The following is a 220,732-nucleotide window of genomic DNA, read 5'->3' as shown; positions in this document are numbered from 1 at the left end:
CCGTGACCGATACCGTATTGGAGGTGGCCGTCTTCGCCTCGTTGAGCGAGGCCGACACGTAGGCGGTTTCCGCAGTGTTGGGGATGGTGGTGTTCTGCGGCGCCGTGGCATTGACCTGCACACGGAAGCGCACGCTGCCGCTGGTGCCCGGCGACAGCGTGCCGCCGACCAGGCCGTTCGCGCCCGTGCCCAGGCGGAACACGACGCGGTTGTTGGCACTGTCGAAGTTGGCCTGATCGTCGCCGATGGCATCGCTCTTGGCGCCCGCGTTGGGGCCGGCGACGATCTGCAGCGAGCCGGGCACGTAGGTGGTGTTGGGAGGGATCGCATCCGTCACCACCACCTGCAACGCACCATCGTTGCCGGTGTTCCCGTAGGCGAGGGTGTACTCGAGGATGTCGCCCGTGCCCACGGTGCCGCCATTGAGGTCGGTCACCGACTTCCTGAAGTTGGAGTCGATCACCGGCTCGAACACCAGGGTCGAGAACAGGATGGCGGCAGGGAAATAGGTTTCGCCGCCGGTGGTGAACGTCAGCGTGGCGGAGGTCGCGTTGTTGGGCAACAGGGTGGTGTCGAACAGGTCGGCATCGAAGCCGAGCTGGTTGAGGTAGTGCGGGCTCTTCGAGGTGAAGTGGGTGCCGCCGCTGCTGATCGTCGAGTTGAAGGCGTTGCTGGTGGGGTTGAGGCCGTTGCTGAGGTTGGTGCCGTTGACCTGGAAACTGTCGCCGGTACTGTCGAGGTCGCCTTCGTAGGCGATGAACCCGACCCGCGATGCGACGGTGCCGGTCGGTGGCGTGCGGAAGCCGGCGACAGAGGTGGTGATGGCGGTAGGCGCGCTGCTGTTGATCGTGGCGTAGCCGTCGAACACCACCATGTTGCGGGGCGGCAGGGTGGGATTCGTCACCACCACCACCAGCGACCAGCCGGCGTAGCGGTCGGTGCCGCGGCCGGCCTGGATGCCGGCGACCTTGTAGACGCCGGAGCCGCCGGCCTGGACGCGCGAGGTCACGTCGGCCATCGCGGAGAAGCGGGTGCCGCTCACGTCCACCGTGGTCGCCGTGGTGTTGGCATAGCCGGACGCCGGCGTGGCGAAGCGCACCACGTTGCGACTGGCGGGCGTCGGCGCGGCGGCGGCGCCACTGCCGCTGGTGTCGGCACCCCAGTACAGGCCGGCGAACACCACCGTGCTGCCGGCCGGGATGTTGAGGGTGGCGGTCGAGGAATTCTGAGGCGCGGTGGTGACGTTGTCGGCGTTCACCCAGTCCATCGAGAAACTGTTGTTGTTGAAACTGCCGCCGCCCTGGGCAGCCGTGCAGTTCGCTGCGGTGGCAGGGCAGGTCATCAGTGTGTTGCCGATGAGCAGCAGATCGCCACGCGCAGTGACGCTGTAGCGCGGGGTGTAGCCCCGGACCAGGGTGGAGGCGTCGGCGACAGCGGAGACCAGCAGGCTCGCCAGACAGGCGAGAACAATCCAGAAGGGGCGGGGCCACGATCCCGTCGTCTGCATGCCGGCCGTGCGTGCTTGCGGAGCCAAGTGCCCCGTTGACGTGATATCACAGTGTGGCGTGAAGACCTCTTTACGCGCGCGATGGCGCGGGCGGCATCTCGCGATACGGGCCCGTGAAAAAAGCGAGGCCCCGACATGCGGGGCCTCGCCGGACCAGCGGGGAGAAGCGGGTGCTTACGCTTCCACTTCGTCCTTGTACGCATCCACCGGGATGCAGGCGCACATGACGTTCTTGTCGCCGTAGACGTTGTCCACGCGGGAGACCGGCGGCCAGTACTTCTGCAGCTTCAGCGTGGCCAGCGGGAACGCCGCCAGTTCGCGCGGATAGGCGTGCGTCCACTCGCTGGCCATCACCATCGTGGCGGTGTGCGGCGCGTGCTTCAGCGGGTTGTCCTCGCGGTCCAGGCGACCGTCCTCGACCGCGCGGATCTCTTCGCGGATCTCGATCATCGCGTCGATGAAGCGGTCCAGCTCGTGCTGCGATTCGCTTTCGGTCGGCTCGACCATCAGCGTGCCGGCGACCGGGAAGCTCAACGTGGGCGCATGGAAGCCGAAGTCGATCAGGCGCTTGGCGACGTCCTCGGCGCTGATGCCGGTGCGGTCCTTGATCGGACGCAGGTCGAGGATGCACTCGTGCGCTACCAGCCCGTTGCGGCCGGTGTACAGCGTCTCGAAGTGCGGCTCCAGCCGCTTGGCGATGTAGTTGGCGTTGAGCAGGGCGACCTGGGTGGCCTTGCGCAGGCCGGCCGCGCCCATCAGCGTGATGTACATCCAGCTGATCGGCAGGATGCTGGCGCTGCCGAAACTCGCCGCCGACACCATGCCCACGTCGCCTTCGCCGCCGAGTTTCTTCGGGAGGTACGGCGCCAGGTGCGCCTTCACCGCGCACGGGCCCACGCCGGGACCGCCGCCGCCATGCGGGATGCAGAACGTCTTGTGCAGGTTGAGGTGCGAGACGTCCGAGCCCCACTTGCCGGGCTTGGCCACGCCGACCAGCGCGTTCATGTTGGCGCCGTCGGTGTACACCTGGCCGCCGTGCTGGTGGACGATGTCGCAGATGGCGACCACGTCCTCCTCGAACACGCCGTGCGTGGACGGGTAGGTGATCATGATCGCGGCCAGGCGCTCGCTGTACTTCTCGGCGGCGCGGCGGATGTCTTCCACATCGACGTTGCCGTTGGCGTCGCACTTGGTGACCACCACGGTCATGCCGCACATCTGCGCGCTGGCCGGGTTGGTGCCGTGCGCGGACTCGGGGATCAGGCAGATGTCGCGGTGCGCTTCGCCACGCGCGCGATGGTAGGCGCGGATCGCCAGCAGGCCGGCGTACTCGCCCTGCGCGCCGGAGTTCGGCTGCAGGCTGACCGCGTCATAGCCGGTGCACTCGACCAGCATCGCCTCCAGCTCGTCGATCAGCTGCAGGTAGCCCTGCGACTGTTCGACCGGTGCGAACGGGTGGATGTTGCCGAACTCCGGCCACGTCACCGGGATCATCTCGGCGGTGGCGTTGAGCTTCATGGTGCAGCTGCCCAGCGGGATCATGGTGCGGTCCAGCGCCAGGTCCTTGTCGGACAGCGCGCGCATGTAGCGCAGCAGTTCGTGTTCGCTGTGGTGGGTGTTGAACACCGGGTGGGTGAGGAAATCGCTGGTGCGGCGCAGGGCGTCCGGGATCAGCGACGGTGCGCTGGCATCCAGCGCATCGACCGACGGCAGCGTGGCGCCTTCACCGGCGAATACGCCCCACAGTGCGTCGATGTCGGCGCGCGTGGTGGTTTCGTCCAGCGAGATGCACAGCGAGCCGTTGCCGCGCACGCGCAGGTTGAGGCGGGCGGCGCGGGCGCGGGCCAGGATGGCGTCGCGCGCGTCGCCGGGCTCGATACACAGCGTGTCGAACGCGCTGGCGTGCACGGCCGGATAGCCGAGCGTGCGCAGACCGTCGGCGAGGATGGCGGTCAGGCGGGCGACGCGGCCGGCGATGCGGGCCAGGCCGTCCGGACCGTGGTAGACGGCGTACATGCTGGCCATGACGGCGAGCAGCACCTGCGCGGTACAGATGTTCGAGGTGGCCTTCTCGCGGCGGATGTGCTGCTCGCGCGTCTGCAGGGTCAGGCGATAGGCCGGCTTGCCTTCGGCGTCGACCGACACGCCGATCAAGCGGCCGGGCATGCTGCGCTTGTAGGCATCGCGGCAGGCCATGAAGGCCGCGTGCGGTCCGCCGAAGCCGAACGGCACGCCGAAGCGCTGCGAGTTGCCGACCACGATGTCGGCGCCCATCTCGCCCGGCGGCTTCAGCAGGGTCAGCGCCAGCAGGTCGGTGGCAACGACGAACAGCGCGTTGTGCGCGTGGATGGCCTCGGCGTCCTTCGCCCAGTCGGCGACCCAGCCGCTGGAAGCGGGGTACTGCACCAGCACGCCGAAGTAGTCGCCGGCGGCGAGCTTCTCGTGGAAGGCGTCGGTGGAGCGCACGACCTCGACGGTGATGCCCAGCGGCTCGGCGCGGGTGGCCAGCACTTCCAGCGTCTGCGGATGGGCGTCGCCGGCGACCAGGAAGGTGTTCGACTTCGACTTGGCCGAGCGCTTGGCCAGCGTCATCGCCTCGGCGGCGGCGGTGCCTTCGTCCAGCAGCGAGGCGCTGGCGATCTCCATGCCGGTCAGGTCGGTGACCATGGTCTGGAAGTTGATCAGCGCTTCCATGCGGCCCTGCGAGATTTCCGCCTGGTACGGCGTGTAGGCCGTGTACCAGGCCGGGTTCTCGAGAATGTTGCGCAGGATGACCTTCGGCGTGTGCGTGCCGTAGTAGCCCTGGCCGATGAAGCTGCGGAAGACCTGGTTGCGGTCGGCGACGGCGCGGATCTTCGCCAGCGCTTCTTCTTCGTTGATCGGGGCGGGCAGGGCCAGCGGCTGCGCGGACTTGATGCTGGCCGGCACGATGGCGTCGGTCATCGCATCGAGCGAGGCGTGTCCGACCACGCGCAGCATGTGCGTGATCTCGGCGTCGTTGGGGCCGATGTGGCGTTCGAGGAACGCGCCGTGGTGCTCGAGCTCGCGCAGGGAGGGGGTGTTCGACATGGAAGGCATCCGGGAAGGGCAATGGGGACCGGCGCGCGGAAACCGCGCGTGGGATGCCCCTCTGTCCTTTTGCCTGAGAGTTTGGAAGCGCGCCGACGAGGAGGTCGCGCGCTTCGTGCCCCTTCGGCGCCGGCGCTGCCGCATGGGCGGCCGGTCTCTCCAGAGTGTCGTTGCAGTGGTGGTATCGGGCCTGAGCGATTACGGGCGTTTGCGCCTTCGGCAGCACGTCGCGGGCGACGGGCTTCTCCCACCGGGTCTTGCCCGCGGAGTATAGCCCGGCGGGACGGCCGGCCGGCGGTTTGGGCGTACCATGGGCAGCCCGGCGCGGCCTGTTCATGAAGCCGCACCGCGCCCGTCCGGAGTTTTCCCGCAATGAGTGCCCCCCACACGATCTCGAACCGGCGCCTGGCCCTGCTGCTGGGCGGACTGGCGATGTTCGGCCCGTTCTCCATCGACACCATCTTTCCGGCGTTCCCGGCCATGGCCGCGCAGCTGGGTGCCGACAAGGTGGCGATGCAGCAGACCATCAGCGTCTACCTGCTGACCTACGCGTTGATGAGCCTGGTGCACGGTCCGCTGTCGGACACGTTCGGCCGCCGGCGGGTGATCCTGGGCGGGCTGGTGGTGTTCCTGCTGGCGTCGGTGGGCTGCGCGATGGCCACCGACATGGGCACGCTGCTGCTGTTCCGTGGCGTGCAGGGCCTGTCCGCCGGCGTCGGCTTCATCGTCGGGCGTGCGGTGATCCGCGATGCGCGCGATGGCGACGACGCCCAGCGGCTGATGAGCCAGGTGTCGATGATCTTCGGCATCGCCCCGGCCATCGCGCCGATCGTGGGCGGCTGGATCCTCGGCTGGAGCGCATGGCCGATGATCTTCTGGTTCCTGGCCGGCTTCTCGCTGCTGCTGATCGTCGCGGTGGTCGGCTGGCTGCCGGAGACGCATCCGCCGGAAGTGCGCCACCGGGTCTCGCCGCGCCATCTGCTGCGCGACTACGTGGGCATCGCGCGGAATCCGCGCTTCCTGCGGCTGGCGCTGGCCGGTTCGCTGAGCTTCGCCGGCCTGTTCCTGTACATCGCATCGGCACCGGCGTTCGTGATGGACCTGCTGCACCTGGACGAGCAGCAGTTCGCCTGGCTGTTCCTGCCCACGATCGGCGGCATGGTGTTGGGCGCGTTCCTGTCCGGGCGCGCCGCCGGGCGCATCGAAGGCACGCGGCTGGTGAAGATCGGCTACGCCTGCATGGCGTTGGCCATGGTGGCGAACGTGGGCTACAACGCCTGGGCCGGCGACGACATCCGGGTGCCGTGGGCGGTGCTGCCGATGATGCTGGCGGCGTTGGGCGTGGCCCTGGTGTTCCCGATCCTGACCCTGGCCATCCTCGACATGTACCCGCGGCAGCGTGGCGCGGCGTCGTCGCTGCAGGCGTTCAGCAATCTGATCGTCAATGCCGTGGTCGCCGGTGTGCTGTCGCCGCTATTGAGCCATCATGGCCTGCACCTGGCGCTCGGCATGGCGGGATTCACGCTGCTGGGCTGGCTGATGTGGCAATGGGAGGCGCAGGCCCATCGTCGGCGGCTGGCATGCCCGAAGAACGCCGCCGCGCTCGAACCCACCGATCAACTCTGACCGTCCGCGAGAACTCCCATGTCGATCCAGTCCAAGGCCCGCCGCGAAGCGAAGAAACGCAAGGCGATCAAGGCGCACAACCAGGCGCGCGCGAATGCGCCCGCTATCGAGCCGCATGCCGAGCTGCGCAATCCCCAGGGCGAACTGCTGGCGGGCGTGGTGCGCCAGGCGGGCGTGTGGGTGCTGGGCATGGATGGCCGCATCGCCGGCAGCTCCGACAGCGCCGCCGAAGTGCTGGCAATGATCAAGCAGGCCGCCGCGTTGCACGAGGCGCAGGGCAATGCGGTGCGGCTGGTGTATTCGGACGAACTGCGCGATACCGCGGTGATCGAGGCCGCCACGCAAGGGCTGACGCTTGAGCAGTTCGAGGAACAACTGGCCGCACAGATGAAGGACCGCAAGCCGGATCCTGCGCCTGACGTGAACTGAGCGGCGGATTCCTTCCGTAGCAGCGACGTCAGTCGCGACATGCCCTTGGCGCGCCAGCAGGGGACATGACGGCGGCTCCCGTGCTGGTCTTCCTGGTGATCGAGTCCTCAGGCGGCACGGTCGCGACCGACGTCGCTCCTACGGAAGAACGCGCTGACGGCGCAACCAGGCGGTGGCGCCAGCGAGCGCCAACACCGGCAACCACACCCAGCGGAACTCCGACAGCAGCACGGCCACGCCGCGCGCGCTGAAGAAGCGGTTCGCGAACGGCGACACCTCGATCACCCGCCACGGCGCGAAGTGGCGGGCGTCGGACCAGGGCCACAGCAGCGCGACGCCCAGGCCGCCGTCGGTCAGCATATCCAGCAGCGGATGCGACGCGGCCGACAGCGCGATGAACAGGAACGCCGTCATCGCCGATGTCCGGAGCCCGCGTGCACCGGCGCCGGCGAGCGCACCGCAGGCCAGCGCGAACACCAGGGAATGGCTGGCGCCCCGATGGCCGAAGGCATGCGCGTAGTCGATGCCCAGCTTGAACGCCAGGACATCCGCGTCCGGCAGCATCGCGGCCAGCATGCCGGCGCCGACCAGACGGGGCGGGATTCGTCTGCTGCCGAGCGCGACGCCCGCCGCCAGCGGGATGAGCGCGTGAGTGAAGATCGTCGGCATGGGCAGGTCCGCAGGGTGTCGTGCGCAGGTTCGCTGCGTTCCGTGTGCGCACGATGAAGCGGGTGCGTACGCAGAAAAAAGGCCGGCGGGTGCCGGCCTTGTCTCTTCGCGTGCGTGCCCGGCTCAGCGCTCGAGCGTGCCGGCCCGCAACGGCACCGCCTGCGACTGACGTTGGCGTACGGCCGGATCGGTTACGGCGGCAGGTACCGGTGCAGCCGTGGCGGGCGAGGTCCGTGCGCCCTGGCCCTGTGCGACCGCGCCGGCGGAACGCACCAGGGGCTGCGTGCCGTGCTCGCGGACCGGATCGGCGGCGAGCCACTGCTTGATCTGCGGGAACACCAGGTCGAGACGGGAGTAGTGGTCGCGGTTACCCGGGTTGGAGAGGTTGCCGGCATTGGCGCAACTCGCGCTTCCACCGTACAGGCCGCCGCGCAGGCGGTAACTGTTGTCGCGATACAGGGTGAACAGGCCGGAGCCGCTGCTGCCGCCCTCCGTGGTGCCCTCCTGCCAGCCGACGGTGAAGTTCTCCGGATAGACGTCGGTGAGATGCTGGCCACGCGAGTACTTCTTGGCATCGCCGGACGGATGGTGCAGGGCGATCACGCTGGCATTGGCGGCCAGCGGACTGGCATCCCAGCCGGCGAACGTCGCCGACGCCGGCGGAGCGTTGCGAAGACGCAGCAGCAGGGCGTCGACGTTGGCGTCGTGGAACATGACGTCCGCGCCGCCGGTCAGCGGATTGGCGCGCACGCCATTGTTGGTGCCGCAGACCGAGTTCTCGTAACCCCAGTAGGTGTTGAGGCTGAGCGCGACCTTGGCGCGGTCCTGCACCGGTACGCCGTCGCTGCCACCGGCGAAGCAGTGGTCCGCCGAGTAGAACCACGGCACCTGCGTGCCTGGCGTGGTGTCGTTGAGCAGGGTGCCGGTGCAGATGTAGGTGCCGTAGATGCCGCCGGCGGTGGTGTAGACATTGAAGACCATGTGCGCCACGGCATTCTTCGCTTGCACGTAGGCGGGTCCCAGGCTGTCGACGCGGCACACCGCATCGATGTTGCAGCTCGCGGATTCGCCGATCTTCTCGACGATCTTGAAGTTGTTTTCGCTGTTGGCCAGCAGGTGCGACACCTGCGGCGCCTGCAGCCGCGCCTGCGCCGCCGTGACGTGCGCCGGGCGATAGACCTCGATGACCTGGCTGATGCCGTCGGTCGCGGGGCTCCAGTAGATGCCCTGGGCGTCGGCGGCCAGGCGGGCCTCGGCCGCGGTGATCGCGGCAACGACACGCGTGGGCGCGTCCGAGCCGCCGAATCTCAGTTCGACATGCGGATGCAGTCCAGCCACCTGCAGGCCCACGCGCAATCCCAGCGCATCCGGTGAACTGACCTGCAGGCGGGCGACGGCGCCGCCGGATGCCAGCGGTACCCAGCGCAAGGCCGGTGTCGTCCTGCCGATGCCTTCGCCCGCGAGCTGGCGACCGATGCCGATCTGCATGGCCTTGGGTCGGGCGGAGGCGTTGTACTGCTGCAGTTTCACCAGCCGGTCCAGCGCCATCTCGCGGTAGCCGACGTGGGTGGCGGTGCGTGCGGGGAACTGCGCCAGCTTCCAGCCGGGCGCGGTCTGGACCGGGGTGCGACTGGCCTCACCCGCCACCTGGGTGACGGCGGCGCTCGCGGCCAACGGCACGGCGAGCAGCAGGCTCGCCAGCAGGCGGAAGGTCATGGGATGTGTCATGGGTAGGACGTCCTTTCCAGGGTCTGGTGCCGGGGAAGGGCGGGCCGTCATCGACCCGCCCATCGCGTTCGCTTACGACTTCGTGGGCGCTGCGGCGGCGGCCGCGGGCGCTGGCGTCTGCCAGCCGCAGGTCTGGCCCTCGTTCTGCTGCTTCAGCCAGTCCTGCAGCGGGGCGAAGTACTCCAGCACCGCGCCGGCATCCATCTTCTCGGTGCCGGTCAGTTCCTTCAGCGTGCCTTGCCACGGCTGGCTGGCGCCCTTCTCGAGCATCGCCCAGAACTTCTGGCCCGCCGCCTTGTTGCCGTAGAAGCTGCAGTTGTACAGCGGGCCCTTGTAGCCGGCCGCATCGCACAGGCCCTTGTAGAACTGGAACTGCAGCACGTGCGAGAGGAAGTAGCGCGTATACGGCGTGTTGCCCGGCACGTGGTACTTCGCGCCCGGATCGAAGAAGTCCTCGCCGCGCGCGGTGGCCGGCGCCACGCCCTGGTACTTCGCCTTCAGTTCCCACCACGCCTTGTTGTAGTCGGCCGGCTTGATGCTGCCGTCGAACACGCCCCAGCGCCAGCGGTCGATCATCAGGCCGAACGGCATGAACGAGACCTTGGCCAGCGCCATGCGCATCTGGTTGTTGATCAGCGCTTCGTTGCTTTGCGTCGTGGCATCGATCATGCCGATCGACTTCAGGTAGTCCGGAGTCATCGCCAGCACCATCGTGTCGCCGATCGCCTCGTGGAAGCCGTCGTGCGCACCGGTCTGGAACAGCGGCGGCAGCTTGTTGTAGGCCAGGTAGTAATAGACGTGGCCCAGCTCGTGGTAGATGGTGGTGAAATCTTCCTCGTTTGGCTTGATGCACATCTTGGTGCGCACATCGCCGGTCATGTTCATGTCCCATGCGCTGGCGTGGCAGACCACGTCGCGGTCCATCGGCTTGATGAACTGCGTCTTCGACCAGTAGCTCTCGGGCAGCTTGGGCATGCCGAGGCTGGTATAGAAGTCCTGCGCGCGCTCGGTCATCTGCCGGGCGACCTGCAGCTGCGCGTCGCGTTCGGCCTTGAACAGCGTATCGGTGTTCGGGCCGGGGCCGGCCTTCGCCAGCGCGGCCTGGTAGTCCGCCTGGTACTGCTTCTCCAGTGCGGCGGTGATGTTGAGGTCGCCGGCGCCCTTGTACGGCTCCAGCACGTCCCACAGGTTGCCCCAGTCCTGCTGCCACATGTTGCCCATCAGGTGCGCCGGCAGCAGGCCATTGACCTGGCCCTTCTCCACGCCGTAGGTGGTCTGCAGTTTGGTGCGCGTGTAGCAGTGCAGCTGCTCGTACAGCGGCTTGACCTGGCCCCACAGGCGGTCGGTCTCGGCGGCGATCTCGGCGGGGGTCATGTCGTAGCCGCTGCGCCACATTTCGCCGGCGTCGGCGAAGCCCATTTCCTTCGAGCCTTCGTTCACCAGTTCGACGAAGCGCGTGTAGTCCTTGCGCATCGGCTGGGCGATGGTGTGCCAGCCCTGCCACGCATCGAGTTGCGCATCGTAGTCGCGGCTGCTGCGCAGCACGTCTTCCAGTTCGCCGAGCTGGCGGCACTTCTTCGCATCGCCTTCGCCGGTGCAATAGCTGCCCGCACCGTAGGTGCCTTCCATCCTGGTGGCGATCTGGGTCAGCTCGGCGAGCTTGGCGGGATCCTTCGGTGCCGGCATCGCGGTGGCCAGCTTCAGCAGCTGGATGGCGCGCGCCGTTTCAGGCGACATCTGCTGGCCTTCGAACTTCTTCGCCTGTTCGATCCAGCTGTTGAGCTGGGTCAGGTAGCGCTCGTTGCCCTTGGCCGCCAGCAGCTGGCTGTCGTCGTTGATGTAGGTGCTCGACAGCCACTGCGCGGCGGTCAGCTCCGGATACATCTTCTTGAATTCGTAGTTGACGCGCGCGATGAACTGGTCGGCGGTCTCGCCCTTCGGTGCGGCTGGTGCAGCGGCCGTATCGACGGCAGGCTCGTCCTTCTTGCAGGCGGCGAGCGTGGCGACACTCGCGCCGACGGCGAGGGCGAGCAGGAGGTGGCGGTGCTTCACGGGACGTCCTTCAGGGTGCGCGGGCGCAGGAACCGGAAGGGTAGTGAGAGCGGGGCAGGGGGTGCAAGTGCGACAGCGCGACCTCCGGCAGCGGAGCGGCCTCAGCAGTGGGGCAGGCCACGTTCCCTGAGGAAGGTACGCGCGTCCTCGGCGTCCTGCTCGAACCACGCCTGCGTCGACCCAAGCCGATACGTGTACCCCCACGCATCCATGTCGGTCATCAGTCGTCCACGGCCCACGCCCGGCAGGTCGTCGGCCAGGATGATCTGCAGGCAGCAGGTGGCGTCTTCTTCGATCACCGAGTCGGTGGCGTCGGTGTGTACCTGCGCACGCCGTTCCGGTGGCAGCACGATCAGGTGGCAGGCTTCGTGCAGCATCGAGTGCACGGGCGTGTCGCCGCGCACATAGACGTTGTGCGCGATGACGCCAGCTTCGGGTTCCCCCCAGTAACTGCCGGGGATGGACGCGCCATCATCGACGCGATGCAGCATCAGGCCGTAACGGGACAGCAGGGTCGCCGCCGCGGCAAAGGGCAGCGCGTCGACGCGCATCACCTCGGCTTCGACGCTGTCTGCGACGACGTCCATGGTCGAACGGTGCAAGGGCGGAGCGGGGCTCCGCCCCCGCGGTCAGGCGCTGCCTTCCTGCAGCGACACCGAGATGTCCAGCACGTCGTGCTCGCCTTCCTTGATCAGCTTCACGTTGACCGCTTCGGCATCGACATTGACGTACTTCTTGATCACTTCCAGCAGCTCGCGCTGCAGCATCGGCAGGTAATCGGGCGCGCCACGGGTGGTGCGCTCCTGCGCGACGATGATCCGCAGTCGATCCTTGGCGATGGAGGCGGTTTCTTTCTTCGGCTTGAGGAAATCGAACATGCCCATGCTCAGGCTCCGAACAACTTGCTGAAGAAGCCTTTCTTCTCCACGGTGGTGAAGCGCAGCGGGCGGTCTTCGCCCAGCAGCCTGCCGACGGCATCGTCGTATGCCTGGCCGGCGGGCGATTCCAGTTCAAGGATCACCGGCTCGCCCTTGTTCGAGGCATTGAGCACGTCGCCGGATTCCGGGATCACGCCCAGCGTCTTGAGCCCCAGCACCTCTTCCACGTCCTTGATGCTCAGCATCTCGCCGCCTTCCACCCGCGACGGGCTGTAGCGGGTGAGCAGCAGGTGCGGCTTCAGCGATTCGCCGTTCTCGGCCTTGCGGGTCTTGGAGTCCAGCAGGCCGAGGATGCGGTCGGAGTCGCGCACGCTGGAGACTTCCGGGTTCACCACCACGATGGCGGTATCGGCGAAGTACATGGCCAGGAACGCGCCTTTCTCGATGCCGGCCGGCGAGTCGCAGACGATGTAATCGAAGCCGTCGGCGTCCAGGTCCTTCAGCACCTTCTCCACGCCTTCCTTGGTCAGCGCATCCTTGTCGCGCGTCTGCGAAGCGGCCAGCACGAACAGCGTGTCGAAGCGCTTGTCCTTGATCAGTGCCTGCTTCAGCGTCGCCTCGCCCTGGGTGACGTTGACGAAGTCGTACACGACGCGGCGCTCGCAGCCCATGATGAGGTCGAGGTTGCGCAGGCCGACGTCGAAGTCGATGACCGCGACCTTCTTGCCGCGGCGCGCCAGGCCGCAGGCGATGCTGGCGCTGGTGGTGGTCTTGCCGACGCCGCCCTTGCCGGACGTGACTACGATGATTTCAGCCAACGGTGTTCTCCTTGGTCGTTCTTATGTTCGGTCGGCGCCGCGCGTCAGTCCTGCGCGACGATCTTGAGTTGGTCCTGGTCGAGCCAGATCTGCACGGCCTTGCCACGCAGTTCCTTGGGTACTTCTTCCATCACCTTGTAGTGGCCGGCGATGGCGACCAGTTCGGCATGGAATTCACGGCAGAAGATGCGGGCGTCGGCATTGCCGCGCGCGCCGGCGAGGGCGCGGCCTCGCAGGGGGCCGTAGATGTGGATGGAGCCATCGGAAATGACTTCGGCGCCGGCGCCCACGGTGCTCAGCACGGTCAGGTCGCGGTTCTCGGCATACAGTTGCTGGCCCGAACGCACGGGGGTCTTCTGCACCAGCCCGGGTTTCGTCTCCGCCGTTTTCGCGACCGGCGCGACGGGCGCCTTGGCCGGGGCGGGTTCCGGCGCCGCGCGCGAAGGCGCGGGTGCGGACGTGGCCACCGGCTCGTACTGGGCGCGGAACTTGGCCAGCAGCGGCAATCCGAGCTGTTCGGACAGCGTTTCGGTTTCGCGGGTGCCGTAGGCCAGCGCGACCGGGATGACGCCTGCGCCGCGCAGGCCGTCGATCAGGGCGCGCGCGGTGTCCGCATCGGGCAGACGGGTCAGGCCGCCGAAATCGACGATCACCGCCGCGCGGCCGAACAGCTTGGGCGCGCGCTCGACGCGTTCGCGCATCTCCCGGATCAGCTGGTCGACGTCGAGGGTGCGGATGCGGAGGTTGGCGATACCGACCTGGCCGATCTTCAGTTCGCCGGCCTGCTCGTAGTCCATGGAAGCCCGGGTCACGCTCATGTACCGGTCGGCCGTTGTGCGCTGGCGTCGGCCAGCAGGCGGGTGCGGGTCCACGCGAGGTCGGGCAGGGCATCCCCGTAGGTGTCGCGTACCCACGGATAGCTGCAGAGTTCCTTCATCAGCATGCTGGCGCGGACTTCCGCCTCGGCCATGACGTTCTGGCCCACTTCGCGGAAACCGAAGCTGCCGTGGAACAGCAGGGCCGGGTCGGCGCCGTGGTCGAGGAAGACTTCGCAAGCCAGGTGCGGATAGCGCAGCTCGGCGAAGCTCTGCACATCGGCGTAAAACGCACGGCCCACACCGCCGCCGCGGCGGCGACTGGCCACGACGATGCGGTCGATGTAGAAGAACTGCGGGTAGCGTTCGCGGAACCAGGCGAAGTTGCTGCTGTCGTGCGCGGTGCCGGAGCCGAAGCCGACGAGGAAACCGGCGAGGTTGCCGTCGCGCTCGGCGACGCGGAAGTATTCGGCCGTCTCGTAGAAGCGGCGGACCTTGGCCGAATCCAGCGGCAGGATGGCCAGGCCGGCATTGTTGTTGAGGGCTAGGACGGAATCCAGCTCGTGCTCGCGCACGTCGCGGATGACAATCGACATTACCTGACTCCGAACGGGTCTTGCAGGGCGGCGCGTGGCCGAGGGCGGATTATCGCATGGCGCTGCCGCGACCGGTGAGGCGCGGGTGAGCCGGGGATGAACCCGGCCGTCCCTTGCTTCAACGCCGGCATGACTTTAGTTGGGCCATGGATCCGGACGATTCCGCCTAAGATGCCCGGATGTTGGGACGACTCAGCCATACCCGCCTGCTGCGCGCCGCCGGGCTCTATACGTGGGCCCTGGTGGGAATTCCCATCATCCTGAACGTGTGGGTGCTGCCGCCGTCAAGCGGAACCGACGGGCAGGGCGTGAACCTGCCGCTGACGGCCCTGTGCTATTTCAGCTTCGGCGGCGTCTACTGGCTCGCCACGCGCGCCCTGGACGGACGGCGCGACGGCCTGCCGGTGGCCTGGAACGTGCCGCTGGCGATGGTGCTGACGGCCACCGCGATCGGCGTGGGCTTCTATACGCAGACCGGCCTGGGCGCGGTGCTGCTGCTGATCATGGCCGGCGTGCTGCCCTGGCTGCTGGAACTGCGCTTCGCGGTGGCCTGGCTGCTCGCGGCGCACGTGTTGCTGGTGCCATCGTTCATGGCGCGAGACGACTTCAATTTCTGGGAGGCGCTCTTCCAGTCGATGTTCTACGTGGGCTTCGCCGCCTTTGTGCTCATCACCACCTACGTGGCGCGCCAGCAGGCCCAGGCGCGCGAGGAGCAGCGCCGGCTCAACGCGGAGCTTCGCGCCACGCGGGTGCTGCTGGCCGAAAGTGCCCGCGTCAACGAGCGCACCCGCATTTCGCGCGAGTTGCACGACCTGCTGGGCCACCACCTGACCGCGCTCAGTCTGAACCTGGAAGTGGCCGGCCACATGACGGAAGGGCGTGCGCAGGAACACGTGCGCCAGGCGCATACGCTGGCCCGTCTGTTGCTGACCGACGTGCGCGAGGCGGTCAGCCAGCTGCGCGACAGTGGGGCGATCGACCTGGGGGCCGCCCTGTTGCCGTTGGCCGAGAAGGTGCCGTCGCTGGCCATCCATATGGACATCGAAGAGCCGCTGACCCTCGAGGATCCGCACCGCGCCCACGTGTTGCTCCGTTGTACCCAGGAGATCATCACCAACGCCGTGCGTCATGCCGGTGCCCGGCACCTCTGGCTGCACTGCCGGCGCGACGGCGCCCGGATCCTGATCGACGCCCGCGACGACGGTGCCGGCAGCCAGCAGGTGGTGGCCGGCAACGGTCTGACCGGCATGCGCGAGCGCCTGGCCCAGTACGGCGGCGAACTGCGTATCGAAACGCAGCCGGGGCGCGGCTTCTGCCTGCATATCGCCCTGCCCGTGACCGAGACGCCCGCGCTCGCGCCCCTTTCCGCTCCCCAACCCGTACCCGAACCCACACCCGAGCTCAGCTCCGGAGGAACCCCGTGATCCGTGTCTGTCTGGTCGACGATCAAACCCTGGTGCGCCAGGGCATCCGCTCCCTGCTGGCGCTGGACGATGGCATCGAGGTCGTGGCCGAGGCCGCCGACGGCAAGCAGGCCGTGGACCTGGTCCCGCAGGTCAAGCCCGACGTGGTGCTGATGGACATGCGCATGCCGGTGATGTCGGGCCTGGAGGCCCTGCAGGCGCTGGCGCGCGCGGGCCAGTTGCCGCCCACCATCATCCTGACCACCTTCGACGACGACCAACTGGTCCTGGCCGGGCTGAAGGCGGGCGCGAAGGGGTATCTGCTGAAGGATGTCTCGCTGGAACAGCTGGTCGGCGCGATCCGCACGGTGGCCGACGGTGGTTCGCTGGTGCAGCCGGCCGTCACCCAGCGCCTGCTGTCCGGGCTCGAACACATGCGCAACGAGTTCGTCAGCCTGGACCGGCCGGACCCGCTGACCGACCGCGAGACCGAGATCCTCCGCCTGATGGCCAGCGGCTTTTCCAACAAGGAGATCGCCAACTCGCTGGGCGTGGCCGAAGGCACCATCAAGAACCACGTCTCCAACATCCTCTCCAAGCTCGGCGTGCGCGATCGCACCCGGGCAGTGCTGAAGGCCTTCGAGCTGCAGCTGGTCTGAGGCGAATACACCCGCCCGACGAGGTGCGCCGTGCGACGCGGGGGCCGTAGCGAAGGCCCCCGGCCGGATGGCGGAAACGCCCGCCGTTGCAGCGCAACAGGGCTTCCAGCGGCAACTCGGCATGCGCCCGCGTACGTCCCGGAGAGGGGCGGCCAACCGGTGTCAGATGGGCTGCCCGAAGCCCTGCAACCCTGCTAGGATGCGCGGTGCATTTTTTTCACGGCCGAGGCACCGGCCCCCGGAGACTCCTGAATGACCCGTTTGATCGAGTTCGTGATTGCGTTGGCGCTGGTTCTGGCGCTGTTTCTGGTGATCGGCCTGGTCCTGCCGTCCTCGCGCCAGCTGCAGGAAAGCATCGAGACCAACCGTCGCATGACCATCGTGTTCGACACGCTGAACAACGTGCGTCGTCTGAAGGACTGGAATCCGCTGATTCCGAGCGCGGCCAACGAGCTGAGCTACTCCGGCGGCGAAGACAACACGGGTGTCGGCGCCAAGGTGGACTTCAATTCCGCCAACGCGGCCTGGGGACAGGGCAGCTGGGAAATCACCGAGAGCGAGCGCCCCGCGCCGACCGGCGGCCCGGGCAAGATCGTCTACTCGATCGTCGACAAGCGCATGGGCACCGACAAGCGCAGCACCTTCGCGCTGGAGCCGAGCGGCAAAAACAACCGCAACGTCAAGGTCACGCAGAGCTATGAGGTCTCGTACGGCTTCAACCTGATCGGCCGTTATGCCGGCATGTACGTCAGCCGCCACGTCGGCGACGCCGTCAAGGCCGGCCTGGGCAAGCTGAGCAACATGCTCGCCACCGTGCCGAACATCGATTACCGCGAAGCGGGCAGCACGCTGAGCGACCTCAAGATCGTCGACGTGCCCGCCGAGGACCTGCTGGTCGTCAACGCCGGCAACATCGACCGCAACAACGACGCCATCAAGGGCTCGATCAAGTCGAACCAGGAATGGATCAAGCGCGTGATGGACGCCAACGGCCTGGTCGCCGCCGGCCCGCTGCGCATCATCACCACCGACTTCGGCACCGAGAAGTACGCCTTCGATGTCGCCCAGCCGGTCCGCAAGGGCAGCGCCGCGCCGAAGGCCGACGCCGCCGCCGAGGGTGCCGCTCCGGTCACGCCGCCGTCGGCGCCGGTCGCCTCCACGGGTGAACTGAAGGTCACCATCCCGTCCGGTGCGCCGGTGGAGTACGTCCGTACGCAGGCCCGCAAGTCGGCCTACGGCAGCTACACGGGTTACATGTCGCAGTTGGACAACCAGCGCAATGCACTGCGTGCCTGGGCGGTCACCGCCGGTCACGAAGTCGTCGACCGTCCGTACGAGTCCTGGAAGTCCGGCGTCGATGGCGCGTTCCTGGAAGACGGCAAGTTCGACGTCTACTGGGCCGTCAAGCAGTAAACCTTCCCGGACGCCTGTCCCGGATGACCCGCTCCACCCCAACGCGCCGCTTCATGCGGCGCGTTGTGTTTGTGGGGTTGCGATTCCCGGATCGCACGTCCTTCCCCTGGCAGGATGCCCGCCCGATCCCGGGACCCGCGAACCGATGAACTACGACCGACGCCAACGCAAACCCTCGTTCCTCGCTTTGAGTGGCGGCCTACTGGCGGCCGTCGCGGTGGGTCTATCCGCCTACGCCTCGCACGGGATAGCGGTTGCCCAGGCGCAGTCGCATGTGCAGATGGCTGCCCTGTTCGCATTCGGTCACGGGCTGGCGCTGGCCGCACTGGCGCCCGGTACGACCCGGCGTCTCGGAACCGGGGCGCTCTGTCTGCTGCTGCTGGGCACGCTGCTGTTCGCGGGAAGCCTGGTGGGCGGGGCGCTCTTCGGCCTGCTGACCCGGTTGGCGCCCGCCGGCGGCATCACCCTGATGCTGGGCTGGGTGTTGTGGGCGATCGACGCCATCCGTCGCTGACACCATGCCCCGGCACGCGCGCGGCTTCGACACGGAGCACGCCTGGGACCACCTGACCCGGCGTGACCGCAAGCTGGGTGCGTGGATGAAGCGGATCGGCTACATCGAGCCGCAGCCCACCTGGAAGAAAACCTTCGACCCGGTCGACGCGCTGGCCAGGGCGATCCTTTACCAGCAACTGAGCGGCAAGGCGGCGGCGACCATCGTCGGTCGCGTCGAAGCCGTCATCGCCAGCGCGCGCCTCCACTTCGACACCCTGGACCGCATCGACGACGCGGCGCTGCGCGCCTGCGGCGTGTCCGGCAACAAGACGCTGGCGCTGCGCGATCTGGCGGCGCGCGAGCGGCGTGGCGAAATCCCCACGCTGCGGCAGATGTCGACGATGCACGAAGACGAGATCGTCGCCGCGCTGGTGCCCGTGCGCGGCATCGGCCGCTGGACGGTGGAAATGATGCTGATGTTCCGGCTGGGTCGCCCGGATGTGCTGCCGATCGATGATCTGGGCGTGCGCAAGGGCGCGCAGTTCGTCGACAAGCTGGACGCCATGCCGACGCGGAAGGAACTGGCGGCGCGCGGCGAGACGTGGGGGCCTTACCGCACGTATGCAGCGCAGTACCTGTGGCGTATCGCCGATGCCGGCACCGAGGCGAAGACGCCCACTAGGCGGTCGCAGGACTGAGGCCGCGCTACGCGCGGGGCAGGTAGCGGTCCCACAGCAGGTTGCGGAACCGGTTGTCGGGGTCGATGCCGTGTTTGATGGCGGCGAACGCCTCCGCCTGCGGATAGGCGCGCGCGAACTGCTTGCGTGTCGCGTGCAGCCGGTAGGGCAGGTAGTAGCGGCCACCATGGTCGAGTGCGGCGTCGATCAGTGCCCGCGTCCAGCTGGCGGCGCGCGCATCCTGCCACGTGCGCTGCTTGTGGTAGAGGACGAAGCAGAACATGTCGCGGTCGGCCCAGCGCATGAGCGAGGTCGTATCTTCGACGGCATGCCGGATCGAAACATTGAGGACATCCGCATCCGCCGCGCGCAGGATGGCACGCATCCGTCCGGCGAAAGAGCGGAACGCGCCGGTCGGAATGAAGTACTCCTGCAGCAGGTAGGTCGATACCCGCCGCGTGCGCGGTTCGATCGAGGCCACATCCAGGCTCGCCTCGCAGTTGCGCATGATCACGCGGGGTTCGGTCAGCAGGCGCCGTGTCATGTAGCGTTCGCGGAGCGCATCGCCGCCCGGCAGCTCGGTGGCCGACCAGATGAGGTTCTGCTCGCGGCTGTAGTCCAGCCCTTCCGGCACGAGGCGGCGCGCATCGGTCAGCGGCGCGTCCGTGCGCGACCAGGTGATGGCCAGCGGCTTGTCGAAATCCGGAGGCACCAGGTCGGCGTTGTGCAGGACGACACCTTCCCCGGCCAGCACGTTCGCCTCGAACCAGTCCGGGTAGTCCTCAAGCGGGACCGCAGCCACGGCGCGTGCGATGCGCGCGTTGCGCGCCAGGTCGAGCTCCACCTCCGTGATCACGCCCAGGCCGCCGTAACCGCCGAGCACCGCGCCGAACAGCGCCGGTTCGCTGTCGCGGGAGAGCTCCAGCGTGCGACCGTCCGCCGTGGCGAGTTGCAGCGCGCGGACCGTACTGGCGATCGCACTCTCGCCGATGTAGCGCCCATGGCAGTTCACCGACACGGACCCACCCACGCTGAAGTTGCTGTAGCTCTGCATGACCTTGACCGCCAGGTCGTGCGGGTCGAGCAGCGTCTGCAGGCGGCGCCAGCGCATGCCGGCCTGGACACGCGCGATGCCAGCCACAGGATCCAGCCGCAGCAATCGATCCATGCTGGCGAGATCGAACTGCAAGGCGTCGGGCTCGCGTGTCTGCCCACCCATGCTGAAGCGTGCGCCGGCGATGCAGATGGCGCCATGCGAGGCGCGCAGCGCCGCGACGACGCCAGCTGTGGTCGTCGGCCTGACGATGCCGGCAAGGGAGGTAGTGTCGAGCCTGGCAACATCGCTGGCCGACCGCGCGTCGGATCCGCCGGGGTCGCTGCATGCTGCCAGCCATCCGGCGGTACCGGCAGCGAGTGCGCAGCGCAACGCTTCGCGACGACGCATGCTGCTCAGGCCGCCGGCCGATAGCACCAGTGCCACGGTTCGTAGACGATGCCGTGCGGATTGTCGCGCGGATAACTCATGGCGAAGCCGAAGTCGCCGGCGTGCCGCGTGAGCCAGGCGAAGGCGGGCGTGTTCTCGAAGGACGTTTCGGCCGGCGGCTCGCCGGGTGTGCCGATATCGAGCGCGCAACCGCCATGGTGTTCGCTGTAGCCGGGTGCGGCGTTGACGGTGAGGATCTCTTCGACCGTCTGCCCGCGCGCCAGCTTGCGGGTAAAGATGCCGAGTTGGTAGTCGTGGCTGCGGTAGCCGGAGATCGCGTCGAGGACGATGCCTTCCCCGTAAGCCGCGCGCTGCATGGCGAGCCAGGCGCGTGCGGCGGCAGCCGTCAGCCACAACGGCCTGCGATAGCGGTCGCGTCCGGCGAACGCCAGCGCGGCCGGCTCGGCGACCAGGGCCAGGCCGCTGCGCTCGCCGTAGCTGTCGTCGAGCCCGAGGGCGTGCAGGCGCTCCTGCAGCGCATGCAGCGGCAGCACGCCCTGTGCATCCGCATCCAAGCCGCGTGAGGCGCCCTCGAGCCGGTCCAGCGCGTCCCACGCGTCGTCGAGCCCGGGCTCACGGCGCAGGCCCGGCACCATCGGAATGACGGCGTGTGCCGACACGGCGGCCAGGTAGCGTCCATCCTGCTTGCGGCGCAGTACGGTGTGTGCGCCGGCGAGCGCGCGCGCATCCGCATTGCCGCGCGCGCGCAGCAGGTCGGCGGGCCACAACTCCACCTGCGGCGTGTTGAGCAGCAGCGTTGTCAGGACGCGGGCGGGCAGGCGGTGCATGGCCGCAGCTTAGCGATGCGGCGTGGGGGCCGCCAGTTCGCGCAACCGGGCGAGCAGGTCGGCGGGACGCGCTGGGCTCAGCAGCACCATGCCACCGTCGCGCAGCGGCAGGGTAAGCACGCGGGTGCGATCGGTCACCAGGCAGAACGCCTTGCCCAGGTTGCGAAGCCGGAAGTGGCCGGCCTTGAAACCCGGCAGGCTGAAGCCATTGGTCTTCAACATGGGTGCCAGATCGGTGTGCTCCTCCAGGCTCAGTACGCGGGCCTTGTCCACGTCGATGGCTTCCACGGGCAGCGTCTTCGAGTAGAACGTCGCGCGCACCAGCAGCGTCCGGTTGTCGAGAGCGATCTGGCGGCGCCGAAGCGCCAGCGTCAGCACGATGCCGACCAGCAACACGAACGGCACGACCAGCCAGGCGGCCACGGGAGGCGGGGTATGCGAATCCATGCTGATCGCCGCGACGGCCGCACCGATGGCGACCAGCATCGGGATCCACAACCACCAGGTGGTATGGGAGGGCAAGGGAGCGACATCGAATTCGTGCTTCTGCTGCATGGCGGTTCCTACGGCGGAGTCGATGAGGGATGGCAGAGGGGAAGGGCGGCCGTGCCAGTGAGCAGCCGGCGGACTTCTTCGGTCAGTCGACGGTGTTGGCGCTCGCGAGGCAGTCGTGCGAACCGATCTCCGGGCTGGAGCCCGTAGTCCCCGAACTGCGAGTGGTTGGCACCCGGGAGGTCGACCCAGCGCGTGGTCGATGGCAGCAGGGGGCGGTTTCGAGCGACGCGTTCGGGCGTGGCGAGGCCGTCGCGATCGCCGGTCAGCTTGGTGACCGGTATCGTCAGCGCGGACAGGTCCACGTCGCGGGGGTGCGAGGTGCCGACCAGCAGCAGGGCCGCGACAGCGTCGGGATAGGCAAGCACGTAACGCGACGCCACTTCGCCGCCGCGGGAGTGGCCCCCGACGACCCAGCAGCGCACCTCGGGCAGGGCGGCCATCGCATCGCGGCCCCGCTGCAGGACGGCCGATCCTTCCGCACCGCCCAGCGCACCGCGCTTGGGCAATTCGACCACGACCGCGGGATGACCCGCGGCGGCGGCATCGCGTGCCAGCCGGGCGTAGGCGCGCGGATCGACCAGCGCGCCGGAGAACAGCAACAGCCCCGTTGCCTGCGGCCGCATGCTGCGCGGGCGGAACGTCCACCGGTGATCGCCATGCGCGACGTCGACGCGGCCATCGGACACCGATGCGCGGATGCCATCCGCGTTGGCGCGGTAGGCCAGCAGGCACCAGGCGGTGAACACGATGGTGGCCGCCAGTCCCAGCGCGATCCAGAGGCGTTTGATCCGTCTGAGCAGGCCGGCCATCGCGCCGCCGCTCAGGCAGGCTTCTTGAAGAACAGTCGCACCGAGACTTCGTGTTCGATGAAGAGGGTGCTGACCAGCTCCCATCCCTGCGCGCTCATCTTGTCCAGCTCCTGCTGGATGCGGTCGCTCAGCTTGCCGGCGAACATCTTGTACGGGACTTCGACGACCTTGTGGCTCCAGCGGTGGTTCATGGCGATTCCTTCTTGTCGGTGTCGTGGGCGCCGCCCTTCGGCAGCCGCCCGGCCTTGCGCAGCGCATCGCGCAGCACGTATTCGATCTGGGCGTTGAGCGATCGCAGTTCGTCGTCCGCCCACCGTTGCATCGCCGCCAGCACCTCGGCATTGATGCGCAGCGGATAGGCCTTCTTGTCCTGCTTCTCGCTCACGGGTTCTTCCTGTTGCGGCGCAGGCGCAGCACCATCGACACGATCAGCGCATTCACCAGCACCACCATCGCGATCACGATGCCCTGCGCGATCCTGTCGTCATCGCCCGCCCAGTAGACGCCGACGGCGCCGGCCTGGATCGCCAGGCCTACCAGCACCCAGTGCAGGGCCAGGGCACGCGAGCGCGCGTCGGGCTCGCGGCTCATCCATGCGCCGATGAGCAGGGCAGGGAGGCCGGAGATGGCCAGGACCAGCGGGACGAGGGCATGCATGCCGACGTGTCCGCGTCAGTAGATGGAGCCGGTGTTGACGATCGGCTGGGTGCCGCGCTCGCCGCACAGTACGACCAGCAGGTTGCTGACCATCTGCGCCTTGCGCTCTTCGTCCAGCTTCACCACGTCGTTCTTCTGCAGCTCCGCCAGCGCCATCTCCACCATGCCGACGGCGCCGGCGACGATGCGCGTACGCGCGGCGATCACTGCGTTGGCCTGCTGGCGCTGCAGCATCGCCTGGGCGATTTCCGGGGCGTAGGCCAGGTGGCTGATACGCGCCTCGATCACGTCCACGCCCGCCTTGCCCAGGCGTTCGGCAATCTGTTCCTGCAGGTGCTGCGAGATCTCCTGCGGATGGCTGCGCAGGGCGATCTGGCCCTCTTCGTGCTGGTCGTACGGATAGCTGGAGGCCATCGCACGCAGCGCAGATTCGGACTGGATGTGCACGAAGCTCTCGTAGTCGTCGACGTTGAACACGGCCTCGGCCGAATCGACCACCTGCCACACGATCACCGCGGCGATCTCGATCGGGCTGCCATCCAGCTCGTTGACCTTCAGACGGCTGCTCTCGAAGTTGCGGATGCGCAGCGAGATCTTGCGCTTGCTGAAGAACGGGTTGTTCCAGCGCAGGCCGTTGTCCTTCACCGTGCCCACGTACTTGCCGAACAGGCTGAGCACGGCGGACTGGTTGGGCTCTAGCTTGTACAGGCCGGCCATGATGAAGATGGCGATGATGCCGAGCAGGACGGCGAGTATCAGCCCGGCAGGCAGCTTGCCCGCGGCGGCGGTCACGAAGATGGCGAGCGCCCCCGCGCCCAGCAGCAGGACACCCAGCAGGACCGGAATACCGGGCAACGACGACTTGGCGTTCTCTCTCATGGCACTTTTCCTTGGTTGAGGCTGAAAGATATCAATTTGATATCAGATGTCAACGGGCGGTTGGCGCCGCCTGTCGGCAGCCCCGTTAAACTGGCGCCCCCTTTTCCGGACGCCTGCGCATGACCACCCTTGGAACCCCACTGTCGCCTCATGCCACCCGCGTCCTGCTGCTGGGGTCGGGCGAACTGGGCAAGGAAGTGGCCATCGAACTGCAGCGCCTGGGCGTGGAAGTGATCGCCGCCGATCGCTACGCGGACGCGCCGGCCATGCAGGTGGCGCATCGTTCGCACGTGCTCGACATGCTGGACCCGGCCGCGATCCGTGCGCTGATCGCCCGCGAGCAGCCGCACCTGGTCGTGCCGGAGATCGAGGCCATCCACACCGAAACCCTGGTCGCGCTGGAAGCCGAAGGCGCCGCGCGGGTCATTCCCACCGCGCGCGCCGCACGACTGACGATGGACCGCGAAGGCATCCGCCGGCTGGCCGCGGAAACGCTGGGCCTGCCGACGTCGCCATACCGCTTCGTCGACACGCGCGAGGAGTACCGCGAGGCGGTGCAGGCGATCGGCCTGCCGTGCGTGGTGAAGCCGGTGATGTCGTCCTCCGGCAAGGGCCAGAGCACGTTGCGCAGCGAGGCCGATATCGATGCGGCGTGGGACTACGCGCAGACCGGCGGCCGCGCCGGCGCGGGCCGCTGCATCGTGGAAGGCTTCATCGACTTCGATTACGAGATCACCCTGCTGACCGTGCGCCATGCCGGTGGCACCTCATTCTGCGATCCCATCGGCCACTGGCAGAAGGATGGCGACTACCGCGAAAGCTGGCAGCCGCAACCGATGTCGCCGCGTGCGCTGGAGCGCGCGCAGCAGATCGCGGGCGCGGTCACCGACGACCTCGGTGGCTGGGGCCTGTTCGGCGTGGAGCTCTTCGTGAAGGGGGACGAGGTGTGGTTCAGCGAAGTCTCGCCGCGCCCGCACGACACTGGTCTGGTGACGCTGGTATCGCAGGAGCTCTCCGAATTCGCGCTGCACGCGCGCGCCATCCTTGGCCTGCCGATCCCGGCGATCCGCCAGAGCGGTCCGTCCGCGTCCTGCGCCATGCTGGCGCACGGCCACGGCGTGCCGGTGTTCGGGAATGTGGAAGGCGCGCTGACGACGCCCGACACCGCGCTGCGCTTGTTCGGGAAGCCCCGCGTGGAGGGTCATCGTCGCGTGGGCGTGACGCTGGCGCGCGCCGCAGACGTCGATGCCGCACGCGCGGTGGCGCGCGATGCGGCCGCCGCCATCACCATCGATCTGGCGTGAGGCGCGCACCGTGAACGGAAACACTGGCTACGCCGTCTTCTTCTTTCCGCAAGCGCTCGAAGCGTTGGGCGACGCGATCAAGCCCTATCTGACCAACCAACCGGAAGGCCCGCACATCTTCTGCAAGGAGATCGACACCGGCGGCGCCTTCACCGAAATGACGCTGGTCGGCAAGGACGCCGAAGGTCATGAGGTACAGGTGGAACTGATGGTGCCCGGCAGCATGATCCGGATGATCGTCTCGGCACAGAACGAATCGCTGTTCGGCTTCGGACCACGCGTGAGTGCGGCGCCGTCGGCCCCTACAGCGTAAGGTCCACCCACACCAGGTGATGGTCGCTGCCGTCGGCGATGGCGGCGTCCGGGTGATCCTTCTTCGGCCAGAACACGCCGCTGCCGGTCAGGCTGAAGCCGGTCGACGGCAGCACGTAATCCAGCCGCAGCGCACCGTTGCGGCGGCCGAAATCGCCCGTGACATGCGCAGGTGAACCACGACGCTGCAGTCCTTTGGCCGCGTAGGCGAGCGCGGTCTCTTCGCCGCCTTCGCTGCGCGGCGTGGCCATGCGCATCACGCGCGGGTGCTCCAGTAGTTCGATGATCGCTTCGTGATGCCCGTCGCCGTCGGCCGGGTCGTTGTTGAGATCGCCTGCGATGACGAAGCGCGCGTCGGGTGCCAGTCCGCCGCAGCGTCCCTGGTCATCGCAAAGCCAGGGCGCATCGCGTGACGTCAGGTATTCGCGCCACAACCGGATCTCGTCCGCATTGCGCAAGCCGTTGCGGTTCTCCGGACCGTCGAACACCGGGGGCGTCGGATGCGAGACGAGGAAGTGCACCACGCCGCCCGGCGTCTGCACCGGCACGTCCCAGTGCGACTTCGACGACAGGCGCAGCTGTTTCCAGATCGCGTCAGGATAGAACGCCTGGTTCGACGTCGGGTCCACGGGATTGGTGGCGCCCGGCAGCGTGCTCCAGCGCAGCAACTGGAACGTGCGCGCCTTGGCCACGTCGATCGGGAAGCGCGACAGCACCAGCATGCCGTACTGGCCGGGATGCAGGCCGTAGCCCCAGGCGTCGTTGCCGCGCTCGCGGCCGCTGGTGCCGACCGAGCCGTTGCGATCCAGGTCCAGCCCGCTGGGAACACCCGTGTTCACGGGTGCGAGGTACCGGTACGCGTAGTGCAGCGGTTCGCCGCCGCCGGGTTGGGCGACATCGAGGTAGCGCCGCTGGAACAGGTCCGCAGCGCGATGCGCTTCGTCGTAGTCGAACTCGTTGAGCAGCACCAGGTCGGGCCGCACTTTCTGCAGTACCGCGGCGATCTTGCGCGCGTGCGCGTCATCGCCTTCAAGCTGCCGGATCACGCCGCCCGCATCGTCGGAAAAGAGCGACGTGTTGTAGGTCGCCACACGCAGCGGCATGGCCTGCCGGCTGGCGGGCTCATCCATCTTGGCGGGCGAGCTGCAGGCGGCGAGGGTCATCGTGAACACGAGGAAGAGGGTACGCATGCGCGGATTCTGTCACGTCACGATGACAGGCGTAAAAAAGCGCCCCGGAAAACCGGGGCGCTGCAGGCTAACGACGAGTTGGCCCGGGAAACGCTTAGAACGTGCAGCCCATCGCCGCGTAGGCGGTCTTGGCCTGGTCCATCGCGGTCTTGCACTGGGCGGCCAGTGCCGTCTTGTCGGTCAGGGCCGACCAGCCGGCTTTCGACTGCTCGATGCCCTGTTTCATCATCTCGCGCTGCGCTTCCGGCACCTTGTCGCTGATGCAGGCGTAGACCTTTTCCAGGTACTGGTCGCACTCGGGCACACCGGTGCCGGCATCGACGGTGCCGGTCGTGGCGTCTGCGGGAGCAGCGGCGATGTCACCGGAGGCAGCAGGGGCTTCGACGGTCGGCGCATCGGCAACAGGCGCGGCATCGTCGGCCGGTTTGCAGGCGGCCAGCGCCAGGGTGGTCAGCGCCGCGAGGGCAAGAATGTTGAACTTCATGAAAGCTCCAAGCGATTGAGTGGATGTTCCAGCGCCGACACGCAGTCGCGTCGGTGGAACATTCTGTGCACTCAATCACGGAGTTGCCATTTACATTTGCGCCTCACATTAGACGCCCGGGTGCAACGCTCGACTCACAGATCGGCAGGCACCCAGCTCCGTCCGTCGAAGCATTCCAGCGGCGCGAACCGGCGCTTGTAGTCCATCTTGCGATGGCCATCGATCCAGTAGCCGAGATACAGATGAGCGTAGCCGTCGCGTCGCGCCCATTCGATCTGGCGCAGGATGGCCAGTGTGCCCAGGCTGCGCGATTCAAGTGCGGGATCGTAGAACGTGTAGACCGCGGACAGCGCACCGGGAATGACGTCGGTCACCGCGACCGCCAGCAGGCGACCGTCTTCGCGCAGCTCGACGAAGCGCCCGCGCGACCAGCTGCCCACCAGGAACTGGTCGAACTCGGTCGCGCCGTGGTCGTCCATGCCGCCGAGCGGATGGCGCGCGGCGAGATAGCGCTGGTACAAGGCCAAGTGTTCCTCGTCGCGCAGCGCAGCGACGATCCGCGTGTCCACGTGCGCGTTGCGTGCCGCGCAGCGCCGCTGGCTGCGGTCGGGGACGAAGTCGGCCACCGGGATCCGCACGGCGACGCAGGCGCGGCACTGCCGGCAGTGCGGCCGGTAGACGATGTCGCCGGAGCGGCGGAAGCCCCAGCCCAGCGCATCCGGATAAAGCTGCGGCAGACGCGGATCGCGTGGATCCAGCACCAGATCGCGGGCGACGCGGTCGGGCCAGTAGCCGCACGGATGCTCGCCGGTATGGAACAGGCGCAGGTCGTCGATGGGCTGTGTGTTCTCGCCCATGTCAGTGCGTCCAGTGGGCAGCCAATGGCCAGAAGGCGAGGCCCGCGAGCGTGCCGGCCACCGCGCCGGCGACCAGGTCGCGATGCGTATGCCGCTGCAGCGCGAGACGCGACCAGGCCACGGCGGCGGCGAAGAGCAACGCCGCGAGCATCCACACGGTGCCGAGTTCGCGCAACAGGCATGCCGCGAAGACGACGAATGCCAGATGCAGCGACAGCTTGCACCAGCGCGCCGTCAGCATCGCGACCAGGATCATGGCCGCGGACAGCGCGAGTCCCAGTGCGAACAGCGGCTGACCGCCGCGCCACGCGACCAGGATGGCACCGGCGGTGAGGGCCACCAGCAGGAAACGGTTCAACGCGCTGCGTTCGTGTGTTGCGCTGGCATCCACGTGGCCCCAGCGCCCACGACGCACTTGCCACCACGAGTAGCCCATCACCAGCGCAGCGAATGCGCCGAAGCCCGCCGCCGACCATGCGGCTGTCCGCGCATCGCCCTGGGCCAACGCGATCGCCAGCACGGCCATCGGCAGCACCAGCATGGGATGGCCGAAGATCGACAGGGCACGGGCGAGCGGAAGTGACATGCGGCCAGCATACTGCGGCGCCCCGGTCTCGGGCATCGCGACCGTCCGCTGCCTGAACGCGTCCGTCCGCGCGTCAACCGCCGGGGTGCAGGCGCGTTTTCCCTGCCAGTGGCGCAGGTGGCGCCGCGTCTTCAGGAGAACACGATGAACCGCAAGACCCTGCTTTTCGTGGCCGTGCTGGCCGCCCTCGGCGCCGGATCCGCGTTCGCCGCCACGCAGACCGGCGATGCCGCGAAGCCGGCGCGCGCCAGCCTCGACAAGAACAACGACGGCGCCATCGACAAGGCCGAAGCCGCCGCGCATCCGCGTCTGGCGGAGCGTTTCGCCGAACTGGACAAGAACGGCGACGGCAAACTGACCGCCGACGAGCGTCCGCAGCGCAAGGGCATGCGTGGCCATGGCCGTCATGGCGGCCCGCGCCACGGCGACGGCGTCGGGAAGCTCGATACCGACGGCGATGGCCGGATCAGCAAGGCCGAGGCCGCCGCGAACCCGCGTTTCGCTGCACGCTTCGAGACGCTGGATGCGAACAAGGATGGTGTGATCGACCGTGCCGACCGCGAGTTGCGCGGCAAGCAGCGTCGTGACGAATGGTTCGCAAAGGCCGACGCCGACAAGGATGGCAAGCTGACGCGTGCCGAGATCGACCAGGCCGATGTCGCACGCCGTGCCGAGTTCCAGCAGCGCATGCAGGCGCGCATGGACGAGCGTTTCACGGCGCTGGATGCGAACAAGGACGGACGCCTGTCGCGCGACGAGGTGAAGGACAAGGGCCGTTTCGCCTCGCGCTTCGATGCGCTCGACACCAACAAGGATGGCTTCCTGTCCAAGGACGAGCTGGCTGCGGGCCGGCCGACCCGTCGCTGAGTAGCGCATCATCGCGCACCGGTCCTTCGCGGCCGGTGCGCGCGCGTGTTGGCTAGAAGACCAGGCGACCCGTGCGGATGAGGACGAACACGACAGCGCCTACGGCGAGCACGCTGCTGAGCACGATCGCCTGTTTACCGATCAGGTAGCCGTAGCCGCGGCGCCGCCGCTCGTTGACGGGGTAGGCGAGGATCGGGTCCATGATCTTCGGCAGCATGACGAGGTACTGGTAGTTGACCGCTGACAGTCCCGCGACCGTGATGATCGCGAGGGCCTGCCAGCCGGTTGCCAGCAGCGATGCCAGCATCAGGCAGAACAGCCAGGCCGAGCCGGTGATGGTGTTGAGCGCCATGAAACGCCGCACCTGCTGCCGCTCCTGCGCGGTCTGGCAGAAGCGTGCCAGGTACCACCAGGTGAAGGCATAACCGATCAGGCCGCCGAGTACGCCGCCCATGGCGCCCCACAGTGCGGCGGGATGCTGGGTGACCTGCTCGAAGATCACGCCCAGCGAACCGCCGGCTACGCCGCCGGTGACGCCGCCGGTGACGCCGCCGGTGGTGAGTCCCCCCGTTCCCAGCTTGCCGGCCAGGCCACTGCCCAGGACACCGGAACCGATCACCGTTGCCGCGCTCGCGGCCGGCATCGCGCCGACCAGGCCGCCCAGCACGATCATCGTGAAGGCCGCGGTCGGCGCGGTGGATCGCGCGAACTCGCCGAAGCGCTGCAGCAGTTCGTCGCGGACCATCGCACGGGCGCGCGACAGGCGCTTGCGCACGGCGGCATCGCTGAGGCCCAGCAGGTCGGCGACCTGCTGCGAACTCTGGCCTTCGCGGTAGAACAGCAACAGCGTCTCGCGGCTGTCTTCCGGCAGCGACGAGATGATCTCGGTGGCGACGATTTCCTCTTCCGTCTGCAACAGGCGTTCGGCCGGCGTCGGACCGGGATCGGCGGCCATGCCGATGGCGATCTCGGCCACCTCGCCCGACATCGGCCGGCCATGCTGCGCGCGCAGCCAGTCGCGTGCTAGGTTGCGGGTGATCTGCCGCAGCCACGGCAGGAAGCTGGCGCTGTTCTTCAGCCGGTCGAGTTGCTGCCAGGCCTTCAGGAACGCCTCCTGCGCGATGTCCTCGCTGGCCTGCACGTCGCGGGTGATCGCCAAGGCGATGGCGGTGACCGTGTTCTGGCAGGCGTGGACGATGCGGCCATAGGCTTCCTGGCTGCCGCGGGTGGCGGCGGGCAGTTCGGTCTGCAGCATCAGGTCGAGGGCGATCGCGTTCATGGCGTCGGGGTCATCGATGGGAGTGATGACCGAGACGGTCCTGCGAGCAGGATGTGACCGGACTGCGCAACGCGCCTTTGCATGCCACCCGGGTGCTCAGCCGCCGGTGGCGGGCTGGATGCGGATGCGGTCTTCCTCTTCCTCCGCCGGGGCAGGCTGGACGGGCGGCGCCTGCTCCAGCTGCGGCACGGCGGCCGGTGGCGGCACCGGACGGCGCATCCACATCACGACGGCCGCCAGGGCGATCAGTGCCAGCAGGACGAGGCGGATGCGCCAGGCCCAGGGCCGCGGCGCGGTGGCCTCTTCCTGAGGGCTGTTGAACGTCAGCGTGGACGCATACCCGGGACGTGTGGTTTCCAGCAGGCCGGCCTCGCGCAGCAGTTCGCGCGCGCGCGGCTGGTCGTCGGCGTGCCGTACCCAGACCGAGGGTTGCAGCTGTGCCTTCACCGGTTCGGTATAGCTGAATTGCCCGCCGCGCTTGCTGTGGTACGAGCGGCCGTTGCTGATGTGCACGGGAATGCCGGCATCGGTCAGCAGCTTGGCCACGCCCTCGACGGTCTCGATCCGCTGGCTGGAAAACACCTGGCGCATGCTGGCTCCTCAGTCCTTGGCGGGAACGGCCGATGCCGCTTCGGCATCGGGTACCACGCGGATCAGGCCCTCCTGCGCGGTACTGGCGACCAGTCGGCCCTGGCGGTCGAAGATCTGGCCGCGCGCCAGCCCGCGCGAACCGCTCGCGCTGGGGCTGTCGATCGAATACAGCAGCCAGTCGTCGGCGCGGAAGGGGCGGTGGAACCACAGCGCGTGGTCGAGCGAGGCCATCTGCACGTTCGGCTGGTAGTAGCTGATGCCGTGCGGATAGGTCGCCGTGCCCAGCAGCTGGAAATCGGACGCGTAGGCGAGCAGTGCGCGATGCAACTCCGGCGAATCGCCGACCGGCTCGCTCAGGCGGAACCACACCTGCTGGAACGGCGGACGCTTGGGCGGATTCAGTTCGTCGCGTGGATAGACGTGGCGGAACTCGAACGGACCGCGCCGCGACATCCAGCGCTGCACCTTCGGCGGCAGCGTGGCCATCACCTCGGCCGGTACGGGCGGAGCGGGGGCGATGTCCTCCGGCTGCGGCACTTCCGGCATCGACAGCTGGTGTTCCGCGCCTTCTTCCTCGGCCTGGAACGAGGCGGCGCAGAAGAACACCACGCGGCCGTGCTGGATGGCGGTCACGCGCCGCACCGAGAAGCTGCCGCCGTCGCGCGTGCGGTCCACTTCGTAAACGATCGGCGCCTCGATGTTGCCCGCGCGCAGGAAGTAGGCGTGCAGCGAGTGCGCGCGTCGGCTGCCGGAGCCACCTTCCACCGTCGCTTGGGCGGCCGACAGCGCCTGCCCCAGTACCTGGCCGCCGAACACGTACTTGGTGCCGATGTCGCGGCTCTGGCCGCGGAACAGGTTGTCTTCCAGCCGCTCCAGCGACAGCAGTTCGATCAGTTCGGAGACGACGGGTTCGGGAGCGGGCACGGCAGGGCCTGAATGCGTGGCGAGCGGCGATTATAGCGGCCCGCCGCGTGCGGCCCGGTCAGGGCAGCAGGCGCTGCAGCGGCGTGGTACGCAGCACTACGTCCCAAGGGAACAGCGGGCCCGGATCCATCTTGCGGTGGACGAGCACGTCCGCATCGTCGCTGGCCGGCTCGCAGGCGGTGTCGAGGTCCTCGTGGCCGGCGATGAAGCGCAGCGACGGCAGTTCGCGCTGCAGGTCCGCCAGCAGCGCGCCCAGCGAAGCGATCTGCGCGTCGGTGTAGGGCTCTTCCATCCTCTGGCTGCCGGTCGACAGCCAGTGCGGATAGCGGCCGGTGTTGACCAGTTCGATGCCGACCGATCGCGGGTTGTAGCCGCGTACATGGTGGGCGACGCGCTCCGGCCGCACGTAGACATGCACGCTGCCGTCGCGGTCGACGTAATAGTGGCCGCAGTTGCCTGTGCCTGAGGCGTGCAGGATGCGCTCGCCGTACTCGCGCGCGGTCGCCAGGTCCGGCAGTTCGGTGCAGTGGATGACCACCAGATCGATCTGGTCCAGCGTACGCGCCTCGAGTCTGTCCTCGTAGGGCAGCGGATCGACGATACGTGCGAAGGCGGTGCGTTCGGTGCTCATGCGCCGATGCTAGCAGGCGCGGCGGGCCCCAGGCCGGTCCAGTAAACTGGTGACCTTCCACGTCGCGTGCGGTCGCCCATGCCACTGAATCCTGAATCATCGTTGGCCAAGCTGATGGCGACCCTGCCGCGCGCCGGCAAGGTCGAATGGATCGGCCTGCGTCCCGCACGCGATGAGGTCATGGTCGCTGCCGAGGCCGTCGAAGCCGTCACCGGCGGCGGTCTGGTCGGCGACCGCTACAAGGGCGGCAGTGGCAAGCGCGGCATCACCCTGATCCAGGCCGAGCACCTGCCGGTCATTGCGGCGCTGGCGCAGCGTCCGGATCTCGCGCCGTCGCTGCTGCGCCGGAACGTGGTGGTGTCGGGCATTCCGTTGGTCGCGCTGAAGGGCCGTCGCTTTCGCATCGGCGATGCAGTGTTCGAAGGCACGGAGGACTGCGATCCCTGTTCGCGCATGGAAGACGCGCTGGGTCCGGGTGGCTACAACGCCATGCGCGGCCACGGCGGCCTGTGTGCACGCATCGTCGAAGGCGGCACGTTCCGCCTGGGCGACACGGTGGAGGCGCTGTGATGCGTGGCCACTGCATCCTGTCGCACGGCTTCGAGAGCGGGCCGGACGCGACCAAGGTCACCGCGCTGGCCGACGTGGCCGAGCGTCTTGGCTGGACGCACGAGCGGCCGGACTTCACCGACCTGGATGCGCGCCGCGATGTCAGCTCGCTGGGCGACGTCGTCGCGCGCCAAGAGCGCCTGCGCGGTTTGGCGCAGGCGGCGGCGTCGCGCGGACCGGTGGTGCTGGCCGGTTCCAGCTTGGGCGCCTACATCGCCGGGCGCATCTCGCTGGAGGTGCCGGTGCGCGGCCTGTTCCTGATGGCGCCGCCGATCACGATGGGGCCGCTGCCGGAACTGGACGCCGCCGCGATCCCGGTGTCGATCATCCATGGCTGGGACGACGAGCTGATCCCCGCACAGGCCGTGGTCGACTGGGCGTTTCCGCGTCGCGCGCGCCTGCTGCTGGTCAACGATACGCACCGCCTCTCCGACCATGTCGAGGCATCCGCTCGCGCGTTCGGCCAGTTGCTCGCGTCGCTCTGAACGCACGGCGGGCGTGGCGTTCAGACCACGTCCTGGCTTGCGTGTAGAATCGCGGCCTGCATTCGTCCCAGGTGTTCACGCCCATGCGCCATTGATGCCGCCGTCGCCTGACGGCCCAGGTTCCTCCCGGTCTTCGCGCCGGAGGCATTCCTATGGCATCCCGTGGAATCCGCATGACGCATCCGTTCCTGACGCTCGACCGCGCGTCGTTGTCCCTGCCTGACGGCAGGATCCTGTTCTCCGATCTCGACCTGCATCTGGACGGCCGCCCCACGGGGCTGGTCGGCCGCAATGGCGTGGGCAAGAGCGTGCTCGCGCGCCTGCTGGCTGGCGAGATCGCGCCGAGTTCGGGCAAGCGCAGCGCAAGTGGCTGCGTCCACTACCTGCCGCAGCAGGTCCACGTGCCGCCGGGCGCCACCGTCGCCTCGCTCGCCGGCGTGGACGCTTGGCTCGATGCGCTGGCGCGCATCGAAGCCGGCAGTACCGATGTGCGCGACTTCGAGGCGCTGGGCGATCGCTGGGACATCCGCCAGCGGCTCGCGCTGGCGCTGGACGCGCAGGGCTTGCCGGATCTGCCACCCGGGCGTCGCGCCGATACGCTGAGCGGCGGAGAGGCGATGCGTGTCGCGCTGGCGGGCGCATTCCTGTCCGAGGCCGATGTCCTGATTCTCGACGAACCCAGCAATCATCTCGATGCCCATCAGCGGCAGCGGCTGCATGCGCAACTGGCGCAATGGCCGAACGGGCTGCTGGTGATCAGCCATGACCGCCGCCTGCTCGACACCGTCGTGCGCATCGAGGAACTGTCGCCGCGCGGTCTGCGCACGTATGGCGGCAACTACCGTTTCTACGCGGACAGCAAGACGGACGAGCGGCAACAGACGCAGCGCGAACTGGCGCAGGCCAAGGCTGCGGTGCAGCGGCAGGCACGCGCGCTGCATGAGCAGCGGGAGCGCCAGCAACGGCGACAGGCACGCGGCAACCGCGATGCGCGCGACGCCAACCTGCCGCCGATCCTGCTCGGTCTGCGCAAGTCGCGCAGCGAGGAGAGCGCAGGCCGCTTTGCGGTCCGCCAGCAGGCGGCCCGCGAGCAACTCGCGCTGCAGCTACGGGAAGCCGCACACAAGCAGGAGACGGCGGTCGAACTGGCGATGTTCACGCCGCCGGCCGCGGCGCAGGATCGTGTCGTGGTGCGGATGGAGCGCGCCGTGCTGCCGTTCGTGCCGGCCACGGTCGGCGGGATGGACCTGATTGTCACCGGCCGGCAGCGCATCGGTGTCACCGGTCCCAATGGCAGCGGAAAATCCACCCTGCTGCGGGCGATGGCCGGGCATGTGCTGCCGCTGGCCGGAAGCGTTACCACCCACGTGCCCGTAGCCTGGCTCGACCAGCGTCTGGCCGGACTGGATCCCGACACCAGTGTGCTGGCGCAACTGCGTGAGGCGAACCCTGGGGAGGTCGAATCCGCCCTGCGCACGCGATTGGCCCTGCTGGGGCTGGATGCCCGCCTTATCGAAGACCCCAGCGGGCGCCTGAGCGGCGGCGAGCGCCTGAAGGCTGCGCTGGCCTGCGTCCTGTATGCCGAGCAACCGGCCGGCCTGCTGCTGCTCGACGAGCCGGGCAACCACCTGGATCTGGATGGACTGGAGGCGCTGGAGCGCATGCTGCGGCAATACCGCGGCGCGTTGGTCATCGTGTCCCACGACGAAGCGCTGCTGGAACGGCTGGACCTGACCCACCGGCTCGCCCTGTCGCGTGAAGGTGCGCGGCTGTCGCCCTGCTGAGGTTCCACGGGCGGGGTTTTCCGTGTGTTCCTGCCTCCGATCCGGCAAAATTGCGCCCGTCCACGCGCTGCCGCCCCGAATTCCGGAGTTTTCCCTTGAAGTTCTTTGTTTCCTGCGCGAAAGGCCTGGAATACCTGCTTGCCGACGAACTGCTCGCGCTCGGCGTGCCCAAGGCCACCGCCACCGTCGCCGGCGTCAATGCCGATGGCGAACTGGCGGATGCGCAGCGCGCCGTGCTCTGGTCGCGGCTGGCGAGCCGCGTCCTGTGGCCCGTCGCCGAGTTCGAATGCCTCAACGAGCAGGCGCTGTACGACGGCGTGATGGCGATCGCGTGGGAACAGCACACGCGGTCCGAGCTGACGCTGTCGGTGGATGCGCATGTCTCGGGCGACGCCATCACGCATGCGCGCTTCGCCGCGCAGCGGGTCAAGGACGCCGTGGTGGACCGCCTGCGCCAGCAGGGCCTGGAACGTCCGTCGGTGGACGTCGAACAACCGGACGTGCGCATCAACCTGTCGCTGCGCAAGAACCGCGCGACGATCTCGATCGACCTGGGCGGCGGCCCGATGCACCGGCGTGGATGGCGGCAGGCGCAGAACGATGCACCGCTGAAGGAAAACCTGGCGGCGGCCGTGCTGATGCGCGGTGGCTGGCCGGCGCTGTACCACGAGGGTGGCGCACTGCTCGACCCGATGTGCGGCAGCGGCACGCTGCTGATCGAGGGCGCGTTGATGGCGGCCGACGTCGCGCCGGGCCTGCAACGGCACGGCAACGTGCTGCCGTCGCGCTGGCTGGGGTTCGACGTCGACGCGTGGCGCGCGCTGTTCGCCGATGCGGTGCAGCGCGAAACCGACGGGCGGAAGGCGTTGCGGCCGGTGTTCTTCGGCAGCGACATCGACCTGGGTGCGATCCGTGCCGCGCGCGACAATGCCGTGCTCGCGGGACTGGCCGGACAGTTGCAGTTCGATGCGCGCGATGTGGCGCAGTTGCCGGTGCAGGAAACGCCGCGCGGTCTGGTGGTCTGCAATCCGCCGTACGACGAACGCCTGGCGGCCGACGCCGAGCTGTACCGCACGCTGGGCGATGCATTGCAGCGCGCCGTGCCTCAGTGGCGCGCCAGCCTGCTGTGCGGCAATGCCGATCTCGGGTATGCGACGGGTCTGCGCGCCGGCAAGAAGTACCAGCTGTTCAATGGCGCGATCGAATGCGCGCTGATCGTCTGCGATCCGGTCGCCACGCCGGCGCGCGAGCCGCGCGAGGCGAAGCCGTTGTCCGATGGGGCGCAGATGGTCGCCAACCGCCTGCGCAAGAACCAGAAGAAGTTCAAGAGCTGGCGCACGCGCGACGGCGTCACCTGCTATCGCGTCTACGATGCCGACCTGCCCGAGTACGCCGCCGCGATCGACGTGTACCAGGAAGAGGGCGGCCAGGCACGGACGTTCCTGCATGTGCAGGAGTACGCCGCACCGGCGACCATTCCCGAGCACGACGTGCGCCGTCGTTTCAGCGAGCTGCTGGCCGCCACCCGCGAGGTGTTCGGCGTGCCGCAGGAGCAGATCGCAGTGAAGTCGCGGGAGCGCGGCAAGGGTGGGTCCAAGTATGGCCGCATGCAGCAGCGCGACGAATTCATCGTCGTGCAGGAATCGAATGCGCGGCTGCGGGTGAACCTGTTCGACTATCTCGACACCGGCCTGTTCCTCGACCATCGTCCTTTGCGCCGTCGCATGGCGCAGGAAGCGCGCGGCAAGCGGTTCCTCAACCTGTTCTGCTACACCGGCGTGGCGAGCGTGCAGGCGGCGGTGGCCGGTGCCGCGACGACAACCAGCGTCGATCTGTCCGCGACGTACCTCCAATGGTGCGCCGACAACCTGGCCGAGAACGGCCTCGGCGGCGCGAAGCACCGGCTGGTGCAGGCGGACGCTGTGCGCTGGCTGGAGGCCGAGCAGGCCGAGTACGACCTGGTGTTCTGCGATCCGCCGACGTTCTCGAACTCCGCGCGCGCCGACGATTTCGACGTGCAGAAGGAACAGGTGCGTCTGCTGCGCGCGGCGGTCGCCCGACTGGCGCCGGGTGGCGTGCTGTACTTCAGCAACAACTTCCGCCGCTTCAAGCTGGACGAGAATGCGATCGCCGAGTTCGCGCGCTGCGAAGAGATCAGCGCGGGCACGATCCCGCCGGACTTCGAACGCAACGCCCGCATCCACCGCGCGTGGCGGCTGACGCGGGCGTAGCGCCCAGCCCCGTCGGTCAGCCGACGATCAGGACGAAATCGCCGCGCTGCGACGCCATCGACAGCGCCAGTGTGCTGTCGCGCGCGGCGAGATCCGCGGCGGAGAGCGCGGTGCTCGGCGGATGCGCGCGGTAGCTGGCGTCGTCGGGCAGGGTGTCGCGTACCACGTAGCCCATCAGCACGTTGACCAGTTCGCCCAGCGCATCCACGGCGAGTTCGTCGTCGCATTGCGCGGGTGCGATGGACAGCAGGGCGCAGGCGATCGCCTGCATCGTGGCGCGGCCGCAGCCGATGCCGATCAGCAGTGAGTCCGTACCGGCGTCGATACGGACGTGCGCGGTGACTTCGCAGGCCTCGAGCGTAGCGGCATCGGCGATGCCCGACGCCTGGCACTGGCTTCCGACCAGGCGCGGGAACAGGCGGTTGCTGACGCGGATCGCGCTGGTGGCAGTGTCGGCCAGCGCGTGGCCGGCGATGCCGAGGGCGAGGGCATGGTTGGCTTCGTCCAGATCGCGGCGGTGCGCGACCAGTTCGCTCTCCAGCTGCTCGGCGGTCAGCGTGCCCTGTTCGATCAGGACCTGCCCGAACAGTTTGCGGCCCTTCTTCTGCGCCGCCAGCAGCACGTCGAGCTGGCCGGCATCAAGCAACCCCATTTCCAGCGCGATGTCGCCGAACCGCCGGTCCTCGGCGCGCTGGCGATCGTTGATGCGGCGGGCCTGCGCGGCATCCAGCATCTGGTGGTGCACGGCGAGTTCGCCGAGCAGGGGATTGGAGGCGCGCTGCGCGTCGAGTGCGGCCAGCAGTTGCGCCGAGGTGATGGTGCCGCGTTCCAGCAGGAACTGGCCCAGGAATTTCGCTGCCATGGTGTGGTCTCGTACTGAAGAGGAAGGAGGACGTGCGCGCGGTCAGGCGACCGCTTCGTGCAACACGCGATCCATCACCTCCGGATCGATCGGCTTCTGCAGGTACGACCTGGCGCCCAGCTTGAGGCATTCCTCGATGTCCGCCTGTCCGCCCAGCGAACTCAGGATCACCACGCGGGCGGCCGGGTCCAGCGACAGGATGCGGCCGAGCGCCTGCTTGCCGTCGCATTCGGGCATCACCAGGTCCATCAGTACCACATCGGGCTTGAGCGCCTGGTACTGACTGACGGCCTCGAGGCCGTTGCCGGCTTCGCCGACGACATCGAAGCCGCAGTCTTCCAGTTGGCGTGCGGCCAGCATGCGCAAGGCGCGCGAATCGTCGCAAAGCAGGACGGTAGGACGTGACGTCATGGTGAAGGATCCCCCTGTTGGATCGTAAGACGCCCGCATCGTCGATCGACGCGGGCCGACATGTAGGCACTATCGGCCGGTACAGGGAGATCTTGAGCGGACCGTGTCGCGTCAGGGCGAGGGCGGTCCGGAGGCGAGCGTTTCCTCGATGCGGCTGAACGCGGAATGCGCACCGCCGCGCGAACCGCCGGCATCGGTGGCGAAGTAGGCCACGCCCGTGCCGGACGCACGGTCGACCCACAGCCCGGAACGCAGACCGTAGGCATCGCCGGAATGGCCGACGCGGGCGACGCGGTCGCCGAACGGATCGTCGCCGCAGCCGTCCACGGGCGTCGCCAGCGTCTGCATGGCGAGGCCGTAACGGCAGAAGAAGGCCTTGTTCTGCCCGTCGCCGGTGTCCTCTTCATGGGTCACGCCGTTGCGGCCGTCGAACGTCCACTGCGGCGCCATCATCGCGTCGACACTGGCCGGGGCCAGCAGGCGTATGCCGTCGACCTCGCCGCCGTTGAGCAGCAGGCGACCGATCTTCGCCAGGCCGTTCGCCGAGATGCGCAGGCCGCCCTGGGGTGAGAACAGCGCGCCGTTCTCGCCGGCCTTCCAACGGGCCAGATCGCAGTCCGCGCCATCCTCGACGACCACGGCGCAGGCGGGCTTGCCGGCGCGGTTGTCGTCGCGCACGGGCTGCGCGTCGCGGTAGAGCACGACCGCGCGCGTGGCGGTGGCGGCGTCGCAACTTTCCCAGTTGAAGCAGGCATCGAGCTTCAGCGGCTCCAGCACCAGGCGGCGCATCAGCCGGTCGAAACGCTCGCTGGTGACCTTCTCCATCGCCATCGTCACCAACGGGAAGTTGAGATTGGTGTAGCGGAAGTGCGTGCCGGGCGCGTGTGTGCCGTCCCAAGCCTTCGGGTCGTCGAGGATGCCTTTCAGCGGTTGCCCCAGCGGCGTGGCGTAGTAGCCGGCGGCATCGGTCAGGCTGGAACGATGCGACAGCAGCAGGCGCAGGGTGATCGGCGTGTCGGGAAAGCGCGGATGGCGCAGCGTCCAGCCCAGGTAGGTCGAGATGTCGGCATCGAGATCGAGCTCGCCCGCTTCGACCAGTCGCATCACCCCGATCGACGTCACCAGCTTGGAGATCGAGGCGACACGAACGGGATCGTCGGCGGTGATCTTGCGTCCGGTGGCCAGGTCGGCCATGCCCTCGGCGCGCGTGGCGACAACGCCGTTGCGATCGAAGGCGACGCGCACCTGGGCGACGGGTTCGCCCGCCGATGCGGCCATCGACGAGGCCAGGCAGGCGAGTGCGGCGAAAACGCGGAGACGACGTGAGTACATGGGCCAGTACCGTGAAGGAACCGGCCCCGACTTTACTTCATCGTCGGCATCACGAACTCGGCGGAATGCGTCTCGGGCCAGCGGGCGGTGATCGTCTTCAGGCGCGTATAGAAGCGCACGCCGTCCGGGCCGTGCACGTGCAGCGGCCCGAAGATCGAGCGCTTCCAGCCGCCGAAGCTGTGGAAGGCCATCGGCACCGGGATCGGCACGTTGATGCCGACCATGCCGGCCTGCACGCGATGGGCGAACTCGCGCGCCGCGCCACCGTCGCGGGTGAACACCGCCGTGCCGTTGCCGTACTCGTGCTCGTTGACCAACTGCAGTGCGGCGTCGAGATCCGGCACGCGCATGACGCACAGCACCGGGCCGAAGATCTCCTCGCGGTAGATCGTCATGTCCGGCGCGACGCGGTCGAACAGGCAGCCGCCGAGGAAGAAGCCATCCGCGTGGCCGTCGACCACATGGCCGCGTCCGTCGACGACGAGGTCGGCGCCCTCGGCCACGCCGGCGTCGACATAGCCGCGCACCTTGTCGCGGTGTGCAGAGGTGACCAGCGGGCCCATTTCCGGATCGAGGCAGCCGGGACCGATCTTCAGCGCGGCGACTTTCGGTGCCAGCGCCGCGACCAGTGCATCGGCGGTGGCATCGCCCACGCAGACGGCTACCGAGATCGCCATGCAGCGTTCGCCGGCGGAGCCATAACCGGCGCCAAGCAACGCGGACACGGCACCGTCGAGGTCGGCGTCGGGCAGGACGACCATATGGTTCTTCGCACCGCCCAGCGCCTGCACGCGCTTGCCGTTGGCGCTGCCGCGCGCGTAGATGTACTCGGCGATCGGCGTGGAGCCGACGAAGCTCAGCGCCTGTACGCGCGGCTCGTCGAGCAGCGCATCGACGGCCACCTTGTCGCCGTGGACGACGTTGAACACGCCGTCCGGCAGGCCAGCCAGCTTCAGCAGGTCGGCCATGAACAGGGCGGCCGACGGGTCGCGTTCGGAGGGCTTCAGCACGAAGGTGTTGCCGCAGGCCAGCGCCACCGGGAACATCCACAGCGGCACCATCGCGGGAAAGTTGAACGGCGTGATGCCGGCGACGACACCCAGCGGCGCGTACTCGGTCCACGAATCGACATCGCGACCGACGTTCATCGAATGCTCGCCCTTGAGCAGATGCGGGATGCCGCAGGCGAACTCCACCACTTCCAGTCCGCGGGTGACTTCGCCGCGCGCGTCGGACAGCACCTTGCCGTGTTCCGACGTGATGATTTTCGCCAGATCGCCCGCGTGCGTTTCGAGCAGCTCCTTGAAGCGGAACATCACCCGCGCGCGATTGAGCGGCGTGGTGGCGGACCAGCCCGGAAAGGCGGCGGACGCAGCGTCCACCGCCTGTTTCACGTCATCGGTCGAGGCCAGCGGCACGCGTGCGGTGACGGTGCCGGTGGCCGGGTCGAACACATCGCCGAAGCGGCCGCTGCCGCCTTCCACCCGCTGTCCGTTGAGATGATGGTGCAGCGGATGGCTCATGCGATGTCTCCTCAGGGATGGATCAGGCCAGCGCCTCGCGCGCCGGCACGTAGGCGTAGCCGAGATCGTCGGCGACCGCCTTGTAGGTGACCTTGCCGGCATGCACGTTCAGGCCGTTGAGCAGGTGCTCGTCGTCCAGCAGCGCCTGCTTCGCGCCCTTGTTCGCCAGTTGCACGGCGAAGGGCAGGGTGGCGTTGGTCAGTGCGAACGTGGATGTGCGGGCGACGCCGCCCGGCATGTTGGCGACGCAGTAGTGGATGATGCCGTCCACTTCGTAGGTCGGGTTCTGGTGCGTGGTGGCCTTCGAGGTCTCGAAGCAGCCGCCCTGGTCGATCGCCACGTCCACCAGCACCGAGCCCGGACGCATCAGCTTCAGCTGGTCGCGCGAGACCAGCTTGGGCGCGGCGGCGCCGGGGATCAGCACGGCACCGATCACCAGGTCGGTCTCGGGCAGGCGCTCTTCGATGGCGTCGCGGGTCGAGTAGATGGTGGTCAGCTGGTGGCCGTACAGTTCATCGAGGTACTTCAGGCGGTCGAGCGAGCGGTCGAGGATGGTGACGTGCGCGTTCATGCCCATCGCCATGCGCGCGGCGTTGATGCCGACCACGCCGCCGCCGATCACCAGCACTTCGGCCGGCTTCACGCCGGGTACGCCGCCGAGCAGCACGCCGGAACCGCCCTGCGCCTTCTCCAGCGCATGCGCGCCGGCCTGGATCGACATGCGGCCGGCGACTTCCGACATCGGCGCCAGCAGCGGCAGGCCGCCTTTGCGGTCGGTGACGGTTTCGTAGGCGATGCAGGTGGCGCCGGAGGCGACCAGCGCCTTGGTCTGCTCGGGATCGGGCGCAAGGTGCAGGTAGGTGTAGAGCACTTGGCCGGGGCGCAGCATGGCGCACTCGTTCGGCTGCGGTTCCTTCACCTTGATGATCATGTCGGCGCGGGCAAAGATCTCCGCGGCCGTGTCGACGATTTCAGCACCGGCCTTGATGTACTGCTCATCGGTCAGGCCGATGGCCTTGCCACCGTCGCGCTGCACGATGACCTGGTGGCCATTCGAGACCAGCTCGCGCGCGCCCGACGGGGTAAGGCCGATGCGGTATTCGTGGTTCTTTATTTCCTTGGGGACGCCAATCAGCATGTTGCTCTCCAGTAGCGGGAAGGGGCTTCGCGCGAGGGGGAGCGCTGGGGCCGTTGATCCGTAATTTTACGCGGTTGCCCGTATGGTGTCCGCCAGGACATTCACGATCCGGTCGATGTGGTCCTTTTCCACGATCAGCGGTGGGGACAGGGCGATGACGTCGCCGGTCACCCGGGTCAGCACGTGGCCTTCGTGGAAGGTGCGGGCGAAGACGTCGTAGGCGCGGGTGCCGGGGGCGCCCGCGCGCGGCGCCAGTTCGATGGCGCCGACCAGGCCGAAATTGCGGATGTCGATGACGTTCGGCAGGCCCTTCAGCGAATGCAGGGCCTCCTGCCAGTAATCGCCCAGCTGCAGCGCCTTGTCGAACAGGTGTTCCTCTTCATAGGTATCCAGCGTGGCCAGCGCGGCCGCGCAGGCCAGCGGATGGCCGGAGTAGGTGTAGCCATGGAACATGTCGATGGCGTTGTCCGGCCCGCTCATGAAGGCCTCGAACAGGCGCTCCGACACGAAGGTGGCGCCCATCGGCACACAGCCGTTGGTGATGCCCTTGGCGGCGGTGATCATGTCCGGCGTGACGCCGAAGCGTTGCGCACCGAAGGCGTGGCCGACGCGACCGAAGCCCGTGATCACTTCATCGAAGATCAGCAGGATGCCGTGCTTGTCGCAGATCTCGCGCAAGCGCTGCAGGTAGCCCTCCGGCGGGATGACCACGCCGGCCGAACCGGAGATCGGTTCGACGATGACGGCCGCGATGGTCGACGCGTCGTACAGCGCGATCTGACGCTCGAGGTCCTCGGCCAGCTCGAGGCCGTGCGGCGGCAGGCCCTTCGAGAAGGCGTTGCGCGATACGTCGAGCGTGTGGCGGATATGCGAGACCGCGGGCAGGCCGGGGCCGAACCACTTGCGGTTGTTCGGCAGGCCGCCGACCGACATGCCGCCGAAGCCGACGCCGTGGTAGCCCTTCTCGCGCCCGATGAAGCGCGTGCGCTGGCCTTCGCCGCGCACGCGGTGGTAGGCCAGGGCGATCTTCAGGGCGCTGTCCACGGCCTCGGAGCCGGAGTTGCTGAAGAACACCTTGTTCAGATCGCCCGGCGCCAGTGCGGCCAGGCGCTCGGCCAGCTTGAACGGCAGCGGCGAGCTCATCGAGAAGTTGGGCGCGAAGTCGAGCGTGCCGATCTGCTGCTTCACTGCTTCGACGATGCGCGGACGCGCATGGCCGGCGTTGCAGCACCACAAGCCGGCGGTGGCATCCAGCACCTCGTTGCCGTCGACATCCCGGTAATACATGCCCGAGGCACTGGCGAGCAGACGCGGCTTTGCCTTGAACTGCTTGTTGGCCGTGAACGGCATCCAGAAGTTGTCCAGCGAACCGGGCGCTTCCAGGTTCTGGCGCGCGTAGTGGTCGGCCAGGGCGGAGGGGGTGTCGTCAGTGCTCATCACGGCTCCGGGGCAAGGACTGGGCGCAGCTTAGCGCGTTGAAAAAACTTTACAACCGTGCCGAAGATCGAATCCGCGCCGCCTCCGCTGCCTTGGCCCGCCGACGTTCATCCGGCTGACGAATCGCCCGGAGAACGCGGATTGACCCGTCTGCCCCGGGGTGTAAAGTATCCCGCAACACATCGGTCTTCCGGCAAGGGTGGTGATGGATATCGGCGCACGCCTGCAACTGGTCCGCAAATCCAAAGGCCTCAGCCAGCGCGAGCTGGCCAAACGCGTGGGCGTCACCAACAGCACCATCTCGCTGATCGAACAGAACAAGGTCAGCCCCTCGGTCAGTTCGCTGAAGAAGGTGCTGGACGGCATCCCGATCTCGCTGGCCGACTTCTTCACCCTCGACCTCGAGAAGGGGCTGCCCGACAGCCCGTTCTACGGCGCCGGCGACCTGCCCGACGTCGGCAGCAACGGCATCCACTATTTCCTGCTGGGCCAGCACCGGCCACAGCGGCAGATGTGCATCCTGCGTGAGGTGATGCCGCCGGGCAGCGACACCGGCGACAGCATGCTGGCGCACGACGGCGAGGAGGGCGGCGTGGTGATCGCCGGTGAAGTCGAGGTCACCGTCGGCGACCAGGTCCGCGTGCTGGTGGCGGGCGAGGGCTACTACTTCGAGAGTCGCATGCCGCACCGCTTCCGCAATGTCGGCGAGGTGGATGCGGTGATTGTCAGCGCCAATACACCGGCGACGTTCTAGATGATTTGAGCCCCTCTCCCGTCGGGAGAGGGGTTGGGGTGAGGGTCCGGCGAAGCCAGTGCGTTACCGGCATCGTGGACTCCGCCGAACCCTCATCCGGCGCTTCGCGCCACCTTCTCCCGGTGGGAGAAGGGGACAAACCCAACCTGGAGCCCCCATGAGCAATCCCCGTACGCAACAGGACTGGCAGGCGATGGCCGCCGGCTTGTCGATCCGCACGCAGGCGTTTATCGACGGCAAGTACGTGGATGCTGCCGCCGGCAAGACCTTCGACTGCATCAGCCCGATCGACGGGCGCGTGCTGGGACAGGTCGCCGATGGGCAGGAAGAGGACATCAACCGGGCCGTCGCCGCGGCGCGTCGCAGTTTCGATGCCGGCGCCTGGTCGAACGCGCGCCCGACGCACCGCAAGAAGGTGCTGCTGAAGTTCACCCAGCTGATCGAGCGTTATGCGGACGAACTGGCGCTGCTGGAGTCGCTGGACATGGGCAAGCCGGTCAGCGATGCGCGCAACGTGGACATCGCTGCGACGATCCGCTGCATGGGCTGGACCGCCGAGGCGCTGGACAAGGTCTACGGCGAAGTCGCCGCCACCGGTCCGGACGAACTGGGATTGATCACGCGCGAACCGCTGGGCGTGGTCGGCGCCATCGTGCCGTGGAATTTCCCGCTGCTGATGGCGTCGTGGAAGCTGGCGCCGGCGCTGGCGACCGGCAACTCCATCGTGTTGAAGCCCTCGGAGAAATCGCCGCTGACGGCGATCCGGCTGGCCGAGATCGCCATCGAGGCGGGCATCCCGGCCGGCGTGCTGAATGTGGTGCCGGGCTTCGGCAAGACCGCCGGTGAGCCGCTGGCGCTGCACATGGATGTCGATGGGCTGGTGTTCACCGGCTCCACCGCGGTCGGCAAGCGCCTGCTGCAGTGCGCGGGCCTGTCGAACATGAAGCGCGCGTACATGGAGTGCGGCGGCAAGAGCCCGAACATCGTCTTTGCCGATGCGCATGATCTCGACGTCGCCGCGAAAGCGGCGGCGGGCGGCATCTTCTACAACCAGGGCGAGGTCTGCACCGCGGCGTCGCGGCTGCTGGTCGAGCGCTCGATCAAGGACGAGTTCGTCGCACGCGTTGTCGAGGCCGGCAAGGCGATGCGGCCGCGCCATCCACTCGATCCCGGCGCGCCGATGGGGGCGATGGTCGATGAAGGTCAGACGCAGCGCGTGCTGGACTACATTGAGAAGGGCAAGGCCGAGGGTGCCCGCCTGGTGCTGGGTGGAACGCGCGCCGAGGTGGAAGCCGGCGGCTGCTACATCGAGCCGACCGTGTTCGACGACGTGGCGCACGAGCACACAATCAGCCGCGAGGAGATCTTCGGCCCGGTGCTGTCGGTGATCGGCTTCGACCGTGAAGAAGAGGCGCTGCGCATGGCCAACGACAGCGAGTACGGTCTCGCCGCCGGCGTTTGGACACGCGACATCAGCCGCGCGCACCGCGTCGCGCGCAAGCTGCGCGCCGGCAGCGTGTGGGTGAACTACTGGGATGGCGGCGACATGACCGCGCCGTTCGGCGGCTACAAGCAGTCGGGCAACGGCCGCGACAAGTCGCTGCACGCCTTCGACAAGTACACCGAGATGAAGGCGACCTGGATCAACCTGGGGAGTTGACGATGCTTCCTGTGGGAGCGACGTCAGTCGCGATGCCGATGTCCACCACCTCGGACAGAGGTCGCGACTCACATCGCTCCCACAGCATCCCTGCCTGTTCTGCCAGAATCGCCCCGTCCCATCGACCGGCCCGTCCATGACCGCCACCGCCGTTGCTCCCGCGCCCGCGAACTCCCCCGGCCGCGTGCTGTTCGCCAGCCTGATCGGCACCACCATCGAGTTCTTCGATTTCTACATCTACGCGACGGCGGCGGTGCTGGTGTTCCCGCACCTGTTCTTCCCGCAGAGCGATCCGACCACGGCGACGCTGCAGTCGTTCGCCACCTTCGCACTGGCGTTCATCGCACGACCGGTGGGTTCGGCGTTGTTTGGCCACTTCGGCGATCGCATCGGCCGCAAGGCGACGCTGGTGGCGGCACTGCTGACGATGGGCATCTCCACGGTGTTGATTGGCCTGTTGCCGACCTATGCGCAGGTCGGCGTCGTGGCGCCATTGCTGTTGGCGCTGTGCCGGCTGGGGCAGGGTATCGGCCTGGGTGGCGAGTGGGGCGGGGCGGTACTGCTGGCAACGGAGAACGCGCCGCCGGGCAAGCGCGCGTGGTACGGCATGTTTCCGCAGTTGGGCGCGCCGCTCGGGTTCCTTTGCTCGACCGGGATCTTCCTCCTGCTGACCGAGGTGATGAGCGATGCGCAGTTCCTCGCCTGGGGCTGGCGCATTCCGTTCGTTGCCAGCGCGGTGCTGGTGTTCGTCGGCCTGTGGGTGCGGCTGAGCATCGCCGAGACGCCGGACTTCCAGAAGACGCTGGACAAGGACGAGCGCGTCAAGGTGCCGATGCTGACGGCCATCCGCGAGCATCCGTTCGCGCTGGTGACTGGCACCTTCGCGCTGGTCGCCACGTTCGTGCTGTTCTACCTGATGACGGTGTTCGCGCTGAGCTGGGGTACGTCGAAGCTCGGCTACACGCGTGAGCATTTCCTGATGCTGCAGATGGTCGGTGTGCTGTTCTTTGCGCTGACCATCCCGGTGTCGGCGCTGTATGCGGACCGCTTCGGGCGGCGCAACGCGATGATCGTCGCCACGCTGCTGATCATCGGTTTCGGTTTCGTGTTCGCGCCGCTGCTGGAATCCGGGAGCGACCTGGGCGTGCTCGCGTTCCTGGCGCTGGGATTGGCTGCGATGGGGCTGACCTACGGTCCGTGCGGCACGATCCTGGCAGAGATGTTTCCCACGGTGGTGCGCTATACCGGCGCGTCGCTGGCATTCAACCTGGCCGGTATCCTCGGTGCGTCGCCCGCACCGTACATCGCGACGCGGTTGGGCGAGCGCTACGGCCTGGCGTCGGTCGGCTGGTACCTGGCGGCGATGGCTGCGATGACGCTGCTGGCGTTGCTGGTCATGCCGCGACGCGGTACGTCCCGTTAACCGAACAGGCGCCTCACGGTGCGGCTGAGCCAGCCGCCCTGCTGGTGTTCGCGCACGAACTGGTTGAGGTGCCGTTTCACCGAGTCCGCATAGGCCTTGTCGTCGTTGCGGATATGGTTGAACAGCCAGCGCGACAGCATGCTGCGCAGATCATCCACGATGTCCTCGCCGGCCTCGAAGCGCATGCGGTACTCGGACACGCGCTTGGTGAAGACCTCGTGCACACGCTTGTGTGCGGCGCTGAACGGGTAGCCGGCCTCTTCCATCAGTTCTTCTTCGAAAGCGAAGTGGGAGAGGGTGTAGTCGACCAGTTCGTCGATCACTTCGCCGACGGCAAAGCGCTCCATCGATTTCTGGGTGATGTGCAGATGGTTGATCATCTCCACGATGCGGCGGTGCTGGCCATCGATGATGTCGATGCCCGTATCCATGTCGTCCTGCCAGATCAGCAGTGTCATGTCTCTGTCCCCTGCCGGCGGATGCCGGAATGCAGGGGAAATCTAGGTGCGCGCCCGCGTCGCGGCATTGATCGGGATCAATGCTGCGACAGAGGGTCGCAGGGAGCTGACATGGTGACAGGTGTGGGAGCGACGTAAGTCGCGAGCTTTGCAGCCGCTGAGGTGGAAGCTCGCGACTTACGTCGCTCCCACAGGAAAGAGGATCAGCCGCTTGAGACCACCCGGTTCCGCCCACCCGCCTTGGCCAGGTACAGCCGACGATCCGCTTCGCTGATCAGGTGGTTGAGCGTCTGGCCCGGGAAGCGGGTGCGGAACACGCCGATGCTGACGGTCATGCGCAGCTTGTGGCTGCCGACATCGACCTCCAGCGCCTCGATCGTGGCGCGCAGCGACTCGAAGTAGTCGACCGATTCGCTCTCGCCCAGGTACGGCACCAGGGCGCAGAACTCCTCGCCGCCGAAGCGGGCGATCAGGTCCTGCGAGCCGGCATGGCGCGCGATGGCCTGGGCGACCGCCTTCAGCGCGACGTCGCCCGCCTCATGACCGTAGCTGTCGTTGATGTGCTTGAAGTGGTCGATGTCGATGATCGCCGCGGTAACGGCCTGCTGGCGTCCCAGCGTGTTGGGCAGCAGTGCGTGGCACTCGGCCAGGAAGTGACGGCGGTTGGGCAGGCCGGTCAGGAAGTCGCGGGTGGCGAGGTCCTGCAGGGTGCCGATCAGTTCCAGCTGGTCGATGTTCTGCGAGACGCGGCAGAAGAACTCCTCGCGCGAAAAGGGTTTATGCAGGAAGTCGTTGGCGCCGCTCTTCAGGAAGCGCGGTACCAGGCTGCCGTCGCTGGTGCCGGAAATGCCGATGATCGCCAGGTGGTCGCGCGCGTGGCGCGCACGCAGGCGGCGAGTGAACTCATGGCCCTTCATGCCCGGCATTTCCTGATCGACGATGGCCAGGCGGATGTCAGGATTCGCGTCCAGCATCGCCAGCCCGGCTTCGCCGTCGGCCGCTTCCACCACACGGAAGCCGTACATCGACAGCAGTGCCGCCGCATGCTGGCGGGCGGAGCGGGAGTCGTCGACGATCAGCGCGGCGATGCGGCGGTTGCGTTCCAGCCGCTGCACCAGCCAGACCAGGTAGTCGATGCTGCCCGGGGTGTTCTTCAGTACGTAGTCCACAACCTGCCGGCGCAGCACCTGTTCGCGCATCGCGTCGTCGTAGACGCCGCTGACCACGACCGTCGGCAACTGGCGCGACAGGAAGAACTCGACGACCTCATCGTGGCTGCCATCGGCCAGCACCAGGCTGGTGACCACCATGAACCAGTCCGGATGCTTTTCCAGCGCCGTGCGTGCCTCGGCCAGCGTGGCGGCATAGACCACGGGCAGGGCGAGCTTCTGCTCGATCGCCTCGCCGATCAGACGCGCATGCGTGCGCGAGTTCTCCACCACCAGGATGCGCTGGGGGAGGGGGGCGGCGTTGGCGATGCTGGGTGCGACGCGTTGCGGACTGGACATGCTCGGGGAGGCCGAGGAAGGTTTCCTGTCACGTCTATCGGCGCATGCGGGTGGAACTTGAGAGCGGCGTCACGGAATAGGACGACGTGCCGGGCGCCTCACCAGAGCGCGTCGCGCAGCTTGTACCAGGCCATGGCCGCGACCAGCAGCGGTGTGCGCAGGGTGCGACCGCCGGGGAACGGGTGGTGGTGGATCTTCGCGAACAGGTCGAGCCGCTCGGACTGGCCGCGGATGGCCTCGGCCATCACCGTGCCCGCCAGTCCCGCGGCGATCAGGCCATGGCCGGAGAAGCCCTGCGCGAAGTACAGGTTCGGCGACAACCGACCCCAGTGCGGAGCGCGGTTGAGCGAGATGTCGATCATCCCGCCCCACAGGTATTCGATGCCGACATCGCGCAGCTGCGGAAACACCCGGTGCATGCGTCGCGTCATCACGCCGCGCAGGTTGGGCGGAGTCATCGTCGAGTAGCTGGCGCGGCCGCCGAACAGCAGCCGGTGGTCGCGACCGAGGCGGAAGTAGTCCAACGCCCAGTTGGTGTCGGCCACCGCCATGTCGTTGCGGATCAGGTCGCGTGCGCGCGCCTCGCCGAGCGGTGGAGTGGCGGCGATGTAGGTGCCGACGGGCATCATCCGCGACTCCAGCTCCGGGGCGATGCCGCGCAGCAGCGCGTTGCCGGCCAGGATCGCGGTGTCGCAGACGACTTCGCCCTGTGCGGTCTTCAGTACGGGGCGCGCACCGCGTACCAGTTCGGTCACGCGGGAGCTTTCGAAGATGCGGACGCCCGCCTCCAGTGCGGCGCGCCCGAGGCCGAGCGCGTAGGCCAGCGGATGCAGGTGGCCGCTGACCGGGTCGTACATCGCGCCCAGGTAGCGCTCGCTGGCGAGTTCGGCGCGCAGGCGCTCGCGATTCCACCACTGCACTGGATGTCCGTAGCGCGTGTTGAAATCCTCGACGGCGTGTTCGACGTCGCGCTGCTGCCGAGGCTTGATCGGCACGGTGGCATGGCCGTCGCGCCAGTCGCAGGCGATGCCGTGCCGGTCGATCCGGCCGCGCAGCCAGCGCAGGCCGTCCACCGACAGGTCGAACATCTTCTTCGCGTCGTCGAAGCCCACCAGCGCTTCCAGCTTGGCTTCGCCGCAGCCGAAGCCGGCGATGGCCTGGCCGCCGTTGCGTCCCGACGCGCCCCAGCCGATACGCTCGGCCTCCAGCACGACGACCCTGTAGCCGGCTTCGGCCAGTTCCAGCGCTGCCGACAGACCGGTGTAGCCGGCGCCGAGGATGCAGACGTCCGCGTCGATCCCGCCTTCCAGCGTGGGCTGGGCGGGCAGGGGCGTGGTGCTGGCGGCGTACCAGCTGTCGGGGTAGGTGCGCGGGGAGGGCGGCGGCGTCATCTGAAAACGGCCCCGCTTACACCGACCGCAGGTACCACGCGTACTCCAGATCGGTCACCTCGGCGTAGAAGCTGTGCATCTCCTTGAGCTTCTGCTGGCCATAGATGTGCTGGAACGAAGTGCCGAACTGTTCGCGGATGAACTCGCTGCCCATGAACGACCCGATCGCCTCGCGCCAGAACGGCGTGCGGATCTCGGTCTGGTCGTAGGCGTTGCCGGTGATCGGCGGGCCGGGATCGAAGCCGTGTTCCATGCCGTGCAGCATCCCAGCCAGCACCGCGGCGGTGACCAGATAGATGTTGGCGTCTGCGCCGGCGATGCGGTGCTCGATGCGCGTGTTCGCCTCGTCGCTGTGCGGAATGCGCATGGCGACGGTACGGTTGTTGTAGCCCCACACGTCGTTGAGCGGTACGAATGCGTTCAACACGAAGCGCCGGTAGCTGTTGGCGTGCGGCGCGAACAGCAGCAGGCAATCCTGGTCACTGCGCTGCAGGCCGCCGATGGCGTGCTTCAGCGCATCTGCTGGTTCGGACGGCGGCGACGCGAAGATGTTGCGGCCTTCGGCATCCAGCACGCTGGCGTGGATATGCATGCCGCTGCCGGCCTGTTCGGCGAACGGCTTGGCCATGAAGCTGGCCATCAGGCCCTGCTGCTGCGCGACCGCCTTGATCGCGCGCTTCAGGTAGATGGCGTCGTCGCAGGCGAGCAGGGCGTCGTCGCGGTGCTTGAGGTTGATCTCGAACTGGCCCGGCGCGTATTCCGCCACGGCGGTGTCGGCTGGGATACGCTGCGCGCGGCAGGCGGCGGCCACGCCATCGGTGAAGCCGCGATAGTCGTTGAGGTCTTCCATGTAGTAGACCTGCGTACTGGTGTTGCGCTGTCCGGTGACCGGATTGATCGAGGTGCGCGGGCGGCCGGCATCGTCCATGCGCTGGTCGAACAGGTAGAACTCCAGTTCCACCGCGACCACCGGCTTCAGGCCGCGCGCGGCGTATCGCGCCAGCACGCGCTTGAGCACTTCGCGCGGGTTGGCATCGAACATGCCGCCCTGCGCGTCCTCCATGCTCAGCAGCAACTGTGCGGCGGGGCGCGGCGACCAGGGCACCGGCCGCAACGAGCCCGGCACCGGACGGCAGATGCGGTCCTCGTCGCCGATGTCGTAGCCCAGCCCGGTTTCTTCCACGGTGTTGCCGGTGATGTCGGTCGCGATCAGCGACATCGGCAGACAGACGCCATCGCGGTAGACCTTCTCCAGCGCGTCGCGGGTGACGCGCTTGCCGCGCAGCAGGCCATTCATGTCCGGCAGCAGCAGGTCGACCTGCTCGCAATCGGGAAGTGCAGCCAGCGTGGCGGCGTCGTCATCGGGCAGGGAAGGCGCAGCGAAATCGGGGCGCATGGTGGTCATCCAGGAGGCTGCGGGGCAGCTTAGCAGAGCAGTCGATGCGTCAAGAATACTCAACGGAGGGATTTCCGTAACTGGCGGAAATGCCCGTATTTGGTGCCGCGGCGCACCATATCAGCGCTGAAAACGTCATTCGAAGGCGTCGTGTTGTAAAAATAAAACGGCCGGGTTAACGTGCCTGCAAGCCATTTCGGGCTTCCTGCATGACCCCGCTGCCGCGGGTCGGTCTGCCGACCGACCACAAGCAAATCGGTGCGCATCCCTTCCTTGCCGTTGGCGAGAAGTACGTGCGCGCGGTGGTCGACGGGGCGGGCTGCCTGCCGCTGCTGATCCCGACGCTGGATCCGGTGTTGCCGTTGCGGCAGGTGCTCGATGGCCTGGACGGGCTGTTGCTGACCGGTGCGGTCAGCAACATCGAGCCGCACCATTACAGCGACGAGTCCAGCTACGAAGGCAACCTGCTGGATCCGCGCCGCGACGCCACCAATCTGCCGCTGATCCCGCTCGCCATCGAGTTGGGGGTGCCGGTGCTGGCGATCTGCCGCGGCTTCCAGGAGGTCAACGTGGCGTTCGGGGGCAGCCTGTACCAGAAGGTGCATGAGCAGCCCGGTTTCATGGACCACCGCGAGAACAAGGACGATCCGCTCGACGTGCAGTACGGGCCCGCGCATGACATCGCACTGGTGCCGGGCGGTGTGCTGGCCACGCTGGTCGGCGACACGCAGGCCACCGTCAATTCGCTGCATGGGCAAGGCGTACGCCGGCTGGGCGACGGCCTGGTGGTCGAGGCACAGGCACCGGACGGCCTGATCGAAGCGTTCCGCCACGACGGTGCCGCCTTCATGCTGGCCGTGCAGTGGCATCCGGAATGGAAGGTCGTGGAGAACCCGTTCTACCTGGCGATCTTCCAGGCGTTCGGCAACGCGTGTCGTGCCCGTGCGGCACGGCGTGGAGCTGCAGCATGAAGCGGCGGCATCCCCCGCCATGGGAGGGCGGGCGCTGACGCGCCCGTGCCGCATGCGACCGGCGCAGTGTGCCGGCCTTTCCCTCCCAGGACCGTCTTTCCATGAGCCAGAAACAATCCCAGCGGAAAAAGAGCAAGACCGACACCGCCGAGCAGTCCGAAAGCTCGCTGCGGCGCTGGCTGAAGGAGCGCAGCATCACCGAGGTCGAATGCCTGGTGCCGGATATCACCGGCAATGCGCGCGGCAAGATCATCCCGGCCGACAAGTTCAGCCACGACTACGGCACGCGTCTGCCGGAGGGCATCTTCGCCACCACCGTCACCGGCGATTATCCGGACGACTACTACGAACTGACATCGCCGTCGGATTCCGACATGTTCCTGCGACCGGACCCCGACACGGTGCGGATGGTGCCGTGGGCCGCCGATGCGACCGCGCAGGTCATCCACGACTGCTACACGAAGGACGGCAAGCCGCACGAGCTGGCACCGCGCAACGTGTTGCGCCGCGTGCTGGCCGCGTACGAGAAGGAGGGCCTGCGCCCGGTCGTCGCGCCGGAGCTTGAATTCTTCCTGGTGCAGAAGAACACCGACCCGGATTTCCCGCTGCTGCCGCCTGCCGGCCGTTCCGGTCGGCCCGAAACGGCGCGGCAGTCGTATTCGATCGACGCGGTCAACGAATTCGATCCCATCCTCGACCTGATGTACGACTACTGCGAGGCGATGGAACTGGACGTGGACACGCTGATCCACGAATCCGGCGCGGCGCAGCTTGAAGTCAACTTCACCCACGACGATGCGCTGTCGCGCGCCGACCAGGTGTTCCTGTTCAAGCGCACGATGCGCGAGGCCGCCCTGCGCCACGGGGTGTACGCCACGTTCCTGGCCAAGCCGATGGAGAACGAACCGGGCAGCGCCATGCATATCCACCAGAGCCTGCTGGACATCAGGACCGGCCGCAACGTATTCACCGGCAAGAGCGAGGGCAAGGGCAGCAAGCTGTTCGGGCACTACCTGGCCGGTCTGCAGAAGTACGTGCCGATGGCGATGGCGTTCTTCGGCCCCAACGTCAATTCCTACCGCCGGCTGGCGCTGGGCCAGGTGGCGCCGATCAACGTGCAGTGGGGCTACGACAACCGCACCTGCGGCCTGCGCGTGCCGATGGATACGCCGGAGAACATGCGCGTGGAGAGCCGCTTCGCCGGTTCCGACGCCAATCCCTACCTCGCCATGGCCGGCACGCTGGCCTGCGGCCTGCTCGGCATCCGCGAGCAGCTCAAGCCGACCGAGCCGCTGGCCAGCAGCGCGCAGGACATCGGTTTCGAACTGCCGCGCTCGCTGGGCGAGGCGCTGGACGAACTGGAAGGCAGCAAGCCGCTGCAGGAGCTGATGGGCGCGCGCTTCGTGCGCGCCTACGTCTCGGTCAAGCGCAAGGAGTACGAGACCTTCTTCCGCGTGATCAGTTCGTGGGAGCGGGAATTCCTGTTGTTGAACGTCTGATAGTTGTTCCCTTCTCCCGCCGGGAGAAGGTGGCGCGAAGCGCCGGATGAGGGTGCGGCGACATCGGGACGGTTGACCGTCAAAGATTCCGCCGAACCCTCACCCCAACCCCTCTCCCGGTGGGAGAGGGGCTCGACATCACGGAGCCCTTATGAGCCAACTCGACACCCGCACCCTGCAGAAGCTCGACGCCGAGCACCACCTGCATCCGTTCAACGACAACGCCGCGCTGGCGAAGAAGGGCACGCGCATCCTGACCAAGGGTGAGGGCTGCTATGTCTGGGATGCCGACGGCAACCAACTGCTCGACGCGTTCGCCGGCCTGTGGTGCGTCAACATCGGCTACGGCCGCAAGGAGCTGGGCGAGGCCGCGTCGAAGCAGATGACGCAGCTGGCCTACTACAACAGCTTCTTCCAGTGCACGACCGAGCCGACCATCGCGCTCGCGGCCAAGCTGGCCGAACTCGCGCCCGGCGACCTCAACCATTCGTTCTTCGTCAATTCCGGTTCGGAAGCCAACGACACCATCCTGCGCATGGTCCGCCACTTCTGGGCGGTGCAGGACCAGCCGCAGAAGAACATCTTCATCGGCCGCCACGACGGCTACCACGGCACCACGATGGCCGGCGCCAGCCTGGGCGGCATGAAGGGCATGCACAAGCAGGGCGGCCTGCCGATCCCGGACATCCACCACATCGATCCGCCGTTCTGGTTCGCCGATGGCGGCGACCTGTCCGAGGACGAGTACGGCCTGGTCGCGGCGCGCCGGCTGGAGCAGAAGATCCTCGAACTGGGGCCGGACCGCGTGGCGGCCTTCATTGCTGAGCCGATCATGGGTGCCATCGGCGTCTACATCCCGCCGATGACCTACTGGCCGGAGATCGAGCGGATCTGCAGGAAGTACGACGTGCTGCTGGTGGCCGACGAGGTCATCTGCGGCTTCGGCCGCACCGGCGAGTGGTTCGGCTCGCAGTACTTCGGCTTCCAGCCGGACATCATGCCGGTCGCCAAGGGCATCACGTCGGGTTACATCCCGCTGGGTGCGGCGATGTTCAACGACCGCGTGGCCAAGGTGCTGAAGGAGCAGGGCGGCGAACTCGCCCACGGCGCGACGTATTCCGGCCATCCCGTCTGCGCGGCCGTGGCGCTGGAGAACATCCGCATCCTGCAGGACGAGAAGATCGTCGAGACAGCCAAGAACGAGATCGCGCCGTACCTGGCGCAGCGCTGGGCCGAGCTCGGCGAACACCGCCTGGTCGGGCAGGCGCGCATCGCCGGCATGGTCGGTGCGCTGGAACTGGTGCCGGACAAGGGCAAGCGCGCGTTCTTCCCCGAGCGCGGCACCGTGGGGCCGCGCTGCCGCGACCACGCGCTGAAGCACGGGCTGATCCTGCGCGCGACCTGGGACGCCATGTTGCTGTCGCCGCCGTTGATCATCACCCGTGCGCAGGTCGACGAACTGTTCGACAAGACGTGGAAAGCGCTCAACGACACCGCGGCGGACCTGGGCATGTAACGGCGCCGGACCGACCGTGCGCTGCGTCACAGCGTCGCGGCCCGGGCGTATGATGCTGGCATCCCCCCGATCCTGTTCATGGAGAACCCGATGAAGCTCAAAACCCTCACCGTCATGCTGGCTGCCGCCGTGCTGGCCGCCTGTGGCGGCAAGGACGGCCAGGCCGCCGACGGTGCGCCGGCGAAGGCGCTCAATGTCTACAACTGGTCCGACTACATCGCCGAGGACACCATTCCGAACTTCGAGCAGCAGTCGGGCGTCAAGGTGACCTACGACGTGTTCGACAGCGACGAGATGGTCGAGACCAAGCTGCTGGCGGGCAGCAGCGGCTACGACGTGGTGGTGCCGTCGCTGAGCTTCCTCGGCCGCCAGATCCAGGCGGGCGTGTTCCTGCCGCTGGACAAGAGCAAGATCCCCAACCTGAAGAACGTCGACCCGAAGATGCTGGAGCGCATCGCGCTGCAGGATCCGGGCAACCAGTTCGCCGTACCCTACCTGTGGGGCACCAGCGGCATCGGCTACAACGTCGACAAGGTCAAGGCCGTCTTCGGCGACACCGCCGTGACCGGCAGCTGGGACGTGGTGTTCAAGCCGGAGAACGCGGCCAAGCTGAAGGACTGCGGCATCACCGTGCTGGACACGCCGTCGGAACTGATCCCGATCGCACTCAACTACCTGGGCGAGGATCCGCACAGCTTCGACCCGGCCGTGATCGACAAGGCCGCGGCGCTGTTGAAGACGATCCGTCCCTACATCCGCAACTTCCACTCGTCCTCGTACATCAACGACCTCGCCAACGGCGACGTCTGCCTGGTCGTCGGCTGGTCCGGCGACGTCATCCAGGCGCGCGACCGTGCCGCGGAGTCGGGCAATGGCGTCAACATCGCGTACTCCATTCCGAAGGAAGGTGCGCCGCAGTGGTTCGACATGCTGGCCATCCCGAAGGACGCCAAGAACGTCGACAACGCGTACGCCTTCATCAACTACCTGCTGGACCCGAAGGTCGCGGCGGCCAACACCAATTTCGTGACCTACCCGAATCCGGTGCCCGAATCGAAGCCGCTGGTGGACAAGGCCATCGCGGACGATCCGACGATCTATCCGCCGGCCGACGTGGACGCGAAGCTGTTCACCTTCGCGGTGCTGCCGCCGGAAGTGGATCGCCAGTACACGCGCATCTGGACGGAACTGAAGACCGGGCGCTGAAATACAGAGGGGCGCGTGCCGTGACGGACGCGCCCTTCGTCATCGTGGCGCGGGCCGTGCGAGCGGCCGGCACCACCGGGGAGGGGAGAAGGGGAGCGTCGACGGCACGGAACCGGCCACAGCAATGACAGCACGCCCGCGGCGGCCTATGGCCGGTCCGGGACCACATCAAGGCGCCCTTGCGGGCCGAATGGAGAGAGATTGATGAAACTGCGCGTACTGGCAACCACCCTGGCCCTGTGTACCCTCGCCGCCTGCGGCGGCAAATCCGGCAGTGAAGGCGGAGACGATACGGGCGGCGCCAAGCAGGTCAACGTCTACAACTGGTCGGACTACATCGCCGAGGACACCATCCCGAACTTCGAGAAGGCGACCGGCATCAAGGTGACCTACGACGTGTTCGACAGCAACGAAGTGCTGGAGACCAAGCTGCTGGCCGGCAGCAGCGGTTACGACGTGGTCGTGCCGACGATGAATTTCCTCGGCCGGCAGATCCAGGCCGGCGTGTTCCTGCCGCTGGACAAGAGCAAGATCCCCAACTACGCCAATCTGGACCCCGCCATCATGAAGCGGCTGGAGAACCAGGACCCGGGCAACCAGTACGCCATCCCCTACATGTGGGGCACCACCGGCATCGGCTACAACGTCGACAAGATCAAGGCCGCGTTCGGCAACACCGACATCGCCAACAGCCTGGACATCGTGTTCAAGCCGGAGAACATCAGCAACCTGAAAGACTGCGGCGTGACCTTCCTCGACACGCCGTCCGAGATCATCCCGATCGCGCTGAACTACCTGGGCGAGGATCCGAACAGCCAGGATCCGGCGGTGATCGACAAGGCGGCGGCGCTGCTGAAGACGATCCGTCCGTACATCACCAACTTCCATTCCTCGCAGTACATCGACGCGATGGCCAACGGCGACACCTGCCTGGTGGTCGGCTGGTCGGGCGACATCATCCAGGCGCGCGACCGCGCGGCCGACGCCAAGAACGGCGTCAACATCGCGTACGCCATCCCGAAGGAAGGCGCGCCGCAGTGGTTCGACATGCTGGCCATCCCGAAGGACGCCAAGCACCTGGACGAGGCGTACGCCTTCATCAACAACCTGCTCGATCCGCAGGTGATGGCCAACAACTCCAACTTCATCAGCTACCCGAATGCCATTCCCAAGGCCAAGGAACTGATGGACAAGTCGATCACCGACGATCCGACGATCTATCCGACGCCCGAGGTGGAAGCCAAGCTGTTCACCTTCGCCATCATCCCGCCGGAAGTGGACCGCCAGTACACCCGTATCTGGACGGAACTGAAGACCGGCAAGTAAGCGCCGCGACCGGGACGGACGGGGTCCGTCCCGGGACAGGCGATCGCATCCACCCACATTCACGCCGGCGCCCATGCAGCCCGGCGACCAGGGGATCTCCATGGCGGCAGAACAGGGCAATGGCGCGGCACAGAACGGCAAGGCGAACGCGCAGGAGTACCTGCGCATCGTCGACGTGCGCAAGGAGTTCGACGGCTTCGTCGCGGTGGACGACACCAACCTGACCATCCGCAAGGGCGAGATCTTCGCACTGCTGGGTGGCTCGGGCAGCGGCAAGTCCACGCTGCTGCGCTGCCTGGCGGGGTTCGAGAAACCCTCGTCCGGCAAGATCTACCTGGACGGGCAGTTGCTCAACGACCTGCCGCCGTACGAGCGGCCGCTCAACATGATGTTCCAGTCGTATGCGCTGTTCCCGCACATGACAGTGGAGCAGAACATCGCCTTCGGCCTGAAACAGGACGGGCTGTCCAAGGACGCCATCAAGAAGCGCGTCGAGGAGATGCTGGCGCTGGTGCAGCTGGGCAAGCTGGCCAAGCGCAAGCCGCACCAGCTCTCCGGCGGCCAGCAGCAGCGCGTGGCGCTGGCGCGGTCGCTGGCCAAGGGGCCGAAGCTGCTGCTGCTCGACGAGCCGATGGGCGCGCTGGACAAGAAGCTGCGCTCGCAGATGCAGCTCGAGCTGGTCAGCATCATCGAAAAGTCGGGCGTGACCTGCGTGATGGTCACCCATGACCAGGAAGAGGCCATGACCATGGCCACCCGCATCGCGCTGATGGACCAGGGCTGGATCCGCCAGGTCGGCACGCCCGACGAGATCTACGAACAGCCGACCAGCCGCTTCGCCGCCGAGTTTATCGGCTCGGTGAACCTCATCGAAGGTGCGGTGGAGGAAGACGAAGCCAACTACGTCACCATCCGCTCGCCGCAGCTGCCGGACCCGATCTACATCGGCCACGGCATCTCGGGCTTCGAGGGGCAGGAAGTCGGCTTCGCGGTGCGTCCGGAGAAGCTGGGCATCGGCAAGAGCGAGCCGTCCCAGCCGCACAACAAGGCCAAGGGCGTGATCGAGGACATCGCGTATTTCGGCAGCCATTCGGTCTACCACGTGCGCCTGCCCAGCGGCTACAAGTTCATGGCCAACTTCGCCAACGTGCAGCGCTGGGCCAGCGAAGGGCTCACCTGGAACGATGAAGTCTGGGTGTGGTGGGGCGACAACGACGGCGTGGTGCTGACCTCATGAACATCCTTCGCTCCCTGGGTAAACGCCTGCCGGGGCCACGCTGGGGCGTGATCTCGGTGCCTTACGTGTGGCTGCTGCTGTTCTTCGCCATCCCGTTCCTGATCGTCCTGAAGATCTCGTTCTCCAAGCTCGCGATCGCAATGCCGCCGTACACGCCCATCCTCGAGTACATCGACGAGGCGCTGACGCTCAAGCTCAACCTGGGCAACTACGCGGCGCTGTTCACCGATTCGCAGTACGTGGCGGCCTACCTCAGCTCGATCAAGATCGCGGCCATCTCGACCTTCCTCGCGCTGCTGGTCGCGTACCCGATCGCCTACGTGATCGCGCGCCTGCCGCCCTCCACCCGCAACATCGCGATGATGCTGGTGGTGCTGCCGTCGTGGACGTCGTTCCTGATCCGCGTCTACGCCTGGATCGGCATCCTCAAGAACAACGGCCTGCTCAACAACCTGCTGATGAAGATCGGCATCATCGACGAACCGCTGCAGATCCTCTACACGCCGCTCGCGGCATACATCGGCATCGTCTACTGCTACCTGCCGTTCATGGTGCTGCCGCTGTACACCAACCTGGTCAAGCACGACCACCGGTTGCTCGAAGCGGCCTATGACCTGGGTGCGAAGCCGTGGAAGGCGTTCTTCACCATCACCCTGCCGCTGTCCAAGGCCGGCATCATCGCCGGCTGCATGCTGGTGATGATCCCGGCGGTCGGCGAGTTCGTGATCCCGGAACTGCTCGGCGGCCCCGACACGTTGATGATCGGTCGGGTGCTGTGGGGTGAGTTCTTCAACAACCGCGACTGGCCGGCGGCATCGGCCGTGGCCATCGTCATGCTGATCCTGCTGCTGATCCCGATCCTGATCTTCAACCGGGTACAGCAGCGCGAGATGGAAGGGAGGCTGACATGAGCCGCGCCGGACAACGCGCCGTCAACTGGACGGTGCTGGGGCTGGGATTCGCCTTCCTCTACATCCCCGTCTTCATCCTGATGGTGTATTCCTTCAACGAATCGCGGCTGGCCACGGTGTGGTCCGGCTTCTCGTTCAAGTGGTACGTCGAACTGTTCCGCGACAAGCAGATGCTGCAGGCCGCCTGGATCAGCATCAAGGTGGCGTTCTGGACCGCGTCGGCAGCGGTGGTGCTCGGCACGATGGCCGCGCTGGTGATGACACGCATGCGGCGCTTTCCCGGCAAGACGCTGTTCGGTGCGCTGATCACCGCCCCGCTGGTGATGCCCGAGGTGATCATCGGCCTGTCGATCCTGCTGATGTTCGTCTCGCTGGGGCAGGTGGTCGGCCTGCAGCCGCGCGGCATCCTGTCGATCTGGATCGCGCATGTGACCTTCACCCTGGCCTTCGTCACCGTGGTGGTGTCCTCGCGCCTGTCCGAGCTGGACAAGTCGCTGGAAGAAGCGGCGATGGATCTCGGTGCCAACAGGATCAAGGTGTTTTTCCTGATCACGCTTCCGATCATCGCGCCTGCGCTGGTCTCCGGCTGGCTGCTGGCGTTCACGCTGTCGCTGGACGACGTGGTGATCGCCAGCTTCGTTGCCGGTCCCAGTTCGACCACATTGCCGATGAAGGTGTTCTCGTCCGTACGCCTGGGCCTGAGCCCGAAGATCAACGCATTGGCCACGCTGATGATCCTGGTGGTCAGCGTGGCGGCGTTCATCGGCTGGTGGTTCATGGCGCGCGAGGAGAAGCGCCGCCAGCGCGACATGCAGCTGGCGTTGCAGGACAACGGGTGACGTCCGCACGTACCGCTAACGCCGCCATGCCGACAATGGCGGCCTTCCTTTCGCCTTGCGTGAAGCCATGACCGTCGAAACCGTCAATCCCGCGACCGGCAAGGTCGACTACCGTCACGAACTGATGACATCCGCGCAGGTGGACGCCGTACTGGCGGCATCGCAGCAGGCGTTCCCGGCCTGGTCTGCGCTGTCGCTGGCCGAGCGCGGCAAGATCCTGCGCGCGATAGGCGCGGAACTGCGCCGCCGCCGCGACGACATCCAGCGCATCATGACCGCCGAGATGGGCAAGCTGCGCAAGGAAGCGCTGGCCGAAGTCGACAAGTGCGCCGGTGCCTGCGACTACTACGCCGACCACGCCGCCGACTACCTGCAGGACCAGCCGGTCGCCACCGATGGCCAGCGCAGCTACGTGCGCTACGAGCCGATCGGTTGCGTGCTGGCGGTGATGCCGTGGAATTTCCCGATCTGGCAGGTGTTCCGCTTCCTCGCACCGGCCTTCATGGCCGGCAACGTCGCCGTGCTCAAGCATGCCTGCAACGTGCCGCGCTGCGCGGATGTCATCGCCGAAGCGCTGGCGGCGGCAGGCCTGCCAAACGGCGTGTTCGGCGTGCTGCACATCGACAACGACCAGGCGGCCGAGGTGATCCGCGATGCGCGCGTGGCCGCGGTGACGCTGACCGGCAGCGAGCGCGCGGGACGGTCCGTCGCGTCCAACGCCGGCAGCCAGTTGAAGAAGAGCGTGATGGAACTGGGCGGCAGCGACGCCTTCATCGTGCTGGACGATGCCGACCTCGAGAAGACGGTCGCCGGCGCGGTGGCCTCGCGCTTCGGCAATGCGGGGCAGACCTGCATCGCGGCCAAGCGCTTCATCGTGCAGGACGGCATCGCCGACGAATTCGTGAAGCGCTTCGTGGAGGCATCGGCGAAGTTGCAGCTGGGCGATCCGCAGGACGATGCGACCACACTCGCCCCGATGGCGCGGCAGGACCTGCGCGACGAGCTGCACAAGCAGGTGCAGGCCAGCGTGGCCAAGGGCGCGAAAGTGCTGCTCGGCGGCGAACCTGACGCTTCCCACGCCGGCTATCCGGCCTCGATCCTGGACGCGGTCGCGCCCGGCATGCCGGCCTACGAAGAGGAGCTGTTCGGTCCCGTCGCCAGCATCCTGCGGGTGAAGGACGACGCGGAGGCCGTGCGCGTGGCCAACGACACCACCTTCGGCCTGGGCGGCAGCGTGTGGACGAAGGATGTCGAACGCGGCAACCGCATCGCGCGCCAGTTGGATGTCGGTGCGGCCTTCGTCAACGCGATCGTGCGCAGCGACGTGCGGCTTCCGTTCGGCGGCACCAAGCGTTCCGGCTTTGGGCGTGAACTGGCCGAGCATGGCATCCATGAGTTCATGAACATCAAGTCGGTCTATATCGCCTGATCCCCTGACCAACGGCGGTCGCGCCCGGGTGGCGTCTGCGACATAGTGCGCGGGCCGCACGATGCGGCTGCCTGCGGGGGACGTTTCGATGCTCGTGCGCCGTTTCGCCTGGGGCCTGATGGCCCTGCTGGCTTTCGCCGTGGCCGGTTACGCCATCGCCATCTCGCTGGTCGACGACCTCCGCACGCCGCTGGTGCGCCAGTTGTTCGCGCTGCGGCCCGGGTCGGCATGGGGGCATTTTCTGGGTGGCGCGGTCGCCATTGCCGTCGGTGCGCTGCAGACACATACCACGCTGCGCAACCGCTGGCCGGCCCTGCATCGATGGACGGGGCGCGTCTACGTCGTGGCGGTCGCGGCGGGCGGACTGGCCGCGCTGGCGATGGCGCCGCAGGCCTCCACCGGTGCGGTGGCGGCGTTCGGCTTCGGCGCGCTGGCGGTGTGCTGGCTGGGCACGACCGCGCTGGCGGTGATCGCGATCCGCCAGCGCAGGATCGCCGACCATCGCGACTGGATGCTGCGCAGTTATGCGCTGACGCTGGCGGCGGTGACGTTGCGGCTGTACCTGCCGGCCAGCCAGATCGCCGGCATCTCGTTTCTCATCGCCTATCCGGCGATCGCCTGGCTGTGCTGGGTGCCGAACCTGCTGGCCGCGGAATGGATGCTGCGTACGCGCCATGCGCGGACGATGCTGCCCCGCACCGCCTGACCGGTACCGGCGTGCGCATGTGCGGGCGTCGCGAACCTGCGCCGGCCGCGACGGGCCACAATCCGCGCTGCACCCATGCATGGAACGGATGGTTACGGCGGTCGCCGTTCCGAAGCGGCGGTGTCGATGCCATCTTGTCCGCAGTTGAATAGGAGGCGCCATGAGCACCCTGACCGATACCACGCCCGCCCGCGTGATCCGCACGATCCGTGGCCGACCCACGTCCGATGGCGCCGGCGTCAAGCTGACCCGCGTGATCGGCGGTCCCGATCTGCCGGACCTGGATCCGTTCCTGCTGCTGGACGAATTCGGTACCGACAAGGCCGAGGATTACCTCGCCGGGTTCCCGGAGCATCCGCATCGCGGCTTCGAGACCGTTACGTACATGCTCGATGGCCGCATGCGCCATCGCGACAACCATGGCAACGAGGGCCTGCTGACGCCGGGCGCGGTGCAGTGGATGACCGCCGGCCGTGGCCTGGTTCATTCGGAAATGCCCGAGCAGGAGTCCGGCCGCATGCGCGGTTTCCAGCTGTGGGTGAACCTGCCTGCGCGCGAGAAGATGACCGCGCCGAAGTACCAGGAATTCGCGCCGGAGAAGATTCCGGTCGCGCATCCGGCCAAGGGCGTGGAAGTGAAGGTCATCGCCGGTACCGTCGGCGACACGCAGGGCCCGATCTCGCAGCCGGCCACCGATCCGGTGTATCTGGACATCGCGCTGCAGCCGGGACATGCGTGGGAGTACACGCTGCCGGTCGGGCACAACGCGTTCGCCTACGTGTTCGAAGGCGCGCTGACCGTGGGCGAGGGCGATGAGGCGCGTCCGCTGGATACCCACGAGATGGGCGTGCTGGGCGGTGGGGATACGCTGCAGGTGCGTGCCGGCAGTCAGCCTGCGCGGCTGATCCTGGTGGCGGGGCGTCCGCTGCGCGAGCCGGTGATGCGCCACGGTCCGTTCGTCATGAACACGCGGCAGGAGCTGATGCAGGCGTTCGTGGATTTCCAGGAAGGCCGGTTCTGAGGTGCCGGTGCGGGCTCGGCCCGCACCGGCATCACCGCGTCAGTTGCCCGCAGAGAGCAGCGCGCCCGTGGCACGCACGTCGAGTTGCTGCGCCAGCGAAATCAGCGACCCGAGTTCTTCCGGCGAACCCGCGTTGATCCAGACCTGCGCGTAGCGGTCGTCGTCGAACTCGACCACGGCGATGCGGCGCGACGCCATGGCGGGCGAGGTTTCCTGTCCGCCCAGGTTCGGCCGGTACCAGTACATCTCCTCGCCGGAGAACGTACTTTCCTCCTGGCGCAGGCGGCGCTCCAGGCTGATCCGGGGGTCGCGCGCCGTGAGCATCACGTTGAGTACCTGCCTGCCGTCGGTGGTGACCGCCTTGCACGTGATGAACGTGGTATCGATCCGCTGTTCCCAGGTCAGGCCGGCATTGGCCGGCAGGGTGGGGCAGGCGGGCGGCGACTGCGCCCACGCGGTGGCGGCAAAGAGGCTGAGGCCAACAGCAATCACGGTCTTCATGTCATCCCCTGGATCGAATGCCCGAGCGTGGGCAGTGCAGCGTCATCCGCACACCGCAGTGGGCCAAGCTGGCCCTGGCATCATCCCCTTGCATTCCGCGGTGCCGGCTGCCGTTTTCCCCCGGCAGTCGTCCCGACCTTAGCCCATGCTGCGTCGCAAAACAACGCGGTACGCGTGCGAACGGCGACCCCAGTCACATCGAACCTGCCGGCGCCCGGCCGTGCCGGGCACCGGACGCAGGGCTCAGTCGCGGTCGCGACCCAGCCAGCCGTAGAGCATGCCGCCGATCAGGCCGCCGAGGATCGGTGCCAGCCAGAACAGCCACAGCTGACCGACGGCGGCAGGGCCGGCAAACAGCGCCACCGCCGTGGAGCGGGCCGGGTTCACCGACGTGTTGGTGACCGGGATGCTGATCAGGTGGATCAGCGTCAGTGCCAGACCGATCGCGATCGGTGCGAAGCCGGTCGGTGCGCGACCGTGGGTCGACCCCATGATGACGATCAGGAAGAACGCCGTCAGCACCACCTCGGTCAGGAAGGCGGCCGCGACGGTGAAGCCACCGGGCGACATCGCGCCATAGCCATTGCTGGCGAACGCGCCGGCGGCATTCGGATCGACCGCGAACGCCGGACTTCCCTTGGCGATCTGCCACAGGATGAAGCCTGCGGCCAGGCCACCGACCACCTGCGCCACGATGTACGGCAGCAGATCCTTCGCCGGGAACCGCCCGCCCGCCCACAGGCCGATACTCACCGCGGGATTGAAATGACCACCCGAGACGTGGCCGAACGCGTAGGCGCCGGTCAGCACCGTCAGGCCGAACGCGAGCGATACGCCCAGCAGGCCGATGCCCAGCGGATTGCCGTCGCCACCGAAATTGGCCGCCAGCACCGCGCTGCCGCAGCCCCCCAACACCAGCCAGAAGGTCCCCAGGAACTCTGCCGCGAGCCTCTTCACCATACTCATGCCAGCCCCCATCGCTTTCGTGCGCCCCGTCACATGACGGTGCGCGCACGATAGCGGAAGCCCGGCGCGGCAGATGTTTGCTTTGCGTTACGGCGCACGCATCCGGGTGCTAATGAAGTAGATGTCACATTTAGGTGCCGACGGGCGGTGCGCTCAACGCTCCGGCAAGGGGATGAACTCGGTTTCGCCGGGCACGTGGCCGAATCGGCCTTCCTGCCAGTCCTGCTTGGCCTGTTCGATGCGCTCCTTGGAACTGGAGACGAAGTTCCACCAGAGATGTCGCGGCGCGTCCAGCGGCTCGCCGCCCAGCAGCATGCCCTTCACCGGCGTCTTCGCGCGCAGCACCGCACGGCTGCCGCGGTCGAACACCACCAGGTGCTTTTCGGGAATGTCGGCGCCATCCACCTGGGCCTCGCCTTCCAGAATGTAGAGCGCGCGCTCGACGTGGCCGCCATCGATTTCCAGTTCGGCGTCCGGCTGCAGGTCGACCGCGACATTGAACGTGCCGCTGAACACCTTCACCGGCGATTCCTCGCCGTACGCACGGCCGGCGATCACGCGCAGGCGCGCACCGGCGCGCTCGATCAGCGGCAAGGTCGCCGCGGTGTGATGGTGGAACTCGGGGGCGACTTCCTCGGCGGACTTCGGCAGCGCCACCCAGGTCTGCATGCCGTGCACGTCGTGGCGGCCGGCGCGCACGTCGCCGGGGGTGCGCTCGGAGTGTGCGATGCCGCGGCCCGCGGTCATCCAGTTGACGTCGCCGGGCGTGATCACCTGTTCCGAGCCCAGCGTGTCCTTGTGGTGGATGGCGCCGGACCAGAGGTAGGTCACCGTGGCCAGGCCGATGTGCGGGTGCGGGCGCACGTCGATGCCACGCCCGGGTTCGAACACCGCCGGGCCCATGTGGTCGACGAACACGAACGGTCCCACGCTGCGGGCCTGCAGGCTGGGGACGGCGCGGCGGACGTTGAAGCCGCCGCCAAGGTCGTGCACACGGGGCGCGATGAGGGTGGTCATGACGGATCCTCGGATGGGTGCGTGCAGCATCGCACGGCATGTCGGGCGGCCGGTCCACGATACGGAAACGATCCGTTGCGCCGCATCCCCCATCGTGGGCGGAGGCGGCGCGTGTCAGCCGCGCCGCGATGCCAGCCGGTCGGCCAGCCGCGTCGGCTCGGGCAGGCGGTAGCCGCGCAGCGTGCGCAATACCCAGTCCAGCGCGCCCTGCATCGAGACGCGATGACCGGGCGACACGATCAGCGGATTGCAGCGCGGCTTGCTGCGCAGCACCCAGCCGATGTGGTCGCCGCGATGGATCAGCGACATGCGTTCGCCTGCGAGGGCGCCAAGTGTTTCGTGCTTACCGCACAGCACGTTCTTCGCCACGCCGATGCTGGGTAGGCCGGTGACCACGCCGAAGTGCGCCGCGATGCCGAGCCGGCGCGGATGGGCGATGCCCTGGCCGTCGATGAAGGCGAGGTCGGGCGCATGCGGCAGACGGCCCAGCGCGACGACCAGCGCAGGCAGTTCGCGGAAACTGAGCAGACCGGGCACGTACGGCATGGAGGTCGGCATCCGCACGACGTCGGAGGCTATCGGTTGCAGCGTGTCGGCCGCCAGCAGCACGGCGGCCGCACGGGTGGTGGCGCCTTCGTCCTCGAAGCCGACATCGAAACCCGCGAGCCAGCGTGGCGTGTCCGGCACGTCGTCGCGCAGCGAGACCTCGGTCGCCAGCCGTTCCTGCAGCCGGCGGGCATCCGCGATGCTGCCGTCCCAGTCGCCAAACATCGCGCTCACGGATTCGGGGAGGCGCCGTAGCGCCCGACCTCCAGCGTTGCGCGGCCGTCGCCGCCGATGCGGACGATGGACAGGCGGTCGTATTCGCTGTCGTCCATCGGCGCCGCCGTGCAGCTACAAAGCGCCGCCACCAGGTCGGGCACGGTGTTGCTGTGGCCGACGACGAGCACCGTGCCGCCCTTGTGCGCCTGTTTCCATTGCGCGGCGATCTCGCTGGCCGGGCCTCGCGCGTAGTACGCCGTGACCGGCAGCGTATGTGCGTCGGCGCTGGGTTGCGCGGTTTGCTGCGTACGGCGGTATTCGGTGGCGTACGCGGCCACCAGCGGCGCATCGCGCAGGCGCTCGGCCAGTGCAGCGGCACGCGCTTGCCCGAGGGCGGAGAGACTGGGATTCTCGGGGTCGTCGGTCGCCTTCTCCGCATGGCGGACCACGACGAAGGTCAAGGGCGCAGACGCATCGCGCGAAGGTACGGTGCTGCAGGCGGCTGCCAGCGAGGCCAGCAGCAGCGCGAAAGGAAAGCGGAACCGGTGCGGCAGGCGCATGGTGATCCTGGTGGCGGAGGGACGGGAGCCGAGCGTGCAACGGCCGCCATGGCGGCGCAAGCAGCGTCCTCACGGGACTGCCGCTACGATAGGACCGGACACGTGAAGAAGGGGACACCATGCGCAAGTGGCTGCGCCGACTGGGGATCGCGCTGCTGGTGCTGGTGGTGGCCTCCGGCGTGGCGCTGTACAGCTACGGCCGGTTCGCCGAAGGCGCACGGGGGGCTGCATCGCAGTCGCTGCCCACCGCCGCCGACGCCACCGCGCTCGACCGCGCCGTTGCGCCGCTGCTGCGCGAACGCGGCAGACAGAGTGGCATGGCGCTGCTGTCGGACAACCTGGATGCCTTCACGGTTCGCGCCGCCACCGCACGCGCTGCCGGTCGCAGCCTGGACCTGCAGTACTACATCTGGAACCACGATTTCACCGGCAACCTGCTGAGCTACGAAGTCCTGCGCGCTGCCGATCGTGGTGTGCGGGTCCGCCTGCTGCTGGACGACATGACCGCGCACGGCAAGGACTCGCACCTGGCCGCGCTGGACGCGCACGCGAACATCGAGGTGCGACTGTTCAATCCGTCGCGCAGCCGTGCCGGCGTGCTCGGCCGCGCAACGGAAATGCTGCTGCGGCCGATGGCGATGAACCGCCGCATGCACAACAAGGCCTGGATCGCCGACGGCCGCGTGGCGGTGGTCGGCGGACGCAATGTCGGCGACGAGTACTTCGATGCCGCCGCGCAGACCAACTTCATGGACCTGGATGCCGTGCTGCTCGGGCCGGCCGTCGCGCAGACGGCGACGATCTTCGACGACTTCTGGAACAGCGCCTCGGTGATTCCGTTATCGGCCCTGTCGACGGCGGAAGCGGGCGCACTGGAAAGGCTGCGCGAGAACGGCGACGCCGGTTACCGGTCCACGCAGGCGGCGGACTACGTCGCACGGCTGCGCAGCACGCCCGGCGTACGCGCGCTGGTCGGCGGCAATGCGCTGCACTGGCTGGACGAGGTGGGCGTGTACTCCGATCCGGCCGCCAAGGGCCAGGGCGAAGGGCAGGCACAGTGGCTGGTGCATCGGCTGGGCAAGGCCATGGGCGAAGCGAAGCGCGAACTGCGGGTGATCTCGCCGTACTTCGTGCCCGGCGACGAGGGCACGCGCTGGCTGGTCGGCAAGCGGGCGGAAGGCGTCGACGTCAGCGTGCTGACCAACTCGCTGGCGGCCAACGACGTGATGGCCGTGCATGGGGGCTACGCGCCGTACCGCGTGCGGCTGCTGCAGGGTGGCGTGGAGCTGTTCGAACTCATGCCGCACGGCAAGCAGGACAGCAGCCTGTTCGGCTCCAGCGGCGCCAGCCTGCACACCAAGGCGTTCGCCGTGGATGGCGAAGCGGGCTTCATCGGCTCGTTCAACCTCGATCCGCGCTCGGTGAACCTCAACACCGAGATGGGCATCCTGTTCCGTGATCGCAGCGCGGCCGCCGCCCTGTTGCGCAGCTACGAGGCGAAGATCGCCGTCGACCGGAGTTACCGCGTGCGGCTGCAGGATGGCGCCCTGCGCTGGGAGGACGCATCGCAACAGCCACCGCGCATCTGGGACCGCGAGCCGGAAGCCAGCGTCTGGCGCCGGTGGACCGCGCGTGCGATCGGCTGGCTGCCGGTCGAATCGCAGTTGTAGCGCTCAGGCCTCGCGCAGCGAGGCGTCGCGCATCAGCCGTTCGAATACGCGGAACACCTCGGCATCGACCTTTTCGTCCTGCTCTGCATGCAGGATGCGCATCGCCGTCTCGTGCGCGCGTCCTTCGGCATAGGGGCGACGTGTCGTCATCGCATCGTAGCTGTCGGCCACCCGCAGGATGCGGGCCCCCAGCGGGATCGCCGCGCCGGTCAGCCCGTCGGGGTAGCCGCTGCCGTCGATGGCTTCGTGATGATGGCGGATCAGGGCGGCGACGGCGATGGCATGGCGATGCCCGCTGGCCAGGAAGATCCGTTCTCCGAGTTCGCTGTGCGCCTGGATCGATGGCCAGTCCTCGTCGGCCACCGGCCCCGTGTGCAACAGCACACGGTCGGGTACGCCGATCTTGCCGACGTCGTGGAAATAGGCGGCCAGCTCGAGTTGTTCCAGCTGGTCTGCGTCCAGGTCGAAGCACTGGCCCAATGCCCTTGCGATGCGGCCGGTGCGGTCGCAGTGCCCCCGCGTGTATGCATCGCGCACTTCGATGGCCAGGGCCAGCGACTCCAGGGAACAGGCGATATCGCTGAAATCCGGTGCGGGGTCGAAGGTCATGGGCAATCTCGACGGAGGAGGGGCAGGGACGTGCACATGTTCAACCCGGCGCCAGCGTGGTCAGCAACGCCTTGGCCGCGTTGAAGCGATCGGGCGCGTCCGGCAACGGCACCTTGATGCGCAGCTTGTCGGGACCGTCCATGGTGTAGAGCTTCGGCTGCTTCTGGATCAGCTGGATCACCGCCATCGGGTCGATCTTCGGCTTGGCCTCGAACACGATGCGGCCGCCATGCTCACCGAGCTCCAGCTTGCGGATGCCCATATCGTTGGCCGCCAGCTTCAGTTCGGCCGTGGCGAACAGGTACTTGGCCGGATCCGGCAGCAGGCCGAAGCGGTCGATCATCTCCACCTGCAGGTCGCGCAGTTCCTCCTTGTCACGCGCGCTGCTGATGCGCTTGTACAGCGTCAGGCGCGTGTGCACGTCCGGCAGGTAATCGTCGGGGATCAGCGACGGGACGTTCAGTTCGACCTCGGCACCACGACGCTCCTGGCCCAGATCGACGTCCGGCAGGTGGCCGGCCTTGATCGACCGCACCGCGCGTTCCAGCAGTTCGGTGTACAGGCTGAAACCGACCTCGGCCATCTGCCCGCTCTGGTCTTCGCCGAGCAGTTCGCCGGCGCCACGGATTTCCAGGTCGTGCGTGGCGAGGGTGAAGCCCGCGCCCAGCTCGTCCATCGACGCGATCGCCTCCAGCCGGCGCTGCGCATCGGCGGTGATGCTGCGCTTGTCCGGCACGACGAGATACGCATAGGAGCGGTGATGCGAACGGCCGACGCGGCCACGCAGCTGGTGCAGCTGCGCCAGGCCGAACTTGTCGGCGCGGTTCATGATGATGGTGTTGGCGTTGGGGATGTCGATGCCCGACTCGATGATGGTCGTGCACAGCAACACGTTGAAACGCTGCTTCTGGAAATCCAACATCACCTGTTCCAGCTCGCGCTCGGGCATCTGCCCATGCGCCACGCCGATGCGTGCCTCCGGCACCAGCTCCTGCAGCTCGCGCTGCATGCGGCCGATGCTCTCCACGTCGTTGTGCAGGAAGTACACCTGGCCACCGCGCGACAGTTCGCGCTGGAAGGCTTCCTTCAGCAACGCCGCATCCCACGGCGTGACGAAGGTCTGCACCGCCATGCGATTGGCCGGTGGCGTGGCGATGATGGACAGGTCGCGCAGGCCGGCCATCGCCATGTTGAGCGTGCGCGGGATCGGCGTGGCGGTCAGCGTCAGCAGGTGCACGTTGGCGCGCAGCGCCTTCAGCGCTTCCTTCTGGCGCACGCCGAAGCGCTGCTCCTCGTCCACGATCACCAGGCCCAGGTCCTTGAACTTCACGTCCGGCTGCAGCAGGCGGTGCGTGCCGACGATGACGTCCAGCTTGCCTTCGGCCAGCTTCTCCAGCTCCGCCTTGATCTCCTTGGCGGTCTTGAAGCGCGACAGCACCTCGACCTTCAACGGCCAGTCGGCGAAGCGGTCGCGGAAGTTGCGGTAGTGCTGCTCGGCCAGCAGCGTGGTGGGCACCAGCACGGCCACCTGCTTGCCGGCGCTGGCGGCGGCGAAGGCGGCGCGCACGGCGACCTCGGTCTTGCCGAAGCCGACGTCGCCGCAGACCACGCGGTCCATCGGCTGGCTGCTGGCAAGGTCGCGGATCACCGACTCGATCGCATGGTGCTGGTCGGGCGTCTCCTCGAACGGGAAACCCGCGGCGAACGGTTCGTACATCGCGCGATCCAGGTGCAGCGCCAGGCCGGCGCGGGCCTGGCGGCGCGCCTGGATCTCCAGCAGCTCGGCGGCGACGTCGCGGACCTTCTCGGCGGCCTTCTTCTTGGCCTTCGCCCAGGCTTCACCGCCGAGCGAATGCAACGGTGCCGTTTCCACCGACGCGCCGGAGTAACGGCTGATCAGGTGCAGTTGCGCGACCGGTACGTACAGGCGGTCGCCCTTGGCGTACTCGATCTCGAGGAACTCGCCGGGCATGCCGCCCACGTCCATCGCGATCAGGCCACGGTAGCGGCCGACGCCGTGGTCCTCATGGACGATGGGCGCGCCTTCGGTCAGTTCGCCGAGGTCGCGGATGATGGCTTCCGGCTCGCGGCCGGTGCGCTTGCGCCGGTGCGCCTGCGTGGCGCGCTCGGGGAACAGCTGGCGCTCGGTCAGCACCGCGATGCGCGGATCGTCCAGTGCGAAGCCGTCGGCCAGCGGGGCGACGGCGATCGCGAAGCGTTCGCCGCCTGCGCGGAACGTGCCGAAGTCGGTGGCCACCGCGGGCTTCAGTTCGGCCGCCTGCAGCACTTCCAGCAACGCCTCGCGACGGCCGGGCGAGTCGGCAGCGATCAGCACGCGGCCCGGGTAGTGGCCGAGGAACGACTTCAGTGCGTCGCCGGCAGGCGCGTCCTTCGCCGCCACCGGCAGCGGCGGCAGGGGTTGTTCGCCCAGCGGCAGCGCATCGGCGTGCCGGCTGTGCTGCGCGCCGCAGACCTCGATGCGTGCGCGCTGGTTGAGCTGTTCGCGCAGACCATCCGGCGACAGGTAGAGCTCGTCCGGCGGCAGCAGCGGACGCTCGATGTCGTGGCGTCGTTGCTCGTAGCGGTTGCGGGTCTGCGCCCAGAACGCTTCGGCGGCCTCGCCGAAGCCGTCGGTCAGCAGCGGCAGCGCGCTTTGCCGGAGGTAGTCGAACAGCGTCGAGGTCTGGTCGAAGAACAGCGGCAGGTAGTACTCCACGCCGGCCGGCGCCAGTCCGGATTTCAGGTCCTGGTACAGCGCGCTGCGGCGCGTATCGACATCGAAGCGGTCGCGCAGCAGGGTCATCGCGCGCTCGACGGCCCGTTCGTCCAGCGGGACTTCGCGGCCGGGCAGCAGTTGCACGGCATCGGTCCTGTCGAGCGAGCGCTGGCTTTCCGGATCGAAGTGGCGGATCGAGTCGATGGTGTCGTCCAGCAGCTCGATGCGCAGCGGCGCGTCCGCGCCCATCGGATAGACGTCGAGCAGGCCGCCACGCACGGCGAAGTCGCCCGGGTCCAGTACCTGCGGCACATGGCGGTAACTGGCGGCCTCCAGCCGGCGCTTCTCGGCATCGAAATCCAGCCGCTGGCCGACCCGGTAGTCGAAGCTGCCGCCGACGATGTGGCGCAGCGGAGACAGCCGCTGCATCAGCGTCTGCACCGGCACGATCACGATGCCGCGCGCCAGCGTGGGCAGGCGGTGCAGGGCGGCCAGGCGCTGCGAGACGATGTCCGGGTGCGGGCTGAACTGGTCGTAGGGCAGCGTTTCCCAATCCGGGAATGGCACGACCGGCAGATCGTCCGCAGGGCCGAGCAGCGTATGCAGGTCGGCTTCGAGCTGGTGCGCTTCATGGTTGTCGCGGGCGACCACCAGCAGCGGGCCGTCATGCGCCTGCGCGGCGGCGGCGATCGACCACGCCAGCGCGGTCGGCGAGGCGGGGGCACGCCACCAGGCACGGGACTGGCCGCCTCGGGGCAGCGGGGGAACGGGCGGGGAGCTTTTCTTGGTGTCGGTCATGGGCGCACAAAACAACGGCAGCGCCGGACACCATGGGGTGCCCAGCGCGAAGGGACGCGCAGTTTACCAAGCGGGCCAGCGCGGGCCCGTCACGACCCGGAACGGATCATTCCGCGGTCAGCGGATCGATCACGTCGGCGACAAGGGAAATGCGGTCGACAGGAAAGCCGCCGCGGCGCGAATGCTCGAGCACGAGATCCTCGCTCGGCGCGCGGTACACGCAGTAGATCCGGTCGTCGGTGACGTAGCTGTGCTCCCATTGCACCTGCGGACCCAGCTCGTTCAGTACGCGGCACGAGGTCTGTGAAACGGCCTTCAGTTCGGCCGGCGTCATCAGGCCGGCGCCCTGGACATCGCGTTCGATCACGTATCGGGGCATGACGGCCTCCGCTGGCGTGGCGACAGCCACGGCCTTACCCGGGAAGACGAGGGAAGTGGCCGCAGCGGGCCGACCGCCGGTCGGCAGTGCTCAGGGACCTTCGTTCAGATCCAGCACCACGCGGACCAGGCCCGAGCCGTCGTTCTCGCGCACGCGCTTGAACCCCAGCGACTGCGCCAGCGCCAGCATCGGCTGGTTGGTGTCGAGCACGTCGCCGTACAGGCGGTCGAGCTTCTTCGAGCGAGCCCACTTGGCCAGCTTGCGCATCAGGTGGCGGCCCAGGCCCTGGCCGGCGATGAAGTGGCTGACCAGGATCGCGAACTCCGCGTCGCGGGTCCGCGGCACCAGGGCGGCGCGCGCCACCGCCCCCACCAGCGCCTCGCCCGGCGGCAAGGCTTCGGCCGCGACCAGGGCGAACTCGCTGTTGGGGTCGGGATGGGTCAGGCGCTGCGCCATTTCAGGCGTCAGTTCCTTCAGCGCGTACATGAAGCGGTGACGGATCTCTTCCGGTCCCAGCAGGCCGAACGCGCCCTGGATGGGGCCGGCGTCTTCGGGACGGATCGGGCGGATCAGCAGTTCGCGCCCGCTGGGCAGGCGGAAGTGTTCATGCCAGGGCGGGAGGCGTTTCGGCGCGGTCATGGCGTGATGCTCGCATGAAATCCGGAGGCGCGGCGAGAGCGGTGAAGGACCGGGTTCAGGCGCCGTGGCGTTTGCCGCGCAGGCGAGAGACCAGCGTGACGACGGCGACGATCACTGCGCCCGTGAGCACGCCAACGGCGGCATTGAACAGGCTGCCCCACAGCCAGCCGAGCTCGCCTTCCGCATACGGCTGGATGAAGTGGTGCAGCGCCGGGATGCTGTGGACGAGGATGCCGCCGCCGACCAGGAACATCGCGGCGGTGCCGGCGATCGACAGGAACTTCATCAGGTAGGGCGCGCTGTAGAGGATGCCGCGGCCGAAGGCACGCTTGAACCGCGCCCAGCCGCTGTCGCGCTTGTCCGCCGCCAATGCCAGGCCGGCGTCGTCCAGCTTCACGATGCCACCGACCAGGCCGTAGACGCCCACGGTCATGATCGCGGAGATGGCCAGCAGCGTGAGCACCTGCTCGATGAAGGTACGACCCGCCAATGTGCCCAGCGAGATGACGATGATCTCGGCCGAGAGAATGAAGTCGGTGCGGATCGCGCCCCGCACCTTGTCCTTCTCGAACGCGACCATGTCGACGTTCTCGTCCTGGATCGCGGCCACGCGCTCGGCGTGGCGCTGGTCGTCCTCGCCCTTGTGCAGGAACTTGTGCGCCAGCTTCTCCACGCCCTCGAAGCAGAGGAACGCGCCACCCAGCATCATCAGCGGCGTCACCAGCGGGACGTTGTACCCCTTGCCGTGCAGCCAGGTCTCCAGCGCGCTGATCGCCAGTGCAGCCGGTACCAGGATGGCCTTGTTGACCACCGAGCCCTTCGCCACCGCCCACACCACCGGCAGTTCGCGGTCGGCTTTCACGCCGGTGACCTGCTGCGCGTTCAGCGCGAGGTCGTCGCCCAGCACGCCGGCCGTCTTCTTCGCCGCCACCTTGGTCATCACCGACACGTCGTCCAGCAGGGTGGCGATGTCGTCGATCAGGGCGAACAGGCTGGATCCGGCCATGGAAAGGGGGCTGTCGAAGGGAGGAGAGCGCGATTCTCGCACAGCGCCCGACGGCGCCGCGTCGTTGTCGCGAAGGGGGTCAGACGGGGTCCCGCAACCAGTCCAGGCGATGGCTGGCGCCGGTTTCGCCCAAAGTGGAGGCCAGCACCGGCAGCACCGGCGCCAGCGCCTGGTCGAGCTGCCAGGGTGGGTTGATCACCAGCATGCCGCTGCCGTTGAGCCGCAGCGGGGAGTCGTCCGGGCGCACCTGCAGTTCGGCGACAAAGGCGCCCTTCGACGGCAGCGCCGCGGCCTTGCGGAAGAACGGCAGCAGGCTGCGTCGCTGCTTGATGGGGTACCACACCACGTAGGTCGCGGCCGGCCACCGTTCCAGCGCATCGCGCAGCGACGCCAGGATCTGCGGGTACTCGGCATCCTGCACCTCGTAGGGCGGATCGATCAGTACGATGCCGCGGGCAATGCGCTGTTCGCCCACGCGCGGCGGAAGCAGCGCCTTCATCGCGGCGTAGCCATCGCGGGCATGCACGACGACGCGGTCGTCGTCGGCGAACACCTCGCGCAGCGCCTGCGCTTCATCGGGTTGCAGCTCGCATGCCGCCAGCCGGTCGTGCGATCGCAACGCCTGCGCGACCAGCAGGGGTGAGCCGGGATAGGTGATCAGGGCGCCGACCGGGTTGTTGGCCACCACCGCGCGCAGGTAGCGCTCGGCCGGGTCGGGCAACCGGGCGGCCCCCATCAGCTTGAACACACCGCCGGCGGCTTCCGAGGTCTTGCGGCTTTCCGCGCCGCCCAGCATGTAGCGGCCGCGCCCGGCGTGGGTGTCGAGCACGAAGAACGGCGCGTCCTTGCGCTTCAGTGCATCGATGCAGGCCAGCACGACGATGTGCTTGAGGACGTCGGCATGGTTGCCGGCGTGGTAGGCATGGCGGTAATTCATGGCGCGCAGCATATATGCTTGCGCCATGCCCCGTGTACTGATTGCCGAAGACGAAACCGCCATCGCCGACGCCGTGCTGTATGCGCTGCGCAGCGAGGGCATCGAGGCCGACCACTGTCTGCTGGCGCGCGAGGTCGCGCCGCGCGTGCGTGCCGGTGGCGTCGATGTGGTGGTGCTGGACGTGGGCCTGCCGGATGCCAGCGGCTTCGATGTCTGCCGCGAACTGCGCGGCTTCAGTGACGTGCCGGTGATTTTCCTGACCGCGCGCAACGACGAGATCGACCGTGTGCTCGGGCTGGAACTGGGCGCGGATGATTACGTCACCAAACCCTTTTCGCCCCGTGAGCTGGTGGCCCGCGTGCGCGCGCGTCTGCGGCGCTCCGTTGCGCCCAAGGCGGACGCCGGGGCATCGCTGGAGCGCGGCGCCTTCGCCGTCGATCGCGACGGTCACCGCATCCGCTTCCGCGACCAGTTGCTCGATCTGACCCGTTACGAATACGCGCTGCTGGACGCCCTGCTGCAGCGTCCCGGCGCGATCCTCAGCCGCGCGCAACTGATGGACCGTGGCTGGGATAGCGACGCCGACAGTGCCGACCGCACCGTCGACACCCACGTGAAGACCCTGCGCGCCAAGCTGCGCGCCGCCGGTGCCGACCCCGACCCGATCCGCACGCACCGCGGACTGGGCTACGCCATCGAGACCTGATATGCGGCTCGGGCTGAAGCTCGTCCTCGGCTTCTTCCTGATCGTCGGCATCGCCGCGTTCTTCGTGATGCGCGTGTTCGTCAACGAAGTGAAGCCCGGCGTCCGTCAGGCGATGGAGTCCACGCTGGTCGACGCGGCCAACATGCTGGCCGAGATGGCCGCCGACGACCTCAAGTCCGGCCGCATCGCCGATGGCGTGTTCGCCGGCAATGTGGCGGAGGCGCAGCAGCGGGATCCCAAGGCTTGGGTGTGGCGTTTCCAGAAGCGCAGCGTCGACTACCGCGTGACCGTGACCGATGCGAAAGGTACGGTGGTGTTCGATTCGCAGGGTCGCGACGTCGGCCGGGACAACTCGCGCTGGAACGACGTCTACCGCACGCTGCGCGGCGAGTACGGCGCACGCTCCAGCGCCGAAGTGCCCGGCGACAAGACCAACACGGTGATGCACGTGGCCGCGCCGATCTACGACCCCGCCGACCGCACACGATTGATCGGCGTGCTGACGCTGTCGCAGCCGAACCGCAGCATCGAGCCCTTCATCGTCGCCAGCCAGCGCAGCATCCTGCTGCGTGGCGCCTGGCTGATCGGCATCTCCGCACTGATCGGGGTGTTGATGACGTGGTGGCTGATGCGCGGCATCGGCGGCCTGAACCGCTATGCGCAGGCGGTCAGCGCGGGCGAACCGGTGCCGCCGCCGCGCCCGCGCACCGACGAGATCGGCGACCTCGGGCGTGCACTGGAAACGATGCGCCGCAAGCTGGAAGGCAAGGCCTACGTCGAGCAGTACGTGCAGTCGCTGACCCACGAGATGAAGTCGCCGCTGGCCGCCATCCGCGGAGCCGCGGAGCTGCTGCAGGAGCCGTTGCCGGAGGCCGAGCGCCAGCGCTTCGCACGCAACATCCAGACCCAGGAGCAGCGGCTGACCGAGACCATCGACAAGCTGCTGGCCCTGGCCGAGGTGGAGCAGCACGGCTGGCTTCAGCGGCGCGAGCGCATCGATGTCGCGTCACTGGCCGATGAGGTGGTGCGCGACCTCGACGCGAAGCTGACGCCGCAGGGGGTGATGGTCGAGCGCCTGCCGCAGGCGGGTAGCTGGGCGGTGGAGGGCGATGCCTTCCTGTTGCGTCGCGCGCTGGCCAACCTGCTCGACAACGCCATCGCGTTCTCGCCAGCGGGCGGCAAGGTGGAACTGGCCATCGACGCGTCGGACGGGGAGGTCCGCTTCATCGTGCGGGACCGCGGTCCCGGCGTACCCGACTACGCGCAGGAGCGCGTATTCGAGCGTTTCTACTCGCTGCCACGGCCCGACGGTGGTCCGCGCAGCTCCGGCCTGGGCCTGCCGTTCGTGCGTGAGGTCATGCGATTGCATGGTGGCGAAGCCTCCCTAGGTAATCGCCCCGAGGGTGGCGCGGAAGCGGTGCTGTCGCTGCCCAGGGTGTAGCGCAAGCTCGAATCGTCATCCCGGCCTTCGCCCGAACGACGGGGCGCACTTCACACAGCCTTCAAACACGCTTCCTGCCCGTTGCACCGACGGGCTGGACGATGCACCGCGTATCCAACCGGGGCATCGACATGAAGTCATTGAAGTTGCTGTTGCGCTTTCTCACCGTCGGCGGGCTGGTCCTGCTGTTGCTCATCCCGCTGATGATGATCCGCGGCACCATCCAGGAGCGCGAGGCGTACCGCCAGCAGGCGGTCGATCGCGTGGTCCAGGGCACGGCCGGCAAGCAGCGGCTCACGGGTCCCATCCGCGTCGTGCCATGGTCGGAGACCCGCCGTTCCGAGTGGATCGACGACAAGGGCGTCAAGCGCCAGCGCGAGGACAAGACCAGCGGCCATCTGCTGCAGATGCCCAAGACCCTGCAGGTCGCGGGCCACATGGCGCCTTCCGAACGTAGCGTGGGCCTGTACAAGGTCCGGGTGTACGAATGGCATGCGGACCTCGACGCCACGTTCGAACCCTCGTTGCCAGGGCCGTCGGCCACTGGCGCGGAACGCCAGTACGGCACGCCGTATCTCGTGTTCGGCATTTCCGACGTGCGCGGTGTCGCCGGCACGCCGGAGCTGAAGGTCGATGGCGCGACGCTTCCGCTGAAGTCCGGTACCGGCTACCTGGGTGCCCGCCTGGATGGCATCCATGCCGAGTTGCCTGCCGTCGCAGCAGGCCGTGCGGCGGGCCAGCAGGTGAAGATGAAGCTGCTGCTCAAGGGCACCGAGGCGCTGTCCGTCGTGCCGCTGGGCGACAACAACGACATCCGGATCAAGTCCTCGTGGCCGCATCCGAAGTTCGAGGGCTATTCCCCCACCAGCGACGTCGGTGGTTCGGGTTTCAATGCCACCTGGAAGATCTCCTCGCTGGCCAGCAATGCGCAGAAGCAGTTGCGGGGCGAGGACGGTGGGGCGTCGCAGTCGGACCGCATCGTCGAAGGCCGCGTGCTGGCCGCGCCGTTGAACGGTGGCGTGGATGCGCTGCACGTCGGTCTGGTCGACCCCATCGACGTCTACACGCAGGCCGATCGCGCCAGCAAGTACGGCATCCTGTTCGTGGTGCTGACCTTCGTCGGCTTCGCCCTGTTCGAACTGATCAAGCGCTTGCCGATCCACCCGCTGCAGTACCTGCTGGTGGGCCTGGCGCTGGCGATCTTCTTCCTGTTGCTGCTCAGCCTGTCCGAGCACATCGCCTTCTGGCTGGCCTACCTCGTCTCGGCCGTCGCGTGCATCGGGCTGCAGTTCGTCTACCTGTCCGGTGTGCTGAGAAGCTGGATACGGGCGGCCGGCTTCGCCACGATGCTGACGATGCTGTATGGCGTGCTCTACGGCCTGCTAGTGTCCGAGGACAATGCACTGCTGATGGGCTCGCTGCTGCTATTCGGCATCCTGGCCGCGATCATGTGGGTCACCCGCAAGGTGGACTGGTATGCGCTCGGCACGGAACTGCGCTGAGCCATGCGTCCGGCATCGCGCCGATCGTCCTGGAAGGCCGCGCTTGCGGCCTTCCTGCTCGTACTTGCCGCGGGGTGGGCGATGAACCGTGCACGCATCTACCATCGCGCGCAGCAGGTGCTGCCGTCGGTGATCGAGACATCCGGCATGCAGCGCTTCGCGATGTCGCAGGGACAGCTGGAATGCATGCTGTTGAGCCTGCTGGTGCGATGCGAAACGCATGGCGCGGTGGTGCTGCAACTGTCCGACGATGCGGCGGACGCCATCCGGCGCGATGGCCTGGCCTACTTCGAAGGGGCAACGGTCGCGCGCGGCGCGCTGTCCCGGCGAGGCCCGGCCCGCTACGCCGCGTGGCGGCGTTCGCCATTGCCGGAGGAATGGGGACGGGCTGAAGCGGCCCCCGGCCTGTGGCCCGGCGTGGGGCATGTGGACGTGGGGGCCGGCATGGGCCGTCGCCTGTCCAAGGCATGGCAGGATGGCGCCTACTACACGCAGGAGCGCGCGGGTGGTGCCTGGCTCGTGGTGCTGCCGGACGAGCGGTTGGTGGTCTACAGCTGGTGGGACTAGGCGGAGCAGGGAGCGGCCTTCGTTGAGTGCACTTCTCACCGCACTGTCGATCCTGTGGGTGCCGTTCTCCCTGTTCGCGGTCGCTGCCGCGCTGTTGGGGTTCCTCTGTCGCCCCCTGTTCCTGCCGATGCTCGCTGCCGCAAGCCTTGCGATGTTCTGGGTCTGCAAGGCATTCGCGACGGGTGAACGTTTCGCTCCACTGTTCGTCCTGCCCCTGGTGGTGGCGCACCTGTCGGCCACGCTCGCCAGTGTGTGGCTGCGGAGGGCGATGGCGGAAGGATTTCGCCGGGAAGGGGCCGCAATGTAGGAACGTCGTGATGCATGCGCGGACGCCTGTACGGCATAAGCACATGAGTGCTGGTTATCAGTCCAAAGGTATGAGTACCACGGAGGCGTAGGGTGCGACGCGTAAGCTCGCGATGATCTCTTCCCGGAGCTTGCGCATGCGTGTCCTATTCCGTCTTCTGGCCCTCGGTTTCGCTTGCCTGGCCACGCCCGTGTTCGCCGCCGATGTCGCCGCCCCCCGCATCACCGTCATCTACGACGCCTTCGGCGACGATCCCGCGCTGGAGAAGGACTGGGGCTTCGCCGCGCTGGTGGAGGCCGGCGGCAAGCGCATCCTGTTCGACACCGGCAACGATGCGGCGATCTTCGCGCGCAACGTCAAGGCGAAAGGCATCGACCTGTCGCGGCTGGATGCGGTGGTGATGTCGCATCGCCACGCCGACCACATGGCCGGCCTGGTCGAGGTGCTGAAGGTCAATCCGCAGGTGCCGGTCTACGCGCCGCAGGAAGGCTTCGGCATCTACGGCTCGTCGCTGCCGTCCGGCTTCTACCGCAAGGACGCCTCGTTGCCCGCACGCATGCGTTACTACGACGGCGAACCGGCCGAACGCCTGCAGTTCGGTCGCGCCTGGCCCACGGGCAACTTCAAGCCGCTGGCCGACACCACCGAGATCGCGCCGGGCGTGTGGACGATCGCCGCCGTCTCCGATGCGCCGGGGACGCGCGAACTGCGCGAGTTGTCGCTGGCCATCCGGACCGACAAGGGCCTGGTGCTCGTGGTCGGCTGCTCGCACCCGGGCATCGCGCACATCGTCGATGCGGCCGCCAAGCTCGATCCGCAGATCCATCTGGTGATCGGCGGCTTCCACTTCGTCAACGCCGACGATACCGCCATTGCCGGCCTCGTCGATGCCTTGAAGGCGCACCGCATCCAGTACATCGCGCCCGGCCACTGCACCGGCGAACCGACGTTCGCCGCGCTGCTGAAGGCGTTCGGCGACCGCTACCTGTACGCCGGTGTCGGCGCCGTGCTGGATTTCGGCAAGGACGGCGTGGCCTCGCGCCCGCGCGGCGTGGACCTAGGCAATGCCGACCGGGTGCATTACCGGCTGCTGGCGCAGGATGGCGAGCACGCGCACCGGCACGTGGCGCACGCACACTAGGCCAGCGCCCATGCCGCTACACTGGCGGCATGACTGCCGGTTACACCATCGGCCTGTATCGCGGGCCAGAAATCACACCGTGGCTGGACGACGTCGCGCGCCTGCGCGTGGCGGTGTTCCGCGACTGGCCCTATCTGTACGAAGGCGACCTCGACTTCGAACGCGATTATCTCGACGCCTATGCACGCTCGGCCGAAAGCGTGTTCGTGCTGGCGATGGATGCGGGGCAGGTGGTCGGCGCGTCCACCGGCCTGCCGTTGGCGGACGACACCGAGGCCTTCCGCCAGCCGTTCGTGGACAGCGGCATGGACCCGGAGGACATCTTCTACTTCGGCGAATCCGTGCTGCTGCCGGCTTACCGCGGCAACGGCATCGGCCATGCCTTCTTCGATCATCGCGAAGCGCATGCGCGTGCGCTGGGTCGGTTCGGCTGGACGGCGTTCTGCGCGGTGGATCGTGAACCCGGCGACCCGCGTTGGCCCGACGGACACCGCGGCAACGACGTGTTCTGGGACAAGCGCGGCTATACGCGCCAGCCCGGCATGACGATGCGGTTGGCCTGGAACGAAATCGGCCGGGGCGAAGTCGACCACGCGTTGACCTTCTGGCTGCGCGGCCTGGAGCCGATGCGATGAAGGTCGCGGTTGCCAAGTACGCCATCCAGGCGCCTACGGATTTCGCCGCGTTCGCCGAACGGCAGGCGAGGGTGCTGGGCGACGCGGCCGCACAGGGCGCGCGCATCGCGGTGCTACCGGAATACCTGGCGCTGGAACTGGCTGCCACGTTCGATGCCTCCATCCAGGCCGACCTGCACGCCTCACTCCTCGCGATCCAGCGGTACCGCGACGACTGGCTGGCGCTGTACGCGCGGCTGGCGAAGGAACTCGACCTGCACATCGTCGCCGGCAGTTTCCTGCTGGCGTACGGCGAAGGCCGCTACCGCAACCGCAGCGACGTGTTCACGCCACAGGGCGCGCACGCGTGGCAGGACAAACTGCAGTTGACCGGGTTCGAGAAAGGGCTGGGCGTCATCGAAGGCGGCGATGCGCTGAAGGTGTTCGATCTCGACGGCGTGCGCTGCGGCGTGGCCGTCTGCTACGACAGCGAGTTCCCGTTGCCGGTACGTGCGCAGGCCGAGGCCGGTGCGCGCCTGTTGCTGGTGCCGAGTTGCACGGACACCGCCGCCGGCACCACCCGCGTGCGAGTGGGGTGCCTCGCCCGTGCGCTGGAGAACCGGATATTCGTCGCTCAGGCGGTGACCGCGGGCGAAGCGCCGTGGAGTCCGGCGCTCGACATCAACACCGGTGAGGCGGCGATCTTCGCCCCGATGGACCGTGGTCTGCCCGCCGACGGGGTGCTGGTGCAGACCACCGGCGATCACGTGTGGGCCGTTGCCGACCTGGATATCGATGCGCTCGACCACAGCCGTGTCGAGGCACAGGTGGCGAATGATCGCGATTGGGCGGGGCAACTGCAGCCCGCCCTGGTGCGCGCACGCGTCGAACGGTTCGACTGAGCGGCCAGGCCGCTCAGCGCTCCCAGCCGAACACCTCGGCCAGCGGCTTGTCGAACACGTCCGCGATGCGGAACGCGCATTCCAGCGTGGGCGAGTACTTGCCGGCTTCGATCGCGGCGATGGTCTGCCGCGTCACGCCGACGCGCTTGCCGAGGTCGGCCTGCGTCATCTCGCCCGCCAGGAAGCGCAGCGTGCGGATCTGGTTGGTGAGCCGGGCGTCAGACACGCAGGCCTCGACGGTAACCCAGGATCACCAGGCTGGCATGGACACCTTCGGCCACGGCGATCGCCAGCAGCGTGGCGTGCACGATGGTCCAGCCGCCGGAGGTGAAGGGCATGACGCAGCCGACCACGATGATGCCGGCCATCAGCACGTAGTACGCGTACACCGACGCACGCGAATCGATCCTCCGGTCGCGCTCGTCGATGGGCGTGGGCGAACCGTCTTCCTCGCGGTCCCGTCCGAGCAGGTAGGTCAGGGCGGCGATGACGCCCAACGATCCCAGCGCCACGGCGAGCACGAGGATCCGCTGCCCCATGTGCATGGCGGCAACCGCATCGGCATTGACCGACAGATAGGTGAAGTAGGCGCCGAAGACGACGGCCAGTGCGCCGAGCCAGACCCAGGCGAAACGTTCGCGCGACAGCATGGTGCTCTCCCCGTTGGTGATTGGACGGGGACAAAGGTATCCATGGCTTTACTCAATGTCAATAATTTATAACATTGAGTTATTTTAACGTAACTGTGAGTTCGTAATTCTTTGCCTGTCGTGCTCAGCCCAGCAGGCTGACGCCCGGCACCAGCCAGATCGACAGCCCCGCCAGGGTGGTGCCGATCACGGTCGCGGCCAGCACGTCACTGGGGTAGTGCAGGCCCAGGACCACCCGCGACGCGGCCACGCAGGCGGCGAACGGAATCAGGAGCGGCGCCAGCACCGGGTAGTGCGCCAGTGCCACCACCGTGAACGCCACCGCGTGCAGCGCGTGGCCGGACGGGAAGCTGAATTCGTCCAGCGGCGCGATCCAGGCGCGGATGCGCACGTCGGAGGCGAACGGGCGTGGCCGCCGGGTCCAGCGCTTCAGTGCCTTGTACAGGGTCAGCGCGATGACGCCGGTCGCCGCCAGGTGCGCGGAGGCGGCCAGCCCATCCAGGCCGTCGGCCACGATCAGCGCCGCCATCAGCACGTACCAGAACACCCCGTCGCCCAGCCGGCTGACGATGGCGAAGAAGCGGCGCACGCCGCTCCATTCTCCCCAGCGGTTGGCGAGCAGGCACCAGCCGGTGTCCCGGCCGATCAGGGCGTTACGCGGCAGCAACGGACGCATGGTGGCTTCTCCGTGTCAGGGCGAGGTCGGTCAGCAGGGCATCGAAGTCGGCCGCCACGCGGTCCGGGTGCAGGTCGCGCATCGCCGCGGTGGCGGCGCTGCCCTGGCTCCGTCGCAGCGTGGCGTCCGTGGCCAGCCGCAGCGCGGCGGCGAGGAAGTCGTCATCGGTTTCCACCGCCGCACCGTGCACGCCGTCGACCAGGTGCTCGCGCGCGGCGCCGTAGTCGAACGCCACCGTCGGCACGCCGCTGGCCATCGCTTCCAGGGTGACGTTGCCGAAGGTTTCGCTGTGGCTGGAGAACAGGAACAGGTCGCCGCTGGCGAAGTGCCGCGCCAGCGCTTCGCCGCGCTGCACGCCGCAGAAAAGGAAGTCCGGGTGTTCCTGCGCCAGCCGCTCGCGCACGGGGCCGTCGCCGACCCAGACGAACTTCGCGTTCGGCTGCGTCTGCTGGATCGCGCGGAACGCGCGGATCGACAGGTCCAGGTTCTTTTCGGCGGCGATGCGGCCCACGTAGATCACCGCCAGGTCGTCCGGGCCGATCCCCCACTCCTTGCGCAAGGTGTCATCGCGTTGCACGGGACTGAAATGGCGTGCATCGACCGCACGCGCCAACCGCACCACGTGATGGAAGCCCTGCGATTCCAGGAAGTCGGCCAGTTCGCGCGTCGGGACCAGTGTGGCATCGGCACCATTGTGGAAGCGGCGCATCCAGCGCAGCGCCGTGTGCTGCAGGAAGCGCACGCCATAGTCGCGCATGTATTCGTCGAAGCGGGTGTGGAAGCCGGTCGCCGCCGGAATGCCCAGCCGTCGCGCCGCACGCAACGCCGACCAGCCAAGAGGGCCTTCCGTGGCCACGTAGATCGCGTCCGGTGGAGAGGCTTTCCATTGCGCCAGCAGGCGGCGCGTGGCGGGCAGGCCGAACTTCAGGCCCGGATAGCGCGGCAAGCTGGCGCCGCGGACCAGCAGGGTGTCGTCGATGTAGCTGCCGTCGCCCGGCTGGCGTGGCCGGATCACGGAGACGTCATGGCCGCGCTGGCGCAGACCGGCTTCCAGTCCCTGCACGGTCAGGGCCACGCCGTTCACTTCCGGCGGATAGGTCTCGGTGACGATGGCAAAGCGCATGCGCAGCTCCACGTTTTGCGCATGCTGGGGCAGGGAGGTGTCGCGCGTGTTGCGGTGCGATGACCGACAGATGACGCCATAGAGCTTCTTTACCGGCCGAGGGCGCGCAAGGCCCGGTGACCGGCATTGCGCGCCTGCGGATGTGCATGCGCCACGCACAGCGCCGCGATGGTCGCCAAGGTGGGATCCGGCCGCTTCGCGATCTCGGCCGCCACGGCTTCTGCTAAGAAGAAGTCCTCATGCACGGCCAGGTGCGAGAGCAGGCCGTGGTCGGCAAGATCCAGCGATGGGATCAGTGCGAGTGCCACTTCGATCTCGTCCTGGTCGACGCAGGCTTGGACCAAGGCACTGAGCCCGGGCTGGTCCGCCGGCACAGGGGCTAGCGAGGGATGAAGCTCGGGCAGCGCAATGCCATCAGCCAGGGCGGCATCCGCAGCCGCCATGAGCGCGTCGAGCGACGAGAACACCACTCGGGTCTCCCCGTCGTGGGAGAGGAACAGCACGTGTCCTTCCAGTGGGGCGCGTTGCAGCAGCACGTGGTGGTTGCTGGTGTCGGCGTCGTCCAGCACCAGCCCGTCGAGCAACTTCACGACCGGCTGCCAACGAAAGTCGGCGGTGATGGCTATGGCGGCATCGTTGTGCAGGAGATTCAGTTCCAACGCGGCATGGCCCGTGTAGTGGCCCCTGTCCAAGCGCTGGAAGTAGAGTGAGGTTGCGTGGTGCATGGCTTGGTTACCTGCGGAGTGGGCATCACAGTAGTCAATCGCTTGCGCCGCGCATGCCTGCGGGGTCCGCGCGACGTGCGCGTGCGTCGGGTCCCGGCATCCTTGCGCACGCGCGTCTCGTAGGCCTTGTCGACCAGCGCCTTGACCACTGCGGGCGTGGCCTTGGCCAGGTCCACGCGCAGCCCCAGCACCTTGCTGCCCCAGAACAGCTTCTCGACGGCATGCGGATACATCGCCAGCGCCTGCTCGCGATCCTCTTCGCCGACGAAGACGTGCAGGTGGGTCTCTTCCGGCGGAATGGTCACGAAGATCTTGCCGCGCACGCGGAACGAGGAATACGTGTGGTGCGGCTCCTCGGTGACGGCTTCCCGCGAAAGAGCGTGCAAGCGTATGGCGGACAACTTCACCGCAGGCATCCTGCTATGCGTTGAGCGTCAACCAGCGCCACGCGGCCAGCATGGCCACCCACAATGCCGTGCCCAGCACCAGCGAGACGCCCAGCAGGGTGCTGTCCCATCGACGAGCGAACGCCAGCGAAATCATCATCAGCGGCGCGAGCACATCCATGGCCAGTTCCAGTGGATGCCAAGCGCGCCACGGTGCTCCGATCATGACGCACACCACCGCACAGGCGCCTGCGCCCAGGCGGACCCACATGGGCACCGGACCTGATCCGGACATCAACAGTCGGATGTCGCTGCGGTTCATGCCGGGCGTCCTCCACGGGATGCGAGTCGATGTCCCAGCCAGGCCATCGGCAGGTAAGCGAGGAGCAGGTCCACGACGGTGAACCACACCGGCGAGGGCAGCAGGGCGACCGCGGCGATGCCGCCCAGCAGGAAGCAGGCCCCGACCACCCACGCAGGGCCGCGGGTCCGCCCGGGCGTGATCAGCGTGGCGACGACGGCGCCGACCAGCGCGCCCATCGCGTGCGCAAGGAGGGGAAACAGGAAATGCCTTGGTTCGAACAGCGGCATCGCCGCTTTCAGGCCTTCGGTCGTCGTGGTGTCGACGCCGGCGGGCGGTGGGACGACATGGCCCCCCAGCGTGATCAACGCCATGTTGGCGACACTGCCGACCACCACCCCGACGACGACCGCCAGGATCAGACGGAACACACGCTTCATGACAACCTCCGGCAAGGATGCGAGGGACTGCCCGTCGGCGTGGGGCCGGCCGTGACGGCGATGACTATAGCGGAGGCCCGCGGGGCGGGCGCGACATCGTCAGCGCGGGCGCGGGCGCGCGCACGCGCTGGCCAGCGTGTGCCTGTGGGCATCGAGTGGGCCGTGACGCCCACCGGGGAGCGGGCTCCGAAGGACATGGGACCACGTGTACGTCAGAACGACGGATGGATAGGCGCCCAGGATCAACACGATCCATGCCAGTCTGGGCCACCATGAGCGACGGCGGCGCTTCGGCAGCGGCGTGGACGAGGTGGACATGGCCGGCGGCGGGGTTCCCGTGGCTCAGGTATCGCGTGGTTCGACCACCACCGCGGTTCCGTAGCACAGCACCTCGGTCAGACCTGCCATCACGTCGGTGGCGTCGTAGCGCACGGCGATGATGGCGTTGCCACCGAGCATCCGCGCGTGCTGCACCATGTCGAGGTAGGTCGCGCTGCGCGCCTGTTCGCACAGTTCCGTGTAGATGGTGATGTTGCCGCCCAGCATGGTCTGCAGGCCACCGAGGAAGTTGCCGATGATCGACCGCGACCGCACGGTGATGCCGCGCACCAGGCCCAGGCTGCGGACGACGCGGTAACCGGGCAGTTCCATGGCGGTCGTCACCATCGCATCGGTCAAGGGCAGCGCCGGGTTGCGCGTGGGCGCAGTGCCCGGCGTGTAGGCGGAAGAAGAGTTGTAGGGATCTGCCATGGGTGCTCGTCGGGTCGTGTGTGGGCTGGGCGGGAGTATCAGGGCGACATCGTAGGGTCAGGCCCGCACCTGTTGCGCGAGGTCCGTCACCGCCGCCTGCCAATCCTGGAAATCCTCCGTGTCTTCCCAGAGCTCCCTGAGCTCCGAATGCTCGGCGAGGATGCGGCGCAGGGCGCTTCCCGCCTGCTGGCGCAGGTCGTCGTCGACCGTGGGGCGGATGCGTGCCAGCCAGTCGGCCAGTCCTTCCTCCTGCTGCGCCGCCAGCGTGGCACGGCCCCGCGCGGCAGCGACGACTTCCGCCGCCACGATGGCCAGCACCGCATCCGGCGCTTCCACGTATTCGGTCGACGTCAGTACGTTGTCCAGCACCTCGCGGATCAGCGACAGATCTCCGCTGTCCAGCACGTCGATCAGAAAGTCCGCCGCGCCGTCGTTTTCGAACGACCCGATGCCCCAAGTGCCCATGTGAGGTCTCCCGTTTGGAATGTGTCGCGAGGCGTGTAGGAAGCTCGGCTGTTTCAACGCAGGCCGTGCGAGGCCTTGAAACGGTCGAGCAGATCGAAGAACAGCGCCATGGCCTTGCCGTCATCCTGTTCGGTACGGGTGATGGCTGCCTGCCAATGGAGTTGCCCGATATCCAGGATGCCCTCCGGCGTGGTGAGCGAAACCCGATCGTCCTCGTGTCCGGTCACGGTCCGCACGAAGTCCGAAAAATGCATCAGGAACAGCGTGTCGTGGTGGTCGTGGGTCCCGTGGTCCATCAGGGCCGACTCGTATCCCTCGATGAAGGCGCACAGCGTGACGAAACCCGCGGGTTGCAGATGCATGCCCGGACGTCTCCGGACACGTTCAAGTACGTCGAAAAGCGGCATGGCGTGGTCCTTCACTGGTCGGGGATTGAACGGTATGCGTCATGCCGGTGGCGGGGACGCCGACCGGGGAAACCAGGGAGCGCGGCGCTTTCGCGATGGTCACACCCATACATCATTCCTGGCGGTATAGGCGCCGCCAGCATCGCCGGTGTTCACCACGCCACGCGGCTCCACCAGCATGATGCTGCATTCGTGTTTCGCGACGGGGCGATGCTCGGTGCCCTTCGGTACGACGTACATTTCGCCGGCCGACAGCGGCACCACCTTGTCGCGGAACTCCAGTGTCAGCTCGCCCTCGATGACGATGAAGACTTCGTCGGTATCCGCGTGCGCATGCCACACGAACTCGCCCTGCACCTTGGCGAGCTTGAACTGGTAGTCGTTCATCTCGGCGATGACGCGGGGTGACCAGTGATCCGAGAAGCGGGTCAGCTTGTCTTTCAGGTTGATGGCGCTGTCTGGCATGGCATCCCTCGGTCGCGGGGGCCGGCGGTTCGCCGTGACGACGATGATAGGCGGGAAATGGCGGGTGGTGCGGCGAGATGCGAACGGCGCGTTCCGATGTGCGTGCCGTGAGTTACATGACGGCGTGCCGTTCCCGTCTCATGTCATCGCATGTCCCTGCTGTTGGACGGTGCCTGCATCGCCGCTGTCCCGCGCCCGGCAGCCTGCGTCCGCCGAAGCCCATGATCCTCGTCCGCAAACCGTTCTGTCCATGAAAGAATGCGTGCCGGGGTATTCGACAAGGAGAGGACATGCGGCGGGTCTGCGTGATGTCGGGGCTATTGCTGATGACGACGCCGGCGCTGGGCCTCGGTGATGATCCGGTCGCGGGAGAGCTGACTGTCGTCTACTACCTCGTCAGCGGAAGTACGGCACGGCAGATCCATCGGGAACTGGAGGCGAAAGGGCCACGTGACGAAGAGGGGCGTCGGTACCACGGCCTGGCGGAGTGGCAGGTGGACTGGTCATACGGACTGACGCAATCGGGCGGTGACTGTGTGCTCACCGACGTGCAGGTCGATCTGCAGGGGAAGATAACGCTGCCGGCGTGGACGCCGGGAGTCAAAGCTTCGCGTGGTCTGGTCAACGAGTGGGCACGCTACATCGAGGCGCTCCGCCGGCACGAGCATGGTCATTACGCCCACGGCATGCGGGCTGCGGAGGAAATCCGCGCGTTGCCCGGCTCGCTGGCATCCTCCGATTGCGCGGCGATGGGGCGCAGTTTCAACAGCAAGGCCATGCGGATCCTCGACAAGTACAGGCTCATGGACCGCATGTACGACGAGCGCACGGAGCATGGCGCAAGAGAGGGGGCGCTGCTCCAGGGGAACTGACGGGAGCTGCTCGCTGGGGTCAGTCTTTCCTGCGCAGGTAGAACCAGCGCCAGGCCAGGGGGCCGGTCACGATGCAGGCCAGGCCGAGTGCAAGCAGTGTCGCCATCATCCATTCGGGTATTGCAGCGAGGCCCAGCAGGCGGGGGCCCAGGAAGGCGAGTCCGACCGTCAGCGGCAAGACCACCACGAACGTCATGGCGGCGATCTGGTAAAGAGGTTCGTTGTACCGGTTTGTCATGGTTGTCCTGCCGACATGGCCGGTTGTCCCGCTTGTGCAGGGTACTGGTGCTGGAAAGCGCGCGCGGCCGGCGCGGCGCATTGCGCCAGGCTGTCGAGGGCCATCGCAAGCGCATCCTGCAGCGGATGATCGATCCCGACATACGACCAGTCCATCCGGTTGCCGTGACCATCGCGCGTGCTCAGGAAGTACTGGGTGCCGTGTGTAACGGTGGGGACGAGGGGGGCATCGAAGGCATGACCGATGGGAATGCTCCGTTCCGCCAGGTCGCGGTAGATGGCCGCTGCGGCGGGACAGGTGTCGGCGTCGATGAGGAGGGAGCAACTGGTGTTCCAGTTGCCGACGGCCATGAAGAGCTTCGGTGGCTCTGCGCTCTGTGCGAAAGCACCGGTCCGGCCCTGTCTGAAGTGGACCAGCAATCCCGGGCCGTTGCCGGTATCGGGAATGCGCCCGATCAGGACATCCGTTGGATGCAGCTGCACACCCACGTCTTCCGGCCAGATAACCACTTCGGGCAATCCGCTCGTCCGACAGCCATCGGACATGGTCGACCAGTCAGCGGTCGCGGGTGCTGCCCCGGTGGCGCAGCCGGACAATCCCATCGCCAGGAGCACGATCGTCACGCACGAGGTGCGCCCTTCGCGACTCACGGTACGCGGGTCCCCCGTGCCGCCGTGAACAGCGCATACCACTCTTCCCTGCTCAGCGTGACGCCATCGGCCGCGCAGCAGGCCGCGAGCCTGACCGGGTCCGTGGTGCCGACGATGGGCTGGATACCGGCGGGATGGCGCAGCAGCCAGGCGAGCTGGATCGCTTCCGGGGCGACGTTTTTCGCTTCCGCCAACTGGCGAAGCAACAGCGACGTGCCGCGAACGACGGGATCGGCGAACTCCGACGTGGCGGCGAGCTTGCCGCCGGCCAGCGGCGACCAGGCCTGAACGCGGAGATCGTGCAGGCGACAGTAATCCAGCGTACCCGCGGCGGAGGCGTAGGCATGCCCGGTGGTATTGGCGACCACGCCGTCGTCGATCAGGTGATGGTGCAGCAGGCTGACTTCCACCTGATTGGCGACGAGCGGCTGTCGCACGTAACGGCGGAGCAGGTCGATCTGGGCTGGCGTGTGGTTGCTGACACCGAAATGCCGCACCTTGCCGCTGGCATGCAGGTCGTCGAAGGCGCGTGCGACCTCTTCCGGTTCCACCAGCGCATCGGGACGGTGCAGAAGCAAGACGTCCAGGTGGTCGACGCCGAGCCGCGACAGGCTACCGTCGACCGACGCCACGATGTGCGCGTGGCTGAAGTCGTAACGCCCGGGCGTGCCGGACGGATCGTCGGCGAAGCGGATGCCGCACTTGGACTGCAGCACCATGCGGTCGCGCAGCGCCGGTGAGGTGCGGAGCACGTCACCGAAGATCTGCTCGGACTTGCCGCGCGCATAGATGTCGGCGTGGTCGAACAAGGTGATGCCGCCGGCCAGTGCGGTCTCCACCAGTCGTTGCGCCTGGCGGCGCTCGTCCGCGGTGACCGGCGAGGCATCCCAGGCGCGGCTGAGCTGCATGCAGCCGTACGCGATGCGCGAGGCGGGCAGGCCGTCGGCCAAGAGGTAGGTCTTCATCGTGTGGTCGCGGATTCCGGGGGGCGGATCATGATAGGGCGGCGACGTGGCTCAGTATCGCCGCCGCTCCGCGGCCAGCCGGCGGGCGAGGGCGTCGACCTCGAGCGGACGCGCCAGGTGGTAACCCTGCACGTCGTCGACGCCGAGCGCCTGCAGCGCCGCCAGCTCCGTCGCGGTTTCCACGCCCTCGGCGACCACGTGCGACTGCGTCTGGCGGGCGAATTCGATCAACGCCGCCGCGAGCGCGCGGCGCGGCGAGTCGCTGTCGATGTCACGGGTCAGGCTGAGGTCGAGCTTGATGATGTCCGGGTGGATCGCCAGCACGTGGCGCATGCTGGCGTAGCCGGCGCCGGCATCGTCCACCGCGATCCGTACGCCCGATTCACGCAACGGCACCAGCCGTTCGTTGAGCAGCTTGTAGTCATCCACCAGCGAGTGCTCGGTGATCTCCAGCACCACGCGGTGCGGATCCAGGTCGTCGATGTAGCCGTCGATGCCGCCGCTGATGATGGTCTGCGGCGACACGTTAAGCGCTACATAGAAGTCGCCCTTGACGTCGCGCAGGCCGTCCAGCGCGGACAGGATGGCGTTGAGCTCCAGCCGCACGCCCAGACCGATCTCGCGCGCTTCCGCGAACCAGACATCTGGCGTGCGACGCGGTTCAAGCTCGAAGCGGGACAGGCACTCCACGCCGACGATGCGACGTTCGCTGCTGCGGTAGATGGGCTGGAACACCATGTGCGGCTGGCCCATTTCCAGCACCGAGGTGATGCGGGCGACCTTTTCCTCGTGGGCCTGCACCGCATCCAGGTCGCCGTCGATCTGGTAGGCGAGCAGGTCGGCGAACGCGCGCATCATGTGCAGGTCGCGCTCGCCCAGCGACAGGTTGGCGGCCAGGCTGAAGCAGCAGAACGTGCCATAGACGCGGCCGTCGCGCAGCTGGATGGGCACGCTGAGGTGCGAGCCGATGGGGACGGCGGCCGTCTCGGGGATCTGCACCACTGCTGGCACCGCCGACGTGTCGGGAATCAGCTGCGGGATGCTGCCTTCGACCACCCGCATGCAGTAGCCCTCGTCGAGCGGACTGGAGTCGCCGGGCCGGATCGGTGCACGGTCGAGGCGGGTGACGACATGCCGGAACACGCGGTGACTGCCGTGGAATTCGCTGACGAAGGCCACATCCATGTCGAGGTGGCGGCGCACCGCATCGAGCAGGCGGTCGACGTTGCGTGCGATGGCGACGGCACCCGGTCCGCCTTCGAGCCAGGCGTCGGTCAATGCGTGTTCTGGACTCCTACTGTCGATCACGGACTTCCTCCTGAAGGCAGGTACGCGACAAATAGTCGGCCTGGGGTCCTGCCCCCGCCGCAACGACGGACGGGGAGGATGGCGTGGGGCAAGTCGGGTAGACCACGCCGCAGAACCGGGGCTGGTCCGAGTGTAACCTCAAGTCACATTGGAGGGGATGTGCCGGGCGATGCCGGTCCCGTTGCATCCAATGCATGGAGCGGTGTCTCCACGGGCAGGAGCACGATGCCATCCAGCAGGGCGCTCCAGTCGGCATGCTGCGGTTGCCGATACGCGACGACCGATGACGCGATATCTCCGATCTGCTGCAGACGGGCACGATCGAGGTAGCCCGTGCCGCGGTCGCGGTGTTCGAGCGCGTCAGCGTCGTTAGCGATGCTGACGGGTTTCCGTGATGGACGCCCGTGCTCGCCTCGCTTCGCAGAGAACCCGATGCTGGCGAGCAGGTCGCCGAAGTGCTCCTGGAGATGCATGCCCAGCGAGATCCGCTCGGGATGGTCGGGCAGGGTCGCCTTCACCGCATGGCGGGTCGACGTCCAGAGGATGGCGCGTTCGCCTGGCGTTCGCGCGTGATGCCACATGAAGTTCTGTGCCATCGCCTTGTCGCGGAGGTTGAAGCCGGGACCATCCTCCAGGGCGAGGGAGCTGCGGAGGCCGACGGCCATCCTGTGCGACGCCCGGTCGACCTCGGCGTCCGAGGTGGCCAGGACCTGTTCGATATCCGTGAGGCAGCGACGGAGCCGTTCTCGGAAGGCATCGTCGTAGCGATTCGATGCATCGAACTCCCATCGCGTCAGGCGGCCGAGCTGGTCTTCGCATGCATCGCGCTGCGCGCCCGCATGCGCGGCGAGTCGCCGCGGGAGCGTGTTCGCCGAGAAGTGCTGGGTTACGCCACCCGTCTGGATATCCAGTCCGCGCACCCGCACGTGGCCTGCAGTGACCTGCGCCCACAGCCAGCGCAACGTCGGCTCGAACTCCCGTGTTCCCGTCCATATCGCACCGACGGCATCGCCGAGCAGTGCCGGGGAGGCGTCGCGCGCGGCCAGGCGTTCTTCGAAATCCAGGAAGTCATACACCGGGCTTTCGAAGTAGATCGTGTCGAAACCGCAACGTTCGACCAGGGCGGCCATGATGCGTCCCTTCATCGCCACGGTGGCCCCTGCGCCGTGGCCGGAATCCTCACCGAGCATCACGACACGCTTGAAGCACAGGTCTTCGATGACGGCATCGATGTCGGGCTCGGCAGGCGGTGCCGCCGCCATGGCGATGCACGGCGATGCGAGCATTCCCAGTGCGATGGCCATCAGGCCGATACACTTCAGCATGCCGGCCCTCCGTGGCCTGTCGACGATGGCGCTAGGCCACGAACGGCTTGAACGCGACGCCCAACCCCTGCATGTCCTCGGGTTCACCGACCAGGTCGGAGCGGAGCAGGGGGCGGGAATCGATCCACTTCTTGCTGACCACCAGGTCCAGGCGGTCGCCGCTGGCGGTCGCATCGAGTTGCGGAATGGCTTCGGCGTCGTGGGAACGGTGCAGCAGCACGGCGAGGCGCAGCAGCGCGGCCTTGCGCTTGGCGCTCAGCAGCAGGCGGTCGGGCAGCGCGTCGAAGGCGGTCTTCGGTATGCCGCGGCGGTGCGTGCGCACCAGCGCCGACAGCACCTGCTGTTCCTGCCGCGAGAAGCCTTCGATGTCGGAGTGCTCCAGCACGTAGGCGCCGTGTACGTGGTACTGGCTGTGCGCGATGACCAGGCCGATCTCGTGCAGGCGTGCGGCCCAGCCGAGCAGGCGGGCATCGTCGTCGTCCAGGCCCCAGCGATCCTCGACCTGCTCGAACAGGCGCATCGCAGTGGCTTCCACCCGCGCGGCCTGGAACTCGTCGATGCCGTAGCGCTGCATCAGCGCCGCCGTGGACAGGTCGCGCGGATCGTTCTCGCTGCCGCGGCCCAGCATGTCGAACAGGATGCCCTCGCGCATCGCCGCCTTGCTGACCATCAGCCGCTGCAGGCCCAGCGCCTCGAACGCCGCCTCCAGCACCAGCACGCCGCCGGCGATGATCGGACGCCGGTCGTTCGACAGGCCGGGCAGCTCGATGTCCTCGATGCGGTCCGCCTGCAACAGCTTGTCGCGGACCTGCGGCAGTGCTTCGGCGGTCACCGCGCCCTTGGTCAGCTTCATCGCCGCGCAGATCTCGCCGATGGCCTTGTTGGTGCCGGACGAGCCGATGGCTTCCTGCCAACCGAGATTGCGGTACAGGCCGGCGAACTGCTGGAACTCCGCGCCGATCTCGGTGAGCGCTTCCTTCCAGCGCTTGCGCGAGAGCTTGCCGCCGGGGAAGAAGCGGCGCGTGCTGGCGATGCAGCCGGCCTGTAGGCTCTCGCGCTCCAGGGTCTCGAAACCGCGGCCGATGATGAATTCCGTCGAACCGCCACCGATGTCGATGACCAGCCGGCGCTGGCTCGTCTTCGGCGGTTGCGCATGCGCCACGCCCAGGTAGATAAGGCGGGCTTCTTCGCGGCCGGAGACCACTTCGATCGGCTTGCCCAGTGCGGCTTCCGCCGCCGACAGGAACTCCTGCGGGTCGCGCAGCTGGCGCACGGTGTTGGTGGCCAGCGCGCGCACGCGCATCGCGGGGATGTCGCGGATGCGCTGGCCGAAACGCGACAGGCAGTCGAGCGCGCGCTGCCGTGCGGCGGCGGACAGGCCGCCCTTGCTGTCCAGGCCATCGGCCATGCGCACGGTTTCGCGCAGACGGTCGACCACGCGCAGCTGGCCCAGCAGCGAGCGCGCGACGATCATGTGGAAGCTGTTGGACCCCAGGTCGATCGCGGCCAACAGGTCCCCGTCCTGGAGCGGCGGGGAGGTGGGGGAGGTCAGGGGCGCCATGCGACCAGTTTAGCCAATGGTGGCGCGCAATGCCTCAACGCGATGACGACGCATGCCATCGCGGGATGCGTCCAATGGTCGCATCACACCTTCGCCAGCAGCGTGCCCTGCGCGGAGTGCGGCGCGTCGTCGCCGGGCGTCAGCTTGACGTAGCTGCCGTCGGCCTGCAGTTCCCACGCATTGCAGTTGTCGTCCAGGTAGTTCTGCAGGCCATCCTTGAAGACGCGCGCGGCAAGATCCTTGTCGAGGATCGGGAAGCAGGTCTCCACACGGTGCAGCAGGTTGCGCTCCAGCCAGTCCGCACTGGCGCAGTACAGCTCCGGCGAGCCGTCGTTGCCGAACCAGTACAGGCGACTGTGTTCGAGGAAGCGCCCGACGATGGAACGTACACGGATGTTGTCCGAGATGCCCGGCACGCCGGGGCGTACGGCGCACGCGCCACGCACGATCAGGTCGATCCGCACGCCGGCCTGCGACGCCGCGTACAGCGCGCGGATGATGCGCGGCTCGTTGATGGCGTTGATCTTGGCGATGATGTGCGCCGGCTTGCCTGCCCTGGCCAGCTTGGCTTCGCGCTCGATCTTCTTGATCAGTCCCGGATGCAGGGTGAAAGGCGACTGCAGCAGGCGCTTCAGTTTGGTGGTGGGCGCCAGACCCGACAGCTGCTGGAACAGCAGGTGCACGTCGTTGCCGATGTCCGGATCGGCAGTGAGCAGGCCGATGTCGGTGTACGCACGTGCGGTGCCGCTGTGGTAGTTGCCGGTGCCGAGGTGCACGTAGCGGCGCAGCTTGCGGCCTTCGCGTCGCACGATCAGCAGCATCTTGGCGTGGGTCTTGTAGCCCACCACGCCGTACACGACCTGCGCGCCGGCTTCCTGCAGGCGGTCGGCCACACCCAGGTTGGCGTCCTCGTCGAAGCGCGCGCGCAATTCGACCACCACGGTGACGTCCTTGCCGTTGCGCGCGGCCTGCACCAGCGCCTCGACGATGGCCGAGTCCTTGCCGGTGCGGTACAGCGTCTGCTTGATCGCCAGCACGTCGGGATCGACCGACGCCTGCTTGATCAGGTCGAGCACGGCCCCGAACGAATCGAAGGGGTGGTGCAGCAGCACGTCGTCGTCGGCGATCTTCTCGAAGATCGCCTCGCTGTCGCGCAGCGGACGCGGAGTGAAGGCGGGGTACTTCAGCTCGGGGCGCTGCACCAGGTCGTACACCTGGATGACACGGTTGAGATTGACCGGGCCGTTGATCGGATACACCGCGTTGTCGGGCAGTGCGAAGTTCTGCAGCAACTGCCGCACGATGGGCTTGGGGCAATCGTGCGCGATTTCCAGCCGCACCGCCGGCCGGTAACCGCGACCGACCAGTTCGTCGCGCAGCGCCAGCGCCAGGTTCTCGACTTCCTCTTCGTCCACCACCACTTCGGAATTGCGGGTCACGCGGAACTGATACGAGCCCTTCACTTCCATGCCGGGGAACAACTCGTCCACGAACACCGACAGCACCGAGGACAGCAGGACGAAGTCGTTCTCGCCGCCCGACACGCGCTGCGGCAGGTGGATGATGCGCGGCAGCGAGCGCGGGGCGCGCACGATGGCCAGGTGGCCGGCGCGCCCGAACGCGTCCTTGCCCTTCAGCACCACCACGATGTTGAGCGACTTGTTGAGGATCTTCGGGAATGGGTGCGCCGGGTCCAGGCCCAGCGGCGACAGCACCGGCATGATCTCGTTGCGGAAGTAGGCGCGCAGCCAGCGCGTCTGCCGCGCGTTCCAGCTGTCGCGTCCGAATACGCGCACACCGGCTTCGGCCAGGCCGGGACGCAGCACGTCGTTCCAGCACTTGTACTGCGCGTCCACCAGTTCGGCGGCGCGGTCGTGGATCTTGTTGAGCACGGTGGCCGGGCTCATGCCATCCGCGCCCGGGGGCAGGCCGAAGTCGAGCGCGTGGCGCACGGTCGCGGCGCGGATCTCGAAGAACTCGTCCAGGTTGGTGCAGGAGATGCACAGGAAACGCAGGCGCTCCAGCAGCGGCACCGACGGGTCCTGTGCCTGCGCCAGCACGCGGAAGTTGAAGTCCAGCTGGGACAGCTCGCGGTTGAGGTAGAGCGATGGATCCCGAAGGGCGTCTTCGCCGGTCGCGTTGGCGGATGTCGTATCCAGGGCGGCGTTCATGCGATCTGGCTGTCCGTGGTGTGTGGCGTCGTGACGTCGAGGCGTGGCTCGACGCGTTCGGCACCGAAATGGATGGAGAACACGCTGCCCTGGCCGACCTCGCTTTCGATCTCGAGGCGGGCCTGGTGGAGGTTCAGCACGTGCTTGACGATCGACAGGCCCAGGCCGGTGCCGCCGCTCTCGCGCGACCGGCTTGTGGATACGCGGTAGAAGCGTTCGGTGATGCGCGGCAGGTGCGAGGTCGGGATGCCGTAGCCGGTATCGCGCACGCTCAGCACCGCGCCGTCGCCTTCGCGCGCGAAGCGGACGGTGATGGTGCCGCCGACCGGGGTGTAGCGCACCGCATTGCTGACCAGGTTGGAGAACGCGCTGTGCAGCTCCTTGTTGGAGCCGGACAGGTCTAGGTTGGCTTCGTCCTGCACCACGATGGTATGGCGACGCTGGCTGAGCGCTTCGGCCTCGCGCCGCAGCGTCGCCAGCATCGGTGCCATCGCCACGTTCTCGTCGGGCAGGCTGTCCTGCGCTTCCAGCCGCGACAGCGTCAGCAGGTCTTCCACCAGCTGCGTCATGCGCTGCGACTGTTTCTGCATCTCGCTGAGCATCGGCGCCCAGTCCGGATACTCCGTGGGCTCCAGCATGTCGAGGTAGCCGTGCACCACGGTCAGTGGCGTGCGGAGCTCATGCGACACGTTGGCGACGAAGTCGCGCCGCATCTGCTCCAGCCGCAGCATCTTGCTGACATCGCGTGCGACCAGCAGCCAGTACTCGTCGGAGTAGGGAATCAACCGCAGGTTGAGGCGCAGGTGCGGGTCCACCGGCGACGCGGCGTCCAGCATGGGTTCGGCATTGCGACCGGCGGCCAGCCAGTGCGACATCGGCAAGGGCTGCAGGCGGTCGCCGACGGGGGTGCCGATATCGGTCGGATACTGGAGTCCCAGCAGGTTGGTGGCGGCCTTGTTGAACCACTGCACACGCTGGCTGTTGCGTTCCACCACCACCACGGCATCGGGCAGGGCGGCGGCGGCGGCGCGGTAGGCGCGCAGCATGTCGAGCAGGCGCCGCTTGCGGGTACGCATTTCCGCCTGGCCGCGGAACAGGAGGCGATCCAGTTCGTTCCAGACGCCCTTGCCCTGGGCCGGCTCCATGCGCTGGCGTGCCGTCAGCCGCAGCAGGACCTTGCGCAGGCGCCAGTAGTGCCACGCCACCACACCGAGCGCGGCCAGCGTCACCACCGGCCAGACCTGGCCCAGCAGCAGGCCGACCACGATCGCCGCCGCCAGGATCAGCGCCAGTTGGCCGAGCGTCTTGAACCAGGCGGTGCGGATGTCGTGGGGCATGGATCGATTGTGTCAGATGTGTGTGACAGCCTGCGCCGGCCGCGCTTCCGCGCAACCTGCAGGGTCACATCGCCGCGGAGAAGCGGTAACCCGAGCCGCGGACGGTCTGCACCATGTTCTCCAGCGCGTGCGGTTCAAGCGTCTTGCGCAGGCGGCGGATGTGCACGTCGACGGTCCGTTCTTCCACGTAGACGCTGCCGCCCCAGACATGGTCGAGCAGCTGCGTGCGCGAGTAGACGCGCTCGGGGTGGGTCATGAAGAAGTGCAGCAGGCGGTACTCGGTGGGGCCGATGGCGACGGGGGTATCGCCGGCGAACACGCGGTGCGCGGCCCCGTCGATGCGCAGGTTGCCGACGGCGACGCTGCCGTCCTCGTCATCGTCGCGCGAGCGGCGCATGACGGCGCGGATACGCGCCAGCAGCTCGCGGGCGGAGAACGGTTTGACCACGTAGTCGTCGACACCGGCTTCCAGCCCGCCGACGCGGTCGTTCTCCTCGCCACGGGCGGTCAGCATGATGATCGGCACGTCGCGGGTCATGGCGTCCTTGCGCCAGCGGCGGGCCAGTTCCAGGCCACTGGTGCCGGGGAGCATCCAGTCCAGCAGGATCAGGTCCGGGACGCGGTCGGCGATGGCGTTCTGGGCTTCGCGGGCGTCGCCGGCGTGGATCGGTTCGTAGTCGCCCTTGCGCAGGGCGAAGGCCACCATGTCGCGGATGGCGGGCTCGTCGTCGACGATCAGGATGTGCTTCTGCACGCAGGGTCCGGGGAGGGGAGGAGGGACCGCGCCAGTAGACGACAATTTTGTGACGTTTACATGACATGCCGCAGGACTGTCATGCAGGCGACCCGATCGCCGGTCAGCGGCGTTCCATGTCGGGGTCGCGCACACCCTGTCGCCGGAGCTCCAGCACCTCGGGGGTAATGCTGGCGATCCGGGCATCCACCCGGGCGCGGGCATAGAAATCCAGGTCGCCCTGCTTCTTGAGATTCTGCAGCTGGATCAGCGCCTGCTCCGGCCGGCCGTTCAGGTAGGCGGCCTCGGCATAGGCTTCGCCGGCGCGGGCGGTGTCGCCGGCCAGCTCGTTGGCCCGGGCGAACTGCTGCTGGAACACCGGGTCATCGCCCGAGCGGGCCATCAACGGTCGCAGGACGGCCTGCGCGCGCTGGCCGGCCTCGCGGCCCCCCTGTTCGTTCAACACCTTGGCATAGGTCAGGGCGACCGGACGGTTCTGGGGGTACCGCTGCATCAGCGCATCGAAGCGATGGTTGGCCGCCGCTGCATGGCCGGTGCGCGATTCGGCTTCTCCCAGCGACAGCAGGACCCAGAGGTTGTCGTCGTGCTCGTCGGCCAGCCGTTGCAGCTCGGTGAACGCGGTGCGGGTGTCGCCACCCTGCAGGTGGGCCACCGCCAGGCCATAGCGCTGCGGGCCGGTCAGCGGCTTCCCGGCCTGGCGGCGCAGTGTCTCGTACTCGCGCACGGCCGCCGAGGGCGTGCTTGCGCTGAGGGCGCGCAGCCGCTCGCGGGCCCAGTCGAACTCTCCCGAGTCGCCCTGGCGGAACACCTGCGAGGGCAGGGTCACCGGGATGGGCAGCAGGGGATTGTCGCTGCGGGTTTCAAGCAGGGTGATGGCGTTGCGGTCGAAGCGCTCCACCCGCTCGCCGCCGGGCACGCTGGTAGTTGCCGTGACCTGGCTGCCCCGCATCTGGTCGGCGCGCTGGCGCGCTTCGCTGATGCGGGTGGTGGTAACCGGGTGGGTCTGCAGGTAGTCCGGGACCGATTCGCGGCCGCTGCCCCGCGCGACCCGGGTGGCCTGCTGCAGCTTGGCGAAGAAGCCGGCCATCGCATCGATGTCGTAGCCGGCACGGGACAGGGTACGGATGCCGACCCGGTCGGCTTCGGATTCGTTGGAGCGGGTGTAGTCGATCTGCCGCTGCTGCATCAGCCCCATCGCCGAGGCGATGGCCGCCTGCGAGGCGTCGCCGCTGGAGCTGCCACCGGCGGCCTGCGCCAGCACGATGGCGCCGAGCATGCCGAGCAGGATGGGAACCTGGTCGCGTTGGGCGCGCTCGACGCCACGCAGGACGTGCTGCTGGGTGACATGGGCGATTTCGTGCGACAGCACCGCGGCGACTTCGTCCTCGCGATCGGCGGTCAACACCAGGCCGGCGTTCATGCCGATGTAACCGCCCAAGGTGGCGAAGGCGTTGATCTGCCGGTCGCGCATCATGAAGAAGGTGTACGACTGCTGCGGGTTGTCGCTGTCGGCGCCGAGTCGGCCGCCGACGCCCTGCAGCCAGTCGGTGACCAACGGGTCCTCCAGCAGGTAACCGTAGTTGCGCAGCTCGCGCAGCATCATGCCGCCGTATTGCGCCTGACGGGCCGGTGTGAGCAGTTCGCCGGCGGAGGAGCCGATGTCGGGCAGACGGCTTTCCTGCGAGGCGGCCAACGGTGCGGCGAGCGTCAGGGTCAGGACGGTGGCGAGCAGCAAGGGACGCAAATCGGGCTCCGTGGCGGATAATGGCCGTCTTAATCAGGATGACCGGTCGTCGATCCGGGCGAGTGAATACGTGGTTAACCGGACCAGTACCGGTCCGCACTGTTCCACGCCGCCCCGCTGGAAGTCCGTTCGATCCGCCCGATATTGGCTGGGACCGCAGCCTGTCCCTTTCGTTCCGGAGAACTCCCTTGAGCGACACCCCGCAAGGCACCACGCCCGAGATCACCATTTACAGCACCGCCATCTGCCCGTATTGCGTGGCGGCGAAGAACTTCCTCAAGAGCAGGGGCCAGGCCTGGACCGAGGTGCGGATCGACCTGGATCCGGCCGAGCGCGAGAAGATGATCGCCAAGGCCAAGCGCACCAGCGTGCCGCAGATCTTCGTCGGCGACGTCCACGTGGGCGGCTACGACGACATGATCGCGCTGCACCGCGCCGGCAAGCTGGAGCCGCTGCTGGCCGGAGGTGCCGCATGAGCGCGGCCGACGACAGCCAGGACCGGGTGAAGGCCTTCACCGAGTTCCGCCAGCGCATGAACAAGCGCATCCTGGACGAGCCCAACCAGGTCGTCCGCCGCTTCTTCGCGCTGGACACCCAGACCTACCAGGAAGGCGCGCTGGACGTGAAGACCAAGGAGCTGCTGGGCCTGGTCGCCTCGATGGTCCTGCGCTGCGACGACTGCATCAGCTACCACGTCGCCCAGTGCAAGGAGGCCGGCGTGACGCGCGAAGAGTTCTTCGAGACGTTCTCGGTGGGCCTGGTGGTCGGCGGTTCGATCGTCATTCCGCACCTGCGCCGAGCGGTGGATTTCCTCGACCAGCTGGAAGGCGGGCAGGCCGATGCGCCTGCCGTCCACGACCACGGCTGAGCGTGTCCGGCGGCCCCGTCACGGGGTCTCCGACCATCGTCGATTTGGGCCCGCATGGGGCCCTCGGGCATAATGGCGCGCAAACCTCTTCCCCTTTGCGCCCGTCGCGACCCCGTCCGACGCGTGCCCCTGTTCGGAAACCCCACTCAATGACCCAGACGATTACGGTCATCCGCGGCGACGGTATTGGCCCGGAGATCATGGACGCCACCCTGTACGTGCTCGACGCGATGAAGGTCGGCCTGACCTATGAAGACGCTGACGCCGGCCTGGTGGCGCTCGAAAAGCATGGCGACCTGCTGCCGCAGGCCACCCTGGACTCGATCCGCAAGAACGGCGTGGCCCTGAAAAGCCCGCTGACCACGCCGGTGGGCGAGGGCTTCAGTTCGATCAACGTGGCGCTGCGCCGCCACTTCGATCTGTACGCCAACGTGCGCCCGGCCAAGTCGTTCCCGAACACCAAGTCGCGCTTTGCCTCCGGCGTTGACCTGATCACCGTGCGCGAGAACACCGAAGGCGCCTACATCGGCGAAGGCCAGTCGATCTCGGAAGACGGCGAAACCGCCCTGCTGACGCAGAAGATCACCCGCAAGGGCTCCGACCGCATCGTGCGCTACGCCTACGACCTGGCCCGCAAGACCGGCCGCAAGAAGGTCACCATCGTCCACAAGGCGAACATCCTGAAGACCACGTCGGGCCTGTTCCTGAAGGTGGCGCGCGAAGTCGCCGCGCAGTACCCCGACATCGAGACCAACGAGATGATCGTGGACAACACCTGCATGCAGCTGGTGATGCGTCCGGAGCAGTTCGACATCATCGTCACCACCAACCTGTTCGGCGACATCATTTCCGACCTGTGCGCCGGCCTCGTCGGCGGCCTGGGCCTGGCCCCGGGCGCCAACATCGGTGCCGATGCGGCGATCTTCGAAGCGGTGCACGGTTCGGCGCCGGATATCGCCGGCAAGGGTGTCGCCAATCCGTGCGCGCTGCTGCTGGGCGCGGCGCAGATGCTCGACCACCTGGGCCAGCCGGACAAGGCCGAGCGCCTGCGCGCGGCGATCATCGCCACGCTGGAAGCCAAGGATTCGCTGACGCCGGACCTGGGTGGCAGCGGCACCACGATGACGTTCGCAAAGGCCATCGCCAGCCGCGTCTGAGCCTTTCGGACGGGCGGTACAGCAACGGGACGCGCAGCGTCCCGTTTTTGTTTGCGTATGTCCCATCCATGAGGTTGGATGCGAGGCGAAGGGCACGCACAATCCGCGGCCCACGCAGAAGGCCCTGTTCATGTCCGTCCGTCCCAGCGCCCTCGCGCTGACTCCGCTGCTGCTGTTCCTGGCGCTGTTCTTCGGCGCCGGCCTGTATTACACCGAGCAGGGCGATGCGATGGGGTTCTATCGGCTGCATGCGCCGGTGGCGATCCTGCCGGCCATCGCGCTTGGTCTGTGGATCGCGCACCGGGCAGGCGTCAAGGCGATGGACACGCTGCTGCAGGGCATCGGCGACAGCAACATCGTGCTGATGTGCCTGATCTTCCTGCTGGCGGGCGGCTTTGCCATGGTCACCAAGCAGATCGGCGCCGTGGATGCGGTGGTCGCACTGGGCGTGGGAGCGCTGCCGCCCGCGCTGATCCTGCCGGGACTGTTCCTGGTGGCTGGCTTCCTCTCATTGGCGGTGGGTACGTCGATGGGCACGATCGCGGCCGTTACCCCGATCGCGCTGGGCGTGTCCGATGCCGCCGGCATCGATCGCGCGCTGGTGGTGGGTGCGGTGATCGGTGGTGCGACCTTCGGCGACAACCTGTCCGTCATCTCGGATACGGCCATTGCCGCCGCCCGTACCCAGGGCTGCACGGTGCGCGAGAAGTTCCGGGAGAACATCAAGATCGCGCTGCCCGCCGCGGTGGTGACGCTCGCGCTGCTGGCCGTGGTGGGCGACGCTTCGCCCGTCGAGGCGGCCGAACCGGCCTCGCCCTGGCTGGTGCTGCCCTATGTGCTGGTGCTGGCGCTGGCGATCAGCGGGCTCGACGTGCTGGTCGTGCTGACCGTCGGGCTGGTGGTCGCGGGGCTGTTCGGTGTGTTCTTCGGGCCGCAGGATTACGGATTGCCCACCTTCACCGACGACATCTACGCCGGCTTCGAGAGCGTGGTGGAAATCACCCTGCTGGCGCTGTTCATCGGCGGCCTGGGTGCGCTGATGAAGGCCAGCGGCGGTCTGCACTGGTTGGCGGCCCAGATTTCTCGGCTTGCCCGTGGCAACACCGGGCGTCGTACGGGCGAGTGGTGCATCGCCGCGCTGGCGTCGCTGACGGATGTGTTCACCGCCAACAACACGGTGGCCATCCTGATCAGCGGCGGCGTGGCGCGCGATATTGCCGAACGCCACGACGTACCGCCCGCGCGTGCGGCCAGCGTGCTCGACATCTTCGTCTGCATCGTCCAGAGCCTGTTGCCGTACGGCGCGCAGATCCTGCTGGCGGCCTCACTGGCCGGGCTGTCGCCGCTGGCGCTGATGGGCAAGGTGCACTACTGCTGGCTGCTTGCGATCGTGACCGTGCTCTTCATGGTGTGGCCGTCGCGTCGGCATCGACAGACCAGCACGGCGAACGGCTGAAAAGAAAAGGGCGCCGGAAGGCGCCCTTTTCATGAAGACCGGCGTTGTGTTCAGTCGCGCGACTGCAGCTTCGACAGCAGGCGCAGCAGTTCCAGGTACAGCCACACCAGCGTGACCATCAGGCCGAACGCGCCGTACCACTCCATGTACTTCGGCGCGCCCTGTTCGACACCGGTTTCGATGAAGTCGAAATCCAGTACCAGGTTCAGCGACGCGATGACCACGACGAACAGGCTGAAGCCGATGCCGATGAGGCCGGATTCGTGGATCAACGGAATCTTGATGCCGAAGAAGCCGAGCGCGATGGTCGCCAGGTAGACCAGTGCGATGCCGCCGGTAGCGGCGACCACGCCCAGCTTGAAGTTCTCGGTAGCCTTGATCAGGCCGCTGCGGTAGGCGAACAGCAGCGCGAACAGGATGCCGAAGGTCAGCATCACCGCCTGCATCACGATGCCGCCGAACTGCGCGTTGTAGACCGCCGAGATTGCTCCCAGGAAGAAGCCTTCGACCAGCGCGTACAGCGGCGCAGTGACGGGCGACCAGGTCTTCTTGAAGACCGTGATCAGCGCCAGCACCAGGCCGCCGATGGCGCCGCCCCACATGTACACCGCGAAGCCGGGAGCGGGCAGGCCGTCCGGGCCCAGCGCCTGGTTCCAGGAGAACGCGGCGGTCAGCACCGTCAGCAACAAGAGGATCCCGGTCTTGTTGATGGTGCCGTTGAGCGTCATCGCCTCGCCGTCGCGCGCGACGACCGCGCCGCTGCCAAGGTCGAGGAACGTCGATTCCTTCAGTGCCGGATTGCCGCTACGCATGGTGGTCCCCTCACGTGGTTGCTGGACATGCTGTCCCCAGACCGGGAGCATATCGCAGGCCGGGGTCGATCACGTTTTGTTTGACAGTCGGGCCGCGGATTCCGACAATACGCGACCTCGTTGACGTCCAGACGTCACGCCGGGACCCTCGTCGGGGTATAGCGCAGTCTGGTAGCGCATCTGCTTTGGGAGCAGAGGGTCGGGGGTTCGAATCCCTCTACCCCGACCAGTCTGATGTGCCGCTAGGGTGTGTTCCGGAAGGGCGGGGATGCGACAATCCGGACAGAGCGCCCGTAGCTCAACCGGATAGAGCACCGGCCTTCTAAGCCGGCGGTTACAGGTTCGAGTCCTGTCGGGCGCGCCACGTGTGGCAAACTTCGGCAGGAGCAACAGGTTTCAGTGGTGGATGTAGCTCAGTTGGTTAGAGCACCGGATTGTGATTCCGGGGGTCGCGGGTTCAAATCCCGTCTTCCACCCCATCGATGCAAAAATCCTGCTTCGCAGGGTTTGTAACAAGCAAGGGATGCGGGTACACTACGCGCCCAGTTTTTCGGGGCTGTTAGCTCAGTTGGTAGAGCAGTTGACTCTTAATCAATAGGTCCAAGGTTCGAATCCTTGACAGCCCACCAAAGCCGAAAGCGCCCGGTCACTCCGGGCGCTTTTTTCTTGCCGGGCCCGGCGGGCCGATGCGTACAATGCGGCGACCTGCGAAAGTGGCGGAATTGGTAGACGCACTGGATTTAGGTTCCAGCGGGTAACCCCCGTGAGGGTTCGAGTCCCTCCTTTCGCACCATGCTGGCGCCGAGACGGCCCCGCCGATGCCCGTGAGCGGCCCCGATGGCGGCTCCGCAATCCTGATGTCCCGTCCCCGCTGGCAGCCTGCGGCGGAATCGGCGAAACTAGCAAGTTCCGCCGGGACGGGCCTTGTGCCTGCGTCCCAGGCGTCCCGGATTATCAACATCGCCCCGGCTGAGCCGTGGCCGCAGGAGTCAGTGAGTATGCAAGTTTCGGTCGAATCGGTCGGCAATCTCGAGCGCCGCATGAGCTTCAGCCTGCCGGCGGAGCGTCTGGACACCCACATCGGCGGCCGCCTGCGCGAGCTGTCGCGCACCGCGCGCATCAAGGGCTTCCGCCCCGGCAAGGTGCCGGCCAAGGTCATCGAGCAGCGCTTCGGTGACCAGGTGCGTGCCGAAGCCCTCGACGGCCTGCTGCGCGAGACCTTCAACAATGCCGTACGCGACCAGGAGCTGCAGCTGGCCGGCAACCCGCGCATCGAGAAGCAGGGCGAAGGCGAGCTGGACTTCGTCGCCACGTTCGAGGTGGTGCCGGACTTCGGCGACGTCGACGTTGCCAAGCTCACCGTGGTACGCAATACCGCCGACGTCAGCGACGCCGACATCGACCAGATGATCGACAACCTGCGCATGCAGCGCCGCACCTTCCAGGTCGTCGAACGTGGCGCGCAGGAAGGCGACCGTGTTGCGCTGGAGACGTGGTCGCAGGCGGGCGATGAGCGCATGCCGGCCGAAGGGTCCGAAAAGGGCGCCACCCTGATCGGGTCGGGCGTGATGTTCGGCGAGATCGAACAGGCGCTGGTCGGCCTGACGAAGGGTGACGAGAAGACGGTGTCGGTGACGTTCCCGGCCGACTGGCGTGTGCCGCAGCTGGCGGGCCGCCAGGTTGACGTGCACGTCAAGGTCACCGACGTGGCCGAATCGGTGCTGCCCGAGGTCGATCGCGAGTTCATCCGCAGCTTCGGCGTGAAGAGCGGCGACGCCGAGCAGTTCCGCTCGGACATCCGCAGCAACCTGGAGCGTGAGCTGAAGGGCGCGCTGATGACCCGTCTGCGCCGTGAAGTCGGCGAGCAGCTGATTGCCGCCTACGCCCATGTCGAGATGCCGCCGCGCCTGGTCGAGAACGAGGCCCGCGTGATGGTCCAGCAGGCCGCCGAGCAGGCCCGCCGCCAGGGCCAGAACGTGCAGATCCCGGACAATGCCCACGAAGGCTTTTTGGATGCCGCCCGCAAGCGCGTCCTGGTCGGCCTGCTGGTGGGCGAGGTGGCCCGCCGCAACCAGCTGCGCCTGGACCCGAAGCGCCTGAACGAGACGCTGCGCCTGATCGCCTCGACCTACGAAGAGCCGGAGCAGGTCATTGAGTTGTACCGCAACGACCCCCAGTTGATGAACAGTCTGCAGGGTCGTGTGATGGAAGAGCAGGTGATCGACTGGATCGCCGAGCGCGCCCAGCACACCGAGCAGGCGCTTTCCTTCCAGGAAGCCATCCGCAACTGATCCGGGCGCCCGCCCGGGCAGAAGGTCCGGCTATCCTAGGCCGGACCTTCCCATGAACGACAGGCGCGAGAACCGATGACCATTCAAACCCAAGCCCTCAACCTGGTGCCGATGGTGGTCGAACAGACCAGCCGCGGCGAGCGCGCCTACGACATCTATTCCCGTCTGCTGAAGGAGCGCGTGATCTTCCTGGTGGGCGGCGTGGACGACCACGTGGCGAACGTCATCGTGGCGCAGATGTTGTTTCTGGAAGCCGAAAATCCGGAGAAGGACATCAGCCTGTACATCAACTCGCCGGGTGGCGTGGTGACGGCCGGCATGGCCATCTACGACACCATGCAGTACATCAAGCCGGACGTGAGCACGATCTGCGTGGGCCAGGCGGCCAGCATGGGCGCGCTGCTGCTGGCGGCGGGCGCGAAGGGCAAGCGGTATGCGCTGCCGAATTCGCGCGTGATGATCCACCAGCCGCTGGGCGGCTTCCAGGGCCAGGCCACGGATATCGACATCCATGCCCGCGAGATCCTGACGCTGCGCGCCAAGCTGAACGCCATCCTGTCCCACCATACGGGCCAGTCGCTGGAAACCATCGAGCGCGATACCGAGCGCGACAACTTCAAGAGCGCGGCGGATTCGCAGGCCTATGGCCTGGTCGACCAGGTGCTCGAGCGTCGCCCGGACGATTCCATCCAGTCGGCCTGATCCCCGGATTGAGCGGTTTTCTGGCCCAAATCCCCCTGTTCACGGGCCCGGCTGACACGCCGGGACCGTGTGCTATTCTCCGACCGCAAGCCCTCCCGGGCAGGTTGAGCGACCGAGTAATACCAGCATGAGCGAAGATCGTCAGGGCCGTTCCGGCGACAGCACAAAAATCCTGTACTGCTCGTTCTGCGGCAAGAGCCAGCACGAGGTCCGCAAGCTGATCGCGGGCCCGAGCGTGTTCATCTGCGATGAATGCGTGGAGCTGTGCAACGACATCATCCGCGAAGAGCTGGAAGAGAAGGCGCAGTCCGCCCGCAGCCACCTGCCCAAGCCGCGCGAGATCCTCGAGGTCCTGGACCAGTACGTGATCGGCCAGAACCGCGCCAAGCGCACGTTGGCGGTGGCGGTCTACAACCACTACAAGCGTATCGAGAGCCGCAGCAAGAACGACGAGGTCGAACTGGCCAAGTCGAACATCCTGCTCGCAGGCCCGACCGGTTCGGGCAAGACGCTGCTGGCGGAGACGCTGGCACGCCTGCTCAACGTGCCGTTCACCATCGCCGATGCCACCACGCTGACCGAAGCCGGTTATGTGGGCGAGGACGTGGAGAACATCATCCAGAAGCTGCTGCAGAAGTGCGACTACGATGTCGACAAGGCGCAGCAGGGCATCGTCTACATCGACGAGATCGACAAGATCTCGCGCAAGAGCGAGAACCCGTCGATCACCCGGGACGTGTCCGGCGAAGGCGTGCAACAGGCGCTGCTGAAGCTGATCGAAGGCACGGTCGCCAGCGTTCCGCCGCAGGGCGGCCGCAAGCACCCGCAGCAGGAATTCCTGCAGGTCGACACCAAGAACATCCTGTTCATCTGCGGCGGTGCGTTCGCCGGCCTGGACAAGATCATCCAGCAGCGCAGCACCGAGGCCAGCGGTATCGGTTTCGGTGCCAAGGTGAAGAGTTCCGAGAAGAAGCCGGAAGTCGGCAAGGTCTTGTCGGAAGTCGAACCGGAAGACCTGATCAAGTTCGGCCTGATCCCCGAGTTCGTCGGCCGCCTGCCGGTCGTCGCCACGCTGGAAGAACTGGACGAGACCGCACTGGTCAAAATCCTCACCGAGCCGAAGAACGCCATCACCAAGCAGTTCAAGAAGCTGTTCGAGATGGAAGGCGTCGAACTCGAGTTCCGGCCCGACGCGTTGTCGGCGATCGCCCGCAAGGCGTTGAAGCGCAAGACGGGCGCACGTGGTCTCCGCACGATCGTGGAGTCGGTGCTGCTCGACACGATGTACGAGTTGCCATCGCTGGAGAACGTCAGCAAGGTGGTCGTGGACGAGTCGGTGATCGAACACAAGTCCGAGCCGTACCTGATCTACCAGAATCCGCCGGCACCGAAGGTCGCCTCGGCGGAGTGATCCGGCCGCAAAACTTCTCCTGACAGGCGCCCTCGTGGCGCCTGTTCAGTTTCTGGCGCTCGCCTGCAAGTCGCCGGTTCCATTGGGGTTTTGGCGACGCTCTTGCATCCCCCCGGCGATGGCCCCATAACGGGCCCATTGGTGCGCACGCACCTCCGTATTCCGACCTTCGCTGGAGCCCCCATGCCCCGCCGTCCCCAGACTGAAATCCTCGACCTGCCGGTCCTTCCGCTACGTGACGTGGTGGTGTTCCCGCACATGGTCATCCCGCTGTTCGTGGGGCGTGACAAGTCCATGCGTGCGCTGGAGCAGGCGATGGAGGCCGACAAGCGCATCATCCTGCTGGCGCAGAAATCCGCCGAGACGGACGATCCTGCCGCGGCCGATCTGTACACCGTCGGCACGCTCGCGCAGGTCCTGCAGTTGCTGAAGCTGCCGGATGGCACGATCAAGGTGCTGGTCGAGGGCACCACGCGCGTGAGCGTGTCGAATGTCGTCGAGCGTGATGGCTCCCTGTATGGACAAGGCGAAGAGGTCGATTCCACTGACGCCCGCGAGCCGCGCGAGATCGAGGCCGTGGCCCGCTCGCTGATGGGCCTGTTCGAGCAGTACGTGAAGACCAATCGCAAGCTGCCGCCCGAACTGCTGCAGACTCTGGCCGGGATCGACGAGCCGAGCCGGCTTGCCGACACGATCGCCGCGCACCTGGGCGTGCGCCTGAGCGACAAGCAGCGCCTGCTGGAAACCGTCGAGGTCGGGGAGCGGCTTGAGCTGCTGGTCGGTTTCGTCGACGGTGAAATCGACGTGCAGCAATTGGAGAAGCGCATCCGCGGGCGCGTGAAGTCGCAGATGGAGAAGAGCCAGCGCGAGTACTACCTCAACGAACAGATGAAGGCCATCCAGAAGGAGCTGGGCGAGCTCGACGAGGCGCCCAACGAACTGGAAGAGCTCGCACGCAAGATCGCTGAGGCCGGCATGCCGAAGCCCGTCGAAACGAAGGCGCGCAACGAACTCAACAAGCTCAAGCAGATGTCGCCGATGTCGGCGGAGGCGGCGGTCGTCCGCAACTATCTGGACTGGCTGCTCGGCGTGCCGTGGAACAAGCGCACCAAGGTGCGCAAGGATCTCAAGGTCGCGCAGGACACGCTGGACGCCGACCACTACGGTCTGGAGAAGGTCAAGGAGCGCATCCTCGAGTACCTCGCGGTGCAGTCGCGCGTGAAGAAGCTGCGGGGCCCGATCCTGTGCCTGGTCGGCCCGCCGGGCGTCGGCAAGACCTCGCTGGGCCAGAGCATCGCCAAGGCGACCAACCGCAAGTTCGTACGCATGTCGCTCGGCGGCGTGCGCGACGAGGCGGAAATCCGCGGACATCGCCGGACCTATGTCGGCTCGATGCCGGGCCGCATCGTGCAGAACCTCAACAAGACCGGCAGCAAGAACCCGCTGTTCGTGCTGGACGAGATCGACAAGATGTCGATGGACTTCCGCGGCGATCCCTCGTCCGCGCTGCTCGAGGTGCTGGATCCGGAACAGAACAACGCCTTCAACGACCATTACCTCGAGGTCGATCTGGATCTGTCCGAGGTGATGTTTGTCGCGACCTCGAATTCGCTGAACATTCCGGGTCCGTTGCTGGACCGCATGGAGGTCATCCGCATCCCGGGTTACACCGAGGACGAGAAGGTCAACATCGCACAGCGTTACCTCGTGCCGAAGCAATTGAAGGCGAATGGCCTGAAGGCTGACGAGCTGAAGATCGCTGAAAGCGCGATTCGCGACCTGGTGCGCTACTACACGCGCGAGTCCGGTGTGCGTAATCTCGAGCGTGAAGTCGCCAAGATCTGCCGCAAGGTGGTCAAGGAGATCGCGCTGGCGGGGCCCAAGCCGGCAAAGAAGAAAGCGGCTGCGATGCAGGTCAGCTCCAAGAATCTGGAGAAGTACGCCGGCGTGCGTCGCTACGACTTCGGCCGCGCCGAGGAGCAGAACGAGATCGGTCTGGTCACCGGGCTGGCGTGGACGGAAGTCGGCGGCGACCTGCTGCAGATCGAAGTCGCGCTGGTGCCCGGCAAGGGCAACATGCTGCTCACCGGACAGTTGGGCGATGTGATGAAGGAATCGGGTTCTGCGGCGATGTCCGTCGTGCGCGGCCGGGCGGTGAGCCTGGGCGTCGATGCGGAGTTCTTGCAGAAGCACGACGTGCACCTGCACGTGCCCGATGGCGCGACGCCGAAAGACGGTCCGAGTGCGGGCATCGCAATGGTGACCGCACTGGTATCCGCGCTGACCAAGAACCCCGTGCGCGCGGACGTGGCGATGACCGGCGAGATCACGTTGCGTGGCCGCGTCACCGCGATCGGTGGCCTCAAGGAAAAGCTGTTGGCGGCCCTGCGTGGCGGCATCACTACCGTCATCATTCCTGACGAGAACAAGAAGGACCTGGCCGACATTCCTGCGAATGTCACCGACGGCATCAAGATCGTGCCGGTGAAGTGGATCGACGAGGTGCTCGATCTCGCGCTGGAGCGGCCATTGGCGCCGGTGCCCGCCGCAGGCGGTACGGGCGGCGAGCGGAAGGTACCGGCGACCAAGAAGGAGCGCAGCAAAGGGTCTCAGCAACCCGGCGTGAAGCATTGAACAATGCGACGGGCGGTGCTTGTCATCGCCCTGAAACCCGCGTCATTGCTGGGTTTTCGGCTTGCGTGGCATTTTTTGCACTGGTATAACGACGTCACCCGCATGCACGAGGCTGTGCCTTGATGCGCGTGGACATAACGGACGGTTCCAGTGAGGCAAGTGAAGCCCGCGGTTCCGGCCACTCATTCCGCGGTTGTGCCGCACAGGGAGTTACTCAATGAACAAAACCGAATTGATCGATGCCGTCGCCGACGAAGCCGAAGTGTCCAAGGCCGAAGCCGGCCGCGCCGTCGACGCCGTCATCTCCAGCATCACGAAGGCCCTCAAGAAGGGCGACAGCGTGACGCTGGTCGGCTTCGGCACCTTCCAGGTCCGCAAGCGCGCCGCCCGCACCGGCCGCAACCCGAAGACCGGCGACACCATCAAGATCAAGGCGTCCAAGAATCCTGCGTTCAAGGCTGGCAAAGCCCTGAAGGATGCCGTAAACTAATCGACTCGCTGCCGATGGCAGGGTGCGATCACCCTGGGTGCTTAGCTCAGCGGTAGAGCGTCTCCCTTACACGGAGAGGGTCGGGGGTTCGAAACCCTCAGCACCCACCACATCGGGGCGGTGCAAGGTTAAAAAAATTGTTGGATGGTCTAGCGGAAAGCGCTGAAATCGTCTTACAATGTTCGTCTCAGCGCGGAGTGGTAGTTCAGTCGGTTAGAATGCTGGCCTGTCACGCCGGAGGTCGCGGGTTCGAGTCCCGTCCACTCCGCCATTTCACCCAAAAAGCCCGCGAAAGCGGGCTTTTTGCTGTCCTCGTCTTGTGGGACGTCTCGGCCGGCCTGCCTCGAGGGTTGCCGCAGGATGGCGAGACGCCGCCTCCATGGCGCGCTAAACTTCGCGGCTGAACGAATTCGGGTCCCGTGCGCACATGCTGCAGAAACTCCGCGACAAAACCTCCGGCTGGATCGCCAGTCTCATCCTGGGTCTGCTGATCATTCCGTTCGCCTTCGTTGGCGTGAACGAGTACATGACCGGTGGCACCGCCAGTGACGTGGCGCTGGTGGAAGCGCCGCCGACTTGGTGGGAGTCCGCGCCGCAGTGGTGGCCGGCGTCGATGCTCTGGCAGCGGGAAGAGGTTACCCAGGAGGACTTCCGCGCGGCGTTCGAGCAGGCACGCCAGCAGCAGCGCCAGGCGCTGGGTGATGCGTTCGATCCGCGCGAGTTCGAAAGCGCGGACAACAAGCGCAAGGTGCTGGAGCAACTGATCGACCAGAAGGTGCTGGCGCTGGGCGCGAAGCGTGCCGGTATCGTCGTGGGCAACGCGGCCGTGCAGGAGATGATCGCGAGCGAGCCGGCGTTCCAGGTCGACGGCAAGTTCAGCCCCGAGCAGTACCAGATGCTGCTCGCATCGCAGGTGCCGGCGGTCTCGCCGCTGCAGTTCCAGGAACAGCAGCGCGAGCGCCTGCGCATGCTGCTGGTGCCGCAGGCCATCGGCGATTCCGACTTCGTGACCGAAGGCGAACAGACGCGCATGTGGAAGCTGTTGGGCGAGACGCGCGACATCGGCGTTGCGCTGCTGCCGCCGGTGGCGGAGGACACGGCGCCTGTCACCGATGCGCAGGTCAAAGCGTGGTACGACGGCCACAAGAACGATTTCAAGCGACCCGAGCAGGTGTCGTTGGAGTACGTCGAGATCAATGGCGCGACGCTGCCGGTCGCGGCGGCAGCCGACGAGGCGGCGCTGCGCAAGCGCTACGAGGCCGAGAAGTCGCGCTTCATGTCGCCGGAGCAGCGTGTGGTCGCGCACATCCTGATCGCGACCGACGCCGGTGCGGACGCCGCCACGCAGAAGAAGGCCGAGGAAAAGGCTGCCGCACTCGCCAAGCAGGCGCGCGAAGGCGCCGACTTCGCGGCATTGGCGCGCGCGAATTCGGAAGACCCTGGTTCGAAGGACGCCGGTGGTGAGCTGCCGCCGTTCGCGCAGGACGGTTCGATGGTCAAACCCTTCGAAGACGCCGCGTTCGCCATGCAGACCGGCGAGATCCGCGGTCCGGTCAAGAGCGACTTCGGCTATCACGTGCTGCAGCTGAAGCGGATCGATGCCGGTACGGGACGCAGCTTCGAAGAAGTGCGCGGTGAGCTGGCGACGGAAGAGGCCAACAGCGAGCGCGACCGGGCGTTCAACGATCTGGCCGGACGCCTAGTCAATGAAACATTGAAGAACCCGACGGCGCTGGCGCCGGCGGCCGAAGCCACTGGCCTGTCGCTGCAGAAGCTGGGTCCGTTCTCGCAGGAAGCGCCCCAGGGCATCGCGATGGTGCCGGCGGTACTGCGGGCGGCGTTCTCCGACACGCTGGTGCAGGACGGCACGATCAGCGATCCGATCGAAATCGCACCCAACCACAGCGTCGTCATCCGCGTCGCCCAGCACACGCCGGAGCAGGCGTTGCCGCTGGACAAGGCGCGCGATGCCGTGGTGCTCGCCATCCGCGCCGATCGTCAGGAAAAGGCGGCATTGGCTGCGGCTGATGCGCTGGTCGCCCGCGTGCAGAAGGGCGAGTCGCTGGCGACGGTCGCTGCGGCCGATGGCCTGCGTTTCAACGAACTGCCGGGTCTGCGCCGCGGGATGCCGATGCCCACGGCCGAGGCCAACGACGCGATCTTCGCGGCGGGTCGACCGGCGGACGGCAAGGTGGTCGCCGGCAAGGTGGCGTTGGGCGACGGCGCCTATGCCGTGTTTACCGTGAACAAGGTGACCGATGGCGCGATCGCGGACGTGCCTGCGGAAGAGCGCGCGGCCATGCAGCAGCAACTGGCGCAAATCAATGCCGGTATCGCGACCCAGGCCTACGTTGACGCGCTGCGCAAGCGCTTCAAGGTGAAGGTGTTCGAAGAGCGCCTCTGAGTCGCCTTCGCTGTCGAGTACGATCCGAATCCCGCCTCCCGGCGGGATTCTTCTTTTTGCGCGTCCTGGTCAGTCAGCGTCGCCGTCCAGCTTCAGCACCATGCCCGGCCGCAACACGGCGTCCGCCGCCAGTCCATTGATCTGCAGCAGGCGCGCCGTCGTGATGCCGTGGCGACGCGCGATGGTCCAGGCAGAGTCGCCGCTCTTGACCGTATGCGTACGGCCTGCGGAGCGCGTGCCGGCCCGCGCATCGGATTCCGTGGTCGGCGGTACCGCCGATGCTTCCGCTGGCGCTGCGGCGTCGGTGACCCCCGCATTGGTCGGTGCCAGCAGTTGCATCGGTTTGCCTGCCCGGCTGAAGCGACCGGCCAGCGCGGGATTGAGGCGCTTGAGCAGCGCGGCGGGCTGTTGCTGCGCCCTGGCCCAGGCGTCGAGGGTGGCGTCGCCGGGCAGGACATGCGCCGCCAGGCGCGGGACAGGACGGTCCATCTGTCGGAGCCAGGCGTCGCGGTCGTCCGCCTGCTGGAAGATGCACGCGAGGGCGTGCAGTTTCTCCACGTAGGCGTAGGTGATGCCCGACAGGCCCGGCAATTCGGCCGGGCGGGCATTGCGCGCGTTCATGCCGGCGCGGCGCATCGATTGCAGCACCCGGTACTCGCCGGCGTTGTAGGCCATCACCGCCAGCCGCCAGTCGCCACCGAACATGCCGTGCAGCGTCTTCAGATAGCGGACGGCCGCCTGGGTCGAATCCACCGGCGACAACCGGCCGTCATACCCCTCGCGCATCGGTACGCCGTGGTTGCGCGCGGTGATGCCGATGAACTGCCACAACCCGGCCGGCCCCTGCGGATTGCGGGCACCCGGCTTGTAGCCGCTTTCGACGAACGGAATCAGGGCGAATTCGGTGGGCAGGTGCGCCTCGCGCAAGGCGTCGACCACGTAGCCGAACAGTGGCAGGACGTCGTCCTCGGCGCGGGCCAGCTGACCCGGCGCGTGGCTGAAATGCTTCTTCCAGCGGCCGTTGGTCGCCTCGCTGTCGCACTCCGGATCGGCGAGCCCATCGCGGAAGCGCTGGTAGATCTCCAGCCCGCTGCGCTGATGACTGGCGGGAAGGCTGGCCGGTTCGATCGCTGGCTGGGCGGGGACAGCCTGCGTCCCCGCCTGCGCAGGCGGATCGGCGGCGACCGCTGCATGCGTCGCAACGGCAAGCCCGGCAGCCAGCAGGGCCCGGTGAAGGCGCGTGCGCTGTTTCATGCGCGGAAGTCGTTTTTCCACTGCCGCAGCGTGGCGAACGTCTCCACCCGGTCGACGGGATTTCGGCCCAGGCGATGGGACACCGCAGCGCGGACCGCCTCGGTATCCACCCGCAGGAAAGGGTTGCTCGCGATCTCGCTGGCGAGCGTGACCGGCAGGCTGGGGCGGCCGGCCTGGCGCATGCCGCGGGCTTCCTCGATGCGATGGCGCAAGGCCGGGTTATAGGGGTCTACGGCGCTGGCAAACGCGGCATTGGCCAGCGTGTATTCGTGACCGCAGCAGACCAGCGAGGCGTCGGGCAGCGCCACGAGACGGTCGAGCGATGCGAGCATCTGCGCCGGCGTACCTTCGAACAGGCGGCCGCAGCCCAGGCTGAAGAGGGTGTCTCCGCAGAACAGGTGCGGTTGTCCGTCCGTGCCGCCGCCGTGGAACGCGATGTGCGAGCGTGTGTGGCCCGGCACGGCCAGCACGGACAGTCGCCAGTTCTTTACCGCAACAGTATCGCGGTCCCCGACGCGCTCGGTTGCATCGGGGATGCGGTCGTCCTCGGGCGCGAACACCGGCAGGGTGGGCCAGCGCGCCCGAAGGGCCGCGATGCCGCCGGCATGGTCGGGGTGGTGGTGGGTGACCAGGACCGCTGCCGGCCACAGGCCGTTGCCGGTGGCGGCCAGCACGGGGGCCGCGTCGCCCGGATCGATCACCAGCGCATCGCCCTCGTCGTCGACCAGCGCCCAGATGTAGTTGTCCTCGAAGGCAGGCAGAGCGAGCAGACGCATCGGGTAACAGGCTCCGGGCAGGGAACGGACGCCCGGGGGCGGCGTCCTCTACAATCCGAACATGCCTGCGTTCGCGTTTACCCGTCAACCCGATGCCCTGGCGTGGTTCGGGACGGGCCATGGCGGACCGCTGCTCGCGTCGGAATATGCCCGGGTCAGCCAGGCCCTCACCAGTCGGACCCCACAGCCCTGGTTGTGGGTGTCTCCGGCGGGAGCGGACCCCGCCCACGCCGCGCATGCCCCGGCCACTCGCGGCGTCCGGCTGCACGCGACGGCGGGTTCGCATCGTCTGGGGGGACACATCGAGTGCGGTCTGCCGCTGCCGCTGCCGACCGAAGCCATGGGAGTGATCGTGCTCCAGCACGTGCTGGATGCCGGCGATCCGCAACCCTTGCTGCAGGAGTGCTCCCGTGTGCTCGAGCCTGGTGGCCGCCTGTGGCTGTTCGTGCTGAATCCCTGGAGCCCCTACCGCCTGCGCTGGCGCGGGGCAGGGCTGGTACCGCGCGCACTGGACCAGTGGCGCCTGCAACTGGCGGCCGCCGGCCTGGTCGTCTCGGAGCACGTCCTGCATTACGGGCCGGTCTGGAAGGGCATCGCGGATGCGCCCGGCCACGGACCGGCGCCTTTCCGTGCCGCACGCCTGCTGGGCGCCGAGAAGCGCGTCGCCGGCCTCATTCCCCCCGCGCCGGTGGCGCGCGCGTGGCGCACCGCGCCCGCGGCCTGACTTTCGATCACGAGGACACATGAAGCACGTCAGCATCCATACCGATGGCTCCTGCCTAGGCAATCCCGGCCCCGGCGGCTGGGCGGCGCTCCTGCGCTACGGTGAAAAGGAGCGCGAGGTCGTCGGTGGCGAAGCGCAGACCACCAACAACCGCATGGAGCTGATGGCGGCCATCGCGGCGCTGGAAGTGCTGACCGAAGGCTGTGAGATCACCCTCCATATCGACTCGCAGTACGTCCGGCAGGGCATTACCGAGTGGATGCCGGGCTGGGTGCGACGCGGCTGGAAAACCGCCGGCGGCGACCCGGTGAAGAATCGGGACCTGTGGGAGCGGCTGCACACCGCGACCGGGCGCCACCGGATCGACTGGAAGTGGGTCAAAGGCCACAACGGCGATCCGGACAACGAGCGTGTCGACGTGCTGGCGCGCAACGCGGCCGTGCGTTTCCGCAACGGAGCGGTGACGTGACGGTGGCGATAGCGCCTGGCCAGCTCATCGCCGAGACGTCCCGCCTGCGGCTGCACGCGATGGCCGATCGCGATGATGCCGATGTGGCGCTGATGCTCTCGCTGCTGAACGATCCCGCCTTCATACGTAACATCGCCGACCGCGGCGTCCGCACGCTGGAGCAGGCGCGCGGCTACCTGCGCGACGGCGCACTGCGCAGTTACGCGCAACATGGCTTCGGGATGTATGCGATCCGGCGCAAGGATACCGGTGCGCTGATCGGCAACTGCGGGCTGGTCCGCCGTGACGGGTTGGACGGCCCCGACCTGGGGTACGCATTGTTGCCAGCGCATGCGGGGCAGGGCTTCGCACTCGAGGCGGCGCGGGCGGTGATCGCCGATGCCGGCAGCCGGCTCTGCATCGACCGCCTGCACGCCATCGTCAATCCCGATAACGTCGCCTCGATTGGCCTGTTGCAGAAACTGGGATTCGAATTCGACAGAATGATCGTTCTCCCCGCGATCGAACATGCGGTGGACCTGTTCCACCTGCATCTCCCCAAGGAAGCCGCTGCCTGATGCGCCAGATCATCCTCGACACCGAAACCACCGGGCTGGAGTGGAAGAAGGGCAACCGCGTCGTCGAAATCGGCTGCGTGGAGCTGCTGGAGCGCCGTCCGACCGGCCGGACCTACCACCAGTACATCAATCCGCAGCGCGAATTCGAGCAGGGTGCGGCGGAAGTGACCGGTCTCAGCCTGGAGTTCCTGTCCGACAAGCCGCTGTTCGCGGCGATCGCCGACGAGTTCCTGGCTTTCATCGACGGCGCCGAACTGGTGATCCACAACGCCGCTTTCGACGTGGGTTTCCTCGACTACGAACTGTCGCGACTCGGGGAGCAGTACGGCCGGCTGGCCGACCGGGTCACGGTCGAGGATTCGCTGCTGCTGGCGCGACAGCGCTTCCCCGGTCAGCGCAATTCGCTGGATGCGCTGTGCAAGCGATTGGGCGTGGACAACACCCACCGCCAGCTGCACGGCGCGCTGCTCGATGCCCAGTTGCTATGCGACGTCTACCTCAACCTGACCGCCGGCCAGCGTGAAATCGGCTTCGGTGGCGCGGAGGAAGCCGCGCCGGGCGCGTCGGCGGCGGTGGTCCATCACTTCGACCCCGCTGTCGCGGGCGCCCGCCCGCGGGTCACGGCGTCGGCGGACGAACTGGCGGCGCACGAAGCCCGCCTGGCGACCCTGCGGAAAAAAGCGGGTGGCCGCTGCCTGTGGGACCCGCCAGTGCTCGAGGCCGGCTGACCGGCCCTCCTGCGACTCAGTGACAGCGCACCAGGATGGCGGTGACGTTGTCCGAACCGCCCCCATCCAGCGCCGCCGCGATCAGCGTGTCCACGCATTCCTGCGCACTGCAGTCGTCGTGCTTCAGCGTGGCGGCGATGCTGGGATCGTCCACTTCTTCGGTCAGGCCGTCGCTGCAAAGCAACAGCTGCATGCCGGGACGGAGCTCGCCGGTCATGGTTTCGACGTTGAGGTGGTTGGGATCGGTGACGCCCAGCGCCTGGGTGACGACATTGCGGTGCGGGTGGGTGCGTGCCTGCTCGGTGGTCAATGCGCCCTGGGCGATCAGTTCCTGCACATAGCTGTGGTCCTGGCTCAGCTGGGCCAGGTTGCCCTCGCGCCACAGGTAGGCGCGGCTGTCGCCGACCCAGGCGACCTCGAAGCGGTTGCCCTGGATACGGGCGGCCACGACCGTGGTGCCCATGGGCAGGGTGTCGTTGCGGCGACGGGAGGTGCGGATGATTTCCTCGTCGGCGATGCGGATCGCCTGGGCGAGCGGCGTGCCGTCGCGGATCTCGCGCACGATGGTTTCGCGCGCCAGGGCGCTCGCCACTTCGCCGCAGGCGTGCCCGCCCATGCCATCGGCCACCAGCCACAGGCCCAGCTCGCTGTCGCCGTAGTAGGTGTCCTCGTTCAGCTCGCGCCTGAGGCCGACGTGGGAGATGTGGCCGAATTCGATCATGGTGCCCTGTCTGTGCGGACGGCGTTTTCCTATCCGCTCATACGCAATGATCCGGTCGGACAGGACATCGGACAAGGTAGATGGTCCCGATGGAGCCAATCGGGGTTCATCGACGTGGAGGGCAGGTGATGCGGTGAACGGCCTGCGGGCGCGCCGCGCTTGTCCGGATGCGGTCCGCCACGTATCATGCACGCCCCCGGGGAAGCCCGGGGCCACCGGAGAGGTGGCAGAGTGGTTGAATGTACCTGACTCGAAATCAGGCATACGTTAATAGCGTATCGAGGGTTCGAATCCCTCCCTCTCCGCCAGTTTCAGGCAAGCCCCCGCAAGGGGGCTTCTGCTTTTCTGGGCCGCCTTCCTCGGGGATGCCCGCTGCGGCGGCGCTAGAATGGCCTTCTTTCGCCGGAGCCCCCCATGTCCGAGATCCTCGTGCCCGTGTCCTTCGGTGAGCTGCTGGACAAGATCGCCATCCTGCAGATCAAGTCCGAGCGCATGAGCGACCCCGCCAAGCTGGCGCACGTGCGGGACGAGCTCACCGCGCTGGAAAAAACCTGGATGGCCCATCCGGTGGCGGGCAACGACATCGTTGAGCTGCGTGCCCAGCTGAAGGCGGTCAACGAGCGGCTGTGGGTGATCGAGGACGACGTGCGCCTGAAGGAGAAGGCGCAGGCGTTCGACGACGATTTCGTCCGCCTGGCCCGCAGCGTCTACTTCGAGAACGACGAACGCGCCCGCATCAAGAAGGCGATCAACCTCGCGCTGGGCTCCGCCTACGTGGAAGAGAAGTCGTACCAGGACTACCGGGTCGCCGGCACGCCCTGACGAGCCGCGCTCAGTCCGCGACGTCGTCGCGGAAGCGCTCGAAGGCGGCGATGCCGTCGTCCACGGTGACCAGTTCCATCACGCCGTCGTGCTCGATCTTGGTGCCCCACTTCAGCTCCGCGGCCGGCCGGCCCTTGTAGCGGCGCGCGGCGTCGTCGTAGCGGTCCACGCAGTAGCGCACCGTGGAATAGGGGCCGCTGCGGCGTGGATTGCTGGCCGCATGCAGGCCCAGCACCGCGGTGCCCATGGCATTGGCGATGTGCATGGGACCGGAATCGGGCGTCATCACCAGGTCGGCACGCGCCAAGAGGGCGGGCAATTGCTTCAGCGTGTCCTTGCCGACCAGGTCCAGCACCGGTGCGTGCATGGCGGCGATGATGGCGTCCGCGGTCTGGCGCTCCAGTTCGCTGCGCCCGCCACACAGCACCACGCGCCACCCCTGCGCTGCCGCATGGTCGGCGACGGCGGCATAGCGGTCGGCGAACCAGTTACGGCGCACATGGCTGGAGCAGGGCGAAATCACCAGCGTCCGCGTCGCGTCGGCAGGCCATTGCGCGGCGGCCCACGCGTGCGCGTCGGCGGGCACCGGCAGGTCCCATACGATCTCGGTCTGCTTCAGTCCCAGCGGTTCGCAGAAGCTGCCCATCGCGTCCAGCACATGGATGCCCGGACGGTCGGGGATGCGTTCGTTGATAACCAGCCCGTGCAGGTCCTTCGAACGGCTGCGGTCGTAGCCGATCCGGCGCCGCGCGGGGATGAAGGCCGACAGCAGGTTCGCGCGCAGGGCCACCTGCATCTGCAGCAGCGCGTCGAAGCGGTCCGGCAGATCCCGGCGCAACGCACGCATGCCGGCCAGCCCCGTCTTCTTGTCGTAGGTGTGGAAGGTCACGCCCTGCAGTCCTTCGAGCAGTTTGAAACCGCCCTTGTCGATCACCCAGTGCAGGTGCAGCTGAGGCCAGTGCCGCTGCAGCGTGCGCACGAGCGGCACGACATGGGTCACGTCGCCGAGGGCGGACAGGCGCAGCAGGCAGAGTGAGTGGGGAATCGTGGACAAGTGTTGTTAGACTCGCTGAATGGTCGGATTTGACGCCTCGGAATCCCTGACGCCGTTCCGCGAAGGCAGCGGATACGGTGCGATTCTGTTCGACCGCAAACACCTCCGGCAAGCGGATCCGGACTGGTTCGTGCCGGAGAAGTGGGGCGAACGCGCCCGGCCGGTCGACAGCGGCGGCCGCGGCAGCGCCTGGTTCATCGACGCGCCGTCCAGCCAGTGCGTGTTGCGCCACTACCGGCGCGGCGGACTGGCGGCGCGCTTCAGCCAGGACCGCTACCTGTGGCACGGTCCGGACCGGACCCGCAGCTTCGCCGAATTCCGCCTGACGCGCGCGCTGCTGGCGCGCGGGCTGCCGGTACCGCGTCCGGTGGCGGCCAGCTACGTGCGCGACGGCATGTTCTATCGCGCTTCGATCCTGGTGGAGCGGCTGATGGACGTGCGTACCCTCGCCGACATCTCCGGTCACGCCGAAGGACATGCGCCGTGGGAGAGCACCGGCCGGCTGGTGGCGCGCTTCCACCGGGCTGGCCTGGACCACGCGGACCTCAATGCACAGAACATCCTCTTCGACGCCAGCGGACACGGCTGGCTGATCGACTTCGACCGCGGCCGCCTGCGCATTCCCGCCACGGCCTGGCGCGAACAGAACCTGGCGCGGCTGCGGCGCTCCCTGATCAAGCTGCGCGGCACGCGCAGCGAGGATGCGGTAGGGCATGACTTCGCCCAGCTCCGCCGCGCCTACGACCACGCCTGGTCGCGAGGCTACTGAGATGGGTTGGACGCTGCGTTTCCTGGGCGTGGGCAATGCCGGCGCGGTCGAGCTGGGCTCGGCGATGGCGACGCTGGAGCGTGACGGCGCGCCATGGCTGACGATCGACTGCGGCGGGGAGGGGCTGACCGCCTACCAGGCCCGTTACGACGGCATGCCGAATGCGGTCTTCATCACCCACGTGCATCTGGACCACGTCGCCGGCATGGAGCGCCTGTTCGTGGCGAGCTACTTCGACGAGGCGCGGCGCGGCAAGGTCCGCCTGTACGTGCCAGCGCCGCTGGTGCCGTTCCTGCACCAGCGCATCGCCAGCTATCCGAACGTGTTGGCCGAGGGCGGCGCGAACTTCTGGGATGCCTTCCAGCTGATCCCGGTGGGCGATGCGTTCTGGCACGACGGGCAGCGGCTGGAGGTCTTCCCGGTACGCCACCACTGGCCGGACACGGCGTTCGGCCTGCGCCTGCGCGGCAGTGCGGTGTGGACCGGCGATACGCGACCGATTCCCGAGATGCTCGCGCGCCACGCCGATGCCGGCGAGGTGATCGCGCACGATTGCGCGCTGCACGGCAATCCCTCGCACAGCGGCATCGATGACCTGGAACGCGAGTATCCGGCGGCCCTGTTGGCCCGTTGCGTGCTCTACCACTACGCCAGCGTGGCGGATGCCGAGGCCCTGCGCGCACGCGGCCATCGCGTCGCGACCGCGGGCGAGGGACTTCCGCTGGCTGAGCCGTTGCCGACTGCGCTGCCGTGAGCCCGCTTCCGCTGCCGCATGACCTGCTGGGGCGTCCGCTGCACGACCTGCGCCTGTCGGTCATCGATGCCTGCAATTTCCGCTGCGGTTATTGCATGCCTGCAGATCGTGTCCCGGAGGACTACGGTACCGACGCGTCCCAGCGGCTGTCCTTCGATGAAATCGAAACGCTGGTGCGTGCGTTCGTCCATCTAGGCACGCGCAAGCTGCGCCTGACCGGTGGCGAGCCGTTGCTGCGCAAGCGACTGCCGGCGCTGGTCGGCAGGCTGGCAGCCATCCCGGGCCTGGACGACATCGCCCTGACCACCAATGGCATGTTGTTGGCGCAGCAGGCGCGGGCATTGCATGACGCAGGCCTGCGTCGCGTCACCGTGAGCCTGGATGCGCTGGATCCGCAGGTGTTCGCCGAGATGTCGGGACGGCGTGGCCAGGTGGGTGATGTGCTGGCAGGCATCGATGCTGCTGTGACCGCCGGCTTTTCGCGGCTGAAGATCAATGCCGTCGTGCAGCGGGGCGTCAACGAAGACCAGGTGCTGCCGCTGGTCGAACGCTTCCGCGGCACCGGTCATGTCGTGCGCTTCATCGAATTCATGGACGTGGGCGACAGCAACGACTGGCGGCTGGACCGGATGGTCCCGTCGTCGGCATTGCGCGACCGCATCGCCGCGCGCTGGCCGCTGCATCCGTTGCAGGCGGACTACCGGGGCGAAGTCGCCGAGCGCTACGGCTTCGACGATGGCGGTGGCGAGATCGGCTTCGTCAGTTCGGTCAGCACGCCGTTCTGCGGCGACTGCCACCGGGCACGCGTCTCGGCCGATGGCCGCCTGTTCACCTGCCTGTTCGCCTCGGATGGCGTCGCCCTGCGCGATGTCATCGCGCAGGGCGAGGAAGCCCTGGCCGGGCATGTCGCCCGGGCGTGGCGCGCACGCGGCGATCGCTACAGCGAACTGCGCGGCACCCCGGATGTACGGGACCGCCGGCGTGTCGAGATGTATCTTATCGGCGGTTGAATCCCCCCAGGATCCGCATGCCCCGCAACACCCTGACCCATCTGGATGCCGACGGCCGACCGGCCATGGTCGACATATCCGGCAAGACGGCGACGCCGCGCGAAGCGCTGGCTACCTGCCGCGTGCGCTTCCCGGCAGAGGTCGCGCGCCAGCTGAAACGGAATGGATTGCGCAGCGCGAAGGGCGGCATCGTGGACACCGCCATCATCGCGGGCACGATGGCGGTCAAGCGTACGCACGAGCTGATCCCGTTCTGCCACCCGTTGCCGATCGACGGCTGCCGCCTGAACGTCGAATGGGATGGCGATACGGCGTTGCGCATCGACTGCCAGGTGCGCACCACGCACCGCACGGGCGTGGAAATGGAGGCGCTGACCGGCGCCACCGTCGCCGCACTCACGGTCTACGACATGTGCAAGGCGCTGTCGCATGCCATCGTGCTGGGGCCGGCCAAACTGGTCGGCAAGCGAGGCGGCAAGCGCGACGTGGGGCAGGTCTGATGGCGGACGTCACGCTGCTGTACTTCGCCAGCCTGCGCGAGCGCGCAGGTGTCGACAGCGAAACGGTGTCCACGGCGGCGGCGGACCTGGCGGGCGTCTACGACGAGGCGCAGGCGCGACATGGATTCTCCTGGCCGCGCGGACATCTTCGGGTGGCGATGGATGGCGAGTTCGCGCGCTGGGACGATGTGCCGAAAGCAGGCAGCGAGATCGCCTTCATCCCCCCCGTGAGCGGAGGCTGAGCATGGCCGGCTTCCTGTTGTCCGACCTGCCGCTGGACATTGCGTCGCTGCGCGCGCAGGTGCTCGATCGGCGCGCCGGTGGCTACGCCAGTTTCGAGGGCTGGGTCCGCGACCACCATGCGGGACGCGCGGTGGACGGTCTCGATTACGAGGCGTACGCGACACTGGCCGAACGCGAGGGCGAACGCGTCATCGCCGAAGCCAAGGCGCGCTTCGACGTGATCGAAGCCTGCTGCGCGCATCGCGTGGGGACGCTGGCCATCGGCGACCTGGCGGTCTGGGTCGGCGTGAGTGCGGCGCACCGTGGCGCGGCGTTCGACGCGTGCCGTTACATCATCGATGAAACGAAACGCCGCGTGCCGATCTGGAAGCGCGAACACTATCGCGAAGGCGACGCGGACTGGCTGCATCCGATGGCGGAGGAAGCATGATCACGTGGCGGGCGGCGTTGTTCGCGGCAATGGTGACGGCCCTGCCGTTGTCATCGGTCGAAGCGGCGGAGCTGCTGGTCGGCAACAAGTCCGCGGATACGGTGTGGCGCCTGTCGTTGCGCGATGGTCGCCGGGTCGGCGAATTCCGTACCGGCGAGGCGCCGCACGAAATCGCCGTTGCGCCGGATGGCCGCTCGGCGGTAGTGACGAACTACGGCGGGGCCAAGACCGGCAGCACACTGTCGGTGCTGGACCTGGTCGGTGGCCGACCGACGCGTTCCATCGACCTCGGTCAGCATGGTGCGCCGCATGGCCTGCGCTTCCTGCCCGACGGCCAGCGCGTGCTGGTGACGACGGAAGCCTCCGCGAGCCTGCTGCTCGTGAATGTAGCGTCCGGTGAGATCGAACGCGTGATCGACGTGGGTGGCGGCACTGGCCACATGGTCGCCGTGTCGGCGGATGGCAAGGTCGCCTGGCTCACCAAGATCCAGGCCGGCACGCTGAGCCGTATCGACCTGCAGACCGGCATGAAGACGGTGGAGCGGCCGGCAGGCAAGGGCGCCGAAGGCGTGGCGGTGCGCCCGGATGGGGCCGAAGTCTGGGTCACGAACCGCGAGGACGGTACGGTCACCGTGCACGATCCGCGCACGTTGGCGATCAAGCGCCGCATGAGCAGCAAGGGGTTCCCGATCCGCGTGGTGTTTTCGGCGGACGGCACGCTTGCCTTCGTGACCAATGCACGTGCCGCGACGCTGGCGGTGTTCAACGCACGCACCAAGGTGCCGGTGGCGACCGTGCCGCTATCGCGTGACGACGTGGAGTACCAGCAGACGATGCTGGGCAATGCCGCGCTGCCGATCGGCGTGGTGGTCGCGGCCGACCGACCGCGCGCCTATGTGGCCATCAGTGGCGGCGACCGTATCGCCGTGATCGACACGCAGCACTGGCAGGTCATCGACTACTGGGTCACCGGTCGGGAGCCGGACGCGCTCGGTATCGTCGCCGAATGACGGTTCCGAGAAGGCGGTAGCCCGCCGCGCCCCGCGATAGTGCCGTGGTGCGGCAACGATGCCGTCGCAACGGCAAGGGAGAGCGAATCGCTTGTGTTTTGAATGCCTGAAAAGGCGGTAGCCCCGCCGGCTGACCTCGGCGCCCGCGTCGATCGATACCGTTGCTGCCGCGCCCCGCGATGCCCCCGTCGCAATGGCGATGATGCCGTCGCAACGGCAGGGGGTAGTGAATAGCCTGTGCCTGAAAAGGCGGTAGCCCCGCCGGCTGACCTCGGCGCCCGCGTCGATCGATACCGTTGCTGCCTTCCGGCCCTGGCGGGATTTTCGACCTAGCGTCGCGAGGGGCCGACGGGGCCACCATAGACGAGGGCCGCGCTGCGCGCGGCCCGTAAACTGGCGGAGAGAGGGGGATTCGAACCCCCGAAGCGCGGTTTAGACGCTTACACACTTTCCAGGCGTGCTCCTTCAACCACTCGGACACCTCTCCGGGACCTGAACGCGACCGGGGCCGCTTTCAGGGGCGTGAATTCTAGCCTTCGCAGGGGTGCCGCCACAAGCGAGGCCGTGCATAGGCCGTGGGGCGGAGGGAGGACGGGCGGAGCGTGGCACAATGTCGGCATGTCCTACCTCGTCCTCGCCCGCAAGTGGCGTCCCAAGCGTTTCGCCGAGCTGGTGGGCCAGGAACACGTGGTCCGCGCGCTGACCAACGCGCTGGACAGCGGCCGCGTCCATCATGCCTTCCTCTTCACCGGCACGCGCGGCGTGGGCAAGACCACGATCGCCCGCATCTTCGCCAAGTCGCTGAACTGCGAGAAGGGCACCAGCGCCGACCCTTGCGGCCAGTGCCCGGCCTGCCTCGACATCGATGCCGGCCGCTACATCGACCTGCTGGAGATCGACGCCGCGTCGAACACCGGCGTGGACGACGTGCGCGAGGTGATCGAGAACGCGCAGTACATGCCGTCGCGCGGCAAGTTCAAGGTCTATCTGATCGACGAAGTGCACATGCTGTCGAAAGCCGCGTTCAACGCGCTGCTGAAGACGCTGGAAGAACCGCCGGAACACGTGAAGTTCCTGCTCGCGACCACCGATCCGCAGAAGCTGCCGGTCACCGTGCTGTCGCGCTGCCTGCAGTTCAATCTCAAGCGCCTGGACGAGGAGCAGATCCGCGGCCAGATGACGAAGATCCTGGGCGCGGAAGCGATCGAAGCCGACGCGCCCGCCATCGCCCAGCTCGCACGCGCGGCCGACGGTTCGCTGCGCGATGGCCTGTCGCTGCTCGACCAGGCCATCGCCTACGCCGGCGGCGCGCTGCGCGACGAGGGCGTGCGTACCATGCTGGGCACGGTGGATCGCACCCAGGTCAACGCCATGCTCGGCGCGCTGGCGCAGGGCGATGGCGACGAACTGTTGCAGGTGGTCGCACGGCTGGCGGAGTTCTCGCCCGACTGGGCCGGTGTGCTGGATGCCGTGGCGGAAGCGCTGCATCGCATCCAGGTGCGACAGCTGGTGCCGTCGGCGAGCGTGGAGGCGGAGGGCGTCGATGTGGAGGCCTTTGCCGGCCAGCTGCGGCCCGAAGTCGTCCAGCTCTGGTACCAGATGGCGATCAACGGCCGTCGCGACCTGCACCTGGCGCCGAGCGGTCGCGCGGGATTCGAGATGAGCGTGCTGCGCATGCTGGCGTTCCGGCCGGCACAGGCTGGCGAGATGCGGGGCGAAGCACGTGGGTCATCGGTAGTGGCATCCCCGGTCGCGACGCCTGCCGCATCCGCCAGTCCGGCCGTGCCGCAGATGCAGGCGGCTTCCGCACCGCAAACGGTGATGCCACCCCAGCAGATGGCCCGAGAGGAATTGCCTGCACCCTCGCGTCCCGTGGCGCCGGCGGTCGATGATGTGCCGCCGTGGCGCCCGGCAGAAGCGGCACCTGTCGCTGCCGTGGCCCCCGTCGCCGCTGCAACACCCGTCGCGTCGACGATGCCTGTCGACATCGGCATCACCGACGCGGAGACCTGGCTGCACTTCGCCGGTAGCTGCGGGCTCAAGGGCGTCGGCAAGCAACTGGTCGACAACGTCGCCTTCGCCGGTTACGCGAACGGAACGTTGACGCTGGCGCTGGACAGCGGTTTCGACTACCTGCGCTCGGAGCGCACGCTGGGCGAGCTTGGCGAGGCCATTGCCAGCCGCTACGGCGTGGCGCCGCGGCTGGCTTTCGCCGCAGCCGCGCCCACTGGCGAAACGTTGAAGGAGCGCAGCCACCGGCAGCGCGACGAACGCCAGAACGTCGCCGAAGAAACCTTCATGAACCATCCGGACGTGCGGCAGCTGATGCAGCAACATGGCGCCAGGCTTGTGCCGGACTCCATCCGACCTTACGAAGAGTGATCACGACATGCGTGGAAACATCGCCCAACTGATGCAGCAGGCGCAGAAGATGCAGGAGAACCTGCAGCGCGCCCAGGAAGAACTCGCCAAGCTCGAAGTCACCGGCAACGCCGGCGGCGGCATGGTCAGCGTGACGCTGACCGGCGCCAAGGAATGCCGCAAGGTCCGCATCGATCCTTCGCTGCTGTCGGATGCGGAAATGCTGGAAGACCTGATTGCCGCCGCGTTCAACGATGCCTCCAACAAGGTGGACGCGGAATCGAAGTCGCGGATGGGTGCCGCCACGGCCGGGATGCCGCTGCCGCCCGGCATGAAGATGCCGTTCTGAGCGCATTCCGGATCGGGTGACGGCGGTCCATCCGCCTTCGTCCTGAGACGACATGTCCAGTCCGCTGCTCGAACAGCTCATCGAAGCGTTGCGCGTGCTGCCCGGCGTCGGGCAGAAGACCGCGCAGCGCATGGCCTACCACCTGCTCGACCGCGAGCGGGAGGGCGGCAGGCGTCTGTCCGGCGTGATGGCCGAGGCGTTGGATCACATCGGCCACTGCGAGCAGTGTCGTGATTTCACCGAAGGGGCGATCTGCACGCTGTGCGCGAGCGCCAGCCGAGACCGGCACCAGCTGTGCATCGTGGAGTCGCCCTCGGACCGTCTCGCGATCGAGCAGGCCACCGGTTACCGCGGCGTCTATTTCGTCCTGCACGGCCGGTTGTCGCCGCTGGATGGCATCGGGCCGCGTGAGCTCGGACTGGATGCCTTGTCGGCGCGTCTCGCCCAGGGCGAAGTCACCGAACTGATCATCGCCACCAACCCGACCGTCGAAGGTGAGGCCACCGCGCATTACCTGGCGCAGCTGGCGCGGCAGCAGGGCGTGCGCCCCAGCCGCCTGGCGCACGGCGTACCGCTGGGTGGCGAGCTGGAATACGTGGACCGCGGCACGCTGGCGCATGCCTTCGGCGGCCGCAGCGAAATGACCTGACCGTACGAGCACGAGGACGCGCGCCGCCATGACCGACACCATTTTCGCCAGGATCATCCGCCGCGAGATTCCGGCCACCATCGTCTACGAGGACGACGACGTCCTCGGTTTCAAGGACATCGCCCCGCAGGCGCCCTTACATGTGCTCTTCATTCCCAAGAACGAGGCGATCCCCACGCTGGACGACGTGCGCCCGGAGCAGGCGCACCTGATCGGCAAGCTGGCACTGGCGGCGGCGCACTACGCGCGCGACGAAGGATTCGCGCAAGACGGCTACCGCATCGTCATGAACTGCCGGGAGGACGGTGGGCAGACCGTGTTCCACATCCATCTGCATCTTCTCGCTGGCGCCTCGCTCGGACGCTTCGGCACGCCGGGTTGAGTGTCGTCCGGGCAAAAAAAAGCCGCTCATCGAGCGGCTTTTTTCTTTCATGGCGATGGATTCACCACCAGCCCCAACGACCCCAGCGCGGCCCCCAGAAGGGGTCGTAGTACGGGTAGGGGCGGACGACTTCGACTTCACGCACTTCCGGCCAAAGGTAGACCACGTCGGCGGCGACACGCGGCAACTGGTAGTCGTAGTCGCCAATGCGGGTGCTTTCATAGCCCTCAATCTTGCCGACGAACGTCACCTCGCGACCCTCGGCGAACACGGCCGGATCATAGAAGCCGGCCCGGCAGGCGACGAAGCGGCCGTCGGTGGCGTCGGGTGCGTACGACAACGGTCGGCCGGTACCGGCGAGGGGCCGCGAGACGAGCTGGAAGCAGGTCGAGTTCTGGCCGGGCGTGGTGCTGATGATGCGGCCACCCCAGCGGACGGGGGCACCCACCTGCGGTGCGCCGATCGAATCGCGCGGATTGACCTGGGTAAAGGCGCCCTGCAGTGGCTTGGGTGCCGTGGCGCAGGCGGAAAGCAGCGCGGCGGTTGCGACGACGACGGCGAAGCGAAGGTTCATGGCCAGTCTCCAGCGGGTTATGGGCGGTGCCGGCGCAGGTCTTCGATCAGTGCGCGGTGGTCTCCCTCACCCGGAGCGTAGCGCGCATCGGCGAAACGGTGGCTGAGCGAAAGCAGTGCCTGGGCGGCCCGCGGTCGTCCGGCAGCGGCACGGCGTGCCCAGTCGGCGGGGCTTTCATGCGGCAACCGGCCAAGCCCGAGCCGTGCATACCGCGCGCCGAGCCGGTGCCAAGCGCGCAGCAACGGGTCGCGCTGGCGCTCACCCCGCGCGAGCAGCCAGGCCATCCACGCCAGCGCGGCGATGGCGAAGATGCCGAACAGCGCCGTCAACGCGCCGCCCCCCAGATGTTTCGCACCGAAGCGCTCCAGCAGGCGTGCCTGACGCCGCGCATCGAAGCCCAGCACGAGGTCGTTCCAGCCACGACGCAGCCAGTCCCCGACCTGGCCCAGGTTGTCGACACCGATCAGGTTGGCGACGGCGCCTACGGCACCCGCCGCGCCGAGACGATCCTCGATCGTGTCGTAGATGCGTTCCGGCGCCACCGCCGCCGTCGGGTCCACGCGTACCCAGCCTCGTTGCGGCATCCATACCTCCGCCCAGGCGTGCGCATCCAGATTGCGGACGATCCAGTACTTGCCGAGCGGGTTGTATTGCCCGCCGGCATAACCGGTGACCACGCGGGCGGGAACGCCCGAAGAGCGCATCAGGAAGACGAAGGACGAACTGAAGTGCTCGCAGAATCCCTGCTGCTGGTCGAACAGGAACTCGTCGACGGTGTCGCGCCCCGGGAACGGCGTATCCAGCGTGTAGGCGAAGTCGGAGCGGATCCATTGTAGGGCGCGCGCCACGATGGCGGCATCGTTGTCGCCGGCCTCCCTGCGCCACTGTGCGCCCAGCGCCCGGGTACGCGGGTTGAAGCCAGCGGGCAGCTGCAGGGCTTGCTGTCGGAGGGAGGGCAACAGGTCCGCTTCGAACTGGACGGGCGCCGAAGACTGCAGTCGCCAGCGCGTCAGCGACACGAGGGGTGTCGGGGTCGACATGCTGTAGTCGCGCGCCACCCGCACACCGTCGGGCGTCGACGCAGGCAGATCCAGGGCGACCAGGTCACGACGGTCGCTGGGTTCCACGTCCATCTGGTAGTCCCAGGTTGCCGCGTTGCGGGTGGTGCTGGCGGCTGCCATGCCGGTCAGGCGGTGGCCGCGCGTCCAGGTGCGGCCGTCGAAATCCGACAGCACCGGCCCACGCCAGTACATCTGACTGGTCGGCGGCGTAGCGCCGAAGAACTGCACGCGCAGTGCCGGCGCTTCGTCGGCGATCAGGTCGAGATAGCTGCCAGGCGACATGTCGTCGCTGAGGCCGGGCTTCGACAGCGCCCGCTCCGGCACACCCCACAAGGGCGACGGGAAGCGCGGGAACAGCCAGAAGGCCGCCAGTACCAGCGGGATACCGAGGGCGACCAGTTTGCCGATCTCCCGCACCTGCTGCAGCGGTCTCGTCGAGCCCGCCAGGGAAGTGGCCTCGGCATCGGCCAAGCGGTGCAGTGCGACCAGTGCACACAGCACGCCGGCAAGGCCGAGCGCCATGCTCAGCGGCCCCTGTTCGAGCAGGAACGCGGCGAACGGCGCGAACAATGCGAAACCGAGCAGGCTGCGGTTGTCGCGCAGGGTGCGGGTCTCGGTCGGCTTGATCGCCAGCATCCCGGCGAGCAGGGCGCAGCCGGTGTCGCGACCGAACTGCATGCCGGTGACGGACATCACCGCCGCGACCAGCGCCAGGGCGAGCAGGCCACGCAGCAGCCCCGGCAGCGGACGCCGCCAGGACGCCCATGCCAGCAGCACGCCGGTGATGCCTATGCCGGTTGCGAGCATCGGCGGCAGCTGGATCAGCAGGGCCAGCAGGCACACCGCGGCCGCCGTCAATGTCCATCGGCGACTGAGGCTGTCGAGCGTGGGGACGTCAGGGCGTGGCATGCGGGAGCAGGGCGAGGGCGCGGAGGCACTGGTGGCGGTGCGCCGGGCCATTGGCCGGCCCCAATGCGGGTTGATCCGGCAACCGCAGGCGGTAACGAAGACCCTCGCGCTCGGCAGATTCGATCCAGTGCGCCAGCCGCTGGATGCGGTGCTCATGGGAAAGCGTCGTCAACGTCGCCCAGTCCAGGTCGACATCGCGCCCGAGCGGTTGTTCGTAATCGCGCACCAGCAACTGGCTGCGGCGTGCGGAGGGTTTCCATGCGATGGCACGGCGCGCATCGCCTGCGCGGTAGTTGCGCAACTGGTGGACGTCTTCGCCCGCAGGATCGAGTCGCGCCTTTGTGCCTCCGTTCTCCGCCAGCGGAAGTGGTGGTCCCTGGACTTCCGCCGCGGGATAGACGAGCAGCGGCGAGTCGGGCCATATCCAGGACCAGGCGCGCGCGATGCCAAGCGGCTGGGTGGTGGACACGCGCACGCGGTCGAGGTCGTACCAGCCGCGCTGGTGCGTCGGCAACGGCAACTCGACCACGACGCCTTCGCCGGCCGGTAGCAGGGAGAAGGCGTGCGTTCCACCTGCATCGAGCCTCAGGCCATGGCGTACGCGCGCATCGCGCGAGGCCAGCGCGACATGCAGGAGCAACGGTGATCCCACCGGGACAGGATCGGCGGACATCGCCTCGACACGCAGGCCCGCCAGCTGCAGGTGCGCGAAGATCAGGCTGGCCAGCGCGGTCGCGCCCAGCAGCAATGCGAGCAGCAGCGCGGGGTTGTTGTTGTAGTTCAGCGCGCCCAGCAGCATGGTGAACACCAGTGCGGCGAAGAACAGTCCGAACCGCGTGGGAAGGACGTAGATGCGTTTGCGATCGAGCGCGACCGGGAGTGACTCCGGCCGGCGGGGCCGCGCCAGCCGGGCGAAACGGCGCGCCAGGGAAGGCGCCATGTTCAATCCACCGGTACCGCGTGCAGGATGGCCTTGGCGAGCGCACCGGCGGACGCGGCTTCGGCTTCCGGCACCAGGCGGTGCGCGGCGACGGCGGCGAACAGCGCCTGCACGTCGTCCGGCAGCACGTGGTGGCGACCCAGCAGCAACGCGTAGGCACGCGCGGCGCGCAGCAGGGCAATGCCGGCGCGCGGCGACAGGCCGACGCGCACGCCGGGATGCTGTCGGCTGCGCGTCAGCAACGCCTGCACGTAGTCGATCAGCGCATCGCTGGCATGGACGTCGTTCACCGCGCTGCGCAGGGCGAGTACGTCGTCGGACGACAACAGCGGCATGGCCTGCGCGATCATCGTGCGCCGGTCGCTGCCGGCCAGCAGTTCGCGCTCGGACTCCGGGCTTGGATAACCCAGTGCCAGCCGCAACAGAAAGCGATCCAGCTGCGAATCGGGTAGCGGGTAGGTGCCCGACAGGTCGACCGGATTCTGCGTGGCGATCACGAAGAACGGCGCAGGCAGCGCGTGCGTCACGCCGTCCAGCGTGACCTGGTGCTCGGCCATCGCTTCGAGCAGCGCGCTCTGCGTGCGTGGCGGTGCGCGGTTGATCTCGTCCGCGAGCAGGACGTTGGTGAACACAGGGCCGGGGTGGAAGGTGAACGCGCGCGCCTGCGCGTCGTACACCGACACGCCCAGCACGTCCGCAGGCAGCAGGTCCGAGGTGAACTGCACGCGCTGGAAGCCTAGCCCCAGCGTGGCGGCCAGTGCGTGCGCCAGTGTCGTCTTGCCGAGGCCGGGCAGATCCTCGATCAACAGGTGGCCGTCGGAGAGCAGCGCGACGAAGGCGAGCCGCACTTCGTGCGACTTGCCGAGCACCAGGGAATTGACCTGCGCCTGGGCACGCATGAGGGCATCGGCCAGGCCTTCGGATAGCATAGGGCGGTTGCTGGGGATGGCGGACATCGCGCTCTGGGTTTCCGATCGTGGGTAGAGGGCAGTGTAGCGAGATGGACGAAGAACGAAGAGCGCGGCAATGGTTCCTGGCGGTGTGGGCAATCGTGACGATGGTCAAGGTCGTCATCGCCGCCCGCCTGCCGCTGTTCGTCGACGAGGCCTTCTACTGGCAGGAGGGGCGGCATCTTGCCGCTGCCTACTCCGACCTGCCGGGATTGACGGCGTGGTTGACGCGGCTCGGCACCGACATCGGTGGCCACCATGTAGTGGCGGTGCGTGCGCCGTTTCTGCTGATGGCGGCACTCTTGCCATGGCTGGTCGCGCGGAGCGCGGCGCACTGGTTCGGTGTGACGGTAGGCTGGCAGGCGGCGATGCTGACCGTGCTGATGCCGCTGTCGGGCACGCTGGGACTGCTCGCGCTGCCGGATGTGCCGATGGCGCTGGCCACGGTGCTGTGTGCGGACGCCGGTGCGCGCCTGCTGCGCGAGGTCGATGCGATGTCCGCCACCGAACTGGCGATCGGTCTCATGCTGGGGGCGCTCAGCCACTACCGATTCATCGGCGTGATCGGTGTGGGGCTACTCGCATTGCTCTGGCTACCCGCAGGAAGGAAGGTGCTGCGTGACCCGCGCGTGTGGGTTGCGCTGGCGGTGGGCGTACTGGCGTGGGCGCCTTTGCTGGCCTGGAACCTGGAGTACGCTGACGCCGGCCTGCGTTTCCAGTTGCTGGATCGCCACCCCTGGAGCTTCCACGGCGATGGTTTCCGCTTCTTGCTGGTGCAGGCGGCGATGGCGACGCCGCTGCTGTTCTGGGCCATGCTCGTGGTCTGCATGCGGGGCATCCGCAGCGATGGCAACGCCGATACGGCGTGGCGATATTTCGCGCTGCTGGGTGCGGTGTCGACGTTCGGCTTCTTCGCGCTCGGCTTCTTTGCCGACAACGAGCGCGTCAGCTTCCATTGGCCGTTGCCGGGCTATCTCGCGTTGCTCGTGGTGGTGCCGCTGCTGCTGCGGGAGTGGTCGCCGGCGCGCCGGCGCGCGACCTGGAGCATCGCGGCACTCGGTACGGTGCTGATGCTGGGCTATTACGTGGCCGTCTCGCTCCCCGGCCTGAGGACGCAGATCGCAGGCAGCAAGTACTACCCGGAGAACTTCGCTGGCTGGCATGCATTGGCCGAAAGCGTGCAGGCGGTGCGCGCGACCTTGCCGGCGGACACGGTACTGCTTGCGGACAACTTCAAGACCGGCGCCGAGCTGGGCTTCGCCTTGGATGACGCTGACATCCCCGTGCTCGACCACCCGCTGAACCGCAAGCATGGGCGCGCGCCACAGCTCCAGTTGTGGGGCCTGCACCATGACGGCGCGCGTGACGCGCCCACGCTGCTGGTCGTCGGCGCGACCGACGTCAAGTTCAGTGCACTTCTGGCGCGCTACCAGCAGTTGTGCCGGGTCGTCGGTCCGCTGCCGCCGCCGCGCGTGGTCAACATCGACCACGGCGCACGGCGGTTCCTCCTGTTCGCGCTACCCGCGGCGCGCGCGCAGGGTGAATGCATCACGCCGGTAGTCGCCAACATCGACGTGCCCGAAGCGGGTGCCCGCGTGGGCAGGCGCTTCAGCGTCGGCGGCTGGGCGGTGAAGGACGTCGTGGGCGTGGCGAAGGTCGAGGTGCTGCTCGATGGCCGGGTCGTCGCCGTGGCCGGCGACGCGGGCGCCAACGAGTGGTTGCGCGGCTTCCTGAAGGACGCATCGCGCGATCCGCGCATGCCGCGGGTCCAGTTCACGGCCGAGGTCGATGCCGGAGACGTGCCCGCCGGCCGGCATTGGCTGGGCTTGCGGGTGACCGGCGGCGACGGCAGCGTCGAAACCTGGGCCGAACAGCCGGTCGAGGTACGCTGACGCCCCGGCTCAGGGAAGCTCGAAGCCCGCTTCGCGCAGCATCCTGGACACGGCGATCAGCGGCAGGCCGACCAGCGCCGTGGGGTCCGTCGACTCGATGGCGTCGAACAGGGCGATGCCGAGCCCTTCCGACTTGAAGCTGCCGGCGCAGTCGAAAGGCTGCTCGGCGTCGACGTAGCGCTCGATTTCGGTGGTCGAGAGGGTGCGGAACCGGACGGTGGTGACGTCTTGGGCCTGCAGCGCGTCGCCGTCCCTGACCAGGCAGACGGCGGTATGGAAGCGCACCTGCCGGCCCGACATGGACGCCAGTTGGGCGAGGGCGGCCTCGCGATGGCCGGGCTTGCCCAAGGGCTGCCCATCCAGTTCTGCTGCCTGGTCGGAGCCGATGACCCAGGCCCCGGGGTGCTGCCGGGCGATGGCCTCGGCCTTGGCATGGGCCAGCCGGGCGGCCATGGCGGGCACCGACTCGCCGTCCTGGGGGGTCTCGTCCACCTCGGGCCGCGCGATGTGAAGCGGCAGGCGCAGCCGTTCCAGCAATTCACGCCGGTAGCGGGAGGTGGAGGCGAGCATCAGCGGCATGGGTGGGGCACCGGCAGGGACAGGGCGGGGGAGTCTGCCCGCCGGCAGGGGCGGGGGCAAGCCATCCTCGTCGCCGGAGGTTGTTTGACAGTTCGGTCTTTCATCCTTAACATTCAGCGGCTTATGTCCGCGAATACGCCCGAGATGTTGGATGCTTGGCGCATGGTCGCGACCCGGCGCAGCTTTGAAGGTCGCCTGCCGTTGTCCTCGATGACGCGCTTGCAGGGCCTTCTTGTCGATACCGAAGGCGAAGTACGTTACGCGATCGAGTTCGATCACGATGCGCTGCGGGTGCCTTACGTCGGGCTGCGGATCGAGGCCGAGCTGCCGCTGGTATGCCAGCGCAGCCTGCGGCGATTCGTACTGCCGGTGACGGTCGAGCAGCGGCTCGGGTTGGTACGCAGCGAGGATGAGGAATCCGCGCTGCCGCCGGGCTACGAGGCCCTGCTGGTACCTGAGGACGGTATGCTTCGCCCCGCCGACCTGGTGGAGGACGAGCTGGTCCTCGCGGTACCGGTGGTGCCGGTGGACCCCGCGTCCGAGGCCGTCGAAAGCGAATGGGCCGCGGACGAAGAAGAAGTGGCGAAGTCCAGTCCGTTCGCGGCGCTGGCCTCGCTGAAGAAAAACTAGCCGCTAACGCGGTCTGGCAACACGAACCGCAAGGTTCACCAACAGATAGAAGAGCTGGAGCAATCCCATGGCTGTGCAGAAATCCCGCGTCACCCCGTCCCGTCGTGGCCAGCGTCGTTCGCACGACGCGCTGACCGCCAAGCAGCTGTCGACCGACCCGACCACGGGCGAGATCCACCTGCGCCACCACGTGACCGCCGACGGTTACTACCGCGGCAAGAAGGTCATCGCCACCAAGACCTCGGCGGTCGAGGAAGATTGATCCGTGCGGCGCGCCCTCGCGAAGGGCGCGCTTCCCGCATGATCGATGACAACCAGGGCCCGTCGTCGGGCCGGCAATGGGAGCGTGCATGAGCGAGCCGGGTAACAAGGGGCGCATTTACGCGCGCATCGCCGGAACGGGCAGCTATCTGCCCGAAAAGGTGCTGACCAACGAGGACCTGTCGAAGCTGGTCGATACCAGCGACGAATGGATCCAGTCCCGCACCGGCATCCGCGAACGCCACATCGCCGCCGAAGGCGAAACCGCTGGCGATCTGGGTTACCAGGCCGCGCTCCGCGCACTCGAGGCCGCCGGCGTCGACGCGTCCGAGATCGATCTCATCGTGGTGGGCACCACCACGCCCGACCTGATCTTCCCGTCCACCGCCTGCCTGATCCAGGCGCGCCTGGGCGCGGCCGGCTGCGCGGCGCTGGACGTCAATGCGGCCTGTTCGGGCTTCATCTATGCGCTCAGCGTGGCGGAGAAATTCATCCGCTGCGGCGATGCCAAGACCGCGCTCGTGATCGGGACCGAAACCCTCAGTCGCATCGTCGACTGGACCGAGCGCACCACCTGCGTGCTGTTCGGCGACGGGGCGGGCGCGGCCGTGCTCAAGGCCGACACCGAGACCGGCATCCTCAGCACCCACCTGCATGCCGACGGCAGCAAGAAGGAACTGCTGTGGAATCCGGTCGGCGTCTCCACCGGATTCAAGGCGGACGAGCCGAACAACGGCATCCGCATCGAGATGAAGGGCAACGACGTCTTCAAGTACGCCGTCAAGGCACTGGACAGCGTCGTCGACGAAACGCTCCACGCCAACGGCCTGGACAAGCACGACCTGGACTGGCTGATTCCGCACCAGGCGAACTTGCGCATCATCGAAGCCACCGCCAAGCGGTTGGACATGTCGATGGACCAGGTCATCGTCACCGTCGACAAGCACGGCAACACTTCGTCCGGCTCGGTGCCGCTGGCGCTCGATACGGCGGTCCGCTCGGGTCGCGTGGAGCGTGGACAGCTGCTGCTGCTGGAGGCGTTCGGTGGCGGCTTCACCTGGGGCTCGGTGCTGGTGCGTTATTGAAGCGGCTGCGACACGGTTAAAAATGGGAGGCGATGCTGCAGAGCATCGCCTTCTTCGTTTCGGGGATCGATCGTCCCGATGGTCGACAGCGTCGTGCGCGTTCGAGCGCGCATGGATGCAGCGCGCATGCGACAGTGCGACGCATGCGCATACGCCCCGGTACAGACAATCCGGCAGGTTCGCCCGTATCATCGCCGCCTGATTTCACGCAGGGTGTCCGAGTGACTTCCACGCAACTCGCTTTCGTGTTCCCGGGCCAGGGCTCGCAGTCGGTCGGCATGCTGGCCGAACTGTCGGAACTGCATCCGGTCGTGCGCGAGACGTTCGCCGAAGCATCCGAAGGCGCTGGCGTCGATCTGTGGGCGCTGTCGCAGGGTGGCCCCGAAGAAATGCTCAACCGCACCGAGTACACGCAACCCGCGTTGCTCGCGGCCGGTATCGCCGTCTGGCGCGCATGGCAGCAGCAGGGTGGCGTGCAGCCGTCGCAGCTGGCGGGCCACAGCCTGGGCGAATACACCGCACTGGTCGCTGCAGGGGCACTGTCGTTGAAGGACGGCGCGCACCTCGTGCGCCTGCGTGGTCAACTGATGCAGGATGCCGCGCCCGCTGGCGTCGGTGCGATGGCGGCGGTGCTCGGCGCCGAGGATGCGATGGTCGCGGAAGTCTGCACGCAGGCGTCCGACAGCAAGGTCGTCGTGCCTGCGAACTACAACTCTCCCGGCCAGATCGTGATCGGTGGCGATACCGAAGCCGTCGATCGCGCTATCGCGATGCTCACCGAGCGGGGCATCCGCAAGGTGGTCAAGCTGGCGGTCAGCGTGCCGTCGCACACGCCGCTGATGCGCGAAGCCGCCAACCGTTTGGCCGAAGTGATGGCAGGCCTGGCATGGCAGGCGCCGTCGTTGCCCGTCGTGCAGAACGTGGATGCGCAGGTGCACGTGGGCGCCGACGCGATCCGCGATGCACTGGTGCGCCAGCTGTACTTGCCGGTGCGCTGGACGGAGTGCGTGCAGGTGCTGGCGTCGAACGGCGCGGTGCGCATCGCCGAATGCGGCCCCGGCAAGGTGCTGGCAGGTCTGGTGAAGCGCATCGACAAGGGCTTGGATGCACGGGCCATCGGTGGCGTCGGCGATTTCCAGGGCGCGCTCGCGGACTGGCAGGCCTGACGCATCCGCGCGTCTGTTCCTTTATCCTGATCCGCGATATCACGCGATCCCGTTCCGAGGACATCAACATGAGCAAACCCCTGCAGGGTGAAATCGCACTGGTCACCGGTGCAAGCCGGGGCATCGGCGCTGCCATCGCCGACCTGCTGGCGGCACAGGGTGCGATCGTCATCGGCACCGCGACCACCGCGTCGGGCGCGCAGGCCATCGGCGAGCGGATGGCGGCGGCGGGCGGGCACGGTCGCGAGTTGAACGTTACCGATGCGGCGGCGGTCGATGCGCTGATCGACGCGATTGCCAAGGAATTCGGCGGCATCTCCATCCTGGTCAACAACGCCGGCATCACCCGCGACAACCTGCTGCTGCGGATGAAGGACGAAGACTGGCAGGCCATCCTCGATACCAACCTCACCAGCGTCTACCGCACGTCCAAGGCGGTCATGCGCGGCATGATGAAAGCGCGCAAGGGCCGCATCATCAACATCGCCTCGGTGATCGGCGTGACCGGCAACGCCGGACAGGCTAACTACGCCGCCGCCAAGGCCGGCATCATTGCGTTCTCCAAGTCGCTGGCGAAGGAAATCGGCAGCCGTGGCGTCACCGTCAACGTGGTCGCCCCCGGTTTCATCGCCACCGACATGACCAAGGACCTGCCCGAAGAGACCAAGAAGGCGCTCGGCGAGCAGATCGCACTGGGTCGCCTGGGCGAACCGGCCGACATCGCGAATGCGGTCGCCTTCCTCGCGGGTCCGGCCGCCGGCTACATCACCGGCGAGACCCTGCACGTCAACGGCGGCATGTACATGCCGTAAGAATTAGCTGTAAGTGGTTGATTCGGTGGCGTTTGGCGATACCTGCCCGCCGTCGCCGGTTTCCACTACACTATCCCCGGTTTGCCTTCGCCCCGCGTCGGCAGAATCCAACAAGTCACCCATCTCCGTCTGGAGCGAATCCATGAGCAGCATCGAAGAACGCGTCAAGAAAATCGTCGTCGAACAACTCGGCGTTAAGGAAGAAGAAGTCACCACCAGCGCATCGTTCGTCGATGACCTGGGCGCCGACTCGCTGGACACCGTTGAACTGGTGATGGCGCTGGAAGAAGAGTTCGAGTGCGAGATTCCGGACGAGGAAGCCGAGAAGATCACTTCGGTGCAGCAGGCCATCGACTACGTCAAGGCTCACGTCAAGGCGTAAGTCCGGCAGTTGCAGCAAACCGTGTCGGGGCCGCGCATGCGGCCCCGCGCGTATCCGGCCCCCATCCGCCCGCGTACTGCAGGGCAGGGCCGTCAAGATCCAAGAGGAGTCCGATATGAGCCAGCGTCGTCGCGTCGTCGTCACCGGCATGGGCCTGGTGTCCCCCCTGGGCAATGACATGGCCACCAGTTGGGACGGCATCGTCAACGGGCGTTCGGGCTTGGGCCCGATCACCACCTTCGATACCGAGGGCTACAGCACCAAGATTGCGGGCGAGATCCGCGGGTTCGATCCCACCGCCTTCGTGTCGCCGAAGGACGTGAAGAAGATGGACTCGTTCATCCACTACGGACTGGCCGCTTCGCTGATGGCGATGGACGACGCCGGCCTGGAAGTGACCGAGGCCAACGCCGAGCGCATCGGCGCGATCATCGGCGCCGGCATCGGCGGCATCCTCGGCATCGAGGAAACCGCGGTGAAGCTGCACGAAGGCGGCCCGCGCAAGATTTCCCCGTTCTACATCCCCAGCACCATCATCAACATGCTGCCAGGCCACCTGAGCATCATGAAGGGGCTGAAGGGTCCCGGCTATTCGGCGGTCTCGGCCTGCGCCACGTCGAACCATTCGATCGGCATCGCCATGCGCACCATCCAGTACGGCGACGCCGACGTGATGGTCGCCGGCGGTGCCGAGCGCGGCTCGTCGCCGACGTCGGTCGGCGGCTTCTGCGCGATGAAGGCCATGTCCACCCGCAACGACGATCCGACCCGGGCCTCGCGCCCGTGGGACAAGGACCGCGACGGTTTCGTGCTCGGTGACGGCGCCGGCATCCTGGTGCTGGAGGAGTACGAACACGCCAAGGCGCGCGGCGCGCGCATCTATTGCGAACTGGCGGGCTTTGGCGCGTCGCAGGACGCATTCCACATGACCGCGCCGAGCGAGAACGGTGAAGGCCCCGCGCGCTGCATGCTGTCGGCGCTGAAGGATGCCGGCCTGAATGCGGACCAGGTCGAGTACCTCAACGCGCACGGCACCTCCACGCCGCTGGGCGACCTGGCCGAGACGCTGGCGATGAAGCGTGCACTGGGCGACCACGCGTACAAGATCATGGTCAGCTCCACCAAGTCGATGACCGGCCACCTGCTGGGTGCGGCGGGCGGCGCGGAAGCGATCTTCTCCGTGCTGGCCATTCACCACGGCATCATCCCGCCGACCATCAACCTGGACGCACCGGGCGAAGGCTGCGATCTGGACTACGTGCCCAACATCGCGCGCGAGAAGAAGATCGACGTCGCGGTATCGAACGGCTTCGGCTTCGGCGGCACCAACGGCACGCTGGTGTTCAAGCGGGTCTGATCCCGGCGTCCACGTGGCATGAGGAGCGGCGGTACCCTAGGGGCCGCCGTTCCTGTTTTCCTCCCCCGCATCCCCAGTCGCTCGCAGGTGAGCGTGCAACGACTCCGATGATCGAAACCCGCGCGCTTCCGTCCAATACCGATCTGCTGTCCCTGCATCGCCTGGACCCGCAACGCTATCCGGTGTTGCTGGAGTCGGTCGCGTCGGGCACCGCGCAAGGCCGCTGGGATTTCCTCCTTATCGCCGACGGCAGCGGGCTGCGACTGGATGCCGATGCCGTCACCCATGACCTGCGCGGCGGCGTGGAGGCTGGCGATTTCCTCTCGGTGCTGGACCGCCATTGGCAGGCGCACCGTATCTCGCGCGAAGAGCCGCGCTGGCCGTTCCGCGGTGGCTGGGCGCTGCTGCTGGCGTACGAACTGGCGCAGCAGGTGGAACCGGTCCTGCGGCTCCCGCAAGCGCCGGCAGCGCAGCCGGTGGCGCTCGCATTGCGCTGTCCCGCGGCCGTGCTGCGCGATCGCAGTACCGGCGATTGCGTGATCGTGGCGGAAGCCGGGCAGGGCGACCTGATCGCTCGAACCGCCGCCGACGTCGCGCGTGTCGTCCAGATGACGCCGCTGCCGGCCTGGCAACCGCCGGCCCGCATCGACGAAGACGAACCGTCGCGCTTCACCGATGGCGTGGATCGCATCCTCGACTACCTTCGCGCGGGCGACATCTTCCAGGTGAACCTGTCGCGCGCGTGGCGTGCCCATTTCGATGCGCCGCTCGATCCCGCCGCGCTGTACGCGCGCCTGCGCACCGCCAATCCCGCACCGTTCGCGGGCCTGTTCGCCACGCCGGACTGGACCGTGGTCAGTTCGTCGCCCGAGCGCCTGGTCTCGGTACGCGGCGACGTCGTGGAGACGCGACCCATCGCCGGTACGCGCCCGCGTTTCGAGGGCGACGACGATGCGGCGCGCATCCGCGAACTGGTCGGCCATCCGAAGGAGCGCGCCGAGCATGTCATGCTGATCGACCTGGAGCGCAACGACCTGGGGCGTGTGTGCACGCCCGGCAGCGTGCAGGTCGACGAGCTGATGACCGTGGAGAGCTACGCCCACGTGCATCACATCGTCAGCAACGTGCGCGGGCATCTGCGCGACGATGCGACACCGGGCGATGTCATCCGCGCCACCTTCCCCGGCGGCACCATCACCGGCTGCCCCAAGGTGCGCTGCATGCAGATCATCGCCGAGCTGGAGCAGGTGCCGCGCGGCGCCTACACGGGCGCCTTCGGCTGGCTGAACCGCGACGGCGACCTGGACCTGAACATCCTTATCCGCAGCGCCGAGGTCGTGGCGGACGGAGCGGGCAGCGTGGCGCGCTTCCGCACCGGGGCCGGCATCGTCGCCGACTCGATTCCCGACAGGGAGCTGGACGAGACGCGTGCGAAGGCCCGGGGCGTGCTGAAGGCGCTGGAAGGCTGACATCGGCCCTCCGCCGCCGCGCGCCTACGCCCTGAGACGGCGACCGGGTATCCTGCACGGCCTGCTTCACACCCCGAGGATTGCGTGGCGTCAGCACTCAAGCGCGGTTGTCGCTTCATCGTCATCACCTTCGTCCTGTTGCTGGCCGTGGCGATCGCCGCCGGGCTGTGGCTGTGGCAGGGCCATCGCGGCTTCGGCGACACGCCCCTGGACGGTGTCGTGGCCGGCAGCACGGTGGAAGTCGCCCGCGGCGACGCGTTCCCCACGGTGCTGCGCAAGCTGCGCGAGCACGGGGTGACCCAGGGCTCCGACCTGCAATGGCGCCTGCTGGCGCGCGAGACCGACACCGCCAGCCAGTTGAAGGTGGGCGAGTACGCGCTGGAGCCGACCCTCACCCCCCGCGAACTGCTCAAGCGCATGCGCGAAGGCCGCACGCTGCAGTACCGCTTCACGATCGTGGAGGGCTGGAACATCCGTCAGCTGCGCGCCGCGTTGCGCAGCGCCACGCCGCTGCAGCAGAAGACCGCGCAGATGAGCGATGCCGAGCTGATGGCCGCGCTGGGTCATGAAGGCCAGCATCCGGAAGGCCGCTTCCTGCCCGAGACCTACGTGTACACGCGCAGCGAAACCGACCTGGACGTGCTCAAGCGTGCGTACGCCGCCATGGAGAAGACGCTCGACGGCGTCTGGCAGGCGCGCGCACAGGACGTTCCGCTGCAGTCGGCCGAAGAGGCGCTGATCCTGGCCTCGATCATCGAGAAGGAAACCGGCATCGCCGAAGAGCGGCCGGCCATCGCGGGCGTGTTCGCGCGCCGGCTGAAGCTCGGCATGCCGCTGCAGACCGATCCCACCGTGATCTACGGCATCGGCAGCAGCTATGACGGCAACATCCGCAAACGCGACCTGCTGACCGATACGCCGTACAACACCTACACGCGAAAGGGCCTGACCCCGACGCCGATCGCCATGCCGGGCGCCGACGCGCTGAAGGCCGCGGTGAATCCCGCCGACGGCAACACGCTGTTCTTCGTCGCCGTCGGCGATGGCAGCGGGCGCCATATCTTTTCGGCCACGCTCGCGGAGCACAACGCCGCCGTGGCGCGTTATCTCGTGACGCGCCGGGAAACGCTGCGCAAGGCGGAAGCGCCGTGAGCGAGGCCCTGTTGTCGCAGCCGCGGCTGATCACGCTGGAAGGTGGCGAGGGCGCCGGCAAGACCAGTGCCATCGCGGCCATCCGTGATCGACTCCAGGCCGCCGGCCATGATGTCGTGCTGACACGCGAACCGGGTGGCACGCCATTGGCTGAGCGCATCCGCGAGCTGCTGCTCGGTGCGCAGGACGAACCGCTCGCCGCCGAGACCGAACTGCTGCTGATGTTCGCCTCGCGCGCGCAGCATGTGCGCGAGGTGGTGCGACCGGCGCTGCGGCGCGGATCGTTCGTCATCAGCGACCGCTTCACCGACTCCAGCTACGCCTACCAGGGCGCCGGCCGCGGACTGGATCCCGAATGGATCACCGCATTGGAACGTCGCGCGGTGGGCCTGAAGCCGGGCCTGACCCTGCTGCTCGACCTCGACGTGCGCGAGGGACGCGCGCGCACCGCCGGCCGCGACCTGTGGCCCGACCGCATCGAGAGCGAGCAGGACGATTTCTTCGAACGCGTGCGTGCGGGTTTCCGTGCGCGTGCCGCGGCCGAACCGCAGCGCTTCCGCGTGATCGATGCATCGTTGCCGCCCGCGGGTGTCGCCGCGGCCGTCGATGCCGCCATCACCGCCTACCTGCGCACCCTGACGGACAGCGATCTGGCATGAGCACTGCGTTCTCACCCTGGCAGCAGCGCGCCTACGACCATGCCGTCGCGGCGCTGGAGTCCGGCCGCCTCGGTCATGGCCTGCTCGTGTGCGGTCCCGCCGGTCTCGGCAAGCGCGCGGTGCTGGATCGTCTGGCGCGGCGCGTGCTGGCGCAGCAGCGCAACGCGGATGGAGAGCCTGCGCCGGATGATCGCAGCACCCGCCTGATCGACGCCGGCACGCATCCGGACCTGCAGGTCATCTCGTTCGTCGCCACCAAGGACGGCAGCAAGCTGCGCACCGAGATCGTCATCGACCAGATCCGCGAGGTGTCGCAGAAGCTGGCGCTGACGCCGCAGTACGGCGGCGCGCAGGTGGCGCTGATCGATCCGGCCGACGCGATCAACCGGTCGGCCTGCAATGCGTTGCTGAAGACGCTGGAAGAGCCCGCGCCCAACCGCTACCTGTGGCTGGTCAGCGCGCAGCCTGCGCGCCTGCCGGCGACCATCCGTAGCCGCTGCCAGCGCATCGAATTCCGCCTGCCACCCCGCGACGAAGCGCTCGCCTGGCTGCAGGCGCAGGGGCATGCGGCGACCGACGCAGTGCGCGCGCTGGACGCCGCGCGCGGCCATCCCGGTCTGGCCGACGACTGGCTGCGCCACGATGGCCTGGCGCTGCGCGAAGCCGTGGCACGCGATTTGCAGCGGCTGGAGAAGGGCGAGATCGGCGTGGTCGAGACCGCGCAGCGCTGGTCCAACGACGAACTGGCCGATGCGCGGCTGCGGCATGCGGCCGACCTGGCGCTGGCGCAGGCCGGCACCGTCGGCTTGACCGATCCGGCCCGATTGAACAAGCTGGCCACCTGGTTCGACGCCGCCAACCGCACCCGCGACCTGTTGCGGACGACGGTACGCGGCGACCTGGCCATGGTGGAGCTGCTGCTGGCCTGGGCCGGCAATGATCGCGGACGCGCTGTCGGGGCGCGCCGCTGACGGAAACACGGAGACAGTGATGAATGCAGCAGGTGGACGGCAGGGCATCCTGTCGCTGGCAGTCAAGGACAAGGCCGCGCTGTACAACGCCTACATGCCTTTCGTGAAAGGCGGTGGCATCTTCGTGCCCACGCCCAAGCGCTACTTCCTCGGCGACGAGGTCTTCCTGCTGCTCACCCTGCCCGAATCCAGCGACCGCCTGCCGGTGGCCGGCAAGGTGGTCTGGGTGACGCCGGTCGGTGCGCAGGGCAACCGCGCGGCCGGCATCGGCGTGCAATTCGCCGAGAACGGCGAGGGCGAGGCCATCAAGAACCGCATCGAGACGATGCTGGCCGGCAGCCTCAACGGCGAGAAGCCGACGCACACGATGTAAGCGCACACGGCCCGCGACCGGGCCGTTGCGTCCGCCATGGGCTCAAGGCGGCGCTCCCGACGGAGGAACCGATGCACGGAATCAGGTCTGGCCTGCTGTGCCTGCTGCTGCTCCCGACAACGGTCGCGCTGTCGAAGGACATCGACATGAGCGCATGCCAGTACGAATTCGACGCGACCAACGCGGCGCTCGGCATGCGCGACCACGGCAAGACCAAGGCGGACCTGGAGGCCACGCTGCCTCCGCGCGCAAAGACCCGGAACGATCCGCGCGCGATCCTGCTGCACGCGATCCTGGACGACATCTACGCCAGGCCCGATGTCGCTGCGTTCCCGTATTTCCACTACAGGGGCCTGGTCTGCCTGACACGGGCCCAGGGAATCGATGTCCGCATCCCTTTCAGCAGGATCGCGGACGATCTGGTCGCGTGCCAGGACCGTCACGGAACCGACAAGTCCGAAGCGCTGGGCGACTGCATTTCCGAGGCGGTCCAGAAGCACCTGTGAGGGATGCGGCGGGCCGTCGGCATCGATGCCTTGCCCGCGCGATGGTCTGTGCGCCGCCGTTCCGACTATCGCGGCGGCCGGATGGCCGGCGCATGCTGCGCCATCAGCGCGACGATCCAGTCGATGAACACCCGCAGCTTGCGGCTGACATGGCGGTTGGGCGGGAACGCCACGTACATCGGCATCGGATCCAGGCGCCAGTCCGCGAACAGCGGCACCAGTTCGCCGCGCGCCTGCGGTGCGCGCGCCATGTACTGGGGTAGCCACAGCACGCCCAGGCCCGCGATGCCGGCGGCGAGGTAGGCATTGCCGTCGTCCACCGACAGCACGTGACGGCCCTGCACGACATACTGCTCATCGTCGCGATGCATCGGCGTCATCAAGGGACTGCCGGTGCGCGAACTGCGGTAGCCCACGATGCGGTGCGCGGCATCTTCCAGTGCCGAGGGATGTGCGGGCGTGCCGGCACGCGCCAGATAGGCGGGCGAGGCGTACACGCCGAGCAGCAGGTCGCCGACGTGCCGTGCACGTAATGATGCGTCGGTGAGTTCGCCGCCGCGCACCACGCAGTCCACGTTCTCGTCGATCAGGTCGATCTTGCGGTCGCTGGCGCCGAGGTCGAGCTGGATGTCCGGATAGCGCGCGTGGAAACCGGGCAGGGCGGGGACCAGGATGTGCAGGGCGAACGGGGCGGGCACATCCACGCGCAGCCGGCCGCGTGGCGCCTCGGAGGCGGTCGACAGGCTGGTCTCCGCATCGTCCAGGTCGGCCAGCAGGCGGACGACGCGCTCGTAGTACGCGGCGCCGTCGGCGGTGGTGTTCACCTTGCGCGTGGTGCGGTGGAGCAGCTTCACCCGCAGGTGCGTTTCGAGCTGCTGCACCAGGTGCGTCACCCGCGTCCGGCTGGCCTGCAGCGTGTCGGCCGCCTTGGTGAAGCTGCCGGTTTCCACCACGCGGACGAAGGCCTGCATCGCGTCGATGCGGTCCATGCGGGCTCCTGGAGGAAAGGGAATTGTTTGGATTCTACAAACAGTGATACCGGGATGGCCGTGTATATCCCGGCGCATCGGGCACCTAGAGTGATCGCTACCCCATCGGGGCCGTCGGCCCCTCCAGGAGATTCCCATGAGCACGCGCGACGTCGTTTTCCCCGCTGGCCGCCAGGCCCTGTATGACCATCACCGCTACTCGGCCGCCGTGCGCTCGGATGGCTTCCTGTTCGTGTCCGGGACCGTGGGTAGCCGCGAGGATGGCTCGCCGGAGCCGGACTTCGAACAGCAGGTCCGGCTGGCCTTCAAGAACCTGCAAGCGATCCTGCATGCCGCCGGGGCCAGCCTGGACGATATCGTCGACGTGACCAGCTTCCACACCGACCCCGAGCGCCAGTTCGAGACCGTGCTGGCGGTGAAGGACGAGGTCTTTCCAGCGCGGCCCTATCCGAACTGGACTGCGATCGGCGTGAACTGGCTGGCCGGGTTCGATTTCGAGATCAAGGCCATCGCCCGCATCCCGGCGTGAGCGGGCCGCGTCACGCCGCCAGTGCGGCCTCCACGGCTGCGGCGGCATGCAGGGCCGTGGTATCGAACAACGGGACGCGCGCATCCTGCGCCGCCACCAGCAGGCCGATCTCGGTGCAGCCGAGGATGATGGCCTCCGCGCCGCCGGCCACCAGGTCGTCCATGATGCGGCGATAGCGGTCGCGCGAGGCATCGCGGACCACGCCACGGCACAGCTCGTCGTAGATCACGTCATGGACGATGCTGCGGTCGTCCGCGTCCGGCACGATGACCTGGAGGCCATGGCGTTGCTGCAGGCGCTGCCGGTAGAAGTCCTGCTCCATGGTGAAGCGGGTACCGAGCAGGCCGACGCTGCGATGGCCGGCCGCCAGGATGGCCGCGGCGGTGGCGTCGGCGATGTGCAGCAGCGGGATGGGCACGGCCGTTTCGATCTGCGGCGCCACCTTGTGCATGGTGTTGGTGCACAGCACCAGCAGGTCGGCGCCGGCCGCGTGCAGGCGGCGCGCGGCGTCGGCCAGCCGGTCGCCTGCGGCGTCCCAGTCGCCGTCGCGCTGCAATTGCTCGATCTCGTGGAAGTCGACGCTGTACAGCACCACCTTCGCCGAATGCAGTCCCCCCAGCCGCGCCTTGATGCCTTCGTTGATCTGGCGGTAGTACGGCACCGTCGATTCCCAGCTCATCCCGCCGATCAGTCCGATCGTCTTCATGCGTGCGTCCGCCGTGTCTCCATGACGCGATTATGCGGGGCCGAACGCACGTGCGCGTCGAGCCGTCGGCAACGCGTACCGCGCCGTGCGGCGAGGAGGACGGCGTTGCCCATCGCGTGCGTGGCCCCTACGATCGGGAGGGTCACGTTCCAGGGAGTCCGTCCTGCCATGAAGCGCCTGTCTCGCCTCGTCGTGTCGTGCGTCGTGCTGTCAGGCCTTGCCGCCTGCGGATGCGTGGACGAACCGGTGTACGCACTGCCGTCCCCCGATGGCACGTTGAAGGCCGAGCTGCGCCACTGCGGCTGCAGCCTCACGACCTACCGTCGCACGCAGGTCACCGTGCTGGAGTCGTCGCGCAAAGCCGAATGCATGGCGTCCACCGGCGTGGCCGGCTTCGACGCGCCGCTGGACCACACGCCACTGACACTGCAGTGGCTGTCCGGCGACACGCTGCACGCGAGCTATCCCGGCTATCCCGACTTCCCGCAGACGCAGTACAGCGCCGGCGACCCCGCGCGTCCGACGGTGAAGCTGGTCTTCGGCGACGCAACACCGGCGCCCTAGCGTACGGGCGACGCCGGACGGCACCGCCGGGCGGCCTGTCATCACGCGGGAGTAACAGAACCGGTCGCAGTGTCTGCGGCGCCCGTCCCGAGCACGCGCCCGTTCCCGCTTCCGCGCCTGCCCGTCGACGGCCACGCCACTCCACCGAGATGCCGCGCGTTGCGGGATCAACCCCCGGATGGTCCCGTGATCCTGGATGCGAACAGCGCCCCCTTGCCGAGCCGTATCGATGCGGACGTCTGCATCGTGGGCGCAGGCCCCGCCGGCATCGCGCTGGCACGATCCTGGTTGAACACTCCGGTCAACGTCTGCCTGGTCGAAGGCGGGGGCCACCGTCCTGAATCGCTCAGCCAATCGCTCTACGAAGGCGCGGCCGTCGGCGACGGGCGCTTCGATCCCGTGCGCAGCCGGCTGCGTGCGCTCGGCGGCAGTACCCATGTATGGGGCGGCGGCTGCATCCCGCTGAGCAATGGCGATCTCTCACGGCGCACCTGGGTGCCCAACAGCGGCTGGCCGCTGGCATACGAGGCGCTGCAGCCGTTCTATGAGCGGGCGCGCGAGACCTTCGGCATCGGGCACCACGCCCTGGCGGATGGCTCGTTCCTGCAGCAGGACGGGCAGGAAACACACGCTGTCGTGAGCGATCTGCTTGAGCACCGGACGTTCGTCAGGAGTCCGGTCTTCTTCGGCGAAGCGTTCCGCGACGAACTCGCGCAGGCGCGCAACGTGACGCTCCTGCTGCATGCCAACGTCACCTCGCTCGATGCCGGTCCGGAGGCGACGCATGTGGAGTCGCTCACCATCCGCTCGCTGTCCGGCCAGACGACCCGACTGGTGGCGCGGCAGTACGTCCTGGCCTGCGGCGGTATCGAGAACGCGCGGTTGCTGCTGCTCTCGAACGACGTGGCGCCCGAAGGTCTGGGCAATCGGCATGGTCTGGTGGGCCGCTACTTCATGGACCATCCGACCTGCCGGCTGGGCACGCTGCAGGGCGGCGTACCCGAACGCGTCACCCGGCCCTACGACCGCACCGGGGGCAGGGGACCGACGCCGTCCTATCCGGAGCTGTGCCTGTCCGACGCCGCGCGCGCGCACTACGGCCTGCTCAATGCGCGGGTCAGGCCGTTCGCGGTGGAAGGCGCCGTGCCCGCAGGCGTGCGTGCATTGCGGGAATTGCGGCGGGCCTTCCGCAAACCCACCCACGACGAGGCGATGACGCTGGACGGACAGCTGGAATCGGCGCAGCCCGCCGTCGATGCGTCGCGCACCGACCGTTCGATCACCGCGCTGGGCAAGGCGGTGGCCACGGCGGGCCTGCATTCGGGACAGGTGGCGCGGGCGTGGTATCGCAAGCGTCATGGAAAACTGCCGGTCGCCGCGGAGCGGGTGGATGTGGTCGGCTACTTCGAGCAGGCGCCGAACCCGGACAGCCGCATCCGCCTGGGAGACGAACGGGATGCACTGGGGCAGCGCAAGGTGGTCGTCGACTGGCGGCTGACCGATCTCGACTGGCACACGTATCGGATGTCCGCGACCATCTTCGGTTCGGAACTGGCGAAGGCCAGCGCAGGACGCTTCACGCCGGACGCATGGCTGGCGGACGATGCACGTTCCGACGCGCCGATCCACGGCACGGCACACCACATGGGCACCACGCGCATGGCGTCGTCTGCGCGCGAAGGCGTGGTCGATCTCGATGCACGGGTGCATGGGGTCGCCAACCTGCATGTGGCAGGCAGCTCGGTCTTTCCCACGGGCGGATGGGCTTTCCCCACGTTCACCATCGTGGCCATGAGCCTGCGGCTGGCGGAGCATCTGCACGTCCTGCTGTAAGTCCTTCCACGTCGGCCCGGAACGATCAGCATTGGATGTCGCATGTGCGCTGCGGGCGTGGCGCGGAACGCGACGATGTCGCGACAATCTGGACGCATCCAGGCGCGTGTGTAGTGCGCCTTACCGATGAAAGAGGCAACGCGTCAGCGGAGATCCGTCAGTAAGGATGGCGCGATTATCAAGTCCGCGTGTTCACATCTGTGATTGCGGTCAAGGCCAACAGCGTTGGATGAATATCGAGCCCTCCGTAATGCCGAAAATATGCATAAAACCGAGTTTCTTCACGCGTTATCGACGTACGCCAATGACAGGTAAAGGCGGTTCATGACGGTCAAAACTCCGTCAAAAAGGCCGTTATATTTCGACTCCCCAGCCGAAGGAGGATTCGAATGTTCAAGAACCAACAACACCTGACGATGGCGCGTACGCTCGGCGTGGCGCTCGTGGCCGCCCTGAGTCTTTCCGCATGCGCCACCTACGACGATGAGTTCGCAGGCATCAACTCGCGCCTCGACCAGCTCGACACGAAGGTGCAGGGCGCAGCCCAGAGCGCGGAATCCGCCAACCAGTCCGCACAGCAGGCCAACCAGCGCCTGGATCAGATCGAAGGCCGCGTGCAGCGTCTTGAAACCGCGCCGCGCCGCGTGCCGCGCGGCTGATCGCGCTTGCACGATCTGCGATACACCGTGTGAACCCGAGACCAGGTGGCCCTGCAGGGCCACCGGTCTCCTTGTTTGATCCGATCCCCGTTCCGAGGAGCTGTCCCATCCGCACGTATACGCACCCTGCGATCCGGACCTTTGGTGGCGCGCTGGTACTCGCGCTTGCGTTCACCAGCTTCAGTGCGGCCAGCGCCGAGAAAGCCACGAGCGGGAAGGTTGCCGCCGAGAAAACCGATGCCGAGAAAGCCACTGCACACGTGGACACCGGCGCCGACCAGCTTCCGCAAGGCCAGGACGTGTCCGACACGGTGATCGCGCTCGCGGGCTGGGTTGTCGCCAGCAAGGACAACCAGGGTTATCCGTTCGTGATCATGGACAAGACCGCTGCACAGATCCTGGTGTTCGGTGGCGACGGCCGGCTTCGCGGCGCAGCGCCCGGGCTCTTCGGTTCGGCGGTCGGCGATCACACCGCACCCGGCATCGCCGGACTCGCGCTTCGCGAGATCCCGGGCCGGGATCGCACCACGCCCGCGGGTCGCTATGTGGGCGGTTACGGTCCGTCGATCGACGCCGGACGCGTGCTGTGGGTGGACTACGATTCCGCCGTCTCCATGCATCCCACCGCGACGGTCCCGGGCGAACGGCGCGCCGAGCGCCTCGCATCGGCTTCACCGGACGACAACCGCGTGACCCACGGCTGCATCAATGTGGCGCCCGGGTTCTACGAGCAGATCGTCCGTCCGACGTTGGAAAAGGGCGGGGTTTTCTACATCCTGCCGGAGAAGGATTCGATGGCGGAGACCTTCCCGGAATTCGAACAGAGCCGTGCCGCTGCGAAAGGCGGCGGTGGAAAGCGCGCACGGTCCGCCCGCCGGTAAACAGCGCAACGCCCGCCTGGGCGTGCGCATGCCGCTACGACCGCATGGCACTCGAAGGTAGCCGCGCACGGCGCGCGCACCTTTCACGACGTTTCCTTCAAGACCAGGATGCTGTTCCTGCCCGCCTGACGCCTTCCCCTGCGCCACGCTCCCGGTGGCGTGTGGCGCAGGGCAGCGTGGAGGGACTGAAGCGTCGTGTCGTGACAACCCCGTGGCCATGGTCCTGGGGCTGGCAGGATCACTGTGGTCTGTCGCGCGGTTGCGTGTTCGACCTGGCGTCCTGTCGCGGGGTACCGCGATGGACATGACCGATGATGGTCGGCGGCATGGCGGTCGATACCACGGCAGGTGGCGCGACATATCGCGTCGGGTCGTGCGACATACGTCGACATATGGCGGGGGATACGCGTCGATATGCGGATCGATACCGGTCGGTATCAACGCGCATGGGTCGGCGTATCGACGGTCACTTGCATGCCTATGGCGCGGGATGTCCGTGCGCATCACGAGACAGTATCTGGCGTATGGCGCACGGGTTCCCGTGATATGGCGAACGATGCCAACTGGTATCGACGTTGATGCCGGTTGGTATGGCGGTCCACGACCGCGCTCATGTCGCGGGATGATGCGGTGTATCGAACGCGGTTCGGCGTGATGGGGTGCGCGCTGTGTGCGAATGAAATGTTAGAGGTTTTGCCGTGTGCCGCGTCCTAGAGTGGCGGTGCCTGCCGGAGGGTGGGCATCCCACTGACAAGGAACCAAGGAGGCAGCATGAGTCAGAACATCGTGGACATCATCTTCGATGAGGCGGCATTGACGGATATCGATGGGGCGTTAGCGACACTGGACGGGCGGTTCTCCGGGCTGGTGGCACTGGATCCGGTGAAGCGGCGCAGGTTGCACAAGATGGGCGACAAGTCGGAGGCGTTCTGCCGGTTGGCGGTCGATGTGTTGACGGCCAATCCGCAGATCCTGCCGGCGAACTTCGACCTGGCGGCGCTGCAGCGGGACGTGGCGGCGCTGGACGCGCTGCGGATGCGGACGGTGCAGGTGATGCGTTTGTACCAGCGGATGCTGGACACGGAGATGGCCCTGGGCAGCGACATGATGTCGAACTCGGTGGAGGGCTATCAGTTCCTGAAGGTGGCCGGCAAGAGCGCGGGACTGGATGGGTTGCGCAAGCAACTGGCGGCGCGGTTCAAGAGCAAGCGGTCGAAGGAGGAGAGCGATGAGCCGGACGACAAGGAGGCGACGGCGGGGCAGGATTGAGTGGGGCGCCTGCGCATGAAGTGAAACGTTGTAAATGGATGGGGCCGACAGGCCCCATTTTTTGTGTCGTCATCGGCTTGCGCGCGACACCCTATTCTATACATCCGATAAGGTAGTCATGGCGGCGATGGCCTAGGTCACCTACGAAACTGAAGTGGATGAATTCGTCCGCACTGTTGAGAACGCAGTGACGATCAGGTGCGTCTCCAAGCGGCACAAGTAGACTGAGCCGCTGGTGTTGCTCACTCCACGTAGGGGGTTTCAAGTTGAATGCGATGCGCTCCTTCCAGACCCTTGAAGGAGGCTCCAGTGAAGATCACCTGGGCGCCTTGGAACTCTTCGGTTCTAAGCAGTTCGATGAAGGGTTGGACGATGAAATTCTCCTTGTCCTCGATGTCATCGCCGAGAAAGTCTCCAGGCAGATCGATGATGGCGAACCCGGGATAGTGGCAGTCGGAGTAGGGGCTTAGCGTAAGAAGTCCATAGTGGTAGCTCATAATGAGGAAGAGGGTGTCTGTCGCTCCCAGCGCCGCGCTCCACTTCTTCTGTCCAATTTTAATGCTGAAACTGGAGCGCGTCAGACTTACTCTTGGCAGACTATGCCGCCACGATTCCGGCTTTAGCTCAGAAATCCTCCGCAAGTATTCTCCGAGGCCAGACTCCAAGCGCTCTTCGGCAAGGTCAAAGTCGGCCTTTGCCGCTAACTGATCTACCGAGCTTTGAAGAGGGGCGAGATCGTTCTCCTTCTCCGCGATCTCTTGCGACAACTGCTGTGACAACTCGACGGCACCGCGGACCCGGGAAAGTTGACTCTGCTTCTCGTTAAGCGACCCCATAGCGACATCGATCGAACTCACCTCTTCACTCACCAAGCCCGCAACCGCCTCGCGTGCTGGTTTGAGTTTGGTATCAGCCGTTGCTATCTGCTCGGTTGATGCGTCCCACTCTGAAATAATCTCTTTTTGCTCCGCATGCAGAGAATTAAGAAGCTGGTCTGCCTCCTTGACCTCCGCTTTTAACCGTGTTTGCTCGAACTCGATCCTAAGGACTCCCTGGGTTTCCTCTGGTGGCTCATCTGGTAGAAGCCGGTGGCACAAGTGACAGGATTCGTCGTCACCAATGACGGGCTCTACAGCCCTGTCGCAAGCTGGACAGTGCGTAATCTTTAGGTCTGCCAGTACGGAGCCAGCAGCCAGCGTCCTATCCAGGCGCTCCAGTTCGGTAACCAAGTCATTCCGATACTGTTCTATATCTGAGATGCGCCCCGCGTTGAGCTCTCTCTTCAGTGCAAGGTCTGTCCTCAGGCGAACGAGAGCGGCGCGCGCTTCAGTCAGCCGGGTGACAATCTTATGGTTGTCCAAGGCGAACGCTTTGCTGCTGGCATCTGTAATCGCTTGAGCACGTCTGGCCAATAGTGCCTGCTGTTGTTCTTCCAAACTTTGCTCAGCCCTCTCGACAGCTTCGATGGTCAGCGATGTTGCCTCGTCTGAAGTCGATACGGCACCCTTTGAAAGCTGTAGAAGAGTTCGGCCGAACTGCTCCCGCCGAGCCTTGAGCTTTTCCAAATCTAGCTTTAGCTGGACTAACTTGCCGTAGGAGTCGTTGTAAACGTTCTCCGCCAAACCTAGGAACTGCATCAGGCAGGCAAGTTGCTCCCCCTCTGGTTGCTGGTCAACCAAGCCGCTCCAAAAGCGCTGCTGATGGTGCATGTGCCGCAAGAGCATCCGAAAACTCAATTCGGGCCAAGTCTGGCCGGACATTGGGTTTCCTTTTGGAAAATGAAGGAGGGGTATTTCCAGAAGCTCCATAAGGTAGTGCTGGAAATCCTTAGCGCTCATTTCTACATCATCGACGTAGACCTTCGTCTTAGAGCCGGGAGTCTTCCAGCGACGCTCGACACGGATTTCGTCGTCTCCTACTTGGAGGATCGCTGCAGTGCTCTCATATTTTCTTACAAGGTCTTCAAGGAAGACTTGATCGAATGAATCCTGATCGCCCAATAGATGGTCCAGCATCTGGAGCCACTTGGTTTTACCGGTGTTCGGGGCGCCAACTAGAAGATTCACTCCCGGCTTTAGCGGCAAAACCTCTACCTCACCGCCATCCAGCGTGCGCTCAATGGCAATAACCGAAAGGTACTTGTTAATCATTTGAGATGAACTCCCCCATTCGGCGTTTGCCGATTTCGGTATCAAACGTACGATAGATCATGTCTTTAAGTGAGCTTCCAGTTCGGGAGCCGAACTGCGTCTTGATTTCCTTCATGCGATCAGTCAGCTGCTGAAAGCTAGGCAACTCTCTTAGCCTTCGCGCCTTCTCTTTTCCCTCAGGCGTTAGCGCTAACCTGAAGGTGTTCTTGTCTTTAGTGACAGATATCAATCCCTTTGCTTCGAGGTGGGATAGGACGTGGTAGTAGCGCTTATCCCACGGACCATAGTGGTGCCGGACCATCGCGGACTCTACAGCGTCCTTCTTTGATCGTCCTTCGGTCTTTCCAGCGGCTGCGTCAAAGAAGTCAGGATAGCGGGCGAAAAAGTCGAGCTTTGCCATCTTCGTTAGACCATCGATTCGTCCTGCTGTGCCGCAAATTTCAATTAGAAGCAGGAGGCGCGCGGCGTGAAACTCCACAATGTCATCTGCTGAAAGTGGTAGGCCAAACGATCGGGCGGAAGCACGGTTGATCGACATCATGTCGAAGGCCTCGTGAATCTGAGGAGGCAACGGTCTGCAATATCGAATACGCACCCGAAGGCAAACTCCTTCCTGCCAGATATGTCGCAAGGGCTGGCCTCAGCGATTTCCTTCGCTTCCTTTAGGCACGATGCCAAGAAATCCAATGGAGCAACGACTGGCTCCTGCGACAGGTATTCAAGCCGGGCAGTCAGCATGGCCGCGCGAACTGAGGACTGTAGGTCCGCAGCATCATCGTCATTCATGTACTTCGATGCTCGGCTCAAGGTCGCATAGCGAAGGCGCTGTTCGACTGCTGACTGGATAACGTCGTCGGTCGCCCCCGCATCCTTGAGTTTGTCCCGCAACTTCCCTCCTGCAGGCTGCGACCCGTCAAGGATGGAGGTGATGCGCTTGCCCCACCACTCTCGGAGATTGAGTCGAGAAATGATTTTCTTGTCTTTGTCGGGAACGTACTTTGCGCTCCCAGCGTCCTTTGCCATCTTGCGAAGGTCGTTGAGGATGTCCGCTGCCTGCTCATAGCTGATAAGGCGCTTCTCCGAGTGGGCGATACGGATCAGGTTGTTCAGGTTATCTGCTGCGATGTCCTCTTGGTCGTGGCGAACGTCCCATACGCAATTCCCGACCCAGAATGCCGCCCCGTTTTTCTTCTTTGATCGGTATTTCGTACTGCGTGTGTCGATATCGTCGGAGAGTGCTTCTAGCTCGGCGGCGATCAACGCACGGCCGGGCGAATTTCGATCGTAAGTAAGGTGCTTGAGCTCTTCGTTTGTTCCCTGTAGCGTCACAATGCGAAACAGTGACTGCTCCTTGTGGCAATCCTTTGAAAGGGACTTTGAGTAAATTGACCCGCTCGGAGAATCCTTTTTGCAGAGGTCGGCTACGGACCAGAGCTTCCCTGGTTCGCTGCCTTTCACTTGAACGTACTCTGCTGTGCGATAGGCTCCCACGTCCCAGACAAGAACTAGGTCGTCGTGGGTTTCGCAGTGAACTCTCAGAAGTGACGCGTCTTCGAGCATTTGAAGCAGGAAGGCCACAGCCACTTCGTCCTGATAATTGAAGCCGGAGCGGGCAACAGGCCCACCCGCTTCATCGGGACAAGTGTCGTCCACTGATAGAAGTATCTCGGCTTCGTTCGCCGTGCTGGGTGTTCCGTTCATGCTGCGCTTCCGAATGCGCTCGCTCAAAGCACTAAGCCAGTCCGCAAACCAGCGGAAGGCTCCCCTAAGTCCGAATATCTAGCACATTCGGGGGGGCTAACGCACGGTCCGGTAGTTATCATGCGAGAACGGGAGCCCGGGCGCGTCTTTTGGTACTCAGGCCATTCATCGAGTCGCTCATGGAGTCAGCTGGACATGCTGCGCGGTCAGCTGCGCCTGATATCCGACATGGTCTCCTGATTGCTGCGCATGTACTCGACCGACATCTTCGCGACCAAGGGAGGATTGATCTTCAGGACCTGCCCCGTTGAGAGCCCCTTTGCAATCCCCTATGAAACGCGCAGCCCCACAAACGAAAAAACCCTGGAGGTCCAGGGTTTGATCTTGGTGCCGGAGGTGGGACTCGAACCCACACGCTTTTAAGGGCGGCGGATTTTGAGTCCGCTGCGTCTACCATTCCGCCACTCCGGCGCGGACGCGAAGTATAGCCGAGCCCGGCTCCCCGCCGACAGGGGCCGGACCTACGGCCTCAGTTGACCTGATCGGTGCCCAGCAGCCGCTCGCCGCGGCGCTGCCAGCCCTCGGCGCCGGCCTCTTCCTCCGGCGTGAAGATCCCGCAGCGGACCATCGTGCGCTGGTACACATGCAGACTCACCGCGATCGCCTTGTCGCTCGGATTGCGGATGGTGTGGTACTCGTGCGGCGGAATCAGACTGCCCGCCGACCCCGTACCGGCCTCGATCGTGCCCGCCGGCACGAAGCGGTACCGCACATCGTCGTGCTCGGCCAGCTCATACTGCGTGATCTCCAGCCGCCCGCGCCACACGCCTTCTACGCACCACATGCCCGAATGGTCGTGGATCTTGGTGCCCTGGCCCGGCCCCCACGTCATCGCGATGACGCTGTAGCCATGCTCCGGACTGGTGTACAGCTCACGCCGCGCGTAATGGTCGGAGATCGGCTCCAGCACACAGGCCGGCAGGCTGACCTCCTCGTCGCAGATCAGTTCGCACAGCGACTTGCGCAACGCATCGGTGACGGCGCGGTCGTCGCCCAGGGTCACGGCGGCGTCCAGCGAGGCGACCAGCTTGTCGGCGCCGGGGAAATCGAGGGTCATGGCACGGCCCGCTTGAGAATGTGGGGCCATTTTAGCCGGCCGGGGCGGAGAGGGCGTCGTGCGGTGCGGGATGGTCGGCTTTTCCCCTCGCCCCGCGTGCGGGGAGAGGGTGCCGAAGGCGGGTGAGGGGCGAACGGAGTGGGAGCGCTTCGGCGCATGGGCAAGTACCGCGCTTGCCCCTCATCCGCCCTCCGGGCACCTTCTCCCCGCACGCGGGGCGAAGGGAAGTACAGGCGTCAGAGGCTGCCCAGGAAATCCGCCACCGCCGGCCCGAACCGCTCGAAATCCACCAGGAAGGCGTCGTGCCCCTGCGGCGACTCCAGCGGCAGGAACTCCGCCTGCGCCCCGCCGGCCGCCAGCCCCTCGGCGATCTGTTGTTGCTGCTGCAGCGGGAACAGGATGTCGGTGGTGGCGCCGATCGCCAGCGCCCGCTGCACGCGGAGCTTGGCCAGCCCCTTCACCACGTCGCCGTCCGCCCGCTCTTCACCGGCATAGTCGGCGAGATCGAACCAGTCCATCGACCGGCTGAGGTACAGATAGCAGTTCGGATCGAAGCGGCGCACGAAGCGGCGCGCATGGCCTTCAAGATAGCTTTCCACCTGGAACTCCAGGCCGAACGGCTCCTCGTCCGGGCGGTCCGATTCCAGGCGCACGCGACCGAAACGGCCATCCCATTCCAGCGCCGAGCGGTAGGTGATCACGCCCAGCTTGCGCGCCATGCGCATGCCGGATTCCGGATACGTCTCGTCGTCGTACTGGCCGTGGTTCCAGTTCGGGTCCAGCCGGATCGCCTCGCGCTGCAACGAACGGATGGCGATGGAGAACGGCAGCGCCTGCGCACTGCCGGAGATGTTGATGTGCGTGCGCGCCGCGCCAGGGTGCAGCAGCAGGTAGGCCAGTGCCGTCATCCCGCCCATCGAGTTGCCGATGATGCAGGCCAGCTGTTCGATGCCCAGCCCGCGCACAACGTCGAACGCCGCATGCGCGCCGTCTTCCACCGACAGCTCGGGGAAGTCCAGGCGGTACAACGCACCGGTGTCCGGGTTGATCGAGGCGGGGCCGGTCGAGCCCTTGCAACTGCCCAGCGAGTTCACGCAAACCACGAACCAGCGGTCGGTGTCGATCGGCTTGCCGGGACCGAGCATCGCTTCCCACCAGCCCTCGGCCTCGTTGCCGGCGTTGCGTGCGGCATGCGCATCCGGCGACAGCCCGGTGACGATCAGCACCGCATTGTCGCGGCGTTCGTTCAACGTGCCCCAGGTCTCGTACGCCATCCGCGCCCCATGCAGCGCACCGCCGCGCTTCATGCGGAACGGCGAGGGCAGGGGATGGAAGCGGGTGCCGGGGGGGATGAATTCTGTCATCCGCCAAGTGTAGCGACCCGGGCGGCGCTATTCGCCCCGCCAGCGGAGGCCGGCACGTACGGGCAGGTGGTCCGAGCCGATGTCGGGCCCGCGTTCCGCGCCCGTCTGCGCGAACCCGGACGAGACCAGCACGTGATCGATGCCGATGCCGAACACACCCTTGCCCTCGCTCGGATAGGTCGGCGCCCAGCCGGTGGCGCGCTTGAGCGGCTGCAGGTCGGCGCCCAGCAACGCGCTGGACCACGGAGTGGCATTGAGATCGCCCGCGACGATCATCGGCTGCCTGCCAGCGGCCATGGCGAGGTCGCGCAGCAGACGGTCGCGCGCGAGGTACTTGCGCGTGGCCATGGGCGGCTTCGGATGCGCCGCGATGAAGCGGATGCTGCGGCCGTGGATATCGAGCTCGGCTTCCATCCGCAGCGCCCCGAGGCCGTCGGGCAGCACGCGCACGTTGCGCAAGGGGCGGTCGGACAGCACGCCGAGGCCGGGTGGCGATGCGAGCGGATGCAATGCGTGGTGGGCGAAGTCGCCGTAGTTCCTCGCCGCCAATTCGGCAGCGTAATCCGGCGACAGTTCGGTCAGCACGACGATGTTGGCGGGCTGACGATCAAGCCAGTCCAGTAGCGTGGTGGGATCGCGCTGGCGGATGTTGACGTTGGCGACGGTGACAACAAGATCCGGCGGTTCGTCCGACTGCGGTGCGACGGGACTGGCGGTGAACCAGGGCAAGGCGAGCAGCGTCAGGCCCAGCAGCCATCGCCTGTCGCGCAGCGCGCCGAGCAGGCACGCGAGCAGCCAGGCAAGGGCGTACAGCGGCTGCCAGTGCACGAACAGGTCCAGTGCCCAGGCGACGGATCCTTGGCCGGGCATCCATGCACGTTGCAGGGGCAGCAACAAACCGAGGAGCGCCGGCAAGGCAATCCAGGGGATGAGCCGGGACACGCCGCGTGCCCGGCTCATGCCTTACGGCACCACGCGATCGATCGTCAGCGTGTAAGTCTTGCCGGCGTTGACGTCGGCGGTGACGGCGTCGGCTTCCAGGTCGCCGGACTGCGCGGCCGGACCGCTGCCCTTGGCGACGCGGGCGACCAGCTGCACCTGCGGCAGCTGCGACAGCTTCAGCGTCGGCATCGGGCTGTCGCCATCGCTGAGCGGCACGGTCACGGGGAAGGCGGACACCGGCAGGCGCTTGGCGGCGACCGGCATCGGCGGGCCGCCCATCTGGCGGGCGAACACGAACAGCGTGTCGTCGGGCGCCAACTTGCTCTTCAGCGCGGGCGCCAGGTCCACGGTCACCGTGAGCAGCGCAGGCGCGGCATCCGCGGCGGGTGCGGGTGTGGGTGCCGTCTCCGCCAGCGGCGGCAGGCCGGCCTCGGCGCGGGCTTCGTTGATCTGCGTGCGCAGAGTCGCGGCGGTGTTGGGATCGACCTTGGCCAGCAGCGGCTCCCAGGTCTTCGCGGCGTCGGCGTGCTTGCCTTCCTGACGTTGCGCCAGGCCGACGAACCACAGCGCGCGCTGGTGGTCGGGATTGATCGCGATGGCCTTGTCCAGCAGGGCGATCGCCTCGGCATCGAGCTTGCGCTCGGGATTGGCGAACAGCCGGGCCTGTGCGGCTTCGACCAGCAGGTCGGCATCGGTGGGCAGCAGCTGCACCGCGCGTTCGAACGCCTTCTGCGCATCGCCGTAGCGCTGCAGCGCGGCGTACGACTTGCCGAGCAGGCGCCAGCCTTCGGGTTCGTTCGGCTGTTTCTTGAGTTCGGCTTCCAGCTGCGCGACGGCTTCGTCCAGCGTGGCGGGCATGCCGGCGGTCGTGGCTTGCGGCTCCAGCGCGGCGGGCGTGCCGACCACGCGGTACAGCGCGAACGTGGCGATGCCGAGCGTCGCCACGCCGGCGATCACCAGGCCACGCGCCTCGCGCCACAACGGCCACAGCACGGCCAGCAGCACGGCCAGGGACAGCACGATGGCGAGGATCACGAAGGGGGTCATCACCACTCCTGGTCGGTGTCGTCGGTGGCGGGTGCGGGCTGTCGCGCGCGCTTGGCCACGATGCGGCCGACCCACACGCCGCCTGCCAGCAGCAGGAACAGCGGGCCGAACCAGAGGATGTAGGTGCCGGGTGCGACGTCGGGCTTGTACAGCACGAATTCGCCGTAGCGGTCGACCAGGAACTGCTTCACCTGCGCGTCGTCCTTGCCCTGGCGCATCAGGTCCAGCACTTCGCGGCGCAGGTCGTGCGCGATCTGCGCGTTGGAGTCGGCCAGCGATTGGTTCTGGCACATCACGCAGCGCAGTTCCGCGGTGAGCCGGTGGAAGCGTGCTTCCTCCGCCGCGTCGGTGAACTGCAGCGGGGTGGGGTCGCTGGCCTGCGCGAACGCAGCGAAGCTACAGGCAGCCAGGCATAACGCGAGCAACCACCGTAGAGCCGAGCTTGCTCGGCTGTTCTTCGTTCCGGCATCGCGTAGCCGAGCAAGCTCGGCGGCTCTACGGTGGAGCACTGATGTCGGGAATGCGCTCATTGGCCGGCTTCGATCTTGTCCAGCGCCGGGATCAGCTGGTGGTCGATGATGGCCTGGTCGATCGCGCCGACGTGCTTCCAGCGGATCACGCCGTTGCCGTCGACGAGGAAGGTTTCCGGCGCACCGTAGATGCCCCAGTCGATCGCGGTGCGGCCCTCGAGGTCGGCAACCACCATCATGTAGGGATTGCCGAACTGGTCCAGCCAGCGCAGCGCGTCCTCGCGTTCGTCCTTGAGGTTGTAGCCGATGAAGCGCACGCGCTTGGTCAGCGCGAACTGCGTGAGGATGGGGTGCTCGACGCGGCACTCCGGGCACCAGCTGCCCCACACGTTCATCACGTAGGGCTGGCCGGCGAGGTCGGCGTTGGTGACGCGTTTGGCGGGGTCGTGCAGCAGCGGCAGGTCGAACGCGGGTGCGGGCTTGCCGATCAGCGGCGACGGCAGCGCATCGCGACCGGCGCGGTCGGACTGCGACACGCCGTAGTACAGCAGGCCCATCAGGCCGACGAAGAACAGGCCGATGATGACCAGCGCGAATGTCAGTGCGCCACGCGAGCGCGGCGGCGAGGGTGGGAGTTCGGAAGCGTTGTTCATGCGGGACGCGCCTCGGCTTTCTTGTGGTTCCGGAACCGGCGGTCGGCGGCGGTGACGAAGCCGCCCAGCGCCATCAGCGCGGCACCGAGCCAGATCCAGCGGATGAAGGGTTTGATGTGGACGCGCAGCGCCCAGGCCCCGTTGCCGAGCGGCTCGCCGATGGCGACGAACACATCGCCCAGCAGCCCCGGTTTGATGCCGGCCTCGGTCATCACCTGGCCGCCGCTGGCGTAGGCACGCTTCTCCGGGTGCAGCAGAACTACCGGCTTGCCATCGCGCAGCACCTGCACGTGGCCGCGGTCGGACAGGTAGTTGGGGCCCTGCGTTTCATCGACGCCCTGGAAGTGGAAGCCCCAGCGGCCGACCTCGACGGTCTGGCCGGGCTTCACCGCCAGTTCGCGCTGCACGTTCAGCGCCTCCACCAGCAGTGCGCCGACCAGGAACACCGCGATGCCGGTATGCGCCAGCGTCATGCCGAGCATTTCCGGGGTGAAGCGGCCGTTGGCGCGCAGGCGCTGCCAGATGAAGCGCAGCGTGCCCAGCCCGACCCAGGCCGCGCCCAGGATGCCGGCGGCGGCCTTCAGCTTGCCCTGCGGCGCCATGAAGTACGCAATCGCGGCGAGCACGAGCGCAAGGCCGGCCCATGGCAGCAGCATTGCCATCAGCTTGCCGGGCGTGTCGCGCTGCCACTTGGTGATGGGCCCGAACGGCACCAGCGCCACCAGCGGCGCCATCAGCACGATGAAGAGCAGGCTGAAGTACGGCGGGCCGACCGAGATCTTGCCCAGGTCCAGTGCATCGGCGATCAGCGGGTACAGCGTGCCCAGCAGCACCATCGCGCAGGCCGCGGTCAGCAGCAGGTTGTTGGCCAGCAGCAGCGTCTCGCGCGAGCTGGCGGAGAAGTAGCGCTTCTCGCCGTCGGCATCGGCCAGTTGCGGTGCGCGCAGCGCGTACAGCAGGAGCGAGCTGCCGATGACGATGCCGAGGAAGATCAGGATGAACACACCGCGGGTGGGATCGGCGGCGAAGGCGTGCACGCTGGTGATCACGCCCGAGCGCACCAGGAACGTGCCGAGCAGCGACAGCGAGAACGCGGCGATGGCCAGCAGCAGGGTCCAGCCGCGGAACACGCCGCGCTTCTCGGTGACCGCCTGCGAATGGATCAGCGCGGCACCGACCAGCCATGGCATGAAGCTGGCGTTCTCGACCGGATCCCAGAACCACCAGCCGCCCCAGCCCAGTTCGTAGTACGCCCACCAGCTGCCCAGCGCGATGCCCAGGGTCAGGAAGCCCCAGGCCACGTTCGTCCACGGCCGCGTCCAGCGCAGCCAGCGCGCATCCACGTGGCCATCCAGCAGCGCCGCGATGGCGAACGCGAACGGCACCACGAAGCCTACGTAGCCCACGTACAGCAGCGGCGGATGGATGATCATCCCCGGGTCCTGCAGCAGCGGGTTGAGGTCGCGGCCTTCGCCGGGCGAGGGCAGCAGGCGGACGAACGGGTTGGAGGTGAAGATCAGGAAGGCGAGGAAGCCGATGGCGACCACGCCCATCACGCCGAGCACGCGCGCCATCACCACCTCGGGCAGGCTGCGCGAGAACAGCGCCACCGCACCGGTCCACAGCGCCAGCACCAGCGCCCACAGCAGCAGCGAGCCTTCGTGCGACCCCCACACCGCGGTGTAGCGGTAGACCATGGGCAGCAGGGAATTGGAGTTGCTGGCCACGTACTTGACCGAGAAGTCCTGCTGCACGAAGGCCGCGGTCAGCGCGATGAAGGCCAACGTCAACAACCATACTTGCGCGTAGGCGGCGGGGCGCGCCACCTCCATCCAGGCGGCCTTGTTGCGGTGTGCGCCGGCCAGCGGCAACACCGACTGCAGGATGGCGACGAGCAGCGCCAGGATCAGCGCGATTTGTCCGATTTCAGGGAGCATCAGAAGTCCATTGCCTCGTCCCGGAGCGGGAGTGGGTGAAAACGCAGATCGGGCGAGCAGCGTGGCCGGTGCCCAGGCGCAGGCGCGGGACAGGCGCGACGATCAATACGCCGACTCCGCAGGCGCGGCCGGCACGTCGTGCTTCTGGTGCGCCTTGCCCATCTTGTCGGCGACTTCCTTCGGCATGTAGGCCTCGTCGTGCTTGGCCAGCACGTCGGTGGCGACGAACACGCCGTCCTGCATCGAGCCGGTGGCGACCACGGCCTGCCCTTCGCGGAACAGGTCGGGCAGGATCTTGTCGTAGCGCACGGTCAGCTGCGCATCGCCGTCGGTCACGCCGAACTGCGAGACCAGCGAGCCGGGTTCGCGCTTGAACGAGCCTTTTTCCACCATGCCGCCGAGGCGGAAACGGGATTCGCCGGCTTCGCCACGCAGCACTTCGGCCGGGGTGTACAGGTAGGCCACGTTGCGCTGCAGCGCCATCGCGATCAGCGTGGTGGCGATGCCGGCCACCACGACGGCGAGCAGCACGAACAGCAGGCGGCGGCGGCGCACGGGATTCATCGGTCAGCGTTCCAGGTCGACGGGGGCGGCGTTGCGTCGCGCGTCGCGCGCCACGCGCTGGCGGACGGCGCGCAGTTCGCGGCGCACCTGCAGGCGCGGAGCCAGGAAGTCCCAGCCCAGCACGACGGCGAATACGGCGTAGGCGCCGATGACGTATTCGAGGTAGCTCACGGCGTGGCCTCCTTCGCGGCGGCGAGCTTCGCCACCCAGTCCTTGCCGGATTCGCGGCGCAGGTTGTCGGCGCGCGCACGCGCCAGCAGCGAACCGGCGAACCAGAACTTGGTGGCGACCACCATCAGCACCAGCGGCAGGATCATGCTGTCGTCCATGCTGGATTCGCCGAACACGCGGATCGTCTGGCCCTGGTGCAGCGAGTTCCACCACACCACCGAGTAGCGGATCACCGGCAGGATCGCCACGCCGACGATGGCCAGCAACCCGGCCGCGCGCGCGGCGTTGCGGCGGTCGTCGATGGCGCCGTACAGGCCCATCACGCCCAGGTAGAGGAACAGCAGGATCAGCTCGGTGGTCAGGCGCGGATCCCAGTCCCACCACGTGCCCCACATCGGCTTGCCCCAGATGCTGCCGGTGGCCAGGGTGATGACGGTGAACGCGGCGCCGGTGGGTGCGCACGCCATCGCGAGGATCTCGCACAGCTTGATGCGCCAGACCAGCGCGATGGCCGCGTAGAACGCCATCAGGCCGAACACGAACATGCTCATCCACGCGCTGGGCACGTGGATGTAGAGGATGCGGAAGCTGTCGCCCTGCTGATAGTCGGCCGGCACCACGAACAGCGCCTGCCACAGGCCAAGCCCGAGCAGCACGACCGCGGCCAGGTAGCACCACGGCGTCCAGCGCGCCGCGAAGCGGTCGAAGTAGGGCGGTGAACCGAGTTGGTGGAACCAGCGGACGAGAGGATTCATGCGGCGGCGGTCTTCAGGTCAGGGCGATGCGGATCGCCGCCGCGGCGGCCAGCGGCGCCAGCAGCAGCGAGAGCAACAGGCCGGCGGCCAGCCAGAGGAGGGCGCCGGAGGCATCCAGCCCTTGTGCGCTGGCGGCGACGGCACCCGCGCCGAACACCAGCACGGGCACGTACAGCGGCAGCGCCAGCAGGGCCACAAGGATACCAGAGCGCCTCATGCCGACCGTCAGCGCCGCGACCACCGCACCCAGCAGGCTCAACAGCGGCGTGCCCAGTGCGAGCGTGGCCAGCAGCATCGGCAGTTCGCTGCGCGGCAGGTGCAGCATCTCGCCGAGCAGCGGTGCGGCCAGCACCAGCGGCAGTGCGGTGGTGGCCCAGTGCGTCAGCACGCGCACCAGCACCAGCCAGGCCAGCGGCACTGGCGCGAGGATCCACTGTTCGAGCGAACCGTCCTCGGCATCGCCACGGAACAGCGTGTCCAGCGACAGCAGGCCGGCCAGCAGCACCGCCACCCACACCACGGCCGGCGCCACCTTCGACAGCACCAGCGGCGCGGTACCCAGGCCGAGCGCGAACAGCACGACCACCAGCAGCGCGAACAGCGCCGGTTGCAGCGCATCGCCACGGCGACGCCACAGCAGCTGCACGTCGCGCGCTACCAGGGCGCGGGCGGTCTGGAAGAGGGATGGCGCGGTGTTCATGCGGGACGCTCCATCACCAGCATGCGCGTCTGCACCGGCGGCGCGGCATAGGCGCCGTGCGTCGTGACCAGCGCGGCGCCGCCTTCGCGCAGGTGCGCGGAGATCATCCGGTTCACCAGGGTGATGCCGTCCAGATCGAGGTTGGCGTAGGGCTCGTCCAGCAGCCACAACGGCGAGGGCGAGAGCCACAGGCGCGCCAGCGACAGGCGTTTCTTCTGGCCGGCGGAGAGCTGGCGGGCAAGGGCGTCCTCGTAGCCGGCCAGGCCGACCATCGCCAGCGCGTTGCCCGGCATCTGGCGCGCGCGACGACCATGCAGGCCGCAGAGGAAGTTGAGGTTCTCGAGGGTGTTCAGGTCTGCCTTCAGCGCCGGCAGGTGGCCCAGGTAGGCCATCGCATGCGCCCGACGCGAAGGACCGGCGGGCTGGCCATCGATGTCGATCTGGCCCGCATCGGCCCTCAGCAGCCCGGCCAGTACCCGCAACAGGGTGGTCTTGCCGACGCCGTTGCCGCCCTGCACCAGCAGCGCCTCACCGGCGTCCACGGCGAAATCCAGCGGCCCGAACACCGGCTCGTCATTGCGCGAGAACGCCAGAGCGCGGGCGGCCAGCAACGGCGGGTGGCGGGGAGCGGCGTCGGTCATCGGATCGGGCGTTCCCGCAAGGGAGGCTGGGGTGTCCTGGAGGCTCAGCCGCCCATTCTAAACGGAGGCGCCGGTCCGGCTGCCTGCGACATACGGTCGCGGCCGGGAATCTGCGGTCCTAGCCCACCCAGTCGGTGTGCGGGTCGCCATCGGCCTGCGGCGGCCGCGGCCACATCATCCGCAGCCGCACGGGTGCGTCGGCGTGCCAGAACAGCGTGCCACCCTGGCCGAATTCGCGCGCCAGGCTATCGGCCTGCTCCAGCGTGGCGTCCAGGACCAGGCAGCCGTGTTCGACCATGCCGCCCTGGTTGTTGCAGCCCAGCGCGGGGTGGAACGCCAGCCCCAGCGTGTGCAGGCGGGCATGCAGGCGCTCCTGCGCGTCGTCGTTGAGGTGCCGCGGCGTGTCGCCGGGCGGCGGATTCCATGCGGTGATGAACAGATAGCGGCTGGCCATGACCTGCCGCTCGACGTCCTCGGCGGTCGTGCCGGTGCGGAACAGCCATTCCTGGCGCCCGACGGTGACGAAGTAATGCGCGGCCGCCCAGGCGGTGGCCAGCCGCGCACGTTCCGCGTCGGGCACATCCCCCGTTCCGTTGCCATTGGCGGGAACACTGTGTTCGGCCATGGCCGCATCATCGCGCGTAATGGTGAGCGCGTACACTCCGTTCTCCCCCTCATCGAGTACCTGAACCGGGATGTTCCAGCCCCAGACCAAGCTGCCCAAGGTGGGCACGACCATCTTCACCGTGATGTCGCAACTGGCCGCCGAGCACGGCGCGGTCAATCTGGGACAGGGATTCCCCGATTTCGCGGTGCCGCAGCGGCTGGTGGACGAACTGGACGCCGCCATGCGCGCCGGGCACAACCAGTACGCACCGATGACGGGCGTGGCGCCGCTGCGCCAGGCCATCGCCGAGAAGGTGCTGCGCTGCTACGGCCGCGAGGTGAACCCGGACACCGAGATCACCGTGACCAGCGGTGCCACCGAGGCGCTGTTCAACGCGATCCATGCGGTCGTACGTCCGGGCGAAGAGGTCATCGTGCTGGACCCGGCCTACGACAGCTACGAGCCCGCCATCGACCTGGCCGGCGCGCGTGCCGTGCACGTGCCGCTGGACCCGCAGACGTTCGCGGTGGACTGGGACCGCGTGCGTGCGGCGATCACGCCGAAAACGCGCCTGCTGATCGTCAACAGCCCGCACAACCCGTCCGGCGCGATGTTCGACGCGTCCGACATCCGCGCGCTGTCCGCGCTGCTGGAAGGCACCGGCATCTACCTGATCTCGGACGAGGTGTACGAACACATCGTCTTCGACGGCCGCCGCCACGAATCCATCCTGCGCTACCCCGAACTGGCCGCGCGCGCCTTCGTGGTGTCCAGCTTCGGCAAGACCTACCACTGCACCGGCTGGAAGATCGGCTATGCGATTGCGCCACCGGCGCTGAGCGCGGAATTCCGCAAGGTGCACCAGTACAACGTGTTCTGCACGTTCGCGCCGGCGCAGCACGCGTTCGCCGCGATGATCCGCGACGAACCCGAGCACTACGAGCAACTGGGTGCGTTCTACCAGGAAAAGCGCGACCGTTTCCGCGAGCAGTTGCTGGGCACGAAGTTCAAACCGCTGCCGGTGCCGGGCGGTTACTTCCAGCTGGTCGACTATTCGGCGGTCAGCGACCTGCCGGATGCCGAGTTCGTGAAGTGGCTGACCATCGAGCATGGCGTCACTGCCATTCCGCTGTCGCCGTTCTACGAGACTCCGCCGGCCGGCCAGCGCCTGGCGCGCCTGTGCTTCGCCAAGAACGAGGCGACGCTGGATGCGGCCATCCAACGCTTGAAGACGCTGTGATGAGCACGTCCGGCCCGGTGCAGAATCTCCGCATTTCCCTCGTCCAGGGAGAAACCCGCTGGCACGATCCGGCGGGCAACCGCGATTACTACGGTGGTCTGGTCGCGCCGCTGGCCGGGCAGACCGATCTGGTGATCCTGCCGGAGACGTTCACCAGCGGCTTCAGCAACGACGCCATCGACCAGGCCGAAGGCATGGACGGCCCGACGATCACGTGGATCCGCGAGCAGGCCGCGACACTCGATGCCGCGGTCACCGGCAGCGTGCAACTGCGCACGGCGGAGGGCGTGTTCAACCGCCTGCTGTTCGCGACGCCGGACGGTGGGCTGAAGCATTACGACAAGCGCCATCTGTTCCGTTATGCCAACGAGCACAAGCGCTATGCCGCCGGTCGCGACCGGCTGACGGTGGAATGGAAAGGTTGGCGGATCAATCCGCTGGTCTGCTACGACCTGCGCTTCCCGGTATTCGCGCGCAACCGCTACGACGTCGAACGGCCTGGACAGCTCGACTTCGATCTGCAGCTCTTCGTCGCCAACTGGCCGGCACCACGGGCGTATCCGTGGAAGACGCTGCTGCGGGCACGGGCGATCGAGAATCTGTGCTACGTGGCGGCCGTGAATCGCGCGGGCGTCGATGGCAACGGGCACGAGTACAGCGGGGACAGCGCGGTGATCGACATGCTCGGGCAGCCTGTCGTGGAGTTGCCGGCGGGCGAGGGCGTGGTGACGACGACGATTTCGGCGGAGGCGCTGACGGCGCATCGGGAGCGATTTCCGGCGATGCTGGATGGGGACCGGTTCGAGTGGCGTTGAGCTGTTGAGCCCCTCTCCCTGCGGGAGAGGGGTTGGGGTGAGGGGCGACGAAGCCCGTTTCTTCGGGTTGCTCCGCCCGGCACAACATCCACGATGTCGTTGGTTTGACGGCCTTGCGGGATGGGTCTTCTTTTTCAGGCATGGCGCCGCTCGCCGCGGGGGCGTCCCTTTCTTTGCTCGTGCAAAGAAAGGAACCAAAGAAACACGCCCCAGGCGGCACGCCCTGCGCCTCGCTTCGGGTCCGCGAGCGGGTCGGGAATTTCCGTAAGGCACATCCATGTGCCATACGGAAACGCCGTCATCCATGACGGCGCCCTTCGGGTTTTGCCCGGCCCGTTCGCCGTGCCTCATGGGGGCCCGAAGGCAACACCAACAGCAAAAGCAAAAGCTCGCGTCGACCTCTCTGGTGCTGCTTCTGGGCCCCCTGAGGTCCGGCAGTCCCGGCGGGTAAAACCCCGCAGGGGCGCCGCACAAGGATGTGCGGCGTTTTCCGCCGGGGCAGGATGCCCCGTCCGAAGATTCCCGACGGGACTGCGCACCCGCCGCGTAGCGGCGGGCGGACCGCCGGGGTGTGTTTCTTTTGCTTACTTTTCTTTGCACAAGCAAAGAAAAGTAAGGCCTCCGCGGCGAGCGACACCATGCGTGGCTCAAGACGAACTTTCAGAAAGGCACACCCGAGGCGTGTACGTTTCGAGTGAATCGCGGGTGTGGATGGATTTCCGGTAGTCGGAAAAGTACGACTTCGTTGCCCCTCACCCCAACCCCTCTCCCGATGGGAGAGGGGCTCTAGCGTGCCGGTCCGCTTAAGTAGCCTCAGCCCGCCTTCTGCGGCAGGATCTGGCACACCGCCTGGCACATCACCAACACACGCCCCGCGTCGTCGCGAGCTTCGCCGGCCAGGAACAACTGGTTGCGCGTGCGCTCCACCAACTTTGCATGGCAGATGATGTGCGGCATCTCCGGCGTGACCGGCCGCAGGTACTGCGTATTGAGCGTCGTGGTGACGCTCGGCGGCGCGATCAGGTACGAGAACGGCCCCAGCGTGTTGTCCAGCGCCGCCACGATGAAACCGCCCTGCATGTGCCCGATCGGATTCTGGTAACGCGGCAGCACCGGGAACCGCATCGCCAGCGACTGGCCTTCCACGTACTCGACCGGTTCGCCCTGCATGTCGAGCAGGCAGGGCGGCGGAATCTGCAGCGGCGCGCCGGCGGGGAGCCGGGCGCGCAGGAGCGCATTGATGTCGGCGGTCGTGTCGCTCATCGGGTAAAACTCAGCTCGAACGAGGTGAAGAACGGTGCGCGCGGCGGCGCCGACAGCGCGCTGCCGGCGATCTGCTTCTGCACGCAGATCGCCAGCGGCGTGGCGCCGTCGCGCCACGTGCGCACCACCTTGCCGGTGGCATCCAGTTCCGCCACCACCACGAACGGCGACGTGTCCGCCGTGGGTGTGGCGCAGCCGGTGATCGCGGCGTCCAGCGCGGCGCCCTGTGCGTCGCGCATGGCGCTGGCGGCAGTGGCGGGCAGCGAGGCCTCGTCCGCGTCGGCCCGGGCCTTGGCGTCCGCGTAATCGGCGGGCGATTGCGCATGCGCCAGCGATGCGCAGCACACAGCGCTGGCGAACAGGAGGCGTCGCATCGCCGTGCTCACGGCGCCTGCGGCGCTTCGATGCGCCAGACCTTGCCGTCGTCCTCGTCGGTGACGACGTAGACGCTGCCGTCGGCCGCCACGCGCACATCGCGTACGCGTTCGCCGATCTCGTTGAGCAGGCGTTCTTCGCCCAGGATCTTGTCGCCGTCCAGGGTCAGGCGGATCAGATTGCGCTCGGCCAGCGCACCGACGAACAGGCTGTCGTTCCACGGACTGTCGGGCTTGCCCACGAGGAACGCCATGCCGGAAACGCCCGGCGATTTCTCCCACAGGTGGTAGGGCTGTTCCATACCGGCCTTCGCCTTGCCTTCGGCTTCGGGAATCGGCTGGCCCGAGTAGTTGATGCCGTAGGTGATGGTGGGCCAGCCGTAGTTCTTGCCGGCTTCCGGCAGGTTGATCTCGTCGCCGCCGCGCGGGCCGTGCTCGTTCTGCCACAGCTTGCCGGTACGGGGGTCGCGCGCCATGCCCTGCATGTTGCGGTGGCCGTAACTGTAGATCTCGGGGCGCACGCCCTTGCGACCGACGAAGGGATTGTCCTGCGGCACGCTGCCGTCCAAGTTCAGGCGCACCAGCTTGCCCTGCAGCTTGTCCAGCTCCTGTGCGGTCGGACGGTGGTTGCGCTCGCCCTGGCTGATGAAGAGATGGCCCGCGTCGTCGAACACGAGGCGCGAACCGAAATGGTTGGGACCTTCGAGCTTGGGTTCCTGGCGGTAGATGACCTTGACGTCCGCCAGCGTGTCGCCCGACAGCGTGCCGTAAGCGACGGCGGTGCCCGCCGTGCCGCCGCTCCCCGCCTCCGCGTAGCTCAGGTAGATGCGCTGGCTGCTGGCGAAGTCGGGCGCGAGCACGACATCGAGCAGTCCGCCCTGACCGGTGGCGTACACCGCGGGCACGCCCTTGATCGGACCGGACACCGCGCCATCGGCACCGACGCGGCGCAACTGGCCGCTGCGCTCGGTGACCAGCAGCGCGCCATCGGGCAGGAACGCCAGGCTCCACGGATGGTCGAGGCCGCTCGCCACGCGGGTCACGCGGATCTGGCCCTTGGCGCTGGCCAGCATCTGCGACGGCTGGCTGGCGGGGGCGGCCTGTGCGGCGGCGGGCGTGGCGCCCTTGGCGGCGTCGCCGCTGGCGGAGGAATCGCAGGCGGCCAACGGCAGCGCGAGGAGGAGGGCGGTGGCGAGTCGGTGGTGGGCGTGGCGCAACGTCGTATCTCCTGTGGGGGAAAATCAGCGGTAACCCGCGGCCTGCAGTTCGAACAGTTCGGCGTAACGGCCGCCGGCGGCCATGAGTTGTTCGTGGGTGCCGCTGGCTTCCAGGCGGCCCTGGTCTAGGACCAGGATGCGGTCGGCCATGCGGACGCTGGAGAAGCGGTGCGAAATGAGCACCGCGGTCCGATTGTCCGACAATTCCTTGAAGCGTTGGAAGACCTCGAACTCCGAACGCGCGTCGAGGGCAGCCGTCGGTTCATCCAGGATCATCACCTGCGCATCGCGCATGTAGGCGCGCGCGATGGCGATCTTCTGCCATTGACCGCCCGAGAGGTCCACGCTGTTCTTGAAGCGGCGGCCCACCATCTGGTCGTAACCGCGCGGCAGGCCGTCGATCACCTCGTCGGCCATCGCGCGCGCGGCGGCGGCGCGGATGCGCGCCTGGTCCTGCATCGCCTCGATGCGGCCCACGCCGATGTTCTCGCCGGCGGTGAGGTGGTAGCGCACGAAGTCCTGGAAGATCACGCCGATGTTGGCGCGCAGGTCGTCGATGTCGTATTCGCGCAGGTCGCGCCCGTCCAGCAGGATGCGGCCTTCGTCCGGGTCGTACAGGCGTGCGAGCAGCTTCACCAGCGTGGTCTTGCCGGCGCCGTTCTCGCCCACCAGCGCCAGCACTTCGCCGGCCTGCAACTGGAAGTCGAGGTGGCGCACCGCCCAGCGTTCGGCATCGGGATAGCGGAAGCCGACGTTCTCGAACACGAAGCCGTGCGTGATCGGGCGCGGGATCGGCGCCGCGTTGGCGGGCGAGGCGATCTCCGGCTCGATCTCGAAGAACGAGAACAGGTCGTCCAGGTACAGCGCCTGGCCGGCCACCTGGGAGAAGCCGATCAGCAGGCCTTCCAGCAGTTGGCGCAGGCGCAGGAAGCTGCCGGCGAGGAAGGTCAGGTCGCCGATGCTGAAGTCGCCGCGCACGGTGCGCCAGGCGATGTAGCCGTAGGCGACGTAGTAGCCCAGCGTTCCCAATGCGGCGAGCACCGTGCCCCACAGCGCCCGTCGCCGCGCCAGTGCGCGGTTGGCGAGGAAGAACTTTTCCGCCAGCCCGCGATAACGTTCGATCAGGAAGCGGTGGAGGTTGAAGATCTTCACCTCTTTCGCCGTTTCCACGCTGGCGCCCATCTGGCGCAGGTACTCCAGCTGGCGACGCTCGGGCGTCCACTGGAAATTGAGCGAATAGCCCAGCGCGTTGAAATGCGCCTCGCCGACGAAGGCCGGGATCAGCGCCAGTGCCAGCAGCGCGATCAGCCACGGGGCGTAGACCAGCAGGCCGGCAGCGAAGGCGACCACGGTGATCGCGTCCTGTACCTGGCCGAACAGCTGGCTCATCAGGTTCATCCGCCCCATCGTCTGGCGGCGGGCGCGGTCCAGCTTGTCCTGCAGGTCGGGGTCTTCGAAATCCTCCAGGTCGAGCGTGGCGGCGTGCTCCATCAGCCGCACGCTGGTCGCATTGGTGAACAGTTCCGACAGCAGCGCATCGGCATAGCTCACCAGCCGGCCAAGCAGGTCCGAGCCGATGGCCAGTGCGAACTCCAGCGCCAGCAGCGTCGCCAGCGTGTCGAGCTGTCCGCTGCGCCAGGCATCGCCGAGCGAGCTGAAATCCAGGCCCAGTCCGACCAGGCGGATGGCCTCGTCGATGATCAGCTTCGCGATGTACAGCGTGACCACCGGCATGAACGCCCGCAGCAGGCGCAGGCCGAGACTGGCCAGTGTCAGCGGGCGGCTGGTCTGCCAGATCTGGCGCAGGAACGGACCGAGGTTGCGCATCGCATCGAAGCGCTCGCGCAGGTTGGGCGTGGGATTGCGTGCGGGCGCGGCGTGCGGGGAGGGCGACGGCATGTCCGGATTGTGCCCGTTTGCGGCGTCGCCGTCAGTGAAGGCACGGGGCTGCGGACCGCGCCTTGGCCGCAGCCGCGTCAGCGCATCGCCACGGTCGGGCCGAGCGGCTGGATGTCGAGCGATTGTCCCGGCTCGATGCGTTCGCCACCACGCACGATCAGGCGGTCGCCTGCGGCGACTTCGCCGCTGACTTCGATCAGTCCATCCAGTTCGGCTCCGGTCTTCACCGGCACGCGCTCGGCCTTGCCGGTGGTGTCCACGCGCATGACGAAGTCGCCCTCGCGGCGCAGGACCACCGCATCGCGCGGCACCGCGACCACCATGCGCGTTTCCGCGCTGGGCAGGCCCACGTCCACCGCGGTGCCGACCGGGATGTCCAGGCCCTGCACGGCGATCCGCAGCTCCAGCTGGCGCGAGGCTTCGTCGCCCACGGGTACCAGCGCGCTGACGGGATAGGCGCCTTCTCCGCCCGCGCTGCGGACGCGCACTTCGGTGCCGGTGCCGAGATGACGGGCGAGGTCGACCGGTGCGCGCACACGCACTTCCTGTGCGCCGGTGTCCACCAGCCGTGCCACCGAGCCGCCGGTGATCAGGTATTCGCCCAGTTGCGTGTGGCGCTCGGCGACGATGCCGTCGAAGGGCGCGCGCACGACCATCTGCGTGCGCTGGTGGCGCGTCTGCGCGAGTTGCGCCAGCACGCGCGCGCGCTCCTGCGCCAGCACGTCGCGGTCGGCGCGCAACTGTTCGTACTGCGCGCGGGCGATGTTCTGCTGCGCGGCGAGTTGCGCGTAGCGCTGCTCCTGCCGGTTGGCCAGCGCCAACTGGGCCTGGATGCGGGCGAGGTCGGCCTGGCCTTCCTGTTCGCGCAGGCGCAGGGCGGTATCGTCCAGCATCGCCAGCGCCTGTCCCTTGCGCACCCGCTGGCCGACCTCGGCCACCTCGACGACGCGACCCTCCTGTTCGCTGGCCACGCGGGCATCGCGGCGGCTGACGATACTGCCCGGCGACCAGTGCCGCGGCGCGAACGCGGTACTGACGGCGGGTGCGACGCTGACGATGGCAGGCGGGGCGTCGGCCTTGTCGGCAGGCGCGCTGGCATCGGCGTCCAGTTTCACCAGGGGGAGGGCGAGGACGCCGGCCAGCGCAGAGGCGATCAGCAGTTTGGGCAGGGTACGCATAGGGTTCTCCAGAGCAGGGGTCAGGACACGGCAGGGGAAAGGGCGGCGTCGGCATCGCGTGCCGGGCGTGGCGTGCGCTCGCCGGCCAGGCGCAGCAGCGCAGGCACCAGGACGACGGTGAACAGCAGGCTCAGCGCCACGCCGCCGACGGACACCGCGGCCAGTCCGCGGTAGATCACCGCGCCCGGGCCGGGGTTGATCGCCATCGGCAGCGCGCCGAGGACGCCGGTGAGGGCGGCGATCAGGATCGGCCGCAGACGCTGGTCGAGCGCCTGCTTCAATGCTTCGTCCAGCGAGGCGCCGGCGGCCTGCGCTTCGCGCGCCTGCGCGACCAGCAGGATGGCGTTGTTGATCACCATGCCCAGCAGCATGATGAAGCCGATCATCGACAGCAGGTCCAGCGTCTGCCCGGCGGCCAGATCGAGCACGCGCAGGCCCGCGACGCCGCCCAGCACCGCCATCGGCAGCGTGGCCATGACGAACGCGCTGTCGCGCAGCGACTTGAACATGGCCGCCATCAGCATGAACAGCACGACCAGTGCCAGCGCGAAGTTCATGCCCATGCTGCGCACCACTTCGCCCAGCCGGTCCGCGCTGCCGGAGATGCGGATGGCAGCGTCGGGCGGAAGGGCGTCGCGCAGCGACGGCACGATTTCGTCGTTGACGATGTCCAGCGCCTCCTCCAGCGACATCGCCGCGGGCGGGTCGACTGTCAGCGTCACCGTACGGCGGCGGTCGATGCGGCGCAGCTGGTTCGGTGCCAGCACGGTGTCCACCTGCGCGAGCGAGGCCAGGCCCAGCACGCCGCCCTGGGGCGTCGCCAGTGGTGCGGCGCCGAGGCGTTCCACGTCGTCGCCGCGGTTGCTGCGCAGGATGATGGCCAGGCGGCGGTCGCCGTCGAAGTACTCGCCCAGCCATTGGCCATCGCCGAGCACGCGCACGACGGTCCCGAGTTCCGGACGACGCCAGCCGACTTCGGCCAGCCGGCGGTCGTCGGGCCGGATGCGCAGTTCGGGCGTGCCCGCGTCCGCATTCGGCCATGCCTGCACGTTGGCGCCGGCGAACCGCTCGGACAGCAGCTTGCGTCCGGCCTCTGCCGCGCGCGTCAGCGCGTCGCCGTCGCCATGCTGCAGATGGATGGCGATGGCGCGGGCCGAACCTCCGAAGCTGCCGAACAGTTCGCCTTCGCTGGCGAACGCGCGCGTGTCCGGGAAGCCGACGACGATCTCGTCGCGAACGATGCGCTCCAGCTCGCCGATGTCGTCCGGGTCCACCACGCGCGCGCCCAGCGAGCCGCCGCCCGGCCACACGTTGAGGTACCAGTTGCTGAGCTGCGGGCCCTTCTCGCCGTCCATGTAGGGCCGCATGCGTTCCAGGATGACCGGCGCGATTTCGCGGTTGACGCGTTCCGGGCTCATGCCGGGCGGGAAGTTGAAGAAGGCATCGACCGCGGCACGCTTCACCGGCGGCAGGTAGTCGATCTGCGGCATCAGCAGGGCGGCAAGCAGCGCCGGCGCCAGCACCAGGCCGCCCACCCACGCCCATTGGCGCTTGCGACCTTCCGTGGTGCGCAATGCCCAATCACTGATGCGCGACCACACACGGTGCTGCGCGGCGTCGCCGGGCCGCGTGCGCAGCCAGGTGCCGGCGGCGGCCGGTAGTACGGTGACCGCGACCAGCAGCGAGATGCCCACGGCGATGGAGATGGTCAGCGCAAGATCGGCGAAGAGCTGGCCTTCCACGTCGTCCATGAAGATCACCGGCAGGAACACGGCGACGGTCGTCAGCGTGGATGCGACAAGTGCGCCGCCGACCTGCCGGGTGCCTTCCAGCGCCGCCCGTGTCGCTGGCATCCCTTCCTCGCGCAGGCGGACGATGTTCTCGGCCACCACGACAGCCGCGTCCATCACCATGCCCACGGCGAATGCCAGGCCGGCCAGCGAGATGACATTGAGGCTGCGGCCGGTCAGCTGCAGCACGATGAAGGTGGCGAGCAGCGAGATGGGAATCGCGCAGGCGATCAGCGCGGTGGCCCGAACATCGCGCAGGAACCACCACAGGCAGCCGATGGCGAGCAGTACGCCGGCGGTCAGGCTGCCCGACAGCAGTCCGAGCGCGCGGTTGATGAACACGGATGCATCGAAGCTTTGCGCGATGTCGAGACCGAGCGGCTTCAATTCCTCCTCGCGCACGTCGGCAACCACGCGCTTCACTTCGTCCAGCGTATCCAGCACGTTGGCGCCGCTCTCGCGCAGGATGCGCAGGCCGATCGCCGGGTTGCCGTTCTGGTAGGCGAAGAAGCGTTGCTCCGGACGCTTCACCTCGACCGCGGCCACGTCGCCCAGCCGCACCGGACGTCCGTCGCGCCAGGCCAGGATCAGGTCGCCCATGGCGTCTGGCGAATAGCGGCCCGCGAAACGCAGCACGTACTCGCGGCGGCCGGCTTCCACCACGCCGCCGGAGACGTCGGTGGCGCGCGCGGCGACGGCGGCGACATCCGGGACCTGGATGCCGAGCGCGGCGGCACGCTCCAGGTCGAGGGTGATGGTCAGCTCGTCCTCGGCGCCGCCGTTGATCTCGACGCCGGCCACGCCGTCGACGGAGGTCAGGCGCGGCACGATGCGGTCCTCGATCAGCTGCCGGTAGTCGAGGATGTCGCCGCTCGTGCCGGGCAGTTTCTGGATGAAGAAGAACGTCAGCGAGTTGTTGGCGTTGTCGGCGCCGGCCTGCACGACGGGTGGGGTCGCATCGCGCGGCAGCGGCTGCAGGCGGTTCATCCGCGACAGCACTTCCACCAGCATCGCGTCCATGTCGCTGCCGACCGCGAAGGTCAGGTTGATGAAACTGTTGCCGGCGTTGACGTTGGAGGCGATCTCTTCCAGCCCCGGCAACCCCTGCATCACGGCTTCGATGGGTTCGACGATCTCCGACTCCATTTCCTGCGGCGAGGCGGCGCGCCAGGATGTCTGGATGGACATCTGCGGACGTTCGATGTCGGGAAAGAGCTGCAGCGGCAACTTGCCCAGGCTCATCAGGCCGAATGCGCAGACCATCGCCACGACGACCGCGACGGCGGCCGGATTGCGCAGGGAAGCGTCGGTGAGTTTCATCGTGCGGGTCCGCGTGGTGGTCGGCGGTGCGCACGATGCGCGCGTCTTCTTGTACGGCTATGGCCCGGAAGTCATGCGCTGCCGCGGATTGCGGCGAGCGGAGAACGCGGTACGACGAACCGAGGATCGAGAATCCGGGTTACACGCGAAGGGAATGTCTGTTGTGGGAGCGACGTGAGTCGCGATCGCTTTCAGGCGATGTGGTGTCCCCGGGTTCGCGACTTACGTCGCTCCCACAATATGGAATGCCGCTGTCCGCTACAGCAGCATCGCCAGCTTGTCGCGATGGCTGCGCGACAGCTTCAGTTCCTGGCCGCAGTCGAGCAGCAGGAAGCTTTCGCCGTTGGTGTGCGGCCGCATCTCGACGACGCGGCGCGCATTGACGATGGTGGAGCGGTGGATGCGCGGAAAACGTTGCGGGTCGAGCTGCTTTTCCAGCTCACGCATGGTCGCGCGCAGGATCAGGGTGTTGCCGTTGGGCGCGTCGCCATCGGTGTGGATGCACATGTAGTCGCCCGCCGCGTCGATCCAGCGGATGCTGTGCAGGTCCACGCGCACGGTGCGGCCGCCGTCGCGTACCGCCAGCTTTTCCTCGCGTCGCAACAGGTCCAGGGCATCCGGCTTGAGGGCCTCATCGAGGTCCAGTGGCGGCCGGCCGCTGAGCTCGCCCAGCAGGCCGAGCAGGTGGGCGCAGTGGCCGCTGGCCTCGCGCTGCGCGCGAGCCTGGCGCACGCGCACCAGGGCCTGCGCCAGACGCGATTCTTCCACCGGCTTCAACAGATAGTCGGTCGCGGAAGCCTCGAAGGCGCGGATGGCGTAATGGTCGTAGGCGGTCACGAAGACGACCAGCGGCATCTCGCTGGCGGGGATCGTGCGCAGGGTCTGGAAGCCATCCATGCCCGGCATCTGCACGTCGAGGAACATCAGGTCCGGCCGGTGCTTGCGCAGGCCTTCGATGGCCGAGGCGCCATCGCCGTAGTGGCCGACGATCTCGACGTCCGCATGGACGGCCAGGCGGATCTCGAGGCCGCGACGGGCCAGCGGCTCGTCGTCGACGATGATGGCGCGCAGCGGTGCGTGGGCACTGGCCTCCATGCGTCAGTCTCCCAGCGTCTGCGAGGTTTCGAACGGCAGGCGCAGCGTCACCTCGATGCCGCGCTCCAGATTGCGCACGAAGAAGCCGCTGTCCTCGCCGTACAGCACATGCAGCCGTTCGCGCGTATTGCGCAGACCCACGCCCTTGCCGGGCGGCAGCTGGTCGCCGGCCAGGGCGCTGCAGCCCGGACCATCGTCGATCACGCGCAGCACCAGCTGGTCGCCATCGCGCTCGGCCTCGATCCGCAGCAGTCCTCCGGCGACCTGCTTGGCGACCGCGTACTTGATGGCGTTTTCCACCAGCGGCTGCAGCAGCAGGCTGGGCAGCAACGCGCGCCAGCAGTCCTCGTCGATGCCGGTCTCGATGCGCAGGCGCTCGGCGAAGCGGATCTTCTCGATGTCCAGGTAGAGCGTCAGCGCGTCCAGTTCCTGCCGCAGCGTCACGCGCTGCATCGGATCGTTGTCCAGCGAGTGGCGCAGGAACGACGACAGGCCCTGCACCATGCGGTTGGCGGTGGCGTTGTCGCGGTCCAGGATCAGCGTGGAGATCGCGTTGAGCGTGTTGAACAGGAAGTGCGGGTTCAACTGGTAGCGCAGCATCTTCAGCTGCGCCTGGTGCGCCATGCTGCGGGCGGCGAGCGCGCGCGCGGTTTCGTCCTGTAGCTGCTGGTAGTACTTGATGCCCATGTAGGCGCCCACCCAGGCCAGCAGCACGTAGATGTAGCCCAGCGAGTAGGCGATGAATTCGAGCTGCGTGGTCGGCTTGCAGGTCTCGCAGAAGTCGACCAGCACTTCGCGGGTGACGAAATCGATGACGGCCGAACTGGCCAGGATCAGCGGGACCATCAGCGCCAGCAACCGGCGCGGCGGCAGGCTCCAGCAGCTTTTCAGCACGTAGCGCAGGCCCAGCGTAACCAGCGCGCCCATGGTCGCGGCGGTGGCCGGCACCACCCAGTAGCCGGACGGCTTGCCGTGGGCGACCGCGTACAGGCAGCCCTGGGCGACGTAGGCGCCCCAGCCGGTCAGGTGCAACAGCCAGAAGACGTGCTGGCGCGGCAGAGCCAGCGGATGGGAGGTGGCGATGGCCATGGTGTCGATCAGAACGCAGGTGGCGCCATGCTACCGCCCCCATCGCCGGGTGCCCTCACGACTCGTCGGCGGCCCGGCACGCTTGGGCGCATCCGCAGGTCACTTCAGTGGCCCGGGCGGTTCGCCGTCGCCGCCGGACTGCAGGGCGATCGGCAGATGCCAGCCATAGGTCACGGCCATCATGCGCAGCCCGAAGCAGAGGCCGGCGCCGACCAGGGCGCAGGGCAGGGCGGGCAGGGCCAACCAGTGACCCGCGGCGACGACCAGCGCGCCCGCCAGTGCAGCCACCGCGTAAAGCTCGGCACGCAGCACCAGCGGCACCTGCGCCAGCAGGACGTCACGGGCGATGCCGCCCCCGATGCCAGTCAGCATGCCCATGGCGGCAGCCATCGGTGGCGAGATGCCGTACTCCAGCGCTTTCTGCGTGCCCGCCACAGCGAACAGCGCCAGCCCCATCGCATCGAACAGGCGTACGGGGTGGTGGAGCTTCTCGATCAGCGGCGCCCAGAAGAACGTCACGATGCCGGCCGCCAGCGAGGTCACCGGGTAGCGCCAGTCGCTGAGTGCAGCTGGCGGCGTGGCGCCGATCAGCAGGTCGCGGGTGATGCCGCCGGCGGTGGCGGCGATGAACGACAGCACCAGCACGCCGAAGAGGTCGAGGCGACGGCGCACGCCCAGTGTGGCGCCGCTGAGGGCGAAGACGAACGTACCGACCAGGTCGAGGATGAGGACGAGGGTATCCATGCCGGCATTGTGCCGCCGGCATGGCGGGCCCGCGAGCGTTCGGCGGTCAGGGCAGGATCGGCTGCATGCCCACGCCAAGGCGGTTCCAGGCGTTGATCGTCGCCACGGCCATGGTCAGTTCGGCGATGCCGTGTTCGTCGAAGTGTTCCTTCAGTGCCTCGTAGGTGGCATCGGCCGGTGCGCCCGACGGCAGCGTGGTCAGTTGCTCGGCCCAGGCCAGCGCGGCGCCCTCGCGGGCATCGAAGAAACGGCTGTCGCGCCAGCCGGCGAGCGTATCGAGCTTGCGTGTCTCCACGCCGGCCTTGCGCAGCGCCGTGCTGTGCATGTCCATGCAGTAGGCGCAACCGTTGATCTGCGAAACCCGCAGGAAGACCAGTTCGAGGAACTCTTTGCCCAGCGCGCCGTTGTGGAGCGCGGTGCTGAGGGCGTACAGGCTGCGGAAGGCCTCGGGGACGTGCTTGGGATAGTCGACGCGATGGAACTTCATGCTCATGTCAGTGCCTCAATGGCGGCCACGCTGGCCACCTTTCACTACCAGGACGCGCCAGCATCGCCCGCCGTGACAGATGCACCCAACTTGTCCGGGTTGGCGACGGTGTACAGCTGGGTGATGCGGTCGCCATCGCTGACCGCCACCATTACCGCGACCAGCGCGCCGTTGCGGTAGCGCAGGATCGCCGGTTCACCGTTGACGGTTCCCATGCGCCAGGCCATGGCCGGGTCCTGCCGGCGATAGGCGGCCCAGAACAGCCGCGCGATGCGTACCGCGCCCAGCAGCGGGCGGATGACCGCCTGTGCCTTGCCGCCGCCGTCGGAGACCAGTTGCGCGTCCTCGCGGAGCAGCGCGGCGATCGCGGGCTGGTCGCCACGGCGTGCCGCCTGCATGAAACGCTCCAGCAGGCGGCGATGGTTCTCCGGCGGCACGTCGAAGCGGGGGCGCCCCGCCTGCACGCGCTCGCGGGCGCGATGGACCATCTGCCGGCAGTTCGCCTCGCTCTGACCCAGCAGGGGCGCAATCTGCGCGTAGTCGTAGTCGAAGGCTTCCTTCAGCAGGAACGCGGCACGTTCTTCCGGGCCGAGCCGCTCCAGCACCGCCAGGAAAGCCAGCGACACCTGTTCGGCGACGTCGGCGGCGTGCTCGGGCGTGGGGGATTCGTCGATCTCGGCAGGTTCGGGCAGCCAAGGACCGGTGTAGCGCTCGCGCTGGAGGCGAGCAGCGCGCAGCCGGTCGATGCCGAGACGCGTGGTCGCGGTGACCAGCCAGGCTTCCGCGTCGCGGATGCCGCTGCGATCGGTCTGCTGCCAGCGCAACCAGGTGTCCTGGACCACATCCTCGGCATCGCTGCGGCTGCCGAGCAGGCGGTAGGAGAGCCCGAACAGGCGGGCACGGTGGGTTTCGAAGGTGGTTTCGGCGTTCATGCGACCAAAGACGGGGCAGGGCGGCGTGGCGTGACAGGCGGGCGGGGAGTCACTTTGGCCTAAAATGGGCGCTTCCGCCCGCTACCCCACCGGCAGCCCCCGGCTTTACGTCCCATGACCTCGATCAAGCAAGAAGACCTCATCCAGTCCATCGCCGACGGCCTGCAGTACATCAGCTACTACCACCCGGTCGACTACATCAAGAGCCTTGCGTCCGCGTACGAGCGTGAGGAATCGCCGGCGGCGAAGGACGCCATCGCCCAGATCCTGATCAATTCGCGCATGTGCGCCGAAGGCCACCGCCCGATCTGTCAGGACACCGGCATCGTCACTGTGTTCCTCGAGATCGGCATGGACGTGCGCTGGGACGACGCCACGATGGGTGTCGAAGACATGGTCCACGAGGGCGTGCGCCGCGCCTACAACCATCCGGACAACAAGCTGCGCGCCAGCGTGCTGGCCGATCCGGCCGGCAAGCGCACCAACACCAAGGACAACACGCCGGGCGTGGTCAACGTCAAGGTCGTGCCGGGCAACACCGTCGACGTGATCGTCGCCGCCAAGGGCGGCGGCTCGGAGGCGAAATCGAAGTTCGCGATGCTCAATCCGTCCGACTCGATCGTCGACTGGGTGCTGAAGACCGTGCCGACGATGGGCGCCGGCTGGTGCCCGCCGGGCATGCTCGGCATCGGTATCGGCGGCACCGCCGAGAAGGCGATGCTGCTGGCCAAGGAATCGCTGATGGAGGCCATCGACATCACCGATCTGCAGGCCCGCGGCGCCAGCAATCGTGCCGAGGAGCTGCGCCTGGAGCTGTACGAGAAGGTCAACGCGCTCGGCATCGGTGCGCAGGGCCTCGGCGGCCTGACCACGGTGCTCGACATCAAGGTGAAGGATTACCCGACCCATGCGGCCAACCTGCCGGTGGCGATGATCCCGAACTGCGCCGCCACCCGCCACGCACACTTCACCCTCGACGGCAGCGGCCCGGTGATGCTGGACCCGCCCTCGCTGGAAGACTGGCCGGAACTGACCTACGACGCCTCCAAGGGCCGTCGCGTCGATCTCGACACGCTGACGCGTGAAGACGTCGCCAGCTGGAAGCCGGGCGAAGTCCTGCTGCTCAACGGCAAGCTGCTGACCGGCCGCGACGCCGCGCACAAGCGCATGGTCGACATGCTCAACAAGGGCGAGGAACTGCCTGTCGATCTGAAGGGCCGCTTCATCTACTACGTCGGCCCGGTCGATCCGGTGCGCGACGAGGTCGTCGGCCCGGCCGGCCCGACCACGGCCACCCGCATGGACAAGTTCACCGAACAGGTACTGGCGCAGACCTGCCTGCTGGGCATGGTCGGCAAGGCCGAGCGTGGTCCTGCCGCCATCGAAGCGATCCGCAAGCACCAGTCGGCCTACCTGATGGCAGTTGGCGGCGCAGCCTACCTGGTGTCCAAGGCGATCAAGGCGGCGAAGGTCGTCGGTTTCGCCGACCTGGGCATGGAAGCGATCTACGAGTTCACCGTGCAGGACATGCCGGTGACCGTCGCTGTCGATTCGCAGGGCACGTCGGTGCACCAGACGGGACCGAAGGAATGGCAGGCGCGGATCGGGAAGATTCCGGTGGTGGTCGCCTGATCCGCAACGTCGACACGGCGCCGTGATCACGATCAGGCCCGCCACCGCCTTCGACCACCCACGTCTGTTGGCGGTCTGGCTGGCGTCCGTACGCGCGACGCATGGTTTTCTGACCGAGGCCGATATCCAGTCGCTGTTGCCCGTCGTGCGCGATGTGGCGCTGCCCCAACTGGAAGTGTGGCTCGCGGAATTGCCAGAGGATATCGTCGCTTTCGTCGCGCTGACCGATGCGCACGTCGAGGCGCTGTTCGTCGATCCGGCGTTCTTTCGACGCGGCTGCGGCCAGGCCCTGCTGGCGCATGCGCGCCACCGCAAGGGGGCGTTGACGGTGGACGTCAACGAGCAGAATCCCTCCGCACTGGCGTTCTACCAGGCCCATGGTTTCGAGGTGGGCGGACGTTCACCCGTGGACGCCAGTGGAAACCCCTTCCCGCTGCTGCACCTGCACGAGCGTCGTCCTGCCCCCCATCTGTGATCGTTCCGGAGTCCGTCATGCCGAACACCACGCTCTACTATTCCCGCAGCACCGCCAGCCTGGTCGTGCACTGGCTGCTGATCGAACTCGACATTCCGCACGAGCTGCATGAGCTGGACTTCGACAAGTGCGCCCAGAAGTCGGACGCCTACCTGAAGCTCAACCCCGCCGGCGTGGTACCCACGCTGGTGATGGATGGGCAGGTGATCACCGAGACCGCCGCCATCCTGATGCACCTGGCCGACACGCACCCGCGCGCCGAACTGGCGCCAGCGGTGGCCAGCACGCAACGGGCGCAGTACTACCGCTGGATGCTGTTCTGCGCCAACACGCTGATGCCGGCGTATCGGGCCTGGTTCTATTCGGACGAGATTGCCGGCGAGGCCAACATCCAGGCCACGCAGGACCACGCGCGGGCGAAGCTGGAAAAGGCCTGGGGACAGGTCGCCGACCACCTCGAAGCGCACGGCCCGTATCTTCTGGGTACGCAACGCACGGCGGCCGATTTCCTGCTGACGATGCTGATGCGCTGGTCGCGCAACATGCCGGCGCCGACCGACACCTGGCCGGTGCTGCAGGCTTACGCGCAACGCATGAAGGCGCTGCCGAGCTTCAAGGAAGTCTACGCCCGCGAGGGACTGACGGACTGGACGTAACGGGGGTGTGTCTTGTGGGAGCGACGTAAGTCGCGAGCTTTTCCAGTCGTCCGCATGGTGACGCATCTTCGCGACTTACGTCGCTCCCTCATCGACCGTCGCGCTACTCAATCCACGTACTCGTCGAACTTCTTCCCGCCCTGGAACGGCATCAGGTGCTGGCGCAGGATGCCGCGCGGCACCGTCTCCAGCTTCATCACGCCGTACTCCTCCGGCCAGTCCTCCTGCTTCGGTGGCAGCTTGAACGTGCCCATCAGCATGTCCACCAAAGGCAGGTGGATGGCGTAATTCACGTCCAGGTAGTCCTTGTGCCGTGCGTGATGCCAGTGGTGGTAGCGCGGCAGCACCAGCAGGTACTCCAGCCAGCCGAAGCGGATGCCGAGGTTTGCGTGCGCCAGTACGGCCTGCAGGCCGACCAGGATCACGTAGGCATTCACCGCCGGTGTGGAGAAACCCAGCACCAGCAGCGGCAGCAGCACGGCGCTGCGGGTGAGCACGATCTCGACGATATGGATGCGCGACCCGGCCAACCAGTCCATCTCGCGGCTGGAGTGGTGCACGGCGTGGAAGCGCCAGAGCCACGGGATGTTGTGGTACGCGCGGTGCAGCAGCGCCTGCGCCAGGTCGGCGACGAAGACCGCGATCAGGAACTGTGCCCACACTGGCAGCGACTGGATCGCATTCTTCAATGCCGGGAACGCAGCGAGTCCGGCAATCGTCGAGGTGGACGCAGTCACCAGGATCAGGATGAACTGCACCAGCATGTGGCTCATGAAAAAATAGGTGACGTCGGTACGCCAACCGGAGCGCAGCGGCGAAATCCGGCGCTTGCCCAGGTAGTGTTCCATCGGTACGAACACCAGCGCCGAGAAGAACAGCGAAATGACGAACCAGTCCAGTCCCAGCGAATACGGGGTCTTGCCGATCTCATCGAACTGCACGTTGGTGCCGCCCAGCAGCACGGCAAGCGTGGCGCTGCCCACGCCGATCATCGCGATGCGCTTGTTGCGGTCGCGCAGGATCGCCCACGTGCCCATCGCGAAGGCGGCCGCCAGGCCAACGAGCAGCAGATGGCGGGCGAACTGTTCGTTGTAGGCCGCACGGAACTCCTTGCTCGTCAGCAGTTCCGGGAAATGGAAGCAGGCCACGGCCATCAGGCTGAGCAACCCGAGCAGCGCGGAGGAATAGGCGAAGAACGAGCGGCGTTGACGTGACATGAAGCTTCCTTGGCAGGCGATGCAGGTGCCTGCGTGGGATCTTACGTCAGGCGATGCGATTACCGGCCGCGTCGACGACCGGTTCGCCGTCTTCCTTGTTGAAGGCGCCGCGCTGCGGCTGCGGCAGGATGTCCAGCACGTGTTCCGAGGGGCGGCACAGTTTCGTGCCACGGGCCGTGACCACGATCGGCCGGTTGATCAGTACCGGATGCCTCAGCATCGCAGCGATCAAGGCCTTGTCGTCGGCATCGGCGAGGCCGAGTTCGCCGTAGAGGGCTTCCTTGGTGCGGACGACATCCCGCACGGGGACTGCCATCGCTTCGACCAACGACAGCAGGGTGGTGCGGTCCGGTGGCGTCTTCAGGTACTCGATGATGTTCGGCTCGATGCCGGCATTGCGGATCAGTCCCAGCGTGTTGCGCGAGGTGCCGCAGGCGGGGTTGTGGTAGATCGTCACGTCGTCCATCAGTACCAGTCCAGCAGGGAAATGCCGAGGCCGACATAGGTGGCCTTGTGGTTGTAATCGATCAGGCTTTCGCCGTAGCCATGGAAGACCTGCACATGGCCGCGGAACGCGCGGTTGATCGGGAACCCGTAGTCCACCTGCAGCGCGCCGTGCGACTCGTCGCCACCGCGCAGCGAGTGCCGTCCGAGCACGGTAAAGACATGGCCGTTGCGCGCATAGGTCAGCATCGCGTCGCCGCGGCCGATGTAGTTCTCGATATCGGGATTGTCATCGTCGTTGCCGTCCGGCACGCGATACCAGGGCCGCACCACGAAGGCCCAGTTCTCGCGGTCGAGGCCGATGGTGGCGATGACGCGGTTCCAGCTCCGCGACAGCGGATCGCTGCGGCCGTTGGACTGGTGGTTGATACCGATGCCGGCCATGCGTCCCTTCCAGCCGGCGAGGCTGTAGTTGTTGCGGAACACCAGCATCACTTCCGGCTCGTAGTTGGTCTCGCGGAACGGCCGCGATTCCTCGCCGTTGTAGACCTGCCAGCGCGAGCTCTGGGTGTAGGCGCCCCAGATGTCGCCGTTGTCGCCGAACACGTTCTCGGCGAACTTGGTCTTGAAGCTGAGCTGGAACTTTGCCTCGATGTCCTGCAACTCCTGAGGCTCGGTGACGGTGTTGTCCGGGTTGGGGGACGATGGCGTTTCGTTGACCTGACTGGTCCAGAACGCCGGCAGCAGGTACATCGGTTTGTAGGCACGCAGCTGGAACACGCCCAGCTTGGAGTCCTTGGCCAGTTCCCAGCGGCTGTCGAGCAGCGAGCCGCGGCCGGCATTGGCGATCAGGTCGGCTTCGGCCGCTTCGTCGACGCGGAACCAGGCGCCCATGCGGCGGCGGGTGCGTTCGCTCAAGGGCAGGTCGGCCGCCTTGGCTGCCTCGGCGGCGGCGCGGGCCTGAGCCCGTGCCTTGGCGCGGGCCTGAGCCTCGGCCTCCTTCGCTGCCATCGCATCCTCGTCGGCACGACGGGTGTCGGCGGCGGTACGGCCGAGGGCGTCGTCGTAGCAGGCCAGGCGGGCGGCATCGTTCTCCAGCAGGAAGCAGGCTTCGGCGGGTGTCGTGGCCGGCGGGTTCTCTTGCGCCTGGCCGGAGAACGACAGGCAGAGGCCGATGGCCAGCGGCAGCAGTCGGGTGCGGTGCGTCATGCAGGGGCTCGGTCAGGGGGAGGCGACATTCTGCCAGTCGAGAGGGGCGCCGCGCGCCGGTGGCCTTTCAGAAGATCCAGGCGAACACGAACAGGCCCAGCATCGCGAATGTCAGGCCCAGCTTCAGCACGATGCCCAGCACGATGCCGAGCCAGGTGCCGAGGCCGACCTTGGCCGCCTGACCCAGTTCGCGGCCATGCCAAAGTTCTCCCACCAGTGCACCGACGAAGGGGCCGGCCAGCAGTCCGATGGGCATGAAGAACAAGCCTGCGAACGTCCCGATCACCGTGCCCCACAATGCCTTGCGGCTGGCCCCCACACGCTGCGCCCCGACCGCGGTTGAGAAGAAGTCCGCGACGAAAGAGAGCACCGTCAGCAGACCCAGTATCACCAGCGTGATCCAGCCGATCTGCTGGAAATCCCCGGCCCATGCCGCCAGCAGCATGCCGGCGAAGACCAGCGGCAGGCCGGGCAGGGCAGGCAGGATCACGCCTGCAACACCCACCAGGATCAGCAGCACGGCCAGGGCGTAGTAGAGCATCTGGATGTCCAATCAAATCTCCTAGGGAATCAAAGGGTTGCCGGGGGCTTGACTTTTCCGTTCAAGCGTTTGCATTTTGCCAAATGCCGGGTTACTGTGCGGCCGCTGCCGTTGCCAAGGTCACCGTGAATCGTGGCCTGATGGGGTAGATCCATGATCCGCTGCATCGTTGTACCTCGCTTCCTCCTTGCAACCAGCCGCCCAGCAGGCGTAACCACCACCCGTTTCAAGGAGCAAGTAGATGTCTGATCGTGAAACCGGAACCGTCAAATGGTTCAACGATGCCAAGGGCTTCGGCTTCATCAGCCGCGAGAATGGTGAAGACGTGTTCGTGCATTTCCGTGCCATCCAGACCCAGGGCTTCAAGAGCCTGAAGGAAGGCCAGAAGGTCAGCTTCACCGTCGTCCAGGGCCAGAAGGGCCTGCAGGCCGACGCTGTGCAGCCAGTCTGATCCCGGAAATCGCCGAACCGCGCTACGGCGCGTGCTCCGCAAAAAAAGCCCGGCTCACGCCGGGCTTTTTCTTTGAAGCGGGACGGGCAAGGATCAGCGGATCACGACGCGTCCGTTCTGGATGCGGACATAAGTGTTCTCCCGCACGCCCGCCAGGTCGTGCTGGTTGATCGTCACTCGGCGACCGTCGTCCATGCGGACGGTGACGTTGTAGGTGTCGCCGGTCGTGCGGTTCTGGATCGCGTTGCCGGCCGCTGCGCCCGCCACTGCACCGGCCACGGTGGAAACGTTCTTGTTGCCCTCGCTGCCGCCGGTACGGTCGGAGATCTGGCGGCCTGCAACGGCGCCGACGATGCCGCCCAGCACCGCACCGGTAGCCGACGGCGCGCTGCGGCCGGATGGCACCACGTCGATCCGCTCGACGATGCCGCAGTCGGCGCAGTAACGGTTGGCCGGGGCGCTGTTGTAGCCGCCACCGTTGTAGCCACCGCTGCTGTAGCCGGGAGACGTGCTGGCGCAACCCGCGAGAGCGACGGTGGCGGTCAGGCCGATGGCGAGCAGACGCATGTTCATGGGTGCCTCCTGTGGATGTATGGGACCGTCGTGCCGTGCGGTCCCTTGGAGGCGCATGCTCTACATCACCGCGTGAACATGACGACAATCGGGCCGCTTGCGCGGCCCGATTGTCAGCAGCGATTCAGTCGCGCAACGCGCGTCACCCACGGAAATCCTGGTGGCAGGCCTTGCAGCTTCCGCCCAGCTTTTCGGCCAGCGCTGCCGCGGCGGCGCAATCCGTCGGCGGCGTACTCAGGGCGGCGTCGAGGTCGGCCCGGAACTGGCTGGTGTGCGTCTTGAAGCGCTGGTCGTCGGCGATGCCGGGGAAGGCCATCTCCAGATCGTTCGCCATCGCGCGCAGCGTACGAACGTGGGGAATGGTGTCGGTGGCGGCGCAGCGGTTCTGCTTGACCTTGTCGGCCAACTGGCCGGAGTGCTTTGCCATCACGTTCATCACGCTGTCCGGGAACGGATCCTGGCGTGCCTGGATGGCGCGTAGCGCCATCACCGTGCAGATGGCACCCACCACCAGGCCGATGAGAAACAGGAACAGGTAACGCGAGGCGGCGGAGGGTTTCTTGGTCTCGGGTTGGCTGGCCATGCGGCGGGCTCCTTGTGAGTGACGCCGCGATGGTACGACGCCCGTCACGGTTCGCGCCACGGCTTACACTAGTGACATGAAGAAAGAACTGAGAGACCGGTTCGCCGGTATCGACCGTCTGTACGGCGTGGGCTCGGTGGAGCGGCATGCGGCCGCGCGTGTAGCGGTGGTGGGCATGGGCGGCGTGGGCTCGTGGGTCGTCGAGGCGCTGGCACGCTCCGGCATCGGCCACCTGACGCTGATCGATGCCGACGACATCTGCGTGTCCAACACCAATCGCCAATTGCCCGCGCTGGAGGGTCACTACGGGCAGAACAAGGCTGAGGCGATGGCCGCGCGTTGCCGGGCGATCAATCCGCTGATCGAGGTCGAGGTCGTGCCGCAGTTCCTCACCTCGAGCAACATGGTCGAGCTGCTTGATCGCGGATTTGATCTGGTACTCGACGCCTGCGACAGTTTCAGGGTCAAGGTGGAGATGATCGCCTGGTGCCGCCGGCGCAAGCTGCCGATCGTCGTATCCGGCTCGGCTGGTGGCCGCACCGACCCTACCCAGATCCGCCTGCGGGATCTTTCGCGCACCGAGCACGATGCGCTGCTCGCACTGGTGCGCAAGAAGCTGCGCTCGGACTTCAACTTCCCGAAGAACAAGGATCGCTACTTCGGCGTACAAGCCGTGTACTCGCTGGAGAACGTCAAGTATCCGCAGGCCGATGGCAGCGTCTGTGGCCTGCGCCCGCAACTGGGCGCGGACGCTGCGCTGAAACTGGATTGCGGTGTCGGCCTCGGTGCGGCCACCCACATCACCGGCGCGTTCGCATTCGTGATGGTGGGCAAGGCGCTGGAATTGCTGGCCAAGCCGTCGAAACCGGCCGTCAGTCCGACGGCAGGCTGAAGAGACGCTCGGCGTTGCGCGTCGTCGCCGCGGCGATCTCGTCAGGCGACTGGGCGCGAAGTTCCGCGATCACGTCACGGACCGCGGTTAGCCGCCCTGGCTCGTTGCGCTGCCCGCGGATGCCTGCGTCGGGCTGGTCGGGCGCGTCGGTTTCCAACAGCAGGAATTCGAGTGGCATGGTGCGGGCGAGAGTGCGCAGGCGGTTTGCGCGTTCGTACGTGACCGGTCCGCCCAAGCCGATCAGGAAACCCGCCTGCCACAGCTGACGCGCCTGCTCGGGGCTGCCGGAGAAGCTGTGTACCACGCCGCGCAGGCGGCCGATGCGTTTGACCGACGCGATTACCGCATCCACCGCGCGCCGCGCATGCACGATCAGCGGCAGGTCGAATTCTCTCGCCAACCGCAGTTGACCGTCGAAATAGCGCTGCTGTTCGTCGGCATCCAGACCGTCGACGAAAAAGTCCAGCCCGCACTCGCCGATGGCCACCGGTCGCTCGCGCTCGACCCAGATACGCAGATCATCGAGATGCGCGGGACGATGTTCGGCGAGATACATCGGATGCAACCCGTAGGCCGGGAACAATCCCGTATCGCTCGTGCATACCTCGCGCAGCTTCGGCCAGGAAGCGGCCGTGATGGCGGGCACCACCTGCCGCGTCACCCCGGCCGCACGCGCCCGCGCCAACGCCTCACGACGGTCTGCGTCGAACTCCGGTGCGTCGAAGTGGCTGTGGCTATCGACCAGCATGCGTCAGTGCTGGGAGGGTTCGATCGCCGACGGCGGTTCCTTGCGCCGTTTCCAGTTGGCCAGCAGCAGCGTACCGAGGCCGAACAGGATCTCGTCCACGAGCGGGAACGGATCGGGCACGAACAGGGTGACCAGGAAAAGCGCCGCCGTGATCTTGAACAAGGTCGGGTAGCGCAGCTTTCGTGCCCACTCAAGCAATGGCAGCAGCAGCGGGTTGGGCATGGCGGGATCTCTGTCTTGTGAGGTGGAACGCGCGCCACGCTAGCATGATCGGCGCGTCATTGAAGCGTTCATTTTTTGTTCGTTTTCGTGGGCCTTCGCAGGTGCTTTGTTCAGGTTGGCAATGGTGCAATGATGACCAAGATGAATCGGGGACCGCCCGACTTGGAGGCAGCGATGAAGAGCAATACCACTACGATTCTGGTCGCCGTAGGCGCGCTGCTGGTGGGTGGCGTAGCCACCGCCGCATTCCTCAAGGGGGGCGACAAGGGCCCCGCGGAGCAGGGCGGGTTGGTCACGGCGACCGACGGCACGCTGGTCGCGGACGACGTGGCGGCCACCGGCAACGAGATCCCGACAGGCACGCTGCAGTACGCCACGGTCGTGAAGGCCGATCCGATCACCAGCTCCGAGAAGCTCTACGCAACGGTCATCGGCACCGAGGCGGTGCGCGAGACCACGAGCACCAGCACCCCCCGTGAGGTCTGCCAAGACGTGGTTGTGCAGGAACGACTGCCCGAGCGCGACGGCAACGTGGGCGGTACGGTGGCGGGCGCCGTGATCGGCGGCCTGCTGGGCAACCAGGTGGGCGGCGGCAACGGCAAGAAAGCCGCGACGGTCGCCGGTGCGGTAGCCGGTGGCGCCATCGGCAACCAGGTGGACAAGCGCCACGTGGGTGGCCGGGTGGTCAACCGCACGGAGCGTCAGTGCCACACCGAGAACGCCACGTCGGAGTCCTCCCGGGTCACCGGTTACAACGTGACCTACCGCAATCCGGATGGCACCACCGGCACCATGCGGATGGACAGCAAGCCGGGTAGCCGCATTGCGATGGGCACGACGGACAAGGTGATCGGTTACGACGTGACCTACCGTTTCGATGGCCAGGACAAGACCATCCGCCTGGACCAGAAGCCGGGTGATCGCCTGCCCGTGATCGATGGGCAGGTAGTGACTCAGACGGCCAGCATCGACGCGCCCGGCAAGGGCTGAGGCACAGGCCCCGCGTGGGCCTGCGTTTTAACGTGGCACCCCGCAAAGGCCGGCGTTTCGCCGGCCTTTGCTTTGCGGAGTGGCGCTTACCGGCTCCGAGGGCCACCGCATACAATGCGGAACAATGACTCCCGCCGGTTGAAGCGCAATGGCCCTGAACCCGTATGACCTGTTCGATGTCCGATCCCTCCTGAGCGAAGAGGAGCGTGCCGTGCAGGATGCGGTGGCGCGCTTCACCGACGAACGCGTGCGCCCGATCATCGGCGACGCCTTCGACCAGGGCCGCTTCCCGAAGGAACTGGTGCCCGAGATCGCGGAACTGGGCCTGCTCGGCTCCTCGCTGCCCGAGAAGTACGGTTGTGCAGGCCTCAACGCGGTCAGCTACGGTCTGATCTGCCAGGAACTGGAGCGCGGCGACAGTGGGATCCGCAGCTTCGTCAGCGTGCAGTCTTCGTTGTGCATGTACCCCATTTATGCCTACGGCAGCGAAGAGCAGCGGCAGCGCTGGCTGCCCGACATGGCCGCCGGCAAGGTCATCGGCTGCTTCGGACTGACCGAGCCGCATGGTGGCTCCGACCCTGCCAACATGAAGACGCATGCGCGCCGTGATGGTGATGATTGGGTCATCAACGGGTCGAAGATGTGGATCACCAACGGCAACCTCGCCGACATCGCCATCGTCTGGGCGCAGACGGATGACGGCATCCAGGGCTTCCTGATCGAGAAGGGCACGCCGGGTTTCACCGCCCAGGAAATCAAGCACAAGATGAGCCTGCGCGCCTCGGTCACCAGCGCGTTGTTCTTCGACAACGTACGCCTGCCCGACAGCAGTCGCCTGCCGAACGTCAAGGGTCTGAAGGGGCCACTGGGCTGCCTGACGCAGGCCCGCTACGGCATCACCTGGGGTCCGATCGGCGCCGCGATCGCCTGCCTGGATGAAGTGCTGGGTTACACGAAGGAACGCATCCTGTTCGACCGCCCCGTCGCGGCCACGCAGAGCGCGCAGATCAAGATGGCCGAGATGGCCCGCCGCATTACCTTGGCGCAGTTGCTGTCGCTGCAGCTGGGTCGCCTGAAGGATGCGGGAACCATGGCGCCATCGCAGGTGTCGCTGGCGAAGTGGAACAACTGCCGCATGGCGATCGACATCGCGCGCGAATGCCGCGACCTGCTTGGCGGCGCGGGCATTACCACCGAGCACGCGGCCATCCGCCACGCGCTGAATCTGGAATCGGTGATCACCTACGAAGGCACGGAGACCGTGCACCAGCTGGTGATCGGCCGCGAGCTGACCGGCATCAACGCGTTCTGAACGGGTCACTCCCGGCGCGGGAGTACGGGTGCAGGGGAGGTCGAGCATCGCCCCTGGCTATGTCCGGTTTTTCTGGTGGGATGGTGCGGTACTGATGGACCTGTCCAATCTCCAGCTTGAAACCCCGCGCCTGCTGCTGCGCCTTCCGCGGCGTGAGGATTACGAGGCCTGGGCGGCGTTCGGCGCCGACGAAGAGGCGACGCGCTACATCGGCGGCGTCATGGCGCGCTCACCCGCCTGGAGAAGCCTGGCGGCGACGCTGGGCAGCTGGCATCTGCAGGGATTCGGGATGTTCTCGGTGATCGAGAAGGCGAGCGGCCAGTGGGTCGGCCGGGTAGGGCCGTGGCAGCCGGAAGGCTGGCCGGGCACGGAAGTCGGCTGGAGCATCGCGCGCAACGCGTGGGGGCAGGGTTACGCCCCCGAGGCCGCCGCGGCCTGCGTCGAGTGGGCGTTCAACCACCTGGGCTGGGACGAGGTGATCCACACCATCGATCCGCAGAACACCAGTTCGAAAGCCGTTGCCGTCAAACTCGGTTCGACGTACCTGCGGATGGACCGCCTGCCCGAACCGCACCACGAGAAGCCGGTCGAGGTCTGGGGCCAGACCCGTGCGGCGTGGAAGGCACGCAGGACCGTGCATCCGTGACCTCGACGTCCGCGCTGCACGCAGGCCTGCAACACGCCCTGCCTGAGCTGGCGCGGACCTTCCGCGACCCATGGTGGATCATCGGCAGTGCCGCGATGGCACTCGCGGGTGTACCGGATATCGCGCCCCACGATATCGATGTGCTTTGCAGTCGCGAGGATGCGCTGCGCCTGCAGGGCGTCTGGGCGTCCCATATTGATCGGTGGTACCGACCGCAGGATGAGGCACGCTTCCGGTCCACCTTCGCACGCTTCACGCATCTGCCGATGCCGCTCGAAGCGATGGGAGGACTGGAAGTGATGACGTCGGACGGTTGGCATCCCTTGCGCGTGCTCGACGACATGGCCCTCGAGATCGAAGGTCATGCCGGCCGCGTACCGACGCTGGCCGAACAGCACCGCATCTTCCTTTTGTTCGGTCGCACCAAGGACCTGGCCAAGGCCGCCCGCATCGCCGCCTTCCTGGAGCACAGCCATGTCGCCTGAGTCCGTTACCGCCTACGGCATGGCCACGTCGGGCAACTGCCACAAGGTGCGCCTGTTGCTTGAACAACTCGGACGTCGTTTCGACTGGATCGAGGTCGACAGTGCGAACGGTGCGACGCGGACGCCGGAGTACCTGGCGAAAAATCCCAACGGCAAGGTGCCGATGCTGGAGCGTACCGACGGCGGCATCCTGGTCGAGTCGAACGCCATCCTGTGCTGGCTCGCCGACGGTACCGCCTTCCTGCCCGCAGATGCGTGGCAGCGCGCGCAGGCGCTTAGCTGGCTGTTCTTCGAGCAGTACAGCCACGAGCCCTACATCGCGGTTGCGCGCTTCATCCGCGGCTGGACGGCGCCGGATTCGCCACGCCGTGCCGACTTGCCGCGCCTGATCGAGCGGGGAGGCCAGGCATTGGCTGTCATGGAAAAACATCTGCAGGGTGCCCGCTGGTTCACCGGCCCCGAGTACGGCGTGGCCGACATCGCGCTGTTCGCCTACACGCACTGTGCGGACGACGGCGGCTTCGACCTTTCCGTCTATCCCCGCATCACCGACTGGCTGGCGCGCGTGCGCGCCACGCCGGGTTTCGTTCCCATGCCTGTTGTGAGCGACGACGTCGCAGCACGTCTGGCGTTTTCCCAAGCCTGAGCAAACACATGACCGCCAACCCGATTCCGGCCCGCATGAAGGGCCTCAACCGTGCCGAGATCTGCGACCAGAACTTCATCGAGTTCGTGAAGGAGTGGAACGGACGGGTCGGCGCGACGCCGGCGACCGGCGACGCCATCCTGCCCGGCAGCGCGCTGGATGCGGGCGGCTTCATCGAACTGCTGGAATCCCAGTTGATCTCGCGCCACCTGGACCTGATGGCACGCGTGCTGCGCGTGCAGAACAAGGTCTTCTACACCATCGGCAGTTCCGGTCACGAAGGCAATGCGATGGTGGCGCGGCTGACCCGGCATACCGACCCCGCCTTCCTGCACTACCGCAGCGGCGGCTTCATGGCCGAGCGCTTCCGCAAGTTGCCGGGCATGGATCCGGTGATGGATTCGGCGCTGAGCTTCGCGGCGAGCGCCGAGGATCCCGCGTCGGGCGGCCGCCACAAAGTCTGGGGCAGCAAGCCGTTGTGGGTGCTGCCGCAGACGTCCACCATCGCATCGCACCTGCCGAAGGCGCTGGGCACGGCGGTGGCCATCGAGCAGGCCCGTCGCATCGGCCATGCATCGCCGATTCCCGAGGACAGCATCGCGATCTGCTCGTTCGGCGACGCCTCGAGCAATCACGCCACTGCGCAGACCGCATTCAATGCGGCGGCGTGGACCGCCTACCAGAAGCTGCCGGCACCGGTGCTGTTCGTCTGCGAGGACAACGGCATCGGCATTTCGGTGAAGACGCCGGAAGGCTGGATCGGCCGCAACTTCCGCGACCGCAAGGATCTCGACTACTTCCACGCCGATGGCCTGGACCTGGCCACCGGCTACGGCCAGGTGCAGGCGGCGGTCGAGCATTGCCGCCGCACGCGCCGCCCCACCTTCCTGCACCTGCGCACCACGCGGATCATGGGGCACGCCGGTACCGACTTCGAGATCGAATGGCGTCCGCTGGAGGAGCTGTGCGCGGTGGAGGCGACCGACCCGTTGCTGCGTTCGGCGGCGATCGCGCTGGAATCCGGCCTGCTGTCGAAGGATGCGCTGCTGGCACTGTACGAAGCCACGCGCAAGCGCTGCTTCGCCGCCGCCGAGGACGCGGACAGTCGTCCGCGCATAGGCACGCTCGCGCACGTGATGGCACCGCTGGCTCCTTACACGCCCGATGCGGTGGCAGCAGAGGCGGCGCGTGTCGCGCCTCACGAGAAGCGGGTGGCCGCCTTCGGTAGCGAGGACAAGCTGCCGGAGAAGCTGCCGCCGCGCCACCTGGCCATCCAGATCAACAATGCGCTGCACGACCTGTTCTGCAAGTACCCGGAGACCCTGCTGTTCGGTGAGGACGTGGCGCAGAAGGGCGGTGTCTACACGGTGACCAAGGGCCTGCAGAAGGCGTTCAAGGGCACCCGTGTATTCAACACGCTGCTCGACGAGACCATGATCCTGGGCCTGGCGCAGGGTTACGCGAACCTGGGCATGTTGCCGATCCCGGAGATCCAGTACCTGGCCTACTTCCACAACGCCTGCGACCAGATCCGTGGCGAGGCTGCCAGCCTGCAGTTCTTCAGCAACAACCAGTACCGCAATCCGATGGTGGTGCGGATGGCCGGCCTGGGTTACCAGCGCGGATTCGGTGGCCACTTCCACAACGACAACTCGATCACGGCGCTGCGCGACATCCCGGGTCTCGTCGTGGGTTGCCCCTCGCGTGGCGATGATGCCGCCGCGATGCTGCGCACGCTCGCGGCACTGGCGAAGGTCGATGGGCGTGTCAGCGTGTTCCTGGAGCCGATCGCGCTGTACATGACCAAGGATCTGCACGAGGCCGGCGATGGCCAGTGGCTGTTCCCGTATCCCGCGCAGGACGGGGCGATGCCGCTGGGCGAAGGGCGCGTCTACGACGCGGACGCGGACGATCTGGTCATCTTCACCTACGGCAACGGCGTGCCGATGAGCCTGCGCGCCGCGCGCAGTATCGGTAAGAAGCACGGCTGGAAGGTGCGCGTGGTCGATCTGCGCTGGCTGGTGCCGCTCAACGCCGCCTTCATCGCCGAACAGGCGAAAACCGCGAAGCGCATCCTGGTGGTCGACGAGGGCCGGCACGCGGCTGGCGTAGGCGAGGGCGTCATCACGGCGATTGCGGAGGCGGGCTACCGGGCGCGTCCGTTCCAGCGCGTAGTGGGTGCGGATACGTACACGCCGCTGGCCGGCGCGGCCTTCCTGGTGCTGCCGGGGGATGAGGATATCGTCGCAGCGGCCGACCGACTGGCATGATGACCGCCCCCACCCGCTGAGGAACGGACATGTCCACGCCCCGCATCGGCCTTATCGTCGGCAGCCTGCGCGCCGGCTCGTTCAACCGCCAACTGGCCGGTGCCGTGCAGGCGTTGGCGGGTGATCGCTTCGTATTCGACGAGATCGACATCGCGGACCTGCCGCTGTACGACCAGGATGACGACGCGGATTTTCCTGCGGCGGGCCTGCGCTTCAAGCAGCAGGTGGAAGCCTGCGACGCGTTGCTGTTCGTCACCCCGGAGTACAACCGGTCGATTCCAGGTGTGCTGAAGAACGCGATCGACATCGGTTCGCGACCGGGCGGAAGCAATTCCTTCGCCGGCAAGCGCGCGGGCGTGATCGGCACATCGCCGGGCGCGCACGGCACGGTGTCGGCGCAGCAGCACCTGCGCAACGTGCTGGCGGCGGTGGATGTCGCTGTGCTGCCGCAGCCGGAGATCGCCATCCAGTACCGCGAAGGCCAGATCGACGCCGATGGCGTCATCGCCGACGAGCGGCTGCGCAGGCGACTGCAGTCGTTCCTCGATCGTTTCGACGCCTGGCTCGGCGCGTAGCCTGCGCCACGCGCGCGACCTCAGGGCAGCGCGCAGGGTCCCGATCCGCGCGCGCTACGGTCGGAGCAGCGCCAGGCCATCGCGCAGGCGCTGCAGCGGATGCCGATCCAGTGGGCGCTCATCGGCCAGCGTGCGCGCCAGCATGCGCCGGAATGGCGTGAGTCGCCGGCCGGCCCGCAGGACGGTTTCGCGCACGATGCGCGCGGGCGCGTGATCATTGGTGTAGAGCTCGACGATGGCACGCGTGGCGAGGTACAGCGGCCGTGAGCCGCGGCGATGCCGCCGCTCGTAGCGGGCCAGCCCTTCCACGCAGCCCAGGTCGCCACCGCAGCGCAACGCCTCACGCGCCATGTCGGCCAGCCGCTCCACGCTGCCGAGCCCCAGGTTGAAGCCATGTGCCGTCACCGGGTGCATGCCCACCGCCGCATCGCCCACCAGGGCGAAGCGGCGGCCGACGAAGCGGCGTGCGTACACGCCGACCAGTGGATACACGTGCCGGCTGCTCTCCAGCCGCATATGGCCGAGACGATGCCCGTAGCGCTGTTCCATCTCGCGTGCGAAGGCATCCACGTCGAGTGCGGCGAGTCGCTTGGCGGCGCTGTCGGGAAGGGTGACCACGACGGAAGCCTGGTGCTCCCGCAGCGGCAGCAGCGAGAGCGTCTGGCCGTGGCCGAACCATTCCCATGCCACGCCCTGGTGCGGTTGTTCGTGGTGCATGCGGCAGACCAGCATGCTCTTGCCGAAATCGTACTGGTCGGCGCCGATGCCCATCGCGCGACGCGTCTCGGAGAAGCGGCTGTCGGCCGCGACCAGCAGCGGCGCCTCCAGCCGCAGGCCATCGCCCAGCGTCACGCAGGCATGATCGTCGGTGGTGCGGACCGCGTGGATGCGCGCGCTGTCGAACAGGTCCAGGCCGGGCAGGTCGCACACGGCGTTCCATGCGGCTTCGCGGATGCGGTGATTGGGCACCAGCATGCCCAGCTCCGGCGTGCCGGCGAGGCCGGCATCGATGCGCATGTCGTGCAGGCAGTCGCCTTCCATCACGCGTGCCGCACGCAACGGTGAGCAGGCATCGTCCGGCAGGTGCTGCCAGATGCCGAGGTCGCGCAGCAAGCGCATCGAGGCATGGGTCAGCGCGATCTCACGGCCGTCGAAAGCGGGCTCGGCGATCGCGGCGCGCGGTTGGCGCTCCACCACGGCGACCTTCAGTTCGAGGTCGCACAGGGCCTTGGCCAGGCAAAGACCGGCCGGTCCGGCGCCGATGATGATGACGTCATGGTGCATGCGCATGCCTTCTGCTCGGGTATCGGGGCAGTCTAGGTCTGCGCGCGCGCGCGTCATTGACGTGGATCAATCGACGCGCGGAAAGGCTCAGCGGCGCAGGCCGTCCAGCAAGGGCTGCCGTGTCAGCAGGTGGCCATCAGCAACGACATCGTAACCCGCATGTTCCAGCGGCATCACGGCCAGCATCACGCTCCCCGTGCCATCGGGCGCGGCGCAGACGACTTCGCCTACGTCGCGATCGTTCTCGCGCACCGCCACGCCGTCGGCAACCGGGTCATCGGAGACGAAACACTGCAGCGAACGCTTCGCCTTGCCGAGGAAGTGCGTACGGGCCACGATTTCCTGGCCCGGATAACAGCCCTTCTTGACGCTATAGGCGGCCAACCGGTCCAGCGCGAGCTGTTGCGGCGTCCATTGTTCGCGCTGCGAAGCGGGCAGGCGGGGCAGGCCATGGCGCAGGTCGGCGACCTGCCAGGCGGCCTGCGAGGTCGCATCTTCTGCTGTGGCAGGACCGATGCGCCAGGTGCGCGGGCCACCTTCGCCGCCGACGTCGAGTTCGATGGCGTCTCCCGTCTCGTCCAGCACGGCGCCCCGCGCCCGGGCGGATTCGGCGAACGTCGCGCTGACGGCGATGTCGGTCGGCACGACGATCTTCAACTTTCGTCTAAACACGAACCGGCGCAGTGCTTCCGCGAAATCACCCGCGGGGTGGTCGGGCAACACCAGCCACAGGCTGTCGTCCGTCCGCCTGGCGAGCGCAAACACCGCAATCACGCGTCCTTTGGGCGTCAACCACGCATTCCACTGCCAATGACCGGGCGCGAGCGAAACGACATCGTTGGCAAACTGCGCCTGGGCGAACGCCACGGCATCCGGGCCTTCCAGCACCACCAGGGCGTGGTCGGGCAGGGCGAAAACCGGTGGACTGGTACGGGAAAGGTTGTCAGCCAAGGGGGCGGGGATTAAAATTTTGTGCGTTGCGAGACCGACATGATAGGTCAAACTCCCCCGATTCCCGACCCCGATCCCGGAACACAGCCGTCCGAAACCACGCCGCCGACCGCGGGCGAAGGTGTCGGAGCCAAGGCCGTGCAGAAGGAGATCGGCGGCCGCGACGGGCCCGAGCCCACGCGTTACGGGGATTGGGAAAAGAACGGGCGCTGCATCGATTTCTGAGCAGTACACCCAAAAGCCAACGCGGTCCGACCGCCCAGCCGAGACAACGAGCGCAACGAATGGCGACTCCACAACGTCCGCTTTCCCCCCATCTCCAGGTCTACCGGTGGCAGATCCAGATGGCGACGTCCATCCTGCACCGCGCCACGGGCATCATCCTCGCCGGCGGCGCCCTGGTGATCACCGCGGGCCTGGTGGCGCTGATGATCGGTCCCGATGCCTGGAACTGCGTCACCGGCCTCGCCGGCGCCTGGTACGGCCAGCTGTTCCTGTTCGGCTGGACGTGGGCCTTCGCCTACCACCTGTGCAACGGCCTCCGCCACATCGTGCAGGACTTCGCCATCGGCTACCGCATCGCCACGTTCGTGCGCACCAGCTGGATGTCGGTGATCGGCAGCCTGGTCATCACTGCCCTGATCTGGGGCTACGTACTGCTGGGAGGTGGCGCATGAGCAACTTCCGTACCCCCATCAAGAACGCGCGTGGCCTCGGCTCGGCCAAGACCGGCACCGAGCACTTCGTGCACCAGCGCCTGACCGCCACCGCGCTGGTCGCGCTGACCATCTGGTTCCTCGTGTTCGTGCTGAGCCTGGCCGGCGCCGACTACGTCACCGCCACTGCCGCCATCGCCAAGCCGTGGAACGCCATGCTGCTGGTCGGCTTCCTGGTCGCCATGTTCTGGCATGCCCAGCTCGGCCTGCAGGTCGTACTGGAAGACTACGTACACAACTCGCTGCTCGCCCTCGCGGTGCAGACCACCGTCAAGTTCATCGCCGTGCTGGGCGCCATCGTGAGCGTCTTCGCCGTGGCCCGCATCGCGCTGGGGAATTGAGCCACATGTCCGCTTACAAGATCACCGAACACAAGTACGACATGGTCGTGGTGGGCGCCGGCGGCGCCGGCCTGCGCGCGACCTTCGGCCTGGCCGCCAAGGGCCTGCAGACCGTCTGCCTGACCAAGGTCTTCCCGACCCGCTCGCACACCGTGGCGGCGCAGGGCGGCATCTCCGCCGCGCTGGGCAACATGGGCGAGGACGACTGGCGCTACCACTTCTACGACACCATCAAGGGCTCGGACTGGCTGGGCGACCAGGACGCCATCGAGTACATGTGCCGCGAGGCCATTCCCGCCATCATCGAGCTGGAGCACTACGGCGTGCCGTTCTCCCGCACCGAGGAAGGCAAGATCTACCAGCGCCCGTTCGGTGGCATGACCACCAAGTACGGCGAAGGCCCGCCGGCGCAGCGCACCTGCGCCGCGGCCGACCGCACCGGCCACGCGATGCTGCACACGCTGTACCAGCAGTCGCTGGCGCACGATGCGCGCTTCATGGTCGAGTACTTCGCGCTGGACCTGATCTTCGATGAGGAAGGCGCCTGCCGCGGCGTGCTGGCGCTGGACATGGCCACGGGCACGCTGCACCTGTTCCGCGCACATGGCGTGGTGCTGGCCACCGGCGGCTATGGCCGTGCGTACTTCTCGGCGACGTCCGCCCATACCTGCACCGGCGACGGTGGCGGCATGGTGATGCGCGCCGGCCTGCCGATGCAGGACATGGAGTTCGTGCAGTTCCATCCCACCGGCATCTACGGTGCGGGCTGCCTGATCACCGAAGGTGTCCGCGGCGAAGGCGGCATCCTGCGCAACAGCAACGGCGAGCGCTTCATGGAGCGCTACGCACCGCACTACAAGGATCTGGCCTCGCGCGACGTGGTCAGCCGCTCGATGACCATCGAGATCCGCGAAGGCCGCGGCGTCGGCGAGCACAAGGACCACATCCTGCTCGACCTGACCCACCTCGGCCCGGAAGTCATCAACGAGAAGCTGCCCGGCATCGCCGAAAGCGCCCACATCTTCGCGGGCGTGGACGTGACCAAGCAGCCGATCCCGGTCATCCCGACCGTGCACTACAACATGGGCGGCATCCCGACCAACTACCACGGCGAAGTCGTGCGCAAGGTCGGCGACAACCCGGACGCGGTAGTGCCCGGCCTGTACGCGATCGGCGAAGCCGCCTGCGTGTCGGTGCATGGCGCCAACCGCCTGGGCTCCAACTCGCTGCTCGACCTGGTGGTGTTCGGCCGCGCGGTGGCCAACCGTTGCGCCGAGACGATCAAGAGCGGCGCATCGCACAAGCCGCTGGCGGGCGATGCCTGCGACAAGGCGCTGTCGCACCTGGACAAGCTGCGCAACGCCAACGGCGACACGCCGACCTCGGTGATCCGCGACAACATGCAGCGCACGATGCAGGCCGACGCCGCCGTCTTCCGCACCAGCAAGACGCTGAAGGAAGGCTGCGACAAGATGGCCGACATCTTCTCCAGCTTCCAGGACGTCAAGGTCAGCGACCGTTCGCTGATCTGGAACTCGGACCTGATCGAGACCTACGAGCTGCACAACCTGCTGCTGAGCGCGGTCGCCACGATCAACTCGGCCGAGCAGCGCCACGAGAGCCGCGGCGCGCACGCGCACGAGGATTTCCCCGAGCGCGACGACGTCAACTGGCAGAAGCACACGCTGGTCAATGTCGCCGAAGACGGCAAGTGCAGCTTCGATTTCCGCCCTGTGCACATGTACACGCTCAGCAAGGACGTGGATGTGGTGCCGCCCAAGCCACGCGTTTACTGAGCCCGGGAGACCCTGACACATGGCCGAATTTTCGCTCCCGAAGAACTCGCGCGTCACCAAGGGCAAGCACTTCCCCGCGAAGGGCGCCAAGAACGTGCGCACCTTCAAGGTGTACCGCTGGAACCCGGACGATGGCGCCAATCCGCGCACCGACACCTACGAGATCGATCTCGAGAAGTGCGGTCCGATGGTTCTGGACGCGCTGATCAAGATCAAGAACGAGATCGATCCCACGCTGACGTTCCGTCGCTCCTGCCGCGAGGGCATCTGCGGTTCGTGCGCGATGAACATCGACGGCACCAACACGCTGGCTTGCACCAAGGCCATCGGCGACTGCACCAAGGCGGAAGTTCCGATCTATCCGCTGCCGCACATGGACGTGGTGAAGGACCTGGTACCGGACCTGACCCATTTCTACGCGCAGTACGCGTCGATCAAGCCGTGGATCCGCACGCAGACCCCGGCACCGCCGGACCGCGAGCGCCTGCAGTCGCCGGATGACCGCAAGAAGCTCGACGGCCTGTACGAATGCATCCTGTGCGCCTGCTGTTCGACCAGCTGCCCGAGCTACTGGTGGAACGGCGAGCGTTACCTGGGCCCGGCGATCCTGCTGCAGGCCTACCGCTGGATCATCGACTCGCGCGACGAGGACACCGGGTCCCGCCTGGACGATCTGGAAGATCCGTTCAAGCTCTACCGCTGCCACACGATCATGAACTGCGCACGGACCTGCCCGAAGGGTCTGAACCCGGCGTTGGCGATCGCCGAGATCAAGAAGCTGATGATGGCGCGGCGCGCCTGACCGCATGACCGGCGCCGCCGCCACCGCGATCCTCTGGCCGGCTGTGGCGATGGCCGGCCTGACCTTCCTGGTGTGGGTCAGGCTGTACCACCTGCGCCTCGGCGAAATGGCACGCAAGCGCATCGATGCGCAGGACCTGGCTAGCGCCGCCGACTCGGTGCGCCTGCTGGTCGACACGCGGGCGTCGGACAACTTCCGCAACCTGTTCGAACTGCCGGTGCTGTTCTATGTCGGCGTGCTGCTGGCCGCGCAGCTCGGCGTGTCCGATACCGTCTCGCTCGCACTGGCCTGGGCCTTCGTCAGCCTGCGCGCGGTGCACAGCGGCGTCCACTGCACCTACAACCATGTCATGACCCGCTTCGTCGCCTATGCGCTGGCGACGCTGGTGCTGATCGCGTTCTGGGTCCGCCTCGCGCTGGCGCTGGCCGCCGCATGACCGACGATCCCGAACTCAAGCGCATCCGTTGGCGCTGCCGCCGCGGCATGCGCGAACTGGACCAGCTGTTCGGCCGTTATCTCGACCGCTGCTGGGCGACCGAATCCGAGCCGCAGCGCGTGGTTTTCCTACGCCTGCTGGATTGCGAGGACGATAAGCTCTGGCGCTGGTTCATGGGCTACGAGCAGTGTCCCGATGCGGAACTTGCCGCGCTGGTCGAACGGATCCGTCAATTGCCGGCTTGAGTGGCGGCCGTCGCGCCTGCTGCAGGCGTCGTTGATCCTGCTGGGTGTGTTGGCCGCCACGTCTGTATTGACCAGCGAGATGCCACGCCTGTTCGCCTGGCCGGCTGCCATCGCAGCCCTTGCCCACGGCGTGTGGCGGGCGCGAACCGAGGGGCGCCGACACCCGCAGGCTTTCTGGTTTCCCGGCAATGGGCGTCCGCCGACGGTCGACGGCAGGCCGATGGTCGACGCACGCCTGCACTGGCGCGGCCCGCTGGCCTTCCTGCGCTGGCGCGATCAGGCGGGCGGACGGTGGCGGCGCGCGGCCTGGTGGCCGGATACGCTGCCGGCCGCGCAGCGGCGTGAACTCCGGCTTGCTGCGGGCGACCGGGATGCTGGGCGACATCGGAGGGATCGGGCACCATAGGCCCATGTTCAAACCCATCCCTGTCGCCATCGGCCTGCGCTATCTCCGCGCCAAGCGCCGCAACGGTTTCATCTCCTTCATCTCGCTGGCGTCGGTGGTAGGCATCGCGCTGGGCGTGATGATCCTGATCACCACGCTGTCGGTGATGAGCGGCTTCCAGCGCGAGATCCGCGACCGCCTGCTGCAGGCCACCGCGCACGCCACCGTGATGGGGGCGGGCGAGGCGATGCACGACTGGCCGCATGCAACCAGGATCGCCATGGACGATCCGCGCGTTTCCGGCGCAGCGCCTTTCATCAACGTACAGGCCATGCTGACCGGCAACGCCGATCCGCAGGGTGCACTGGTGACCGGCATCCTGCCGGGCGAAGAGCCGAAGGTCTCGGTGATCGGCGACAAGATGAAACAGGGCAAGCTGGATTCGCTGCAGCCGGGCGAGTTCCACATCCTGCTCGGACAGGAGCTGGCCGCGTGGCTGCGCGTCGGTGTCGGCGACAGCGTCGTGGTCACCGCCGGCGATTTCCAGGGCACGCCGATGGGCGCGATGCCGAAGATCAAGCGCTTCACCGTCAGCGGCATCTTCTCGGTCGGCCACAACGATGTTGATCGCAATCTGGCACTGGTGCACATGGGCGACCTGCAGCGCGTACTGCGGATGGGCGAGGGCGTCACCGGCGTGCGGCTGAAACTGCACGACATGTACCAGTCATGGGACGTCGCGCGCGATCTGGCGCTGCGGCTGCAGGGCCCGTACCGCATCAGCGACTGGACCAGCGAGAACGCCAACCTCTACCACTCGCTGAAGATGGAGAAGACGGTGATGGGCATCCTGCTGTCCTTCATCATCCTGATGGGCGCCTTCTCGCTGGTGAACTCGCAGGTGATGCTGGTGACGGACAAGCAGGCCGACATCGCCATCCTGCGCACGCTCGGCCTGACGCCGCGCGGGGTGATGCAGGTGTTCATGGTGCAGGGCGTGCTGATCGGCGTGATGGGTACGGTGCTGGGCGTGGTGGGCGGCATCCTGCTGACGATCAACCTGGAATACATCCTCGCGGCCATCGAAGCGGTGTTCAAGGTGACGCTGCTGCCGCCGGATGTGTATTACATCACCGGCCTGCCTTACGAACTGAGCGGCAGCGAAGTGGTCACGATTGCGGCGGTGGCCTTGACGATGAGTTTCCTGGCCACCCTGTATCCCGCGTGGCGCGCTGCCCGCACCCAGCCCGCGGAGGCGCTGCGCTATGAATGACGCTATCCGTTCCGCTGTCGTCCACGCCGAGGCGCTGGGCAAGACCTACGCCGAAGGCAAGCTGCGCACGCCGGTGTTCGACGGGCTGGAGCTCAACGTGCAGCCCGGCGAGACCGTCGCCATCGTCGGTGCGTCCGGTGCCGGCAAGAGCACGCTGCTGCACCTGCTGGGCGGGCTCGATACGCCGACCTCGGGCGAGGTCTATGTCGCCGGGCAGAAGATGTCGTCGCTGTCCGATGCCGCGCGCGGCCAGTTGCGCAACCGCTCGCTCGGCTTCGTCTACCAGTTCCACCACCTGCTGCCTGAGTTCACCGCGCTCGAGAACGTCATGATGCCGGTGATGTTGGGCGGTGCGGGTGCGGAGTCCGCGTCCGGCAAGGCGAAGGCGTTGCTGGAATCGGTGGGCCTCGGCCATCGCCTGGCGCACAAGCCGGGCGAACTGTCCGGCGGCGAACGCCAGCGGGCGGCGGTGGCGCGCGCCCTGGTCACCCAGCCGGCCTGTGTACTGGGCGACGAGCCCACCGGCAATCTGGACGAGAAGACCGCGGCCACCGTGTTCGACCTGATGCTCGAACTCAACCGTGCACAGAAGACCAGTCTGGTGATGGTGACGCACGATCGCCGCCTGGCGCGCCGGCTGGATCGCGTGCTGGAACTGCACGAAGGCAAGCTGCGCGAGCTGGCGCACGACGCCGTCTGAGTCACGGCGACACGATCTCACCCCAGGCCGGCGCGTCCGCAAGCTGGCGCCTGAAGGCAGGCGTGTCGCAGTCCCTCGATGCTGGTCGCCGCAGTCCTGCTCTGCTGGCCCAATCGTCTGGAGAAGCGTGGCGCCTGGGCCGGGCCGGTGGGCAGACCCGGTTTGAATGGCAGGTCGAGCCACGACCTGCCATCAGCGTTGATCGTCGTAGATGGCGGCGATCCTGGCGGTTTCGTTGCCGTACTGAATGAATACATCAACGGCATATCTGACCCTCACGTCATGAGGGTCTGACTCGTCGACGTATCGCTTGATGAGTCGTGTCGGCAGGATGCGGACGACCACGCCGTTGCCTTCATAGGTTCCTGCGTACCTGACGTAGCGATGAGGTTGTTGGGCTTCCCGCCGGACATGGTGTGTTTGGCCATTGAAACTGATATAGGCGCCCTCGTCCTCGGCATTGCACCTGTCGGTGAAGAACGGGATGGATTTGTCCTTGTCCGCTGATGCGTTCGACAGGCAGCGAACGTAGGCGGCGGGATCCTCGTTCACGGAGCAATAGATCTCATCGTACTTGCGGTTGCCCATGGTCCAGTCCGCATAAATGGCGGCTGCGACGCAATCACTACCAGGGTCGCTTGTGGGCACAAGCGACCCTGATGCGAGCGCGGCGGTGCTTGCAGAGATGACGAGGACGCCAAGAATAGTTCGCATTGACCTGATGCCTGGATGAAGCCCGCCCGCGATGCGGTATCGGTTTGAATGAATTGTTAGGCCTCGGCCAAGCAAAGGCACGATTGGCTGATGAACACGTCTTGGCCTGAGCCAAGCTCGACGAGGTAACACGGATCCTCACCCAACTCATCCAAGCCGACGATAGATCCGGAGTTGCCCGCATAGTCTCCACCAACGATATCAACGGCATCGTTGTGCTTGAAGGTCACGCCAGGCAGTGGACGGTGCGCGAAGAACTCGTTGTGCTGGTAGGAGGATGGCTTCATGAGGTCTGGCACCTGAGTCAATTCGTGCCGCGAAGCGGCGTCGGCTTGAATGGATTGTTAGGGCGCATGGTCGATCGGCCCAACTAGTTCGGCTGTGGATCTGAGTGCAATAGCCGAGGCCACATTGGCAAACACGAGAATCAGCATGAGGCATGCGAAAGCGGGCCATCCGGCCATGCGTTGATCGTCAGAGAAGTCGAGAGAGATGCGCAGCGCGAACACCCCTAGAAAGATGGAAGCCACAGTGGCAGCCAAGGCGATCCTTCTGGATCTGTCCGAGAAAGCAAACCACTCATGACAGGTACGGCACCAGTAGAGTTCGCGCGCTAGTTTGAGTCCCGGTGCGAAGTCCCACGGCCTTGTCGGAGTCTGCTTCTGGCACACCGGACAGAAGATCTCTTTCATGTGCTCCAAGGCCTGAATTAAGCCGACATGGCCGCGCAGCGGACAAGTTCGGCTCGAATGAATTGTTAGGCATCTGGCCCGTTTGCTAAAGGGAAGAGCCTGAAGATATAGCCTGCCTCTTGCCACTCCGGATCATGATGCATGCGGTACTCCCAGAACCGAGTATGTGGCTTGTCTGCTAATAGTGACTGCAAAGTGTCATTGGCCAGCTCAGGATCATGTACGCGAAAGGATAGCTGCCGAAGGCCATCCCAAGTGCTGCGCGCGAGGAACAGGGAGTTCCTGCCTTCAACGGCGGATTCAATCATGTCGCCGATCTCAAACAGAAGCTGACTTTCCTCCGGGGTTGGCATGCCCTTGTCAGCCAAATCCTCGGCTTGGATACTCACCTCAAGGTGCCAAGGAAAGATCTCATGGTGCTGGAAGGCTAGCAATGCGTCATTGACCACAATGACCTCTGGCAGGTCATTGCGAGTGCTGTTGAAGAGCGTGTAGTGCGGCTCCGGAACAGCTATGTGGACGCGACTATCTGTCACAGATGCCTAATGCCTGGATAAAGCCGTGCCGCGAAGCGGCGTCGGCTTGAATGAATTGTTAGGCGCCGCCACCCGGAGTGGATGCGCTGGATTGTCACGGATGAAAGCCCCGACGTCAGCCAACTTGTCCGGAAGCGGCGGTCCGGAAGTGCTGCGATAGCTGAAGAAGCGGAAGCCCGCCGCGAACAAGGCTTGCACCTTTGTCCATTGCGCCAAGTCTTTAGCGGGAGGCGCTTTGAACGAACGGCCCATCTCGTGGATTGTCCCGCCGCAACTGGGGCAGACAGCCGACAGGTCTTGGCGGGGCGCAACCTTGAAGCTCTTGCGGCACTCAAAGCAGGCGTGGGCAATCAAGTACTTTGGACTTGGCATGCGATTCACCTGCTAAGGCGCCTAACGCCTGAATTAAGCCGCGCCGCGAAGCGGCGTCGGCTTGAATGAATTGTTAGGCATCATTGCTGCGATGCCTCAACGCTGCAAGCCCCAAAGCCAGGCAGGCAAGACTGGTTGCCAGTAGTGAACCGCGTCCGAAGTCTGACGTAAACAGCAGAGCCGCCGCCGACCCAAGTATCCCGAACACGGTGAGGAACCAAGAAACACCTTTGAGTTCCCTGGCCGAAAGCGCACGCCTAGCGGTAAAGGCTGCTCGATAAAGTAGGTAGAAGCTAGCCAGAGAGAGTGCTGTAAAGATGGCTAACGATGTCGGATGAGAATCCGAGGCTACGAACCATAGAAAGAAAGCGACGGCGCCAAAGAGAGATGCAGCAACCAGCGACAAGAATGCCGCTACGTACGCTTCGGTTCTCGATGGCGGGCGTCTGAGAGATTCCATCCTTTGATGCCTAACGCCTGAATTAAGCCGACCCGCGAAGCGGCTTCGGCTTGAATGAATTGTCAGGCCTGCAACTGGGCAAGCCGGGCGCGAATTGCTGTTGAGTCAATGTAGCGCACGACGAAGGGCCACCAAAGTGACTGCCAGATTCTGGCTATGCCATGAGCCGCGAATGCGCCGAATACAAAACTACCCACTGCAATGGCGCCGACCGAGGGGCGAGAAGCGCCGCCTCCGGAGAACAAGAAGAACGAGCCAAGTCCAGCCGCAATCCATAGGACGAGTGTGCCGGGCCAACTGGGCGAACGTTCGCCGTGATCGATCCGGTGCAAGACTCGCTCTAAAAGAAATTTCTCAAATTGCTCTGTCATATCTGTGCAGGCCTAACGCCTGAGTTAAGCCGACCCGCGAAGCGGGTTCGGCTTGAATGAATTGTTAGGTGCCACTGCCAGCACCGAAGTAGTTGTAACAATCTACTGCAACCAGCACGACCGTCAGCGCGATGAGGCCGACACCCTCAATGTCTGCGTCCGACTGAAGAAGCTTGCGACGCCAAGATGGGACGATCAGGCAGGGCGACACTACGACAAGACCGGCGACGAGGCTAATCAGGCCGAGCCAGAAGTTGAACTGCCATGATTCCCAAAACTGGCTGAGCATCTGATATGGCACCTAACGCCTGAATTAAGCCGTGCCGCGAAGCGCGTCGGCTTGAATGAATTGTTAGCGCTCAATTGCCTAACAACATGATGATTCGCAAGGTTAGCAATGACACGCTCAACGTTCTCATAGTTCTTTCCATAGTCGATGGTCGTTCCCCAGAAGCGTGGTTTGCTCTGGATAGTTAGTTCTGCGCTGTCAGCGTCAGATGGAACTGCTGTAATAGACATAACTTCACCGAATGTGCGAAACGTCACGCGTGTCTTGGCTGTGATGCTGCGGCCGGTGGAAGTTACGCCCTTAATCGTAGGAATGGCCAGAAGTGCACTGCGTGCAGCTAACAACGCCTTATCCGGCGAACAGTCAATGTGAACAGTCCTCGTCTGTTCAACGTTACCCGCAAGTTCCTTGTTAGGAAAGTCGAGAGGACTCATGTATCTGCGGTGTAACCAGCGCAGACATACGCCCATCACCAAGGCCATTGCGGCACCAATCGAACCGACGGTGAGATACTTGACGAGCATGAAAGCTGCCTTGAGCGCTAACGCCTGAATTAAGCCGACCCGCGAAGCGGGTTCGGCTTGAATGAATTGTTAGGCACCAGGCTCTGTGCCCACGGGTGAACTGCTCTCGGGTGACTCATCAGGAACGGAGTCAATGGTGCGCTCGGTTAGTTCGAGATATGACTGAAACAGTTTGGCAAAGGGCTCCTCTTTGCCTGCGAAGTAGCCGATTTGGTTAACCGTGCCGTCTTGGGCTGACCGAGTAATCCAAGCCGGATGAGCAGGATGCCCAGCTGTGGTGAATGCGAAATGCATAACTGTATCCGTACTGTGCAGAACCTCGAGGTGCTCGTTCGGAAACCGGCGAAGAGAAGCGCTGTACGCCTCATGCACTTGCTGCCGATAGGTCTCCCACTGAGCAAGGCTGATCTGGGCTTCCGGGAAGGGCATGTATACGGGAGGTTCCGCAGCATGGCCATGTGTGGAGCTGAGAAGCAAGATTGAGGCCGCGATGATGCTTTTCATGGTGCCTAACGCCTGAGTTAAGCCGACCCGCGAAGCGGGTTCGGCTTGAATGAATTGTTAGGTGGTGAACCGTCGCGATGAAAGACCACCAGTGATGGGTACAACATGCCTAAGGAGTCTTATTGGTGCTTGGTGCTGCTGGCTTGAATGTCAGTGCAATGATCCATGCCGCAATCTCCAGTCCAACAGCAAATCCGCCAAGCATCCAGGCTCCTGTTGCAGAGGAAGATATGTACAAGACAAACGCAAAAATGAATAGCGCTACTGCCAGAAAATGAAGAAGCCTCATCTCACCACCTAACGCCTGAATTTAGCCGACTTGGCCGCGCTAGCGGACAAGTTCGGCTTGAATGAATTGTTAGGGCTCATGCTCGCGCCTTATACGCGCCATGGCAACTAAGGTGCCTAAGCCCGGCACGGT

General features: G+C 67.0%; 232 protein-coding genes, 10 tRNA genes, 1 other RNA gene, 1 pseudogene and 1 riboswitch (1 of these 245 cut by a window edge). Of the genes and pseudogenes, 116 read left to right on the top strand and 128 right to left on the bottom strand.

From position 1 onward, the window contains the following. Both IB230_RS10350 and gcvP read right to left on the bottom strand, forming a co-directional pair. Positions 1 to 1,507, bottom strand: the 5' portion of a protein-coding gene (locus IB230_RS10350) for a DUF11 domain-containing protein (protein ID WP_192271878.1). 344 nt of this gene lie to the left of the window's left edge; only the first 1,507 of its 1,851 coding nucleotides appear in the window; it begins with the start codon at positions 1,505 to 1,507; its stop codon lies off the left edge, out of view. A 174-nt stretch (positions 1,508 to 1,681) separates the two neighbouring features. Next, a complete protein-coding gene (gene gcvP / locus IB230_RS10345) occupies positions 1,682 to 4,585 on the bottom strand; it encodes an aminomethyl-transferring glycine dehydrogenase (RefSeq protein ID WP_192271876.1) in 2,904 nt (967 codons plus the stop codon). 42 nt (positions 4,586 to 4,627) lie between these two features. Then, a riboswitch (glycine riboswitch) is annotated at positions 4,628 to 4,749 on the bottom strand. A 199-nt stretch (positions 4,750 to 4,948) separates the two neighbouring features. On the opposite strand from gcvP, the gene IB230_RS10340 reads away from it, so the two are divergent. Together IB230_RS10340 and IB230_RS10335 are read left to right on the top strand one after the other, a co-directional pair. Then, on the top strand, positions 4,949 to 6,202 hold the full coding sequence (locus IB230_RS10340) for a multidrug effflux MFS transporter (protein ID WP_192271874.1): 1,254 nt from the start codon (positions 4,949 to 4,951) through the stop codon (positions 6,200 to 6,202). 18 nt (positions 6,203 to 6,220) lie between these two features. Continuing rightward, the gene (locus IB230_RS10335; RefSeq protein ID WP_192271872.1) at positions 6,221 to 6,631 is read left to right on the top strand and encodes a hypothetical protein; all 411 of its coding nucleotides are present in this window, start codon (positions 6,221 to 6,223) and stop codon (positions 6,629 to 6,631) included. A gap of 138 nt (positions 6,632 to 6,769) precedes the next feature. On the opposite strand, the gene IB230_RS10330 is transcribed toward IB230_RS10335, so the two are convergent. The 8 genes from IB230_RS10330 to IB230_RS10295 all read right to left on the bottom strand — a co-directional run bounded on the left by IB230_RS10330 (position 6,770) and on the right by IB230_RS10295 (position 14,187). Next, on the bottom strand, positions 6,770 to 7,300 hold the full coding sequence (locus tag IB230_RS10330) for a metal-dependent hydrolase (RefSeq protein ID WP_192271870.1): 531 nt from the start codon (positions 7,298 to 7,300) through the stop codon (positions 6,770 to 6,772). Positions 7,301 to 7,423: 123 nt separating this feature from the next. Then, positions 7,424 to 9,028, bottom strand: a complete 1,605-nt coding sequence (locus IB230_RS10325) for a hypothetical protein (protein ID WP_192271868.1) — start codon at positions 9,026 to 9,028, stop codon at positions 7,424 to 7,426. A 72-nt stretch (positions 9,029 to 9,100) separates the two neighbouring features. After that, the gene (locus tag IB230_RS10320; RefSeq protein ID WP_192271866.1) at positions 9,101 to 11,080 is read right to left on the bottom strand and encodes a M2 family metallopeptidase; all 1,980 of its coding nucleotides are present in this window, start codon (positions 11,078 to 11,080) and stop codon (positions 9,101 to 9,103) included. A gap of 101 nt (positions 11,081 to 11,181) precedes the next feature. Continuing rightward, positions 11,182 to 11,631 carry a hypothetical protein gene (locus IB230_RS10315; RefSeq protein ID WP_225589556.1) on the bottom strand — a complete coding sequence of 150 codons (450 nt, stop codon included), beginning with the start codon at positions 11,629 to 11,631 and terminating at the stop codon, positions 11,182 to 11,184. A gap of 78 nt (positions 11,632 to 11,709) precedes the next feature. Then, positions 11,710 to 11,964, bottom strand: coding sequence for a cell division topological specificity factor MinE (gene minE, locus IB230_RS10310; RefSeq protein WP_055941742.1), 255 nt, complete (start codon positions 11,962 to 11,964; stop codon positions 11,710 to 11,712). Positions 11,965 to 11,966: 2 nt separating this feature from the next. After that, complete coding sequence (minD, locus tag IB230_RS10305) at positions 11,967 to 12,776, bottom strand: septum site-determining protein MinD (RefSeq protein WP_192271862.1); 810 nt, start codon at positions 12,774 to 12,776, stop codon at positions 11,967 to 11,969. A gap of 44 nt (positions 12,777 to 12,820) precedes the next feature. Next, on the bottom strand, positions 12,821 to 13,588 hold the full coding sequence (gene minC / locus IB230_RS10300; RefSeq protein ID WP_192271860.1) for a septum site-determining protein MinC: 768 nt from the start codon (positions 13,586 to 13,588) through the stop codon (positions 12,821 to 12,823). A 2-nt stretch (positions 13,589 to 13,590) separates the two neighbouring features. Beyond that, positions 13,591 to 14,187, bottom strand: coding sequence for a GNAT family N-acetyltransferase (locus tag IB230_RS10295; RefSeq protein WP_192271858.1), 597 nt, complete (start codon positions 14,185 to 14,187; stop codon positions 13,591 to 13,593). Between the two features lie 179 nt (positions 14,188 to 14,366). On the opposite strand from IB230_RS10295, the gene IB230_RS10290 reads away from it, so the two are divergent. The 5 genes from IB230_RS10290 to IB230_RS10270 all read left to right on the top strand — a co-directional run bounded on the left by IB230_RS10290 (position 14,367) and on the right by IB230_RS10270 (position 18,855). After that, positions 14,367 to 15,611, top strand: a complete 1,245-nt coding sequence (locus IB230_RS10290) for a sensor histidine kinase (RefSeq protein WP_192271856.1) — start codon at positions 14,367 to 14,369, stop codon at positions 15,609 to 15,611. Next, positions 15,608 to 16,249, top strand: coding sequence for a response regulator transcription factor (locus IB230_RS10285; RefSeq protein WP_162109974.1), 642 nt, complete (start codon positions 15,608 to 15,610; stop codon positions 16,247 to 16,249). Before IB230_RS10290 ends, IB230_RS10285 begins: the two co-directional genes overlap by 4 nt. Positions 16,250 to 16,501: 252 nt before the next feature. Continuing rightward, a complete protein-coding gene (locus tag IB230_RS10280; RefSeq protein ID WP_192271855.1) occupies positions 16,502 to 17,662 on the top strand; it encodes a polyketide cyclase in 1,161 nt (386 codons plus the stop codon). A 145-nt stretch (positions 17,663 to 17,807) separates the two neighbouring features. Further along, entirely contained in the window at positions 17,808 to 18,176 is a 369-nt protein-coding gene (locus IB230_RS10275; protein ID WP_192271853.1) for a DUF423 domain-containing protein, read from the top strand. A gap of 4 nt (positions 18,177 to 18,180) precedes the next feature. After that, a complete protein-coding gene (locus tag IB230_RS10270; protein ID WP_192271850.1) occupies positions 18,181 to 18,855 on the top strand; it encodes a DNA-3-methyladenine glycosylase 2 family protein in 675 nt (224 codons plus the stop codon). A 7-nt stretch (positions 18,856 to 18,862) separates the two neighbouring features. Here the strand turns inward: IB230_RS10270 and IB230_RS10265 are convergent, their stop codons facing one another. Genes IB230_RS10265 through IB230_RS10230 form a run of 8 tightly spaced genes read right to left on the bottom strand, consistent with a single transcriptional unit; the run spans position 18,863 to position 24,005 of the window. Continuing rightward, positions 18,863 to 20,278, bottom strand: a complete 1,416-nt coding sequence (locus IB230_RS10265) for an FAD-binding oxidoreductase (RefSeq protein ID WP_192271848.1) — start codon at positions 20,276 to 20,278, stop codon at positions 18,863 to 18,865. A gap of 5 nt (positions 20,279 to 20,283) precedes the next feature. After that, positions 20,284 to 21,105 (bottom strand): M15 family metallopeptidase, encoded by an 822-nt coding sequence (locus IB230_RS10260; RefSeq protein ID WP_192271846.1) that lies wholly within the window; start codon positions 21,103 to 21,105, stop codon positions 20,284 to 20,286. A gap of 9 nt (positions 21,106 to 21,114) precedes the next feature. After that, positions 21,115 to 21,660 carry a PH domain-containing protein gene (locus IB230_RS10255; protein ID WP_192271844.1) on the bottom strand — a complete coding sequence of 182 codons (546 nt, stop codon included), beginning with the start codon at positions 21,658 to 21,660 and terminating at the stop codon, positions 21,115 to 21,117. 8 nt (positions 21,661 to 21,668) lie between these two features. Continuing rightward, positions 21,669 to 22,469, bottom strand: a complete 801-nt coding sequence (locus IB230_RS10250; protein ID WP_192271842.1) for an alpha/beta hydrolase — start codon at positions 22,467 to 22,469, stop codon at positions 21,669 to 21,671. 11 nt (positions 22,470 to 22,480) lie between these two features. Continuing rightward, positions 22,481 to 22,660 carry a DUF4177 domain-containing protein gene (locus IB230_RS10245; RefSeq protein ID WP_192271840.1) on the bottom strand — a complete coding sequence of 60 codons (180 nt, stop codon included), beginning with the start codon at positions 22,658 to 22,660 and terminating at the stop codon, positions 22,481 to 22,483. After that, positions 22,657 to 22,854 (bottom strand): Arc family DNA binding domain-containing protein, encoded by a 198-nt coding sequence (locus IB230_RS10240; protein ID WP_192273975.1) that lies wholly within the window; start codon positions 22,852 to 22,854, stop codon positions 22,657 to 22,659. Before IB230_RS10240 ends, IB230_RS10245 begins: the two co-directional genes overlap by 4 nt. Further along, entirely contained in the window at positions 22,851 to 23,126 is a 276-nt protein-coding gene (locus IB230_RS10235) for a hypothetical protein (RefSeq protein ID WP_192271838.1), read from the bottom strand. Before IB230_RS10235 ends, IB230_RS10240 begins: the two co-directional genes overlap by 4 nt. A 15-nt stretch (positions 23,127 to 23,141) precedes the next feature. Further along, positions 23,142 to 24,005: an SPFH domain-containing protein gene (locus tag IB230_RS10230; protein WP_192271836.1), complete on the bottom strand. Its 864-nt coding sequence runs from the start codon at positions 24,003 to 24,005 to the stop codon at positions 23,142 to 23,144. A 119-nt stretch (positions 24,006 to 24,124) separates the two neighbouring features. On the opposite strand from IB230_RS10230, the gene purT reads away from it, so the two are divergent. After that, positions 24,125 to 25,309: a formate-dependent phosphoribosylglycinamide formyltransferase gene (purT, locus tag IB230_RS10225; RefSeq protein WP_192271834.1), complete on the top strand. Its 1,185-nt coding sequence runs from the start codon at positions 24,125 to 24,127 to the stop codon at positions 25,307 to 25,309. Positions 25,310 to 25,319: 10 nt separating this feature from the next. Beyond that, on the top strand, positions 25,320 to 25,622 hold the full coding sequence (locus IB230_RS10220) for a hypothetical protein (protein ID WP_192271832.1): 303 nt from the start codon (positions 25,320 to 25,322) through the stop codon (positions 25,620 to 25,622). On the opposite strand, the gene IB230_RS10215 is transcribed toward IB230_RS10220, so the two are convergent. The 4 genes from IB230_RS10215 to IB230_RS10200 form a co-directional block, all read right to left on the bottom strand. Then, positions 25,612 to 26,811, bottom strand: coding sequence for an endonuclease/exonuclease/phosphatase family protein (locus IB230_RS10215; RefSeq protein ID WP_192271831.1), 1,200 nt, complete (start codon positions 26,809 to 26,811; stop codon positions 25,612 to 25,614). The genes IB230_RS10220 and IB230_RS10215 overlap by 11 nt on opposite strands. Before the next feature lie 94 nt (positions 26,812 to 26,905). Beyond that, entirely contained in the window at positions 26,906 to 27,295 is a 390-nt protein-coding gene (locus IB230_RS10210; protein ID WP_192271828.1) for a hypothetical protein, read from the bottom strand. Between the two features lie 134 nt (positions 27,296 to 27,429). Beyond that, positions 27,430 to 28,152 carry an arginyltransferase gene (locus tag IB230_RS10205; protein ID WP_192271826.1) on the bottom strand — a complete coding sequence of 241 codons (723 nt, stop codon included), beginning with the start codon at positions 28,150 to 28,152 and terminating at the stop codon, positions 27,430 to 27,432. 1 nt (position 28,153) lies between these two features. After that, positions 28,154 to 28,738: a hypothetical protein gene (locus IB230_RS10200; RefSeq protein WP_192271824.1), complete on the bottom strand. Its 585-nt coding sequence runs from the start codon at positions 28,736 to 28,738 to the stop codon at positions 28,154 to 28,156. 144 nt (positions 28,739 to 28,882) lie between these two features. Here IB230_RS10200 and IB230_RS10195 point away from each other — a divergent pair. Then, a pseudogene (locus IB230_RS10195) lies at positions 28,883 to 29,392 on the top strand (calcium-binding protein); the annotation flags it as partial. A gap of 265 nt (positions 29,393 to 29,657) precedes the next feature. Here the strand turns inward: IB230_RS10195 and IB230_RS10185 are convergent. The 4 genes from IB230_RS10185 to IB230_RS10170 all read right to left on the bottom strand — a co-directional run bounded on the left by IB230_RS10185 (position 29,658) and on the right by IB230_RS10170 (position 33,030). Beyond that, positions 29,658 to 30,884, bottom strand: a complete 1,227-nt coding sequence (locus IB230_RS10185; RefSeq protein ID WP_192271822.1) for a sigma-70 family RNA polymerase sigma factor — start codon at positions 30,882 to 30,884, stop codon at positions 29,658 to 29,660. A gap of 96 nt (positions 30,885 to 30,980) precedes the next feature. After that, complete coding sequence (locus IB230_RS10180) at positions 30,981 to 31,475, bottom strand: DUF2007 domain-containing protein (protein WP_192271820.1); 495 nt, start codon at positions 31,473 to 31,475, stop codon at positions 30,981 to 30,983. Between the two features lie 9 nt (positions 31,476 to 31,484). Then, a complete protein-coding gene (tesB, locus tag IB230_RS10175; RefSeq protein ID WP_192271818.1) occupies positions 31,485 to 32,399 on the bottom strand; it encodes an acyl-CoA thioesterase II in 915 nt (304 codons plus the stop codon). 58 nt (positions 32,400 to 32,457) lie between these two features. Beyond that, positions 32,458 to 33,030: an N-acetylmuramoyl-L-alanine amidase gene (locus IB230_RS10170; protein ID WP_192271816.1), complete on the bottom strand. Its 573-nt coding sequence runs from the start codon at positions 33,028 to 33,030 to the stop codon at positions 32,458 to 32,460. A 78-nt stretch (positions 33,031 to 33,108) separates the two neighbouring features. On the opposite strand from IB230_RS10170, the gene IB230_RS10165 reads away from it, so the two are divergent. The 4 genes from IB230_RS10165 (at position 33,109) to rlmKL (ending at position 38,139) form a co-directional block, all read left to right on the top strand. Next, the gene (locus tag IB230_RS10165; protein ID WP_192271814.1) at positions 33,109 to 33,600 is read left to right on the top strand and encodes an MOSC domain-containing protein; all 492 of its coding nucleotides are present in this window, start codon (positions 33,109 to 33,111) and stop codon (positions 33,598 to 33,600) included. After that, positions 33,597 to 34,124, top strand: coding sequence for an alpha/beta fold hydrolase (locus tag IB230_RS10160; protein ID WP_192271812.1), 528 nt, complete (start codon positions 33,597 to 33,599; stop codon positions 34,122 to 34,124). The genes IB230_RS10165 and IB230_RS10160 overlap by 4 nt, the downstream gene beginning before the upstream one ends. A gap of 173 nt (positions 34,125 to 34,297) precedes the next feature. Continuing rightward, positions 34,298 to 35,908: an ABC-F family ATP-binding cassette domain-containing protein gene (locus IB230_RS10155; protein WP_192271810.1), complete on the top strand. Its 1,611-nt coding sequence runs from the start codon at positions 34,298 to 34,300 to the stop codon at positions 35,906 to 35,908. A 95-nt stretch (positions 35,909 to 36,003) separates the two neighbouring features. Next, a complete protein-coding gene (gene rlmKL / locus IB230_RS10150; RefSeq protein ID WP_192271808.1) occupies positions 36,004 to 38,139 on the top strand; it encodes a bifunctional 23S rRNA (guanine(2069)-N(7))-methyltransferase RlmK/23S rRNA (guanine(2445)-N(2))-methyltransferase RlmL in 2,136 nt (711 codons plus the stop codon). A gap of 16 nt (positions 38,140 to 38,155) precedes the next feature. Here rlmKL and IB230_RS10145 read toward each other — a convergent pair whose 3' ends face one another. From IB230_RS10145 to IB230_RS10120, 6 genes are all read right to left on the bottom strand, one after another. Continuing rightward, a complete protein-coding gene (locus IB230_RS10145) occupies positions 38,156 to 39,001 on the bottom strand; it encodes a chemotaxis protein CheX (protein ID WP_192271806.1) in 846 nt (281 codons plus the stop codon). Between the two features lie 42 nt (positions 39,002 to 39,043). Beyond that, positions 39,044 to 39,412: a response regulator gene (locus IB230_RS10140; protein WP_192271804.1), complete on the bottom strand. Its 369-nt coding sequence runs from the start codon at positions 39,410 to 39,412 to the stop codon at positions 39,044 to 39,046. A gap of 111 nt (positions 39,413 to 39,523) precedes the next feature. Beyond that, entirely contained in the window at positions 39,524 to 40,744 is a 1,221-nt protein-coding gene (locus IB230_RS10135; protein WP_192271802.1) for a serine hydrolase domain-containing protein, read from the bottom strand. A 32-nt stretch (positions 40,745 to 40,776) separates the two neighbouring features. Then, a complete protein-coding gene (locus IB230_RS10130; RefSeq protein ID WP_192271800.1) occupies positions 40,777 to 42,267 on the bottom strand; it encodes a CoA-acylating methylmalonate-semialdehyde dehydrogenase in 1,491 nt (496 codons plus the stop codon). Between the two features lie 22 nt (positions 42,268 to 42,289). Continuing rightward, complete coding sequence (ald, locus tag IB230_RS10125; protein ID WP_192271798.1) at positions 42,290 to 43,405, bottom strand: alanine dehydrogenase; 1,116 nt, start codon at positions 43,403 to 43,405, stop codon at positions 42,290 to 42,292. Positions 43,406 to 43,471: 66 nt separating this feature from the next. Next, entirely contained in the window at positions 43,472 to 44,842 is a 1,371-nt protein-coding gene (locus IB230_RS10120) for an aspartate aminotransferase family protein (protein ID WP_192271796.1), read from the bottom strand. Positions 44,843 to 45,047: 205 nt separating this feature from the next. On the opposite strand from IB230_RS10120, the gene IB230_RS10115 reads away from it, so the two are divergent. The 3 genes from IB230_RS10115 to IB230_RS10105 all read left to right on the top strand — a co-directional run bounded on the left by IB230_RS10115 (position 45,048) and on the right by IB230_RS10105 (position 48,679). Next, positions 45,048 to 45,596, top strand: coding sequence for a cupin domain-containing protein (locus IB230_RS10115; protein WP_192271794.1), 549 nt, complete (start codon positions 45,048 to 45,050; stop codon positions 45,594 to 45,596). Positions 45,597 to 45,753: 157 nt separating this feature from the next. After that, on the top strand, positions 45,754 to 47,256 hold the full coding sequence (locus IB230_RS10110) for an aldehyde dehydrogenase (RefSeq protein WP_192271792.1): 1,503 nt from the start codon (positions 45,754 to 45,756) through the stop codon (positions 47,254 to 47,256). A gap of 136 nt (positions 47,257 to 47,392) precedes the next feature. Then, positions 47,393 to 48,679: an MFS transporter gene (locus IB230_RS10105; RefSeq protein ID WP_192271790.1), complete on the top strand. Its 1,287-nt coding sequence runs from the start codon at positions 47,393 to 47,395 to the stop codon at positions 48,677 to 48,679. Here the strand turns inward: IB230_RS10105 and IB230_RS10100 are convergent. The 4 genes from IB230_RS10100 to IB230_RS10085 all read right to left on the bottom strand — a co-directional run bounded on the left by IB230_RS10100 (position 48,676) and on the right by IB230_RS10085 (position 53,432). Further along, positions 48,676 to 49,137 (bottom strand): bacteriohemerythrin, encoded by a 462-nt coding sequence (locus tag IB230_RS10100; protein ID WP_192271788.1) that lies wholly within the window; start codon positions 49,135 to 49,137, stop codon positions 48,676 to 48,678. The two genes, IB230_RS10105 and IB230_RS10100, sit on opposite strands and share 4 nt — an antisense overlap. A 203-nt stretch (positions 49,138 to 49,340) precedes the next feature. Continuing rightward, positions 49,341 to 50,645 carry a diguanylate cyclase gene (locus IB230_RS10095; protein ID WP_192271786.1) on the bottom strand — a complete coding sequence of 435 codons (1,305 nt, stop codon included), beginning with the start codon at positions 50,643 to 50,645 and terminating at the stop codon, positions 49,341 to 49,343. A gap of 98 nt (positions 50,646 to 50,743) precedes the next feature. Then, complete coding sequence (locus IB230_RS10090; RefSeq protein ID WP_192271784.1) at positions 50,744 to 52,036, bottom strand: FAD-binding oxidoreductase; 1,293 nt, start codon at positions 52,034 to 52,036, stop codon at positions 50,744 to 50,746. A gap of 16 nt (positions 52,037 to 52,052) precedes the next feature. Further along, positions 52,053 to 53,432, bottom strand: coding sequence for a glutamine synthetase family protein (locus tag IB230_RS10085; RefSeq protein ID WP_192273888.1), 1,380 nt, complete (start codon positions 53,430 to 53,432; stop codon positions 52,053 to 52,055). Positions 53,433 to 53,641: 209 nt separating this feature from the next. Between IB230_RS10085 and IB230_RS10080 the strand changes: the two genes are divergently transcribed. The 11 genes from IB230_RS10080 (at position 53,642) to IB230_RS10030 (ending at position 66,093) form a co-directional block, all read left to right on the top strand. Continuing rightward, a complete protein-coding gene (locus IB230_RS10080; protein WP_192271782.1) occupies positions 53,642 to 54,403 on the top strand; it encodes a gamma-glutamyl-gamma-aminobutyrate hydrolase family protein in 762 nt (253 codons plus the stop codon). A gap of 101 nt (positions 54,404 to 54,504) precedes the next feature. Next, entirely contained in the window at positions 54,505 to 55,902 is a 1,398-nt protein-coding gene (locus tag IB230_RS10075) for a glutamine synthetase family protein (RefSeq protein WP_192271780.1), read from the top strand. A 151-nt stretch (positions 55,903 to 56,053) separates the two neighbouring features. Beyond that, on the top strand, positions 56,054 to 57,418 hold the full coding sequence (locus tag IB230_RS10070) for an aspartate aminotransferase family protein (RefSeq protein ID WP_192271778.1): 1,365 nt from the start codon (positions 56,054 to 56,056) through the stop codon (positions 57,416 to 57,418). A gap of 90 nt (positions 57,419 to 57,508) precedes the next feature. Beyond that, on the top strand, positions 57,509 to 58,624 hold the full coding sequence (locus IB230_RS10065) for a polyamine ABC transporter substrate-binding protein (RefSeq protein WP_192271776.1): 1,116 nt from the start codon (positions 57,509 to 57,511) through the stop codon (positions 58,622 to 58,624). A gap of 204 nt (positions 58,625 to 58,828) precedes the next feature. Next, a complete protein-coding gene (locus tag IB230_RS10060; RefSeq protein WP_192271774.1) occupies positions 58,829 to 59,950 on the top strand; it encodes a polyamine ABC transporter substrate-binding protein in 1,122 nt (373 codons plus the stop codon). A 100-nt stretch (positions 59,951 to 60,050) separates the two neighbouring features. After that, a complete protein-coding gene (gene potA / locus IB230_RS10055) occupies positions 60,051 to 61,187 on the top strand; it encodes a polyamine ABC transporter ATP-binding protein (protein WP_192271772.1) in 1,137 nt (378 codons plus the stop codon). Beyond that, positions 61,184 to 62,098, top strand: a complete 915-nt coding sequence (locus IB230_RS10050) for an ABC transporter permease subunit (RefSeq protein ID WP_192271770.1) — start codon at positions 61,184 to 61,186, stop codon at positions 62,096 to 62,098. Before potA ends, IB230_RS10050 begins: the two co-directional genes overlap by 4 nt. Beyond that, positions 62,095 to 62,937: an ABC transporter permease subunit gene (locus IB230_RS10045; RefSeq protein ID WP_192271768.1), complete on the top strand. Its 843-nt coding sequence runs from the start codon at positions 62,095 to 62,097 to the stop codon at positions 62,935 to 62,937. Before IB230_RS10050 ends, IB230_RS10045 begins: the two co-directional genes overlap by 4 nt. A 67-nt stretch (positions 62,938 to 63,004) precedes the next feature. After that, positions 63,005 to 64,366: an NAD-dependent succinate-semialdehyde dehydrogenase gene (locus tag IB230_RS10040; RefSeq protein WP_192271766.1), complete on the top strand. Its 1,362-nt coding sequence runs from the start codon at positions 63,005 to 63,007 to the stop codon at positions 64,364 to 64,366. Between the two features lie 88 nt (positions 64,367 to 64,454). Next, on the top strand, positions 64,455 to 65,072 hold the full coding sequence (locus IB230_RS10035; RefSeq protein WP_192271764.1) for a DUF2306 domain-containing protein: 618 nt from the start codon (positions 64,455 to 64,457) through the stop codon (positions 65,070 to 65,072). A gap of 160 nt (positions 65,073 to 65,232) precedes the next feature. After that, positions 65,233 to 66,093 carry a pirin family protein gene (locus IB230_RS10030; protein ID WP_192271761.1) on the top strand — a complete coding sequence of 287 codons (861 nt, stop codon included), beginning with the start codon at positions 65,233 to 65,235 and terminating at the stop codon, positions 66,091 to 66,093. 39 nt (positions 66,094 to 66,132) lie between these two features. On the opposite strand, the gene IB230_RS10025 is transcribed toward IB230_RS10030, so the two are convergent. The 5 genes from IB230_RS10025 to IB230_RS10005 form a co-directional block, all read right to left on the bottom strand. Continuing rightward, the gene (locus tag IB230_RS10025) at positions 66,133 to 66,594 is read right to left on the bottom strand and encodes a hypothetical protein (RefSeq protein WP_192271759.1); all 462 of its coding nucleotides are present in this window, start codon (positions 66,592 to 66,594) and stop codon (positions 66,133 to 66,135) included. Between the two features lie 243 nt (positions 66,595 to 66,837). Continuing rightward, positions 66,838 to 67,560: an aquaporin Z gene (gene aqpZ / locus IB230_RS10020; RefSeq protein WP_192271757.1), complete on the bottom strand. Its 723-nt coding sequence runs from the start codon at positions 67,558 to 67,560 to the stop codon at positions 66,838 to 66,840. 153 nt (positions 67,561 to 67,713) lie between these two features. Beyond that, positions 67,714 to 68,577: a pirin family protein gene (locus IB230_RS10015; protein ID WP_192271755.1), complete on the bottom strand. Its 864-nt coding sequence runs from the start codon at positions 68,575 to 68,577 to the stop codon at positions 67,714 to 67,716. Positions 68,578 to 68,691: 114 nt separating this feature from the next. Continuing rightward, a complete protein-coding gene (nfi, locus tag IB230_RS10010; protein WP_192273887.1) occupies positions 68,692 to 69,348 on the bottom strand; it encodes a deoxyribonuclease V in 657 nt (218 codons plus the stop codon). Positions 69,349 to 69,353: 5 nt separating this feature from the next. Beyond that, entirely contained in the window at positions 69,354 to 69,899 is a 546-nt protein-coding gene (locus IB230_RS10005; RefSeq protein WP_192271753.1) for a phosphoglycerate mutase family protein, read from the bottom strand. 119 nt (positions 69,900 to 70,018) lie between these two features. On the opposite strand from IB230_RS10005, the gene IB230_RS10000 reads away from it, so the two are divergent. Continuing rightward, positions 70,019 to 71,569: a phospholipase D family protein gene (locus IB230_RS10000; protein ID WP_192271751.1), complete on the top strand. Its 1,551-nt coding sequence runs from the start codon at positions 70,019 to 70,021 to the stop codon at positions 71,567 to 71,569. Positions 71,570 to 71,572: 3 nt separating this feature from the next. On the opposite strand, the gene IB230_RS09995 is transcribed toward IB230_RS10000, so the two are convergent. From IB230_RS09995 to rlmJ, 6 genes are all read right to left on the bottom strand, one after another. Then, entirely contained in the window at positions 71,573 to 72,178 is a 606-nt protein-coding gene (locus IB230_RS09995) for an HD domain-containing phosphohydrolase (RefSeq protein ID WP_192271749.1), read from the bottom strand. Positions 72,179 to 72,218: 40 nt separating this feature from the next. Then, positions 72,219 to 75,692: a transcription-repair coupling factor gene (gene mfd, locus IB230_RS09990; protein WP_192271747.1), complete on the bottom strand. Its 3,474-nt coding sequence runs from the start codon at positions 75,690 to 75,692 to the stop codon at positions 72,219 to 72,221. A gap of 106 nt (positions 75,693 to 75,798) precedes the next feature. Continuing rightward, positions 75,799 to 76,071 carry a DUF4242 domain-containing protein gene (locus IB230_RS09985; RefSeq protein ID WP_192271745.1) on the bottom strand — a complete coding sequence of 91 codons (273 nt, stop codon included), beginning with the start codon at positions 76,069 to 76,071 and terminating at the stop codon, positions 75,799 to 75,801. Positions 76,072 to 76,161: 90 nt separating this feature from the next. Beyond that, complete coding sequence (locus tag IB230_RS09980; protein WP_192271743.1) at positions 76,162 to 76,710, bottom strand: GNAT family N-acetyltransferase; 549 nt, start codon at positions 76,708 to 76,710, stop codon at positions 76,162 to 76,164. Between the two features lie 55 nt (positions 76,711 to 76,765). Continuing rightward, positions 76,766 to 77,716 carry a DUF808 domain-containing protein gene (locus IB230_RS09975; RefSeq protein ID WP_192271741.1) on the bottom strand — a complete coding sequence of 317 codons (951 nt, stop codon included), beginning with the start codon at positions 77,714 to 77,716 and terminating at the stop codon, positions 76,766 to 76,768. A gap of 79 nt (positions 77,717 to 77,795) precedes the next feature. Continuing rightward, on the bottom strand, positions 77,796 to 78,653 hold the full coding sequence (gene rlmJ / locus IB230_RS09970) for a 23S rRNA (adenine(2030)-N(6))-methyltransferase RlmJ (RefSeq protein ID WP_192271739.1): 858 nt from the start codon (positions 78,651 to 78,653) through the stop codon (positions 77,796 to 77,798). Between rlmJ and creB the strand changes: the two genes are divergently transcribed. The 8 genes from creB to IB230_RS09930 all read left to right on the top strand — a co-directional run bounded on the left by creB (position 78,652) and on the right by IB230_RS09930 (position 85,833). Beyond that, positions 78,652 to 79,359 carry a two-component system response regulator CreB gene (gene creB, locus IB230_RS09965; RefSeq protein WP_192271737.1) on the top strand — a complete coding sequence of 236 codons (708 nt, stop codon included), beginning with the start codon at positions 78,652 to 78,654 and terminating at the stop codon, positions 79,357 to 79,359. The two genes, rlmJ and creB, sit on opposite strands and share 2 nt — an antisense overlap. A gap of 1 nt (position 79,360) precedes the next feature. Continuing rightward, positions 79,361 to 80,800, top strand: coding sequence for a two-component system sensor histidine kinase CreC (gene creC / locus IB230_RS09960; RefSeq protein ID WP_192271735.1), 1,440 nt, complete (start codon positions 79,361 to 79,363; stop codon positions 80,798 to 80,800). 131 nt (positions 80,801 to 80,931) lie between these two features. Further along, positions 80,932 to 82,302 carry a cell envelope integrity protein CreD gene (gene creD / locus IB230_RS09955; protein ID WP_192271733.1) on the top strand — a complete coding sequence of 457 codons (1,371 nt, stop codon included), beginning with the start codon at positions 80,932 to 80,934 and terminating at the stop codon, positions 82,300 to 82,302. An 81-nt stretch (positions 82,303 to 82,383) separates the two neighbouring features. Then, positions 82,384 to 82,869 carry a hypothetical protein gene (locus tag IB230_RS09950; protein ID WP_192271731.1) on the top strand — a complete coding sequence of 162 codons (486 nt, stop codon included), beginning with the start codon at positions 82,384 to 82,386 and terminating at the stop codon, positions 82,867 to 82,869. Positions 82,870 to 82,891: 22 nt separating this feature from the next. Further along, the gene (locus IB230_RS09945) at positions 82,892 to 83,176 is read left to right on the top strand and encodes a hypothetical protein (protein WP_192271729.1); all 285 of its coding nucleotides are present in this window, start codon (positions 82,892 to 82,894) and stop codon (positions 83,174 to 83,176) included. A 136-nt stretch (positions 83,177 to 83,312) separates the two neighbouring features. After that, positions 83,313 to 84,317: an MBL fold metallo-hydrolase gene (locus tag IB230_RS09940; protein WP_192271727.1), complete on the top strand. Its 1,005-nt coding sequence runs from the start codon at positions 83,313 to 83,315 to the stop codon at positions 84,315 to 84,317. A 29-nt stretch (positions 84,318 to 84,346) separates the two neighbouring features. Continuing rightward, positions 84,347 to 84,952 carry a GNAT family N-acetyltransferase gene (locus tag IB230_RS09935; protein ID WP_192271725.1) on the top strand — a complete coding sequence of 202 codons (606 nt, stop codon included), beginning with the start codon at positions 84,347 to 84,349 and terminating at the stop codon, positions 84,950 to 84,952. Further along, positions 84,949 to 85,833 (top strand): carbon-nitrogen hydrolase family protein, encoded by an 885-nt coding sequence (locus IB230_RS09930; protein ID WP_192271723.1) that lies wholly within the window; start codon positions 84,949 to 84,951, stop codon positions 85,831 to 85,833. Before IB230_RS09935 ends, IB230_RS09930 begins: the two co-directional genes overlap by 4 nt. A 13-nt stretch (positions 85,834 to 85,846) precedes the next feature. Here the strand turns inward: IB230_RS09930 and IB230_RS09925 are convergent, their stop codons facing one another. The 12 genes from IB230_RS09925 to IB230_RS09870 all read right to left on the bottom strand — a co-directional run bounded on the left by IB230_RS09925 (position 85,847) and on the right by IB230_RS09870 (position 92,221). Then, positions 85,847 to 86,032 carry a helix-turn-helix transcriptional regulator gene (locus IB230_RS09925; protein WP_308442938.1) on the bottom strand — a complete coding sequence of 62 codons (186 nt, stop codon included), beginning with the start codon at positions 86,030 to 86,032 and terminating at the stop codon, positions 85,847 to 85,849. A gap of 19 nt (positions 86,033 to 86,051) precedes the next feature. Next, positions 86,052 to 86,483, bottom strand: a complete 432-nt coding sequence (locus IB230_RS09920; RefSeq protein WP_192271719.1) for a hypothetical protein — start codon at positions 86,481 to 86,483, stop codon at positions 86,052 to 86,054. Positions 86,484 to 86,607: 124 nt separating this feature from the next. Further along, on the bottom strand, positions 86,608 to 87,159 hold the full coding sequence (locus IB230_RS09915; protein ID WP_192271717.1) for a phosphatase PAP2 family protein: 552 nt from the start codon (positions 87,157 to 87,159) through the stop codon (positions 86,608 to 86,610). After that, positions 87,137 to 88,282 (bottom strand): glycosyltransferase family 1 protein, encoded by a 1,146-nt coding sequence (locus IB230_RS09910; RefSeq protein ID WP_192271715.1) that lies wholly within the window; start codon positions 88,280 to 88,282, stop codon positions 87,137 to 87,139. The genes IB230_RS09915 and IB230_RS09910 overlap by 23 nt, the downstream gene beginning before the upstream one ends. A gap of 89 nt (positions 88,283 to 88,371) precedes the next feature. After that, positions 88,372 to 89,007 carry a hypothetical protein gene (locus IB230_RS09905; protein ID WP_192271713.1) on the bottom strand — a complete coding sequence of 212 codons (636 nt, stop codon included), beginning with the start codon at positions 89,005 to 89,007 and terminating at the stop codon, positions 88,372 to 88,374. Then, complete coding sequence (locus IB230_RS09900; protein ID WP_225589481.1) at positions 88,932 to 89,393, bottom strand: MmcQ/YjbR family DNA-binding protein; 462 nt, start codon at positions 89,391 to 89,393, stop codon at positions 88,932 to 88,934. The genes IB230_RS09905 and IB230_RS09900 overlap by 76 nt, the downstream gene beginning before the upstream one ends. Positions 89,394 to 89,427: 34 nt before the next feature. Continuing rightward, the gene (locus tag IB230_RS09895) at positions 89,428 to 89,715 is read right to left on the bottom strand and encodes a hypothetical protein (protein WP_192271709.1); all 288 of its coding nucleotides are present in this window, start codon (positions 89,713 to 89,715) and stop codon (positions 89,428 to 89,430) included. Further along, positions 89,712 to 90,134, bottom strand: a complete 423-nt coding sequence (locus tag IB230_RS09890) for a hypothetical protein (RefSeq protein WP_192271707.1) — start codon at positions 90,132 to 90,134, stop codon at positions 89,712 to 89,714. The genes IB230_RS09895 and IB230_RS09890 overlap by 4 nt, the downstream gene beginning before the upstream one ends. A 342-nt stretch (positions 90,135 to 90,476) precedes the next feature. After that, a complete protein-coding gene (locus IB230_RS09885) occupies positions 90,477 to 90,884 on the bottom strand; it encodes a heavy metal-binding domain-containing protein (protein WP_192271705.1) in 408 nt (135 codons plus the stop codon). Positions 90,885 to 90,941: 57 nt separating this feature from the next. Next, positions 90,942 to 91,349, bottom strand: a complete 408-nt coding sequence (locus IB230_RS09880) for a DUF4259 domain-containing protein (RefSeq protein WP_192271703.1) — start codon at positions 91,347 to 91,349, stop codon at positions 90,942 to 90,944. Between the two features lie 53 nt (positions 91,350 to 91,402). Further along, a complete protein-coding gene (locus tag IB230_RS09875; protein WP_192271701.1) occupies positions 91,403 to 91,711 on the bottom strand; it encodes a hypothetical protein in 309 nt (102 codons plus the stop codon). 144 nt (positions 91,712 to 91,855) lie between these two features. Then, positions 91,856 to 92,221, bottom strand: coding sequence for a cupin domain-containing protein (locus IB230_RS09870; protein ID WP_192271699.1), 366 nt, complete (start codon positions 92,219 to 92,221; stop codon positions 91,856 to 91,858). A gap of 290 nt (positions 92,222 to 92,511) precedes the next feature. Between IB230_RS09870 and IB230_RS09865 the strand changes: the two genes are divergently transcribed. Beyond that, on the top strand, positions 92,512 to 93,093 hold the full coding sequence (locus IB230_RS09865) for a DUF922 domain-containing protein (protein WP_192271696.1): 582 nt from the start codon (positions 92,512 to 92,514) through the stop codon (positions 93,091 to 93,093). Between the two features lie 19 nt (positions 93,094 to 93,112). On the opposite strand, the gene IB230_RS09860 is transcribed toward IB230_RS09865, so the two are convergent. The 10 genes from IB230_RS09860 to IB230_RS09815 all read right to left on the bottom strand — a co-directional run bounded on the left by IB230_RS09860 (position 93,113) and on the right by IB230_RS09815 (position 105,146). After that, positions 93,113 to 93,331: a hypothetical protein gene (locus IB230_RS09860; RefSeq protein ID WP_192271694.1), complete on the bottom strand. Its 219-nt coding sequence runs from the start codon at positions 93,329 to 93,331 to the stop codon at positions 93,113 to 93,115. Beyond that, entirely contained in the window at positions 93,328 to 93,954 is a 627-nt protein-coding gene (locus IB230_RS09855) for a hypothetical protein (RefSeq protein ID WP_192271692.1), read from the bottom strand. Before IB230_RS09855 ends, IB230_RS09860 begins: the two co-directional genes overlap by 4 nt. 23 nt (positions 93,955 to 93,977) lie before the next feature. After that, the gene (locus IB230_RS09850) at positions 93,978 to 94,946 is read right to left on the bottom strand and encodes an aldo/keto reductase (RefSeq protein ID WP_192271690.1); all 969 of its coding nucleotides are present in this window, start codon (positions 94,944 to 94,946) and stop codon (positions 93,978 to 93,980) included. A gap of 51 nt (positions 94,947 to 94,997) precedes the next feature. Beyond that, entirely contained in the window at positions 94,998 to 96,254 is a 1,257-nt protein-coding gene (locus tag IB230_RS19920) for an EAL domain-containing protein (RefSeq protein ID WP_192271688.1), read from the bottom strand. A gap of 143 nt (positions 96,255 to 96,397) precedes the next feature. After that, entirely contained in the window at positions 96,398 to 97,579 is a 1,182-nt protein-coding gene (locus IB230_RS09840) for an erythromycin esterase family protein (RefSeq protein ID WP_192271686.1), read from the bottom strand. 31 nt (positions 97,580 to 97,610) lie between these two features. Further along, entirely contained in the window at positions 97,611 to 99,140 is a 1,530-nt protein-coding gene (gene ppx / locus IB230_RS09835) for an exopolyphosphatase (RefSeq protein WP_343227296.1), read from the bottom strand. Between the two features lie 83 nt (positions 99,141 to 99,223). Further along, positions 99,224 to 101,311, bottom strand: a complete 2,088-nt coding sequence (gene ppk1, locus IB230_RS09830; RefSeq protein WP_192271684.1) for a polyphosphate kinase 1 — start codon at positions 101,309 to 101,311, stop codon at positions 99,224 to 99,226. Further along, positions 101,308 to 102,648, bottom strand: coding sequence for a phosphate regulon sensor histidine kinase PhoR (gene phoR / locus IB230_RS09825; RefSeq protein ID WP_192271682.1), 1,341 nt, complete (start codon positions 102,646 to 102,648; stop codon positions 101,308 to 101,310). The genes ppk1 and phoR overlap by 4 nt, the downstream gene beginning before the upstream one ends. 64 nt (positions 102,649 to 102,712) lie before the next feature. Then, positions 102,713 to 103,402, bottom strand: a complete 690-nt coding sequence (gene phoB, locus IB230_RS09820; RefSeq protein WP_162336355.1) for a phosphate regulon transcriptional regulator PhoB — start codon at positions 103,400 to 103,402, stop codon at positions 102,713 to 102,715. A 103-nt stretch (positions 103,403 to 103,505) separates the two neighbouring features. Continuing rightward, positions 103,506 to 105,146: a M48 family metalloprotease gene (locus IB230_RS09815; protein ID WP_192271680.1), complete on the bottom strand. Its 1,641-nt coding sequence runs from the start codon at positions 105,144 to 105,146 to the stop codon at positions 103,506 to 103,508. Positions 105,147 to 105,334: 188 nt separating this feature from the next. On the opposite strand from IB230_RS09815, the gene grxC reads away from it, so the two are divergent. The 4 genes from grxC (at position 105,335) to IB230_RS09795 (ending at position 108,627) form a co-directional block, all read left to right on the top strand. Beyond that, positions 105,335 to 105,622, top strand: coding sequence for a glutaredoxin 3 (gene grxC, locus IB230_RS09810; protein ID WP_225589479.1), 288 nt, complete (start codon positions 105,335 to 105,337; stop codon positions 105,620 to 105,622). Continuing rightward, a complete protein-coding gene (locus IB230_RS09805; RefSeq protein WP_192271676.1) occupies positions 105,619 to 106,014 on the top strand; it encodes a carboxymuconolactone decarboxylase family protein in 396 nt (131 codons plus the stop codon). Before grxC ends, IB230_RS09805 begins: the two co-directional genes overlap by 4 nt. A gap of 149 nt (positions 106,015 to 106,163) precedes the next feature. Then, positions 106,164 to 107,171: an isocitrate dehydrogenase gene (locus IB230_RS09800; RefSeq protein WP_192271674.1), complete on the top strand. Its 1,008-nt coding sequence runs from the start codon at positions 106,164 to 106,166 to the stop codon at positions 107,169 to 107,171. Between the two features lie 130 nt (positions 107,172 to 107,301). Then, a complete protein-coding gene (locus tag IB230_RS09795; protein WP_192271672.1) occupies positions 107,302 to 108,627 on the top strand; it encodes a Na+/H+ antiporter NhaC family protein in 1,326 nt (441 codons plus the stop codon). A gap of 50 nt (positions 108,628 to 108,677) precedes the next feature. Here IB230_RS09795 and IB230_RS09790 read toward each other — a convergent pair whose 3' ends face one another. Next, positions 108,678 to 109,439 carry a Bax inhibitor-1/YccA family protein gene (locus IB230_RS09790; RefSeq protein WP_192271670.1) on the bottom strand — a complete coding sequence of 254 codons (762 nt, stop codon included), beginning with the start codon at positions 109,437 to 109,439 and terminating at the stop codon, positions 108,678 to 108,680. Between the two features lie 152 nt (positions 109,440 to 109,591). Here IB230_RS09790 and IB230_RS09785 point away from each other — a divergent pair. The 13 genes from IB230_RS09785 to IB230_RS09725 all read left to right on the top strand — a co-directional run bounded on the left by IB230_RS09785 (position 109,592) and on the right by IB230_RS09725 (position 119,371). After that, positions 109,592 to 109,668 (top strand) — tRNA-Pro (locus IB230_RS09785). A gap of 58 nt (positions 109,669 to 109,726) precedes the next feature. Next, positions 109,727 to 109,803: transfer RNA gene (locus tag IB230_RS09780), tRNA-Arg, on the top strand. A gap of 38 nt (positions 109,804 to 109,841) precedes the next feature. Beyond that, positions 109,842 to 109,918: transfer RNA gene (locus IB230_RS09775), tRNA-His, on the top strand. Between the two features lie 74 nt (positions 109,919 to 109,992). Beyond that, positions 109,993 to 110,068, top strand: a tRNA-Lys gene (locus IB230_RS09770). Positions 110,069 to 110,146: 78 nt separating this feature from the next. Beyond that, a tRNA-Leu gene (locus IB230_RS09765) sits at positions 110,147 to 110,232 on the top strand. Between the two features lie 205 nt (positions 110,233 to 110,437). Continuing rightward, complete coding sequence (gene tig / locus IB230_RS09760) at positions 110,438 to 111,730, top strand: trigger factor (protein WP_192271668.1); 1,293 nt, start codon at positions 110,438 to 110,440, stop codon at positions 111,728 to 111,730. A gap of 75 nt (positions 111,731 to 111,805) precedes the next feature. Then, positions 111,806 to 112,432 (top strand): ATP-dependent Clp endopeptidase proteolytic subunit ClpP, encoded by a 627-nt coding sequence (gene clpP / locus IB230_RS09755; protein ID WP_192271666.1) that lies wholly within the window; start codon positions 111,806 to 111,808, stop codon positions 112,430 to 112,432. 127 nt (positions 112,433 to 112,559) lie between these two features. After that, positions 112,560 to 113,843 carry an ATP-dependent Clp protease ATP-binding subunit ClpX gene (gene clpX / locus IB230_RS09750; RefSeq protein WP_192271664.1) on the top strand — a complete coding sequence of 428 codons (1,284 nt, stop codon included), beginning with the start codon at positions 112,560 to 112,562 and terminating at the stop codon, positions 113,841 to 113,843. A 183-nt stretch (positions 113,844 to 114,026) separates the two neighbouring features. After that, positions 114,027 to 116,477, top strand: a complete 2,451-nt coding sequence (gene lon, locus IB230_RS09745; RefSeq protein ID WP_192271662.1) for an endopeptidase La — start codon at positions 114,027 to 114,029, stop codon at positions 116,475 to 116,477. 193 nt (positions 116,478 to 116,670) lie between these two features. After that, positions 116,671 to 116,967 carry an HU family DNA-binding protein gene (locus tag IB230_RS09740; RefSeq protein WP_225583236.1) on the top strand — a complete coding sequence of 99 codons (297 nt, stop codon included), beginning with the start codon at positions 116,671 to 116,673 and terminating at the stop codon, positions 116,965 to 116,967. A gap of 35 nt (positions 116,968 to 117,002) precedes the next feature. After that, positions 117,003 to 117,077 (top strand) — tRNA-Val (locus tag IB230_RS09735). Positions 117,078 to 117,161: 84 nt separating this feature from the next. Beyond that, a tRNA-Asp gene (locus IB230_RS09730) sits at positions 117,162 to 117,238 on the top strand. Between the two features lie 156 nt (positions 117,239 to 117,394). Further along, entirely contained in the window at positions 117,395 to 119,371 is a 1,977-nt protein-coding gene (locus IB230_RS09725; RefSeq protein ID WP_192271660.1) for a SurA N-terminal domain-containing protein, read from the top strand. 69 nt (positions 119,372 to 119,440) lie between these two features. Here the strand turns inward: IB230_RS09725 and IB230_RS09720 are convergent, their stop codons facing one another. Both IB230_RS09720 and gloB read right to left on the bottom strand, forming a co-directional pair. Next, the gene (locus IB230_RS09720; protein WP_192271657.1) at positions 119,441 to 120,625 is read right to left on the bottom strand and encodes a lytic transglycosylase domain-containing protein; all 1,185 of its coding nucleotides are present in this window, start codon (positions 120,623 to 120,625) and stop codon (positions 119,441 to 119,443) included. Further along, the gene (gloB, locus tag IB230_RS09715) at positions 120,622 to 121,401 is read right to left on the bottom strand and encodes a hydroxyacylglutathione hydrolase (RefSeq protein WP_192271648.1); all 780 of its coding nucleotides are present in this window, start codon (positions 121,399 to 121,401) and stop codon (positions 120,622 to 120,624) included. Before gloB ends, IB230_RS09720 begins: the two co-directional genes overlap by 4 nt. 61 nt (positions 121,402 to 121,462) lie before the next feature. Here gloB and IB230_RS09710 point away from each other — a divergent pair, with 61 nt between their 5' ends. The 4 genes from IB230_RS09710 to dnaQ are packed head-to-tail and all read left to right on the top strand — an operon-like array spanning position 121,463 to position 123,879. Further along, entirely contained in the window at positions 121,463 to 122,125 is a 663-nt protein-coding gene (locus IB230_RS09710; RefSeq protein WP_192271646.1) for a methyltransferase domain-containing protein, read from the top strand. Between the two features lie 19 nt (positions 122,126 to 122,144). Next, entirely contained in the window at positions 122,145 to 122,594 is a 450-nt protein-coding gene (gene rnhA / locus IB230_RS09705) for a ribonuclease HI (RefSeq protein ID WP_192271643.1), read from the top strand. 44 nt (positions 122,595 to 122,638) lie between these two features. Next, the gene (locus IB230_RS09700) at positions 122,639 to 123,151 is read left to right on the top strand and encodes a GNAT family N-acetyltransferase (RefSeq protein ID WP_225589549.1); all 513 of its coding nucleotides are present in this window, start codon (positions 122,639 to 122,641) and stop codon (positions 123,149 to 123,151) included. Next, positions 123,151 to 123,879 (top strand): DNA polymerase III subunit epsilon, encoded by a 729-nt coding sequence (gene dnaQ / locus IB230_RS09695; RefSeq protein ID WP_192271641.1) that lies wholly within the window; start codon positions 123,151 to 123,153, stop codon positions 123,877 to 123,879. The genes IB230_RS09700 and dnaQ overlap by 1 nt, the downstream gene beginning before the upstream one ends. 16 nt (positions 123,880 to 123,895) lie before the next feature. Here the strand turns inward: dnaQ and IB230_RS09690 are convergent, their stop codons facing one another. After that, positions 123,896 to 124,600: a PP2C family serine/threonine-protein phosphatase gene (locus IB230_RS09690; RefSeq protein ID WP_192271639.1), complete on the bottom strand. Its 705-nt coding sequence runs from the start codon at positions 124,598 to 124,600 to the stop codon at positions 123,896 to 123,898. A gap of 217 nt (positions 124,601 to 124,817) precedes the next feature. On the opposite strand from IB230_RS09690, the gene IB230_RS09685 reads away from it, so the two are divergent. After that, positions 124,818 to 124,908: transfer RNA gene (locus tag IB230_RS09685), tRNA-Ser, on the top strand. Positions 124,909 to 125,014: 106 nt separating this feature from the next. After that, positions 125,015 to 125,422: a DUF6165 family protein gene (locus tag IB230_RS09680; RefSeq protein WP_192271637.1), complete on the top strand. Its 408-nt coding sequence runs from the start codon at positions 125,015 to 125,017 to the stop codon at positions 125,420 to 125,422. Positions 125,423 to 125,432: 10 nt separating this feature from the next. On the opposite strand, the gene IB230_RS09675 is transcribed toward IB230_RS09680, so the two are convergent. Next, positions 125,433 to 126,476 carry a glycosyltransferase family 9 protein gene (locus tag IB230_RS09675; RefSeq protein ID WP_192271635.1) on the bottom strand — a complete coding sequence of 348 codons (1,044 nt, stop codon included), beginning with the start codon at positions 126,474 to 126,476 and terminating at the stop codon, positions 125,433 to 125,435. Positions 126,477 to 126,495: 19 nt separating this feature from the next. On the opposite strand from IB230_RS09675, the gene IB230_RS09670 reads away from it, so the two are divergent. The 7 genes from IB230_RS09670 to IB230_RS09640 are packed head-to-tail and all read left to right on the top strand — an operon-like array spanning position 126,496 to position 131,192. Continuing rightward, a complete protein-coding gene (locus IB230_RS09670) occupies positions 126,496 to 127,245 on the top strand; it encodes a 3-deoxy-D-manno-octulosonic acid kinase (RefSeq protein WP_192271633.1) in 750 nt (249 codons plus the stop codon). Position 127,246: 1 nt separating this feature from the next. Continuing rightward, positions 127,247 to 127,999: an MBL fold metallo-hydrolase gene (locus tag IB230_RS09665; RefSeq protein WP_192271631.1), complete on the top strand. Its 753-nt coding sequence runs from the start codon at positions 127,247 to 127,249 to the stop codon at positions 127,997 to 127,999. Next, positions 127,996 to 129,009 (top strand): GTP 3',8-cyclase MoaA, encoded by a 1,014-nt coding sequence (gene moaA / locus IB230_RS09660; protein ID WP_192271629.1) that lies wholly within the window; start codon positions 127,996 to 127,998, stop codon positions 129,007 to 129,009. Before IB230_RS09665 ends, moaA begins: the two co-directional genes overlap by 4 nt. Before the next feature lie 17 nt (positions 129,010 to 129,026). Beyond that, the gene (moaC, locus tag IB230_RS09655; RefSeq protein WP_192271627.1) at positions 129,027 to 129,509 is read left to right on the top strand and encodes a cyclic pyranopterin monophosphate synthase MoaC; all 483 of its coding nucleotides are present in this window, start codon (positions 129,027 to 129,029) and stop codon (positions 129,507 to 129,509) included. Next, the gene (locus tag IB230_RS09650; protein WP_192273884.1) at positions 129,506 to 129,751 is read left to right on the top strand and encodes a MoaD/ThiS family protein; all 246 of its coding nucleotides are present in this window, start codon (positions 129,506 to 129,508) and stop codon (positions 129,749 to 129,751) included. Before moaC ends, IB230_RS09650 begins: the two co-directional genes overlap by 4 nt. A gap of 2 nt (positions 129,752 to 129,753) precedes the next feature. Next, a complete protein-coding gene (locus tag IB230_RS09645; protein WP_192271625.1) occupies positions 129,754 to 130,182 on the top strand; it encodes a molybdenum cofactor biosynthesis protein MoaE in 429 nt (142 codons plus the stop codon). Then, positions 130,179 to 131,192, top strand: a complete 1,014-nt coding sequence (locus IB230_RS09640; protein ID WP_192271623.1) for a YncE family protein — start codon at positions 130,179 to 130,181, stop codon at positions 131,190 to 131,192. Before IB230_RS09645 ends, IB230_RS09640 begins: the two co-directional genes overlap by 4 nt. Positions 131,193 to 131,447: 255 nt before the next feature. On the opposite strand, the gene ffs is transcribed toward IB230_RS09640, so the two are convergent. Both ffs and IB230_RS09630 read right to left on the bottom strand, forming a co-directional pair. Next, positions 131,448 to 131,544: signal recognition particle sRNA small type (gene ffs / locus IB230_RS09635), an RNA gene on the bottom strand. Between the two features lie 42 nt (positions 131,545 to 131,586). After that, positions 131,587 to 131,679: transfer RNA gene (locus IB230_RS09630), tRNA-Ser, on the bottom strand. 131 nt (positions 131,680 to 131,810) lie between these two features. On the opposite strand from IB230_RS09630, the gene dnaX reads away from it, so the two are divergent. From dnaX to IB230_RS09610, 4 genes are read left to right on the top strand one after another with little or no spacing between them, the layout of a single operon-like run. Beyond that, on the top strand, positions 131,811 to 133,574 hold the full coding sequence (dnaX, locus tag IB230_RS09625; protein ID WP_192271621.1) for a DNA polymerase III subunit gamma/tau: 1,764 nt from the start codon (positions 131,811 to 131,813) through the stop codon (positions 133,572 to 133,574). Positions 133,575 to 133,581: 7 nt separating this feature from the next. Beyond that, the gene (locus IB230_RS09620) at positions 133,582 to 133,902 is read left to right on the top strand and encodes a YbaB/EbfC family nucleoid-associated protein (protein WP_062358613.1); all 321 of its coding nucleotides are present in this window, start codon (positions 133,582 to 133,584) and stop codon (positions 133,900 to 133,902) included. 52 nt (positions 133,903 to 133,954) lie between these two features. Then, positions 133,955 to 134,551: a recombination mediator RecR gene (recR, locus tag IB230_RS09615; RefSeq protein ID WP_192271619.1), complete on the top strand. Its 597-nt coding sequence runs from the start codon at positions 133,955 to 133,957 to the stop codon at positions 134,549 to 134,551. Positions 134,552 to 134,579: 28 nt separating this feature from the next. Beyond that, positions 134,580 to 134,933, top strand: a complete 354-nt coding sequence (locus tag IB230_RS09610) for a histidine triad nucleotide-binding protein (RefSeq protein ID WP_192271617.1) — start codon at positions 134,580 to 134,582, stop codon at positions 134,931 to 134,933. A 61-nt stretch (positions 134,934 to 134,994) separates the two neighbouring features. Here the strand turns inward: IB230_RS09610 and IB230_RS09605 are convergent, their stop codons facing one another. Genes IB230_RS09605 through IB230_RS09590 form a run of 4 tightly spaced genes read right to left on the bottom strand, consistent with a single transcriptional unit; the run spans position 134,995 to position 139,373 of the window. Continuing rightward, positions 134,995 to 135,507 (bottom strand): Slp family lipoprotein, encoded by a 513-nt coding sequence (locus IB230_RS09605; protein ID WP_192271616.1) that lies wholly within the window; start codon positions 135,505 to 135,507, stop codon positions 134,995 to 134,997. Between the two features lie 17 nt (positions 135,508 to 135,524). Further along, entirely contained in the window at positions 135,525 to 137,477 is a 1,953-nt protein-coding gene (locus IB230_RS09600) for a DUF3488 and transglutaminase-like domain-containing protein (protein WP_192271614.1), read from the bottom strand. Then, positions 137,464 to 138,417 carry a DUF58 domain-containing protein gene (locus IB230_RS09595; RefSeq protein ID WP_192271612.1) on the bottom strand — a complete coding sequence of 318 codons (954 nt, stop codon included), beginning with the start codon at positions 138,415 to 138,417 and terminating at the stop codon, positions 137,464 to 137,466. Before IB230_RS09595 ends, IB230_RS09600 begins: the two co-directional genes overlap by 14 nt. 2 nt (positions 138,418 to 138,419) lie before the next feature. Beyond that, entirely contained in the window at positions 138,420 to 139,373 is a 954-nt protein-coding gene (locus tag IB230_RS09590; RefSeq protein ID WP_225589478.1) for an AAA family ATPase, read from the bottom strand. Positions 139,374 to 139,417: 44 nt separating this feature from the next. Here IB230_RS09590 and IB230_RS09585 point away from each other — a divergent pair, with 44 nt between their 5' ends. Further along, on the top strand, positions 139,418 to 141,259 hold the full coding sequence (locus IB230_RS09585) for a glycosyltransferase family 39 protein (protein ID WP_192271610.1): 1,842 nt from the start codon (positions 139,418 to 139,420) through the stop codon (positions 141,257 to 141,259). A gap of 9 nt (positions 141,260 to 141,268) precedes the next feature. On the opposite strand, the gene IB230_RS09580 is transcribed toward IB230_RS09585, so the two are convergent. Next, a complete protein-coding gene (locus IB230_RS09580; RefSeq protein ID WP_192271608.1) occupies positions 141,269 to 141,838 on the bottom strand; it encodes a Maf family nucleotide pyrophosphatase in 570 nt (189 codons plus the stop codon). Between the two features lie 123 nt (positions 141,839 to 141,961). On the opposite strand from IB230_RS09580, the gene IB230_RS09575 reads away from it, so the two are divergent. From IB230_RS09575 to IB230_RS09515, 13 genes are all read left to right on the top strand, one after another. Continuing rightward, positions 141,962 to 142,468 (top strand): YceD family protein, encoded by a 507-nt coding sequence (locus IB230_RS09575; protein ID WP_192271606.1) that lies wholly within the window; start codon positions 141,962 to 141,964, stop codon positions 142,466 to 142,468. 67 nt (positions 142,469 to 142,535) lie between these two features. Further along, positions 142,536 to 142,730, top strand: coding sequence for a 50S ribosomal protein L32 (gene rpmF, locus IB230_RS09570; protein WP_162336389.1), 195 nt, complete (start codon positions 142,536 to 142,538; stop codon positions 142,728 to 142,730). A gap of 88 nt (positions 142,731 to 142,818) precedes the next feature. Next, positions 142,819 to 143,814 carry a beta-ketoacyl-ACP synthase III gene (locus tag IB230_RS09565; protein WP_192271604.1) on the top strand — a complete coding sequence of 332 codons (996 nt, stop codon included), beginning with the start codon at positions 142,819 to 142,821 and terminating at the stop codon, positions 143,812 to 143,814. A gap of 221 nt (positions 143,815 to 144,035) precedes the next feature. Beyond that, the gene (gene fabD, locus IB230_RS09560) at positions 144,036 to 144,980 is read left to right on the top strand and encodes an ACP S-malonyltransferase (RefSeq protein ID WP_192271602.1); all 945 of its coding nucleotides are present in this window, start codon (positions 144,036 to 144,038) and stop codon (positions 144,978 to 144,980) included. A 68-nt stretch (positions 144,981 to 145,048) separates the two neighbouring features. Beyond that, entirely contained in the window at positions 145,049 to 145,792 is a 744-nt protein-coding gene (gene fabG, locus IB230_RS09555; RefSeq protein WP_192271600.1) for a 3-oxoacyl-ACP reductase FabG, read from the top strand. A 142-nt stretch (positions 145,793 to 145,934) separates the two neighbouring features. Further along, positions 145,935 to 146,174, top strand: coding sequence for an acyl carrier protein (gene acpP, locus IB230_RS09550; RefSeq protein WP_014161144.1), 240 nt, complete (start codon positions 145,935 to 145,937; stop codon positions 146,172 to 146,174). A 115-nt stretch (positions 146,175 to 146,289) separates the two neighbouring features. After that, the gene (gene fabF, locus IB230_RS09545) at positions 146,290 to 147,531 is read left to right on the top strand and encodes a beta-ketoacyl-ACP synthase II (RefSeq protein ID WP_192271598.1); all 1,242 of its coding nucleotides are present in this window, start codon (positions 146,290 to 146,292) and stop codon (positions 147,529 to 147,531) included. A gap of 107 nt (positions 147,532 to 147,638) precedes the next feature. After that, the gene (locus tag IB230_RS09540) at positions 147,639 to 149,000 is read left to right on the top strand and encodes an aminodeoxychorismate synthase component I (protein ID WP_192271596.1); all 1,362 of its coding nucleotides are present in this window, start codon (positions 147,639 to 147,641) and stop codon (positions 148,998 to 149,000) included. 84 nt (positions 149,001 to 149,084) lie between these two features. After that, on the top strand, positions 149,085 to 150,152 hold the full coding sequence (gene mltG, locus IB230_RS09535) for an endolytic transglycosylase MltG (protein WP_192271594.1): 1,068 nt from the start codon (positions 149,085 to 149,087) through the stop codon (positions 150,150 to 150,152). Beyond that, positions 150,149 to 150,811, top strand: a complete 663-nt coding sequence (tmk, locus tag IB230_RS09530; protein ID WP_192271592.1) for a dTMP kinase — start codon at positions 150,149 to 150,151, stop codon at positions 150,809 to 150,811. The genes mltG and tmk overlap by 4 nt, the downstream gene beginning before the upstream one ends. Beyond that, positions 150,808 to 151,782 (top strand): DNA polymerase III subunit delta', encoded by a 975-nt coding sequence (locus IB230_RS09525; protein ID WP_192271589.1) that lies wholly within the window; start codon positions 150,808 to 150,810, stop codon positions 151,780 to 151,782. The genes tmk and IB230_RS09525 overlap by 4 nt, the downstream gene beginning before the upstream one ends. 19 nt (positions 151,783 to 151,801) lie before the next feature. Next, positions 151,802 to 152,155: a PilZ domain-containing protein gene (locus IB230_RS09520; protein ID WP_192271587.1), complete on the top strand. Its 354-nt coding sequence runs from the start codon at positions 151,802 to 151,804 to the stop codon at positions 152,153 to 152,155. 71 nt (positions 152,156 to 152,226) lie between these two features. After that, a complete protein-coding gene (locus IB230_RS09515; protein WP_192271578.1) occupies positions 152,227 to 152,661 on the top strand; it encodes a hypothetical protein in 435 nt (144 codons plus the stop codon). Between the two features lie 65 nt (positions 152,662 to 152,726). Here IB230_RS09515 and IB230_RS09510 read toward each other — a convergent pair whose 3' ends face one another. Continuing rightward, on the bottom strand, positions 152,727 to 153,650 hold the full coding sequence (locus IB230_RS09510; RefSeq protein WP_192271576.1) for a LysR family transcriptional regulator: 924 nt from the start codon (positions 153,648 to 153,650) through the stop codon (positions 152,727 to 152,729). Positions 153,651 to 153,786: 136 nt separating this feature from the next. On the opposite strand from IB230_RS09510, the gene IB230_RS09505 reads away from it, so the two are divergent. Further along, entirely contained in the window at positions 153,787 to 154,179 is a 393-nt protein-coding gene (locus tag IB230_RS09505; RefSeq protein WP_192271574.1) for a RidA family protein, read from the top strand. A gap of 10 nt (positions 154,180 to 154,189) precedes the next feature. On the opposite strand, the gene IB230_RS09500 is transcribed toward IB230_RS09505, so the two are convergent. Next, the gene (locus tag IB230_RS09500) at positions 154,190 to 154,885 is read right to left on the bottom strand and encodes an aspartate/glutamate racemase family protein (RefSeq protein WP_192271572.1); all 696 of its coding nucleotides are present in this window, start codon (positions 154,883 to 154,885) and stop codon (positions 154,190 to 154,192) included. A 168-nt stretch (positions 154,886 to 155,053) separates the two neighbouring features. On the opposite strand from IB230_RS09500, the gene IB230_RS09495 reads away from it, so the two are divergent. The 5 genes from IB230_RS09495 to IB230_RS09475 all read left to right on the top strand — a co-directional run bounded on the left by IB230_RS09495 (position 155,054) and on the right by IB230_RS09475 (position 160,091). After that, a complete protein-coding gene (locus tag IB230_RS09495; protein WP_192271570.1) occupies positions 155,054 to 155,449 on the top strand; it encodes a hypothetical protein in 396 nt (131 codons plus the stop codon). Positions 155,450 to 155,635: 186 nt separating this feature from the next. After that, a complete protein-coding gene (locus tag IB230_RS09490) occupies positions 155,636 to 157,282 on the top strand; it encodes a GMC family oxidoreductase (RefSeq protein ID WP_343227295.1) in 1,647 nt (548 codons plus the stop codon). A gap of 389 nt (positions 157,283 to 157,671) precedes the next feature. Continuing rightward, on the top strand, positions 157,672 to 157,941 hold the full coding sequence (locus IB230_RS09485; protein WP_192271568.1) for a hypothetical protein: 270 nt from the start codon (positions 157,672 to 157,674) through the stop codon (positions 157,939 to 157,941). Between the two features lie 260 nt (positions 157,942 to 158,201). Continuing rightward, positions 158,202 to 158,822: a hypothetical protein gene (locus IB230_RS09480; protein WP_343227339.1), complete on the top strand. Its 621-nt coding sequence runs from the start codon at positions 158,202 to 158,204 to the stop codon at positions 158,820 to 158,822. 771 nt (positions 158,823 to 159,593) lie between these two features. Next, complete coding sequence (locus IB230_RS09475) at positions 159,594 to 160,091, top strand: hypothetical protein (RefSeq protein ID WP_192271566.1); 498 nt, start codon at positions 159,594 to 159,596, stop codon at positions 160,089 to 160,091. Positions 160,092 to 160,333: 242 nt separating this feature from the next. Here the strand turns inward: IB230_RS09475 and IB230_RS09470 are convergent, their stop codons facing one another. The 17 genes from IB230_RS09470 to IB230_RS09390 form a co-directional block, all read right to left on the bottom strand. Next, a complete protein-coding gene (locus IB230_RS09470; RefSeq protein ID WP_192271564.1) occupies positions 160,334 to 162,241 on the bottom strand; it encodes a hypothetical protein in 1,908 nt (635 codons plus the stop codon). Beyond that, entirely contained in the window at positions 162,234 to 162,782 is a 549-nt protein-coding gene (locus IB230_RS09465) for a hypothetical protein (protein WP_192271562.1), read from the bottom strand. Before IB230_RS09465 ends, IB230_RS09470 begins: the two co-directional genes overlap by 8 nt. After that, entirely contained in the window at positions 162,779 to 163,942 is a 1,164-nt protein-coding gene (locus IB230_RS09460; protein ID WP_192271560.1) for a dsDNA nuclease domain-containing protein, read from the bottom strand. Before IB230_RS09460 ends, IB230_RS09465 begins: the two co-directional genes overlap by 4 nt. A 385-nt stretch (positions 163,943 to 164,327) precedes the next feature. Next, positions 164,328 to 164,413, bottom strand: a tRNA-Leu gene (locus tag IB230_RS09455). Between the two features lie 58 nt (positions 164,414 to 164,471). Next, positions 164,472 to 165,059, bottom strand: a complete 588-nt coding sequence (locus tag IB230_RS09450) for a cysteine dioxygenase family protein (protein ID WP_192271558.1) — start codon at positions 165,057 to 165,059, stop codon at positions 164,472 to 164,474. A gap of 236 nt (positions 165,060 to 165,295) precedes the next feature. Further along, a complete protein-coding gene (locus IB230_RS09445) occupies positions 165,296 to 166,423 on the bottom strand; it encodes a homoserine O-acetyltransferase (protein ID WP_192271556.1) in 1,128 nt (375 codons plus the stop codon). Positions 166,424 to 166,450: 27 nt separating this feature from the next. Next, positions 166,451 to 167,293: an endonuclease/exonuclease/phosphatase family protein gene (locus tag IB230_RS09440; RefSeq protein WP_192271554.1), complete on the bottom strand. Its 843-nt coding sequence runs from the start codon at positions 167,291 to 167,293 to the stop codon at positions 166,451 to 166,453. A 93-nt stretch (positions 167,294 to 167,386) separates the two neighbouring features. Then, complete coding sequence (locus tag IB230_RS09435; protein ID WP_192271552.1) at positions 167,387 to 168,412, bottom strand: tetratricopeptide repeat protein; 1,026 nt, start codon at positions 168,410 to 168,412, stop codon at positions 167,387 to 167,389. Beyond that, a complete protein-coding gene (locus IB230_RS09430; RefSeq protein ID WP_225589476.1) occupies positions 168,412 to 168,837 on the bottom strand; it encodes a cytochrome c-type biogenesis protein in 426 nt (141 codons plus the stop codon). The genes IB230_RS09435 and IB230_RS09430 overlap by 1 nt, the downstream gene beginning before the upstream one ends. Positions 168,838 to 168,938: 101 nt before the next feature. Next, positions 168,939 to 169,535 (bottom strand): DsbE family thiol:disulfide interchange protein, encoded by a 597-nt coding sequence (locus tag IB230_RS09425; protein WP_192271547.1) that lies wholly within the window; start codon positions 169,533 to 169,535, stop codon positions 168,939 to 168,941. Beyond that, positions 169,532 to 171,472 carry a heme lyase CcmF/NrfE family subunit gene (locus tag IB230_RS09420; RefSeq protein ID WP_192271545.1) on the bottom strand — a complete coding sequence of 647 codons (1,941 nt, stop codon included), beginning with the start codon at positions 171,470 to 171,472 and terminating at the stop codon, positions 169,532 to 169,534. The genes IB230_RS09425 and IB230_RS09420 overlap by 4 nt, the downstream gene beginning before the upstream one ends. A 102-nt stretch (positions 171,473 to 171,574) precedes the next feature. Beyond that, positions 171,575 to 172,036, bottom strand: coding sequence for a cytochrome c maturation protein CcmE (gene ccmE, locus IB230_RS09415; protein ID WP_192271543.1), 462 nt, complete (start codon positions 172,034 to 172,036; stop codon positions 171,575 to 171,577). Positions 172,037 to 172,039: 3 nt separating this feature from the next. Next, entirely contained in the window at positions 172,040 to 172,207 is a 168-nt protein-coding gene (gene ccmD, locus IB230_RS09410; protein WP_192271541.1) for a heme exporter protein CcmD, read from the bottom strand. Next, the gene (locus IB230_RS09405) at positions 172,204 to 172,962 is read right to left on the bottom strand and encodes a heme ABC transporter permease (protein WP_192271539.1); all 759 of its coding nucleotides are present in this window, start codon (positions 172,960 to 172,962) and stop codon (positions 172,204 to 172,206) included. The genes ccmD and IB230_RS09405 overlap by 4 nt, the downstream gene beginning before the upstream one ends. Before the next feature lie 13 nt (positions 172,963 to 172,975). Then, positions 172,976 to 173,662, bottom strand: a complete 687-nt coding sequence (gene ccmB, locus IB230_RS09400) for a heme exporter protein CcmB (protein WP_192271537.1) — start codon at positions 173,660 to 173,662, stop codon at positions 172,976 to 172,978. Then, a complete protein-coding gene (ccmA, locus tag IB230_RS09395) occupies positions 173,659 to 174,303 on the bottom strand; it encodes a heme ABC exporter ATP-binding protein CcmA (RefSeq protein WP_192271536.1) in 645 nt (214 codons plus the stop codon). Before ccmA ends, ccmB begins: the two co-directional genes overlap by 4 nt. A 118-nt stretch (positions 174,304 to 174,421) precedes the next feature. Next, entirely contained in the window at positions 174,422 to 174,928 is a 507-nt protein-coding gene (locus IB230_RS09390) for a DUF3293 domain-containing protein (RefSeq protein ID WP_192271534.1), read from the bottom strand. Positions 174,929 to 174,998: 70 nt separating this feature from the next. Here IB230_RS09390 and IB230_RS09385 point away from each other — a divergent pair, with 70 nt between their 5' ends. Next, complete coding sequence (locus IB230_RS09385) at positions 174,999 to 176,150, top strand: pyridoxal phosphate-dependent aminotransferase (protein WP_192271532.1); 1,152 nt, start codon at positions 174,999 to 175,001, stop codon at positions 176,148 to 176,150. A 17-nt stretch (positions 176,151 to 176,167) separates the two neighbouring features. Then, the gene (locus IB230_RS09380; protein WP_192273880.1) at positions 176,168 to 176,965 is read left to right on the top strand and encodes an amidohydrolase; all 798 of its coding nucleotides are present in this window, start codon (positions 176,168 to 176,170) and stop codon (positions 176,963 to 176,965) included. 813 nt (positions 176,966 to 177,778) lie between these two features. On the opposite strand, the gene IB230_RS09375 is transcribed toward IB230_RS09380, so the two are convergent. From IB230_RS09375 to IB230_RS09325, 11 genes are all read right to left on the bottom strand, one after another. After that, a complete protein-coding gene (locus tag IB230_RS09375; RefSeq protein WP_192271530.1) occupies positions 177,779 to 178,228 on the bottom strand; it encodes a PaaI family thioesterase in 450 nt (149 codons plus the stop codon). Beyond that, entirely contained in the window at positions 178,225 to 178,602 is a 378-nt protein-coding gene (locus IB230_RS09370) for a hypothetical protein (protein WP_192271528.1), read from the bottom strand. Before IB230_RS09370 ends, IB230_RS09375 begins: the two co-directional genes overlap by 4 nt. An 8-nt stretch (positions 178,603 to 178,610) precedes the next feature. After that, positions 178,611 to 179,819, bottom strand: a complete 1,209-nt coding sequence (locus IB230_RS09365) for a PQQ-dependent sugar dehydrogenase (protein ID WP_225589474.1) — start codon at positions 179,817 to 179,819, stop codon at positions 178,611 to 178,613. Positions 179,820 to 179,843: 24 nt separating this feature from the next. Beyond that, on the bottom strand, positions 179,844 to 181,718 hold the full coding sequence (locus IB230_RS09360) for an ABC transporter ATP-binding protein (protein WP_192271526.1): 1,875 nt from the start codon (positions 181,716 to 181,718) through the stop codon (positions 179,844 to 179,846). A 77-nt stretch (positions 181,719 to 181,795) separates the two neighbouring features. Beyond that, a complete protein-coding gene (locus IB230_RS09355; RefSeq protein WP_192271524.1) occupies positions 181,796 to 182,896 on the bottom strand; it encodes an efflux RND transporter periplasmic adaptor subunit in 1,101 nt (366 codons plus the stop codon). A gap of 20 nt (positions 182,897 to 182,916) precedes the next feature. Further along, on the bottom strand, positions 182,917 to 186,006 hold the full coding sequence (locus tag IB230_RS09350; protein WP_192271522.1) for an efflux RND transporter permease subunit: 3,090 nt from the start codon (positions 186,004 to 186,006) through the stop codon (positions 182,917 to 182,919). Positions 186,007 to 186,264: 258 nt separating this feature from the next. Continuing rightward, positions 186,265 to 187,101, bottom strand: a complete 837-nt coding sequence (locus tag IB230_RS09345) for a LytTR family DNA-binding domain-containing protein (RefSeq protein ID WP_192271520.1) — start codon at positions 187,099 to 187,101, stop codon at positions 186,265 to 186,267. A 3-nt stretch (positions 187,102 to 187,104) separates the two neighbouring features. Further along, complete coding sequence (locus IB230_RS09340) at positions 187,105 to 188,190, bottom strand: histidine kinase (protein WP_192271518.1); 1,086 nt, start codon at positions 188,188 to 188,190, stop codon at positions 187,105 to 187,107. Positions 188,191 to 188,289: 99 nt separating this feature from the next. Beyond that, entirely contained in the window at positions 188,290 to 188,934 is a 645-nt protein-coding gene (locus IB230_RS09335; RefSeq protein WP_192271516.1) for a trimeric intracellular cation channel family protein, read from the bottom strand. Positions 188,935 to 188,980: 46 nt separating this feature from the next. Then, the gene (locus IB230_RS09330) at positions 188,981 to 189,427 is read right to left on the bottom strand and encodes a carboxymuconolactone decarboxylase family protein (protein WP_225589473.1); all 447 of its coding nucleotides are present in this window, start codon (positions 189,425 to 189,427) and stop codon (positions 188,981 to 188,983) included. Between the two features lie 38 nt (positions 189,428 to 189,465). After that, the gene (locus IB230_RS09325; RefSeq protein WP_192271514.1) at positions 189,466 to 190,353 is read right to left on the bottom strand and encodes an RNA polymerase sigma-70 factor; all 888 of its coding nucleotides are present in this window, start codon (positions 190,351 to 190,353) and stop codon (positions 189,466 to 189,468) included. Between the two features lie 114 nt (positions 190,354 to 190,467). On the opposite strand from IB230_RS09325, the gene IB230_RS09320 reads away from it, so the two are divergent. Genes IB230_RS09320 through IB230_RS09310 form a run of 3 tightly spaced genes read left to right on the top strand, consistent with a single transcriptional unit; the run spans position 190,468 to position 193,116 of the window. Continuing rightward, complete coding sequence (locus IB230_RS09320) at positions 190,468 to 191,985, top strand: fumarate hydratase (RefSeq protein WP_192271512.1); 1,518 nt, start codon at positions 190,468 to 190,470, stop codon at positions 191,983 to 191,985. A gap of 22 nt (positions 191,986 to 192,007) precedes the next feature. Further along, on the top strand, positions 192,008 to 192,460 hold the full coding sequence (locus IB230_RS09315) for a GNAT family N-acetyltransferase (RefSeq protein ID WP_343227294.1): 453 nt from the start codon (positions 192,008 to 192,010) through the stop codon (positions 192,458 to 192,460). A 17-nt stretch (positions 192,461 to 192,477) separates the two neighbouring features. Beyond that, positions 192,478 to 193,116, top strand: coding sequence for a glutathione S-transferase family protein (locus IB230_RS09310; protein WP_192271510.1), 639 nt, complete (start codon positions 192,478 to 192,480; stop codon positions 193,114 to 193,116). A 107-nt stretch (positions 193,117 to 193,223) separates the two neighbouring features. On the opposite strand, the gene IB230_RS09305 is transcribed toward IB230_RS09310, so the two are convergent. The 4 genes from IB230_RS09305 to IB230_RS09290 form a co-directional block, all read right to left on the bottom strand. After that, positions 193,224 to 194,333 (bottom strand): sterol desaturase family protein, encoded by a 1,110-nt coding sequence (locus IB230_RS09305; RefSeq protein ID WP_192271508.1) that lies wholly within the window; start codon positions 194,331 to 194,333, stop codon positions 193,224 to 193,226. Positions 194,334 to 194,379: 46 nt separating this feature from the next. Continuing rightward, positions 194,380 to 194,799 carry an arsenate reductase (glutaredoxin) gene (arsC, locus tag IB230_RS09300; protein WP_192271506.1) on the bottom strand — a complete coding sequence of 140 codons (420 nt, stop codon included), beginning with the start codon at positions 194,797 to 194,799 and terminating at the stop codon, positions 194,380 to 194,382. After that, positions 194,799 to 195,986 carry a phospholipase A gene (locus IB230_RS09295; protein ID WP_192271504.1) on the bottom strand — a complete coding sequence of 396 codons (1,188 nt, stop codon included), beginning with the start codon at positions 195,984 to 195,986 and terminating at the stop codon, positions 194,799 to 194,801. Before IB230_RS09295 ends, arsC begins: the two co-directional genes overlap by 1 nt. A 67-nt stretch (positions 195,987 to 196,053) precedes the next feature. Further along, complete coding sequence (locus tag IB230_RS09290; protein WP_192271502.1) at positions 196,054 to 196,539, bottom strand: DUF456 domain-containing protein; 486 nt, start codon at positions 196,537 to 196,539, stop codon at positions 196,054 to 196,056. A gap of 229 nt (positions 196,540 to 196,768) precedes the next feature. Here IB230_RS09290 and IB230_RS09285 point away from each other — a divergent pair, with 229 nt between their 5' ends. Continuing rightward, positions 196,769 to 196,978 (top strand): cold-shock protein, encoded by a 210-nt coding sequence (locus tag IB230_RS09285; protein ID WP_055944114.1) that lies wholly within the window; start codon positions 196,769 to 196,771, stop codon positions 196,976 to 196,978. A gap of 93 nt (positions 196,979 to 197,071) precedes the next feature. Here the strand turns inward: IB230_RS09285 and IB230_RS09280 are convergent, their stop codons facing one another. Next, positions 197,072 to 197,551 carry a glycine zipper 2TM domain-containing protein gene (locus tag IB230_RS09280; RefSeq protein ID WP_192271500.1) on the bottom strand — a complete coding sequence of 160 codons (480 nt, stop codon included), beginning with the start codon at positions 197,549 to 197,551 and terminating at the stop codon, positions 197,072 to 197,074. Positions 197,552 to 197,693: 142 nt separating this feature from the next. Beyond that, positions 197,694 to 198,134, bottom strand: a complete 441-nt coding sequence (locus tag IB230_RS09275) for a cytochrome c (RefSeq protein ID WP_192271498.1) — start codon at positions 198,132 to 198,134, stop codon at positions 197,694 to 197,696. Between the two features lie 76 nt (positions 198,135 to 198,210). Between IB230_RS09275 and IB230_RS09270 the strand changes: the two genes are divergently transcribed. After that, complete coding sequence (locus IB230_RS09270) at positions 198,211 to 199,026, top strand: tRNA threonylcarbamoyladenosine dehydratase (protein ID WP_192271496.1); 816 nt, start codon at positions 198,211 to 198,213, stop codon at positions 199,024 to 199,026. On the opposite strand, the gene IB230_RS09265 is transcribed toward IB230_RS09270, so the two are convergent. Both IB230_RS09265 and IB230_RS09260 read right to left on the bottom strand, forming a co-directional pair. Beyond that, entirely contained in the window at positions 199,007 to 199,774 is a 768-nt protein-coding gene (locus IB230_RS09265; RefSeq protein ID WP_192271494.1) for a TatD family hydrolase, read from the bottom strand. The two genes, IB230_RS09270 and IB230_RS09265, sit on opposite strands and share 20 nt — an antisense overlap. A gap of 3 nt (positions 199,775 to 199,777) precedes the next feature. Next, entirely contained in the window at positions 199,778 to 199,996 is a 219-nt protein-coding gene (locus IB230_RS09260) for a DUF6116 family protein (protein WP_192271492.1), read from the bottom strand. Positions 199,997 to 200,170: 174 nt separating this feature from the next. Between IB230_RS09260 and IB230_RS09255 the strand changes: the two genes are divergently transcribed. The 7 genes from IB230_RS09255 to IB230_RS09225 all read left to right on the top strand — a co-directional run bounded on the left by IB230_RS09255 (position 200,171) and on the right by IB230_RS09225 (position 206,920). Next, entirely contained in the window at positions 200,171 to 200,986 is an 816-nt protein-coding gene (locus IB230_RS09255; protein WP_192271490.1) for a glycine zipper 2TM domain-containing protein, read from the top strand. A gap of 148 nt (positions 200,987 to 201,134) precedes the next feature. Further along, on the top strand, positions 201,135 to 202,298 hold the full coding sequence (locus IB230_RS09250; RefSeq protein ID WP_192271488.1) for an acyl-CoA dehydrogenase family protein: 1,164 nt from the start codon (positions 201,135 to 201,137) through the stop codon (positions 202,296 to 202,298). Between the two features lie 94 nt (positions 202,299 to 202,392). Continuing rightward, positions 202,393 to 202,944 (top strand): GNAT family N-acetyltransferase, encoded by a 552-nt coding sequence (locus IB230_RS09245; RefSeq protein ID WP_192271486.1) that lies wholly within the window; start codon positions 202,393 to 202,395, stop codon positions 202,942 to 202,944. Further along, entirely contained in the window at positions 202,941 to 203,429 is a 489-nt protein-coding gene (locus IB230_RS09240) for a hypothetical protein (protein ID WP_192271484.1), read from the top strand. Before IB230_RS09245 ends, IB230_RS09240 begins: the two co-directional genes overlap by 4 nt. Then, positions 203,419 to 204,075 (top strand): glutathione S-transferase family protein, encoded by a 657-nt coding sequence (locus tag IB230_RS09235; protein WP_192271482.1) that lies wholly within the window; start codon positions 203,419 to 203,421, stop codon positions 204,073 to 204,075. The genes IB230_RS09240 and IB230_RS09235 overlap by 11 nt, the downstream gene beginning before the upstream one ends. Before the next feature lie 8 nt (positions 204,076 to 204,083). After that, positions 204,084 to 206,345, top strand: a complete 2,262-nt coding sequence (locus tag IB230_RS09230) for a thiamine pyrophosphate-dependent enzyme (protein ID WP_192271480.1) — start codon at positions 204,084 to 204,086, stop codon at positions 206,343 to 206,345. Between the two features lie 29 nt (positions 206,346 to 206,374). Next, positions 206,375 to 206,920, top strand: coding sequence for an NADPH-dependent FMN reductase (locus IB230_RS09225; RefSeq protein WP_192271478.1), 546 nt, complete (start codon positions 206,375 to 206,377; stop codon positions 206,918 to 206,920). A 54-nt stretch (positions 206,921 to 206,974) separates the two neighbouring features. On the opposite strand, the gene ubiM is transcribed toward IB230_RS09225, so the two are convergent. Beyond that, on the bottom strand, positions 206,975 to 208,204 hold the full coding sequence (gene ubiM / locus IB230_RS09220; RefSeq protein ID WP_192273876.1) for a 5-demethoxyubiquinol-8 5-hydroxylase UbiM: 1,230 nt from the start codon (positions 208,202 to 208,204) through the stop codon (positions 206,975 to 206,977). Positions 208,205 to 208,291: 87 nt separating this feature from the next. Continuing rightward, positions 208,292 to 209,155 (bottom strand): folate-binding protein, encoded by an 864-nt coding sequence (locus IB230_RS09215; RefSeq protein ID WP_225589472.1) that lies wholly within the window; start codon positions 209,153 to 209,155, stop codon positions 208,292 to 208,294. Between the two features lie 39 nt (positions 209,156 to 209,194). Between IB230_RS09215 and IB230_RS09210 the strand changes: the two genes are divergently transcribed. From IB230_RS09210 to lolD, 10 genes are read left to right on the top strand one after another with little or no spacing between them, the layout of a single operon-like run. Next, positions 209,195 to 209,380 (top strand): DUF1674 domain-containing protein, encoded by a 186-nt coding sequence (locus IB230_RS09210; RefSeq protein WP_192271476.1) that lies wholly within the window; start codon positions 209,195 to 209,197, stop codon positions 209,378 to 209,380. Positions 209,381 to 209,439: 59 nt separating this feature from the next. Further along, positions 209,440 to 209,832 (top strand): succinate dehydrogenase, cytochrome b556 subunit, encoded by a 393-nt coding sequence (sdhC, locus tag IB230_RS09205; RefSeq protein ID WP_192271473.1) that lies wholly within the window; start codon positions 209,440 to 209,442, stop codon positions 209,830 to 209,832. Next, positions 209,829 to 210,212 (top strand): succinate dehydrogenase, hydrophobic membrane anchor protein, encoded by a 384-nt coding sequence (sdhD, locus tag IB230_RS09200; protein WP_192271471.1) that lies wholly within the window; start codon positions 209,829 to 209,831, stop codon positions 210,210 to 210,212. The genes sdhC and sdhD overlap by 4 nt, the downstream gene beginning before the upstream one ends. Before the next feature lie 5 nt (positions 210,213 to 210,217). Further along, on the top strand, positions 210,218 to 212,008 hold the full coding sequence (gene sdhA, locus IB230_RS09195; RefSeq protein WP_056880928.1) for a succinate dehydrogenase flavoprotein subunit: 1,791 nt from the start codon (positions 210,218 to 210,220) through the stop codon (positions 212,006 to 212,008). A gap of 19 nt (positions 212,009 to 212,027) precedes the next feature. Then, positions 212,028 to 212,810 (top strand): succinate dehydrogenase iron-sulfur subunit, encoded by a 783-nt coding sequence (locus IB230_RS09190; protein ID WP_192271469.1) that lies wholly within the window; start codon positions 212,028 to 212,030, stop codon positions 212,808 to 212,810. Between the two features lie 4 nt (positions 212,811 to 212,814). Then, a complete protein-coding gene (locus IB230_RS09185; protein WP_192271468.1) occupies positions 212,815 to 213,246 on the top strand; it encodes an MAPEG family protein in 432 nt (143 codons plus the stop codon). Continuing rightward, positions 213,243 to 213,491, top strand: coding sequence for a succinate dehydrogenase assembly factor 2 (locus IB230_RS09180; RefSeq protein ID WP_192271466.1), 249 nt, complete (start codon positions 213,243 to 213,245; stop codon positions 213,489 to 213,491). The genes IB230_RS09185 and IB230_RS09180 overlap by 4 nt, the downstream gene beginning before the upstream one ends. Further along, positions 213,442 to 213,897 carry a hypothetical protein gene (locus IB230_RS09175; protein ID WP_192271464.1) on the top strand — a complete coding sequence of 152 codons (456 nt, stop codon included), beginning with the start codon at positions 213,442 to 213,444 and terminating at the stop codon, positions 213,895 to 213,897. Before IB230_RS09180 ends, IB230_RS09175 begins: the two co-directional genes overlap by 50 nt. Before the next feature lie 4 nt (positions 213,898 to 213,901). Beyond that, complete coding sequence (locus tag IB230_RS09170) at positions 213,902 to 215,149, top strand: lipoprotein-releasing ABC transporter permease subunit (RefSeq protein WP_192271462.1); 1,248 nt, start codon at positions 213,902 to 213,904, stop codon at positions 215,147 to 215,149. Beyond that, positions 215,142 to 215,849: a lipoprotein-releasing ABC transporter ATP-binding protein LolD gene (gene lolD, locus IB230_RS09165; protein ID WP_192271460.1), complete on the top strand. Its 708-nt coding sequence runs from the start codon at positions 215,142 to 215,144 to the stop codon at positions 215,847 to 215,849. The genes IB230_RS09170 and lolD overlap by 8 nt, the downstream gene beginning before the upstream one ends. A 192-nt stretch (positions 215,850 to 216,041) precedes the next feature. On the opposite strand, the gene IB230_RS09160 is transcribed toward lolD, so the two are convergent. From IB230_RS09160 to IB230_RS09130, 7 genes are all read right to left on the bottom strand, one after another. Then, positions 216,042 to 216,437 carry a hypothetical protein gene (locus IB230_RS09160; protein ID WP_192271458.1) on the bottom strand — a complete coding sequence of 132 codons (396 nt, stop codon included), beginning with the start codon at positions 216,435 to 216,437 and terminating at the stop codon, positions 216,042 to 216,044. 182 nt (positions 216,438 to 216,619) lie between these two features. Then, positions 216,620 to 216,850, bottom strand: coding sequence for a hypothetical protein (locus IB230_RS09155; RefSeq protein ID WP_192271456.1), 231 nt, complete (start codon positions 216,848 to 216,850; stop codon positions 216,620 to 216,622). Between the two features lie 57 nt (positions 216,851 to 216,907). Continuing rightward, a complete protein-coding gene (locus IB230_RS09150; RefSeq protein WP_192271453.1) occupies positions 216,908 to 217,255 on the bottom strand; it encodes a hypothetical protein in 348 nt (115 codons plus the stop codon). Positions 217,256 to 217,320: 65 nt separating this feature from the next. Continuing rightward, positions 217,321 to 217,791 (bottom strand): DUF695 domain-containing protein, encoded by a 471-nt coding sequence (locus IB230_RS09145; RefSeq protein WP_192271451.1) that lies wholly within the window; start codon positions 217,789 to 217,791, stop codon positions 217,321 to 217,323. A gap of 894 nt (positions 217,792 to 218,685) precedes the next feature. Next, a complete protein-coding gene (locus IB230_RS09140; protein WP_192271449.1) occupies positions 218,686 to 218,994 on the bottom strand; it encodes a hypothetical protein in 309 nt (102 codons plus the stop codon). Between the two features lie 237 nt (positions 218,995 to 219,231). Continuing rightward, positions 219,232 to 219,807 (bottom strand): hypothetical protein, encoded by a 576-nt coding sequence (locus tag IB230_RS09135; protein ID WP_192271447.1) that lies wholly within the window; start codon positions 219,805 to 219,807, stop codon positions 219,232 to 219,234. 69 nt (positions 219,808 to 219,876) lie between these two features. Beyond that, positions 219,877 to 220,311: a hypothetical protein gene (locus tag IB230_RS09130; protein ID WP_192271445.1), complete on the bottom strand. Its 435-nt coding sequence runs from the start codon at positions 220,309 to 220,311 to the stop codon at positions 219,877 to 219,879. Between the last annotated feature and the right edge of the window lie 421 nt (positions 220,312 to 220,732).

Source organism: Pseudoxanthomonas sp. PXM01 (assembly GCF_014851815.1).
Taxonomy (GTDB): Bacteria; Pseudomonadota; Gammaproteobacteria; order Xanthomonadales; family Xanthomonadaceae; genus Pseudoxanthomonas_A.
The sequence above is the reverse complement of the archived record's forward strand: the minus strand, read 5'-3'. Positions and strand labels throughout refer to the sequence as shown.

Bases quoted from the DNA above. Each gene is read 5' to 3' on its own strand.
- IB230_RS09505 (WP_192271574.1), top strand. From the start codon at position 153,787: ATGAGCACGCGCGACGTCGTTTTCCCCGCTGGCCGCCAGGCCCTGTAT.
- IB230_RS09230 (WP_192271480.1), top strand. From the start codon at position 204,084: ATGACCGCCAACCCGATTCCGGCCCGCATGAAGGGCCTCAACCGTGCC.
- IB230_RS09525 (WP_192271589.1), top strand. From the start codon at position 150,808: ATGAGCACTGCGTTCTCACCCTGGCAGCAGCGCGCCTACGACCATGCC.
- IB230_RS09595 (WP_192271612.1), bottom strand. From the start codon at position 138,417: ATGGCGCCTTCCCTGGCGCGCCGTTTCGCCCGGCTGGCGCGGCCCCGC.
- IB230_RS09840 (WP_192271686.1), bottom strand. From the start codon at position 97,579: ATGCTGAAGTGTATCGGCCTGATGGCCATCGCACTGGGAATGCTCGCA.
- IB230_RS09375 (WP_192271530.1), bottom strand. From the start codon at position 178,228: ATGAGCGACACGACCGCCGACATCAATGCGCTCCTGCGCGCCCGGCTC.
- IB230_RS10255 (WP_192271844.1), bottom strand. From the start codon at position 21,660: ATGCAGCAGAAGCACGAATTCGATGTCGCTCCCTTGCCCTCCCATACC.
- IB230_RS10210 (WP_192271828.1), bottom strand. From the start codon at position 27,295: ATGAAGTTCAACATTCTTGCCCTCGCGGCGCTGACCACCCTGGCGCTG.
- IB230_RS10180 (WP_192271820.1), bottom strand. From the start codon at position 31,475: ATGCGCCAGGTGTTTTCCAGCCAGCGGATCGAGACCGTCGAGGGCGTG.
- IB230_RS10325 (WP_192271868.1), bottom strand. From the start codon at position 9,028: ATGACACATCCCATGACCTTCCGCCTGCTGGCGAGCCTGCTGCTCGCC.
- IB230_RS10215 (WP_192271831.1), bottom strand. From the start codon at position 26,811: ATGCGTACCCTCTTCCTCGTGTTCACGATGACCCTCGCCGCCTGCAGC.
- IB230_RS09880 (WP_192271703.1), bottom strand. From the start codon at position 91,349: ATGGGCACTTGGGGCATCGGGTCGTTCGAAAACGACGGCGCGGCGGAC.
- IB230_RS09585 (WP_192271610.1), top strand. From the start codon at position 139,418: ATGGACGAAGAACGAAGAGCGCGGCAATGGTTCCTGGCGGTGTGGGCA.
- ppx (WP_343227296.1), bottom strand. From the start codon at position 99,140: ATGGCGCCCCTGACCTCCCCCACCTCCCCGCCGCTCCAGGACGGGGAC.
- IB230_RS10340 (WP_192271874.1), top strand. From the start codon at position 4,949: ATGAGTGCCCCCCACACGATCTCGAACCGGCGCCTGGCCCTGCTGCTG.
- IB230_RS10265 (WP_192271848.1), bottom strand. From the start codon at position 20,278: ATGCGTCGTCGCGAAGCGTTGCGCTGCGCACTCGCTGCCGGTACCGCC.
- IB230_RS10200 (WP_192271824.1), bottom strand. From the start codon at position 28,738: ATGTCACTTCCGCTCGCCCGTGCCCTGTCGATCTTCGGCCATCCCATG.
- IB230_RS09980 (WP_192271743.1), bottom strand. From the start codon at position 76,710: ATGACCGCGCCGAAACGCCTCCCGCCCTGGCATGAACACTTCCGCCTG.
- IB230_RS09325 (WP_192271514.1), bottom strand. From the start codon at position 190,353: ATGAACGCCGAAACCACCTTCGAAACCCACCGTGCCCGCCTGTTCGGG.
- IB230_RS09470 (WP_192271564.1), bottom strand. From the start codon at position 162,241: ATGATTAACAAGTACCTTTCGGTTATTGCCATTGAGCGCACGCTGGAT.
- IB230_RS09405 (WP_192271539.1), bottom strand. From the start codon at position 172,962: ATGAATCCTCTCGTCCGCTGGTTCCACCAACTCGGTTCACCGCCCTAC.
- IB230_RS10005 (WP_192271753.1), bottom strand. From the start codon at position 69,899: ATGCGCCTGCCGCACCGGTTCCGCTTTCCTTTCGCGCTGCTGCTGGCC.
- IB230_RS10275 (WP_192271853.1), top strand. From the start codon at position 17,808: ATGAACTACGACCGACGCCAACGCAAACCCTCGTTCCTCGCTTTGAGT.
- IB230_RS09265 (WP_192271494.1), bottom strand. From the start codon at position 199,774: ATGCTGGTCGATAGCCACAGCCACTTCGACGCACCGGAGTTCGACGCA.
- IB230_RS09170 (WP_192271462.1), top strand. From the start codon at position 213,902: ATGTTCAAACCCATCCCTGTCGCCATCGGCCTGCGCTATCTCCGCGCC.
- IB230_RS09440 (WP_192271554.1), bottom strand. From the start codon at position 167,293: ATGCCCGGCCAAGGATCCGTCGCCTGGGCACTGGACCTGTTCGTGCAC.
- IB230_RS10295 (WP_192271858.1), bottom strand. From the start codon at position 14,187: ATGTCGATTGTCATCCGCGACGTGCGCGAGCACGAGCTGGATTCCGTC.
- IB230_RS09795 (WP_192271672.1), top strand. From the start codon at position 107,302: ATGTCCGTCCGTCCCAGCGCCCTCGCGCTGACTCCGCTGCTGCTGTTC.
- IB230_RS09460 (WP_192271560.1), bottom strand. From the start codon at position 163,942: ATGAACGGAACACCCAGCACGGCGAACGAAGCCGAGATACTTCTATCA.
- IB230_RS09575 (WP_192271606.1), top strand. From the start codon at position 141,962: ATGTCCGCGAATACGCCCGAGATGTTGGATGCTTGGCGCATGGTCGCG.
- sdhC (WP_192271473.1), top strand. From the start codon at position 209,440: ATGGCGACTCCACAACGTCCGCTTTCCCCCCATCTCCAGGTCTACCGG.
- IB230_RS09305 (WP_192271508.1), bottom strand. From the start codon at position 194,333: ATGTCACGTCAACGCCGCTCGTTCTTCGCCTATTCCTCCGCGCTGCTC.
- IB230_RS09870 (WP_192271699.1), bottom strand. From the start codon at position 92,221: ATGCCAGACAGCGCCATCAACCTGAAAGACAAGCTGACCCGCTTCTCG.
- IB230_RS10245 (WP_192271840.1), bottom strand. From the start codon at position 22,660: ATGAACCACCGCTGGAGCCACAAGGTCGTCGAAGTCCCGTACAAGATG.
- IB230_RS10065 (WP_192271776.1), top strand. From the start codon at position 57,509: ATGAAGCTCAAAACCCTCACCGTCATGCTGGCTGCCGCCGTGCTGGCC.
- IB230_RS09420 (WP_192271545.1), bottom strand. From the start codon at position 171,472: ATGCTCCCTGAAATCGGACAAATCGCGCTGATCCTGGCGCTGCTCGTC.
- IB230_RS09245 (WP_192271486.1), top strand. From the start codon at position 202,393: ATGGACCTGTCCAATCTCCAGCTTGAAACCCCGCGCCTGCTGCTGCGC.
- IB230_RS09285 (WP_055944114.1), top strand. From the start codon at position 196,769: ATGTCTGATCGTGAAACCGGAACCGTCAAATGGTTCAACGATGCCAAG.
- IB230_RS09800 (WP_192271674.1), top strand. From the start codon at position 106,164: ATGACCCAGACGATTACGGTCATCCGCGGCGACGGTATTGGCCCGGAG.
- IB230_RS09225 (WP_192271478.1), top strand. From the start codon at position 206,375: ATGTCCACGCCCCGCATCGGCCTTATCGTCGGCAGCCTGCGCGCCGGC.
- IB230_RS09670 (WP_192271633.1), top strand. From the start codon at position 126,496: ATGGTCGGATTTGACGCCTCGGAATCCCTGACGCCGTTCCGCGAAGGC.
- IB230_RS09890 (WP_192271707.1), bottom strand. From the start codon at position 90,134: ATGAAGCGTGTGTTCCGTCTGATCCTGGCGGTCGTCGTCGGGGTGGTG.
- IB230_RS09250 (WP_192271488.1), top strand. From the start codon at position 201,135: ATGGCCCTGAACCCGTATGACCTGTTCGATGTCCGATCCCTCCTGAGC.
- IB230_RS10060 (WP_192271774.1), top strand. From the start codon at position 58,829: ATGAAACTGCGCGTACTGGCAACCACCCTGGCCCTGTGTACCCTCGCC.
- IB230_RS09350 (WP_192271522.1), bottom strand. From the start codon at position 186,006: ATGAAACTCACCGACGCTTCCCTGCGCAATCCGGCCGCCGTCGCGGTC.
- IB230_RS09590 (WP_225589478.1), bottom strand. From the start codon at position 139,373: ATGTCCGCCATCCCCAGCAACCGCCCTATGCTATCCGAAGGCCTGGCC.
- IB230_RS09520 (WP_192271587.1), top strand. From the start codon at position 151,802: ATGAATGCAGCAGGTGGACGGCAGGGCATCCTGTCGCTGGCAGTCAAG.
- moaC (WP_192271627.1), top strand. From the start codon at position 129,027: ATGCCCCGCAACACCCTGACCCATCTGGATGCCGACGGCCGACCGGCC.
- IB230_RS09510 (WP_192271576.1), bottom strand. From the start codon at position 153,650: ATGGACCGCATCGACGCGATGCAGGCCTTCGTCCGCGTGGTGGAAACC.
- IB230_RS10170 (WP_192271816.1), bottom strand. From the start codon at position 33,030: ATGAGCACCGAACGCACCGCCTTCGCACGTATCGTCGATCCGCTGCCC.
- IB230_RS09600 (WP_192271614.1), bottom strand. From the start codon at position 137,477: ATGCCACGCCCTGACGTCCCCACGCTCGACAGCCTCAGTCGCCGATGG.
- IB230_RS09500 (WP_192271572.1), bottom strand. From the start codon at position 154,885: ATGAAGACGATCGGACTGATCGGCGGGATGAGCTGGGAATCGACGGTG.
- ubiM (WP_192273876.1), bottom strand. From the start codon at position 208,204: ATGCACCATGACGTCATCATCATCGGCGCCGGACCGGCCGGTCTTTGC.
- IB230_RS09335 (WP_192271516.1), bottom strand. From the start codon at position 188,934: ATGGATACCCTCGTCCTCATCCTCGACCTGGTCGGTACGTTCGTCTTC.
- IB230_RS10270 (WP_192271850.1), top strand. From the start codon at position 18,181: ATGCCCCGGCACGCGCGCGGCTTCGACACGGAGCACGCCTGGGACCAC.
- IB230_RS09135 (WP_192271447.1), bottom strand. From the start codon at position 219,807: ATGCTCGTCAAGTATCTCACCGTCGGTTCGATTGGTGCCGCAATGGCC.
- IB230_RS10315 (WP_225589556.1), bottom strand. From the start codon at position 11,631: ATGCGCGTCGACGCGCTGCCCTTTGCCGCGGCGGCGACCCTGCTGTCC.
- IB230_RS09805 (WP_192271676.1), top strand. From the start codon at position 105,619: ATGAGCGCGGCCGACGACAGCCAGGACCGGGTGAAGGCCTTCACCGAG.
- acpP (WP_014161144.1), top strand. From the start codon at position 145,935: ATGAGCAGCATCGAAGAACGCGTCAAGAAAATCGTCGTCGAACAACTC.
- IB230_RS09340 (WP_192271518.1), bottom strand. From the start codon at position 188,190: ATGGCCATCGCCACCTCCCATCCGCTGGCTCTGCCGCGCCAGCACGTC.
- IB230_RS09950 (WP_192271731.1), top strand. From the start codon at position 82,384: ATGAACCGTGCACGCATCTACCATCGCGCGCAGCAGGTGCTGCCGTCG.
- IB230_RS09390 (WP_192271534.1), bottom strand. From the start codon at position 174,928: ATGGCCGAACACAGTGTTCCCGCCAATGGCAACGGAACGGGGGATGTG.
- ccmB (WP_192271537.1), bottom strand. From the start codon at position 173,662: ATGAACACCGCGCCATCCCTCTTCCAGACCGCCCGCGCCCTGGTAGCG.
- IB230_RS10030 (WP_192271761.1), top strand. From the start codon at position 65,233: ATGAGCACCCTGACCGATACCACGCCCGCCCGCGTGATCCGCACGATC.
- IB230_RS09475 (WP_192271566.1), top strand. From the start codon at position 159,594: ATGAGTCAGAACATCGTGGACATCATCTTCGATGAGGCGGCATTGACG.
- IB230_RS10250 (WP_192271842.1), bottom strand. From the start codon at position 22,469: ATGGCCGGCCTGCTCAGACGGATCAAACGCCTCTGGATCGCGCTGGGA.
- IB230_RS09885 (WP_192271705.1), bottom strand. From the start codon at position 90,884: ATGGCAGATCCCTACAACTCTTCTTCCGCCTACACGCCGGGCACTGCG.
- IB230_RS09330 (WP_225589473.1), bottom strand. From the start codon at position 189,427: ATGAGCATGAAGTTCCATCGCGTCGACTATCCCAAGCACGTCCCCGAG.
- IB230_RS10075 (WP_192271780.1), top strand. From the start codon at position 54,505: ATGAGCCAGAAACAATCCCAGCGGAAAAAGAGCAAGACCGACACCGCC.
- IB230_RS09540 (WP_192271596.1), top strand. From the start codon at position 147,639: ATGATCGAAACCCGCGCGCTTCCGTCCAATACCGATCTGCTGTCCCTG.
- IB230_RS09260 (WP_192271492.1), bottom strand. From the start codon at position 199,996: ATGCCCAACCCGCTGCTGCTGCCATTGCTTGAGTGGGCACGAAAGCTG.
- IB230_RS09185 (WP_192271468.1), top strand. From the start codon at position 212,815: ATGACCGGCGCCGCCGCCACCGCGATCCTCTGGCCGGCTGTGGCGATG.
- arsC (WP_192271506.1), bottom strand. From the start codon at position 194,799: ATGGACGACGTGACGATCTACCACAACCCCGCCTGCGGCACCTCGCGC.
- IB230_RS10090 (WP_192271784.1), bottom strand. From the start codon at position 52,036: ATGACGCCGCCGCCCTCCCCGCGCACCTACCCCGACAGCTGGTACGCC.
- IB230_RS09580 (WP_192271608.1), bottom strand. From the start codon at position 141,838: ATGCCGCTGATGCTCGCCTCCACCTCCCGCTACCGGCGTGAATTGCTG.
- IB230_RS10185 (WP_192271822.1), bottom strand. From the start codon at position 30,884: ATGAACGCGATCGCCCTCGACCTGATGCTGCAGACCGAACTGCCCGCC.
- IB230_RS09910 (WP_192271715.1), bottom strand. From the start codon at position 88,282: ATGCGCTTTGCCATCGTCACCGAGACCTATCCGCCGGAAGTGAACGGC.
- IB230_RS09860 (WP_192271694.1), bottom strand. From the start codon at position 93,331: ATGACAAACCGGTACAACGAACCTCTTTACCAGATCGCCGCCATGACG.
- IB230_RS09515 (WP_192271578.1), top strand. From the start codon at position 152,227: ATGCACGGAATCAGGTCTGGCCTGCTGTGCCTGCTGCTGCTCCCGACA.
- IB230_RS09435 (WP_192271552.1), bottom strand. From the start codon at position 168,412: ATGACCCCCTTCGTGATCCTCGCCATCGTGCTGTCCCTGGCCGTGCTG.
- dnaQ (WP_192271641.1), top strand. From the start codon at position 123,151: ATGCGCCAGATCATCCTCGACACCGAAACCACCGGGCTGGAGTGGAAG.
- IB230_RS09605 (WP_192271616.1), bottom strand. From the start codon at position 135,507: ATGAACCTTCGCTTCGCCGTCGTCGTCGCAACCGCCGCGCTGCTTTCC.
- sdhA (WP_056880928.1), top strand. From the start codon at position 210,218: ATGTCCGCTTACAAGATCACCGAACACAAGTACGACATGGTCGTGGTG.
- IB230_RS10260 (WP_192271846.1), bottom strand. From the start codon at position 21,105: ATGCACCGCCTGCCCGCCCGCGTCCTGACAACGCTGCTGCTCAACACG.
- IB230_RS10290 (WP_192271856.1), top strand. From the start codon at position 14,367: ATGTTGGGACGACTCAGCCATACCCGCCTGCTGCGCGCCGCCGGGCTC.
- IB230_RS09210 (WP_192271476.1), top strand. From the start codon at position 209,195: ATGATAGGTCAAACTCCCCCGATTCCCGACCCCGATCCCGGAACACAG.
- IB230_RS10145 (WP_192271806.1), bottom strand. From the start codon at position 39,001: ATGGCAGCGAAATTCCTGGGCCAGTTCCTGCTGGAACGCGGCACCATC.
- sdhD (WP_192271471.1), top strand. From the start codon at position 209,829: ATGAGCAACTTCCGTACCCCCATCAAGAACGCGCGTGGCCTCGGCTCG.
- IB230_RS09720 (WP_192271657.1), bottom strand. From the start codon at position 120,625: ATGAAACAGCGCACGCGCCTTCACCGGGCCCTGCTGGCTGCCGGGCTT.
- IB230_RS10100 (WP_192271788.1), bottom strand. From the start codon at position 49,137: ATGACACTGCTGATCTGGCAGGACGACATGGATACGGGCATCGACATC.
- IB230_RS09130 (WP_192271445.1), bottom strand. From the start codon at position 220,311: ATGAAAAGCATCATCGCGGCCTCAATCTTGCTTCTCAGCTCCACACAT.
- rpmF (WP_162336389.1), top strand. From the start codon at position 142,536: ATGGCTGTGCAGAAATCCCGCGTCACCCCGTCCCGTCGTGGCCAGCGT.
- IB230_RS10040 (WP_192271766.1), top strand. From the start codon at position 63,005: ATGACCGTCGAAACCGTCAATCCCGCGACCGGCAAGGTCGACTACCGT.
- rnhA (WP_192271643.1), top strand. From the start codon at position 122,145: ATGAAGCACGTCAGCATCCATACCGATGGCTCCTGCCTAGGCAATCCC.
- IB230_RS10015 (WP_192271755.1), bottom strand. From the start codon at position 68,577: ATGACCACCCTCATCGCGCCCCGTGTGCACGACCTTGGCGGCGGCTTC.
- gcvP (WP_192271876.1), bottom strand. From the start codon at position 4,585: ATGCCTTCCATGTCGAACACCCCCTCCCTGCGCGAGCTCGAGCACCAC.
- ppk1 (WP_192271684.1), bottom strand. From the start codon at position 101,311: ATGAACGCCGCCCTGGATACGACATCCGCCAACGCGACCGGCGAAGAC.
- IB230_RS09930 (WP_192271723.1), top strand. From the start codon at position 84,949: ATGAAGGTCGCGGTTGCCAAGTACGCCATCCAGGCGCCTACGGATTTC.
- IB230_RS09370 (WP_192271528.1), bottom strand. From the start codon at position 178,602: ATGCGACGCCTCCTGTTCGCCAGCGCTGTGTGCTGCGCATCGCTGGCG.
- IB230_RS09465 (WP_192271562.1), bottom strand. From the start codon at position 162,782: ATGATGTCGATCAACCGTGCTTCCGCCCGATCGTTTGGCCTACCACTT.
- purT (WP_192271834.1), top strand. From the start codon at position 24,125: ATGACCACCCTTGGAACCCCACTGTCGCCTCATGCCACCCGCGTCCTG.
- IB230_RS09680 (WP_192271637.1), top strand. From the start codon at position 125,015: ATGTCCGAGATCCTCGTGCCCGTGTCCTTCGGTGAGCTGCTGGACAAG.
- lon (WP_192271662.1), top strand. From the start codon at position 114,027: ATGCCCCGCCGTCCCCAGACTGAAATCCTCGACCTGCCGGTCCTTCCG.
- IB230_RS09355 (WP_192271524.1), bottom strand. From the start codon at position 182,896: ATGCGTACCCTGCCCAAACTGCTGATCGCCTCTGCGCTGGCCGGCGTC.
- nfi (WP_192273887.1), bottom strand. From the start codon at position 69,348: ATGTTTGGCGACTGGGACGGCAGCATCGCGGATGCCCGCCGGCTGCAG.
- IB230_RS09645 (WP_192271625.1), top strand. From the start codon at position 129,754: ATGGCCGGCTTCCTGTTGTCCGACCTGCCGCTGGACATTGCGTCGCTG.
- IB230_RS09995 (WP_192271749.1), bottom strand. From the start codon at position 72,178: ATGACCTTCGACCCCGCACCGGATTTCAGCGATATCGCCTGTTCCCTG.
- IB230_RS10230 (WP_192271836.1), bottom strand. From the start codon at position 24,005: ATGAGAGAGAACGCCAAGTCGTCGTTGCCCGGTATTCCGGTCCTGCTG.
- IB230_RS10165 (WP_192271814.1), top strand. From the start codon at position 33,109: ATGCCACTGAATCCTGAATCATCGTTGGCCAAGCTGATGGCGACCCTG.
- fabF (WP_192271598.1), top strand. From the start codon at position 146,290: ATGAGCCAGCGTCGTCGCGTCGTCGTCACCGGCATGGGCCTGGTGTCC.
- IB230_RS10085 (WP_192273888.1), bottom strand. From the start codon at position 53,432: ATGCGCCCCGATTTCGCTGCGCCTTCCCTGCCCGATGACGACGCCGCC.
- aqpZ (WP_192271757.1), bottom strand. From the start codon at position 67,560: ATGAGTATGGTGAAGAGGCTCGCGGCAGAGTTCCTGGGGACCTTCTGG.
- minE (WP_055941742.1), bottom strand. From the start codon at position 11,964: ATGGGCATGTTCGATTTCCTCAAGCCGAAGAAAGAAACCGCCTCCATC.
- IB230_RS09920 (WP_192271719.1), bottom strand. From the start codon at position 86,483: ATGCTGTCGCGCGAACGTTTCGCCTGGGTCTGGCTCGGCGCACTGGCC.
- phoR (WP_192271682.1), bottom strand. From the start codon at position 102,648: ATGCCCCACGACATCCGCACCGCCTGGTTCAAGACGCTCGGCCAACTG.
- IB230_RS09155 (WP_192271456.1), bottom strand. From the start codon at position 216,850: ATGAAGCCATCCTCCTACCAGCACAACGAGTTCTTCGCGCACCGTCCA.
- IB230_RS10120 (WP_192271796.1), bottom strand. From the start codon at position 44,842: ATGAGCACTGACGACACCCCCTCCGCCCTGGCCGACCACTACGCGCGC.
- recR (WP_192271619.1), top strand. From the start codon at position 133,955: ATGTCCAGTCCGCTGCTCGAACAGCTCATCGAAGCGTTGCGCGTGCTG.
- creD (WP_192271733.1), top strand. From the start codon at position 80,932: ATGAAGTCATTGAAGTTGCTGTTGCGCTTTCTCACCGTCGGCGGGCTG.
- IB230_RS09310 (WP_192271510.1), top strand. From the start codon at position 192,478: ATGCCGAACACCACGCTCTACTATTCCCGCAGCACCGCCAGCCTGGTC.
- IB230_RS10130 (WP_192271800.1), bottom strand. From the start codon at position 42,267: ATGAGCCATCCGCTGCACCATCATCTCAACGGACAGCGGGTGGAAGGC.
- IB230_RS09725 (WP_192271660.1), top strand. From the start codon at position 117,395: ATGCTGCAGAAACTCCGCGACAAAACCTCCGGCTGGATCGCCAGTCTC.
- ccmA (WP_192271536.1), bottom strand. From the start codon at position 174,303: ATGACCGACGCCGCTCCCCGCCACCCGCCGTTGCTGGCCGCCCGCGCT.
- IB230_RS09640 (WP_192271623.1), top strand. From the start codon at position 130,179: ATGATCACGTGGCGGGCGGCGTTGTTCGCGGCAATGGTGACGGCCCTG.
- IB230_RS10140 (WP_192271804.1), bottom strand. From the start codon at position 39,412: ATGACGTCACGTCCTACCGTCCTGCTTTGCGACGATTCGCGCGCCTTG.
- dnaX (WP_192271621.1), top strand. From the start codon at position 131,811: ATGTCCTACCTCGTCCTCGCCCGCAAGTGGCGTCCCAAGCGTTTCGCC.
- lolD (WP_192271460.1), top strand. From the start codon at position 215,142: ATGAATGACGCTATCCGTTCCGCTGTCGTCCACGCCGAGGCGCTGGGC.
- IB230_RS09385 (WP_192271532.1), top strand. From the start codon at position 174,999: ATGTTCCAGCCCCAGACCAAGCTGCCCAAGGTGGGCACGACCATCTTC.
- IB230_RS09905 (WP_192271713.1), bottom strand. From the start codon at position 89,007: ATGCACCACGCAACCTCACTCTACTTCCAGCGCTTGGACAGGGGCCAC.
- IB230_RS09875 (WP_192271701.1), bottom strand. From the start codon at position 91,711: ATGCATCTGCAACCCGCGGGTTTCGTCACGCTGTGCGCCTTCATCGAG.
- IB230_RS09360 (WP_192271526.1), bottom strand. From the start codon at position 181,718: ATGCCGTCGCCCTCCCCGCACGCCGCGCCCGCACGCAATCCCACGCCC.
- IB230_RS10115 (WP_192271794.1), top strand. From the start codon at position 45,048: ATGGATATCGGCGCACGCCTGCAACTGGTCCGCAAATCCAAAGGCCTC.
- IB230_RS09610 (WP_192271617.1), top strand. From the start codon at position 134,580: ATGACCGACACCATTTTCGCCAGGATCATCCGCCGCGAGATTCCGGCC.
- IB230_RS10280 (WP_192271855.1), top strand. From the start codon at position 16,502: ATGACCCGTTTGATCGAGTTCGTGATTGCGTTGGCGCTGGTTCTGGCG.
- IB230_RS10035 (WP_192271764.1), top strand. From the start codon at position 64,455: ATGCTCGTGCGCCGTTTCGCCTGGGGCCTGATGGCCCTGCTGGCTTTC.
- creB (WP_192271737.1), top strand. From the start codon at position 78,652: ATGGCGCGCAGCATATATGCTTGCGCCATGCCCCGTGTACTGATTGCC.
- IB230_RS09850 (WP_192271690.1), bottom strand. From the start codon at position 94,946: ATGAAGACCTACCTCTTGGCCGACGGCCTGCCCGCCTCGCGCATCGCG.
- ccmE (WP_192271543.1), bottom strand. From the start codon at position 172,036: ATGAATCCCGTGCGCCGCCGCCGCCTGCTGTTCGTGCTGCTCGCCGTC.
- IB230_RS09140 (WP_192271449.1), bottom strand. From the start codon at position 218,994: ATGACAGAGCAATTTGAGAAATTTCTTTTAGAGCGAGTCTTGCACCGG.
- IB230_RS09790 (WP_192271670.1), bottom strand. From the start codon at position 109,439: ATGCGTAGCGGCAATCCGGCACTGAAGGAATCGACGTTCCTCGACCTT.
- IB230_RS09620 (WP_062358613.1), top strand. From the start codon at position 133,582: ATGCGTGGAAACATCGCCCAACTGATGCAGCAGGCGCAGAAGATGCAG.
- IB230_RS09485 (WP_192271568.1), top strand. From the start codon at position 157,672: ATGTTCAAGAACCAACAACACCTGACGATGGCGCGTACGCTCGGCGTG.
- IB230_RS09280 (WP_192271500.1), bottom strand. From the start codon at position 197,551: ATGAACATGCGTCTGCTCGCCATCGGCCTGACCGCCACCGTCGCTCTC.
- IB230_RS09160 (WP_192271458.1), bottom strand. From the start codon at position 216,437: ATGGGCAACCGCAAGTACGATGAGATCTATTGCTCCGTGAACGAGGAT.
- mfd (WP_192271747.1), bottom strand. From the start codon at position 75,692: ATGACCGACACCAAGAAAAGCTCCCCGCCCGTTCCCCCGCTGCCCCGA.
- IB230_RS09150 (WP_192271453.1), bottom strand. From the start codon at position 217,255: ATGAAAGAGATCTTCTGTCCGGTGTGCCAGAAGCAGACTCCGACAAGG.
- IB230_RS10105 (WP_192271790.1), top strand. From the start codon at position 47,393: ATGACCGCCACCGCCGTTGCTCCCGCGCCCGCGAACTCCCCCGGCCGC.
- IB230_RS10050 (WP_192271770.1), top strand. From the start codon at position 61,184: ATGAACATCCTTCGCTCCCTGGGTAAACGCCTGCCGGGGCCACGCTGG.
- IB230_RS09690 (WP_192271639.1), bottom strand. From the start codon at position 124,600: ATGATCGAATTCGGCCACATCTCCCACGTCGGCCTCAGGCGCGAGCTG.
- ald (WP_192271798.1), bottom strand. From the start codon at position 43,405: ATGCTGATTGGCGTCCCCAAGGAAATAAAGAACCACGAATACCGCATC.
- IB230_RS09710 (WP_192271646.1), top strand. From the start codon at position 121,463: ATGCCTGCGTTCGCGTTTACCCGTCAACCCGATGCCCTGGCGTGGTTC.
- IB230_RS09425 (WP_192271547.1), bottom strand. From the start codon at position 169,535: ATGAACAACGCTTCCGAACTCCCACCCTCGCCGCCGCGCTCGCGTGGC.
- IB230_RS09975 (WP_192271741.1), bottom strand. From the start codon at position 77,716: ATGGCCGGATCCAGCCTGTTCGCCCTGATCGACGACATCGCCACCCTG.
- IB230_RS10155 (WP_192271810.1), top strand. From the start codon at position 34,298: ATGACGCATCCGTTCCTGACGCTCGACCGCGCGTCGTTGTCCCTGCCT.
- IB230_RS10080 (WP_192271782.1), top strand. From the start codon at position 53,642: ATGACCCCGCTGCCGCGGGTCGGTCTGCCGACCGACCACAAGCAAATC.
- IB230_RS09565 (WP_192271604.1), top strand. From the start codon at position 142,819: ATGAGCGAGCCGGGTAACAAGGGGCGCATTTACGCGCGCATCGCCGGA.
- IB230_RS09190 (WP_192271469.1), top strand. From the start codon at position 212,028: ATGGCCGAATTTTCGCTCCCGAAGAACTCGCGCGTCACCAAGGGCAAG.
- IB230_RS10095 (WP_192271786.1), bottom strand. From the start codon at position 50,645: ATGTCCAGTCCGCAACGCGTCGCACCCAGCATCGCCAACGCCGCCCCC.
- rlmJ (WP_192271739.1), bottom strand. From the start codon at position 78,653: ATGAATTACCGCCATGCCTACCACGCCGGCAACCATGCCGACGTCCTC.
- IB230_RS09985 (WP_192271745.1), bottom strand. From the start codon at position 76,071: ATGCCCCGATACGTGATCGAACGCGATGTCCAGGGCGCCGGCCTGATG.
- IB230_RS09235 (WP_192271482.1), top strand. From the start codon at position 203,419: ATGTCGCCTGAGTCCGTTACCGCCTACGGCATGGCCACGTCGGGCAAC.
- IB230_RS09915 (WP_192271717.1), bottom strand. From the start codon at position 87,159: ATGCGTCCGTTGCTGCCGCGTAACGCCCTGATCGGCCGGGACACCGGC.
- IB230_RS10205 (WP_192271826.1), bottom strand. From the start codon at position 28,152: ATGGGCGAGAACACACAGCCCATCGACGACCTGCGCCTGTTCCATACC.
- IB230_RS10330 (WP_192271870.1), bottom strand. From the start codon at position 7,300: ATGCCGACGATCTTCACTCACGCGCTCATCCCGCTGGCGGCGGGCGTC.
- IB230_RS09180 (WP_192271466.1), top strand. From the start codon at position 213,243: ATGACCGACGATCCCGAACTCAAGCGCATCCGTTGGCGCTGCCGCCGC.
- tig (WP_192271668.1), top strand. From the start codon at position 110,438: ATGCAAGTTTCGGTCGAATCGGTCGGCAATCTCGAGCGCCGCATGAGC.
- IB230_RS09275 (WP_192271498.1), bottom strand. From the start codon at position 198,134: ATGGCCAGCCAACCCGAGACCAAGAAACCCTCCGCCGCCTCGCGTTAC.
- IB230_RS10070 (WP_192271778.1), top strand. From the start codon at position 56,054: ATGAGCCAACTCGACACCCGCACCCTGCAGAAGCTCGACGCCGAGCAC.
- IB230_RS09865 (WP_192271696.1), top strand. From the start codon at position 92,512: ATGCGGCGGGTCTGCGTGATGTCGGGGCTATTGCTGATGACGACGCCG.
- IB230_RS10025 (WP_192271759.1), bottom strand. From the start codon at position 66,594: ATGAAGACCGTGATTGCTGTTGGCCTCAGCCTCTTTGCCGCCACCGCG.
- IB230_RS10135 (WP_192271802.1), bottom strand. From the start codon at position 40,744: ATGTACTCACGTCGTCTCCGCGTTTTCGCCGCACTCGCCTGCCTGGCC.
- IB230_RS09495 (WP_192271570.1), top strand. From the start codon at position 155,054: ATGAAGCGCCTGTCTCGCCTCGTCGTGTCGTGCGTCGTGCTGTCAGGC.
- IB230_RS10045 (WP_192271768.1), top strand. From the start codon at position 62,095: ATGAGCCGCGCCGGACAACGCGCCGTCAACTGGACGGTGCTGGGGCTG.
- IB230_RS09320 (WP_192271512.1), top strand. From the start codon at position 190,468: ATGACCTCGATCAAGCAAGAAGACCTCATCCAGTCCATCGCCGACGGC.
- IB230_RS09175 (WP_192271464.1), top strand. From the start codon at position 213,442: ATGCGGAACTTGCCGCGCTGGTCGAACGGATCCGTCAATTGCCGGCTT.
- IB230_RS10235 (WP_192271838.1), bottom strand. From the start codon at position 23,126: ATGCATGCCCTCGTCCCGCTGGTCCTGGCCATCTCCGGCCTCCCTGCC.
- IB230_RS09895 (WP_192271709.1), bottom strand. From the start codon at position 89,715: ATGAACCGCAGCGACATCCGACTGTTGATGTCCGGATCAGGTCCGGTG.
- fabG (WP_192271600.1), top strand. From the start codon at position 145,049: ATGAGCAAACCCCTGCAGGGTGAAATCGCACTGGTCACCGGTGCAAGC.
- IB230_RS09345 (WP_192271520.1), bottom strand. From the start codon at position 187,101: ATGGAGGCCAGTGCCCACGCACCGCTGCGCGCCATCATCGTCGACGAC.
- IB230_RS10000 (WP_192271751.1), top strand. From the start codon at position 70,019: ATGCGCAAGTGGCTGCGCCGACTGGGGATCGCGCTGCTGGTGCTGGTG.
- IB230_RS09665 (WP_192271631.1), top strand. From the start codon at position 127,247: ATGGGTTGGACGCTGCGTTTCCTGGGCGTGGGCAATGCCGGCGCGGTC.
- IB230_RS10335 (WP_192271872.1), top strand. From the start codon at position 6,221: ATGTCGATCCAGTCCAAGGCCCGCCGCGAAGCGAAGAAACGCAAGGCG.
- IB230_RS10110 (WP_192271792.1), top strand. From the start codon at position 45,754: ATGAGCAATCCCCGTACGCAACAGGACTGGCAGGCGATGGCCGCCGGC.
- IB230_RS09445 (WP_192271556.1), bottom strand. From the start codon at position 166,423: ATGACAGAATTCATCCCCCCCGGCACCCGCTTCCATCCCCTGCCCTCG.
- clpX (WP_192271664.1), top strand. From the start codon at position 112,560: ATGAGCGAAGATCGTCAGGGCCGTTCCGGCGACAGCACAAAAATCCTG.
- IB230_RS09935 (WP_192271725.1), top strand. From the start codon at position 84,347: ATGACTGCCGGTTACACCATCGGCCTGTATCGCGGGCCAGAAATCACA.
- IB230_RS09270 (WP_192271496.1), top strand. From the start codon at position 198,211: ATGAAGAAAGAACTGAGAGACCGGTTCGCCGGTATCGACCGTCTGTAC.
- IB230_RS09940 (WP_192271727.1), top strand. From the start codon at position 83,313: ATGCGTGTCCTATTCCGTCTTCTGGCCCTCGGTTTCGCTTGCCTGGCC.
- creC (WP_192271735.1), top strand. From the start codon at position 79,361: ATGCGGCTCGGGCTGAAGCTCGTCCTCGGCTTCTTCCTGATCGTCGGC.
- potA (WP_192271772.1), top strand. From the start codon at position 60,051: ATGGCGGCAGAACAGGGCAATGGCGCGGCACAGAACGGCAAGGCGAAC.
- IB230_RS09450 (WP_192271558.1), bottom strand. From the start codon at position 165,059: ATGACCCTCGATTTCCCCGGCGCCGACAAGCTGGTCGCCTCGCTGGAC.
- IB230_RS09295 (WP_192271504.1), bottom strand. From the start codon at position 195,986: ATGACGCACCGCACCCGACTGCTGCCGCTGGCCATCGGCCTCTGCCTG.
- clpP (WP_192271666.1), top strand. From the start codon at position 111,806: ATGACCATTCAAACCCAAGCCCTCAACCTGGTGCCGATGGTGGTCGAA.
- gloB (WP_192271648.1), bottom strand. From the start codon at position 121,401: ATGCGTCTGCTCGCTCTGCCTGCCTTCGAGGACAACTACATCTGGGCG.
- IB230_RS09255 (WP_192271490.1), top strand. From the start codon at position 200,171: ATGAAGAGCAATACCACTACGATTCTGGTCGCCGTAGGCGCGCTGCTG.